Below are 228,952 nucleotides of genomic sequence, written 5' to 3' on the forward strand. Positions count from 1 at the left end.
AGGCCGGCGACCAGCTGAGCCAGATCCTCGGCCATTCCCGCAAGGTCGCCGCCACCATCGCCGACATCTCCTCGGCCGCCGGCGAGCAGGCCAACGGCATCGACGAGATGAGCCAGGCGGTGGCCCATCTCGACGAGATGACCCAGCAGAACGCGGCCCTCTCCGAGCAGAGCGCGGCGTCGGCCGCCTCGCTCTCCTCCCGCATCGGACAGCTCAACGACCTCGTCGCAGCCTTCAAGACCGGGCAGGAGGGCGCGGGGACCGCGGCGACCTATCAGCCGCACGGCAGCCACCGCCGCGCTGCGTGATCCAAACGAGGCGACCTGAGGGCCCAGGCACGGCGAGCGGCCCGGCATCGGTCACACCGGAGCGGTGGTCGAGGCGACCGGGTGGTCCGTGTTCAGCGGCGCGCGACGCCCAGCCGCTTGCGCGAGCTCATATCCGGATTCCTTCGCCGCCTCGTCAACAACGGCCGCGTCGTTTGCCGTCGTGATCTGGTACTAGCGATCGATGGGAAGGTAGGCTCGATGCTCATTCGCCAGCTGTCCTATTTCGTCGCCCTCGCCCGCGAGCGCCATTTCGCCCGCGCCGCCGAGGCCTGCAACATCGCTCAGCCGACGCTGTCGACCGCGATCCGCCGCCTTGAGGAGGATCTGGGTGCTAGACTGGTCGTCAGGAGCCACAAATTCGTCGGCCTGACGCCGGAAGGCGAAAAACTGCTCTCCTGGGGCCGGCTGATCCTGGCCGACTACGCCAGTCTGCGCGAGGATCTGACCGGGCTGCGGCGCGGACTCACCGGCACGTTGCGGTTGGGCGTCATTCCTGCCGCGATGCCGTCCATCGCGTTCCTGACGGCCCGTTTCGCCGCAGCGCATCCGGCTGCGAAGATCGAGATTCTGTCGATGACATCGCGCGCGATCGAACGGGGGCTGGAGGCCTTCGAGATCGATGGCGGGATGACCTATCTCGACAATGAGCCCATCGAGCATGTTCGGCGGCTGCCGCTCTACCGCGAGCATTTCGTCTTCGTCGTCCACCGGACACACCCCTGCGCGGGGCGGATCTCACTGACATGGAAGGAGGCCGCGGCCGAGCGGCTCTGCCTGCTCAGCGAGGACATGCAAAACCGGCGGATCATCAATCAACTGGCCTCTTCGATCGGTATCGCGATCAACCCGACCGTTGTCAGCAATTCCTTCCTGGCCGTGTGTTCGCATCTGCGTCAGGGCGAGTGGGCGAGCATCGTCCCGCACACCTTCCTCTATATTTTCGGCGGCGCTGCTGATCTCGTTGCGCTCGATCTCGTCGAACCGGCCCATAATCAGGCGGTTGGGCTCGTCCTGTCGGATCGTGAACCGTCCTCACCCATGGCCGAGGCGCTGATCAACAGTGTCGCTGACATCGATTTCGAGCGCGAGTTGAGCGCTGCGATCGGGCCTTCATCATCGGCATAAGCTATCAACCCTTCCAAAACTTTCATTGGATTTGACCCGTCGAAAGCACGAGCATCGTAGATGTTCGATGCAGGCCATACATGAAGAATAGCTTGCAAGCAGTCGAACGGGGAAACGCCGAGCAGCAATATTCGATCGCGTCGCCGATTTTCTGACCCCGGTGATTTCGATCTTGGTTCGATAGCAACGGCCATCATCTGGTGGTCGAGCGTTTTCCCTTGCCTCATGCTCAAGGGAGTTCGATATGGCAAAGGTCGTTTGTGTTCTTTACGATGATCCGATCGATGGATTCCCGCAAACCTATGCGCGGGACGATCTGCCGAAGATCGATCGCTATCCCGGCGGCCAGACGCTGCCGACCCCCAAGGCGATCGATTTCCAGCCCGGCACGCTGCTCGGCAGCGTCTCGGGCGAACTCGGCCTGCGCAGATACCTCGAAGGACTCGGCCATACGCTCGTCGTAACGTCCGACAAGGACGGCCCCGATTCCGTGCTGGAGCGCGAACTCCACGATGCCGAGATCGTCATATCCCAACCGTTCTGGCCGGCCTATCTCACCGCCGAACGCATCGCCAAGGCGCCGAAGCTGAAGCTTGCGCTGACCGCCGGCATCGGCTCCGACCATGTCGATCTGCAAGCCGCGATCGATCGCGGCGTCACGGTCGCCGAGGTGACCTATTGCAACTCGATCAGCGTCGCCGAGCACGTCGTCATGATGATCCTGGGGCTCGTGCGCAACTACATTCCCTCCCATCAATGGGTGGTCAAGGGCGGCTGGAACATCGCCGACTGCGTGACGCGTTCCTATGATGTCGAGGGCATGCATGTCGGCACCGTCGCCGCCGGCCGCATCGGTCTTGCCGTGCTGCGCCGCCTGAAACCCTTCGACATGCACCTGCACTATTACGACCGGCATCGCCTGCCGGCGGAGGTCGAGAGGGAGCTGAACCTGCACTGGCACCCGACAGTCGAGGACATGATCAAGGTCTGCGACGTGGTCACGCTCAACTGCCCGCTCCATCCGGAGACGGAGCACATGATCGACGAGCCGATGCTCAAGCTGTTCAAGCGTGGCGCCTATCTCGTGAACACGGCGCGCGGCAAGCTCTGTGACCGGGACGCCATCGCCCGCGCGCTCGAATCCGGCCAGCTCGCGGGTTATGCCGGCGACGTCTGGTTCCCGCAGCCGGCGCCAAAGGACCATCCCTGGCGGACGATGCCGCATCACGGCATGACGCCGCATATCTCCGGCACCTCGCTCTCGGCCCAGACACGCTATGCCGCCGGCGTGCGCGAGATCCTCGAATGCTGGTTCGAGAAGCGCCCGATCCGCGACGAATATCTGATCGTCGATGGCGGCAGGCTGGCTGGCGCGGGCGCCCATTCCTACAGCGCCGGCAACGCCACGACCGGCTCCGAAGAAGCGGCGAAGTTCAGGAAGGCGGGTTGAGGGGAGCGATATCGGCGGCGGCGCTCACGCGGCGCCGCCGAAGCATTCTCGAATACGGGCTTGTGGACGGCCGCTCAGGTATCGACGGTCGCGTTCAGCGCATTGCTCTGGATGAATTCGCGGCGCGGCTCGACCACGTCGCCCATCAGCTTGACGAAGAGATCGTCGGCCTCGTCGTTCTGGTCGTTCTTGACGCGCAGCAGCGAGCGGACGTCGCGGTCGAGCGTGGTTTCCCAGAGCTGGTCCGGGTTCATTTCGCCGAGACCTTTGTAGCGCTGCAGCGAGACGCCCTTCTTGCCGATGGCGGTCACGGCGTCGAACAAATCGGTCGGGCCGTTGACGGCCTGGTCGTCGCCCTTGCGGCTGAGCACGCCGGGTTTCGAATAGGCCTCCTGCAGCGAGACCGCCGCCGCATCGAGCTTGCGGGCCTCGGCGCTGGCGAGCAGGCCTGAATCGACGGCCGCGACCTGCTTCACGCCGCGCACCATGCGCGAGAACAGGAAGCCGCCCTCGCTCGCCTTGCCTTCCCAGCCGCGCTCGAGCTCGTCCGAGATCGCATCGAGGCGCGCGGCGACCTTGGCCGCGGCCTCGTTGGCCTGCTGTTCATTTTCCTCGGAAACAGGCCGGAGCGCACCCGCGATCGCCATCTGCTCGACGACGCGGCGGTCATAGCGCGAATGGAGCTGCCCGAGCGTGAAGCGGATGCCGCGCGCCTCCTCGATCAGGGCGCGCAGGTCCGAGCCGCCGCGCTCGACGCCGCCATTGGTCTTGAAGACGGCGCCGTCCAGCGCGGTCTCGACGAGGTAGTCCTCGAGCGCGCGCTCGTCCTTCAGGTAGACATGGCTCTTGCCGCGCGCCGCCTTGTAGAGCGGCGGCTGCGCGATGAAGAGATGGCCGCGCTCGATCACCTCCGGCATCTGCCGGTAGAAGAAGGTCAGCAGCAGGGTGCGGATATGGGAGCCGTCCACGTCCGCGTCGGTCATGATGATGATCTTGTGGTAGCGCAGCTTCTCGATATTGAACTCCTCGCGGCCGATGCCGGCGCCGAGCGCCGTGATCAGCGTACCGACCTGTTCGGAGGACAGCATCTTGTCAAAGCGCGCCCGCTCGACGTTGAGGATCTTGCCGCGCAGTGGCAGGACGGCCTGATATTCGCGGGCGCGGCCCTGCTTGGCGGAGCCGCCGGCCGAGTCACCCTCGACGATGAAGAGCTCGGATTTGGCTGGATCCCTCTCCTGGCAATCGGCGAGCTTGCCCGGCAGCGAGGCGATGTCGAGCGCGCCCTTGCGGCGGGTGAGGTCGCGGGCCTTGCGGGCGGCCTCGCGGGCGGCGGCTGCCTCCGCGACCTTGCCGACGATCGTCTTGGCCTCGTTCGGATGTTCCTCGAGCCAGGTCGAGAGCGCTTGGTTGACGACGTTCTCCACGACCGGACGGACCTCGGAAGAGACCAGCTTGTCCTTGGTCTGCGAGGAGAATTTCGGGTCGGGAACCTTCACCGAGACGATCGCGGTCAGGCCCTCGCGGCAATCGTCGCCGGTCAGCGAGACCTTCTCCTTCTTCGAGATGCCCGAGCTTTCGGCATAGCCGGTGACCTGGCGCGTCAGCGCCGCGCGGAAGCCGGCGAGATGGGTGCCGCCATCGCGCTGCGGGATGTTGTTGGTGAAGCAGAGCACGTTCTCGTGGTAGCTGTCGTTCCACCACAGCGCGACGTCGACGGTGATGCCGTCCTTCTCGTTGGAGAGCATGATCGGCTGGCTGATAACCGGCGTCTTGGCGCGGTCGAGATAGCGCACGAAGGCCTCGACGCCGCCCTCATACATCAGCTCCTCGCGCACCACCTCGGCACGGCGAGCGTCGGTCAGCACGATGCGCACACCGGAATTGAGGAAGGCGAGTTCGCGCAGGCGATGTTCGAGCGTCTTGTAGTCGAACTCGATCATCGTGAACGTCTCTTGGGACGGGGTGAAGGTCACCTCCGTGCCGCGCTTGTCCCCGGCCGGGCCGACGACGGCGAGCGGAGCGACCGCATCGCCATGGCGGAACTCCATGAAATGCTCGTTGCCGCCGCGCCAGATGCGCAGCTTCAGCGAGACCGATAGCGCGTTCACCACCGAGACGCCGACGCCGTGCAGGCCGCCGGAGACCTTGTAGGAATTCTGGTCGAACTTACCGCCGGCATGGAGCTGGGTCATGATGACCTCGGCTGCCGAGATGCCCTCTTCGGTGTGGATATTGGTGGGGATACCGCGGCCATTGTCGGTCACGGTGACCGAACCCTCGGCATTCAGCGTCACGGTGACGAGATCGGCATGGCCGGCAAGCGCCTCGTCGATGGCGTTGTCGACCACCTCATAGACCATGTGGTGCAGGCCGGAGCCGTCGTCGGTATCGCCGATATACATGCCGGGGCGCTTGCGCACCGCATCCAGGCCTTTGAGAACCTTGATGGAATCGGCGCCATAGGCAGCGTCTTCAAGGTCGCGGGCAGCATCGTTCATGGGAAGGTCCTTCGGCAGGCGCGCAGGCGCCCGCGATCGTCTTGATTCGTATCACGAATATAGGGGGTGAAGACGGCTTTTTCACGCGCCTACGCGTGCGTGCGCGTGGAGTGGGCAAATCAGCCGGAAAAACCCGCGATCGCCTCCAAGAAGGTCTCGCCATATTGGGTGAGCTTGCGCTCGCCGACACCCTCGATCGCGCGCATCTCTTCCAGCCCTGCCGGCCGGGCGCGGGCCATCGCGATCAGGGTGCGGTCGGTGAAGATGATATAGGCGGCGACACCCTCCTCCCGGGCGAGCGACAGACGCAACTGGCGCAGATGCTCGAACAGGCCGGCGGTGCCCTCGTCGAGACCGTCGGCGCGCGCGGCCTCGCGTCCGGCGCGGCGCGTGCGGCGGTCGGCATAGGGGTCGGCGCGCAGCGCGATGGCCTCGCGGCCGAACAGGATGTCCTCGCCCTTCTCCGTCAGGCAGAAGCCGCCATGCTCGGTGCTGGCCTCGGCGAGCGCGCCGGCGGCGAAGAGCTTGCGGGTCAGCGCGGTCCAGGCGCTCTTGGGTTTGTCCTGGCCGACGCCGAAGGTCTTCAGCCCATCATGGTTCTGGCGGCGGATCGCGTCGGTTGCCGTGCCGGTCAGGATGTCGGCGAGATGGGCGGCGCCGAAGCGCTGGCCCGAGCGCGCCACGGCCGAGAGCAGCTTGCGGGCGTCGAGCGTCGCATCGGCCAGTTCCGGCGCATCCGTGCCGCAGAGATCGCAGCGGATCGGCGCGTTGCCGTGGACACAGCTTTGCGTCTCCTCGCCGAAATAGGCCAGCAGCGCGCTGCGACGGCAGAGCGCGGATTCGCAGAGATCGATCATCGCGTTGAGGCGCTTGTGCTCGATGCGGCGGCGTTCGTCGTCGATCGCCTTCTCGTCGATCTGGCGGCGGCGCAGCGACATGTCGTCGATGCCGTAGAGCGTCAGCGTATCCGCATTCAGCCCGTCGCGGCCGGCGCGGCCGATCTCCTGGTAGTAGCTCTCGATCGAGCCGGGCATGTCGGCATGGACGACGAAGCGGACATCGGGCTTGTTGATGCCCATGCCGAAGGCGATGGTGGCGCAGACGACGACGCCGTCCTCCTGCAGGAAGATGTCCTGATTGCGGTTGCGGACGCTTTGATCGAGCCCGGCATGATAGGCCAGCGCGTTCCAGCCCTTCTCGCGCAGGCCGTCGGCGAGCTTCTCGGTGCGGTTGCGCGAGGAGCAGTAGACGATACCCGAGCCGCCGCGATGGCTGCGCAGGAACTCGTCGATCTGGCGCCGCGGCTGGTCCTTCGGCGCGAAGGCGAGCTTCAGGTTCGGCCGATCGAAGGAATGCACCACCAAGTGTGGCGGCTTCGGGAACAGCTGCTGGGCGATGTCGTCGCGCGTCTGGCGGTCGGCGGTCGCGGTCAGCGCCGTCACCGGCACGCCGCCCAGGGCTTCCCGCGTCTTGGCCAGCAGGCGGTATTCGGGGCGGAAATCATGGCCCCATTGCGAGACGCAATGGGCCTCGTCGATGGCAAGCCGCGTCACGCCGAGACGGCGCAGGCGTGAAACCAGCCCGTCGCCCGCCAGCCGCTCCGGCGAGACGAAGAGCAGGCGCAGATCGCCCGAATTCAGCCTGTCCCAGGCCTCGGTGGCCTCGGCCTCGCTGTTCATCGAGTTGAGCGAGGCGGCGGCGACGCCGGCCCGCGTCAACTGCCCGACCTGATCGCGCATCAGGGCGATCAGCGGCGAGACCACCAGCGTCAGCCCACCCGCGACGAGTGCCGGCAGCTGGTAGCACATCGACTTGCCCGAGCCGGTCGGCATCACCGCGAAGACGTCCTGCCCGCGCAGCGCGGCCTCGATCACCTCCCACTGGCCGGGGCGGAAATCATCATAGCCGAAGACGGATTTGAGGATCGCGCGGGCGTCTGATTCGAAGGGCTGCGGCATGGATGAGGGTTTGCCCGAGGTGGGCGCCGATGGAAAGCCTCAGCCCAGCGCGGCCACCGCATGAAGCACCGCAGCCAGGGCAAAGATCGCCGTGATCGCACGCGAGGCGAACGGGCGCAGATCGAACCAGACGAATTGCAACGCCAGCCGCAGCAGCCAGAACAGCGCCCCCGCGAGTGGCAGCAGCCAGGAACCGGCGCCAGTGTTGAGAGACTGCCAGATCAGCGCCGCTCCATAGGCGCAAAAGACGAAGGCGAGCATCGCATTGAGCGTCTGGGTGATCGCGGCATTGAGGCGCCCTGCCGGAGCCAAGCGGCCCGGCCAGTCGAACAGGCGCCAGAATGCGAGATGAAACAGCGCGAAGGCGAGATCGAGCCCTCCCGCGGCGACGAGCATGAGGCTCAGCCTGCGTCCCGCAGGACGCTGCGATGCCTCTCGGTGCGCGCCTGCGCGACCTCGCCCAGGAACGTGGCGATCGAGCGCTCCAGATCCTGGGCCAGGCGGGAGGTCGCCTTGATGCGTTCATCGGTCTGCCGGGCGAGGTCGGCGGCTTCTCCAGCGAGCCCTTCGACCAATGCGGCATGGCGCGCGATTTCATCGACACCGAGGGAGGAGGTCTCGGCCTGGGCCGCCACCGCCTCGATCCTCTCATGCTGGCCCTCGGCCGATTGGGCCACGAGCCGGGCGCTGGCCTGCATCGCTTGCATGGTGCTGCCGAGCTGCACGACCGCGCCGTCGATGGCGAGGCTCGCGCTCACCACCTCGTCGATGCCGTGGCGGATCGTTTCGATGGCGCTGTTCGTCGCCGTTGCCAGCGATTTGACCTCGGCGGCCACCACGGCGAAGCCGCGCCCGGCCTCGCCGGCCCGTGCAGCCTCGATGGTGGCATTGAGCGCGAGCAGATTGGTCTGCGCCGCGAGGTTACGGATCAGCTCGACGACATTGCCGATCCGCCCATTGGCCTGACGCAGCATGGCGACGTTGCTGGCGATGGCCTCGCAGCCGGCGCCGGCCTCGTCCGCCGCCCGGCTGGACTGCGCCGTCTCGACCGTGATCTCGGCGCAGGACGCACCAAAGGCACGGGTGGCGGAGACGATCTCGGCCACGGAGGCCGCGACCTGCTCGGGCCTGCGCTGGGTTTCGGCGACGGCAGACAGTGTTTCGCTGGCCTTTGCCGACAGCTCGCTCGAGAAGCCGGAAATATCGCCCATGCTCACCTCGATCGCGGAGATGCGCTCGGCGATGCCGTTTCGGAAAGCCTGTTCGACCAGTCCGATCCGTTCGGCCGTCTGCAGGTCGATCGCCTCGTCGAAACGGGCGATGGAGTAGGAGATATCCGTCAGCATCAGCTTGCAGAAGACGCGCAGCGCCTCGTCGATCGGCCCCCAGCGCCGCTTCCAGCGCGAGACGATCACCGCCGAAAAGTTGGAAAAATCCTCCAGAAAGAACAGCGGGTAGTCGGCGAGCGCGATGTCGTTGCGGTTCGCGCGCGCGACGATGCGCCGCTTGGCGGCGACGTAGCGCTCATCGAACTGCAGGCTGAAGAGCAGGCGGTACTTTGCCTGCTCGTCGCCATGAAGCTGACGATCCTGGTTGAGTTTGTCGCGACCGAAGGTCGAACTGTAGAGCTTTTCGATCGAGGAATCGAAATGCGGCGTCAGCAGCGCGAGCAGACGGCTCGCGACCTCTTTCTCCGACGTCGAGAACATGTTCGGGGACGGCTGCATGGCTGAAGAAACTGGCACGGAATGGTTAACCGGTGATCAACCATGACGCCACGGCAGCGGCCAAGGACATTTCAATCGAGGCTTTCGACCTGTCCCGTCCTGACCGCCAGCCTCTGCGAGCCCTGCGGGAGCTCGGAAAACAGTGCCGGATCCGCACCCGTCATCCAGACCTGACAGCCCAGCGCCGTCAGCCCCTCATAGAGCGCCGCACGCCGGCGCGGATCGAGATGGGCGGCGATCTCGTCGAGCAGGACGAGTGGGCTCAGGCCGCTCATGGCCGCGACCAGCCTGGCATGGGCGAGGACGAGACCGATCAGCAAGGCTTTCTGCTCGCCGGTCGAGCCTTGGCCTGCCGGAATGCCCTTGGGGCCGTGGCGGACCTCGAGGTCCGAGGCCTGCGGGCCGGTCAGGGTCCGGCCTGCCGCGCGGTCGCGGGCGCGGCCCTGGCGCAGCAGCGCCCGGTAGCCGTCCTCGGCGTCGAGCGCCGCGCCGCGTGAGACGAGAAGGTCGATCTCGCCGGACAGCGCGATGCCGGCATGGGGGAAGGGTGAGGCCTCGTCCCGCGTCTCGGCGATGATCGCCGACAAACGCGCGACCGTCTCGGCTCGTGCGGCCGCCACCGCGACGCCAAGTTCGGCGATTTCGCGTTCGATCGCGTCGAGCCACTGAATCTGGCCGGGATTCTCCTCGAGAATGCGGTTGCGCGAGCGTAGCGCCCGCTCCAGCGCGTTCGAGCGCGCCGCATGGGCGGGGTCGACCGCCAGGACCAGCCGGTCGAGGAAACGGCGGCGGTCGCCGGCCGCGCCGCGAAACAGGCCGTCGAGATCCGGCGTCAGCCAGACGACGCGCAGGTGCTCGCTGAAGGCGAGCGCCGAGCCGGCAGGGGCGCCGTCGATCCGGGTCAGCCTTGCCCGCTTGCCCTCGGCATCGGCAGGACCCAGCCCGACGCCGAGCCGCGAACCGTCTTCGCCGAGCGTGATCGATGCGGCGAAGGCGCCGTCGCCATCCTGACGGGCCATGTCGGCGAGATCGGCCCGGCGCAGGCCGCGACCGGGCGAGAACAGCGAGAGCGCTTCGAGGATATTGGTCTTGCCGGCCCCGTTCTCACCGATCAGCGCAATGACGTGGCCCCCGATCGTCAGATCGAGGGCCTTGTAGGAACGGAAATCCTGGAGGATCAGGCGCGCGACGGCGGCCATGGCAGCAAAGCTGCCTAGACGCGCATCGGCATCAGCACATAGAGCGCCGACGCCCCCTCGCGATCCTGGATCACGGTCGGCGAGCCGGGATCGGCGAGCTTGAGCAAGGCCGTGTCGCCATCGAGTTGGGCGGCGATATCCATCAGATAGCGGGCGTTGAAGCCGATATCGAGCGGGCTCGCATCGTAATCGACCTCGATCTCCTCGGTCGCCGAGCCGGAATCGGGATTGGTCACCGAGAGCGTCATCCGGCCATCGGCCATGGAGAGCTTCACGGCCCTGCCGCGCTCGGAGGAAATCGTCGAGACGCGGTCGACGGAGGCCGCAAAATCTCCCCTGTCGACCGTCAGGCGCTTGTCGTTGCCGGAGGGGATGACGCGCTGATAATCGGGGAAGGTGCCGTCGATCAGCTTCGAGGTCAGCACCACATCGGCGGTGGCGACGCGGATCTTGGTGGCGGAGAGTTCGATCGTGACCTCGCTCTCGCCATCCTCGAGCAGCTTCTGGATTTCGGAGACGGCCTTGCGCGGCACGATGACGCCGGGCATGCCGACGGCACCCCGCGGTGCAGCCGTATCGACGCGGGCCAGGCGGTGTCCGTCGGTCGCAACAGCGCGCAGGACCGGGCGCCCGTCGACGTCGATGGTGTGGAGATAGATGCCGTTGAGGTAGTAGCGCGTCTCCTCGGTCGAGATCGCGAACTGGGTCTTATCGATCAGGCGCTTGAACTCGCCCGATGGCAGCGAGAAGCGATGCGCCATCTCGCCGGCGGTGATGTCGGGGAAATCACTCTCCGGCAGGGTCTGGAGCTGGAAGCGCGAGCGGCCCGAGCGCAGCACGAGCCCGGTCTCGCCGGTGGTCTCGAGCGAAACCTGGGCGCCGTCGGGCAGCTTGCGCACGATGTCGTAGAGCGTATGGGCCGGCACCGTGGTCGCGCCGGGCTCGGCGACATCCGCCGCGACCGTCTCGACCACCTCGATGTCGAGGTCGGTCGCCTTCAGCTTCAGGCCGGCTTCGGTGCCGCTGAGCAGGAGGTTCGACAGGATCGGAATGGTGTTGCGGCGCTCGACCACGCGATGCACATGGCCCAGCGACTTCAGCAGGGTGGAACGTTCGACAGTGACCTTCATCGCGTTTTAGTCTTCTGGCGTGCTGGCGCCCGCAGCGAGTGCGCGGGCGGCGGAATGGCCCGCGACATTGCCGGAGCCCGGCGGCAGGCGCAAGGGCAGCGGCCGCTTCAGCCCACAGTCAAAGATCGCACGGCCAAATGTCGCACGGCCGAGAAGCGTCGCCCACCTACCGGGGGCGGCGCCAGGACCGCTACGACGGGCGCTCACTCCTGCAGCATGCGCTTCAGCAGATCGACCTCGTCATGCAGCGAGCGATCCTCGGTGATCGCCTTCTCGATCTTGCGGACGGCGTGGAGGACCGTGGTGTGGTCACGCCCGCCGAAGCGCCTGCCGATCTCGGGCAGGGAGCGTGGCGTCAGCGCCTTGGAGAGATACATCGCGATCTGGCGCGGCTTGACCACGGCGGCGGTGCGGCGCTCCGAGAGGATGTCGGCGCGGCTGACATTGTAGCGGGTCGCGACCAGCTTCTGGATGTCCTCGATCTTGACCCGGCGCGGCTCGCGGGTGCGCACCAGATCGCGGATCGCAGCCTCCGCCGTCTCCAGCGAGACCGGCTGGCCCGACAGCGTCGCATGGGCGAGCAGGCGGTTGGCGGCGCCGTCCAGATCGCGGCCATTGGTGGCGACGACGCGGGCGACATAGGACACCACATCGGGATTGACGTGGAAGTTCGGATGGGCGGCGTGCAGCGTCTCCAGCCGGTTCGCCAGGATCTTGGCCCGCAGCGCCTCGTCGAGATCGCCGACCTCGACCACGAGCCCGCCGCCGAGACGCGAGCGGATGCGCTCGTCCAGGGCTTCGAGATCATTGGCGAGCCGGTCGCCGGCGACGACAATCTGCTTGCCGGCATCGATCAGCGCGTTGATCGTGTGGCCGAACTCCTGCTGGATCGACTTGCCCTGGATGAACTGGACGTCATCGACGACGAGCAGGTCGATGCCGCGCAGCTTCTCCTTGAAGGCGAGAGCCGTCTGCGACTTCAGCGCGGCGACGAAGCCGTACATGAAGCGATCCGCGGTGAAATAGGCGACGCGCTTGCCCTGGCTGCGCGCCTCCTGGGCGATCGCCTGGAGCAGATGCGTTTTGCCCAGCCCGACGCCGGCATGAATGTAGAGCGGGTTGTAGGGCGCGGTGCCGGCCGGTGCCGCCGCGATGCGCTCGGCCGCGGCAAAGGCGAGCTGGTTCGACTTGCCGACGATGAAGGCCTGGAAGTTCATCCGGCGGTCGAGCAGCGTGCCGCAGGCATCGACCAGATCACGCTCGCAGGGCTCGGCCCGGAGGCCAGCCTGGACGGGCCTGGGCTCGGCGGGGGCGGCGGTCGCCGGGCGGCTACGCAGGGCGACGATCTCGGCCGGGGGCTGCTGGGACATGTCGCGGGAAACCTGGCGCACCGACAGCATGATGCCGTTGAGGCCGGGCAGCTCGGCCATGCAGTTGACCCGCAGCCGCTCGGCATAATGGGCCTCGAGCCAGCTCTTCAGGAAGCGGGTCGGCACGGTGAGATAGGCGACGCCATCGACGATGGCGCCGAGCTCGACGCGGGCGAACCAGCTCGAGAACACGTCCTCGCCAAGCTCAGCCCGCAGACGCCGCCGCACGCGGTCCCAGGCTTCCGCCGGAGAGGCCTGCATCGCCACCGGCACAGGATCCAAATCGGCCGGCCGCGATTCCACCAGCGCTGCCACCATCGACGCCGACGCAACCTCTACCGCTTCGCCCATTTGCTGCCGCTCGAACATCATTTGCCCCATTTCTTCGAAAATTCACGCGCCTGGCCACGACGGCCACGAAGTGGCCGCCGGACCGGTGCTGTTCTGTCCGGTCAAAGGAGAAGGGTTCCCGCGAGCGTGACCGCCCGCCGGTTCCCCGATCCGATATGATCGATTAGGCTTGAATGGCTCGTCGTAGGACGAAGCCGCACTTCATCTCAGCTTATCAAGACAAAGAGCCGCATCCTCCAACCTCCAGGTCGCGAGCCAAAAACCGATAATCTTGTGGAAACGCCGGGTGGCCATCGCTGTCCGACCGGCGTTGAAAAAGACCTTACAGGGCGCTCTCGAAGGGCTGCAATATCCCCTTCGTCCGGCTCCCCGGAGTCACCCCTTGCAGGGGGCTTCGTGACCTACCGGCAGCCGGCTCTCAATTGCCTGTGGGACTTAAGATTTTCTTTACCAGGCCGATGCAGCAAGGGACCCGAATCTTTTTTTTCGGGCGGGCCGGCGCGGTGCCCCTGAGTCGCCATGATTCCCGGAGGAGAAATCCTTTGCCCGCTAAACTCATGAAAAATAAGCGCTTTCACTGCGCGGTCCCGGCCGTCCAAATGGCCTATTTGCGACCTTGAAAGGCTCCCGGGAGTCAAGTCCCTAAAGCTTCGGAAACGTTACGGAATCGTGCTCTCCGACGCTCCCATTTGATGATCGGGGGAGTGTTGCAGAAGCGCAACGAGCCGGCTTGCAGACAGCAAAAAGCCCGGCGCGAGGCCGGGCTTTTTCAAACCATCATTTGATGTGTCGCAGGCGGCGATCAGGAGGCGAGAGCGCCGATCCGATGCGCCAGGCGCGAGACCTTCCGCGAGGCGGTGTTCTTGTGAACGATGCCCTTCTGGGCCGCGCGCATGATCTCGGGCTGGGCGGCCTTCAAGGCGTCGGCGGCGGCGCCCTTGTCGCCGGAGGCGATCGCCTCCTCGACCTTGCGGAGGAAGGTGCGCATCCGCGAACGGCGCGCCTTGTTGACCTCGGTGCGGCGCTCGATCTTGCGCGTCGCCTTTTTGGCCGACGTCGTATTGGCCATCGGATACGTCCTCGTCTGCTTCATCGCGTTCGGGCGCCTGGCGAATTGCCTGGCGGGGTCCGACCGCTACCGTGATGGAAATGCGTGAGCGCCGACCGATGCTTTCGCGGGCCGTCGCGAGTTGGTGGCGTATAGTCGCAAGCTCAGTTCCCGTCAACGCAGAATTGCCGCGTCGACGCAGAATTGCATCATACTCGGCTGTTTCAGCCCGAAGGGGCCAGGAAGCGGGCATAGCTCGCCAGATCGACATTGCCGCCACTGATGATGACGCCGACGCGCTTGCCTTCGACGGGGACCGCGCCGGTGAAGGCCGCTGCGGCCGCGAGGCAGCCCGTCGGCTCGACAACGAGCTTCATCCGCTCGGCGAAGAAGCGCATCGCCGCGACCAGGGCGTCGTCGCTGACCGTGACGATGTCTTCGACCAGAGCCTGGATGATCGGGAAGGTGTAGTCGCCGAGGAAGGGCGTCTGGGCGCCGTCCGCGATGGTCTTGGGCACGGCGATCTTGACGATCTTGCCCGAGCGCAGCGATTGCTGGCCGTCATTTCCCGCTTCCGGCTCGACGCCGAAGACGCGGCAGCTCGGGTTCAGCGCCTTGGCCGCCAGCGCGCAGCCCGCCAGAAGCCCGCCGCCGCCGAGGCAGACCAGCAGGATGTCGAGCGGGCCCGCATCCTCGATCAACTCTTTGGCGACCGTGCCCTGGCCGGCGATGACGTCGGGATGGTCGTAAGGCGGGATCAGCGAGAGGCCGCGCGTCTGCGCAAGCTCGGTGCCGATCGCAAGCCGGTCCTGACTGTAGCGATCATAGGTGATGATCTCGGCGCCATAGCCGCGCGTCGCCGCCACCTTCGCCGCAGGCGCATCCAGCGGCATGATGATGGTCGTGGGCACGCCGAGCAGCCGGCCGGCATAGGCGATGGCCTGGGCATGGTTGCCGGAGGAGAAGGTGACGACGCCGGCCTTCTTCTGCTGGGCTGAGAGCGCCGCGATGGCATTGTAGCCGCCGCGGAACTTGAAGGCGCCCATGCGCTGCAGGTTCTCGGGCTTGAAGACCAGGTTGGCGCCGGTGCGCTCATTGGCGGTGCGCGAGGTCAGGGCCGGCGTGTGGTGGGCCACGCCTTTGATGCGCCCGGCTGCCGTCTCGACATCGGCATAAACAGGCAGCGTGAGCCCCTCGGGGCTCTTGATCGTCATGGTCATTGCAGATCTCTCATGTCGGACGGGCTTGTCAGCTGTTCTTGAAGTCGGGCTTCCGCTTCTCAGCGAAGGCGGCCATGCCCTCCTTCTGGTCCTGCGTCGCAAACAGCGAGGAGAACAGGCGGCGCTCGAAGCGCACGCCTTCGGCCAGCGTGACCTCGAAGGCGCGGTTGACCGTCTCCTTCGCCATCAGCACCGAAGGCAGCGACTTCGCCGCGATGGCGTCGGCCGCCTTCATCACCTCGGCCATCAGATCGGCAAGCGGGACGATGCGGGCCACCAGCCCGGCGCGTTCGGCTTCGTTGACGTCCATCATCCGGCCGGTGAGGCAGAGATCCATCGCCTTGGCCTTGCCGATCGCCCGGGTCAGACGCTGCGTGCCGCCGGCGCCGGGGATGACGCCGAGATTGATCTCGGGCTGGCCGAACTTGGCGTTATCGGCGGCGATGATGAAATCGCACATCATGGCGAGTTCGCAGCCGCCACCGAGCGCGAAGCCCGCGACGCCTGCGATAATCGGCTTGCGGCGCTGACTGACGCGGTCCCACTCGGCGAATTTGTCGTCGAGATAGGTCTCGGGGTAGGTCCGGGACTGCATTTCCTTGATGTCGGCGCCAGCGGCGAAAGCCTTCTCCGACCCGGTCAGGACGATGCAACCGATGGCCGGATCCCTCTCGAATTCGTCCAGCGCGGTGTTGATCTCGGCGATGAGCTGGCCGTTGAGCGCATTCAGCGCCTGCGGCCGGTTCAGCGTGATGACGCCGACCTTGCCCTTCGTCTCGACGAGAATGGTCTCATAAGCCATGGCGGCCTCCCGGATGATCTCTTCCGGCAGAGCTTTAGCGGGGCGGCGGGCGGCGGTCCATGCGCGCCCGCGCAAGGCGGCATGGGAGCCGCGTGACATAGGCCAATAGTTAGCTCTTGAGATAAGTGTTGGCATCTGATACTTAGCTTTATGGATCAGTTTTCCGAAGAGCTCAGCGACCTCTTCCAGGCGCTCGCCGACCCGACACGCCGCGCGGTGCTCGGACAGCTCGCCCGCGCGCCGGCCAGCATCGGCGAGTTGGCCCGGCCCTTCGACATGGCCCTGCCCTCCTTCATGAAACATATCCGCCTGCTTGAGGGCAGCGGCCTGATCCGCACGCAGAAGACCGGGCGCGTGCGCCATTGCAGCATCGAGCCGCAGCGTTTCGCCACCATCGAGACCTGGCTCTCGCAGCAGCGGGCCATCTGGGAAGGCCGGGCCGACCGGCTGGAGCAATTCGTCATCACCATGCAGGACACATCACCATGCCCCTCTCGCCCGTCATCATGACCCCATCGCCCGATCTCGATCTAACGATGTCGCGCATTATCAAAGCGCCCCGCGCCGCCGTCTGGGCCGCATGGACCGATCCCAGGCGCTTCGAGCAATGGTGGATTCCCGCACCCGCCACATGCCGGGTCGCGGCGATGGATTTGCGAGCGGGCGGCGCCTTCGAGACGCTGATGAGCGAGGGCGGCAGCGCCTTTTCTCCCCATCTCGACGCCTGCTTTCTGGCGGTTGATCCGGCTGAACGCATCGTTTTCACCAACATGCTGGTCGGCGGCTGGCGCCCTGCGCCGCGCGGCTTCATCACCGCCGTGATCACGCTGAAGGATCATCCGCTCGGAACCGAGTACGGGGCGTATGTCATGCACAAGGACGGCGCCGACCGGGCCAAGCATGAGGAACTCGGCTTCCATGACGGCTGGGGCACGGTGGCGGCACAGCTCGCGGCTCTCGTCGAGCGGCAGGCCTGACGGCAACGGCCCCGGCAGGTCGGCCGGATCGGCCGGCCGTTCCATCAGAAAGATCGAGGGCTTGCCTGCATCAGCCGGCCGGCCCTGAGCGAGATCGACGACGACTCAAAGCCCCAATTCCCGGAGCAGCCAAAGCGTTAAGGGGCTCAGCTCAGCCGCGTCCGACCGCGCGCGGCTGGCAGCTCTCGCAATAGAAGGTCGAGCGGCCGGACTGGACCAGCCGCTTCACCATCATGCCGCAACCCGGCGCCGTGCAAGGCTCGCCCTCGCGGTCATAGACCCTGAAACGGTGCTGGAAATAACCGAGCGAGCCGTCGGCATGGGCGAAGTCGCGCAGCGTCGAGCCGCCAGACAGGATCGCCTCCTCCAGCACCTCCCGGATGATCCGCGCCAGTTCATGCGCGACGCGACGCGGCCGGCCGGTCGGTGTCGCGATCGAGCCCGCTTCGGCTTCCGGGTGGAGCCCCGCCCGGAACAGCGCCTCGCAGACATAGATATTGCCCAGGCCTGCCACGAGCCGCTGATCGAGGAGGGCGGCCTTCAGCGGGGCGAACTTGCCCGCAAACAGCCTGGCCAGCGTCTCGCCCGAGAGTTCGTTGCCGAGCGGCTCGATGCCCATGCCGGCGAAGTGCCGGGATGTGGCGAGATCGGCGCGCGGGACGAGGTCCATGAAGCCGAAGCGGCGGACGTCGTTGTAGGTGATGCGGGCGCCAGACCCCATGTGGAAGACGACATGGTCGTGGATCAGGTGGCGGCCGATCTCGTTGTAATAGGCTCCGGGCTCGACAGGCGGCGTGCCGGGCGCCTCGACAACGAAACGCCCGCTCATGCCCAGATGCATGATCAGCGCCTGCCCGTCGTCGAGATCGGCGATGAGGTATTTCGCGCGGCGCGACAGGGCCTCGATGCGCCGCCCGGTCAGGCGCTCGACGAAGCGATCGGGCAGGGCAAAGCGCAGATCGGGCCGGTTCTGCTCGATACGGGCGAAGACCTGCCTCAGCATGGCGGGCTCCAGCCCGCGCCGGACGGTTTCGACCTCGGGAAGCTCGGGCATCAGAAACGACCTTCGTAAAGCCTTGCGTCGAAAGGGCCCGCGACAAGCCCCGCTGGTTTGGCTATGCATCGCCACAGGCGAAAACAAGACAGATTTTGCACAAGGCCAGCCTGATCGTGACAGCAGCCCCCGACACCACCCATTTCGGCTTCGAGACCGTGCCGCTCAGCGAGAAGCAGGCCAAGGTCGACGATGTCTTCCACAAAGTCGCGGGTCGATACGACCTGATGAACGATTTGATGTCGGCGGGCCTCCATCGGGCCTGGAAGAGCGCGCTCCTGACCGCGGTCAATCCGGCCAAGGACCGTCCCTTTCACCATCTCGACGTCGCGGGTGGCACCGGCGACGTGGGGTTTTCGGTGCTGGAAGCCGGCGGGCCGCAGACCGACGTCACGGTGCTCGACATCAATGCCGAGATGCTCAGCGTCGGCCGCGACCGCGCCGCCAAGCGCTTTCCCGATGACGACCGGATTCGTTTCGTCCAGGGCAATGCCGAGGAACTCGGCCTGCCCGACAACCAGTTCGACGCCTATACGATCGCGTTTGGCATCAGGAACGTGCCGCGCATCGACAAGGCGCTGGCGGAAGCCTATCGCGTGCTCAAGCGCGGCGGGCGCTTCCTGTGTCTCGAATTCAGCCATGTCGATGTGCCGCTGCTGGACAAGGTCTATGAGGCCTATTCCTTCAACGTCATCCCGCCGATGGGCCGGATGGTGACGGGCGAGGCCGAGCCCTACCAGTACCTCGTCGAATCGATCCGGAAGTTCCCGCGCCCGCAGGCTTTCGCGGGCATGATCGAGGCCGCCGGCTTCCGCCGCGCCAAATACACGCCGATGACCGGCGGGGTCGTGGCGCTGCATTCGGGCTGGAAGCTGTGATCGTGGGCGTCGCGTCGTGCTCGGGCTCGACCCGAGCATCTCGGAAACCAGCGCCCTCCGGTCATGAGATGGTCGGGTCAAGCCCGACCATGACGATCGCCGCATGATCTCCTCGCTGTTCCATCTCGCGCGTACCGCCCGCGTCGGCTTCGTGCTGGCCCGGGAAGGCGCGTTGGCGCTGGTCGATCCGTCCGTATTGCCGCCACTGGCGCGCGGGCTGATCCGGCTCGGGCGGCTGATCGAACGGCGCGGCGCCGGCACCTCGGCGACGCGGCTTGCGGCTGCGCTGACGCGGCTGGGACCGTCCTATGTCAAGTTCGGCCAGTTCCTGGCGACGCGGCCCGATGTCGTCGGCATGAAGATCGCGTCGGATCTCTCGGCCCTGCAGGACCGGATGCCGCCCTTCCCGACAGCGCAAGCCCGCGCCATCGTCGAGGCGGCGCATGGGCAACCGCTCGCGGCCATCTTCCCCGAATTCAGCGAGCCGGTCGCGGCAGCCTCGATCGCGCAGGTGCATCGCGCCCGGCTCGCGGACGGCCGCGAGGTCGCGGTCAAGATCCTGCGGCCCGGCATCCGCGACCGCTTTCATCGCGATCTCGGTGCGATGCGCTTTGGCGCCGAACTGGCCGAAAGCCGCTCGGCCGAGGCCCGCCGGCTGCGCATGAGCGGCGTGGTCGAGACGCTGGCGCGCTCCGTCACCATGGAGATGGATCTGCGGTTGGAAGCCGCTGCGCTCTCCGAATTCGCCGAGAACACCAAGGACGACGCCGATTTCCGGGTGCCGCAGCCCGACTGGCAGCTGACCGCGCGCGAAATGCTGGTCGATGAATGGATCGACGGCGTCCGGCTGTCCGACATCGACGGGCTGCGCGCCGCCGGCCATGATTTGCCGGAACTCGGGCGCAACGTCATCCAGTCCTTCCTGAAACATGCGATCCGCGACGGCTTCTTCCATGCCGACATGCATCCGGGAAACCTGTTCGTTGATGCACAAGGGCGGCTGGTTGCGGTCGATGGCGGCATCATGGGCCGGCTCGGCCTGAAGGAGCGGCGCTTCCTCGCCGAAATCCTGCTCGGCTTCATCACGCGCGATTACCGCCGCGTCGCCCAGGTGCATTTCGAGGCCGGCTATGTGCCGGGTCATCACGACGTCGCCGATTTCGCCCAGGCGATCCGTGCCGTCGGCGAGCCGATCCACGACAAGAGCGCCGACCAGATCTCGATGGCCAAGGTGCTGACGCTGTTGTTCGAGATCACCGGCATGTTCGACATGGCGACCCGCACCGAACTCGTCATGCTGCAGAAGACCATGGTGGTGGTCGAGGGCGTCGCGCGCACGCTCGACCCGCATCTCGACATGTGGACGACGGCGGAGCCGGTGGTGCGCGACTGGATCGCCCGCAATCTCGGCCCACTGGGGCGAGTCGAGGAGGCGGGGCGGGGCGCGCAATCCCTGTTCGGCAGCCTTGTCCGCTTGCCGGAGACGCTCAGCCGGGCCGAACGCGTGCTCGGCCAGCTCGAGGACGCCTCGCGCCACGGCTTTTCGCTCGACGAGCGCAGCGTCGCCGCGATTGGCCGGGCCGAAGCCCAGCGCAACCGCTGGGGCACTTACGCGCTCTGGGTGATCGCGGGGCTGATTGCCTGGGCGGTGCTGGGCTGAGACACCTCCACCGTCATGCTCGCCCTTGTGGCGAGCATCCACGTCTTGGCCACAGTGCTCGATGGTCGAAGACGTGGATGGTCGGGACAAGCCCGACCATGACGAAAAATGGTAGGCGGCTCAGCCGCAATTGGCCTGGTCCGCGGGCATGTCGGCGCCGACCATCCAGCTCGTGCCGAAGCGGTCGCGCAGCATGCCGAAGCGCGGCGACCAGAAGGTCTCGGCCATCGGCATCATGATCGTCGCGCCTTCCGCCAGGCCGGCGAAGATGCGCTCAGCCTCGGCGACCTCGGGCACATTGACCGAGACGGAGACGCTGCGCATCGGGCCGTCGCTACGCTCGGGCGGCGCGTCCGAGGCCATCAGCAGCTGGCCCTCGATCTCCAGGCAGGCATGCAGGATCTTGTCCTTCCATGCCTCCGGCACATGCTCCTCGGCCGGCGTGCCCCTGTGGTCCATCATCGCCGCCAGATTGCCGCCGAGCACGGTCTGGTAGAGCGTGAAGGCCTCGCGGCAATTGCCGTCGAACATCAGATAGGTGGAGAGCTTCATCGTCATATCCCTCTGCTTTCCGACAATGGTCAGGCCTTGCGGCGGTAATGCGCGGTCATGAACTCGGTCCAGCCGCCATTTCCGTCGGGGGTATAGGAAGACAGGATGCGGTGGTCGGGGCTGACGATGGTGACGACGTCGCGATAGGGCGCGAGCGTGCCGTCGCCTGCCATGCTCGGCCCCGCGCTGTCGAGAGTCAGGACCTTGCCGCTGTCGTCGAGCGTGCCGTCATAGAGCCAGAGATGCGTCATCATCGAACCGATGAAGCTGCCGACGAAGCGGCCTTTTGCCGGATCGAAGCCGAGCGTGATCAGCGTCTTGCCGGTCGTGCCGTCGGGCATCTCGCCCTCGCCTTCGCCGAGCGTCCACATTCCGCCGAGCGAGCGGACGCTCTCCTTGCCCTTCGATTTCTGCCGGGGCTGGTCGGGGCCCATCGCGCAGTCCATCTCCGAAGTCCATTCGCCGACGAGCTGGTGCAGCCAGTCGTGTTCCTTCTGCGGCTTTGCAAACATAGGCTTCTCCTCCTTGGTTGTGGTTCTTCCGAAAGAGCCTCAGACCGGGCGTTCTGCAGCGGCTTTCATCGCCGCAAGCCCGGCCTCGAAATCGCCGCCGACCATGCGGTCCATGTTCATGAAGACATGGATGATCTTGCCGAAGAACGGCGTCGGCCCGGTCATGGTCCAGACGACAGTCGTCATCTGTCCCTGAGGCTGCAGGACGAAGACGGCATCGTTATGAGCCTCGAAGGGCGCGATGAAATCGAGCTTGAGCGCAATTTTGGAAGGCGCCGCCTCGACGATTTCCATGCTGCCGCGCCCGACATTCTTGTCGCCCTCCCAGGCGTAGCGCGCGCCGACCCCGCTTTCTGCACCGCTGAAGCTGCGCTTCATGGCGAGGTCCTTCTTCTCCCAGGGCGACCAGGTGCCCCAGGCCTTGAAGTCGGCGATCAGCGGCTGGATGCGCTCCGGCGGCGCGTTGACCGCGATGGAACGCTGGACCTGGAAGGTGTCGGGCTTCATCGCGGCGAGGATCAGCACGATGGCGACCGCGACGACGACGAGGGCAACAAGGCCGAGCAGAATGGTTTTCATGACGGCGGTGTCCTTCACCCGAAGCGCCTTCGTGCCCTGTCGGGCAGGCACATTAGTTAACTTATTGGTTTAGTAAAAGAAGGTCGATCTGGAGTCAACCCGCTCCCGCTGTCAGAGGCTGGCAGTTGTCATCCAGCGTGCGGCCCGGCTAAAGCTCGACCGAACGATGAGGACGAGTTCGCCCATGACGTTCGAGACAGCCGCCACCCCAGCCGCCGCCGTCGACAGGCTCGAGGCGCTCTATGCGGAAGCAAGGGCGGCGCTGCGCGATGATCTGCAGCGCTTCTTCGAGACGGGGCAGGCGCCGACCGCCGAGGAACGGGCGCGCTATCGCTACCCGCTGCTGCGCGTCACCTACGAGCCCTCGAAACTGCCTGCCGCGACACGGCGCGGCTATGCCAAATTCGCGGCTCCGGGCGTCTATTCGACCACGGTGACGCAGCCGGCCGAATTCCGAAGCTATCTGCTCGATCAACTCCAGCCACTGGTCGAGGAGTATGGCGCGACGATTGAGACCGGGATCAGCTCGCAGGAAATCCCCTATCCCTATGCGCTGGACGGCGGCGACGAGCTCGGGCGCGGCAAGGTCACGGCTGCGGAACTGGCGCGGCATTTTCCGACGCCGCTGCTCTCGCTGGTCGGCGACGAGATCGCCGACGGCACCTTCGACATCGTCGAGGGCGAGCCGCGTCCGCTCTCGCTGTTCGATGCGGTGCGCGTGGATTATTCGCTGCGCCGGCTGGTGCATTACACCGGCACCGACTGGCGCGCCGTGCAGCCCTGGGTGCTGCTGACCAATTACCACCGCTATGTCGACCAGTTCGTGCGGCTGGCGCTCGCCGAGATCGAGGCCGGCACGGCGCTGGCGCTGGTCACGCCGGGCGGGGTCCGGATCGAGCGCGACGGCGATGTCAGCGCCGCCGAGCGGGTGATGTCGTCGCCCTGGCACCGCTTCCAGATGCCGGCCTATCACCTGATCCGCGAGAACGGCGAGGGCGTCACGCTGGTCAATATCGGCGTCGGTCCCTCCAACGCCAAGAACATCACCGACCATCTCGCGGTATTGCGGCCCAATTGCTGGCTGATGGTCGGCCATTGCGGCGGCCTGCGCCAAACACAGATCATCGGCGATTATGTGCTCGCCCATGCCTATCTCCGCCAGGACGGCATTCTCGACGAATTGGTGCCGCCCGATATCCCGATTCCAGCGCTGGCCGAGGTGCAGGTCGCGCTGCAGGAGGCTGCCGCCGAGGTCACCGGCGAGAGGGGCGACAAGCTGAAGAACCGCCTGCGCACCGGCACGGTGGTGACGCAGGACGACCGCAACTGGGAGCTGCGCTGGACCAAGGAGCGCCGCCGGATCAACCTGTCGCGCGCCATCGCGGTCGACATGGAGTCGGGCACCATCGCCGCGCAGGGCTACAGGCTGCGGGTGCCCTATGGCACGCTGCTCTGCGTCTCTGACAAGCCGCTGCATGGCGAGATCAAGCTGCCGGGTGCGGCCAATGCCTTCTACGAGCGTGCCGTCAGCGAGCATCTCAAGATCGGGCTCGCGGCGCTGGAGAAGCTGAAGGAGGCGGGATCGACGATCCATTCGCGCAAGCTCAGGAGCTTCGACGAGCCGCCGTTCCGGTGAGGGAAGGGGCGCGGGAACCCCTCTCCTGTAAGGAGAGGGGTAGGGGTGGGGTGTCGGCCCCTGGCCCAGTTGAGCAAAATCGTCACCGCAGCGGCGGTTGGGGCACGGCCGCAGCGTCCAACGGCCGACCCCTCCCCCGACCCTCTCCCTCCGGGAGAGGGTTCCCCGCGCCCCACACCCAATGCTACGACACCAGCATCCCAAGGCCCAGGAGCCCCGCCTTGTCTGCCTCCCGCTCCATCCTCCTGATCATCGGCGGCGGCATTGCCGCCTATAAGTGCCTCGAACTGATCCGCCGGCTGAAGGATCGCGGCATCACATCGCGCTGTATCCTGACCAAGGCCGGGGCGGAGTTCGTCACGCCGCTCGCCGTCTCGTCGCTGGCGGGCGAGCGCTGCTTCAGCGATCTGTTCTCGCTGACCGACGAGGCCGATATCGGCCATATCGCGCTGTCGCGCTCGACCGATCTTTTGGTCGTGGCGCCCGCCACCGCCGATCTGATCGCCAAGATGGCGACGGGGCTGGCCAATGACCTCGCCTCGACGGCCCTGCTCGCCACCGATAAGCGCGTGCTGATCGCGCCGGCGATGAATCCGCGCATGTGGCAGCATCCGGCGACGCGGCGGAACATGGCGCAACTCGAGAAGGACGGGGTGCTCGTCGTCGGACCCAATTCCGGCGCGATGGCCGAGCGCGGCGAGAGCGGACCGGGCCGCATGGCCGAACCGGCTGAGATCCTGGCCGCAATCGAGTTGGCCCTGGCCGGCGAGGCGCCGGGCCAGCGCGCGATCGGATTCCTCGGCCGGTTGCCCGGCGGCGCCAACCCACAGGGACCGCTCGCCGGCCAGCATGTGCTGGTGACCTCGGGACCGACGCATGAGGCGATCGACCCCGTGCGCTACATCGCCAACCGTTCCTCCGGCAAGCAGGGCCATGCCATTGCCGCAGCCGCAGCCGCAGCCGGCGCGCGGGTGACGCTGGTCTCCGGCCCCGTCACGATTGCCGATCCCGACGGCGTCGAGACGATCCGTGTCGAATCCGCCCGCGAGATGCTGGCGGCTGTCGAGGCGGCGCTGCCGGCTGACATCGCGATCTTCTCGGCCGCCGTCGCCGATTGGCGCGTGGCCGATGAGGCGCCCGAGAAGATGAAGAAGGACAGCAACGGCCTGCCGCCGCTCGCCCTCATCGAGAATCCCGACATTCTGGCCACCGTCGCGCATCGGCAAAGCGGCCGGCCCAGCCTGGTCGTCGGCTTTGCGGCGGAAACGGAGAATGTCATCGCCTATGCGCAGGCGAAGCTGGCGAAGAAGGGCTGCGATTTGATCGTCGCCAATGACGTCGGCGGCACCGGGGTGATGGGCGGGGACGCCAATACCGTGCATCTGGTGACGCGGGACGGCCTCGAGAGCTGGCCGACGCTGGCCAAGCAGGAGGTCGCGACCCGCCTCGTCGCCCATATCGCGCGGCTTGCCGCCATGCGGGCGGGGACGTGAGCGGCATGGTCAGCGTCGCTTTCCTGCGCCTGCCACATGGCGGCGATCTGCCGCTGCCGGCCTATGAGAGCGCCGGCGCGGCCGGCATGGATCTGCGCGCCGCGCTCAGCGAAGGCGAGGCGCTGGAGCTCGCGCCCGGTGCGCGGGCGCTTGTGCCGACCGGGCTCGCCCTGCAGTTGCCGGACGGTTTCGAGGCGCAGGTGCGGCCGCGTTCCGGGCTTGCCGCCAAGCATGGCGTCACGGTGCTGAACGCGCCGGGCACGATCGACAGCGATTATCGCGGCGAGGTGAAGACCATCCTGATCAATCATGGGCAAGCGCCCTTCACCATCCACCATGGCGACCGGATCGCGCAACTCGTGATCGCGCCGGTGACGCGGGTGACGCCGGTCGAGGTCGCAGTGCTCGACCAGACCGGGCGCGGCGCGGGCGGCTTCGGTTCGACCGGCGTTTCGGATGCGGCGAAGGGCCATGGCGACATGGCGCCGAAGGGAGCCGTCGCGTGATCCTGCTATCCCGCCGCAGCCAGCTCGCGATTGCAGCGGTGGTCGACATCGCCCTGCATGCGCGGCCCTCGCCGGTCGCGGCCAAGCATCTCGCGGCACGGCACGATCTGCCGCCGCGCCATCTCGAAACGCTGCTGCAGGCGCTGGTCAGGGTCGGCATCCTCAAGGGCGTGCGTGGCCCGCGCGGCGGCTACGAACTCGCCCGCGAGCGGCGCAGGATCACCGCCGGCGACATCGCACGCGCCGCGATGCAGGAAGCCGGCGATGACGGGCTCGGGCCGACGCCGCATTCGCGCCTGGTCGACGACGTGATCGGGCCGGAGGTGATGCGCGCCTCGCAGGCCTTTCTAACAGTGCTGGACGGCGTCACCGTCGAGGAGCTCTGTCGCCGCGCGCAGGATGAGGCCGTCTTTGGCGCGGCGGCCGGCGACGGAGATTTCACGATATAAAACGTGGATTATAGCATTCATCGACAGGCTGTGTGAATTGAGATAGCTTGAATCCCCAATCGACGGCACCAGACCGACGCTTCAAGGAGAATCCCATGACTGAGGCAGCGCGCAAGCTCGAGACCGCCCCGGCGAAGGAGCCGGGCCGAGGCCGGGTCTATGATTCGATCACCGACACCATCGGCGATACCCCGCTGGTCAAGCTGAACCGCCTGCCGGCCGAACGCGGCGTCAAGGCGACGATCTTGGCCAAGCTCGAATTCTTCAATCCGATCTCCAGCGTCAAGGACCGCATCGGCGTCAACATGATCGACGCCTTGGAGGCGTCGGGCGCGCTCAAGCCGGGTGGTACGCTGATCGAGCCGACCTCCGGCAACACCGGCATCGCGCTCGCCTTTGTGGCGGCCGCGCGCGGCTATCGGCTGATCCTGGTGATGCCCGAGACGATGTCGCTTGAGCGCCGCAAGATGCTGGCGCTGCTCGGCGCCGAACTCGTGCTGACGCCCGGCCCCGGCGGCATGCGCGGCTCGATCGCCAAGGCCGAGGAGTTGAGGGCAGAGATTCCGGGCTCGATCATCCCGCAGCAGTTCGAGAATCCGCACAATCCGGAGATTCACCGCAAGACGACCGCGCTGGAGATCTGGAACGACACCCAGGGCAAGGTCGACATCTTCATCTCCGGCGTCGGCACGGGCGGCACCATCACCGGTGTCGGCCAGGTGCTGAAGGCCAAGAATCCGAATGTGAAGATCGTCGCCGTCGAGCCCGAGGATTCTCCGGTGCTGTCGGGCGGTGCGCCCGGCCCGCATAAGATCCAGGGCATCGGCGCGGGCTTCGTGCCCGGCATCCTCGACCGTTCGGTGATCGACGAGGTCGTGACGGTCGGCAACCAGACCGCCTTCGAGACAGCGCGGGCGCTGGCCAAGTTCGAAGGCATTCCGGCCGGCATCTCCTCGGGCGCCGCTATCGCGGCGGCGCTGGAAGTCGGCGCGCGGCCGGAGAATGCCGGCAAGACGATCGTGGTGGTGATCCCCTCCTTCGCCGAGCGCTACATCTCGAGCGCCCTGTTCGAGGGGCTGTGACGGCCTGACCGGCAATGAACGCACGATACAGAGGGAGGCCCGGTCCAACGACCGGGCCTGTTTCGTTTCGGCTCAGTCCCGCTTCGGAAAAGTCAGCGTCACGCAGGTGCCGGGACGGCTGGATGCGGGGTCGAGCGGGGCGGAGGTCATGGTCGCCTGCATGCTTCTGAGCAGGCTTGCGATGACGGTCTGGCCAAGACCCTTGGTCTCGATCTCGGCGGGCATGCCGACGCCGTCATCCTCGACCGAGAGAGCCAGTGCGGGCGCACCCTCCAGATCCGTTTCCTCGAAGCGGATCACGATCTTGCCCGGCATGCCGTCCGAAAAGGCGTGCTTGATCGCGTTCGTCACCAGTTCGTTGACGATGACCACGAAGGACACGGCGTCGCGGCCAGGCAGCCGGATCGCGTCCATGGCGAGCGTCACCTCAATCGGGCGCCCCTCGGCCGCCTTGCCGATTTCGGCCAGCAGATCCTCCATATAGGCCCGCGCGTCGATCTCGTCGGTCTCGATGTCCAGGCGGAGCCGCCGCTGCCCGGCGGCGATGGCCTGGATCCGCGACTGCGCTTGCTGGAGGGCCATCCGAACGGCCGGCTCGCGGCTCTGTCGGCTCTGGACGTTGAGCAAGGCGGAAACCATGGCGAGGTTGTTGCCGACGCGATGATTGACGTCGCGCAGCAGGGCCTCGATCCGCAGGCGCTCGTTTTCGAGTTCCCGCGTGCGCTCGCTGACGATCTGCTCGAGCTGGGCGTTGCTCACCGCCAGCGACAGGCTGCGGCGCTGCCGGGTGCGCAATTGCTGCCAGGCGGCAAAGGCGAGGCCGGCCAACGCCACGACGATGCCGATGCTCGCCAGCAGGCGGCGGCGCTCCTCGTTGCGGTTGAGGGAGACCAGCCGAATGTTCTCGGCCAGCTGGATCTGCTGGACGCTATCGCGCAGCGCATCCATGGCGCTGATACCCTGGCCCTGCCGGATCATGGCAAGCGCCTCGCTTTGGCGGCCGTCGCGCGTGAGGCCCACCGTCGCGTCGAGTTCCGCGAGCTTGCGTTCCATGGGCTCGCGAAGCGCGGCGACGCGCTGCTTCTGCAGCGGGTCGGTCTCCACGAGGCGCTCGAGCATCTCCAGGGCCGGTACGACGGCGCTGCGACCGTTCGTGAACGGAACCAGATAGCTCGCGGTTCCCGTCAGCATGTAGCCGCGCTGGCCGGTTTCGGTATCGCGCAAATGGCCGAGGAAGCGCTCGGCGTTTTCGCGGACGGCGATCGCGCGGGATACGCGCTCGGCCGTGTTCTGGGCCTGCTGATTGATCCAGGCTGCCAGCAGAACCGAAACCGCGACGACACCGATCGCGATGACCGTGGTCGTGGCTGAGCGCAGGCGCGCTCGAACCGCCGGTATCATGGGAATCGAAAAGCGATCGCGGGGCCTCACCTGTGCAAGCATAGAAACCGTGTTACAGGACGGCACCCACAATCCCTATGTAAAAAGACACGCAGCAGCCATGCCCGGACGGCCGGCTTGCCAATTCCGGCTGGAGCTTCATGCCTCGCTATCGTCATCACCGCCGGTAAAGAACTGCCGTCCGAGCAGGGCTCCGAGCACCACGACGCTGCCGACCAGCGCGACGCGCCAGCCGGTGCGGGATTTGACGCCGGACCCGATGAGCTTCGCGACCAGCGGGGCGGCGACGAGTGCGGTTGCGGCCATCGGCCGGGCGGGACGGCGGCGATTCTTGACGTAAAGCGCTCCGCCGAAGGCCACCAGCGCAGCCACGAGCAGACCACCCGCGATGAACAGGCTGGCTTCCGCCGTGCCGTAGCGCAGCGCCAGCACGGTGTGCAGCGCGCTCAGGGCGTAGCCGCCGGCGCAGAGCACCAGAAGGACGGCGAGCCCCATCAGCGCATAGACGATGACGTTGCGCCTGACGGCGCCGGAGATCTCCGACGCGATATAGGCTCCGATTCCCCCCAGCATCGTCTCAGCGCGCCGAGAGGAAGCCGACGAACAGGCCGACAGCCGCCGCCAGGCCTAGCGCACGCAAGGGCCGCTCGCGGATTTCGTCCTCGATCAGGCGCTGCAGATCGGTGGCCTGCTCCTTGGCGACATCGACCATCCGGTCGGTATCGACGCCAACCGAGCGCAGCTTCTCGCTGACGGTGGCAACCAGATCTTCTGCTCCCCGTGTCAGGCTGTCTTCGATCGCGCCGGCCTCGCGCTTGACGCGGGCAGCAGTCTGGCGTGCCTCGGCCGCGATGGTCTCGCCACCGGCAACGACGTCATCCTTGGCGCGCTTGACGGAGGCCGCGGCCTGACGTTTCGCGGAAGTGGTGGTGGTGGCCATGTCGCTTGTCCCCTGCATCGATCGGTCTCGGTTAAACGGGTCTCAAAAACGGTCGCTATCGCCGGAGAGTCGTGTCCGGACGAGCCTCTTGGGCAACGCATGCGGGCCGCGGCGGTTCCGTCCCGTCGCGCTCAGGCCGGCTGTCGCTCGGGCTGCGGATCACTCTGCTCCTCGGCCTGCGCCGCGCGGTAGCGGGCAAATTCCTCCTGCGCCACCATGGCGACGAGCAGGATCGGAGTCGAGAGGACGGCGCCGACCGGCCCCCACAGCCAGAGCCAGAAGATGAAACCGATGAACACCAGGAAGGGCGACACCGTCAGCCTGCTTCCGACGAAGACCGGCGTGACTGCATTGCCCTCGATCAGATGCATCGCGAAATAGGCGGCCGCCGGCCAGATCGCCGTCAGCAGGAACGGGGCATCGATCAACGCGCCGGCAAACAGCAGGACCGTGACGATGATCGGCCCGATGAAGGCGAGGTAATTCATGATGAAGGCGAGTGCGCCCCAGAAGATCGGGAAGGGCAGTCCTGCGAGCCAGGCGATCATCAGCGTCAGGACGCCCATGCCCAGGTTGATCAGCGTCACCAGCCCGAAATAGCGCGCGACACGGGTTTCGATCTCCTGAAAGAAAGCGCCGGCCGATTTGCGCGCGCCCCGGCCTAGGCAGAGGCGAAGCGCACGCGCCTTGAGGTGACGGCGCGTCGCCAGCCAGAAATAGACCGTGCCGACGAAGATCAGGAGCCCGCCGGCCGCCGCCGAGGACGACATCGCGATATCGACGAGCGGGTTGCCCTGGGAGACGCTGAGTTCGGCGCCGGTCTTGCCCATCAGCGAGCCGATGGCCTGCTTGGCCTCGTCCATCACCACGAAGACGCTGGCGAGCTTGGTCTTCAGCGCCGCCATCATCGCCGGCGCCTGGTCGCTCCAGCCGGCCACGGGGACGGCGAGCACCGTGATCGCAGCCATGATGAGCCCGAGAAAGAGCAGCACCACGATCGCGGCCGCCAGATGCTGCGGAATGCTGCGGCGGACCAGCCAGTCCACCGCCGGCCCGAGCACCAGGCCGAAGATGATCCCGGCGGTGATCGGCAGCGCGATGACCTTGGTCATGTAAAGCGAGGCGGTGGCGAGGATGACGAAGATGCCGATGATCGCATAGCGGACGATCAGGTCATGCTCGGAAGGCGTCACATCATTTTGGAGATCCTCGACCTCCGGTTCCGCCAAATAGCGCGGAAAGGGCTTCCAGGCCGATGAATTGAGCATGACTTCGGTTCCAACGCGCGCGAACCGCGCCCCCCGGCGCGTCACATCGATAAACGTTGGGCTATCAGCGAAGGTTCCGCTTCAGTGCGCCTCGTCCCAGTTGCCGGCGGCGCGGGCATCGACCTGGAGCGGGACCCTGAGCTGGACCGCCGGGTGGGGCGCCTCGACCATCACCCGGGTGATCACAGGCAGCGCCGCCTCGACCTGCGCGTCCGGCACCTCGAAGACCAGTTCGTCATGGACCTGCAGCAGCATGCGGACATCGAGTCTGGCTGCCGTAAGTGCATCCTCCATGCGGATCATGGCGCGGCGGATGATGTCCGCGGCCGAACCCTGGATCGGCGCATTGATCGCCTGGCGCTCGACGAAGGCACGTTCGGAGGGGTTCTTGGAGGCGACCGCCGGAAAATGGCAGATGCGCCCGAAGATCGTCTCGACATGGCCGTTGGCGCGCACGAAGGTCTTGGTCTGGTCCATATAGTCGCGGATGCCGGGGAAGCGCTCGAAATATTTGCGGATATAGGCGCTCGCCTCCTCGCGGCCGATGCCGAGCTGGTTCGCCAATCCGAAGGCCGAAATGCCGTAGATGATGCCGAAATTGATCGCCTTGGCGCGGCGGCGGACCTCGCTCGGCATGCCCTGCACGGGAACCCCGAACATCTCCGAGGCGGTCATCGCGTGGATGTCGATGCCATCGGCGAAGGCCTGACGGAGCTGCGGAATCTCGGCGATATGGGCGAGCAGGCGCAGTTCGATCTGGCTGTAATCGGCCGAGATCAACTTGTAGCCCTTCTCGGCAATGAAGGCCGTGCGGATCTTGCGGCCGGCCTCGGTGCGGATCGGGATGTTCTGCAGGTTCGGCTCGGACGAGGAGAGCCGGCCGGTGGTCGTCGCCGCGAGCGCATAGGAGGTGTGGACCCGGTTGGTCTGCGGATTCACATAGGCCGGCAGCGAGTCGGTATAGGTCGATTTCAGCTTGGAAAGCTGGCGCCATTCGAGGATTTTCGAGGGCAGCGGATGGCCCTGCTCGGCCAGGTCCTCAAGCACGCCGGCCCCGGTTGCCCATTGGCCGGTCGCGGTCTTCTTGGCGCCTGAAAGCCCCATCTTTCCGAACAGGACGTCGCCAAGCTGCTTAGGCGAGCCGATGGTGAACTTCTCGCCGGCGATCTCGTAGATCTCGTCCTCCAGCCGCGCCAGCGACTGCGCGAACTCGCCCGAAAGCCGCGACAGAATCTGGCGGTCGATCGAGATGCCGCGCGCCTCCATGCGGGCGAGCACGCCGATCAGCGGGCGCTCCAGCGTCTCGTAGACCGTGGTCCGCCCCTCGGCGGCGAGGCGCGGCTTCAGCGCCCGCCACAGGCGCAAGGTCACGTCGGCATCCTCGGCGGCATAGTCCGTCGCCTTGTCGAGCGCGACCTTGTCGAAGGTCACCTGCGCCTTGCCGGTGCCGGCGACCTGCCCGAAGGTGATCGTCTGGTGGCCGAGATGCAGCTCGGAGAGCCGGTCCATGCCATGGCTGTTGTTGCCGGCATCGAGCGCATAGGAGATCAGCATCGTGTCGTCGACAGGTGAGACCTCCAGCCCGTAGCGCTTCAGCAGGACGAGGTCGTATTTCAGGTTCTGGCCGATCTTGAGGACGCCGGGATCGCAGAGCAGGGGCTTCAGCGCCGCCAGCGCCTCGGCCAGCGGAATCTGGCCCTCCAGCGTGCCCTCGCCGAACAGATCGGTGCCGCCGCGATGCTGCAGCGGGATGTAGCAGGCGCGACCGGGAGCGACCGCCATGGAGACGCCGACGAGATCGGCCTGCATCGGATCGATGGCGCTGGTCTCGGTATCGATCGCGACCTGGCCAGCCTCATAGGCCCAGCCGATCCAGCGCTTCAGCCCGTCGAGATCGCGCACGCATTCATAGGCCGAGAGATCGATCTTGCTCGCGAGCGCCTCGTTCTTGCGTGCCGCGGCAAGCGCCGCCGGCTGCATCCAGCCCTCGCCGGCCGAGGCAGGCGATCCGCCGGGCTGCTCGGGCGCCAGAGGATCGAGCGTAGCGGGCACTGCGGGCCCGTCTGTCGTGGCATCAGCACCGACATAAAGCGCCTTGAGCTCGGCTGCCCGCGCGCCGCCCGGCGCCAGCGCCGCATCGGCGTCGATCGCCCCGACATCGGCGTCATAGGCCTCACCGACGCGCTTGGTGATGGTGGTGAACTCCATCGCCTTGAGGAAGGCGACGAGCCTGACCGGATCGGGCTGGCCGAGCGTCAGATGCGACAGCGGCGTCTCGACCACGACATCGTCGACCAAAGTGACGAGCTTGTGCGAGATGCGGATCTTCTCGACGATCTCGGGATTGGTCAGGGTCTCCCGGCGCTTGGGCTGCTTGATCTCGCCGGCACGGGCCAGCAGCGTATCGAGATCACCATATTCGCCGATGAGCTGGGCAGCCGTCTTGATGCCGATACCCGGCGCGCCCGGCACATTATCGGTGGCGTCGCCGGCGAGCGCCTGAACATCGGTGACCTTGTCGGGCATGACGCCGAAATATTCGACGACCTCGGGCTCGCCGATCCGGCGCTCGGCCCGGAAGCCCGCGCCCTTCTTGGCGTCGCCCGATGCGGGGTCGTACATGGCGACGCCCGGCCGCACGAGCTGCATCAGATCCTTGTCGGCCGAGACGATCAGCACGTCGGCGCCGGCTTGCCGAGCCTGTTTCGCATAGGTCGCGATCAGGTCGTCGGCCTCGTAGACATCCTGCTCGACCGGCAGCAGGCCGAAGGCGCGCACCGCCTCGCGCATCAGCGGGAATTGCGGGATGAGATCGGCTGGGGGCTCGGAGCGGTTGCCCTTATAGGCCGGGTAGATCGCCTTGCGGAACGAGTTCTCCGACTTGTCGAAGACGATCGCCAGATGCGTCGGCCGCACACCGAGCACGCCCTCGCGCACGAACTGGAACAGCTTTGTCGCAAACAGCCGGACCGCGCCCGAGGGCAAACCGTCCGAGCGGGCATTGTATTTCCGGTCCTGATTGATCGACTGGAAATAGGCCCGGAAGATGAAGTTCGAGCCGTCGACCAGGAAGAGATGGTCGCCGGGCTTCAGGTCCGGGGCGGTGGAGGTCGGGGCTGTCTCGCTCATGGCGCGGACCATAAGCGGACGGCGCAAGGCGGTCCATCGGCTGCGCGCGCCGATTCGCAAGAAGCTGTCAGGAGCGGGCGGGGCCTTGGCACGGAGTGCGCGACCTCAGACGCGCCCGAGCCTCGCGCCCGTCTTGGTATCGAAGACGTGCACGCGGTCGGGATCGACCGTGATCCAGATCCGCCCCGCCTGCGCCGCCACGACATCGGTCGCCGCCTGCATCACGAAGGGCAGGCCCGCGAGCTGGCCGTGGAAGAGCTGCGTCGCGCCCAGTTCCTCGATGAACTCGACATCGAAGGGCAGCGAGCCGGCCTGGCCCTCGGAGGCGATCTCGACATCCTCGGGCCGCAGGCCGATCTCGACCGGCGTCTGCACGGCTAGATCCTCACGCAGGTCGCGTGCCTCGAGGATGGCGTCGCCCAGCGCCACGATGCCGGGGCCGTCGATCGTGCCGGGCAGGATGTTCATCGGCGGCGAGCCGATGAAGGTCGCGACGAACTTGCTCGCCGGCTTCTTGTAGACCTCGGAGGGCAGGCCGATCTGCTCGACCTGGCCGCCATTCATCACCACGAGCTTGTCCGACAGCGTCATCGCCTCGACCTGGTCATGCGTGACGTAGATCGCGGTGACGCCAAGCGCGCGCTGCAGCTTCTTGATCTCGACGCGCATCTGCACGCGCAGCTTGGCGTCGAGATTGGAGAGCGGCTCGTCGAACAGGAAGACCTGCGGCTTGCGCACGATGGCGCGGCCCATCGCGACGCGTTGGCGCTGTCCGCCCGAGAGCTGGCGCGGCCGGCGCTCCAGCAGGTTCTCGATGGCGAGAATCCGCGCCGCTTCCTTGACGCGGGCGTCGATCTCGTCCTTCGGCGTGCCGCGATTGCGCAGGCCATAGGACATGTTCTCGTAGACGCTCATATGCGGGTAGAGCGCGTAGTTCTGGAACACCATGGCGATGTCGCGGTCGGCGGGGCCGATCTCGTTGACGATTCGCGTGCCGATCGAGACCTCGCCGGCCGAGATTGTCTCCAACCCCGCGACCATGCGCAAAAGCGTGGACTTGCCGCAGCCGGACGGGCCGACGAGGACGCAGAAGCCGCCATCGGGAATGTCGAACGACACGCCCTTCACGGCTTCGACGCCGCCGGGATAGATCTTCTTGACGTTGGTGAGGGTGACCTGGGCCATCGGCGATTTATTTCTCGGTTTCGACCAGGCCCTTCACGAAGAGCCTTTGCATCAGGATGACGACGAGCACGGGCGGCAGCATTGCGAGCATGGCTGTGGCCATGGCGAGCTGCCATTCGGTGAGGGCGTCGGAGGTGACGATCATCTTCTTGATCGCGATAACGATGGTCTGCATCGAGTCCTTGGTCGTCACCAGGAGCGGCCAGAGATACTGGTTCCAGCCATAGATGAACTGGATCACGAACAGGGCCGCGATGGTGGTGATCGAGAGCGGCACGACCGTGTCCTTGAAGAACCGGAACGGGCCGGCGCCGTCGATCCTGGACGCCTCCAGCAGCTCGTCGGGAATCGTCATGAAGAACTGCCGGAACAGCAGCGTGCCCGTCGCCGAGGCGATCAGCGGCACCGCCAGACCCTGATAGGTGTCCAGCATGCGCAGATCCGAGACGACCTTGAAGGTCGGGAAGATGCGTACCTCGACCGGCAGCATCAGCGTGACGAAGATGATCCAGAACGCCGCCATCCGGAACGGGAAGCGGTAATAGACCACCGCATAGGCCGAGAGCACCGAGATGAAGATTTTCCCGAGCGCGATCGCCATCGCCATGACGAAGGAGTTTAGCATCATGCCCAGCACCGGCTCGCGGGTCGTACTCGAGGTGCCGATGAACAGGATTCGGTTGTAGTTCTCGAAGAAGTACGGTCCCGGATAGAGCGGCAGCTTGCCGTTGATGATGGTCGCGGCATCCCAGGTCGAGGCGACGAAGGTCAGCCAGACCGGGAAGGCGACGATCAGCACGCCGATCGACAGGATGACATAGGCGATGAAATCGCCGAGGCGGCGGTCCTCGACCATCAGTAGTTCACCTTGCGCTCGATGAAACGGAACTGCACCGCCGTCATGCCGATGACCATGATCAGCAGGATGACCGATTGCGCCGCCGAGCCGCCGAGGTTCGAGCCGCCCTTGCCGTCCGAAAAGACCTTGTAGACCAGCGTCTCGGTCGCGCCCGAGGGACCGCCGCCGGTGATTGTGTCGATGATGCCGAAGGTGTCGAAGAAGACGTAGACGATGTTGACGACCAGCAGGAAGAAGGTTGTCGGCGAGAGCAGCGGGAAGATAATCGTCCAAAAGCGTCGCATCGGCCGGGCGCCGTCGATCACGGCGGCCTCGATCACGCTCTTGGGAATCGACTGCAGGCCCGCGAGGAAGAACAGGAAATTGTAGCTGATCTGCTTCCAGGTCGCGGCGAGGATGACGAGCAGCATCGCATCATTGCCGTTGAGGCGTGGATTCCAGGCGATGCCCATGGTGGACAGCCCGCGCGCCAGCATGCCGAGCGAGGGATCGAACATGAACAGCCAGAGCACGCCGGCAACCGCAGGCGCCACCGCATAGGGCCAGATAAGCAGGGTCTTGTAGACCTCAGCGCCCCGGATCTGCCGATCCGCCATCACCGCGAAGAGCAAGGCGATGGAGAGCGAGAGCACGCAGACGAAGCTGGAGAAGATCGCGGTGTTGATGAAGGCCTTCAGATAGCCAGGATCGGAAAACAGCGCCTGATAATTCTCGAACCAGACGAATTCGGTCGAGGTGCCGAAGGCGTCCTGCAGCAGGAAGGACTGCCAGACGGCCTGGCTCGCCGGCCAGTAGAAGAACACGACGGTGATCGCCAGCTGCGGCAGGAGCAGCAACAGCGGGACGGTCAGGCCGGTGAAATAGGCATTCTTCTGCATGGAGCACTACTCGTGTCATTCCGGGGCTTCGCGGAGCGAAGAACCCGGAACCCACGACCGGGTGAGAGATGTCAACGGGGCAACCCGAGTGGCCTGCCCCGTCGTGGGTTCCGGGTTCGGCCCATTCGGGCCGCCCCGGAATGACGAAGAAGCTCAGCGCGAGGCGGTCCGTTCGAACTGCCGCAGCATCTGGTTGCCGCGTTCGACAGCCGCATCCAGAGCCGCCTTGGGTGTCTTCTGCCCGTTCAGCGCCGCTTCCAGCTCTTCCGACCAGATGTCGCGGATCTGGACCAGGCTGCCATAACGCAGGCCGCGCGAATTCTCGGTCGGCTCCTTGTTGTTCAGCTCCAGGATCGGCGTCTCGAGATAGGGCTTGTCCTTGTAGAAGCCGGAGGCCTTCACCTTCTCATAGGCCGCCTTGGTGATCGGCAGATAGCCCGATTCCGTGTGCAGCTTCACCTGACGATCGACATTCGACAGGAAGGTGAAGAACTTGGCGACACCCTTGTACTCGTCGGGCTTCTTGCCGCCCATCACCCACAGCGAGGCACCGCCGATGATCGAGTTCTGTGGTGCGCCCTGCACGTCGGGATAATACGGCATCGGGGCGTTGGCCCAGTCGAACTTGGCGTTCGCCTTGACGTTGCCGAAGAAGCCCGACGAGGTCAGGAAGATCGGGCATTCGCCGGAGGTGAAGCGCCCCTCGCCGCCATTGGTGCGGCCGGAATAGTCATAGACACCCTGCTTCTGCAGATCGACCAGGTTGGTCCAGTGCTTCAGGAACGCCGGGCTGTTGAAGTTCAGGACCGCGTCGAAGCCGTCCAGTCCGTTGGCCTTGGTCGAGAGCGAGACATTGTGCCAGGCGCCGAACTGCTCGATGTTCGCCCAGGTCGCCCAGGCGTTCGAGAAGCCGCATTTTTCGAAGCCGGAAGCCTTCAGCTTCTTGGCGGCCTCGAACACCTCGGGCCAGGTCTTGGGCGGCGCTTCCGGGTTCAGGCCGGCCTTCTTGAAGGCGTCCTTGTTGTACCACATCACCATCGAGGAGGAGTTGAACGGCATCGAGAGCATGTCGCCCTTGGCCGTCGAGTAGTAGCCGGTGATGGCGGGCAGATAGGCCTTCGGGTCGAAGGTCTCGCCGGCATCCTTCATCAATTCGAAGACGGGCTTCACGGCGCCCTTGGCCGACATCATCGTGCCGGTGCCAACCTCGAAGACCTGCAGGATATGCGGCGCGGTGCCAGCGCGGAAGGCTGCGATCCCGGCGTTCAGCGCGTCGGGATAGGAGCCTTTATAGGCGGGGACGACCTTGTAGTCCTTCTGCGAGGCGTTGAAATCCTCTGCCAGCTTGACGACGACGTCGTTGTTGGCGCCGGTCAGCGCATGCCACCACTGGATTTCGGTCTGGGCCACGGCAGGTGCGGCGCCGGCGAGCGCGAACGCCGCGACGGACATCAGAATACGTGATTTCACTGTCATCTTCCATCTCCCTTCCGCCCTCGGTTCGCTCTGGGCGGCTGTTCTTGTTGGTGCGCAAGCTAGCATGAAGGCCGGGCGACGTTTCAATGACAAAATGATGACAGTGGCAAGCCGCCGCTCTGTCGCCCGGCCTCGGGCGGGAAGGGTCTTGCGTATTGGGCCGGAAGCGGCTGTTCTCCCCGCCCACCCAGTCGTTCGACGGATCCCCAGCCATGCCGCGCTTTTCGCTGACGCCAGACCAGACCCTGCCGAAGGATGCCGGCGATGCAACTCTGCTCGGCCGCGTCTGGCGTCCCGATGTCGCGGGGCCGGCCATCGTCACCCTGCGCGGCGATGCACTGGTCGATGTCAGCCGAGCCTTCCCGACCAGCCGCGACCTCTGCGAGGCGAAGGATCCCGCCGCCGAGTTGCGCGCGGCAGAAGGCGAGCCGATCGGGACGCTTGCGGACATTCTGGCGAACACGCCCATCGATGGCCGCGATACGGGCGAGCCCTGGCTGCTGTCGCCGCTCGATCTCCAGGCGGTGAAGGCGGCCGGCGTCACCTTCGCCATCTCGATGCTGGAGCGCGTCATCGAGGAGAAGGCGCGCGGCAATCCCGAAGCGGCGGTCGCCATTCGCGAGGAGATCGAAAAGCTGATCGGCGACGATCTCTCGAAGCTGAAGCCCGGCTCGCCCGAGGCGATGCAGCTCAAGGACGTGCTGATCAAGCAGGGCGCCTGGAGCCAGTATCTCGAGGTCGGCATCGGGCCGGACGCCGAGATCTTCACCAAGGCCCCGCCGATGTCCTCGGTGGGCACCGGCTTCGACGCTGGCCTGCATCCGATCTCGACCTGGAACAACCCCGAGCCGGAGGTCGTGCTGATCGTGGCCTCCGATGGCCGCATCGTGGGCGCCACGCTCGGCAACGACGTCAATTTGCGCGATGTCGAGGGCCGCTCGGCGCTTCTGCTGGGCAAGGCCAAGGACAACAACGCCGCGGCCGCCATCGGCCCGTTCATCCGCTTGTTCGATGCCGCCTTCACGCTCGACCATATCAGAAACACCACGGTCACCCTGACGGTCGAGGGCGAGGACGATTTCACGCTGGAGGGCTCGTCGTCGATCGCCAAGATCAGCCGCGATCCGGCCGATCTCGCAAGCCAGATGCTGAACGCCAATCATCAGTATCCCGACGGTGCGGCGCTCTATCTCGGCACCATGTTCGCACCCATCAAAGATCGCGACACGCCGGGCGGCGGCTTCACCCATAAATACGGCGACATCGTCACCATCGCCGCGCCCGAGCTCGGCGCCCTGGTCAACCGCATGCGCCGCAGCGACGAATGCGAGCCCTGGACCTTCGGCGCCTCGCATCTGATGCGCAGCCTGGCGAAGCGCGGCCTGCTGTGAGTGCAGCCGACATCCTCGTCGTCGGCGAGGCGATCGGCGACTTCATCCCGCGCGATGCGGAAGGCCGGCACTACGAGGCGGTGCTCGGCGGCTCCGGCTTCAACGCGGCGCTGGCGCTCGCCCGTTTCGGCGCGAAGCCAGCTTATGCCGGACCGCTCTCCACCGACGCGCTCGGCCGCCGCTTCCGCGCCGCGCTGCTGGCGGAAGGCATCGGCACCGCGCTCATCCACGACAGCCCCTTGCCGACGGCCATCGCCATCGTCTCCCCGCTTGGACCCGGCGGCGTGCCCGAATTCGGCTTGCATCTCGATGGCACGGCCCATGCCGAGCCGGAGGGGACGCCGCGCCAGATGCCGCAAGGCGCGGTGCATCTCCACGCCGCCTCCTTCGGCGCGACGATCGGTCCTTCCGGCGAGGCCGCAGGACGTCTCGCCGCCAGCGCCCGCGAGGCCGGCGCGACCGTCAGCTACGACGTCAACATCCGCGCCTCCATTCTGCCGGAGCGGGAGCGGGCGCTTCCCCTGATCGAGGCGCGCATCGCCCAGGCCGATGTCGTCAAGGCGAGCCTGGACGACCTCGCCTGGCTCCATCCCGGCGAGCCGGCCGAGCGGATCGCCCGGCGCTGGCACGGTCTCGGCGCGCGTCTCGTGCTGGTCACGCAAGGGCCGGACGGCGCTGTTTGTTACGGCCGGGATACAGCGCTGACGGCGTCGGCGCTGCCGGTGATCGTTGCGGACACGGTGGGCGCGGGCGATACCTTCATCGGCGGCTTTCTTGCGGTGCTGGCGGCACGCGGCAGGCTCGGGGCAGGCTTCGCCGCCGCAACCCAGGACGATCTCCAGGCTGCGCTGGTCTTCGCCTGCGCCGTCGCGGCCGATGGCTGCACGCGGCCCGGCTGCGATCCGCCGCGCCGAACCGCCACCTGACACCGGAACCGCGACGATGCACTTGGGCTATCTCGACTATCACACCTGCGGCGAGCCGGTTCGCATCGTCACATCGGGCTATCCCGAGCTTAAGGGCGCGACGATCCTCGAAAAGCGCCGCGATGCCCGCGAGAACCACGATCATCTGCGCCGGGCGATGATGCTGGAGCCGCGCGGCCATGCCGGCATGTATGGCGTGATCCCGGTCGCCGCCTCGCATCCCGATGCGGCTTTCGGCGTGCTGTTCACCCACAACGAGGGCTATTCGACCATGTGCGGCCACGCGACCATCGCGCTCGGCCGCTATGCCATCGAGCACGGGCTGGTGCCCGCGGTCGAGCCCGTCACCCGCTTTGCCATCGAGGCGCCTTGCGGCCTGCTGCGGCTGGAATGTGCAGTGCGCGGCCGCAAGGTCGAAAGCGTCGTCTTCGAGAGCGTGCCGGCCTTCGTCTTCGCACGGGATCTCGTCGTCGAGGTGCCGGGCTTCGGCGCGATCACCACCGACATCGCCTATGGCGGCGCCTTCTACTGCATCCTGCCGGCCTCGCGCTTCGCGCTCGATCTGTTCGATACGCCCGTCGCGACGCTGACCGATGCGGCCGCAGCCCTCACCGACAGGGTCCGTTCGACGCTCGCCATCACGCATCCGACCGAGCCTGATCTCGGCTTCCTCTATGGCACGATCGTCACCGACGAGGCCGGCCCTCGCGAGGACAGTTTCAATCTCTGCATCTTCGCGGAAGCGCAGATCGACCGTTCGCCGACCGGCTCCGGCGTCACCGCGCGCATGGCGCTGGACCATGCCAAGGGGCTCGTCGCAGCCGGACAGACGCGGCGTTTCCGCAGCATCACCGGCGGGACGTTTACAGGCCGTGTATTGGAAGAGGTTGAAGGTCCTGTGCCCGGCGCCGTCACTGTCGCCGTCGGCGGCGCCGGCTATTTCGCCGGCGAGGGGACATTCGTCATCGAGGCGGACGATCCGCTGCGCCATGGCTTCGCTCTGCCCGCGTGCTTCGCTGAGATCATCGGCGGCTAACCCGGCCTGGAACGCGATTTCGGCAGTTCGAGGGGCCGACGTCTCAGGCGGCCGCCGTCTGGCCGGCCTCCCAGCCGAGGATGGCGCGCTTGCGGGTCAGGCCCCAATGGTAGCCGGTCAGCGCGCCGGATTTGCCGATGACGCGGTGGCAGGGCACCACGAAGGAGATCGGGTTCTTGCCGACCGCCATGCCGACAGCGCGCGCTGCCGTCGGCTTGCCGATCTGGCAGGCGACATCGCCATAGGTCGTGGCGCGCCCGACCGGAATCCGCAGCAGCGTCTCCCAGACGCGCACCTCGAAATCCGTACCGATCAGCACGACGCGCAGCGGCCTCTCGGCCGCCCACGCCTTTGGATCGAAGATACGCGCCGCATAGGGTGCCGTGGCCTTCGGGTCGAAGCGGTAATCGGCATGCGGCCAGCGCCGCATCATGTCGGCCAGCGCCTCCGCCCGCCCGCCGACGACCTTGCCGCCATCGAGCCTGTCGGACACCCAGCCGAGCCCGGCAAGCCCGCGCTCAGTCGTCACGACCAGCGCCTCGCCGAAGGGGGAGGCGTGGAAGCCATAGGCCAGAGATAGGCCGCCGCCGCCGGCCTTCCATTCGCCCGGCGACATCGCCTCATGCGTCACGAAGAGGTCATGCAGCCGGCCGGGTCCCGACAGCCCGACCTCCAGCGCCGTATCGAGCACGCTGGCCGACGCGCCGAGCAGGCCCTTGGCATGGTCGAGCGTGATCGCCTGCAGGAAGGCCTTGGGGGTCAGGCCGCACCAGCGCCGGAACAGGTGGTGGACATCTGTCGGCGTCGCGCCGGCGGCCTCCGCGATCGCCTCGATCGTCGGCTGCGCGCGCCAGTTCTCGGTGATGTAGGCAAGGATGCGCCGCACCGTGTCGTAGTCGGAGCCCGGCGCGACGGAGGGGAAATCGGCCTCGGCCGGCATCGCCTCGGTGGCGCGCGCCAGCACGGCGTTGGAAAAACGGGTCGGCGTCATCACGCCGAGCTTCTGGATATGAGCGGTCATCGCTGTCACCTTCTCATCATTGGTCATGATGTGAAACTAGGCTTTGGGCGAGGTCGATCCCACCCGAAAGCTGGCAAACCTGCCGTCTAGGCGCCTTGCTCCCAATAGGGCGGCGTGCCGAAACTCCGGCGCAGATGCTCGGTCAGGGCCGCGATCTTCGCCGAAGGGCTGCGCTGGCTCGGATAGGCGAGATGGACGTCGGCGCCCTCGGCCTCAAGACCGATATCGACGACGCTCAACGCGCCGCGCGCCAGCTCCGGATGGATCATGAAGGTCGGCAGCAGGGTGATGCCGGCGCCAGCCAGCGCGGCGTCCCGCATCATCAGGCCGTTGTTGACCCGCACCGCGGCGGTCGGGCGCGCGATAACCACGCCATTTGGCCCCTCGAAACGCCAGTCGGTGTCGCGGTTGGCGTAGAGGATGGCGCGATGCCGGCTCAGTTCGGAGGCAGAAGCCGGCTGGCCATGGCGTTCGAGATAGGCCGGCGAGGCGGCGAGCACACGGCTGCTGCTGGCGAGATGGCGCACCACGAGACGGGTGTCGTGGACCTTGCCATGCCGGATCACCGCGTCGAACCCGTCGGCGCTGGCATCGACGAAGCGGTCGTCGAGTTCGAGATTCAGCGCGATCTCGGGATGGGCGGCGAGGAAGGGATAGAGTGCGGGCCCCAGATGCAGGATGCCGAAGCTCACCGGCGCGGATAATCGCAAGGGCCCCGCCAGCGCGCCGCGCCGTTCGGCCAACTCGCCGATCGCCTCCTCGGCGTCGCGCAGCAGGTTGCGGCCGCGCGCCAGAAACGTCAGCCCGTTCTCCGTCAGCGAGAGCTTGCGCGTCGTCCGTTGCAGCAGTCGCGCGCCGAGGCTGCGTTCGAGTTCGGCGAGGCGTTCGCTGACGACCGATTTCGCCAGGCCCATGCGCCGTCCCGCAGCGGTGATCGAACCCGCCTCGGCCACGGCAATGAAGGCTGCGACACCGTCGAGCTTGAGCATTGTTCGGCAATTCCGGAAGCCAATTTCGCCATTAGACGGCTATGACCGACGCCATGGCAAGCTCATTCTCTCGGTCGAGCCGGCGATCCGCCGGACGCATTTGGGGGATATGACATGTTTCGATTTCTGGCCTCCGTGATTGGCTTTGCAGTCCTGGTAGCGCCCGCAGCCGCGCAGGTCGTCGCATTCCCGCCGAGCTTCAAGACGCAGGCGATCAAGGCCAACGGCACGACGATCCATGTGCGCGTCGGCGGCAAGGGACCGGCGGTCGTCCTGCTGCATGGCTATGGCGAGACCGGCGACATGTGGGGTCCGATGGCTGCCGATCTCGCTCGCGACCACACCGTCGTCGTGCCCGACCTGCGCGGCATGGGGCTCTCATCGAGGGCGCCGGGCGGCTACGACAAGAAGACGCAAGGCGCCGATGTCGCCGGCGTTCTCGATGCGCTGAAGATCGGCAAGGTCGACCTGGTGACGCACGATATCGGCAACATGGTCGGCTACGCCTTTGCCGCCCAAAATCGTGACCGCGTCACGAAATTCGTGTTGATCGATGCGCCGCTGCCGGGTGTCGGCCCCTGGGAGGAGATCCTCAAGAACCCGCTGCTCTGGCATTTCCGCTTCGGTGGCCCCGACATGGAACGCCTCGTCGCCGGCCGCGAGCGCATCTATCTCGACCGCTTCTGGAACGAGTTCTCCGCGACGCCCAGCCGCTTCACCGAAGCCTCGCGGAAGCATTATGCCGCGCTCTACGCCAAGCCGGGCGCGATGCATGCCGGCTTCGCCCAATTCGCCGCCTTCGACCAGGACGCGACCGACAACAAGGTCTTCGTCGCGGCGGGCAAGCTCACCATGCCGGTGCTGGCTTTGGGTGGCGAGAAATCCTTCGGGCTGACCATGGCCGAGGTGATGAAGTTCGCCGCCAGCAATGTGCAGGGTGCGGTCGTGCCCGACTCCGGCCACTGGATCATGGAGGAGAACCCCACCGCGACGGTCAAGCTCGTCCGGACCTTCCTCGACGCCAAGCCCTGAAGACGGCTTAAGCCGTTCCGAAATCGGCGCCGCGTCGCGCACTTGCCAGTGCGGCGCCGAGCGCATCGGCAAAGCCCGCGCGCTCGCCCGGCGAGAGCGCGGCGGCGACCGCGACACTCTGCCCGCGCGAGACGAGGCTAAGCCGCATCAGCCCGTAATCCTCGTCGTCCTGGCGCTCCAGCTTGGTCCAGGCCGGGTTGGAGCGCCAGACCGCCTCGCGGCCGTGATGCGAGACCTTGCGCAGCAGCACCTCGAGTGGCGTCACGATGATCCGCTCGAAGGCGCGCGCATGGCGGAAATTGACATGGAATGCGATGAACAGCGCGATCACATCGAGGCCGAAGAAGCCGGCGACCGGCCAGGCTCCGAGCACGACGAAGGGAATCGAGGAGACGATGCTGGCGAGGCAGACCAGCGTCATCACGACGCGGAAGCCGTTCTGGCCGAGCGAGCGATGCGGCGTGATCGTGGCGTCGAAGACGGGGCGCTCGACGGCCGCCGAGGCGTCGTCGTCGCGCACTCCGGAATGGCGCTTGCCGAGGTCCATGCGCCCACTATAACGCCCCGATGACGCAAGAGAACAGCCGCCAGCGCCGCGCTGCGCCGAAGGCGCGGATCACGAAGCCGCGCTCACGCAGCGCCGCTGGCGTCCGCGAGATCTTCACGCGCTTTCAGACGGCGAACCCCGAGCCCAAGGGCGAGCTCGACTACGTCAACGCCTTCACCCTGCTGGTGGCCGTGGTGCTCTCGGCCCAGGCGACCGATGTCGGGGTCAACAAGGCGACGCGCAAGCTCTTCGAGATCGCCGACACCCCGCAGAAGATGCTGGCGCTCGGCGAGGACGTGGTGCGCGACCACGTCCGCACGATCGGCCTGTTCCGCACCAAGGCGAAGAACGTCATTGCGCTCTGCGTGAAGCTGATCGAGCAGTTCGGCGGGCAGGTGCCGACGACGCGCGCCGAACTCGAAAGCCTGCCCGGCGTCGGCCGCAAGACCGCCAATGTCGTGCTCAACATCGCCTTCGGCGAGATCACCCATGCGGTCGACACCCATGTCTTCCGCGTCGCCAACCGCCTGCGCATCGCTCCGGGCAAGAACGTGCTCGAGGTCGAGCTCGGGCTGGAGAAGGCGGTTCCGCCGGAGTTCGGCCGGCACGCGCATCACTGGCTGATCCTGCATGGCCGCTACACCTGCAAGGCGCTGAGGCCCGAATGCGAGCGTTGCCTGCTCAACGACCTCTGCGACTCCCCCGATAAAAGGGTCGCTTGACGCTCGTCCCGCGATAGGTTCACCTTCCGCCCAGGCGCTCCGGACGCTGACGACGCGATCCAAAAAAGAGAGCGCAAGGTCAGAGGAAACGCGGGAGATCGCCATGTTCAGACAGATATTGCTTGCTGCCGGCGTCGCTTTGGCGGCATCGGCCGCTTCGTTGCCGGCGCTGGCCCAGGCCAAGGGCCCGGTCATCGGCGTGAGCTGGTCGAACTTCCAGGAAGAGCGCTGGAAGACCGACGAGGCCGCGATCAAGGCGGCCATCGAGAAGGTCGGCGGCACCTATCTCTCCGCCGATGCGCAGTCTTCGCCGGCCAAGCAGCTCACCGATGTCGAGAGCCTGATCTCGCGCGGCGCCAAGGCGCTGATCGTGCTGGCGCAGGATGCGCAGGCGATCCGGCCCGCCGTCCAGAAGGCGGTCGACGAGGGCATCGCGGTCGTCGGCTATGACCGGCTGATCGAGATCCCGCAGGCCTTCTACCTGACCTTCGACAATGTCGAGGTCGGCCGCATGATGGCGCGCGAGATCGTCAAGGCCAAGCCGGAGGGCAACTACGTCTTCATCAAGGGCTCGTCGGCCGATCCCAATGCCGCTTTCCTCTATCAGGGCTCGGTCGAGGTCCTGAAGACTGCCCTCGATGGCGGCAAGATCAAGAATGTCGGCGAGGCCTCGACGGATGGCTGGCTGCCCGCCAATGCGCAGAAGAACATGGAACAGATCCTGACGCGCAACGCCAACAAGGTCGATGCCGTCATCGCCGCCAATGATGGTACCGCCGGCGGCGCCATCGCCGCCATGGCCGCGCAGGGGCTGGCCGGCTCGGTGCCGGTCTCCGGGCAGGATGCCGACCGCGCCGCGTTGAACCGGATCGCGCTCGGCACGCAGACGGTGACGATCTGGAAGGATGCGCGCGAGCTCGGGCGCACCGCCGCCGAGATCGCGATCAAGCTCGCCGGCGGGGCCAAGCTGACCGAGGTCGCGGGTTCGGCAATCTGGAATCAGGGTCCGGCCAAGCAGGCCATGACGGCCCTGTTCCTCAAGCCCGTGCCGGTGACGCAGGACAATCTCAAGGTCGTGATCGACGCCGGCTGGGCGCCGAAATCGGCCGTCTGCCAGGGCGTCGCGGCCGGCAAGGTGAAGGCCTGTGACTGAGGCGCCCGCGCCGGCCACGTCGGCGCAGGATAGCGAGGATGTGAGCAGCAAGAGCCTCGCCGATCATCTGCGCGAGATCGAGTTCGATCCGCGCATGATCGGTATGGTCGCCGCGCTGGCAGTGATCTGGCTCGGCTTCGACGGGTTGTCCGGCGGCGCCTTCCTGACGCCGCGCAACCTCTGGAACCTGCTGGTCCAGTCGGCTTCCATCTCGGTAATGGCCTGCGGCATGGTGCTGGTCATCGTCACCCGCAACATCGACCTGTCGGTCGGTTCCATGCTCGGCTTCGTCAGCATGGTCGTCGGGCTGATCCAGGTCAGGCTGCTGCCGGAGCTCTGGGGCTTCGAGCATCCCGCCACCTGGATCGTCAGCCTCGTGGCAGCGGTTGCGCTCGGCGGCGTCATCGGCCTGCTGCAGGGCGCGCTGATCGCCTGGCTCGCCATTCCCTCCTTCATCGTGACGCTGGGCGGGCTCCTGGTCTGGCGCGGCGCGGCCTGGTGGGTGACGCAGGGCCAGACCATCGCGCCGATGGATTCGCGCTTCCGCCCGCTCGGCGGCGGCATCGAGGGAGCGATCGGCACCAGCGCCTCCTGGGCGATCGGTTTGGCGATCTGCGCCGCCATCGCCGTGGGCAGCGTCGTCGCGCGGCGCCGCCGCCGGCGTTTCGGCTTCTCCCTGCGTCCGCTCTGGGCCGATGTGGCGATCGCGGCGCTGGACTGCGGCGCGGTCGTCGCGACCGTCATGGTCGCCAACGCCTATGCGCTGCCGGCCGGCATCGCGCGCCGCCWGACGGCGGCGCGCGGCCAGGTCTGGCCCGAGGGCGGGCTCGTGATCGGCCATGGTCTGGCCGTGCCGGTGCTGCTGGCGCTGGCCGTCGGTGTCGCCATCACCTTCCTGGCGACACGGCTGCGCTTCGGCCGCTATGTCTTCGCCATCGGCGGCAACCCGGAAGCGGCTCAGTTGTCGGGCGTCAACACCCGCAAGGTGGTGATGCTGGTCTATGGGCTGATGGGCGCGCTCGTCGGCATCTCCGCCTGCATCGCCACGGCGCGGCTGAACGCGGCGACGAACTCCGCCGGCGCGCTTGACGAGCTTTACGTCATCGCCGCCGCGGTGATCGGCGGCACCTCGCTCGCCGGCGGGGTCGGCACGATCGCGGGCGCGATGCTGGGAGCGCTGGTAATGCAGTCGCTGCAATCGGGCATGGTGCTGATCGGCGTCGACACGCCGCTGCAGAACATCGTCGTCGGCCTCGTGCTGGTGATCGCGGTCTGGCTCGACGGCCTCTATCGCAAGCGGCTGGGGTGAGCGCCATGGATATCACCAGCCCCCTCGTCGAGATGCGCGACATCTCGATCGCCTTCGGCGGCATCAAGGCGGTCGATGCGGTTAGCGTCGATCTTCATCCCGGCGAGGTCGTCGGCCTGCTCGGCCATAACGGCGCCGGCAAATCGACCTTGATCAAGATCCTGTCCGGGGCCTACCGGGCCGATTCCGGCGAGATCCGGGTCAATGGCGAACCGGTCTCGATCGGCAGTCCGCGCGACGCCAAGCGCCACGGCATCGAGACGATCTACCAGACGCTGGCGCTCGCCGACAATGTCGACGCCGCCGCCAACATCTTCCTCGGGCGCGAATTGCTGACGCCCTGGCGAACCCTCGACGATTCGACGATGGAGGCCGAGACCCGCAAGGTGATGGGCCGGCTCAACCCGCATTTCCGCCGCTTCAAGGAGCCGGTCAAGGCGCTCTCGGGCGGCCAGCGCCAGTCGGTCGCGATCGCACGGGCGATCTATTTCAATGCCCGCGTGCTGATTATGGACGAGCCCACGGCGGCGCTCGGCCCGGCCGAGACGAGACAGGTGGCCGAACTCATCCTCGAGCTCAAGCGCCAGGGCATCGGCATCTTCCTGATCAGCCACGATTTGCACGACGTCTTCGACCTCGCCGACCGCGTCAGCGTGATGAAGAACGGCCGCGTCGTCGGCACTGCCCGGATGGGCGACGTCACCCAGGACGAGGTCCTGGGCATGATCATCTCGGGCAAATGCCCGGCCGGGGCGGTGCCCGGGCCGGGAGCGCTCAGAAGCTGAGCAAGAGAGGCGCGGGGAACCCCTCTCCTGTAAGGAGAGGGGCAGGGGTGAGGTGTCGGCCCCTCGACCAGTAAGACGCGGACTGGCAAAGCTGCGGTGAGGTCTCGGCCACAGCGTCAAACGGCCGACCCCTCACCCTGCCCTCTCCCTATGGGAGAGGGTTCTTCGTCGAGGCTCCCGCGTCCAACGTCTCGCGCCTCACTTCGCGTCGAGCAGTTCCTTCACCGAGAGCAGCACCAGCTCGTTGTCGTCGGCCTTCTTCGGGTCGCGCGAGGAGGAGAAGGGCAGGTTGTTGTCGTTGCCGACGACGATGACGCCGTTGGCGCGATCGACGACATCAACGTTCTCGATGGTGAAGAACGGGAAGGGCAGCACGCCGTCGATGGCGCCCTGCTTGGCCTTCTTGTCGGGGTCGGCGATCTTCATCAGGTCGATGAAGCCGATCTTGCGAACCGACTTGCCGACATTGGCGTCGGTCATCTCTATCTTCACGATGCGCTTGAACTTGGCGAGGTCGTGGAAGCAGTCCGGGCCGCGGCTTCCCGGAGCGCAGGCCTTGTCACCTGTGCCTTCGCCGTTATCGCGTTCGATGATCAGCGCGGTAGTTCCGTCGATCATGTTGAAGTCGCCGATGGCGTTGACCTTGTCCTCGAGCGGGAAGAACCAGGAGCGGCCGGTCCACTTCTCGGCGGCGACATCGAATTCCAGGATGCGCAGCGCGTCCTTGCCGTCGACCTGCTCATTGGCCTTGGCTTCGGTGTTCCAGAGCGGGCCTTCCAGCAGCGGGTAGAGGAAGCGGCTATCCGGCGACTGGGCCATGCCCTCATAGCCCTTCGAGCGGCGGGCGGTGAACGGCACCGGCAGGGCCGCATCCGGCGCGCCCGGCGTGGTCACGGCGTAATGATCGGGCGAGCGCACCGGCTTGCCGTCGACCGTGGTTTCGAACACCGCCTCGACCTTGCCGGTCGCATCGACGCGAATGAGATAGGGCCCGAACTCGTCGCCGATCCAGAACTTGCCGCCGATCGGCTGGATCGATTCCGGGTCGAAATCCGAACCGGTCAGGTAGCGCTTCTCGGTGCCTTCATTGGCGATGCGGAACGGCACCTTCTTGTCGGGGTCGTGCAGGAAGGTGGTGGCGAGGCGCTCGATCTGGCCCCCCGCGAAATCGGCCTTGATCCGGTGGAAGAACAGCATCGCATCGGGCGAGTTCGCCTTGGCGCCGAAGCCGTTGTCGGTCAGCACCAGGAACTCGCCATTGCCGAGCGAACGGATGCCGGAAAAGCCCTGGACCGGCTGGCCCTGGAACGGCGTCGAGAGACCGGTCGGGCGGCCGCTCGAGGTGCCCATGACGGTGCCGACCGCGTCGGTGCGCTTGCCCGGCGTCATGAACTTGCCGGAGATCTTGAGATCGGCCGGGGCGTCGATGGGAGCCGCGACCATGGTGTTGGCCGGCAGCAGCGCATGGCCGAGCAGCTTGGCCGGGAACTCCTTTTGCGCGTCCTGCGCGCCGGCAAGGATGGTCGAGGAGAGCAGCATGGCTGCGATCAGGGAAAGGCGCATGGAACGCTCCGGGCTGAAGGGGATCATCACCCCGCTCGATTGGCGGTGCCGGATTTCAGAACGAAGACGGGCAGGTGACAGTCGGATGACGATCCGGTCCAAGCGTGGGCCATGGCGCAATCTGGATGGGAACGGTCGCCGAAAGCAGGCATGGCCGTCACGATCGCGCCGGCATCGCGTGTCATTGAAGCCGTCATTCCCGAACACCAACGAGGTCAACACCGATGGCATCCCTTCCTGCGCTGGCTCCCGGACATGTTGCGGTCGTCACCGGAGGCGCTTCCGGCATCGGGCTGGCGGCCGCCCGCGTTTTCGCCGCGCGCGGCATGAGCGTCGTCCTCGTCGATCGCAACGAGGCCGCGCTCGCTGCCGCGGCAGCCGAACTGCAGGGCTCCGCCGGCACGGTGTTGGAGCGGGCGGTCGATGTCGCCGATCGCACCGCCGTCGAGGCATTGCGCGATCAGGTGATCAAGCGCTTCGGCGCCGTCCATGTCCTGATGAACAATGCCGGCATCCAGCCCGGCGGCACTATCTTCGGCCCATTGGACGACTGGCAGCGGGTTCTGGCCGTCAATCTCTGGGGCGTGATCCATGGCTGCCAGGTCTTCGCCCCGGCGATGCTGGAGGGCGGTCAGCCCGGCTTGATCATCAACACCGGCTCGAAGCAGGGCATCACCACCCCGCCCGGAAACCCCGCCTACAACATCTCCAAGGCCGGGGTGAAGGTCTTCACCGAGGCGCTGCAGCACGAATTGCGTGGACGCGAAGGCCACCAGCTCTCCGCCCATCTGCTGATCCCCGGCTTCGTCTTCACCGGGCTGACGGCGCGGGGCCGCACCGAGAAGCCGGCCGGCGCCTGGACACCGGAACAGACCGTCGATTTCATGCTGGAACGCCTCGCCGCCTGCGATTTCTACATCCTTTGCCCGGATGGGGAGACGACGCGTGATCTGGACGAGAAGCGCATGGCCTGGGCGATGGGCGACATCATCGAGAACCGCCCGCCGCTGTCACGCTGGCATCCCGATCACGGCGAGGCCTTCAAGGCGTTTTTGGAGGTCTAGCGCCTGCTTCATTCGGGTGGAAACACCTCGTCATCCCGGACAAGCGGCGAAGCCGCGCAGCTCCGGGATCCATCGTAAGGCACCGTCGTACTCTATGATGGATCCCGGCGCTCCGCTTCGCTACGGCCGGGATGACGAGGTGTTTCCGTACAAAATCGGCACGGTCTAGCGAGCGCTCCGCTCAATAGCCCCGCGCGGGATCGACGACGTGCTCCAGCGGCTCACCGGCCTCCAGCCGCCGGATCTGGGCCGAGATCAGCGTGGCGATGGCTTCGGGCTCCGACATCGCCGCATTATGCGGCGTCACCGTCACTGCCGGATGCGTCCAAAGCCGTGACTCAGCCGGCAAAGGCTCGGTCTCGAACACGTCGAGCGTCGCGCCCTTCAGCGTCCCGGCGTCGAGCGCGGCGAGGATGTCGGCCTCGACCTGAAGTCCGCCGCGCCCGGCATTGACCAGGAACGGCCCACCGAGGCGCCCGTCTTGCGCGAGGCCGGCGAGCAGCGTGGCGTTGATCGTGCCGCGCGTCTCGGGCGTCAGCGGCAACAGGCTGACCAGGATGTCGGTGCGGGCGAGGAAGGGCGCCATCCCCTCGGTGCCCGAGAAGGTCGCCAGCCCCTCGATGGCCTTCGGCGACCGGCTCCAGCCGGCGACGTCGAAGCCCATCACCTTGAGCTTGTGGACGGCGTCCTGGCCGAGTTCGCCCAGCCCCATCACGCCGACGCGCACCGAGCGCGCCGCCGGCTGGTTGCGGTCGTCGTCCCAGCTCTTCTGCGGCTGCTGCGCGTCGTAGCGGCGCTGCTGGCGCAGGATCATCAGGCAATGCAGCACGATGTATTCGCTCATCCGCGTCGTCAGGTCGGGGTCGACCACGCGCGCGATTGGCGCATCCGGCAGGCGCGTATCGGCGAAGAGATGATCGACGCCGGCGCCGAGCGAGAACACCGCCGCCAGATTGGGCAAACCGGCGAGGCTGCCCTCCGGATGCTTCCAGCTCGCGACGTAATGCACCGAGCGCCGATCGAAGGGTTCTCCGAGCGTCACGATCGGCATGTCCGGCAGCAGCGCCTGGAAGCGCGCGCGCCAATCCTCGACATGCCAGCCGGTCATTGCCAGAAGCAGGCTCATGCGTGCGAACTCTCCGTGATCCGTTCCGCGATCAGGCGACCGCGCTGTGGCATACCCTCTCCCAGGCGATAGGCATCGCGCAAGCGGGCCTCCGCCCGGGCAAACCCGGCCTCGTCGCGGGCGTGGACGGTGCCGAGCGGGCGGTCGGGCCCGACCGCGGCGCCGAGTTCCGCGAGTTCGACGATGCCGACGGCATGGTCGATCGCATCCTGCGGCCGCGTCCGCCCGCCGCCGAGCGCCACCACGGCCTGGCCGACGCCGCGCGTGTCGATGGCCTGGACCGTGCCGGCCGACGCGGCGAAGACCGGCCGCGCGATCGGCGCGGCGGCGAGATGCGTCTCCGGCCGCTCCAGCAGGTCGGCCGGTCCGCCCAGCGCGGCGATCATCTTCGCGAAACGTTCGGCCGCGGCCCCGCTGGCGAAGGCGGCTTCGATCTTCGCCCTCGCCTCGTCGATATCGGCGGCGAGCCGTCCGAGCAGCAGCATCTCGGCGGCCAGCGCGACCGTGACCTCATGGAAGCGCGGCTCGCGCCGCTTCCCGGTCAGGTGGTCGAGCGCGTAGGCGACTTCGAGCGCGTTGCCGGCGGCGCTCGCCAGCGGCTCGTCCATGTCGGTCATCAGCGCCGTCGTCGGCAGGCCGGCGCCATTGGCGACGCCGACCAGCGCATCGGCCAGAGCGCGGGCCTTGGCATAATCCGGCAGGAAGGCGCCGGAGCCGTATTTCACATCCATCGCCAGCCCGTGCAGCCCGGCCGCGAGCTTCTTCGACAGGATCGAGGAGGTCAAAAGCGGGATCGTCTCGACCGTCGCGGTGACGTCGCGGATCGCGTAGAGCCGCTTGTCGGCGGGCGCGAGATCGGCGGTCTGGCCGATGATGGCGCAGCCCTCAGTCCGCACCACCTTGCGGAACAGGTCGTTGTCGGGCTGCGTCACATAGCCCGGCACGGAATCGAGCTTGTCGAGCGTGCCGCCGGTATGGCCGAGCCCGCGCCCCGAGATCATCGGTACATAGCCGCCACAGGCAGCAACCGCTGCCGCCAGCGGCAGGCTGACAGTGTCGCCGACGCCGCCGGTCGAATGCTTGTCGAGCGCCGGTCCCGGCAGGTCGTCCCAGTTCAGCACCGTGCCGGAATCACGCATCGACAGCGTCAGCGCGACGCGCTCCTTCACGGTCATGTCGCGGAAGAACACCGCCATGGCGAAGGCCGCTGCCTGACCCTCGCTGACGGAGCCATCGGCGATGCCGGCGACGATCTGGCGGATATCGGCATCGGGCAATTCGCCGCCGTCGCGCTTGGCGGCGATGATTTCCTGCGTCAGCTTCATCTCAATAACGTCCGCTTGCCTGTTCCGCCGTACCGCCTGCGATCACATCGGCCAGCACCTGATGCAACCCGCTCGCGCCGAAGCGGAAGGTTTCAGGCTTGGCCCAGCCCGGCCCCATGATCTCGTCGGCGAGCGCGAGATAGCCGGCTGCGTCGGCCAGCGTGCGGATGCCGCCCGATGGTTTCAAGCCGACGGTACGCCCCGCCGCCGCGATGACGTTCAGCATCGTCCGCGCCGCCGGCAGGCTCGCCGAATGCGTGGTCTTGCCGGTCGAGGTCTTGATGAAATCGGCGCCGGCCGAGATGGCGAGTTCCGAGGCTGCGTGGACATGGTCGAGATCGGGATACTCGCCGGTTTCGAGGATGACCTTGAGCGTCTTGGCCCCGCAGCTTTGCTTGATCCGCTCGACCATCTCACGCGCGCTCTCGCGGTCGCCCTGCAGGAAAGCTCGCCAGGGCAGGACGAGGTCGATTTCGTCGGCACCCGCAGCGAGCGCGGCCTGCGTCTCATCCGTGACCGCGGCGACATCCGCGCCGCCCGCGGGGAAGTTGACCACCGTGGCGATGCGCAGGGAGGTTCCGAGCGCAGAGTCTTGCAGCGCTTCTCGCGCCGCGCCGATGAAGCGCGACCAGATGCAGATCGCGGCGACCGGTACCGGTCCACCGACCGCGCGCTGGCACAGCGCCCGCACGCTGGCCGTGCTGGAATCCTCCGCGAGATCGGTGAGATCGAGCAGCGCGAGCGCGCGCTTTGCCAGCAGAATGTCCGACATGCCTAGAGCTCCGACAGGAAGGCGCGCAGAAGTCGGCGCAACCCCGTTGTGGCGCCCGTGGCGACGTCGCGCGTCTCGCTGTGGCTGGGCGTGCCGCCGAGCAGGCCGGCGCCCATATTGGTGATGACCGAGACGGCGGCGACACGGATGCCGAAGCGCCGCGCCAAGATCACCTCCGGCACCGTCGACATGCCGACCAGATCCGCGCCCAGCAACTTGGCCATCCTGATCTCGGCCGGAGTCTCGAAGCTCGGCCCGGTGAACCACATATAGACGCCCTCGCCGAGATGCACGCCCGAGCTCGCCGCGGCACGCGTCAGCCGTCCGCGCAGGTTGACGTCATAGGCGTCGACCATCGGCACGAAGCGCCCGTCGCCGATGTCGCCGACGAGCGGATTGGGACCGTTCAGATTGATATGGTCGGTGATCAGGGCCAGTCCGCCCGGCCTCAGATCGGGCTTCAGCGAGCCGGCGGCATTGGTCAGGATCAGCGGCGGCGAGCCGAAGGCGGCCAGCATGCCGATCGGCACGCGCATCACGGCTGGGTTGCCGCTTTCGTAGTAATGCGCCCGGCCCTCGAAGATCAGCACCTTCTTGCCGTGCAGCGTACCGTAGCTCAGTTGCTTGGCATGGCCGGAGACCGCGCCCTCCGGAAATCCCGGGATCTCGGCGAAGGGGATCGTGATCCTGTCCTGCATCTCCTCGACGATCCGACCCAAGCCGGTGCCGAGCACGATCGCGCATTCGATCGCACCATCCACGCCGCGGTCGATCAAGGTCGATGCCGCCTGGTCGAACACTGGATCGGCCGCCATGGTGTCTCCCCCGGTCACGCAATCACCTGCCCGGGCAGGAGGTCCGGAAAGCAAATCACCGGCGCAAATTGTCTGGTCCGAACGACGCTGGCAACAGCTCGGCCAGCGAAAAGCGTTGCCGGATGCCGCCCGGCCCGGCGATTGCGACGGGCGTGTTCGGGTCGGCGAATTCTCGGATGCGCTGGCGGCAGGCGCCGCAGGGCGTGACCAGCATCTCGCCTTCGCCCATCACCACGATGGCCGCGATGCGAAGGCCGCCGCCTGCGATCATCGCCGAGATCGCGCCCTGTTCGGCGCAGCTTCCTGAAGGATAGGCGGCGTTCTCGACATTGCAGCCGGGATAGACGGCGCCGTCATCGGCTAGGATCGCGGCGCCGACCTTGAAGCGGGAATAGGGCGCATAGGCGAGTGGCTGCACCCGCGCTGCCACGGCAAACAGCGCCTCGAAATCCATCTCCGGCTGGCTCGCCATGGCGCTCAGCGCTCCTTCACATAGGGCAGGCCGGATGCCTTGGGTGGCGTCGACTTGCCGATGAAGCCGGCGAGCAGGATCACCGTCATCAGATAGGGCAGGGCCTGGATCGCCTGCACCGGAACCTGCCCGATTCCGGGCAGAGCGACGCCCTGCAGACGGATCGCGATCGCGTCCAGCGCCCCGAAAAGAAGGCAGGCCCAGAGCGCCTGCCAGGGCCGCCAATTGGCGAAGATCACGGCGGCGAGCGCGATGAAGCCCTTGCCGGCGGTCATATGCGGCAGAAAGCCGGCCGATTGCGACACCGCGAGATAGGTCCCGCCCAGCCCGCAAAGCGCCCCGCAAATGATGACCGCACCATAGCGCAAGCCGGCGACCGAGATGCCGGCGGTGTCGACCGCCGCCGGATTTTCACCGACCGCGCGCAGGCGCAGGCCGAAGCGCGTCCGCTTGAGCACCACCGCCGTCACCACCAGGGCCAGCACGGCGAGATAGGCCGGCGCCGATTGGCCGGAGACGACCTCGTCATAGATTAGCCCGAGCACAGGTATGTGGCTGCGCAGCGTCGTGGCGAAGGGCAGCGTAACCTCGCCGAAGCGTGCCGCCCCTTCGAGCGTCGGCGTGCGCCCGCCCTGCCCGTACCAGGCATTGCCGAGGATCACGGTCAGCCCCGCCGCCAGCATGTTGATGGCGACGCCGGAGACGATCTGGTTGCCGCGCCAGGTGATCGCGGCAAAGCCATGCACTAAAGAAAGCGCGATCGATGCGAGCATGCCGGCGATCAGTCCGGCCCAGGCCGAGCCGCTCTGCGCCGCGATGACGGCCGAGGCGAAGGCGGCGATCAGCATCTTGCCCTCGAGCCCGATATCGACGACGCCGGCCCGCTCCGACCAGAGCCCCGCCAGCGCGGCGCAGAGCAGCGGCACCGATAGCCGGATGGCGGAATCGAGGATGACGGCGAAGGTTGCGACCCAGTCCATCGTTAGTCGCCCCGCCCGATCCGCAAAAGGCTCGCCACCACCCGCCGGAACAGCCCGTCGAGCGCGCCGGCGAACAGGATGATGACGCCGCCGATCACCACGACCATGTCGCGGGTGATGGCGGGCTTGTCGAAGGAGAGTTCGGCCCCGCCCTGGTAGAGCACGCCGAACAGCAGCGCGGCGAGCGCCACGCCGACCGGATGGCCGCGCCCCATCAGCGCCACCGCTATGCCGACGAAGCCGTAGCCGGCGGTGAAATCGAGCAGCAGCCGGTGCTGCACGCCCATCACCTCGTTGACCGCGAGCCCGCCTGCCAGCGCACCCGAGATCGCCATCGCGACCATGGTGATGCGGGCCGGCGAGATGCCGGCATAGGCTGCAGCCCCCGGATTGGCGCCGACGGTGCGGATCGCGTAGCCCAGCCGCGAGCGGAAGATCAGGGCCCAGACCGCGACGAGTGCGGCGAGCGCCAGCAGGAAGGCGCTGTTCAGCGGTGTCGCCGGCAGCTTGACGCCGAGCGGCGCGAGCAGCCTGTGCATCGGCGTCAGGATGGCGTGCGAGGCGAACTCCGCCGTCTCCGGCTGCATCGAGCCGGGTTTACCGATCACCTCGACGAGGAGATAGACGGTCAGAGTCGCCGCCAGGAAGTTGAACATGATCGTGGTGATCACGACATGGCTGCCGCGCGTCGCCTGCAGCCAGCCGGGAATCAGCCCGTAGAGCGCCCCGCCGCCCGCCGCCGCCAGCACCGCCAGCGGCACCAGCAGCACGCCCGGCAGCGGCGCGAGCCAGAGGCAGGCCAGCGCCGCGAAGATGCCCGCGATCGTCGCCTGTCCCTCGCCGCCGATATTGAACAGCCCGGCATGGAAGGCGACCGCGACGGCCAGGCCCGTGAAGATGAAGTTCGTGGTGTAGTAGAGCGTGAAGCTGATGCCTTCGGCCGAACCGAGCGCGCCGCGCAGCAACAGCGCCGTTGCCTCCAGCGGGCTTTCGCCGATGCCCAGCACGACCAGACCCGCGATGACGAGCGCCGCCGCGACGCTGACAAGCGGCACGAGCGCGGTATCGGCCCAGCGCGGTAGGTCGATCGGGGCCGCGCTCAAGCCGCTTCCTCCGTCACCCCGGCCATCAGCAGCCCCAGATCGCGCTCGTCGGCGGCTTCCGCCATCCGCTCGCCGGTGATCCGTCCGCCGCACATCGCCAGGATGCGATCCGACAGCGCCATCACCTCCTCGAGTTCGACCGAGACGAGCAGGATCGCTACGCCCGCATCGCGCAGAGCGATCAGCCGGCGGTGGATGAACTCGATCGCGCCGATATCGACGCCGCGCGTCGGCTGGCCGACGAGCAGGACCTTCGGTGCCCGCTCGATTTCGCGGGCGAGCACGATCTTCTGCTGGTTGCCGCCGGAGAACTTCGCGGTCTTCAGCTCAGGGTCCGGCGGGCGCACATCATAGGCCGCGAAGGTTTCGCGGGCCCGTGCCGCGATCGTCGACGGCGAGAGGAAGGGGCCGGGGCCGAGTGCCGGATCGTCCTGATAGCCCAGGATGGAATTCTCCGCCGCCGGGAAGGCGGTGACGAGCCCGGTGCGATGCCGGTCCTCGGGAATGTGCATCACTCCGAGCTTGCGCAGGCATGCCGGGTTGCGGTCGGCGCTCGAGAGTATCTGCCCGCCGAGTCTGACGACGCCGCGCGAGGGATGGCTGAGGCCGGCGAGCACCTCGAGCAGTTCGCTCTGGCCGTTGCCGGCGACGCCAGCGATTCCGACGATCTCGCCGGCATGGAGCGTCAGATTGACGCCGCTCAGCAGCGCAACACCGCGCGCATCGACGAGGTCGAGCCCGATCGCCTCCAGCACCTTCGCACCGCGCGGTCGCGGCGCCTTCTCGACCTGGAGCAGCACGCGCCGGCCGACCATCGCCTCGGCCAGTTCGGGCGGGGAGGTCTCAGATGTTGCCAGATGCGCGACCATCTCGCCGCGCCGCATCACCGAAACCCTGTCGGTCACCTCCATGATCTCGCGCAGCTTGTGCGTGATCAGGATCACGGTCTTGTCCTGGTCCCTGAGCGCCCGCAGCAGGGAAAAGAGCTGGTCGGCTTCGGGCGGCGTCAGCACGGCGGTCGGCTCGTCGAGGATCAGGATCTGCGCGCCGCGATAGAGGGCCTTCAGGATTTCGACGCGCTGCTGGAAGCCCACGGACAGCTCGCCGACAATGGCGTCGGGGTCGATGGCGAGGCCGTAATCCTGAGCCAGCCGCGCCAGCTCAGCCCGCGCCCGGCTGACGCCGCCGCTGAGCCAGGCGCCACCCTCCGCTCCAAGGACAACGTTCTCGACGACGCTCAGCGTCTCCACCAGCATGAAATGCTGGTGGACCATGCCGATGCCCGCCGCGATCGCGTCGGCAGGGCTGCGGATGCGGCGTGGTCTGCCGCCGATTGCAACCTCGCCGGAATCAGCCTCGTAGAAGCCGTAGAGGATCGACATCAGCGTCGATTTGCCCGCCCCGTTCTCGCCGACGATGCCGTGGATCGAGCCGGTCGCGACAGACAGCGAGACATCGCGATTGGCCTGAACCGGCCCGAACCGCTTCGAGATGCCCGATAGTTCGATGGCCGGGGCAGATTGCGCCGTCATAGCTCGATTATCATGCCGTCATGGGCCCGCTCCTCGGGCAGGTCATCACGGCCCGCCAGCATGGACATGCCCATATGGGTCAGCACGATCCGTGCCGTCTCGAGTTCGGCCCTGTGCGCCGCCAGCGTCTTGTAGTCGAGATGGTTGGCGAGCTTGATGTCGTAGGCGTAGCACTCGACCAGCAGGACATCGGCCCCGGCCGCGAGCGGGATCAGGGTGTCCGTCCAGGCAGTGTCGCCGGAGAAGGCGAAAACCTTGCCGTCGAACGACAGCCGGTAGCCCTGGCACGGGCCGGCGCGCTCGTCATGCACCATCGGAAAGGCGCTGACATCGATGCGGGAGAGCCTCGCCGGCTGCTCCGGCGTCACCTCGACATAAGCGATGGGAAAACGCCACGGGTTGGCCGACGAGCCCGGGAAATCCGCTTCGAGGGCGTGCAGGGCCCGGTGTTCGATGCCGGAAGGCCCGGCGATCGTCAGCGGTTGTGTCCGCCGCGACACGAATTGCGCATCGAGCAGAAAGGCTGGCAGCCCGCCGAAATGATCGCCATGGAAATGCGTGAAGAGAAGGGTCGAGAGGCCGTTGCGCTCGACCCCTGCCTGGTTCAGCGCCACCATGCTCGAGGCGCCGCAATCCAGCAGCATGCGCTCGGCTCCAGCCTCGACATGCAGGCAGGTGTTGAAACGCCCGCCTGTGCCGAAGGCATCGCCGGAGCCGAGGATGGTGACCTTCATGGTGCTGGAACCGCCGCGGTGAACCCTCTCCACAAGGGAGAGGGGAGCAGGGTCCGCCTCAGATCGTGCACTTCGAATCCGACATGTAGTCGTGCACCTTGACCGCGCCTGAGATGATGTCGGCGCGGGCCTTGTCGGCGGCGGCCTTCATCTCCGGCGTGATCAGGCCCTTGTTGGCGTCGTCGAGCGCCCAGCCGACGCCGTCTTCCTTCAGGCCGAGCACAGAAATTCCCGGCTTCCAGGCGCCGTCGCGGGCGGCCTTGAACGAGGTGTAGGCGGCCACGTCGACGCGCTTGAGCATCGAGGTCAGCACCTTACCCGGCTGCAGGCCGTTCTGGTTGGAATCGACGCCGATGCCGAGCTTGCCGGCGTCGGCCGCCGCGCGCAGCACGCCGATACCGGTGCCGCCGGCGGCGTGGTAGATCACGTCGGCGCCGCGGTCGATCTGCGACTTGGCGAGTTCGCCGCCCTTGACCGGGTCGTTCCAGGCGGCCGGCGTCGATCCGGTCATGTTCTGGAAGATCTCGGCGTCCTTCTTGGCGGCCTTGACGCCCTGGATATAGCCGCAGGCGAATTTGCGGATCAACGGGATGTCCATGCCGCCGACGAAGCCGACCTTGTTGGTCTTCGACGCGAGGCCCGCCAGAAGCCCGACCAGATAGGAGCCCTCATGCTCCTTGAACACGACCGACTGCACATTGGGCAGGTCCACGACCATATCGATGATGGTGAACTTCAGGTCGGGGAACTCGGCGGCGACCTTCTGCAGCGCGGTGGCCTGCGAGAAGCCGACCGCGATGATCGGGGAATGGCCGTCCCGGGCGAAGCGACGCAGCGCCTGCTCGATCTGGGCCTCGTTGGTTGGCTCGAAGTCGCGGAACTCGACGCCGGTCTCGGCCTTGAACTTCTCGGCCCCGACGAAGACGCCTTCGTTGAAGGATTTGTCGAACTTGCCGCCCTTGTCATAGACGACCGCAGGCTTGATCGCCGTCTGTGCCATCGCTGCGACGGTCGAGAGAGCGACGCCGGCCAAGGCCAGCGCGAGCGATTTCAAACGCATGGAAACAATCCCCTGTTGGATATCGGGCTTTTGACCCAGCCCTTCTCGATCGACACGATGGCATGGCTTGGCGGCGTGGCCAAGCCGGCGGATGGACCGATGGCAAACGACGGCAGTCCGATGATTGCTCCGGGCGCTGGATCGGCTTAACCCTTCGCGGATGAGCTTGAACGACGACGAGGTCGAACGCTATGCGCGCCATCTGGTGCTGCCGGAGATCGGCGGCCCCGGCCAGCAGAAGCTCAAGCGCGCGCGGGTGCTGGTCGTTGGGGCAGGCGGGCTGGGCGCGCCGCTGATCCAGTATCTCGCTGCTGCCGGCGTCGGCCATATCGGCATCGTCGATGACGACATCGTCTCGCTGTCGAACCTGCAGCGCCAGACGATCTATGGCACGGACGATATCGGCGCCCGCAAGGCCGTCGCGGCGGCCGCCTTCGTCAAGCGTCTCAACCCGCATGTCGTGGTCGAGGAGCATGTCACCCGCATCGACCCGCACAACGCCCGCGCGCTGATCGCCTTCTATGACGTGGTCGCCGAGGGCTCCGACAATTTCGCCACGCGCTACGCCGTCTCGGACGCCTGCTTCCATGAGCGCAAGCCCGTCGTGATGGCGGCGCTCGGCCGCTTCGACGGCTCGCTGACGACGGTCCGGGCGCATGAGACGCAGCCCGACGGTCGCCCGAGCCCGACCTGGCGCTGCCTGTTCCCCGACGTGCCGCCCCCAGGCGCGGTGCCGACCTGCGCCGAGGCCGGCATTCTCGGTGCCTTGCCCGGCGTGATGGGTTCGCTGATGGCGCTGGAGGTCATCCGCGCGATCACCGGCTTCGGTGAGCCGCTCGTCGGCAAGCTCCTGCTGGTCGATGGGCTGACGATGCGCTTCGAGACGATGCGCTATGGCTGGGACGAGACCAACAGCCTGAACGGCACTTCCGCTCGATAATACGCTTCGCGACGTTTCATCGGCAGGCGGCGCTAACGCGTGCCGCCCATTGCCGAGCGCTTCGCCTCGATCACATCCCAGAGCTGGGCGGCGAGATCGGGCCCGCCGAGCTTCTTGATGGCGCGCACGCCGGTCGGCGCGGTGACGTTGATCTCGGTCAGCTTGCCATGGATCACGTCGATGCCGACGAGCAGCAGCCCGCGCTCGCGCAGGGCCGGGCCGATCGCCTCGCAGATCGCGAGTTCCTGCTTCGAGAGGTCGGTCGGCCTGGCCGCGCCGCCGCGCACCATGTTGGCGCGCAGGTCGCCGACCGCCGGCACGCGGTTGACCGCGCCCGCCGCCTTGCCGTCGATCAGGATGATGCGCTTGTCTCCCTCCGAGATCTCCTTGATGTAGGCCTGCACGACCCAGGGCTCGCGGAACAGATTGGCGAAGAGGTCGTAGAGCGAGCCGAAATTCGGGTCGTCCTTGCTCGTCTTGAAGACGGTCGCGCCGCCATGGCCGTAGAGCGGCTTCATCACGATCTCGCCGAACTCGTCGCGGAAGGCCTCGATCTCGGCCTTGTCGCGGGTGATCAGCGTCGGCGGCATCAGCTCGGGAAAATGCGTGACGAAGATCTTCTCAGGCGCGTTGCGGACATGGGCGGGGTCGTTGACCACCAGCGTCTTGGGGTGGATGCGCTCCAGCATATGCGTGGTCGAGACATAGGCCATGTCGAAGGGCGGGTCCTGCCGCAACAGGATTACGTCCAGCGTCGAAAGATCGGTCCGCTCCTCGGCGCCGGCGGTGAAATGGTCGCCCTCGACGTCGCGCACCGTCACCGGCCGGACCGGCGCCGTGACCTTGCCCTCGCGCATCGAGAGCTTGTCGGGCGTGTAGGTGAACAGCGTGTGCCCGCGCGCCTGCGCCTCCAGCATCAGCGCAAAGCCGGTATCGCCCGCGACCCGCAAGCGCTCGATCGGGTCCATCTGGATGGCGACGGTGAGAGTCATGGCTTCCGCTCCGATGAGACGAACGACGTTGATGCCGCGTCCTTATCGGATGGCGCGGCCTGCACCGGCAAGTGGCGTGCCTTGCGTCACAAGACAAGCTCGAACACGCCGGGCACATGGCGCGGCCAGCGGCGTGGTGCGAGGAAGACGGCGTCGGCGCGCAGGTGATGGTCCATCGCCCAGGGATTCTGCGCCAGCCATTGCCGGATGCGGATCTCGACCAGCCGCCGCTTCTCCGGCGTGATCGCGCCCAGCGCATCCTCGATCGCGCCGCGCGCCTTGACCTCGACGAAGGCGATGGTGCGTCCGCGCTTCACGATCAGGTCGATCTCGCCGCCCTTGCCGCCGAAGCGCCGCGCCAGCAGCCGGTAGCCCTTGGCCGCGAGCCAGAGGATCGCCAGCCATTCCGAACGCCGGCCGGTGATGCCGGAGCGACGGGCACGTCGGCTGCGCAGTTCTCCGCGCTCGCGCTGGAGGCTCAAGGCGTCTCGCGGGTCAGTTCGAGCGCGCGCGCATAGACCTTGCGGCGCGGCTGGCCGGTTTCGGCGGCGACCTGGGCCACCGCCTCCTTCAGCGAAACCTGCGCCAGCGCAACCCGCAACCGCTCCTCGACGACATCGCCCACAGGCGCCAGCGCCTCCGCGCCCGGAGGCCCGATGATGACGACGATCTCGCCGCGCGCCTCTTCCTCGCCATCGTAATGCGCCGCCAGCACTGAGAGCGGGCCGCGCTGGACGTTCTCGTAATATTTGGTCAGTTCGCGCGCGACCGCGCCCGGCCGTTCGCCCAGCACCGCGGCAGCGTCCGACAGCATTTCCGCGAGGCGTCGCGGCGATTCGAAGAAGACGAGCGTGCCCGGAATGGCGGCGAGTTCGGTCAATCGCCCGCGCCGCGCCGCGGCCTTGGGCGGCAGGAACCCCTCGAAGAAGAAACGGTCGGTCGGCAATCCTGCCAGCACGAGCGCGGCCAGCACCGCGGAGGGGCCGGGAATGCCCGTCACTGGCAGCCCCTCGGCCACGAGTTCGGCGACGAGCTTGTAGCCGGGGTCGGAGACCAGCGGCGTGCCGGCATCCGAGATCAGCGCGAGCTTGCCGCCCTCGCGCAGCTTGGCCAGAATCTTCGGCCGCATCTGCTCGGCATTGTGCTCGTGATAGGGGTAGAGCGGTGTCGAGATGCCATAATGCGCCAGCAGCGTCTTGGAGGTGCGGGTGTCCTCGGCCAGCACCGCATCGGCTGCAGCCAGCGTCGCCAGCGCCCGAAACGAGATGTCTCTGAGATTGCCGATCGGCGTCGCGACGATATGCAGGCCGGGCGACAGCGGCTCGGCCTCGGCCTTGAGCCCGAAGGCGGTGTAGCTCGGTGCGCGCGGCGCAGGCGTGGGTGAAATCGACATCGGCGCGAACCTGCCACAGCTCCGCGCCTCGCGCCATCGGCCGACAGGGCCATGACCTCCTTCGGCGGGTGCAACACAGAGTTAACAACTTGAAAATACAATGCTGCACTGGCAGGAGAGTCCCACGGTCGGGGGACTGCACCGCCGGACGGGCTCGTGCCGGTCCGGCCCAAGATCTGGAGATCGCCCGTGTTGCGTCATCGGCTTCTTGCACCGGTCCTTCGGCGAAGCGCCGTTTCGCTGGTCGCCTTCTCTGGCCTGATGCTCGCGGCCTGCAGTGGCGGCCCGTCCGGATTGCCGGGATTCGACAGTCCCACAGCGCAGACACAGCCGGCGGAGAGCGCCGGCCAGACCATCGGCACAGGCAAGGTCAAGGTCGGCCTGATCCTGCCTCTCACGGCGGAAGGGCAGGGGGCTGTCGTCGGCAATTCGCTCCGAAACGCCGCCGAGATGGCGCTGGCCGAATTCCCCAATGCCGACCTGACACTGCTGGTGAAGGATGATCGCGGCACGCCCGAAGGCGCCCAGGCCGCGGCGCAGGAGGCGCTGCGCGAGGGAGCAGAACTGATCATCGGCCCGCTCTTCGCACCCTCCGTCCAGGCGGCGGCACAGGTGGCGCGCGGCGGCAATCGCCCGGTCATGGCCTTCTCCAGCGACACGAGCGTTGCGGGGCGCGGCGTCTATCTCTTGTCCTTCCCGCCAGAGAACGACGTCAACCGCGTCATCGCCTATGCCTCGCAGCAAGGCCGCAAATCCTTCGCCGCGATGCTGCCGGACACCGCTTATGGCAAGGTCGTCGAGGCCGCCTTCCAGCAGGCCGTCGCGGCGCGTGGCGCCCGCGTCGTCGCGATCGAGCGCTTCTCGCCCGACCAGAACTCCATGAGCGCGGCAGCCAAGCGGCTGGCGCCTGCCCTCCAGCAGGCCGATGCCCTGTTCGTACCCGCCGCCGCCGACACCATGCCGGCGCTCGGCTTGGCTTTGCAGCAGGCCGGCTACGACCCCGCCAAGGTCAAGCCGCTTGGCACCGGCGTCTGGAACGACGCCAATGTCGCGCGCGTGCCGGCGATCCAGGGCGGCTGGTTCGCCTCGCCCGACACCGCCGGCTTCAACGCCTTCGCCGGCCGCTACCAGGCGCGCTTCAACAGCGCGCCGACGCGCACGGCGACGTTGGCCTATGACGCGGTCTCGCTGTCGGCGGCGCTGGCGCGCACGCAAGGCTCGCAGCGCTTCTCGGAAGCCGTCCTGACCAATGCCTCGGGCTTTGCCGGTGCCGATGGCGTCTTCCGCTTCCGCTCCGACGGCCAGATCGACCGGGGCCTCGCCGTGCTCGAACTGCGCAACGGCCAGATCGTGACGGTCAATGCGGCGCCGCGCGATCTGGGGCCGCGGACGCAGTGATCCGGCGTCATGGTCGGGCTTGACCCGAGCATCTCCTGACCAGAAGGCTCCGGTGTCTCGTCCGGCCGGAGATTCTCAGGTCTGCGCTTCGCTTAGCCCGAGAATGACGGCTCGCTTTACGCCGCCAGATCCGCCACGACCGCGTCCAGCAGCAGCGCGCCGTCCGGCGTGCAGGCGAGCTTGCCGCCGGGCTTGAAGGTCAGGAGTCCGTCATCGATCAGGCTCTTCACGCGGGTCTGGCTCAGCGTGCGGCCGGACAGCGCGGTGAACACCGCCGGATCGATCCCCTCGACCAGCCGCAGTCCCATCAGCAGATATTCGTCGCCCTGAGCTTCGAGGTTGAGGCGTTCGTCCTCGACCAGCGCATGCCCCTCCGCTTCGACACGCTCGAGCCAGATTTCCGGCCGCTTCTCGGTCGAATGCGCCATGCGGCCCTCAGCTGTCACCAAGCGGCCATGGGCGCCGGGGCCGACGCCGGCATATTCGCCGTAGCGCCAGTAGACGAGGTTGTGGCGGCATTCCGCGCCCGGCCGGGCGTGGTTGGATATCTCGTAGACCGGCAGGCCGTGACGGGCCGTGATCTCCTGCGTGATCTCGTAGAGGACGGCGCCCGCCTCGTGGTCGGGGATCGCGAGCTTGCCGGCCTTGAACAGCCGCTCGAACATCGTGTCAGGCTCGATGGTGAGCTGGTAGAGCGAGAGATGCTCCGCCGCATGGCTGATCGCGAGTTCGAGTTCCGCCCGCCACAAGGCGGGCGTCTGCGCCGGCGAGCGGGCATAGATCAGGTCGAAGGAATAGCGCTCGAAATATTTGCGCGCGATCGCGACCGCGTCGAGAGCCTCCTGTGCCGAATGCATCCGGCCGAGCGCCTTGAGATCGGCGTCGTTCAGCGCCTGCACGCCGAGCGAGACCCGGTTGACCCCGGCCGCGCGAAAATCCGCGAAGCGCCCGGCCTCGACGCTGGTCGGATTGGCCTCCAGCGAGACCTCGCAATCGGGATCGACCACCCAGACCTCGGCGATCGCGTCGAGGATCGCGCCGACGGTCCGCCCCTCCATCAGCGAAGGCGTGCCACCCCCAAAAAAGATCGAGGACACTGTGCGGCCCGGCGCAAGCTGCGCCCGATGAGCCAACTCGCGTCGGAAGGCGGCGATATAGCGCGCCTGGTCGGGCGGCTGCAGCCGGACATGGCTGTTGAAGTCGCAATAGGGGCATTTGGCCAGGCAGAAGGGCCAATGCACATAGACGGCAAAGCCGGCAGCCGACGTCGGATGGTCGGGAACCATCGGCGGCCTATTGAGGGCAGCGAGCGCGCTCAATTCGGCTTCCGCAGGCAGGCGGCGGCCAGCAGGGCGAAGGCGCGCGCGCGGTGCGACAGGGCCTCGACCGCGCCGCTCTTGATGGTCGTGCTCATCTCCGCGAAGGTCTGGTCGTGGCCGTCGGGCTGGAAAATCGGGTTGTAGCCGAAACCGCCGCTGCCGCGCGGCGCATCGACGATCTGCCCGTGGACGCGGCCCTCGAACAGCTCCTGATGCCCGTCCGGCCAGGCGATCACCAGCGCCGAGACGAAATGCGCCCGCCGCTGTTCAGGCGCCGTGGCGCCACGCTTGGCCATCTCGGCCAGCACGCGCGCCATCGCCGGCTTGAAATCCTTGCCCGGCCCGGCCCAGTTGGCCGAGAACAGGCCCGGCGCGCCGTCGAGCGCATCGACGCAGAGCCCCGAATCGTCCGACAGCGCCGGCAGGCCCGAGGCTTTGCAGGCTGCGACCGCCTTGATCGCGGCATTCTCGGAGAACATGAAGCCGTCCTCCTCGGGCTCGGGCAGGCCGAGTTCGCCGGCGGAGACGAGTTCGATGCCATAGGGCACCATCAACTCGCGCATCTCGACGAGCTTGCCCTTGTTATGGGTCGCGATCACGACCTTGCCGGTGAGGAGGCGGTGGGATGTCAATGTCTCATCCTCGTATTCCTACGGACCACCGACGTCCGATGGCGTTCCAACGCTTGGCCCTCGATCTTCGTCGCCCGAAGGGGGAGCAAAACGAGAGCGCTTCCGGCCTGGGTTTATTTCAGTCCTAAATGCGAAAACAAGGACACCACCCACGAAGAGGAGTCCCACGATCACGCCCAGCGCCGTCGTCAGCCACTCCATCTCAACCTCCGGAGCTTACGCCACCGTCGCCTTTTGGAGCGCGACCAGCTTGCTCACGCCGCCCTTGGCGAGCTTGAGCAGGGCCATCAGCTCTTCTTCCGAGAATGGCGCGCCTTCGGCCGTGCCCTGCACCTCGACGAGGCCGCCCGAGCCCGTGATGACGAAATTCGCATCGGTCTGCGCGCCGGAATCCTCGATATAGTCGAGGTCGAGCACCGGATTGCCGGCGACGATGCCGCAGGAGATCGCCGCGACATGGTCCTTCAGCGGGTTCGGCCCCTTCAGCATGGAGCGGCCCTCCATCCATTTCAGCGCGTCGTGCAGCGCGACCCAGGCGCCGGTGATCGAGGCCGTGCGGGTGCCGCCATCTGCCTGCAGCACGTCGCAATCGACCACGATCTGGCGCTCGCCGATCGCGGTCAGATCGACCACGGCGCGAAGCGAGCGCCCGACCAGCCGCTGGATTTCCTGCGTGCGGCCCGAGGGCTTGCCGGAGGTGACCTCGCGGCGATTGCGCTCATGCGTGGCGCGCGGCAACATCGCGTATTCTGCGGTGACCCAGCCCTTGCCGGTGCCGCGCAGCCAGGGCGGACCCTTTTCCTCGACGGTCGCGGCGCAAAGCACGCGGGTCTCGCCGAAGGTCACCATGCAGGAGCCCTCGGCATAGCGCACGACGCCGCGTTCGAGCGTGACCTTGCGCATCTCGTCTGCGGCGCGTTTGGAGGGTCGCATGGCGGTATCCTGATTGTTTTGAGATGGCGGCTTGTAGGCGGTCGGAGGGGACGGGGCAAGGCGAAGGGCTCATGCGTGTGACGTCATTGTCGGGCTTGTCCCGGCCATCCACGTCTTCGCCCGTCGAGCGCTATGCCAAAGACGTGGATGCTCGCCACAGGGGCGAGCATGACGGAAAAGCCGGAGCTCTTCCCTCTTGCCCCTTGATCCTCCGCGAGGCCGCGCCGACAATAACCCGATGTCGCATCCGGTTTTTCACTGACAATGAGCGCTCACACGCCGCGTCCCGAATCCCCGAGCGGCTTGATCGAGACCGATCAGCGTTCGCGCGAGATCTTCCGTCAGATCGTCGACGGCTATCTTGCCACCGGCGAGCCGGTCGGCTCGCGCAATATCGCCCGCCTGCTGCCGATGGCGCTGTCGCCGGCGACGGTGCGCAACGTCATGACCGATCTCGAACTCGCCGGTCTGATCTACGCGCCGCACACCTCGGCGGGGCGCCTTCCAACAGAGAGGGGTCTGCGCTTCTTCGTCGATGCGATGATGGAGGTCGGAAACCTGACCTCGGACGAGCGCATGCGCATCGAGGCGCAGATGACCGCCGCCGCCAGCGGCCGCACGCTGGACGGCACGCTGACGGAGGCCTCGGCGCTGCTCTCGGGACTGTCGCGCGGCGCCGGCGTCGTCGTCACCACCAAGGCCAATGCCAGGCTCAAGCACATCGAATTCGTCAGGCTCGACCCGGCGCGCGCGCTGGTCGTGCTGGTCGCCGATGACGGCACGGTCGAGAACCGTCTGCTTGCTCTGCCGGCAGGCCTGCCGGCCTCCGCCCTGACGGAGGCCGGGAACTTCCTCAACGCCCGCATCATGGGCAAGACGCTGGGCGAGTTGCGCGGCGAGATCGCCCAGTATCGCGCGCAGATGGAGCAGGAGCTCGACTCGCTGACCGCGCGCCTGGTCGAGAGCGGCATCGCCACCTCCTCGGGGCCGAGTTCGGACCGCCATCTGATCGTGCGTGGCCAGGCCAATCTGCTGGAGGATTTGAAGGCGCAGGAGGATCTCGAACGCATCCGTCTGCTCTTCGGCGATCTCGAGACGCAGACCGACGTGATCGACCTTCTCAGCCGCGCCGAAGCCGGCGACGGCGTGCGCATCTTCATCGGCTCGGAGAACAAGCTGTTCTCGATGTCGGGTTCCTCGATGGTCGCCGCACCCTTCCGCGACGCCGAGCAGCGCATCGTCGGCGTCGTCGGCATCATCGGCCCGACCCGGCTGAACTATGCCCGCATCGTGCCGATGGTGGACTACACCGCGAAGGTGGTCGGGCGTTTGCTCGATGGCGGGCGGTGAGCAGCGCGCGCCGTCTGTGCAGCGCGATTCTGGGTGTGATGCTGATGACGACGGCCGCCGGCGCAACGGAGTCCGCCCTGATCGATGCCGCCGCTGCGGGGCGTGCCGAGGAGGTCGCCCGTCTCATCGCGGCTGGCGTCCCACTCGAAGCGCAGGATGCCCAAGGGCGTAGCGCCCTGCTGCTCGCGGTCGCGGGCAATCATGTCGCGGTTGCGCGCACCCTGCTCGATGCCGGCGCGAGCCCAAACACGCAGGCCGCCAATCGCGATACGCCCTGGCTTCTGGCCGGCGCATCGGGGCGGGCCGAGATCATCGCGGCGATGCTGCCGCGCAAGCCCGATCTGACGATCCGCAACCGCTATGGCGGCAACGCCCTCATTCCGGCCTGCGAGCGCGCCCATGTCGAGGCCGTGAAGCTGCTCCTGACCAGCGGCATCGACGTCGATCACGTCAATGATCTCGGCTGGACCTGCCTGCTGGAGATCGTGATCCTCGGCGATGGCGGCCCGCGCCATCAGGAGGTCGCGAAGCTGGTTCTCGACGCTGGCGCCAATCCCGGCCTCGCGGACAGGGATGGCGTGACGCCCCTGGCTCATGCCCGCCAGCGTGGCCAGCATGCGATCGCGCGCCTGATCGAGCAGGCCGGCGGTCGCTGAAACCCCGCGATTTGGCATCGCCGCCGGATCGCGCTACCTGTGCCGCAACGCGGCCTGGCCGCCATCCGACACGCGATCCCCGAGGCTTCCGCCATGACCGACACCCTGCCCGACCGCCTCTCCTCCAACCCCAACAGCCCCTTCTATGACGAGGAACTGCTGGCGCGGGATATCGGCATCCGCTTCAAGGGCGTCGAGAAGACCAATGTCGAGGAATACTGCGTCAGCGAGGGCTGGGTGCGCCTCACCGCCGGCAACGCCAAGGACCGCTTCGGCAATCCGATGACGGTGAAGCTCAAGGGCGAGGTCGAGCCCTATTTCCGCCAGGCCGAGCCCGAGGCCTGACGGCCCGTCTCAGGCGAGCGACTTGTAGAAGAAGGTCGAGCCGCAGAAGCTGCCGTCCGGCAGAAGCGCGAACCGGGGAATCGTGCCGGCTTCCGTCCAGCCGAGCCGGTTGTAGAGCCGCCGCGCCGCACCACCCTCGTCGCTGTCGAGCACCAGAAGATCGCGCTTCGCCTTCCGGGCCTCGGCCTCTGCCGCCTGCATCAGCGCCTCGCCGATACCGCGTCGGCGCGCCCGCGAATGCACCAGCACCTTGGCAATCTCGGCCCGGTGCGGCTGATTGGGCTTGCCGATCAGTTGAAGCTGCGCCGTGCCGACGATCTCGCCGGCCAGGCGCGCGACCAGCAGGATCGTCCGGCCGGCACCGACCTCGCCTGCTACCCCGCTCCAGAAGCCGCGATAATCCTCCTGCGTGTTCCACGCCATGAAGCCGACCGAGGCGCCATGGGCGACGCAGTCGTTGAGTATCGCGACCAGCGCCGGGATGGCCTCCCGGGCGGCGTCCGGGCCGAGCGTTTCGATCAGGGGTTCATCCACCGGCATCATTCATCCTTCGAATGGCGCTCGGCCGGGTGCGGTCAGCACGACGGCATAGCGCGCGGGCAAACTGCCGGGGTTGTGGTAGGCGATGGGCCCGTCGAGCAGCATCTGCAGGCAGTCCCCCGCCGCCAGCGGGTGCTCGACGCCATCAAGCGTGACGATCATCTCGCCGGCGAGCACCCAGACCTGCTGGTCGAGCCGATGCGCGCTGCGGGCCGCGTCCAGCAGAACACGCGCGCCGGGCGGCATCTCGACATCGACGATCTCGATCCCCGAGCCGGTTCCCGCCGGCGAGACGTTGCGCCGGAGATAGCCGCTGGCCGGATCGGTCCAGACCGGCTGATCGGCGTGCCGCGCCAGGGGGCCGCCATGGTCCTCGTCGCGAAACAGCGCCGAGAGAAAGATCCCGAGCCCGGCGCAGATCCGGTCCAGAAGCGCTGCCGTCGGGCTCGATTCACCGCGTTCGACCCGCGAGATCATCGCGCGGCTGACGCCTGAGCGTTCGGCCAGCATGTCGAGCGTCAGGCTGCGGCTCTGGCGCAGCGCCTTGATGCGCGCGCCGAGCCGCCGGTCGAGTTCGATGTCGTCCACGATTTCCATGAATGGAGATATATTCCACTATATAAGAAAATCAACCGATTGGCCTTGACCTTTGCCGCCCGGTCTCACTGGTGCGGCGTGAACCCGGTTTTCACCACATTTCCAAGTCCTGGCGCCGCAACGGCTGGGTTTTCCGGAATGATCAGGAATTTGCGCTTTGATGAGCCCCAACGACGCCGCTGAAGGCGCGGGCCGCAAGGGAAGCGGCGGAGGGGAGGCGGTCATGAATCGCGGTCTCGAATTTCTGGGGCGGTCCGTCGTCGGGTTCATCACCCGCGGCAAGCCTGAGCCCGGCCCGGTCGATGCCAAGGCGCTGGCACGGCTCCAATCGGCACTGCAGCCCGGCGACGTCCTGCTGGTCGAAGGCAGCATGAAGGTCTCGGCCGCGATCAAGTATCTGACGCAGTCGACCTGGTCGCATGCTGCCCTCTATGTCGGCGAGACCGGGCAGTTCAGCGCGGAGGGCGAGCCGCTGGTGCTGGCCGAGGTCGAGATGGATGTCGGCTGCGTGCTCTCGCCCCTGTCGAAATACGGCGCCTTCGGCACCCGCATCTGCCGCCCCCAGGCGCTCGACCGCGAAGGCTGCGCCATCGTCGTCGACTATGTGCTGGACCGGCTCGGCACCCAGTACGACCTCAAGAACATCCTCGATCTGATGCGCTGGCTGATCCCGATTCCCTGGGCTCCCGCGAGTTGGCGCCGGCGCATGATCGCGCTGGGCTCGGGCGACCCGACGCGGGCGATCTGTTCGACCCTGATCGCGCAGGCCTTCGAGGCGGCGCGCTATCCCGTGCTGCCGACGGTCGAATATGCCCAGGCGATGGACGAAGAGGATTTCGAGGAAATCCTCCATATCCGGCATCATTCGCTCTACATGCCGCGCGATTTCGACATCTCGCCCTATTTCGCCGTGGTCAAGCCGACGCTGGAGAGCGGCTTCGACTATCGCGCCCTGACCTGGGCGCTGGAGCCGAACCTGGCGCAGCAGCAACTCGCCGCGGCGGAGTAGCCGCAAAAACCGCAAACGCTTGGCGCGATGCGGCAACGCTGCTATTGCGCGCCCATGAGCACGAAGACCTTCGACAACATCCGCAATTTCTCGATCGTGGCGCATATCGACCACGGCAAGTCGACGCTGGCCGACCGGCTGATCCAGACCACCGGCACGGTGGCGGCGCGCGACATGAGCGAGCAGATGCTCGACTCGATGGATATCGAGAAAGAGCGCGGCATCACCATCAAGGCGCAGACCGTCCGGCTCGATTATCGCGCCCAGGACGGCAAGGATTACATCCTGAACCTGATGGACACGCCCGGCCATGTCGACTTCGCCTATGAGGTCTCGCGCTCTCTGGCGGCCTGCGAGGGCTCGCTGCTGGTCGTCGACGCCTCGCAGGGCGTCGAGGCGCAGACGCTGGCGAACGTCTACCAGGCGCTCGATGCCGGCCACGAGATCGTCACCGTCCTCAACAAGATCGACCTGCCCGCCGCCGAGCCCGAGCGCATCAAGCAGCAGATCGAGGATGTCATCGGGCTCGATGCCTCGGAAGCCGTACCGATCTCGGCCAAGACCGGCATCAATATCGAGGGGGTGCTCGAAGCCATCGTCCACAAGCTGCCGGCGCCCAAGGGCGATCTCGAAGCACCACTGAAATGCCTGCTGGTCGATTCCTGGTATGATGCCTATCTCGGCGTCGTCGTGCTCGTGCGCGTCATCGACGGCGTGCTCAAGAAGAACATGACCATCCGCATGATGCGCGCCAACGCCGCCTATGGCGTCGATCGCGTCGGCGTGTTCAAGCCCAAGATGACCGAGGTGAAGGAACTAGGGCCAGGTGAGGTCGGCTTCTTCACGGCTTCAATCAAGGAGGTCGCCGATACCGCGGTGGGCGACACCATCACCGACGAGAAGCGCCAGACGCCGCAGGCCCTGCCGGGCTTCAAGCCGGTGCAGCCGGTCGTGTTCTGCGGCATCTTCCCGGTCGATGCGGCCGATTTCGAGGTGTTGCGCTCGGCGATGTCCCGCCTGCGCCTCAACGACGCCAGCTTCTCCTACGAGATGGAGACCTCGGCCGCGCTTGGCTTCGGCTTCCGCTGCGGTTTCCTCGGGCTCTTGCACCTGGAGATCATCCAGGAGCGGCTGGAGCGCGAGTTCAACCTCAACCTGATCTCGACCGCGCCGTCGGTGGTGTACCATCTCAACCTCCGCGACGGCACGGTACTGGAACTGCACAACCCCGCCGACATGCCCGACGTCATGAAGATCGAGACGATCGAGGAGCCCTGGATCAAGGCGACGATCTTCACGCCCGACGAGTATCTCGGCTCGGTTCTGAAGCTCTGCCAGGACCGGCGCGGCGTCCAGACCGACCTGTCCTATGTCGGCTCGCGCGCCAAGGTCATCTACGACCTGCCGCTGAACGAGGTCGTGTTCGATTTCTACGACCGGCTGAAGTCGATCTCGAAGGGCTACGCCTCCTTCGACTACGCCATCACCGATTACCGCGAGGGCGACCTCGTGCGCATGTCGATCCTGGTCAATGCCGAGCCGGTTGACGCGCTCTCGATGCTGGTCCACCGCTCGCGCGCCGACGCCCGCGGCCGCGCCATGTGCGAGAAGCTCAAGGATCTGATCCCGCCGCACATGTTCCAGATCCCGGTCCAGGCGGCGATCGGCGGCAAGATCATCGCCCGCGAGACGATCCGGGCGCTACGCAAGGACGTTACGGCCAAGTGCTATGGCGGCGACGCCTCGCGCAAGCGCAAGCTTCTGGACAAGCAGAAGGAAGGCAAGAAGAAGATGCGGCAGTTCGGCAAGGTCGAAATCCCGCAGGAAGCCTTCATCGCCGCCCTGAAGATGGATAGCTGAGCATCCCCGGAACTTGCCGGCTTGCTCAAGGCCGCCGGCCTTATTGAGGTGCCCCGTAGATTAGCATGGGGTCGTAGTCGATTGGGATATACTGCTTGAGTCCGGACCCTAGTTATCGTCTCGGATTGCTTGCCATGCAATATTTTTGCTGTTCAATCGATCGGAGGGGAAACGGTCTTCCCTTTCTTACGGTCGTGAAACTGTTCCGCGGCGAGACTATGCAAGATTTTGGAACTGATCGTAATTCCACCGCGCGACCAAATCACAGCCGTCCCGTCTTTCGCGACTTTTGCCTCGCCGAACACTTTCCGGTCTTGAAGCGCCGCGAATTCCGATCCGGGAGTAGCGATAGACAGTCGCAGATCGACAACGATGCGGCCACCGTCCCGTCGTTCTATGAAGAGTGTCGCTGGAGCGCGGGTTCGAACCTTCGCCAACAAAGGCGCGTTCAGCAGTTCTGGCTGATTTGATTGTTGCGGCGATTGCGCACGAGATCCGTCAGTCATCATTAAACTCGCCCCTGTTAGCGCCAAACGAAGAACGACTTTGGCCGATAAACGTTGCATCGGATGTCCAATTCTCGCTATGGCACCGCGACCGGCGCGAGCCTGGCGAGCGATGGCGAGAAGTCGCTTGGTGTGCATGGGGTTCCGCCAGCGCTGAACCACGTAGCAGCAGCTCGCTGCCAGGGCGTCGCGTATCTGGCACGCAGTTCATTGCCGGTCGCCATAATTTCCCCGGCGTCCGGGTCCGTAGCCACGCAGTAAGGCGTCGAAGGCGTCGTCACTTCGCATGCATGAGTGAAGCCGAGATCATGGCCAATCTCGTGAACGGCGGTATTAAATGGCTTCGTCTGATTTACGTACGTGCCTACGGGATCGGTTTTCAGATCGGCATCGTCCAGCAATCGAGAGTCGGACCGAAAAGACCCGCCGTTGCTTTGGCCGGCCTTGGCGACCCTAATTATCTGATGTGCTGCCCCGGGGTGTGAAATGACGCATTTCAAAATGCAGTGAAGATTCACACGACGTTTCCCTCCGCCAGGGTCACTTACTTCAAGCTCATGGAGTTTAGCTGGGGTGGAAAGCCAAATCCGTTCACTCCATGCGGACTCAACAGTCTTCTTGAATTTCGCGGTCCAGGCATTCCAATCATTGCCCCACTTGGAAGCGGTGAAGCTGGTGCCATCAGTGTCTGTAACAGGGCCGGCTGCGACCGGAATGAGCGCCACCTTCCATTCGAGAACAACCGACGCATTGTAATTCGGGCCGATGCCTTTCGTGTCGACATAGTAATTGAAAGTCATGCCGCGAATAGGCGGCCTGTTAAGCGTTTTCGCTTTACCCTTGATATCCAGCTTAAATCGATCCCAGACGTAATTGGTGTTGGTGTCGACAGCCGTAACTTCGGTTGAACCTTCATTCATTCCTACAATTTCGTACCAGGCTATTCCATTCGGGGCATCCTCGACGGCTTCTCGCTTCATAACGCGCGCCCTCGGATTGCTGGCGCGAACATCAATCCAGGATTGGGTATCCTTGAATCCAACGCGGATGGATGTACCAACCGAGATCAATTGATTCTGCCGTTTGATAGCCGGCGGCGCGGGTTGATGGGGATTTCCAGCAAACTTTACGAAATGTGGCATCGGCTGCTCCTGCCAACGATCGTCCAACAATCTGATTGCAACGCGCAAGCAATGCATCTGGACTGTTCGGGCCGCGCCGAGCGAGACACCAAGCGCGCAATAGAGAACAGGCGATGTGTTGCCAAACGTAGCGTCGCAAAATCGCTGCTACGTCATTCAGATGATGGATGCGCCTTCCAAAAGGACCGCTCGCGTGAAGGCGTGACACTGTCCGCTGGCGCGGGTCGGAACGGCACATGCGCCGCTATGGCGGGCTGGTGTTCGGGCGTGACTGGCGACCGTCCGCCTTGCACACGCTCCTTCGAATCGCGCCGTATGGCTGGGGGCCGTCGAGGCGAACTGCTGGCCTGTCAGCCCTCGTGCAGCGCGCTTGGGCAGCCATGCAGGCCCAGAAGCGCTACCCGCTCACTTCTCCATATAGTCGAAGATCTTCCGCCCGAAGGGCAGCGTCAGGTCGGCGATGAAGTGGTGTGCGCCCAGCACGCGGCGCACCGGCAGATCGGCGACCGGCGCGTTGACATGCGGCACCAGATGCAGCCGTCCCGGCCCGATCCAGGAGCCCTTCACCGTGACGTCGGTGAGGTTCAGCGCCACGAGCTGGCAGATTTCGGGCTCGCCGTCGACGCCGGGGATGATCTTCAAATTGACCTGGGTCTTGGTTAGGATCGCGGTCGTCTTGACGCCGTTGCCGGCCAGGCTCTCATGCTTGTAGCCCATCGTGCCCATGGCGACCTGCTGGCCGGCATATTCGAGCGTTCCGGTCAGCGTGTCCTTGACCAGTTCGAGCTTGGGATGGGCGTACTTTTTTGGAAAACCCCAGATCTCGCGGCCGGCCGAAATCGGCGGCTCGATGTCGAGATACATCTGCGAGACGAAGCTCACGTCCTCCTCGCCGAAGGTGCAGGGGATGACGATGCCGGTTTCGGTATAGCTGCCGAAACCGGAGGAGTCCGGCATCTTGATCCACTCGTAATGCACGATCGGCTGCGCCAGCGGCATCAGCGGCTCGGGCAGATGATGGCGGATCAGCTCCGGATCGGTCTCGTAGCTGATGATCATGTATTCGCGGTCGATGAAGCGGTAGGGGCCGGCCGGATAGCTGGGTCCGGCGAGCGGCATCGAGGGCAGGTCGAGGATCTGCTGACGGTTCATGAGGAGGCCTCCTGCCGGCTCGGTCCGCCGGCCTTTGTCTCAGTGCGCGGTCCAGCCGCCGTCGATCGGCAGGATGACGCCGGTGATCGACCTGGCGGCGTCGGAGGCGAGGAAGACCGCGAGCGCCGCAACCTCTTCGCTGGTGACGAACTGCTTGGTCGGCTGCGCGTCGAGCAGCACGTCGTTGATCACCTGCTCGCGGGTCAGCCCGCGGGCCGCCATCGTCTCGGGGATCTGCTTTTCGACAAGCGGCGTCCAGACATAGCCGGGGCAGATCGCGTTGGCTGTGACGCCGAAGGTCGCGGCTTCCAGCGCGACCGTCTTGGTCAGCCCGGCGATACCGTGCTTGGCCGCGACATAGGCCGACTTGAACGGCGAGGCGACGAGGGCATGCGCGCTGGCCGTGTTGATGATCCGGCCCCATTTGCGCGCCTTCATGCCCGGCAGCGCGGCGCGGATGGCGTGGAAGGCGGCCGAGAGGTTGATCGAGATGATCGCGTCCCATTTCTCGATCGGGAACTCCTCGATGGCTGCGACGAACTGGATGCCGGCATTGTTGACCAGGATGTCGACCGAGCCGAACTCACGCTCCGCCTCGGCGATCATCTCGGCGATGGCGCCGCCATGCGCCATGTCGGCGGGGGAATAGCGCGCCTCGACGCCGAAATCGGCGGCGATGCCGGCGCGTTCGGCCTCGATCGCGTCAGGCGCGCCGAAGCCGTTGATGACGATGTTGGCACCTTCAGCCGCATAGGCCCGGGCGATGGCGAGCCCGATCCCTGAGGTCGAGCCGGTGACGACGGCGGTCTTGCCCTTCAGCATAGTGCTCTCCCCCCGGACCGCGTTTGTGTGCGCCGCAAAAACCATGCCTCCTGCCGTGGAAGAGCAAGCTGACGCCGCGATGAAGCTTGTCTGACGGTGGGATGACAGCGCCATGCGGCGGCCTGCATCACATGGCCTGCGTCACACGGGTGTCACCTCGCAAAGCACAGCAATTGCCGCCCTAACGCGCTCAATTCCGGGATACTGCGCCATGAATGCTCCGTCATCCGCGTCCCTGTCCGGCGCCCGCTATCTCGGCTGGCGCCCCGAGCGCTGCGACCGCGTCGCGCTCGTGCTCCAGGGCGGTGGCGCGCTTGGTGCCTATCAGGCGGGCGTCTACCAGGCGCTGCACGAGGCCGATATCGAGCCCGACTGGGTCTCGGGCGTCTCGATCGGCGCGATCAACTCCGCCATCATCGCCGGCAACCCGCGCGAGCGCCGGCTGGAGCGGCTGCAGACGTTCTGGGACCGGATCACCGATCGCAAGGTCTGGTGGTTCACGCCGGAGGGCGACGTCTTCCGCCAGGCCCGCAACGCGACCTCATCCTTGATGACCACGATGCTGGGCCAACCCGGCTTCTTCGAGCCGCGGCGCACCAGCGCCTGGTTCGCACCTGCCGGCGCGACCGACGCGACCAGCTTCTACGACACCTCGCCGCTGCGCGAGACGCTGCTGGAACTCGTTGATTTCGATCTGATCAACAGCGGAGCGGTGCATTTTTCGGTTGGCGCGGTCAACGCGCTCTCGGGCAATTTCGTCTATTTCGACAACACCCAGGAAAAGATCGAGCCCGAGCACGTCATGGCCTCGGGCGCGCTGCCGCCGGCCTTCCCGACCGTGCAGATCGGCACCGAGCACTACTGGGATGGCGGTATCGTCTCCAACACCCCGCTGCAGCACCTGCTCGCCCAGGAGGACACGCTGAACTCGCTGATCTTCCAGGTCGATCTGTTCTCGTCACGCGGCCCGATGCCGCGCACGATGCAGGACGTGATGGGCCGCCACAAGGACATCATGTATTCCTCGCGCACGCGCCTCATGACGGACCTGTTTCAGACCCTGCAGGGCTGGAAGAAGAAGGCCCATCACGCGCTGACGCGGATTCCCGAGGACAGCCTGAGCGACGAGGACCGCGCCCTGCGCGACGAGCTGGCGCTGATCCCCGAACACACCATCCTGCAGCTGATCTACCAGCAGAAAACCTATGAGAGCCATGCCAAGGACCACGAATTCTCGCGCACCTCGATGAAGGAGCACTGGCACTCAGGCCATGAGGACACGCGCCAGACGCTGACGCGCCGGGACTGGCTGACGATCCCGCCGGACGGCGCGGGAATCGTCACCCACGACGTCCACCGGGACTTCGAGCGCCGATAGCGCCGGGCAGGCCCCGGACACCTCACCAGCCGAGCGCGCAGCCATCCTTGCGGTGGTCGGAGCCCGCCAGCAGCACGCCCCGCTCGTGGTCGATCGCGATCGCCTGCCCGCCGCCGATCGCGGCCGCTGGCGCCGTGAAGGAGAAGCCGCGGCGTTCGAGCTCGGCGCGAACGGCTGGCGGCACGGTGCCTTCCGCCTCGATCGCGGTCTGGCCGGGGCGCGGGAAGATACGCGGCAGCGAGATCGCGCTCTGCAAGTCGAGGCCGTAATCGACCAGCTTGCTGATCAGGTGAGCATGGCCCGTCGCCTGGTAGTGCCCGCCCATCACGCCGAAGGACAGGCAGACCTTGCCATCGCGCGTCATCATGCCTGGGATGATGGTGTGCAGCGGGCGCTTGCGTGGCGCGATCGCATTGGGATGGCCGGGCGTGAGCACGAAGCCCTGACCGCGATTGTGCAGCATGACGCCGCTCCTGGGTGCCAGCAATGCCGCACCATAGGGATGGAAGAGCGAATTGATGAAGCTGACCGCCATGCCGTCGCTGTCGACGACGCTGATATAGACCGTATCGGCGTGCTCGACCGCCGAAGCCGAAAACGACGGCAGCTCCGTGATCGCCTGCTTCAGGTCGATCTTGCTGCGCAGTTCCGCCGCCAGTTCCTCGGACAGGAGCCAGTTCAGCGGGACCTCGCTTTGGCTCGGATCGGCCAGCACCGCGTCGCGGACGGAATAGGCCAGCCGCGATGCCTCGATCTCGACATGCAGGCGGTCTGCCGAGAGCGGGTCGGCTCCCGGCTCGAAACCTGACAGGATGTTGAGGATCATCAGCGCGATCACGCCCTGGCCGGCCGGCGGGCACTCATACACCTCGTGGCCGCGGAAGCTGGTCTTGATCGGCGTGACATAGCCGCCCTTCGCCGCGCGAAAATCCTCCAGCGTATGCAGCCCGCCGAGCTCGCGCAGGCGGTCGACCATGTCCTGGGCGATCTCGCCCTCATAGAAGGCGGCGGGGCCGCGCTCGGCGATGGCCTGCAGCGTCGCCGCCAGCTCCGGCTGATGGTGGACCTCGCCCGCCAGCGGCGCCCGGCCGCCCGGCAGGAAAACACGGGCGGCGTGCGGATCCTTGGCCAGCAGCGCGGCCTGTCCGGCCCAATCGGCCGCGACGCGCGGCGACACCGCATAGCCGTCGCGAGCGAGCGCGATGGCCGGTTCCAGCAGCTTGGCGAGCGGCAGGCGGCCGTGGTCCTTGACCAGCGTCGCCCAGGCCTCGACGGAACCCGGCACGGTCACAGCATGGGGCGACTGGCGCGGAATCTCGGTGAAGCCATGCTCGCGATACCAGTCGACGGTTGCCGCAGCCGGCGCTCGGCCCGAGCCGTCATAGGCGATCACGGCGTCGCTGCCACCAGCCGCCAACAGCACAAAGCAGTCGCCGCCGATGCCGGTCGAGCCCGGCTCGACCACGCATTGCACGGCACAGGCCGCGACCGCCGCATCGATCGCATTGCCGCCCGCCTGCAGGATGGTGATGGCAGCCAGCGTCGCGGTGGGATGCGAGGTCGCGGCCATGCCGCGCCGGCCCATTACCACCGAGCGGCCGGGCTGCTCGAAATCACGCTGGTTGGGGGTGTTCACGTCGCTGCCTCCCGGGTCGACCGGCTTCAGATGGGTTCGGTCCTGCTCCGGACTCGCAAAGCCGGTGCCGTTTGGCAAGCGCGCCGGGCGCGTCCCGGCCCTGCGGCGGGTTCCACACAGACGCGCGCGCTGATACGAGCGATGCAACGACAAGAGCAAAGCATCCGTCTGAGGGAGATGAAGACCGTGCCACTACCTGCCTCGCTCGCCGGGCGCTTGCGCCTTCCCGCGATCGCCTCGCCGATGTTCCTGGTCTCGGGCCCCGATCTCGTGGTCGAGACCTGCAAGGCCGGCATGGTCGGCACCTTCCCGGCGCTGAACCAGCGCAGCAGCGAGGGCTATGCCGCCTGGCTCGACGAGATCGAAGGGCGTCTTGCCGGGGTTCCGGACGCCGCGCCCTTCGGCGTGAACCTGATCGTCCACCGCACCAATCCGCGCCTCGAGCAGGATCTGGCGATCACGGCCCAGCACAAGGTGCCCCTTGTCATTACCTCGCTCGGCGCGGTGCCCGACCTCGTCAAGGCGGTGCATGGCTATGGCGGCGTTGTCTTCCACGACGTCATCAGCCTGCGCCATGCGCAGAAGGCGGCCGAGGCCGGCGTCGACGGCATCATCGCGGTCGCCGCGGGCGCGGGCGGCCATGCCGGCATGATGAGCCCTTTCGCGCTGGTCGCGGAGATCAGGCGCTTCTTCAAGGGCACGATCGTGCTGGCAGGTGCGATCTCGAACGGAGCCCAGATCGCGGCGGCGCAGCTGATGGGGGCCGATCTCGCCTATCTCGGCACCCGCTTCATCGCGACGAGCGAAAGCCTGGCCGATCCCGCGTACAAGGACATGCTGCTGCGCACCCGCGCCGCCGACATCCTCTACACCCCGGCGATCAGTGGCGTGAACGCGAACTTCATGCGCGAGAGCATCGCGGCCGCCGGACTCGACCCCGACAACCTGACCTCCCATGGCAAGCTCGACATGGCCAGCGAAGCCAAGGTCTGGAAGACGATCTGGTCGGCAGGCCAGGGCGTGGGTTCAATCGAGGACGTGCCGAGCGTGGCCGAACTCGGGGCGCGGCTGGCCGGCGAATACGCGCAGGCGCGAGCGTCGTTGATAGCCTGACCATCGCCGTTTAACCGCGCCGTCATCCCGGACGCAGCGAAGCGGAGATCCGGGATCCATCGAAGGGCGCCGCGCTCTACGATGGATCCCGGGTCAAGCCCGGGATGACGATGGTGCCTAGAGCGTAAGGGTGTTGATTAGCTCTTCAGCTTGCTGTTGCACTGGCTCCAGTAGCCGCCGCCCTTCTCGATCCATTTCAGCTCGCCATTGGCATTCGAAGCCTTGTTGGCGTTGTATTGGTCGGCGCAGGTCTTCAGCCGCGCCCTGCCGGCCGACAGGTCCGAATACTTAGACGCGACCACCTTGGGGAACACGGCGGCCTTCGCCTTGCCCGGCGCGGCGGCGGGCTTGGCCGGAGCGCTGGCAGGCGTCACGGCCGGCGTCGCCGGCTCTGCCACGGCTGCTGCCGCCTCGTCATCGGCCGCATCGTCGTCGCCGCACTGCGCCTTGCGGAAATCGTTCCACTTCTGGCCCTTGAGCGTGTTGGCCTTCTTGGCGTCCTGATATTTGACGCTGCATTCCTTCATCGTCAGCGCGGCCGCAGGCGCCACCGGCAATACCGCCAGTGCGAAAAGGGATGCGGATGCAAGAATGACGTTTCTCAGCATGGTGTTCTCCATCGCAAGACTGCCTGCGCAAGGCTGCGTTCAGCCGAACTCATGGCACTCCCAATCCCCGGCCATGGCAAGCGGCATTTTCAAGGCAGGACGCGGGCGCTGGCGGCGCCTCAGGCCAGCGAGCGCAGATCGAAACCGGGGTCGCCGGCCTGCTCTCGTGTCGGCGACAGGCCCGCCGTGATCAGGCGCCGGCCCATCATATGGTCGGCCGGCCGGTTGATGCTCTCGATCGCGGTCAGCCGGTCGCCATCATAGCGAAACAGCGAGAACCGCCCCTCTTCCATCGATCCGCGCAGGATGGCGGGGCCGCTGCCGCTGGCGATGCCCACCATCTGCAGCTTGACCTCGTACTGGTCGGACCAGAACCACGGCACGGCCTTGTAAGGTTCGAGCTTGCCGGCGATGGCGTTGCCGGCGGCGCGGCCCTGGTCATGCGCGTTCTGGACGGAGCTCAGCCGCATCCGGCGCCGCGCGAAGACATTGGGATGGCTGGTGCAATCGCCCGCCGCGAAGATCTCAGGATCGGAGCTGCGGCAGAACTCGTCGACGACGATGCCGTCCTCGACGCTCAGCCCCGCCTCGGCCGCGAGTTCCGTATTGGGCACGGCGCCAACGGCCGCGAGCACGAGGTCGCAGGGCAGGCGCGAACCATCGGCGCAGACAACGGCCACGACCTTGCCCGCCTCGCCCTCGATCCGCTCGACCTTTGTCGCCAGCTTCACCGTGACGCCGCGCTCCTCATGGATGCGCTGGATGAAGGCGGAGATCTCCGGCGCGACCGCGTGGCCGATGAGGCGCGGGCCTGCCTCGACGACGCTCACCTGCTTGCCGAGCGTGACGGCCGCCGAGGCGACCTCGAGCCCGATGAAGCCACCGCCGATGATGACGATCGCCTGGGCGGCGGCGAGCCGCTTGCTCAAGGTGCGAGCCTCATCGAGCGAGCGCAGCGAGAGGACCCCGTCGAGTTCGGCGCCGGGGCAACGCAGCGCGGCAGCGCGCGCGCCGGTCGTCAGCGCCAGCGTTCCGAAGCCGATCTGGGAGCCGTCGTCGAGCAGCACCTGGCGTGCCTGCCGGTCCAGCGCGACGGCGCGCCGTCCCGCCATGAACGCGACCTCCGCCTCGACGTAGAACGACTCCGCCTTCAGCGGCAGGCTCGCCAGCCCGGCCTTGCCGAGCAGGAAGCCTTTCGACAGCGGCGGGCGCTGATAAGGCAGGTCGGCCTCCTCGCCGACGAGCGCGATGCGCCCGGCAAAGCCGGCCTCTCGTGCCGCCGCGATGACGCCGACGCCGGCATAGGAGGCGCCGATCACGACAAGATCGAAATCCGCGTCGCTTCGCGAAGTAGCGCCTGGGACGGTAAGGGTGGCCGGCATGATAGTGTCCATTTGGCGACGATGAGGTTTTGGCGAATGCGCCGGGTTGGGATTTCATCGATTATGACGCCCATATCAAGCGCGCCGGGATCGGGCGATGATGTCGGCGGACACGGGCGGGGGGATACCAGGCGAATGACGGCAGGCCGGGAGGGGCACGATTTCGCCGAAATACGGCAGCGGTCAGGCGTCAGCCGCCGTGGAGCGCTGAAGACGCTGGCTGCGGGTGCGCTCGGTACTGCGGTCGGCACAACGCTCGGCCAACCGGCATTGGCCCAATCCGGTCCGCTCAGGATCGGCATGATCGTGACCTATTCCGGTGCCTATGCCGATTACGGCCGGCAGATGGACAACGGCATGGCGCTCTGGCTCAGGCAGAACGGCGGCAAGGTCGGCGGACGCGCCGTCGAGATCATCAGGCGCGACACGGGCGGCTCGGCGCCGGACCTCGCCATCCGCTTCGTCCGCGAACTCGTCACCCGCGATGGCATCGATGTGATCATGGGGCTGGATTTCAGCCCCAACGCCATTGCTATCGGCCCCGTGCTGACGCAGGCCAAGATCCCCTGCATCATCCTCAATGCCAGCGCCTCGGTCATCCCCAGCCGCTCGCCCTATATCGCCCGCGTCTCCTTCACGGTCGGGCAGGTCAGCGCGCCGATGGGCACATGGGCGGGTCGGCAGGGGCTGCGGACCGCGATCACGGTCGTCTCCGACTATGCGCCGGGCGTCGATGCCGAGAAGGCCTTCGCCACGACCTTCGCTGCCGAGGGTGGCCGGGTGGTGAACGCGCTGCGCGTGCCGCTATCGGGCTTCGATCTCTCGGCCTATGTCCAGCGTGTCCGCGACGAGAAGCCCGATGCCGTGTTCTTCTTCTTCCCCTCGGGAGACCTGCCCAACAATTTCCTCAAGGCCGCCCGCGAGCGCGGATTGGCTGAGGCCGGCATCAAGTTGCTCGCGACCGGTGAGGCGATGGACGACAGCTACATGCAGGCGGCGGGCGAGGCTGGCCTCGGGCTCATCACCACCCACCATTATTCGAGCGCCCACGACTCCGCGCTGAACCGCAGGTTCATCGCGGGCTACAAAGCCGAGCATGGCGACTATCCCGCGAACTACATGGCGATGACCGCCTATGACGGTCTCGCCGTGCTCGATGCGGGCCTTGCCAGGAGCGGCGGCAGGACCGATGGCGATGCGCTGATCGAGGCCCTGAAAGGGCTGGCGATCGAGAGTCCGCGCGGGCCGATCGAGATCGGCGCGGAGAAGCGCGACATCATCCAGGCCGTCTATGTCCGGCGCACCGAGCGTGTCGGCGGCAAGCTCGCCTGCATCGAATTCGACAAATTCGAGCGCGTCCTCGATCCGCACTCCTGAGGGATTGGGGATCAACTCCCCGCGGGGTCGGGTTGCGGTCTCCGCCCGTCCGACTGCCGCCAAGGCGTCCGCTGAGCCATATCGTCGGCGGCAATCCCGCATTTTCCTATAGCTTTTTTATTTCTTTCCCATGCGGCCTCTCTCGAACCCCTATGCGGTTCGGCGCCATATCACGGTCCTGTCCCGGCTTGGCGCGCGGTGTCTGCTTACCGAGCCGGGAAGCATCCCGCCGGTGCCGGCGATGACGGCCGTGTTCTGCAATCGCCCTCTGCCGCATGCAAGGAATTCATCTCATGGACATCGTTCTACTCGGGGCGGGCATCGCATTTTTTGGCGTTTCGTTCGCCTATATCAAATTTTGTTCCAGTATCTAGCAGATTGGAAGCGTCAAATGCTGTTCGAATACATCCTTGGCGGTGCGGTGACTGTGTTTCTCCTCACTTACCTGACCTACGCCCTCGTTCGCCCCGAACGGTTCTGACCGCGGGGCGTAATGCCCGGAAAGCCCCAGCCATGACTCTCAACGGATGGATCCAGATCCTCGTCTTCTGCGGGATCGTCATTCTGCTCGTCAAACCGCTCGGCGGTTTCATGACGCGCGTCTTTAATGGCGAGCGCACGCTGCTCTCACCCGTTCTCGGGCCTGTCGAGCGCGCGCTCTATCGCCTCGCCGGCACAAGTGAGCGCGAGGATCAGCACTGGACCACCTATGCGGCCGGCATGCTGCTCTTCAACCTGGCCGGCTTCCTCGTGCTGTATCTCCTGATGCGCCTGCAGGATGTGTTGCCGCTGAACCCGCAGGGCATGGCGGCGGTCGGTCCCGAATTGGCTTTCAACACCTCTGCCAGCTTCGTCACCAACACCAACTGGCAGAACTACGGCGGCGAGAGCACGATGTCCTACCTGACCCAGATGGTCGGGCTGACCGTGCAGAATTTCCTCTCGGCCGCCACCGGCATCGCGATCGCGGTCGCCCTGATCCGCGGGTTCGCCAGGGCCTCAGCCAAGTCGATCGGCAATTTCTGGGTCGATATGACCCGCAGCACCCTCTACGTGCTGCTGCCGCTCTGCATCGTCCTGACCCTGGTCTATGTCGCGCTCGGCGTGCCGCAGACGCTCGGGGCCTATGTCGAGGCCACCACGCTCGAAGGCGCGAAGCAGAGCATCGCTGTCGGCCCCGTCGCCTCACAGCTCGCGATCAAGATGCTCGGCACCAATGGCGGCGGCTTCTTCAACGCCAATTCTGCTCATCCCTTCGAGAACCCCGACGCGATCGTCAACCTGATCCAGATGGTTTCGATCTTCGCCATCGGCGCGGCGATGACCAATGTCTTCGGCCGCTTGGTCGGCAATCAGCGCCAGGGCTGGGCGATCCTGTCCACGATGGGCGTGCTGTTCCTGGCCGGCGTCGCAATCTGCTACTGGGCCGAGGCCGCCGGCAACCCGCTCGTTCACGCGCTCGGTCTCGAGGGCGGCAACATGGAGGGCAAGGAGGTCCGCTTCGGCATCTCGCTCTCGGCGCTGTTTGCGGTCATCACCACCGCTGCATCCTGCGGCGCGGTCAACGCCATGCATGGCAGCTTCACCGCGCTGGGCGGCCTGATTCCGCTGATCAACATGGAGCTCGGCGAGATTATCGTCGGCGGCGTCGGCGCCGGCTTCTACGGCATCCTGCTCTTCGTCGTGCTCGCCGTCTTCGTCGCCGGCCTGATGGTCGGCCGGACGCCGGAATATCTCGGCAAGAAGATCGAGGCCAAGGAGGTCAAGATGGCGGTTCTGGCCATCCTCTGCCTGCCGGCGGTGATGCTGATCTTCACTGCCGTCGCCGTCGTCCTGCCGAGCGCGGTCGCCTCGATCGGCAACTCCGGCCCGCACGGGTTTTCCGAGATCCTCTACGCTTACACCTCGGCGGCGGCGAACAACGGCTCGGCCTTCGGCGGCCTGTCGGGCAACACGCCCTGGTTCAACATCACCATCGGCATCGCGGTGCTGATCGGGCGCTTCATGATCATCATCCCGGCCCTGGCGATGGCGGGTTCGCTGGTGACGAAGAAGACCGTGGCCGCCTCGGCGGGCACCTTTCCGACCGACGGTCCGCTCTTCGTGGGCCTGCTTGCCGGCGTGATCCTGATCGTCGGCGGGCTGACCTTCTTCCCCGCGCTCGCTGTCGGGCCGATCGTCGAGCATCTCGCGATGCTCTTGGGGCAGACCTTCTGACCTGACGGTGCGCTCATGACCGACCTGTCGCGCCGATCTCGCCGACACATCGTCCCTCGCGCCGCGCTTTTGGCGCGAGGGGCGGCAAAGCCACCGAGAGCATCAAGCCTCATCTGCGGGATGATGATCGTGATGCTCCTCCTCGCGATGTTCGCCAAGGCGCTCACCCATCTGCTCGCGGCGACCTGACGCTCGCGTCGCCCTCACAAGTTCACGCTGGAGTCTCTCTCATGAGCCAGTCCAAATCCGCGAGCATCCTGGACACTCGCATCCTCGTTCCCGCGCTGGGCGATGCCGTCCGCAAGCTCGATCCGCGCAGCCTCGCCCGCAACCCGGTGATGTTCGTCGTCGCCGTTGTCTCGGCGCTGACCACCGTCCTGTTCCTGAAGGATCTCGCAACGGGCGGAGCCAGCCTCGGCTTCTCCTTCCAGATTGTCATCTGGCTCTGGTTCACCGTGCTCTTCGCCAATTTCGCCGAGGCGGTCGCGGAAGGGCGCGGCAAGGCGCAGGCGGAGTCGCTGCGGCGCACCCGCACCGAAACCCAGGCCAAGCTTCTGTCCGGCGACGACCGCGCGAAATTCAAGCTGGTGCCCGGCAACAGCCTGAAGGTCGGCGACGTCGTCATCGTCGAGGCGGGCGACATCATCCCGTCCGACGGCGAGGTCGTCGAGGGCGTCGCTTCGGTCAATGAAGCGGCGATCACGGGTGAGTCCGCGCCGGTGATCCGCGAATCGGGCGGCGACCGTTCGGCCGTGACCGGCGGCACGCAGGTGCTGTCCGACTGGATCCGCGTCCGCATCACCGCCGCGGCGGGTTCGACTTTCATCGATCGGATGATCGCGCTGGTCGAGGGCGCCGAGCGCCAGAAGACCCCCAACGAGATCGCGCTCAACATCCTGCTCGCGGGCATGACGCTGATCTTCGTGCTCGCGACGGCGACGATCCCGAGCTTCGCCTCCTATGCCGGCGGCTACATTCCGGTGATCGTGCTCGTCGCGCTGTTCGTCACCCTGATCCCGACCACAATCGGCGCGCTGCTTTCGGCCATCGGCATCGCCGGCATGGACCGTCTCGTGCGCTTCAATGTGCTTGCCATGTCGGGCCGCGCCGTCGAGGCCGCCGGCGACGTCGACACGCTGCTGCTCGACAAGACCGGCACGATCACGCTCGGCAACCGTCAGGCGACCGAGTTCCGCCCGGTCCGGGGCGTGAGCGAGAAGGACCTGGCCGATGCGGCACAGCTCGCCTCGCTCGCCGACGAGACGCCTGAGGGCCGCTCGATCGTCGTGCTGGCGAAGGAGAAATACGGCATTCGCGCCCGCGACATGGCGAGCCTGCATGCCAATTTCGTTCCCTTCACGGCCCAGAGCCGGATGAGCGGCGTCGATGCCGAGGGTTCGTCCATCCGCAAGGGCGCGGTCGATGCCGTGCTCAAGCATGTCGATCTGGGCACGGTCGCGACGGGCAGCCCGCGGGCCAGCGGCGAGACCGCCCGCGAGATCCAGGCGATCGCCGACGAGATCGCCAAGGCCGGCGGCACCCCGCTCGCCGTCGTGAAGGATGGCCGCCTGCTCGGCGTCGTCCACCTCAAGGACATCGTCAAGGGCGGCATCAAGGAGCGCTTTGCCGAGCTGCGCCGCATGGGTATCCGCACGGTGATGATCACCGGCGACAACCCGATGACCGCGGCCGCGATCGCGGCCGAAGCCGGCGTCGACGATTTCCTCGCCCAGGCCACGCCCGAGAACAAGCTCTCGCTGATCCGCGAGGAACAGGCCAAGGGCAAGCTCGTCGCGATGTGCGGCGACGGCACCAACGACGCTCCCGCGCTCGCCCAGGCCGATGTCGGCGTCGCCATGAACACCGGCACGGTCGCGGCGCGCGAGGCCGGCAACATGATCGATCTCGACAGCGATCCGACCAAGCTGGTGGAGATCGTCGAGATCGGCAAGCAGCTCCTGATGACGCGCGGCGCGCTGACGACCTTCTCGATCGCCAACGATGTCGCCAAGTACTTCGCCATCATCCCGGCGATGTTCCTCGCCTTCTATCCCCAGCTCGGCGCGCTCAACATCATGGGACTGCAGACGCCGCAGAGCGCCATCCTCTCTGCGATCATCTTCAACGCGCTGATCATCGTCGCGCTGATCCCGCTCTCGCTGAAGGGCGTCAAATACCGGCCCGTCGGCGCCGGCGCGCTGCTCAGCCGCAACCTGCTCGTCTACGGGCTCGGCGGCATCATCGTTCCCTTCGTCGGCATCAAGGCCATCGACATGGCCATCAGCGCCATGGGCCTCGTGTAAAGGATCCAACTCATGCTCAAGCAAATCCGCCCCGCGATCGTCATGATCGTCGCTCTTACCATCATCACCGGCCTGGCCTATCCGCTCGGCATGACCGGCCTGGCCCAGGCGCTGTTTCCACGCCAGGCTGCCGGCAGCCTGATCGAGAAGGACGGCAAGATCATCGGCTCCTCGCTGATCGGCCAGAACTTCACGAGCGAGCGCTATTTCCACGGCCGCCCCTCGGCGACCTCGGCCGCCGATCCGGCCGATGCCTCGAAGACGGTCGATGCGCCCTACAACGCCGCGAACTCCGTCGGCTCCAATCTGGGGCCGACGAGCCAGAAGCTGATCGACCGGATCAAGGGCGATGTCGCGACGCTGAAGGAGAGCAATCCCAATGCGCCGGTCCCGATGGACCTCGTGACGACCTCGGGCAGCGGTCTCGATCCGCATATCACCCCGGAGGCGGCCTATTTCCAGGTGGCGCGGGTGGCCAAGGCGCGCGGCCTCGACGAAGCCTCCGTCAAGGCGTTGGTGGACAATGGCGTCGAGGCGCGCAAGCTCGGCCTGCTGGGCGAGCCCGTGGTCAACGTGCTCACGCTGAACCTCGCGCTGGATCGCAGCGCCCGCTAACAATCGGCCGCCGGGCATCGCGACGATGTCCCCGGCGGTTCCGACCCGGAAGATGAAAGCCGATGCCTGAGGACATGCGCGAGACCAGGAGCCGGCCCTCGCCGGATGCGCTGCTCGAAAGCGCCGAGCGCGAGGACCGGGGCCGCCTGAAGATTTTTCTCGGCGCGGCTCCGGGCGTCGGCAAGACCTATGAGATGCTGCTGTCGGGGCGGGCGCGCCGGGCCGATGGCGTCGATGTGGTGATCGGCGTGGTCGAGACCCACGGCCGCAAGGAGACCGAGGCTCTGGTCGAGGGCTTCGAGATCATTCCCCGCATCAGCGTCGAATACAAAGGCCGCCGACTCGAGGAAATGGATATCGACGCTATTCTGGCGCGGCGCCCGACGCTGGTCCTCGTCGATGAGCTGGCCCATACCAATGTCACCGGCAGCCGCCATCCCAAGCGCTACCTTGACGTCCAGGAGCTGCTGTCCCAGGGCATCGACGTCTACACGACCCTGAACATCCAGCATGTCGAGAGCCTCAACGACGTCGTCGCGCAGATCACCCGCATCCGGGTGCGCGAGACGGTGCCCGACTCGATCATCGACCGGGCCGATGATGTCGAGATCATCGACCTGACGCCCGACGACCTGATCAAGCGACTGCATGACGGCAAGGTCTATCTGCCCAAGACCGCGTCCAGGGCGGTCGAGAACTATTTCTCGCCGGGCAATCTGACGGCATTGCGGGAGCTGGCGCTGCGCCGCACCGCCCAGCGTGTCGACGATCAACTCCTGAGCCACATGCAGGCGCATGCCATTTCCGGCCCCTGGGCGGCGGGCGACCGCGTGCTGGTCTGCATCGACGAAGGGCCGCGCGGAGCCTCGATGGTCCGCTACGCCAAGCGTCAGGCCGACCGCCTCCGTGCACCCTGGGCCGCACTCCATATCGAGACGCCGAGCTCGGCCGGCATGGCCGAGCCCGACAAGGACCGCATCGCCGCGAGCCTGCGGCTTGCCGAGCAGCTCGGCGGCGAGGCGATCACGCTGCCCGGCCAGTCCATCGCCACCGAGATCATCCGTCATGCGGCGGGCAACAATGTCACCCACATCGTCATCGGCAAACCCGGCAAGGCGCGCTGGCGCGAGTTCTTCGAGGGTTCGGTTTCGCATGAGCTGATCCGCCAGGCAGGCGACATCAGCGTTCATGTCATCTCCGGCAATGAGCGTCACGTCGAGGGCGCGCGGCCGATGACGGCGGCCGAGCCGGAACGTTTCCGGATCTGGCCTTATCTCTGGAGCACGGTCCATGTCGGCTTGGCGCTGGCCTTCGGCACGCTGCTCTTTCGCGTGCTGGATGTGCGCAACATCGCGCTCGTATTCTTGATGGCGGTGTTGGCCTCGGCGCTTCAGTCAGGACTCCGACCCGCTCTCTTCGCATCGGTGCTCAGCGCGCTGGCGTTCAACTTCTTCTTTCTCGAACCGCTTTATACCCTCACCGTCAGCGACCCCGAAAGCGTAATCGCTCTCGGATTCTTCTTCGGCGTGGCCATCGTCGCCAGCAATCTGACGGCGCGTGTCCAGCGTCAGGCCACCGCGGCACGCCAGCGCGCGCGGACCACCGAAGATCTCTATTTGTTCTCCAGAAAGCTCGCCGGCACTGGCACGCTCGATGACGTGCTCTGGGCGAGCGCCTATCAGATCGCCTCGATGCTCAAGGTCCGGGTCGTGATCCTGCTGCCCGAGGACGGCTCGATCGCGGTGCGCGCCGGCTATCCTCCCGACGATACGCTGGTCGATGCGGACATCGCCGCCGCCCGCTGGGCCTGGGAGCACAACCGGCCGGCCGGGCGCGGTGCAGACACCCTGCCCGGCGCGAAACGGCTTTACCTGCCGCTCCGCACCGGCCGCACCGCCATCGGAGTGCTCGGCCTCGACAATGACCGCCAGGGCCCTTTGCTCACGCCAGAGCAGCAACGCCTGCTCGACGCGCTGGCCGATCAGGCGGCGGTCGCCATCGAACGCATCCAGCTTGTCGCCGATGTCGACCGGGCAAAGTTGGCAGCTGAAGCCGACCGCCTGCGTTCCGCGCTCCTGACCTCGATCTCGCATGATCTGAAGACGCCGCTCGCGGCGATCATGGGCGCGGCCGGAGCACTGCGCGACTACCCGGATGCGATCCCGCAGGCCGATCGGATCGATCTGCTCGCGACCGTCAACGACGAATCGGAACGGCTGCATCGCTTCATCGCCAATCTGCTCGACATGACCCGGATCGAATCCGGTGCAACACAGCCGAACTATTCTCTGCAATATCTCGGCGATGTCGTCGGCACGGCCCTGCGCCGCGTCGTCAAGATCGTGGCCGAGCACAGGATCGAGACGGATCTACCCGCCGATCTGCCGATGCTTCGGCTCGATCCCGTCCTGTTCGAGCAGGTTCTGTTCAATCTGATCGACAACGCCGCCAAATATGCGCCGCCTGGCTCGGCCATCCGGATCCAGGCCTGGACCGATGGCGATCAGGTGGTGCTGCAGGTGCTGGATGAGGGGCCGGGCATCCCTTCCGCTGATCTCGAACGCGTGTTCGACAGCTTCTACCGCGTCAGCAAGACCGACCATGTCCGCGCCGGGACGGGGCTGGGCCTGTCGATCTGCCGCGGCTTTGTCGAGGCCATGGGCGGGACCATCACCGCGGGCAACCGGGCCGATCGCTCCGGCTCTGTCTTCACCATCACGATGCCCGTGCCTCCCGAGGCCCTCAACCTGGAAGACATGTCATGAGTTCGACGGTGAAGGTCCTGATCGTCGATGACGAGCCGCCGATCCGGCGCCTGCTCCGCGTCGGCCTCGGAACCGAAGGCTATGCGATCAGCGAGGCCGGCAATGCGAAAGACGCGATCGAGCACGTCAGGCTCGACCGGCCGGATTTGATCCTGCTTGATCTCGGCCTACCCGACATGCCCGGTCATGAGCTGCTGCGCCGATGGCGCGACGAGCTGGTCGATCTGCCGATCCTGATCCTGTCGAGCCGTACCGATGAGGCGGGTATCGTCAAAGCGCTTGAACTCGGCGCCGATGACTATGTGACGAAGCCCTTCGGCATGAAGGAGCTGGTCGCACGCATCCGCGTCGCGCTTCGCCACAAGCTGCAGCAGCAGGGCGAGAAGCCGGTGTTCCAGACGGGCGAACTCTCGGTCGATCTGGTCAAGCGGATCGTCAGGCTCGCCGAGAAGGAGATCAAGCTGTCGCCGAAGGAATACGACATCCTGCGCCTGCTCGTGCAGCACGCCGGCAAGGTCCTGACCCATCAGTATCTGCTGAACCAGGTCTGGGGCGGATCGACCGACGTCCAGTATCTGCGCGTCTATGTTCGCCAGCTCCGCCAGAAGCTCGAACGGACGCCCGACCAGCCGCAATACATCACCACCGAAACAGGGGTGGGCTACCGGCTCCGCGAGATCGAATGAACGATCCCGTCAGCAAGCCACCCACAGTGAGTACAGCTATGAAGGCGTCGGATTTCATCGGTCCCGCAAATGTCATTCTGGGCCTTGCCGCGCCCTCCAAGGCGAAAGTCATCGAGACGATCGCGAAGCAGGCCGGCGCCGCGCTCGGCATTCCCCCCGAGGTCATTCGCGATGCCCTGCTGCGGCGCGAAAGCCTGGGCTCGACCGGCGTGGGCGACGGCGTCGCGATTCCGCATGCGCCTGTGCCGGGATTGGTCAGGCCGGTCGGCTGGCTGGCCCGCCTGAGCAAGCCGATCGACTACGACGCGATCGACGGACTGCCGGTCGATATCGTCCTCGTCCTGCTCACGCCGGCCGAGGCGCAGAAGGAGCACATCAACGTCCTCGCCTGCCTGGCCCGGCGGTTGCGCTCGCAAGACGTTCTGCAGAGCATCAGGGCCGCGAACTCGCCAAGCCAGCTTCATGAGGCCCTGGTTAGCGAACGCTAGAGCGTTTTTGATCGGCACGAAAAGAGGAAACCGGGTGCGCATCGCCATTGAAACGCTCGGCACCAGAGGCGACGTACAGCCCTATATCGCTCTTGCATTGGGGTTGATCGAGCGCGGGCACGCGGTGCAGATCGCAGGACCTGTTCAGTTCGATGCCATGGTTCGTGAACATGGCATCGCCTTCGCGGCGCTTCCGGGAGAGTTCCTCGCCCTGATGGACACGCCGGAAGGCAAGGCTGCGATTGCTGGCGGTCGAGGCTTCAGCGCCGGATTCAAACTCTTGAAGCATGTGCGTCCGTTGATGCGGCGCCTGCTGGATGACGAGTGGGCGGCCGTCAAGGCTTTCCGCCCCGATGTGATCGTCCACCACCCCAAGTCGATTGCGGCGCCACACATCGCCGAAGCTCTCGCATGTCCGCACATCCTCGCATCGCCGCTACCGGGCTTCACGCCAACCTCGGCCTTTCCCAGCCCCATGCTTCCGTTTGCGTTCCTGGGTCCGCTGAACCGCGCCAGCCATGCGCTGGCGATCAAGGGGGCGGATTTTCTGTTCGGCAAGCAGATCCGCGACTGGCGGGAAGCATCGCTGGGGCTCGCGGGCCGCCGCTCTGGCGCTGGCCTGTCCTTGGGCACGCTCTATGCCTATAGCCCGCATGTCGTGCCGGTTCCGCCCGATTGGGGCGACAATGTGCTGGTCAGCGGCTACTGGTTCCTCGACAGCCAGGAATGGCGACCGTCAGACGCGTTGACGGCATTCCTCGACGCCGGCGAGCCACCGATCTATGTCGGCTTCGGCAGCATGCCGGGGCTTGATCCCCGGGCAATGACCACGATCGTCATCGAGGCTCTCGCAAGAACCGGCAAGCGCGGTTTGCTGGCAACCGGTGGCGGGGCACTGGAGGCGCAACACGTACCCGGCAACGTCCACATGATCGCCGACGCGCCGCATGACAGGTTGTTTCCCCGGGTTGCAGCGACCGTGCATCACGGTGGCGCCGGCACCACGGCGGCGTCTCTCCGTGCAGGCAAACCCACGGCCATCTGTCCCTTCTTCGGCGACCAGCCGTTCTGGGGAAGGCGTATCGCGGAGCTGGGCGTAGGCCCTCATGCACTCAACCGAAAAACGCTGTCGAGCGAAAGCCTTGCGGTGGCGATTGCGGCGATGGACGACCCGCAGATGCGTCACCGGGCGTCTTCGCTTGGCGACGCCATCCGAAGGGAAGACGGCGTCACCGCGGCGGTGACATTCATCGAGAGCAGAGTCATCGGGCAAGCCGTCTGGCGACCTGCGCATTCACAGCTCAACTGAGCGCCGGCAATCGGTCGAGCAACTTGTCGAGGGTGATCGGATAGTGGCGCACGCGGACGCCCGTCGCGTTGTAGATCGCGTTGGCGACGGCCGCTCCCACCCCGCAGATGCCGAGCTCGCCGACGCCCTTCGCCTTCATCGGCGAGGACATCGGGTCGGTCTCGTCGAGGAACACGACGTCCTGGTGGGGGATGTCGGCGTGGACAGGAACCTCATAGCCGGCGAGGTCGTGGTTGACGAAGAAGCCGCGTCGCTTGTCGATGACGAGGTCTTCCATCAACGCTGCGCCTGCGCCCATCGTCATCGCGCCGATGACCTGGCTGCGCGCGGATTTGGGGTTCAGGATGCGACCGGCCGCACAGACCGCAAGCATGCGCCGAAGCCGTACCTCGCCGGTCGCGGCTTCGACGCCGACCTCGACGAAATGGCCGCCGAAGGTCGATTGCTGATGCGTCTCATCGAGATTGCCGAACTCGATCGTGTCCTCGCCGACGATGTCGCCTTCGCGCGCGGCGACGGCCAGCGGAACGGAACGGTTGCCGGACTTCACGGCGCCACCCTCGAAGACCGCATCCCCCGAATTGAAGCCGAGCTTCTGGACCACCGCGTCGCGCAATTTCACGCAGGCGGCGTAAACGCCGGAGGTTGCCGAATTAGCGCCCCACTGCCCGCCCGAGCCCGCTGAAACAGGAAAGCTCGAATCGCCGAGTTCGACCTTCACCTTGTCGATGGCCAGGCCCATCATCTCGGCTGCCGTCTGCGCGATGATGGTGTAGGTGCCGGTTCCGATATCCGTCATATCGGATTGGATCGTGACGATGCCGTCGCGGCCAAGGGTGGCTCGTGCACCCGACTTCATGACCAGATTGTTCCTGAACGCCGACGCGACGCCGAGACCGACGAGCCATTTGCCGTCGCGGACGCTCGCCGGCGTTGCCGACCGCTTCTCCCATCCGAAGCGCTCGGCCCCGATGCGCAGGCACTCCACGAGGCGCCGCTGCGAGAACGGCCGCTGCGGCTTTTCGGGATCGACCTGGGTATCGTTGCGGATGCGGAATTCGACCGGATCCAGGCCGAGCTTCTCCGCCATCTCGTCCATGGCGATTTCGAGCGCCATCAGCCCGGGCGCCTCGCCCGGTGCGCGCATGGCGTTGCCCTCCGGCAGGTCGAGGACGGCGAGCTTCAGCGACGTCATCCGGTTGGCGCCGGCATAAAGCAGGCGCGTCTGCTGCGTCGCGAGCTCCGGGCCGCCGCCTTTCAGATCTCCGGACCAGCTTTCATGACCTATGGCGGTGATCTTGCCGTCAGGCGTCGCGCCGATGCGGATACGCTGGATCGTCGCGGGACGGTGCGTGGTGTTGTTGAACATCATCGGCCGAGTCAGCGCGACCTTCACAGGCCGCCCTGCCGCGCGCGCACCAAGTGCCGCCAGCAGCGCATCGGCCCGGATGAAGAGCTTTCCGCCGAAGCCGCCGCCGATGAAGGGCGAGACCAGCCGGACATTCTCCTTGGGGATGCCCAGCGTCTTCGCCATGTCGCCGACGCTCCAGGCGATCATCTGGTTGGAGGTCCACAGCGTCAGCTTGTCGCCGTCCCAGGCTGCGATCGAGGCATGCGGCTCCATCATCGCGTGAGCCTGATCGGGCGTCGAATAGCTCTGGTCGAGCTTGACCGGGGCCGTGGCAAAAGCACCTGCGAAGTCGCCGACGGCGGTCTGGGTCGGGCTCTCTCCTTCGGGCTTTGCGTCCGGGGCACGATCCTTGACGGCTGCCAGATCGAACGCACCCCTGGCCTCGGCGTAGCGCACCTTGACCAGTTGGGCTGCCGCCCGGGCCTGCTCGAAGGTCGCCGCCACCACGAGCGCAACCGCCTGATGGTAATGCTCGATATCCGGGCCGCCGAGCAGCTTGGCGGTGTTGTACTTGCCCTTGCCGAGCTTGCCGGCGCTCTGCGCCGTAACGATCGTCAGCACGCCCGGAGCCCGCCGCGCGGCGGCGAGGTCCATCGAGACGATCTTTCCCTTGGCGATGGCCGAGCCGACGACATGGCCATAGGCCTGGTTGGGCGCGACATCGTGCTGCTCATAGGCATAGCGAGCCGTGCCCGTAACCTTGCGCGGGCCATCGATGCGGTCGAGCGGCTGGCCGATGACCTTGAGCTGGTCGATCGGGTTGGTGGTGGCGGGTGTGTCGAACTTCATGGCTTCAGGCCCTCGCTTCGACAAGCACGGCGGCGAGCGTGCGCTCGACCAGCGGGAGCTTGAATGCGTTGTCGTCGGTGGTCTTGGCATTCGCCAGCAGGCGCTCCGTCACGGCCCTGGCGCCTTTCGGCAGCTCAGCCTCGGCGGCCTCGATGCGCCAGGGCTTGTGGGCGACGCCGCCAAGCGCCACACGGCCGCTGCCGTCGCGCTGCACGATCGCGCCGACGGAGATCAGCGCGAAGGCGTAGGAGGCGCGGTCGCGCACCTTGCGATAGACATGCATGCCGCCGACCGGCTTGGGCAGCGTGACAGCCGTGATCAGCTCACCGGGAGCGAGCGCCGTTTCGAGCTGGGGCGTGTCGCCTGGCGCCCGATAGAACTGCGCGATCGGCAGACGCCGCGTCGTGCCATCGGGCCTCACCGTCTCGACCTGCGCATCGAGCACCCGCATCGCCACAGCCATGTCGCTGGGATGAGTGGCGATGCAGGCATCGCTCGCCCCGACGATGGCCAGGGATCGGCTGAATCCGCCAAGCGCCGAGCAGCCGCTGCCGGGCTGGCGCTTGTTGCAGGGCATGTTGGTGTCGTAGAAATACGGGCAGCGTGTGCGCTGGAGCAGATTGCCCGCCGTCGTCGCCTTGTTGCGCAACTGGCCCGAGGCGCCGGCCAGCAAAGCCCGCGACAGAACCCCGTAATCGCGTCGGATGCGGGCATCGGCGGCGAGGTCGGTGTTGCGCACCAGGGCGCCGATCCGCAGGCCGCCGTCCGGCAACGGCTCGATCGTATCGAGGGCGAGGCTGTTGACGTCGATCAGATGCCGCGGCGTCTCGATCTCCAGCTTCATCAGGTCGAGCAGGTTGGTCCCGCCCGCGATGAAGCGGGTGCCTGTGTTGCGCGCGGCCGCCGAGGCGGCCTCGGCCGGCGTACTGGCCCGTTCGTAGGTGAAGGACTTCATGCCTTCCTCCCGGAGACGTCGGTGATGGCATCGACGATGTTGGAGTAAGCTCCGCAGCGGCAGATGTTGCCGCTCATGCGCTCCCGGATTTCGGCTTCCGATCCCTCGGGAGTGGCAGTCAGGTCCGCGCTGACATGGCTGGGGACGCCGGCCTTGATCTCGTCGAGAACGCCGACAGCCGAACAGATCTGGCCCGGCGTGCAGTATCCGCACTGGAAGCCGTCATGCTTGACGAAGGCGGCTTGCATTGGATGCAGGTTGTCCGGCGTGCCGAGGCCCTCGATCGTGGTGACGCGCTGGCCCTGATGCATGACGGCAAGCGTCAGGCAGGAATTGATCCGCCGGCCATCGACGAGGACCGTGCAGGCGCCGCATTGGCCGTGGTCGCAGCCCTTCTTGGTGCCGTTCAGGTGGAGGTGTTCGCGCAGCGCATCGAGCAGCGTCGTGCGTGCATCGAGACTGAACTCGCGTTGCGCGCCGTTCACCTCGAACGAGACAGGCGCGATGACGGGGCCGATATCGGCCGGGGCTTGGGCCGCCAGCCGCGAAGACGACGAGGTCGTCGCGACCGCAGCTGCGGTGCCGATCAGGAGGTCGCGGCGTGTCGCCGCCAGATCGCTGGGAAAATGCATGCTCGCTCCGGAATTGACGCTGCTCGCAGAGACCTCGCCTTGACCGGGCATCCCATGGAGACGCCGGTGCGAGGCCGCACGGCGCGGCTGGCTGCTTTCCAAACGGCTCAGAGTTTGGAAGCGTTCCAGAAGCAGGGTCGATTGGGGTTATGAGGCCTGCTCATCAATCCGGTCTCGCGCCTGGATTGGCAGCTACGGGCTGTTGAACGCCGTGCATGGACTGGAGGAGTGCATGAGGGGCGGCTGCTGACCAACCTGCTGGCCTTGAACGCGGCGGTGGAAGCGGCCCGGGCGGGCGATGCCGGCAAGGGCTTCGCCGTCGTGGCCTCGGAGGTGCGCACCCTGGCGCAGCGCTCAAGCGCCGCCGCCAAGGACATCTCCGGCCTGATCTCGTCCTCGAACATGGAGGTCGGCGAGGGCGTCAAGCTGGTGCGCCAGGCCGGCGACCAGCTGAGCCAGATCCTCGGCCATTCCCGCAAGGTCGCCGCCACCATCGCCGACATCTCCTCGGCCGCCGGAGAGCAGGCCAACGGCATCGACGAGATGAGCCAGGCGGTGGCCCATCTCGACGAGATGACCCAGCAGAACGCCGCGCTGTCCGAACAGAGCGCGGCGTCGGCCGCCTCGCTCTCCTCCCGCATCGGACAGCTCAACGACCTCGTCGCCGCCTTCAAGACCGGGCAGGAGGGGGCGGTTGCTCCCGCTGCCTATCGCCCGCCGGCAGCGTCGACCTCCGAGCCGGCGCGCCTGCGCAAGCTCGCTGAAGCCGCCTTCGTGCAGACCAAGGCGCAGGCGCAGGCACCCGCGCCGCGGCCCGCAGCCGCCGCGCCGGCCGTCCGGGCACCGGCCAAGAAGGTCGCCAACAGCCGCGCCAGCGACTCAGGCTGGGAAGAGTTCTGACCGCGTCCGGCAATCGGCAGAACAGAACGGGGCCTGGATCGCGGAGCGGTTCAGTATGGGCTGACATTGTATGTCAGGACGCTCTTTCCGCTACCGGCGCCCTCAGCATGACGGACGCTCCTGAGTGAGTTCGGAAAGGCGACGACGAACATCGGCGTGGCAGCGTCGCCCACCCTGGCACAAGCGCAAGCATCGTCGGATCGCTCCGGGACTGCTGCGAGCGATGAGAAAGTTTGGGAAGCGGCGCCCATCGCACCGGCTCAGGTCGCTTCGAGCACCATGTTGAGCGGCGTCTCTGCGGCGCGGCGCACCTGACTGAACCCGCCAGAGCGGATCACCTCGGCGATCCGCTTCTCGCCCGCCTGGGCGCCCAGCGCGAGGCCTGTCTCCTGCGCCAGTGATGTCGGAACGCAGATCATCGTCGATGCAGAGTAGTAGATGCGTCCGACCGGATTGATGTTGTCATCGAGTGCATCGCCCGCCATTGGCTCGACCACCATCCATGTACCGCCGACCTTCAGTGCCTTGCGGATATGCGACGCGGCGCCTTGCGGATCGCCCATGTCGTGAAGGCAGTCGAAGCAGGTGATCAGGTCGAGGTTGCGGCCGCCGAAGTCCTGCGCCCGGCCGACCTCGAATGTCAGATTGGTCAGCCCGTGCGATCGCGCATGCGCGATGGCGGCCGCGATCGACGCGGGGTGGAAATCGTATCCGGTGAAGTGTGATTTCGGGAACGCTTGCGCCATCAGGATGGTCGAGAGCCCGTGGCCGCAGCCGACATCGGCGACTGTCGCGCCCGCCTTCAACCTGTCAACGACGCCGTTGAGCGCGGGTAGCCAATCCTGCACGAGGGCGTTGACGTAACCCGGACGGAACAGCCGCGCCACCGCGCAGAACATGCAGCCCGCCTGCTCGCCCCAGGCGACGCCGCGTCCAGTCTTGAACGCCGCCTGCACCTTCGGCTGGTTCTCGACCATCGCCGCCGCCGTGTCGAACGCACCGATCAGGTGGACCGGGCTATCGGGCTCTGCAAAGATGAAGGACTGCTCCGGCGTCAGCGAGAACGACCCGCCTTCGTGGCGCACATAGCCGGATGCCGCCTGCGCCGAGAGCCACTCGCGCACATAGCGGGCGGCACATCCGGCTGCCTCGGCAAGCTCGTCGGCGGTCGCCGGGCCGATCTCCTTCAGCGTTCTGTAGAGACCGAGCGCGTCACCGATTCGAACCAGAGGCAGCTGACCGCTCCGCCGATATCGCCAAGCACGCGGCCGACGAGTTCGTTGAGGGTGGCTTCGTCGAGTTGGGTCATGGCGGATCCTCCTTGCCCTGAGCCGGGTCCGGCAGGCTTGGAGGATGAGGGCCATCTGGTCGCCGCGCATGTGGCCGCGGTCCCGCGCGGGCGGAAAAATGCGGCTAATCGGAAGGACAGATGTCCCGCGCTCGGCGTCAATCGGTCGGGGGTTGCTCGCCGCCGAGTGCCAGGACGATCGCCTGGGACCGGCTATGCACGCCGAGCTTGCTGAAGATCACCGACAACTGGTTGCGCACCGTTTTGGCACTCTTGCCGAGCCTCTGCGCGATCGCCCGGTTGTCGAGCCCCTCTGCGATGAGCTTCAGGATCGCCGTCTCGGCAGCCGTCAGGCCGGCTTGAACGATCGCACGCGGCTGTGCAGGCTGATCCCAGCCGAGGAAGGCGGCAAGTTGAGCATGAAACACCGCCCAGGCCGGCTCATCCGGCAGCAGCACATGGTTCTTGCTCTCGAGCGGCACGAAGCGAGCGCCGGGGATCGCGGCCGCGAGCTTGCAACCCTCGCTGAACGGCACGCGCATGTCGCCGCGGCTGTGGAGTATCAAGGTCGGGACGCTGATTTTCCTGGAAAGTTCGGCCACATCGATTCCCTGCATATTGCTAAGCAGTTGAGCGGCGACGTCCGCGCTCGCGGTAACCCGCTCGAGATCGCCCCACCAGCGATGCTGTTCGGGCGTTCCGTCGGGGATGAAGAGATTGGTGAAGAACTGGCAGAATGCTGGATTGTCACGCCCCCATCCGATGCGGATGAAATTCACCAGCGTCTCAGCCTCCAGTCGTTCGGCCTCCGTCTGCGCGCGAGCCCTTCCGCCTTGGCCATAAGCGTTGAGCAGAACCAGATGCGATACGCGTTCGGGATGACGGAGTGCATAGGCGACCGCGAGCGCGCCGCCCTGCGAGAGACCGAGAAGCACGAAGCGCGGTTCGTCGATCGACTCCGCCACGGCATCCAGGTCCGCGTTCCACGCCTCGATCGAAAGATCGGCGACATATCGCTCGGACAGGCCGCTACCGCGCGGATCGTATCTCACGAAACGGCTTCGAGCTGAAAGCGCCTGAAGCCAGGGGCGCCAGACCGGGCTTTCGAGGTCGTAGTCGACGTGGCTCAGCCAATGCGCCGCGCGCAGGATCACCGGTCCTTCTCCGCACGATGCGACTGCGATGCGAGTGCCGTCGGCAGATGTGCAGAACCGTATGCTCTGGCTAAGCTTCATAGCCAGAGGATATCGCAGTCGGATGGGAGGCGACAGGATGGTCCGGTGGTTGTTCGGTTGGCTTACGTTGCAATACGGGAAACCGGATCGTGGCTTTCGGCCCGCGGACAAGGTCCGCTTCCTGGCATCGTCTCAACGTCCGCAAATGGCGCAGCCCGGCCTCCTGCCAGGGCAACGGCCAGCACTCAGCAAAATGGTAATCTCCGGTGACTGGTGATCATGCCGCCCCGCAGCGCACATATTTGCTCTCGATGGCGACGGCGCTCGGGCACCAGCGGTTGAATTCGCGGAGATAGGGCTGACGTCCGAGAGCCTTGGCGATCGTAGGAGCTGCGTTACTCGCAGTATCCCTCGTCGGGTAGTAAACCACAGTCCGATACCAGCCATCTTGCAGGAGGAGGCCAACCTGCTCGGACGGGAAACCTGCAGCCCGGAGCTTCCCAACTTCATGTTGCGCCGCAGCGAGGTCTCGGTCGCCGCCGCTGATGGCAATCTAAGCGCGCTCTCCCGTGCTCGCTGGTGGCGTCGTCGTGAGCGCTGCCGTGGCTTGCCGGACTTGGATGGCGCTGTCGAAATCCTGGCGGGCGGATTCCAAAATGGGCGAAGGGTCTGCCGTGGACATCCGTATCGCTGCAATCTTGCCCTGCTCAGTAGCTGAGCAGGTGCCGGCGCCGAGACAGAGCAGGAGGTGTGGTAGCTCGGCGAGCTTGGCATTGCCGTTGTCCAGCTCGGCCCGCGCCTTCGCGGCAGCTTCTTCGACGACTTCGCCGGCTTTGATGATCTTGGCTTCAATGCCGAGAAACGCAAATTTGGAGACCTCTATGCCGGCGGCAGCCAGATGTTTTGCCATGCTCCCAGCGACTCGCCCTGGCCAGATGAGCATTGCCGCCAGCAGGGCGAGGCGTAGGCCGCCAATCACGATGCCGAAGGCGAGCTTGATGCGCTCGAGAAGATCCTTCGAAGGCAATGTTATGTGATCCCTCGGAAAATGACTGTTGCCAGGGTCAGTTGAGCAGCGGCTTGGAGTTCCAGCGGGTCAAAGCGCCTTCTGCGTGGCGTCCAGCGCGGCCTTGAATTCCTTGGCCAAGGCGGTGGCCTCTTTCGCCACCGCTTGAAAGTCGCTCCAGTTGAGTTTCGCCTTGGCGAGTTTCTCGTGAGTCTTCAGAAGGTCGTCCAGGCTTTTGCGTTCGGCAGCAAAGACACCCCTCCTCCCCTTCAGCGTCTCAAGTTTGAGGAAAAACGCTTCAAACAAAGTGTTCATCTCGGCGGTCGTGACCGAGCGATCCGAGTATATCAGCCGCAACCGGTTTCGCTCGCATTCTTCCCAGGTAACGATCTCGGCGTTGATCTGCTCATTGCTCGACAGCAGCCGCCGCTTGAGGTCCTCGATGACCACAGTCAGCTTCGGGTGCGCGCCTTCCGCGTGCTTTGTGATCCTTCTCATGTCCTCAACGAGCTGGTACTGATTGAGGGATTTTGAGAAGACAGTCACGAACGGCTTGATTACGTCAATTAGACCTGAATATTGGGCTCCGAGTGGTATAGATTTCGCCTGATCGAGAGCCCCGTTCAGTTCTTCCGCGTATTTGAGATAGTTGATGTTGTCACTCAAATACCCATTCAAGGTTTCCACATAGGTAACGACGATTTTATCATAGGCCTCCTTCCTCTCTCGGCTCTTCTTAACCTCGTTTTCCGCAGTCGTCGGGCAGCTTTTGGCTGACACCTGTTCGGCGGGCCTGTGAGACAGAAAATCATGAGACAGGCTGGTAAATCTCTGCTCCGAATAGACTTGCGCCGCGAATGAAGCAGTCGCGCCCCCTGCCGCGGCGGCGGTGGTCGCCGCGGTTCCGAAATTCTGCTGACTGGCGCTGACCGTGCAGCCGCACAGGAACACCAGCGCTGAGATGCTCGCCGGCAAAGAAGATCTGTTCATGCCACCCCCCATTTTCGAAATGCTCCACCACGCGAGAACACGACGGACTTCCTGTCCCGCCGTGAGCGTTTGCCGGCCTGATCCCGTATCTCTTGTCGGCGGCCTCAGCCCGGGCGTGGTAGCTCGGGCGGAGCGTTACTCAGCTGCTCCTCTTCCCAACCGGGCCGGCAGCGCGGATGTTGACGAAGCGCTTCAGCGTGTCGAACCAGAAGGGCGCCCCGATGATCGCGGCGAGCGCGGTCAGTAGCCAGCCGGCGACAGCTAGGGCCAGGGCCGTCAGCTCCGCTTTGGGCGCCACCGTGGTGCTCCAGCCTATCGGTACTTTTGCGCGCTCAAGCTCTTTGATCATTTCGGCGCGCAAGGTCTCGCGCTTTTGCGGGTCATCGAGACTCGTTTGCCTGAGCCTCTCCTGATGCCCCTGGAGGTTTTCGGCGATCGCAGCACGAGCCTCCGGCTCGCCCGCCAGAAAGGCACCGACCTTCAGCGCGTCAAGGTTGCCGAGGCCAGCGATGCCGAATCCGATGAGGAAAAGTATCCACTGGACGCGGCGCTTGTAGAGCCCCGAGAGCCGATCCATGACACCGTCGAACCAGTCGCCGATAGCCTTGTCGAAGGCCTCGAGATCGTCGTTCGCCTGCTCAGCGAACAGACGGAGCGCACGCTTGACCTGCGAGCCATCGTTGTCCAATCCCCGAGCCGCGGTGATGACTGCCTCGCCTGCATGTCCGGTGAGATAGAGATCCTTCATTGCCTTGGTGAAGACGTCGCGCGGGATATAGGACGGACCGATCTTGTCGCCGCGGGTGTTCAGCGCCGCGACCAGCGGATGATCAAAGAAGGTCTCGGTCGTGATGCCGTCCTTAATCGCGTCACCCCCAGCTTTCAGCATCTCGCCGATCTTCTTGCGCAGGTCCTTGGCGCGTAGGTCAAGCCCCTGCGCGATCACTTCCTGCAGTGCGGTGACGAGTAGCGACGCCGTCAGGAAGAACGCGATCATGCCGATCGCGAAATCGAGAAGTGGATTCGAGATAGTCATGGCTGCATCTCCGGGCTGGTCTGGAATTGCTTCACAGGGGCAGGCGGTCATCCCCCAGGACCACGCCGGCGAAGCGGCCTTCGTCCTGCAAGATTCGGATGCTCCGCTTCACGCTGGCGATGCGCGTCGCGTGGGCAGACGCCCCGATCGTGGCGAGGCTGGCAAGCCGGCCGGCAAGCGTGCCCGCAACGAGCGCCGCCTTGATCTGGTCGCTCGTACCGCGCCCTTGATGGCGGATATCCGACACCCAAATCGCCAGACGCGGGTCCTTTCCCGCCAGATTGAACGCGTTGGCTTGTGCCTTGACCTTGCGTCGCAGAATGGCGAGGGCCACCCGGACGGAGGCCGCGACTGCGTCGGGATCGTCCAATAACCAGTGCATCAGCCTGGCGCTGTTCAGCGCCTCGATCTCGCCAGCATTGAGCGTGTCCGGGTTGAGATAGCTCATGAAGCCGACGAGTTGGTCCTCGAACTTGCCGTTGGGCCTGAGCACATTGGTGACGACCTCGAGCGACCTGAGCGCTCCGCCTTCCCGGCGATGCACCTTGCCGCTCTTCAAGGTCAGGTCCGGGAAGTAGCTGGCGGCGGCCGGCAGCGTGAGCAGCTCGCGGAACAGCAGGATCAGGTTGTCGCCCGGCGTATGCGCCGCCAGCTGGTAGAAGCCGAACGTGAAGCGGGCCCGATCATAGGTGTTGATCAGCAGGTGATGTCCGCCGGCGCTCTCGGCCACCACGGTCGGCCAGATGAAATGGGCCCACAGGCCGTTCTCGGCCTCGGCCTCAAACCTGTCGTAGTGCAGCGCCGGAATCTCATCGAGAACCCTGGTCTGATAGAGGCCGCGATGGCTGCCATCGCCGTCGCTGAACGACACGGTCTGGCCGATCAGGAAGGTCGTGGGTTCCGGCCCGTCATGGTTCGCCCGCCAACGTGTGCCCTTGGTTTGCGGATTGCCGTCGCTGACTATCGAGAAATCGGGCATGGCCACCCCCCTTCTTCAAGCTTCTCCGGAACGCCGGCCGCGATCGCTCGCGGTCGGCCGGCGTGACGATGCGAGCCCGCTATTTCAGGGTCTCGATGATGCTGATGAAGTGGTCGGGCACCGGCTGGCGAACCTTGCCGGTTGACGCCAGGCGGACGATCCGGCGGCCGACAGTGTCGTTCTCGTTGCCGCCGATCGTCAGGAGATAACGCCCCTGGGCGTCGGTGCCTGTCTCGATCACCACCGCTGAATGAGACGGATAGCTCGCATGGCTGCTCGCATGCGCGAAGTCGAAGGTATTGCCGCTTCGATTATTCTGCAGGATGTCGCCGACCTTCGGCGCGTAGTCGTCGATGCGTCGCCCCTTGAACAAGGCGGCCGGATCACCGGCATCCGCGATGGCGCGATGTACGAAGACCGAGTGCTGCGCCGAAAACCGGAACTCGGTGGCGCTGGCGCCGGCGCTCTTGACGCACCAGGACACGAAGACCGCCGACCAGGGCGTGCCGACCCCGGGGAAGGTGAGGCCGATCTCCTCCCAAAATTTCTTGATCTGCTTGCGCAATGGCAGGTCGGTTTCGTGATGATCCCGAAACTTCACATGCTGATCGGTCGCGGTTGCCGCGAGCTTGTTCTGGAATGGTGTGGGCATCGATGGAGCTCCCCGATGGTTGAGGTGTAAGGGTAGGCAGAGACCGACCGACCATCGGCGCGGGTTTTGCCCGGCGCGCGACGGCGTCTTGGCTGGATTTGGTCAGGCGTCGTCCGGCTTCTTCGGCGGGATGTCCGGCGCGGCGGCCACTGCCGTCCGCGGCCGCACGTCGCCCTCGCCGACGCGGTCCGCGAGAGCGACGAGCCAGCTGATCACCCAGCGTTCGTCGGGTGTAAGAACGGTCTTCCCGGCGGCGCGGGTGGCGATGGCCCGGAACTCTTGCCAGCGCAGGTGGAAATCTGCGACGTCCCGCACGTCGGTAGTGCAGGTCGGAGTTCGTGCCATGGCGTCACCAATCCCCTCTCGTTTCATGCATGACGCAATGTAAACGATCCCGATTTCGCCGGCGCGTGAAGAAAGTGTGAAGTCACTTTCTGTCGAAAGCTATTTGGTGCTACGTCATCTTTGGGGATTGTGGGCGACGTTTAGCTATGTCCAGTAAGGTCATCGAAATCAGTCTGTTTGGCGCGTGCACCATTCGGGGGCTCGGTGCCAATGGATTCGAGATCACCGGCAGCAAACATCGCGCTCTGTTTGCTCTGCTGGCGACCGCGCCCTTCGGGCGGCGGACGCGCAGTTTTCTGCAGGAAACGCTTTGGGGCGTCGCTTGCTACGATACCGGGCGGCAAAGCCTGCGCAGGGCGCTTGCCGACATCAAGCAGGTGATGGGAGACAGTTACGGCAAGGTTCTATCGAGCACGAATTCAGACGTAACACTCGACCTCAGTGCGGTCTCCTTCGTAGGCGCCCCGGGAATAGGCGAGTTTCTCGAAGGACTGGACATCCGCGAGATCGGCTTCGCACAGTGGTTGGCGGGCATTCGCCAGAATGCGGCACAACTCGAAGGCCTGTTCGGTCATCAGCGCCACAGCATTCTGCCCACTCCCCTCCCGGTGGTGACAGTTCTACCGTTTCGGGCGATCAGCTCCGATCCGCACGACGCCATTCTTGGCGATTGGCTGGCCGAGGAGATTTGCCGGTCCCTTAGCCGCTCGAAGCTGTTGGCGGTTATCTCACATCTGTCGAGCCGCCAGTTCGTCAAGACCGGTTTCGATCTTGCCGGCGTCGCTTCCGTACTCCAGGCGCATTTTTGCCTGTCGGGAAGCCTGCGGCGGATCGGCGGAAAGCTGGTGCTGGACCTCGATTTCGTCGACGTCAGCTCGAGCCGCATCCTGTTCACGCGCCAGATCGCCTACACGGCCCAGGATTTTCTCGGCCTGTCGGCAGCCGGGATAGGCATCGTCGTCAAGGCTGTGGGAGCCGCCATCGCCGACGAAGCGATCAGCCACAGCGTCGGGCATGTCCCCGCCGAAATCGCCGATCATCGCCTGCTCGTCGCCGGCGTCGGCCTGATGCACCGCACCACATTGAGGGATTTTGCCCGCGCGCGGGAGCTGATCGAAGAGGCACTGCGGCGTGCGCCGCGCACGCCCGAAATCCACGCCTGGCTCAGCAAATGGTACATCCACGGCATCTTCAACGGTTGGAGCAGCGACACCCCACGCGAAAAGCAGCTCGCCCTCGATCATTCGGCCCGCGCGCTCGACCTTAGCCCAGACAACGCCTTCTGCCTGACGATCGACGGCTTCGCCCACAGCAATCTGTTCCGTCGCCTCGACATCGCGGAACAGCGCTACGATTTGGCGTTATCGGCCAATCCAAACGAGGCTCTTTGCTGGCTCCTGAAGAGCGCCCTGCACACCTTCCGCAACGAAGGCGAACAGGCGGTGCGAGCCTCGGAGACGGCACGTGCGCTCTCGCCGATCGACCCCTTCGACTATTATTACGACGCCCATACCGCAGGCGCCTATCTCTCGATCGGCAACTACGACCACGCCCTGGAACTGGCCGAGCGCTCGCTTCGCAAGAACGATCGTCATCTCTCGACGCTCCGCATTCTCCTGTTTGCCGCATACTACGCCGACAAGACTGAAAAATTCCGCGCGGCTGCGGAAGACCTAATGCGCCGGCAGCCGGACTTTACCGTATCCGAATACATGAGAACTCACCCCTCCGCCGAATCCGAAATGGGACGGAAAATGGAGAGGGTTCTGATTGCTGCGCGAATACCTTTGGGGGGCTGACATGGCGATCTTCGGCAACATGGGAAATATGGGAAACATGGCTGCCGCCGGCAACATGGGAAACATGGGCAATATGGGGAACATGGGCGGAATCGCCGGCGGCGCGGCGGATCCCGCCTTGGCAACCGGCCTGATGCTCAGCGCACAGATTCTGTTCGGACATGCGTCAGATCCGGACGATCCGCTGGATCTCGTCAAGGCGCGGGCAGCGCATCACCTCACGGCTGGTCCTCAGCACAATCTGGGGCGCTGGTCCCCTTGGGTCCGCGCATCGCTCTACCTGACCGATTTCATGCGCGATCTGGACTGGGCTGCGGCCTATGAGCCGGCGGCCTCCCAGGGAGAGGTTGCGTTGTTCTATCGCCAGCGCGAGGGCGCCACGCCCGGGACGAACACGTTCTACGTCGTGAAGCGCCCCGCCATGGCGGTGTTCGCCGCGCAGCTCGAGCAGTTGCGCAATTATATGGATCAGCGCGGCGAACGCGCGACGGAGATTCTGAATCAGGTCGCTCTGCCGCCGGACTATCTTGGCTCGATCCTCGGCCTGACCGCGCGCAACCGGCGAACCCTCGAGCTGATGAACATCGCCATGGTCATCGCCGGCAATGTTGCAATGATCGCGAAGCACCATCTCGCCTGCCGGCGACCCGGCGATATCGGGGCACGCGTCCTGCCGATGCTGCCGACGCCGGATCACGGCTCCTTCCCGAGCGGGCACGCTACCGAGGCCTTCGCTGTGGCGACCGTTCTGTCGGGCCTGGTCAGCTCCGATGTCGGCAAGAAGCACTTCCCGGCCGGCGAAAAGCTCGTCGCTCTGTTGCACAAGCAGGCGGAACGCATCGCCGTCAATCGCACCGTCGCCGGTATGCACTATCCAATCGACAGCTGGGCCGGCGCAGCGCTGGGCATTGCGGTCGGCCAGATCATCCTCGCGAAATGCGGCGAGCCGTCGGCCAAGTTGGTACGCTATGCCTATGACGCCCAGCCCGGCAGCGATTTCCTGCTGGCCAGCTTTTTCAATGATGCCAAGGCCGTCGCCGAGGGGCTGACCATAACCCGCGAGGCGTTCTCGGTCGATGTCAGCCCGGTCTTCCAGTGGCTCTGGAGCGAGCTCAAGGCGGAGTTCACGATGGCCTAGACGCGAAACTCCGGACGTAATCCCGAACGAAGCAGTGCATCAGGAGGCCAGCATGGCGCCGAACGACACGCTTGCCCGGCTGGACGGGCCCTATGAGTCCTGGGTCTTCGGCAGCGTGGGGCAATCCTATGCCAGTCCAGACGGACAGCTGGCTAGCGCCTCGTTCATCAGCGCGCTTGCCGAGCTGCCGGTGATTCATCCATTCTTCAAGGAAGAGACGGCGCTCGTGATCCCCGATATGGGCATCGCGCATCGCCCCACCATCTGGCAAGGTCCCGCCACGTCCGAAGCGGCGGGCGGTACCGCCTTCCTGCCGCTCATCTTCGAGCCTCTCCACATTGAGCGACCGTTCGCCCTTACCGACCTTCGCCTGTTCATGCTCGCAGTCGCCAATTTTCCGATCCCGCCCTCAGTCGAGGTCGCACCCAAGCCCCATCATGGCTTTCGGTTCAATGCGCCCCTGCCAAGAAAGACTTTCAACCAGTCCTTTGCCGAGGCCCGGAAGCGTCCTGAGCCCACATTGCAGCCGAACGCTCGCCTAAAGGCCGAGCTCGCGCGCGGCGGTCACCAAGGCGCGCCGCTGGTGATCATGGCTGTCATCGATGACGGCCTCGCCTACGCTCATCCGGCACTGCGCGACGCCGAAAACGACCCGCGCATGGAGTTCTGCTGGCTGCAATCGGCCGAAGTGACCAGCAGTGAGGCGGAAAGCGGCACCGTTCTTTTCGGTCGCGAGCATACGCGCGAGACGCTCGCGACCTTGTTGAAGCGCGAGGGCGACGACGAGGACGCCTTCTACCGCGCCGCCGGCTCGATTCGGCGCAACGGCATGGCGCAGCCGGTTGCGGGCCTGAGCGCGCATGGCGCTCACGTGCTGCATCTGGCCGCCGGCGCCTGGGGCGACGAGGCTTCTCCGGCCGAGCTGGACCGCATCCGCTTGATCGGGGTCGAGCTGCCATCGCCGATCGTGATGGACACCGTCGGTTTCGGCAAGGACGCCCATATCCTCAGCGCCGTCCATTACATCTTCGACCGCGCCGACAGAATCGCCGCAGCCTATGACACCGGGCCATTGCCGCTGGTGATCAACTTCAGCTTTGGCTTCACCGGAGGGCCGCATGACGGCAATGACCGGCTGGAGGACGCGATCAGGGCCCTGATTCTGGCCCGGAAAACAAAGGCGCCGACCGAGTTGGTGATGCCTGCGGGAAACCAGTTCCTTAGCGCACTGCACGCGCAAATCTCGACGAAGAATCTCGGAGCGGAAGACCGCTTCAGCATCCCCTGGCGCATCCAGCCCAACGATCGGACGGCCAACTACCTCGAAATCTGGTATCCGGCCGAAGTCGAGGGCGAACTTCGCCAGCCGCCAGAACCCCCACGCGTCAGCGGTCCGGGAGACATCCACTGGAAAGCCGGCAAGGCCGCGGCGATCACCACGCAGACGCCACCGCAGACCCTCTGGCCGCTCACTATCAATGGGCGCACTTATGGCCAAGTGAGCATCGACAAGTTTCGCGAGGCCCGCTGGCGCATAATGGTCATTCTGGCGCCGACGGAAACCACTGGAACGACACCGAGCGGTGCGCCCGCAGGGCTATGGCGCATCGACATCGATGCCAGCGCTGCACGAGAGCAGGACAAGATCATCTCGTGTCGCATTCAGCACGACCGCAACATCGCCCACCCGCTACATCAAGGCCGACAAAGCTATTTCGATCATCCGAAAGACCCAGCCTTCGCGGCAGACGGCCGTTGGGAGCAGGATGATGAGCGCGCCGAGTTCACACGTCGCTTCGGCAGCCTGAACGGCCTTGCGACCAGTGGCGAGGTTATCGTGGTGGCAGGCGTCGTGGCCCACTCCGCTGTCGGGCCGGACCTGCCGGCGGCCTATAGTTCCGCTGGCTCCAATCCGCCGTCGGGTAAGACAGTGACTTGTGCCGCAATCTCCGACCACTCGCCGGCGCTGCCGGGCGTCAGGGCGGCGGGAACCCGCAGCGGATCGGTATCACGCCTCTCGGGGACCAGCGCGGCGGCGCCGCAGATCGCGCGTGCCCGAGCACTGCGCCTGTTGCGGGACAAGCGCGGCGAGAACGGCAGCGAGCCCCCGCTCCAGAGCGGCGATCAAACGCCGCCGCAGAACATCTCTGCCAAGCTCGACCTAAGGCCGCGCCCCGGACACTCCAGCCATCAACGGATATCTAGCGGCGATCGGCTCTCCGCTCGGATAGGCGCCGGAGTCTTGGATGCTAGAACGCCCGACTAATTATTCGGCTATCCGGATGTGAGCAAAAGGGCAATCTGGGTTCAGGGCGTCAAGAATGTTCGCTTCAGGGCAGCCACTCAACGTCCGCTCATGGCGCATTTCATCCGGAAGCGGGCAGGGCGCTTCTGGCCCTTAGCTGACGCAAAGAAGGTCTGCTTTCGGGCTGCACTCGCATCAAGACCATTCTGGTTCGACATCGTATCTTAGATTTGATCGAAGCACTGGGGGGTATCGAGAGAACGAGGGATCCGGAAATACTGCCGCGACGCGATGTCGTCGCTTCTGGGACAGGATGAACGGTACTTCGACTGGATCATTCGCTTACGCCGTTTTGTGCCGTTCCGTGATCCACCCTCGACCGATCACCTTTTCACCAAGGCGCAGCGCGGCAATGATGCGCATTGCGACCCAGAACTTAAACGCCATTGCCGGGCCGAGCATCATGCCGGAGCGCGTCGTGTCGATGCTTCGATCTTGACGCGAGAGGCATGGCCTGTGCGTGATAAGGCGGTTGACCAGAGGAAAGATGTCTCGCCATCTCGCGCCGCCCGTCCGGAGGCCTCATGCGAAGCAACGCCGTTATTGCATCGGCCTTTTGCCGGCCTGAATAGGCGCAGTCCGTCATGCCAGCCCTCCTCCATCGTCCGCGGCGCCTTCCAGATGCGGCGGCAACGCCCCACGAGACCGGCGTGAGGCGCTCGCTCGTGTCGCTGACGCTGATGTTGAGCCTTGGTGGAGCTGCGCTAGCCCAGGCTGACACCGGCCTCGACGCCCGACTCGCAGGATGCCTCGGCTTCGCGCCGCGTCTGGAGGAGCGTCTGGCAAGGTGTGAGGCCTTCGCGGGCGATGCCGCCCTCGACGTCGCTGTCAGGATTCGGGCGGCCCGGCACGCCACCCGGATCATGATCGCCCTGCAGGACTGGGACGGGATGCTGCGCTCCGCCGAAACGCGGCTGACGCGCGCTCCGGCAGATGTCGTTGCGATCGATCGCAAGGCGCTGGCGCTTCTCGCTCGCAACGAGAGCAGGCCGCAGGCGCTGGCCATCCTCGACGAGGCGGCCAAGACCAATCCCGGGGATGTCGACTTGATGGTGACGCGCAGCCTCGCGCTCTTGGGCCTCGGTCGGCTAGACGAGGCGCTGCCGGTCGCCGACCGATCGCTGGCTCTTGCTCCGGGCAACCCTGACGGCGTGCGCGCCCGCGCTCTGCTCATCGGCGCGAGGGGCGACGCCCCGGCAGCACTGAAGGAGTTGGACGCCGCGCTGCGCCAGTCACCGGATAATCTCGTACTTCTGCGGGCGCGCGCCCATGTTCTGACGATCCTTGGCCGCTCCGCCGATGCGATTGCGGTCATCGACAGGATCATCGTGCTTGCGCCCGAGCATCGCGGCATGGCTCCGATCCGTGGCCTCCTGCATGCCGAACTGGGTGCCACGGCAGCCGCTCTCGCCGATCTGACGGAGGCGGTCCGGATCGATCCGGACAAGGCCGAGGCTTACGAGAACCGCGGCCGCATTCATCAATTGTCAGGCAACGCCGTGCTGGCGCGTCACGATTACGACGAGGCGTTGCGCCTCGATCCGCGCCGCGCTGTCTCGCTGACGAACCGCGCGGCCCTCCGGGCGGATGCAGGCGACTTCTCCGGTGCCGCTGCGGACGCCCGCGAGGCGATCCGCCTCGACCCCCGCGACGTCAATCCGCGCATCACTCTGGCCCGAACGGTCCGCGACGGCGACAAGGAACTGCCGCGCGCTTTGCGCCTGTTCGACGAGGCGCTGGCGGTCAATCCGGCCAGCGGCGTCGCCAACAATGCGAAAGGCGTCACACTCCTACGGATGATGCGGGGCGAGGAGGCCGTGCTGGCCTTCGACAAAGCCATCGCCACCGAGCCGACGAACCGTCTCTACTTCGCCAACCGGGGCGAAGGATACTATCTCATGGAACGCTACGCCGATGCGATGTCGGACTTGAACCGCGCCATCACGCTGGGCCTCAGGAACGCAAGCACGCATTACTTCCGAGCCCTCGTGCATTTCCAGCAAAAAGACTATGCCTCCGCCGCCACGGATATCGAAACAGCCGTCGCGCTCAATCCCCGGCAAGGCCCAACCCAGGCCCTGCGCGCCGCGTTGTCGATCAGGGCGGGCAATCCCTACGGCACGATCGTCGCCGCCGACCGCGCGCTGGAGCTGCAGCCGGCAAATCTGCTCGCGCTCAACGCCAAGGCTTTCGCGCTTGAGAGGCTGGAGCGCCGGGTGGAGGCGGATGAACTTCTGCGGCGCGGCCGCGCTACCGATCGCCAGGGCCAGGACATCGCGCGCGCGATGATCCTGGATATCGCCCGATGACGTCTTGTGGCTGGCCCGCCGCGGCGCGCAAGATCCACCCGCTTCCGATGCCGCGTATCTGAAAGGTCGCGCCATGAAGATTCCCCGACGCTTCGTCCTCCTTGCCGGAGCCTTCGCTTTCGCTTTCGCCGCACCAGCTGTCCAGGCTCAGCCCGATCGTGCGCCGACGGAAGTCCAGAAGAGCTATGATCGCTTCATAACGGCCTTCCGCGCCGCTCTGAAGGCAGACGACTCCGCCGCCGTCGCCGAGTTGACGATGTTTCCGTTCTATTGGGGCGAGATGCGGGACGCGGATTATTTCCGCAAGAACATCTACGCTAAGGCCTTCCCCAGGAAAGCGCGGGCCTGCATCGCACGCGGCAGGGGCCTTTATGGACGCGACGGCCTGGGCAAGGACAACTTCACGATCGTCTGCGGAGAGGACCTCTTCGTCTTCACCGGAACGCCAGCGGGCTTCCGCTTCTCCGAGGTCGGTATGAACGATTGATGGGTAGCCAGTCGCCCGCTTCCCATGCCGATCCAAACGCCGGCCGTGATGCGGCCGCGACAAACGGTGGAGGAACAGATGAACAACAAGGCCGAGCCGCCACGCGCCAACTGGATCGTCTATGTCTGCGCCAGCCTCTATCTTTCCGTCCAGGCGCTCTGGCGCTTCTTTGCCCGCGCCGGGGAGTGGCCGCCCCGCAGCGTCATGCTGCTGGAACTGGCCATTGATGTCGGCATGTCGATAGCGGCGGTCGTGCTCTATTTCCAGCTTGATCGTCAGTTTCCCGATGGCGACCGCCGGCGGCCATTCGCCGTCGTCCTGCTGGTCATGCTGATCGTCGCGATCCTCACGATTTTCTTGATCCGCTTCTCCAGCGACGTGGGCTGGTGGACCGGCCATCGCCGCAACTGGAATGATTGAAGGTGGCGTCGGGAGATGCCGTCGAGTCTCGATCCGGAAGAATGAAGAGATGCGACGGCTTCCGGGGATAATGGCGCTTGCGGTCCAGATCGCCTCAGGCCCCGCATTCACGCAAGAACGCATGACGACGATCGCGCGGGAGACATTCGCGTGCACGAGCTGGGCGGCATGGCGTGAGTACGTCCAGGCCTCGCTCACGCCCAAGGGCGCCAGGATGAGCCAGCATTGCTCCATCCGCATCGCGGCCGGAAGCAGGGTTATCGTCGTGGACGACGATGCCGGCCACGGCGCTGCCGAGATCCGGCTCGGCGGCCAGACCTGGTTCGTGGACGGCGACAAACTGAAATGAATATTGCCAAAAGTGTCGCTTGGCTCAAGGCTGCGGAAGACCTCGTGACGGGGGAGGGCTTGTGATGAATAGCACGCTGGTCATGGCTGGGGTCGGCGCCGTTGCTGCAGCGGGCCTGTTGCTGGCGGCTCAAGCTCAGGCGCAATCCTCCCCCCAGTCCGACGACGCGCGTCTCGCGCCCTGCATTGATCGGCAGCGTCCGGCGGCGGAGCGGGCCCGCCTGTGCCGGGCGCTTGGCGATGCGGCAGGAGCATCGATCGAGCTCAAGCGCCAAGGTCAGGAGGGGGAAGCCCGGGCGTTGATGGAAGCCTCCGATTGGAGCGGAATGCTTCGGGTGGCAGCGGCGCTTCTGGCCTCCAACCCGGCTGACAGGCTTGGCCATTCCTTGCGTGGCCAAGCTTACCTCTATCGCGGCCAACCGGGCGACGTCGAGCGCGCCCGCGAGGCCTACAGCGAAGGCATGAGGCACGCACCGAACGCTTACCTCTTCCCCAACAACCGGGGCATCGCCCGCAGCCTGCTGGGCGACGCCGACGGCGCGCTGGCGGATCACAGCCTGGCGCTGGCGCTGCAGCCCGACTACGCCCCCGCGCTGCTGGCCCGCAGCCGCCTGCTCAATACGCGCGGCGACCATACCGCCGCCTTGAAGGATGTCGAGGCCGGCCTTCAGGCAGGGCCTGACAGCATTCCATTGCTCGACGAGCAGTCGCGTGCGCTCGTCGGCCTCGGCCGCCAGCGCGAGGCGATCGCGGTCTTGGACAAGGTGACATCGCTCGCGCCGCAACGGCCGCTGCTGCACTTTCGCAGGGGGCTGATCAGGGCGGACCTTGGCGACAATGACGGGGCCATTGCGGATTTCACGCGCGAAATCGCGGTCAACCCTGAACTGCCCGGCGCCTATGTCCAGCGCGGCCGGCTGTACCTCGATGTAAGGAAGGACGCCGCCGGCGCCCGTGCAGATTATGACAAGGCCGTCGCGGTTTCGCCGGCTTTCGCCATGGGCTGGTCGCACCGATCGCGCGCCCGGCTCATGGTCGGGGATCTGCCTGGTGCGGAGGCGGACGCGAGTCAGGCTGTGAAGCTTGATCCAAAGGATCCGGTTGCAAAATTGACGCTGGCGGGGCTGGCCGACCTGAGGGGCGCCCCCGAGGAGTCCGTGAGACTTTTGGATGACGCAATGGCCGTCCAACCGGCGATCGTCGAGATCCGCCTTGAGCAGATCGCGCTCCTGATGCGCCTCAGTCGCGACGATGACGCCTTGCGCTCTGCGCGCGCAGGCCAGGCGCTTGCGCCTGGAAACCTCGATCTCATCGATCTCGAAGCCGCCCTGCTCCTGCGGCTCCGCCGGATCTCCGAAGGCAAGGCCGCGCTCGATCGGGCGATCGGGAACGGCCATCGGCGCGCGTCGACCCTTGCCAACCGGGCGGCCTTCGCGGTCTATCTGCGCGACTTTAACCTAGCCGAAGGCGATGTCGCCGCCGCGCTGGCGCTTGAACCGGACCATCTGGCGGCCAACGCCTTGTCGGGACTTCTCGCCGTCCGTGCCAGGGACTGGAGGAAGGCCGAAGCCGCCGCAGGGATCGCGCTTACCGCGGATCCCGACCACGGCATGGCTCTCGCCGTGAAGGCGGAGGTGCTGCGCCAGCAGGGAAAGACGGCGGAGGCCGACCGGGTCCTCGCGATGGCGCGGCGGAAGGATCCGCGCTTCACGGATGTGGTCAGGATGATCCAGGAGCGATGAGGTCCTGCGCTTGGACGCGTGACCTTCCCGCCGCATGCCGACGGCTGCTTGCTCCGCGTCCATAAGATCGGCACTGCAAATCCGACCAAACGCAGCCCGGAAAGCGCTTCCTGCGTGGCCTGCGTACGGGCGCTTGCGACGAACAGGCGGTCGCTCCCGGGTTGCGGATCGGCCACCGGGCTCATCGCGGCTTCACGCCACTCCGGATCTTGATGAACCGGGCCGGCAAATCCGACCTCTCGGGCGGAAACTGGCCGACCATGAACAGAGCGGAGCCTCCATGCGCCAGCGCCCAGGCGACGCCGGCCACGGCTCCGGTCTTGCCGGGAGGCGTGCGGAGGAAGACGACGGTGGCGACCGGGCCTTGCGGCGACGGCTCGACCTTCTGCGTCAGGATCGTCGCGCCCGGATAGCGCTCGCGGACGAGCGCCGCCATCTTCGTCACGTCGCGCGCAGCGTCGAAGCGGTCGCGCGGCCCCATCGGGAAACGAGAGACCATCGCGAAGGGCTGGTCCGTCGCCTCGTCCATCAGGTCGCCCGGCCCATCAGTCAGGATGACGACGCTGTTGGCGACGATGTTGACAACCCGCATGCCCGCCAGTTCCGTCAGGCGGAAGGGCAGGTCGTCGAGGCGCTGCTCCGTGCTTCGCTTCGTCTCGGCCACGCTGAGCAGCGATGCCCGAATGGCGGCTGCGTCGGGGAAGGTGGCGGTGTCCGGCACCTGCATATGGGCCATCACGTTGCCGTCGTTCCCTTCGACCACCATGACGTAAGCGAGCAATGCGCGTCGCGGCATTCCCAGCCTGACGAGCAAGGCGGGCCGCCCAGCCGCAGTAAGCTGCTCGACATGCTCCACGCGGCTTTCGTTCGGCGTCCCTTCATGCAGCCCGGCGCCGATCGTGAACTCCTGTGCGTTGATGGGCTCCTTCGGCCGCTCGATGAGCATGATCACTGCGCCGTTCGGATGCCGGAACATCTCGGGCGATGTGCCGTCGAGCGCGAACTCCGCCGGAGGAACGATCGACCACTTCGTGCCGGGGAACCGGACTGAGGCCGGGTCCGGGACCGGCAAGGCGCGAGCCGGGGCTTCGGCGATCCTGTCAGTGACGCTCAGCAGCGCGGCGCGGATGGCGGCGAGGTCGATGCCCGTGGCCGCATCCGGTACCGTCAGCGTCACGCCGACGTTGTGGCGCTCGCCTTCCACGAAGAGGCTGTAGGCCAGCGCGCTTTGCTGCGTCATACGCGCCGTGGCCAGGAACGCTGGCCGGCCGCCGGCCATGACGGCCTCGACCGATTCGAGCCGCCCCTCGTCGTGCGTGCCTGCCGCCGTGAGGGCGCCGGTCGCGCCGAAGCTCGCGCGCGTCAGGGGCTGCTTCGCAAATTCGACGAGGGCGATGTGCGCTCCGCTGCGATGGCGCAGCACGGGCCAATGCGGACTCGACTGCGCAAACCCCGGGGGCGGAGCCAACCACCAGCCCGAGCCAGGGAACTTCATCAGGGCCGACTGCTCCGCCGGGAGGCGGGCGGGGTTCTGCTGCGCAGTGGCCGGCACGGCCGCTGCCAGGCCGAGCGCGATTGCGCCTCCAAGGCCAATCATCGTCAGGTACCCCATCCGAACGCTCCTCACGCTGCCGCTCCGTCCGACCGCGCGCATCTCGCCTATCTCGGCGTCACGCCGTCACGGATGCTGGCAATGCGGGCCAGCATGTCAGGTCTGTCCAATGGATGCTGCGCGATCACGAACACCAATTGGGGGCCGGTCAAGCGCATCCAGGCCGTGCCGCCAAACTTGAATTTGGTGCCTGTGGGCGTGCGTTCGAATACGATGGTGGCGACTGGCCCCTGGGGCGTCGGCTCGACGCGCGTCGAAAGAACTGCCGTTCCCGGATAGCCGCGCTGGAGTCGGGCCGCCAGTGTCGGCAAGGCCTGCTCGGCATCGAACCGTTCTCCTGGGTTGGGCGGAAAAACAGAAATGACTGCGAAGGGTTGGCCCGTGGGCTCGTCCATCTTGTCGCTTGGCCCATCGGTCAAGATGACGATGTCGCCGACGGTGTCGACCAGACGCATCCCGCCAAGCTCGCGCAACCGGAAGGGCAGGTCGCTCAGCCGTTGTTCCTGGATGCGCGCCTGCTCCGCAAGGCTGAGTAGCGTGGCGCGGATCGTGGCGGCGTCGAGGTCGACAACAGCGTTCGGAATGGAGAAATAGGCCATGATGTTGCTGCCCGTGCCCTCCACTGTGGCGATGTGGACCACGGACGGGTGCCGCGTCCTGCGGAGACGGATTAGCATCGCGGGCCTGCTTTGCGCGGTCGCCAGCTCTACAGATTCCAGCACAGCCTCATTGGGCTGCCCCTTTCTCTCCAATGTTCCGACGGCGCTCGTCGAGCTGATGTCGAGAGCTTGGCGCGGCGCTTGGAACATCATGATTTCGGCACCGTCGGGACGCCGTATCGTCCGCCTCGCCGAGGTGGAGAGCGCGAAGCCGGGCGGCGCTGCAATCGACCATTCGGTTCCGGGAAACTGGACGCGCGGCTGCTGTGGCTGAGGGCGTATGTCGTCGGTCGGGCGCGCCGCGGGCTGCGCCAAAGCCGGAGCGCAAAGGACGGCCACCCATCCGAGAACCGGGATCGCCAAGCGTCGCATGGTCATCGCTCCTATCATCGTGGCCGCAGCTTTTGGCAGCCTACAGCGCAGCTACTCCTCACGGATCGCGTTGCGCAGGTCGTCGCATGCTGCCTCCGAAACCTTCGCCAGGCGGAACACGCGGTCGGAGGCCCCGAGCCGGACCATGCGGCCCTTGTCCACGCTCACCTTGTCGCCGGTGCGCAACCGAACGGCCGGGGAAAGGCGGGCCAGCAATCCTCCGCCCTCAGGTTGAATATCGACGTGACCGTTGAAGTCGTCCTCCTCGGCGCTCATGAAATCCTCTTCGTGATAGCGCAGTGCGCCCCGTCCCCGTTGCTAGGAATCTCCCGCCTTTGCCGATCCAACTTCGTCCCGCCGAAAGGTTGCTCGCACCACGCGATGATGCGGCGGACCTGGCTGTCGCCGCGGCGCGTCAGCTCGACGCGCAGAAAATCGACAGGGGGAACGCCGACGCTGCCGGGGATGGGCTCTCGGCTGACCAAGACGCGGATCCGCGTGACGGTCTGGGTGGGGTTCCGCGCGAGATGCGCGCCATCGTAGACCCGCTCGAAGCATGCTCTTGCATTGGCGTCGGAAGCGATCACGCCTGGCACGGCGTCGCCGGTTTCCGAGCCGATGGCGACGAAGAATGCCGCAGTCAGAAAAAGGCACATCGTTGCCCACCTCCGCCAAGGACGAAGATGGTGCGGCTCGTCCGGGCCGGCGTCAATCGGGATGTCCATGCAGCGATCCTTGCGGCCGTCAGGGACATTCCCGATGAAAGCTCCGGCGGCCAACCGATCCGCGTTCCGCCTGACGAAGCGCCGCCGAGTACCATTGGGCCGGTCGTGAATGTCCGCTTCGGGGCATAGCCTCGACGTCTGCAACTGGCGTGATTGCGAAGCGGCTCGCAATCAGAGTGATCGAACTCCGGCCCCGGGACCGAGCCGAAGTCGCCAAGGCCACAAAAGGACCACGGAGACCGGCTCCGCTGGCGCCCTGAGAGACCTGAACGAAGCCGCATTCGCTATGGAGAACCGGTCCGCCTCAAAACGTCAAAGAACGGGTGCCGACCCCGCCTGTAGCTCCTCGAACGCCGGAATGCGGCCCTGGAACCACCAGGATGCGGCCGCCCGAGACATCGCCGCTCCGTCGTGGCCGATGCCGTCGACCGTTAGGATTTGCCAGTTGAACGGCACGGCCAGACGCGCCGCCTCCCGCTTGGCGAAATCATGCATGAAGTGCGCTCGGGCATAACGGTGTTCGCCCTGCGCCAGCGCCTCCGAGCCGGCAGGCAGGTTGGGGTCCCCCGTGTTGATGTCCTGATTGCCGGCGAAAATGATCATCGGATAGGCCAGCCAGCGCGCCAGAGCGGCCTCGTTCAGGCCGAGCTCGCCGAGGCCTTCCGGGAAGGGGCGGTCCAGCATCGGCAGCGTGTACCAACCGGAATTGGCGGCCATCGCCGCCTCGAACGGTGCATGATCCTGCGTCGCCAGCAGCCGGTGCAGGAACTGGCCGCCGGCCGAATGGCCAAAGATCCGGGCCTTGGCGCGGCGCGTCACGCCGCTACGGCGCAGCGCCTCGAACACGCGCGCCGGGATGCCGTAGAGCCAGTTTTCGCGAGCACGGACGGCGCCGTCTTCGCCGATGACGAGTCCGTTATTATAGCCCTCGGCCTTGGGAAAATGCGCGTTCGGAAAGGTCGGTGCGATGATCAGGAGATTGTGCTTCTCGGCGGCCGGAATCCAGAAGTCGCGATAATCGTCGCCATTGCGCATCATGCCGTGCTGGACGATCACGACCGGGTCGTCGGGGCCGTGGCTGGCGGGGCGGAAATAGTTCACCTCAAGCGGGCGATCGGGATTTGAGCCGTCGACGAAGGGTAGGACGCCGCGTCCGATGGCGGGCTCTAGGCTCGTGGTGATCATGCCAACTCCGGGGCGGTATGCAGGTGACAGGCGGCGCTGCGCCCGGGCGCTATGCCCGTCAGCTTTGGCGCAACCTCGCGGCAGACCGGCATGGCGGCGGGGCAGCGCGGATGGAAGGCGCAGCCGGGCGGTGGCGCCAATGGCGAGGGCAATTCGCCCTTGAGCGGTTCGAACGCCCGGCGACGGTTTGCAGCCGACGGGATAGCCTTGATCAGCGCAGCGCTATAGGGATGGGCCGGCTCGGCGAAGATTTCGGCCGCACGACCAATCTCGACGATGCGGCCGAGATACATGATCGCGACGCGGTCGCTGATATGGCGCACCAGCCCGAGATCATGGCTGACGAAGAGATAGGTCAAGCCGTAGCGCTCGCGCACATCCATGAACAGGTTGATGACCTGGGCCTGGATCGAGACGTCGAGTGCCGAGACCGGCTCGTCGCAGACCAGGAAGTCGGGCTTCACCGCCAAGGCGCGCGCGATGCCGATGCGCTGGCGCTGGCCGCCCGAGAACTGGTGCGGATAGCGCTCGCGATAGGCGAGATCGAGCCCGACTTCGGTGAGCGCTTCATCGACCGCGGCATTGATCTCGGATTTCGGCCGGAGCTTGTGCACCGCCAGCGCCTCGCCGACGATCTTGCTGACCTTCATGCGCGGATCGAGCGAGGCGTAGGGATCCTGGAAGACCATCTGCACCTTGAGCAGGAAGTCGAGCCGCTCCTTGCCCTTCAGGGCCGCGACTGGTCGCTGGTCGTAAATCACCTCGCCGGCGGTCGGCTTGAGGATGCCGGTGACGACGCGCGCCAGCGTGGACTTGCCGCAGCCGGATTCGCCGACGAGGCCGAGCACCTCGCCGCGCGCCACGGTGAGGTCGACGCCATCGACGGCGCGCGCGGTCGGCGGCGGCTTTCCGCGACCGATGCCGGCAAGAATGCGCTCGGCCAGCGTCGCCTTGCCGCGAAAGTGCCGCTTGATGCCGCGCAGTTCGAGCAGGGGAGTGGGAGGCTGTATGCTCATGCCGCCGCCGCCAAAGGTACAGGATTGTGGCAGCGGAAATTGCGCTCGGCATCGCCCTGCGGCGCCGGGTCCTGCTCGGCGCAGACGGGCAAGGCGCGCTCGCAGCGCGGCCTGAACGGGCAGCCGCTCGGCCGGGAATCGATGCGCGGCGCCACGCCGTCGATCTGCTTCAGCCGGCTGCCGGGCTCAGCATGGGAGGCGGCCGAGTTCAGCAGGCCCAGCGTATAGGGATGGCGCGGGCGGTCGAGCACGTCATCGACCGGGCCGGTCTCGACGACGCGGCCGGCATACATCACCGCGACCCGATCAGCGAGTTCGCCGACGACGGCGAGGTCATGCGTGATCCAGAGGATCGCGGTCCCAGTCTCGCGGCTGAGCTTTTGCACCTCGTAGAGGATCTGGCTCTGAATCGTGACGTCGAGCGCGGTCGTGGGCTCATCGGCGATGATCAGGTCGGGCTTGTTGAGCAGCGCCGTGGCGATGGCGACGCGCTGGCGCATGCCGCCGGAGAATTCGTGCGGATACTGCTTCAGCCGCGCCTGCGGTGAGGAGATGCCGACACGCCCCAGGGCCAGCGCAGCCTCGGCTAGGGCCTCGGCCCGGCTGCAGCTGCGGTGTTCGAGGATTGCCTCCGCCATCTGCTCGCCGATGTTGAGCACCGGGTTCAGCGTCATCAGCGGGTCCTGAAAAATCATCGCGATGCGGTTGCCGCGCAGATCACGCAGGCGCTCTTCCGAAGCGGCGCGCAGATCCTCGCCCTGGAACAGCACGTCGCCGGCGACGATCTCGCCCGGCGGGTCGATCAGCCCGACCAGCGAGAAGCCGGTCACCGACTTCCCGGAGCCGGACTCGCCGACGAGACCCAAAACCTCGCCGCGGCGCATGGTGAGATCGACGCCGTCGACGGCAAGCCAGGCGCCGTCCGGCGCATGGAAGGCAGTCCTGAGGCCGCGCACTTCGAGCAAAGACGCGCTCATGAGCCGCGCACGTTGAAGCTGCGGCGCAGGCGCGTGCCGACGAGGTTGAGCGACATGATCAGCAAGACCAGCGCGATGCCCGGAAAGACGGCGATCCAGTACTCGCCCGAGAGCAGGAATTCGAAGCCGTTGGCGATGAGCAGGCCCAGCGATGGCTGCGTCACCGGCACGCCGACGCCGAGAAAGGACAGCGTCGCCTCCAGCGTGATCGCGCTGGCGATGCTGATCGTCGAGACCACCAGAACCGAGCCGATCGAATTCGGCAGCAGATGCGCCAGCATGATGTGGCGCGTCGGCAGGCCGAAATTGACCGCCGCCTCGATATACTCCTTGCGCCGCTCGACCAGCGCCGAGGCGCGCATCAGCCGCGCATATTGCGCCCATTGCACCAGGACGATGGCGAGCACGACCTTGTCGACGCCGCGCCCGATCGAGGCGAGCAGTACCAGTGCGATCAGGATCGACGGGAAGCCCAGCATGAAATCGACGACGCGCATGATCACCGCATCTACGGCGCCGCCGAACTGCGCCGCGACAAGTCCGGCCGCAATGCCGATGGAGAGCGCGCCGATCGTCGCGGTGAGGCCGACCAGCAGGCTGGTGCGCAGGCCGTAGAGAATGGCGCTGAGCATGTCGCGGCCCTGCGCGTCGGTGCCGAGCCAGTAGACCATGCCGTTCATGCCGGCTTCGCCGGGCGCCAACCGGTTGTCCATCACGCTGAGCGCGCCGAGATCATGCGGATTTTGCGGCGCGATGAAGGGCGCGAGCAGCGCCAGGGCGACCATGATGCCGAGCAGGATCGCGGCGCCACGCGTGGTCGGCTTGTTGCGCAGGCGCTGCAGGACCGCCGCGCGCAGCGTGGTGTCCGCGAAAGCGGGAACGGGCGTGCTCATGCCGATTCGCTCGTGAGTTTTACGCGCGGATCGAGTGCCGCGTAGAGGATGTCGACGATGAAGTTCACGGCGACGAAGAGCAGCGTGGCCAGCAGGACATAGGCGACGACCACAGGCCGATCGAGTTGGTACACGGAATCGATCAGCAGCTTGCCGACGCCGGGCCAGGCGAACACGGTTTCGGTGATCGTCGAGAAGGCGACGAGGCTGCCGAATTCGACGCCGATCACGGTGACGACCGGGATCAGGATGTTGCGCAGGATGTGCCGGCCGACGATGCGCCGGGGCCGGACGCCCTTGGCGCGGGCATATTTGACGTAGTCCTGGCTCGTCGCCTCGGTGGTGCCGGCGGCGACCAGGCTTATCATCAGCGCCATGTTTGGGATCGCGAGATTGAGCGCCGGCATGATCAGATGGTGCAGTCCATCGAGCGTCAGCAGGCTGGTCTGGATGCCCAGCAGCGAGACCGTCTCGCCACGTCCTGCCGTCGGCACCCAGCCGAGCACGACGGCAAACAGCAGGATCAGCATCATGCCCTTCCAGAAACTGGGCAAGGAATAGCCAAGCACCGTGCCGGCCATGATGACGCGGGACGGGCGGCTATGGGGGTTGAGCCCGGCCAGAAGGCCGAGCGGCACGCCAACCGCGACCGCAAGGCTCATCGCCAGCAAGACGAGTTCGATGGTCGCAGGCAGCCGGGTCAGGATCAGTTGGATCGCCGAGACGCCATGCACGAAGGAGCGGCCGAAATCGCCTTTGAGGGCCTGGCCCATGAAGGTGAAATATTGCTGCCAGATCGGTAGATCGAGCCCGAGGCGCCGGATCAACGCCTCACGATCGGCCGCGCTGGCCTGCGGCGAGACAAGCAACTCGATCGGGTCTCCGATGCCGTAGACGGCAAAGAAGACCACGACCGACACCGCCAGGAGCACGAAGACGCTCTGGATCAGGCGCTGCAGGACATAGGCAGTCATCGCGGACGGCCTATGTTGTTGTCATCGCACGTTTTCAAGGTTCTAGTTTACGGGCTTGACCGACATCGCGAGCATGAGCTGGTCGACGCGACCGGCAACGGCGAGGTTGGCCTTGTAGGCCCAAATGCCGCTTTCGAAGTGTAGCGGGATGAAGGCGTTGTCGGCGAGCACCAGCTTGCCGGCCTCCTGCAGCATTTCCGAGCGCTTGGCGTCGTCGAGCGTCGAGATCGCGGTCCGGATCAGCGTGTCGAAGGCGTCGTTCTTGTAGCCGCCATAGTTGGAACCGCCGATGGTCTTGGCCTCGTTGGGGGTCGGCGGCCACTGGCGCAGGAAGGATGCGGCCTCGCCGGTGCCCGAGCCCCAGCCGCCGATCGCGACGCTGAATTCCTTCTTGGCCCGGCGCGGGAAATAGATCGCCCGCGTCATCGCATCGACCTCGGTCTTGATGCCGATCTGGGTCAGGTATTGCGCGACGGCCTGGGTGATCTGGCTGTCGTTGATATAGCGGTCATTGGTGGTCGAGAGCGTCAGCTCGAAGCCCTTTGCATAGCCGGCTTCGGCCAGGAGCTTCTTGGCGGCGGCCGGGTCATAGGCGAGCTTGGCCGGGTTCGGCTGGGTTCCGAACATGCCTGTCGGCAGGTACTGGTAGGCCGGCTCGGCGGCGCCGTCCATGATCCGCTTGACGATGGCGTCGCGGTCGATCGCCAGCGACATCGCCTTGCGCACGCGCGCGTCCTTGAGCGGGTTCTTGCCGTCCTCGGCCTTGACGAAGGGGCTCTGGTCGCGGCCGACATCGAGCTGGAAATAGATCACGCGGGTCGATGGCGTGATGACATGGCCGAAGCGCTTGTCGCTCTTGATCCGGCTGAGATCGCGCGCGGCGGGGTTCTCGATCACGTCATAATCGCCGGCAAGCAGGCCTGCGAGACGCGGGCCGGCATTGGTCACCGGCACGAAGCGCACGCTCGCCCAAGGCTCGGCGGGGCCCCAATAGGTCGGGTTGCGGTCCAACTCGATGGCCGAGCCGCGAACATAGCTCTTCAGCTTGTAGGGGCCGGTGCCGATCGCGACCGTGCCGTCGTTGAAATTGTTGACCGCTGGCCAGGGCCCGGTGACGCCGCAGTTCTTGGCGACGTCGTAGCTGATCGGGCCATGCTCGACGATCGAGGCGCTCAGAATCGGCAGGCCCGACAACAGGTTCGGCAGCAGCGGCTCAGGCTCTGTCGTATTGATGACGAGCGTGTGCGCATTGGGGGCTTCGACCGAGGCGAAATTGCCGGTGATGTCGGCAAAGGAGCCGGAGACCTTTGTCTCGTTCTTCAGCGTCCTGCAGAAGGTGAAGACCACGTCCTCGGAGGTGAAGGGCTTGCCGTTGGAGAACGTCACGCCTTGGCGCAGCTTGAAGGTCCAGCGGTTCTTGCCGTCGTTTTCCCAGGAGGCGGCGAGGCCCGGATGCAGCGCCTGCTTGGCGTCCTGCAGCACCAGGCCGTCGAAGATGTGCATCGCCAGCGCATTGTTGGGCGTCAGATCATGGTAATGTGGATCGACTGCCGTCGGCTCCGAGGAGAGTGCGATCTTGAGCGATTGCGACCAGGCGGCACTCCCCGAGAGGCACACACCCGCCACACATGCGACCACGATTTGGCTGCGCAACGACATCATTCACTCCCTCCTTCTGCCATTTTGACAGATTGATTTTCGCCGTCTACGAAACATGAAACTAATCTATCGTCAATCGGACGAATGATCGATGTTCCCGACCCTGAAGCCAACCACAGATCTGGCAAGCAGAATCGCGAGCCTCTACCCTTCGCTGAGCGCCGGCCACCGCAAGGCCGCCGACTTCGTGATGCAGCATCCGCTGGATACGGCAACGATGACGATCGAACGGTTGGCAGCGAAGAGCGGCGCCTCCACGGCGACATTGACGCGTTTCGTCAGGGCGCTCGGCTTCAGCGGCTATGGCGAATTTAGAGCGTCGCTATCCGAGGCGCTCAAGCTGGCGATGGAGCCGGTGCGCGGCTTGGCCGACAGCCAAGATGCGCCAGCCTCGCCCTATGCGACGCTGATCGGGGCGCTCAGGGATCAGGCGGCCAACCTCGACGCCGCCATTGCCGCATTGGATGATGCGACTGTCACCCGCGCCATCGAGTTGCTGCTCGGCGCCAAGCGGATCTTCATTGTCGGCACGGGGGCAAGCCACCATGTCGCGTCGTTCCTCGAGGAGGGGTTGGCGCTCTACCTCGATGCCGACGTCATCTTTGCAGCCTCACGCGTTGGGCCGACCCGCACGATCCGCCAGATGCTATCGGGAGGGCGTGGCGACCTCGTGGTCGCGATCTCGATGCCGCGCTATTCACGATCGACTCTCGAGATCTGCAGCTTGGCAGCGCAGCGCAGCATGCCCATCCTTGCCCTCACGGACGGCCTGATCTCACCGCTCGCCCGGGTCGCGGACCTGACGTTGTTCGCGCCGGCCGGCAGCCGTCTCCTGCCGAACTCGCCAAGCGCCATCTTCGCCCTGGCGGATGCCCTGATCACCGCGGTAGCGCGGGAAAGGCCCGATTCCGCCGACGCGCTCAGGAAGTTGAGCGAGAGCATGCTCTGGGATTTTCACCGGTAGCGGTGGAGATCTTGAAAGCGGCCCGAGCGCCACTGAGTTCGCCAAACGGCAATCGCTGCGGGCGTTCCTGCTGGAGCGTCAAATGGACTGGGGAAGCAGGATAATCGCCGCACTGGCGCAAGATCTCGTCGAGCTGGCCCAGCCTGACACGCGTTAGTTCCGAGGATGCGAGGATGCAGGCGCCGAAAACGGACATTCTTGCCTGCCTCAGGTCGCCATTAGACCCCGGACGCACACCGTGAATGTCTGGTTCGGGGCGGCAGCCCAGAGTCTGCCTGTTGGCGCAAAGCGGTACAGCATCGCTTGAACGGCGCGCCCGGCGATGGGCTCTCGACATCCAAGAACCCCGCAAGCGCGAACGTCTGTTGGGGTGACGGTTGGGGCGCGGGTCGTCCGCTTTTCTCGATTTCTTAATCAAATCAAATATTTGGTGCAGATAAATTGGCGGTGGACGGAGTTCGGACCGGACGACGCTGCCCGGCTAGCTGTCGCTCCCAGCGTCGGCTCGCTGATTTCCTGCTGCCGGCTGTTCTCCCTGTTCTTCCTGTTCTTTCCTGAAAAATGCAGGTGATCTCCAGTTGGCCGGGTTGCTCGCGATGGACCCGTCGTCGCAGGCCTGGGCTCATCGTCTCTCCAGAGTCCCGCATTTTCGAGCCATTATCGCCGAGCGGTGCGCCTCTTTGCGCCTGCTTCTCGGCAACTGACGGGAAATCCCACTGCCCTTTGCCGGGATCCGATTGCCGCTAAGCGGGATTGGATTGTCGTTTGCCGGGATCGGATTGTCGTTATGCGGGATGGCATTGTCCGGTAGCGAGATCGAATTGCCCACAAGCGGGATCGGCCTGCCGTGAGCCGGGATCGCATTGTCGTTTGATGCAGCCGCCTTGCAGCTCTGCGGGATGCGGCAAGTCCGACCAGACCATAGGCCAGTGCCGATGCCAGTGGTTCGCAGAATTCGCCACTTCGGTCAGCCGCGAGCCCAACGGCGGCTTCCACCAAAAAAGAGCAAGCGTCGTTTTCAACTCATTCCGGGTTTGAGATTCTGGGCGAGCCTTGAACCGCGCTTGCAACGGTTTTCGAATATAGCCGGCTAATCTAAATGATGCTCCTGCCATGATTGGGCGCGCAGCCAGAGCTTTCGCTTGATCGAGCCACATTATTGTTCTTCATATGTTCTCATTGTAGCAACGCCGGGAGCTTTGCGTGTCGCAGCCACATCCCAAGATCGAGATGCTTCCAATCGCCTCGCTTCGCCCGTATGCGGGCAATGCCAGGCGTCATTCCCGCAAGCAGGTTCGCCAGATCGCCGAGAGCATCCGGCGCTTCGGCTTCACCAATCCTGTCCTGCTCAGTGACGAGAGTGAGATCATCGCCGGGCATGGTCGGATGCTGGCAGCAAGAGAGCTGGGCATCGTTGAAGTACCGACGCTGCGGTTGTCGCATCTCAGTGCGGTGGAGCGGCGCGCCTATGTGCTGGCTGACAACAAGCTGGCGCTCAACGCGGGCTGGGACACAGAGATCCTGGCGATCGAGTTCGAGGCGCTGGGCGAGCTCGACTTCGATCTGTCGCTGACCGGCTTCTCGATCGCTGAGATCGACTTTACGCTCGATCAGGCTCGCGAGGCCAGGACCGAGCCCCGGCCTGCTGCAGACGTAATCCCACCACTTCCTACGATACCGGTGACGCGCTTCGGCGAGATCTGGCAACTGGGTCGTCATCGCCTGCTTTGCGGCGATGCCCGATCCACTGACGATCTCGGTCGCTTGCTGGGCAATGATCGCGCTGATCTCGTCTTCACCGACCCTCCCTACAATGTGGAGATCGATGGCCATGTCTGCGGGCTCGGCTCCGTGCGCCACCGAGAGTTTGCGATGGCTTCCGGCGAGATGTCGCGCGCAGAGTTCACGCACTTCCTGACGACGACCCTGTCGAATGCGTCGGCAGTCTGCCGCGACGGCGCCATCGCCTTCGTCTGCATGGACTGGCGCCATATGCGCGAACTCCTCGATGCCGGCGAAACGGCATTCAGCGAGCTGAAAAACCTCTGCGTCTGGAACAAGAGCAACGGTGGCATGGGCAGCTTCTATCGCTCGAAGCATGAACTGGTGTTCGTCTTTAAAATCGGTACGGCGCCTCACACCAACAGCTTTGGCCTCGGCGACACCGGCCGCTACCGCACCAATGTCTGGGACTATGCCGGGATCAGCAGCCTCAGTAGCCAGCGCATGGATGAGCTTGCGATGCATCCAACCGTCAAGCCGACGGCGTTGGTGGCTGACGCGATCAAGGATTGCTCGAAGCGCGGCGAGATCGTGCTCGATATTTTCGGCGGCTCCGGCACAACGCTGATCGCAGCCGAGACCTGCGGTCGCCAGGCGCGCCTCCTCGAATACGAGCCCGCCTATTGCGACACCATCGTCGCGCGTTGGGAGAAGCTCACCGGCAAGCATGCGGTTCTGGCTGGATCGAACCAGCGCTTCGAGGATGTCGCTGAGGAACGTGCGTTCTCCGGCAATGGCGCTCTGGTTCGGGAGGGCTGATCCGTGGCCCAAAGCGATGATCCAGAGCGTCCCGGCAAAGTTCCCGCGTCAACCATCCAGGATGCCAAGGCCGAGCTGTTTTTCGGGGAAAAGCCTATGCCGAGCGGGCGCTTCCAGCCGGGCCAGTCGGGCAATCCCAATGGACGCCCTAAACGTGCACCGGAGCTCCCCTTTTCGCTGCAGGACAATGCTGTCCACCTAGCGACGCTGCGGGAATCGAGGCGGCTGGTCACGGTCCAGCCCAACGGTACGAGCACAGAAGTGTCGATGCTCGATGCCGTGGTCCAGTCGCAGATCACCAATGCGGTGAAAGGCAATCCGCTGGCGCAGCGCGATGCTCTGCTGCGGATCGAACGGGCGTACCAGCAAGAGGCCCGCGAGATCGCCGACAGTCACGAGTTCTGGAGCCGCTACCGTGATCAGCAATGGGCGGAGATCGAGCGGGCCAAGCGCAATAGGACGCCGCTACCCAACCCGTTGCCGCATCCAGACGATATCGTCATCGAGCCGGGGCGGCCGGTACGTGTCGATGGGCCGATCGATGAAGCCGACATGGCGTTATGCACGCAGTCCTGCCTTTACCGCGATACGCTGCTTCTGCAGCAGGCTCTCGATGAAAGGCTGGCATCCGCCCATCCTGGAGATGGGTACCGCTCCGGCGGATCGTTGATCTGGGCCGTGGCCTTCAACAACCTCATCTACAAGCGCTTCCAACTGGATGAGAACCAGCTGATCTGGCAATCGCTGCGAAACGCCTCGATACCCAAGCGCGAACTTTTGAAAAAGCTGCATCGAGCCTGGCAAACATTGGGCGTCACTGCACCGCGGGGAACGCGGTTCGCTTCATTCGAAATCGTCGAAGCGATCGTTCGGTTTGGTGGCGAGATCACGGCGGCGACCATTGCCGGAGACGTAGATCGGGACGAGTTTTTACGGCGCGAGTTCAACGACGCCGCTCTCAACATCATAGAAAGATTCAAAGCCAGATTGGCCGCCTAGATCGAATTGAGAGCAGCCAGACCCGGAAAGAACGCAATTGCACGCGTGTGTCGCCGGGCAGTTAGCAGAGGGTCTGGCCCTCGCATCGATGGGCAAGAACGACGATGGCACGATCAAGACAGTTCATCGATGGCTGGCGCCACTCCGAAAAGAGCCTCGTCACCTGGCTGCTTAACCGATCGCAATGCATGGGCGATCCTCACGCACAGGCGCTGTTGAATGTAGCTGCGGACGACTTCGGCAAATGGGCAAAAGGTCGCTACCCCATCACAGCATGGGAAAGCCCGCCTAGCCCGAAGGACCCTCTAGCGGTGTTTCGGGCGGCAGTTCGACGCGAAGCTTTGGAGGAAGCAGCGAGGATCGTCGAAGACCATGCACGCGATCCGGAACAGGGAGTTGCCCTTCCAGCCGACGTCCAGCGCCGTAAAGTTGCGAAAGCCATCCGCGCGGCGATGTGACCCGATTGATAACCGTTGAGGGCGTGATGGCCGAGCTATGAGATTGGTGAAATTGCCAAGCAGCCGCTGCGTCAGGTGATCAACGGGACAAGGATAACGACGCGACCGGATGAGGTCGATGTTGGCGAAATCATTCGCAATACGATACGCCAAATCGAGGGACGGGATCGGCGAAAACTATGGCCCGTTCAATGGGCTCAGTCGCTTCTACCTGCCGATGATGCCGATGTTGACCGGCCCCGCAAAGCTATCGGCAATGGGCCCGCGAACATCCGTCATCGATCCGTCGATACAGCCGACGGGATATGCGGCGTTTTGCATTTCGTATGAGTTTGCGCATTGAACTCGCCGGAGCGCGGGTGGGGCGCTTCTCCGATCTTGGCCCTTTGCCGACTCCCAGAACGACCGCTTTTGGGCAATCGGTCGAGCCCGAGACTGGAGGTGCTGAATCGGACGCTTTGCCCGCCATTTCAGGAGCTCGTCGCGACAGTGCGAGAGGAGCGTCTACCATCAGGTGTCATTTACAATGCCGTTGCGCGGTTTCACCGAGTACGAGCGAATGGAATGGTAGCGAGTTGCCCGATCGATATCTCGCCTGTTTAGGCCTATGCTGGATGTGACTTAAGTGGATAAGCGGACACACGAGGCGGTTCGGCAGGCGCGGCAGAATTCAACGCCATTCGCTTCTCTTATCGGGCACGTGGAGAAGGTAGGTGCGTACCGCGATATCGCCCAACAGATCTCGGCCCGTTTCGGAAGAAAAGATTGATAGTATCTCTTTGGTCTCGGCTAAAGTATCCGGCTGTTTCCGGTCTGCACTTCGATCAGATACTTCCGAAGTACCACGGTTCCGGCCCACCTTTCGGGCAGGCAACCGATCTGCGCTGTTCACCGCAAAACTACATATCCTGATCCCGGTCCAGCCGTTCGGCCTTGCGAAAGATCGGCAAGGCGCTCGTTCCCTCGTCGCCCCAGGCGAGAAGATAGAAGTCGCGCAGCTCGATTTGGTCGTTGCACCATTGCAGCGTCGGTTCCGAGCCGTCTTCCGGCCAGGGAATGACCTGGCTCATCGGCACGGTGGCCGAGCCCCAGCTGTTGTCCGAATCGATCTCGACGATGCGAAAGATGTCGGTGAGCTGGCGGCCTTCGCCTGGACGCGGGCTGACACCGTCGAGCCCGGTGAAGGCGTCCTTGTCGCAATGGCCGATGGCGAAGCGCGAGGTGTTCTTCCCGCTCCAGCGAAAGACCAGTTCGCCGAAGATCCGATCGACCGTCTTGTACATCCTGAAAGCGGCGATCCCGGCGACGGGCGCGACGACGGCCAGCGTCGCCTCGGCCTCCACATGGATCGGAGTCGGCGTGGCCCAATCGCCGGTCAGACGGTAGAAGCGGTTCACCGTGGCGCTCTGGGGCATGGAGCCGGTGAGGGATGGCGTTCCCGCTGGCTTCACGATCTTCTGCAGGACCGTGTTGCCTTCCATCAGCCGGCCGTTGAAGGCCCATTTTCCGATCAGGTTCCAGGTCAGCATCACCCGTTCGTCGCGCGCGGCCGCCGGTGGCGTCATCCGGAATTCCACGACCGGCATCACGACGTCGACACGCACCGACTTGTCGAGCACCTTGCGGGATCTGCGGTTGGCCGGGTCCATCTTGTAGAGCGAAAGCGTGTAGTCCGTCGTTTCGGCATAGGGCAGGTGTTCGAAGGTGCCGACCGGAAGGCCCAGCAGTGGCGGGGCCCCGGCGCTGCTCTTGCGCACGGGAGCGCCGCCCTCGATGTAGGACAGGTCGACCCGGTCCGCGCCCAGCACGGACCAGCTCAGCGTCACCGGATCGCCGCAGTAGATGTTCACCGGATCCGCCGTGAAATCGAGGATCTGCGGATCGGGGACGGCCTTGCGCAGCGTGAGGACCTCATAGCCTTCGTCGAACTCGCCGAACCCGCTATGGAGCAGGTAGATCTGCGTCGCAAAGGCCGGAAGTCTGGTCTTAACGTCGCGGATCAGAAGCTCCAGCGCCCCGCCGGGAGCAAAGAGCAGCTTGTTTTCGGTTGCGGGCGTGACCTCGCAAACCAGACTCTGGGCCGTGATCGACGAGGCTGACCAGCCGTGATCGCCGTCGGATGTCGGATCGATCTTGATGCCTGCGGCGAGATCCTCGGTCGTCAGGGCGGTGCTGCCATAGGTCTTCGACACATCGTCGCCCTGGGCCATGGGCACCATCGGAAAGACCAGGGTGAACACCGGCTTGCTGCCGTCCTTGCGGGCCTTCAGCAGCGTGCTCTTCTCGCTGAGATTGCGGATCGTCAACCGCAGCTGGTTCGCGATCGTGTAGGGAAGTCCTGCGGCCGTGTAGACGTCGTCGAAATTGTCGAATCCGGCCGTCGTTGGCTCGACGCGTTCGATCGAGAAGGACAGGGCGTTCCGGAGTGGATTTTTCGGCGTTTCGAGCGCCGCGACCAGCATCAGAAAGTCGTCCAGCGTCTTCGATGCGCAGATCTGGTCCGGGGCGTCGCCGCGAAGATTGCGCAGCGTCGCCTTGATCGGCTTCAGGTCGAGCTTGGCTCCGGCGCCCACCGCGCCGAGGCTGATCGTGATGGTCAGCGCTTCGCCGTCACGCCAGCGCAGGTCCTGGCTCGGCGAGAGCGTGAGGGGAAGCTGGTTCTGGCCGTCCTTCTGCTTCAACGTCCAGCCGGGAGACGTGACCTTAACCAGGGCGAGTTCGCCGGCGTTGCACAGGCTCGAGAGGTTCAGGACGAGGCCGGCCGTGCCGTCGCTGGACAGCAGCAGGTCGCCATTCCGCGGGGTGTTGACGAGGCTCACCGTCAGCTCGTTGCGGCCGCGCGTCGTGCTGCGAAACAGCACCTGGTCGCCGCCGCTGGTTTCGAGGGTCATTCCGATCCTGGGGGAGAAGTCCATCCGACGCAGCCTCCGTTGTCGCAGTTCGTTCGATAATGTCGTCAGCGCGCCGCGCCGGGCGCGGGCTCGTCGTTCGCCGCTGCCTTGGGAGTCAGCCGCAGCCAGCCGTCCACTAGCCGCAGGGGCGAGTAGGAGGCGCGCGGGCGCTCGCCCGTTCCGGTGACGTCCGCAGGAGCGCTCCAGCCCTCGCCTTCGGCCTCGATCCAGCTCCAGGAAACACCAGTGATCGACGGCAACGGCAGCTGCATCGCGCCCGCCGAAGCCAGCACGGGGTTGCACAGGAAATTCGCCTCGAGTGAAGCCAGCGCCTTTGCGTAATAGGAGGCAGGGATGTCGATCCCCTTGACGGGAAGGATGCCGGTCGTGGCGTGGACCGTCGCGAACGGGTCCATCAGGAGGGTGGCGCGCAGCGGCTCCCGGTCGGCCGGTGCCAGAAGCAGCGGCCGGTTGCCGGCGGGTTCGACACCATGGCCCGCCGTGTCGGTCACGGCCGCATAGAAGGTCCGGTAGTCGGCGCCGTCGGCTCCCTCGATGAAATAGCCGACCAGTCCGTCGTCGATCTGGTTCAGATCGCCGAGTTTGACGGGAACCCGCACGCGCGTGAACTGCAGGCTGTCGCGCATGGCGGCGACCTCGGGCAGGGCGCCGGCCTGGATCTGCTTGACCTGCCGGGCCACGGCGTCCCAGCCGGTCGTCGAACGGGGCTCGCCGCGCAACTCGAGCGACAGGGCGGCCCTGACCAGCGCCAGGGGCCGGCCGAACAGGAGGCCGATCGCCTCGTCGGTGTTGGCCTTGTCCGGCACGATCGTCGCCAGCGTCCGGTCGATGGTGTGGGCGAGCTTTGCCAGGAAGGCGCCCCGGTCGGGATGATCCAGGACGCCCTTGACGAAGGCTGCGAGATGGCCGTCGGCGATCGAGGCGTCCGCCCGGGCTCCGGGCGGGGGGGTCCAAACCGCGTCGGTTTCTTCGTCCACCAGCCGGAGCGTGCCGCAGGCCGCGCCGTCGGCGGCATGGATCGACAGGCCGGGCTCGAGATTGTTGACGACGACCCAGCCGCAGATCGGACTGGCGGAGGGGTGGTCGTGGGCATCGGCATCGTCGTTGCGTGCGTCGAGCAGGCGAAAATTCAGCCGGGCTGGCTGGACCAGCCGTGGTGGCAGATGGGCCAGGCCGTTGGCGATCGACTCCGGCTCTCTGGGCATCAGGCTGCGGGCCCGCGCCAGCCGCGCATGCCGGAGGTCGAGGGCGCGCTCCTGCCCGAACGCATCGATCAGGGCGAGCCTGGTGATCTTGAGATAGCCGCCGCGAATCGGCAGGAACGGGCTGAAAGGCCTGGCGGTGGCGTCGTCACGCGTGGGGGCCAGCGCGGCGACCGCGCGCGTCAGTTCGTCATCGGGTGCGAAGGGGTCGAGCACGCGCAGTTGCAACGCGCGCTGACGCGCCTGGAGTGCCTGGTTGAAGCCGTTCAGCACATGCGACAGCGCCGGAATGGCGCCGGCCTTGGCGACCGCATCGCGGAGCTGGTCGTCGGGGGCGTGCGCGACCAGCTCCGAGAGCGACCGCGTCAGGCGACGGAAGGCGCTCTGGGTCAGCAACCCGACGCCGCCGATCGGAGTTGGCGTCCTGGGCGCGTCCGCCGGGCCCCGGCGCGGCACGAGATCGATCCGGTCGCCATCGAGCTGATACCGCGAAATCAGGGCATCGGCGGCAAAGGCCGGAGCTGCGTCGGGCGCCGCCGGCGCTTCGGGCGCCAGCATCGCCGTGTATTCGACCTCCCAGTCCAGGAACAGCGGCAACCACGGATTGCCGTTCCAGACGGCAAGCCCGATCGGCGCGGTGGAGCGTCCGGTCAGCCGCAAGGCCGAGCCGGCCGCAGTGTCCGCCTGGATGGCGCGCAGCTGCGTCTCGAGGGTCGCGGGCGGCGCGCCGGTCTGCGACGCCAGAGCGGCAGCCATGCGTCCCGCCTGGCCCGGATCGGTCAGGATGGCTTCGGCCAGCAGCGCGCGCGCCTCCGATGCGATGGGCAGGGCCTTGAGGTCGAGCCCCGCCAGCCAGGTCTCGGCGGCGAAACGCGTCGGGGCGCCATGGGTCTCCGACAGGAGTTCCGCGCGGATCTCGTCGGACCAGCGGCACTGCAGCAGGCCGTCGCCGCCATAGCGCTGCGGCGGGCGCGCATCGTCGCCCGCGAGCAGGATCACCGGCTCGAGCGGCTCCCAGAAGCGTGCGCCGGGGGTCGCCTTGAGCATGAAGCCGTCGCCGCATTCCGCACGGGCCGCCTCGCGCAATCCAGCGAGCGCGGCGGCGAGCTGCGTCGCCAGCGAACCGTCGGGGGAGCCTGTCGGCGGCGCGCCATCCGGCGGCATCGCCAGCACGCCGATGCGGGCAGTCTCGCGTCCGAGGCCGAGGCATTCGGCCTCGATCATCTCGCGCAGCGCCCGGGCGAAGCGGCCGCGCTGCCTGGTGTCGGCCAGTTCCGGCACCGCCTGCTCGGCACTCTCGTCCTGCTCGCCATACAGAACCTGCATGAAGCGCCGCCAGTCGAACACCAACGCCTCGCGCCGGCTCGAAAGGGCCGCGTGCGCGCGCTCATAGGCGCGTTGCTGCGCATTCACTGCGGCGACCCTGGCCGCGAGCGCCGCGCTCAGCGCCACCGGTGCCTCCGGCGGGTCGTCACGGCGGGCGCCGGCCCTGGCCGCCGCCGATGGCACCGGCGCCACCTGCCACAGCGTCTCGCCGGCCAGACTGGCGAAGGCGCTGCTGTGCAGCAGGTGTTCCAGCTTGACGGTCTGGTCCGCGCCCCAATGCTCCGACAGCGTGCCGGTCTGCGCCGCGTCCAGCAGGAACTCGGCGTCCTCGTCTCCAGCCAGGCCGGGGCGGTTCGCCAGAAGCGCCGAGACGCACTCGGTCTCGGTGTTGCCGATCGCGACCTCGAGCGGCCTGGCCGGACCGCTCGGGGCGAGGCCCGACGGGTTCCAGGCGATGTCGCGGATCAGGCCCGAGCAGATCGTGCGCTCCGGGCGAACGCCCGCCCGGTCCTCATAGGCCCAGGTAAGGCCCCCGCCCGTCGCCGCCAACGGCGCCAGCGGTTCGAGCTTGTCGTCTTCGAACCAGCTTGCGACGAGATAGCTGACGCGGTCACCTCCGGTCGGGTCGAACCCGTCGAGATCGTCCATCGGGTCGTGGAAGCCGAAGACGTTGCGGCAACTCGGATAATAGGCCGCGAAGCTGATCTCGCCATAGCCGACGGCGGTGAGGGGCTGGCCGTTCCCGAAGCGGTCCTCGGGGGTGACGGTTTCGGACCAGCCGGCCAGATCGACGCAGCGCCCGAGATAGCGGTGAAACTGGCCGCCATCGGCCGCCTCGAACGGTACCGACACCGTCGCCAGAGAGGGATCGGCTTGATGGAAGTCGCTCTCGACGATCCAGGCCCGCAATTCGGGAGCCGGATGGCGGCTGGCGTCCCGGCGCGCCACGATCCGGACGACGAGCCAGCGATTGGGCACCGGCGGGAACGTCAGGCCACCCGCCTCGTCCGCGCGAGCCTTGGTGAGCGCGTCGGGAAGTGCCCAGTGCAGGTGGATGCCGGGCTCGGGCGTGACCCGCGGGAGCACGCCGACGCTGTCGCCGAGATAGGCTTTGCCGCCCAACTGTCCTTCGGAATCGGTGCCGGGGAGATCCGAGAACACGGCGGTCGCACCGCGAAAGTGCAGCCCGGCCGCAGCGGTGCCCTGTCCGACGCACATCGCGTCCACGCTGATCGGAACGATCAGGCTTTTGCCGGTCATGTCGCCGTTCCCGAGCGCTTGAAGGTGACCTTGCCGACGCCCTCGACCATCTCACGGGCGAATTCGGCCGCGGTGAAGGGTCCCGAGCCGAGGGCGGCCCGCATTCCGGCCGCGAGTTCGTCGATCCGCAGCACGCGGCTTTCGGCCCGGAAGGCGACAGGAACCACGGCGGCAGCCCCGCGCAGGGCCTTCGAGACGACGCCGCGATGGAGCTCGAGGTCGACGCCGAAATGGATCGCTTCGGGCGGCTCGTGGAGGTCGATCTCCTCGACGAGGCCCTCAAACAGCGCGATCAGAAGCGTCGGAGACAGGGTCTCGAAACGCAGGACCTGCAGCGGCTCGCCGCTGCGCGAGCGGGCCGCGATCTCCATGCCCGGCCAGAAGGACACCGCCCGCGATCGCAGGAGCAGGCCGCTGACCTCCTCCAGCGGGCCGGTCGCGGCCGTCGTTCCCGACAAAGCGCGCGCCGCCTCGGCCGCGGCGCCGTGCACGTCATCCACCATGCCGTCGTCGTGCAGGCGGTCGCCGGTCGTGAACCGACCGAGGCTGTAGGCCCCATCGGCGAGACAGTCGATCCAGTTGAGGTCGAGATGGAAGAACCGCACTGATTCCGGCGGCAGCATCGCCTCATCGGGCACCAGATGCGGAAACGGCACGCCCTTGAGCAGCCGCAGCCGCGCGAGCCAGTCGATCACCATCGTCGGTGGCGACGCCGTCGGCGAAAAGGCAACGGGCTGCGCGGTGGCTGCCGATGTCGTTGCGGCCGTCATCCCCAGCGCTGTTCCCATCCGCTCTCCCAGCGATGCGGCAGCCCCAGTTCTGAGATCGCCGCTGGCCACCGTCTGCCCGAGACGTCTGCCGAGAAGCTCACGCTCGGCCTGCACGACCGACTCGCGCCGCGTCGAGGTCTTCCATCGGTAGAGCGCCGTCGAGAACACCCGATCCTGCAAGGCGAGCAGCCGGCCGGCCTGCCAGGCTGTTGCGTAAGAGACGTCGAGCATCCCGGTCGCGGGATCCTGGCGGAGGGCGGCGTCGGCACTGTCCACCGGCACGGCGACGGTGCGCGGCGTCGCGGTCGGCGCCAGCGGACCACGATACCAGGATATGGCCGTCCCGCCGTCGCGCTGCTGATGGCTCAGCGGCAGATACCCCAGATTGGCTGCTGCGGCGATATAGGCTTCGCCGGCCTCGGCAGGGGCAGGGGCAGGGGCAGGGGCAGGGGCAGGGGCAGGGGCTGGTGCGCCGGGGCGCAGCGCGGCGCGGTCGAGCGCCATCAGGCACTCGTTGAAGGTTTCCGGCTCCGCCAGCGTGTGGAAGGACCAGCTCGTCAGGCAGGCGAGTCGGATGCGCTGACCGGCACCGGGCACATGCGCGCCCGGGCCGGGAAGCCATGCGCCGAGGCCCTCCAGCGAGACCAGGCAGGCGAGGCTGCGGCTGTCCATGCGTGGCAGCCGGCTCGCAACCACGATGGCATAGTCCTGGACCGAGGCGGCGTTCGCGCCGAGGGCGCCGGCCTTGCGCGATGTGGCGGTGATCCGGCCATGGGCCAGCCAGGCCAGGTCCTTGCGAGTGGGTGCTATCGACTGGAACAGTGACAGATCGAGATCGATCGCCTGGCACGGATCGTCATAGCTTTCGCCGGTGTCGAGCCGGCCGAGCCCCTCATAACAGACCGTGCCGGCGGGAAGCCGTCCGCCTGGGTGCGCGTCGGCCGCGACGAGGTCGAGCACGGTCATGGGTTTGGGGCCGACGACCGCCTCGCTCTGGTCGAAGACGAGCACGGCCAGCCATGGCGTCAGGCCCGAAGGTGGCGAGCCGGATCCGGCCAGCGAACGTTCCCACGGCAAGGCGCGGCGGGTGATCACGACATGCGGCAGCACGTTGAAGAACTCGCCATCCGCGGAGCGCGGTGGAAACACCGAGTCGATCTCGGCCGGGTCGAGCGCGAAACGCTCGCCCCCGACGGCAAAGCTCGCCTTGTGCAGGAAATTGTCCTGAACGCCGGGCAGGCCGAGATGCTGCGCGACGCTGAGCTCATAGTCGCCGGGCGTCATCGGCGGATGGTGATGTTCGACGAAGCTCAGCAGGGCGCCAGTGCCGGCGGCGGGGTTGGAAACCGTGGTGTTCATGCGGGCTGTGCCCCCAGGCTGCAGCTCTGCGGCTTGTGCGAGAGGCGGCGCGCTCGGCCTGGCAGGCCCGGCCGGCCCGACAGGGCGCGGCGCGACAGGGCCGCCATGATGGCCGCGAGCGGCGCTGCGGCAGCCTTGTCGGGCCTGCGGTTCCAGTCGAAGGGCAAGGGCGCGGCTTCAGCGAATTGCAGCGCTTCGGTCGGGATCTCGGCCGTGCGGTGGCTCTCGATCCGGGCCGGTGCGAGCCGTATGCCGACCAGGGCGTCCGGCATGAGAGTCTGTCCGCCCAGCGTGGGCGCGGGCAAGGCATGGACGCCCGAAGCTTCGCCCAGCCACAGGGCGGCCGGGACGTTGCGCAGGACGGGCGTCACGACCATGTCGGCGACGGCGGTGCTTTCGCCGGGCCTCACGCGCAGCCGCGTCAGGACGACGGTCAGATCGGAGTGGAAGGCGCCCGACGGAACGGCGGCGGGCGCCACGCCGACAGCCGCCGACCAGGTCTGGCCCGCGCCCGCTGCGAGCGGCGCCGCGTTGAAACTGACGCTCTTCACCGGAATCACGCAGGCGATCTCGAGCGCGAGACGCTCGCCGTTCATCACCCATTGCAGCGGACCGGCATAGCCTTTCTGGCGGGTGAGGTCGCACATGATTCCGGCTGCCGGGCGGACCAGGCAGATGGTGTTGGTGGCCCCTGGTCCCGACCAGGGCAGGGTCGCGCCCGGCGGCAGCGACAGGGTCGGCGGCAGGAAGGCGGTCTTGAACTGCGCCCAGGTCAGGGGCGTGCGATCCGGCGTGCTGGAACCGAAGGGAATGGTGAACGACACGACATCGAGATCGACCCAGGCTTCGCCGCCAAAGGGCGGGCCGTGCAGGGTCAGTTCCGCCCCGACATGCACGGAGATCGTGACGGTGGTGAACAGCATATCGACGGTGACCTCAGCGCCGACGCTGATCGAGATCGAGACCTGGTAGGCGAAGGGCTTCCAGTAGATCAGGAAGTCGAAGCCGGCCCTGAACCAGGCCCTGACGGGCCCGCTCTCCCAGATGGCCTCGAGCGTGCCGCCGGCCATGACAGCGTTCGGCACCAGGGCGAAATAGGAGGTGCCCTTGATCTGCAGGGCGCTGGAGAGCCGCCACTGCATCGCGAGGCGCGGCACCTTGGGATAATGCGCCGGGACCGGGAATTTCGGGTGATAGCCGCCGAGCGTGACGACGAAGTCACCTTCGTGCGGCCCGCCGAACCAGGCATAGAACGCAAACCCTCCCGTCGGATGGCAGTCATGCGACAGCAGGAAGGCGTTGCGCGTCAGCTGCCCCTGCACGGCGATCAGGCCGGCGGCGGGTTGCAGGCTCGCCATCAGGCTGACCTCGATCATCGCGATCGGGTCCGGCGCCGCCGGCGGCATGCTCAGCCGCGACAGGCCCAGCAGCGCGATGTTGCCGGGATTGTTGAGGGGAACGGTGACCAGCGCCACGGACTGGATCAGTTCGAAGGAGCTGAAGCGCAATCCGGCGGCCAGCCATTCGTGCCCGGCTTGCGGATGGACGTCGCGGTCCATCGCCCGCATCACCTCGGCCAGGCCGAGGCTGGCGAAGCCGGATCCGGGCATCGCGGCCTGCACGAGCGAGAAATCGCCGACATCGGCGGCCGCAGGCTGGTTCAACCGGCTGTTCAGCCCGATTCCGGCCGCGATCCCGCGGACATAGCAGAAAGGCGGCCCGCCCAGCGGCGCCTCGAGCACGCCGAACACGAACATCGAGGTGTTGTCGCCGAGATCGGGCCGGCTCGGATCGGGCGTGGCGTATTCGCCGATGGCCGAGAGCGCAAAGCTCGACGCCGCGATCCGGACCGAACCCTGATAGAGCCCGGGCGCGCCATGCATCAGGCCGCCGGACACCGCCACCGGACCCGACGAAAAGCCAATGCCGATGCCCGCGAGTTCGAAGGACGGATCGAAACGGTCGAGCCGCGAACCCATGCCCAGGCCGGCGAGACTGAGCGTCAGCCCCTGCAGGGTGAGATGGCTGTCGAACAGCAGGGTGAAGCGTCCATTCTGGAAGCGCAGACCGAGCCGCTCCAGGGTGAAGGCGCCAAAACCCTTGTCGACGACGAGCCAGCTGGTCTCGTCGATCGGCGGAGGCGGCGCGGCCGCCAGCAGGCCAGGCGTCGCGGCCGGAGCGGGCTGCGACGGTTCGCCGGTGACGGCGCTCAGGCCGAGCGGGACGCTGCCCAATCCGCTTGCCAGCAGCTTGACGTCGAGCCCCGCCGCCACCGGCAGGCGCAGATCGGCGCCGCCGGTCACGGTCCTGAACCGCTCCGCATCCGCGGCGGCGAAAGCCTGCGAGGCTTTCGTCACCCTGAGCGCTTCCAGCTTGAGCCCCGTGCCCTGCCGGAGCATCGGTCCGACCACGGGCAGTTGCGCCGGGTCGATCCGGTCGAGCCCGACCTGCATGCTCATCAGATGGGTCCAGCGCGCCTCGCCGCCGGGTGTGGCCGCACGCTTCTCGGCCAGCAACCGGAATGCGGCATACTCTTTTCCGCCGCTGGTCACCTTGCAGGAGAGCGACAGGTGACGGTCGGCCGCGCCCAGATTGAAGGCCAGTTCGAGCTCCTCGACCGCGAGATCGCCGGGCTCCAGCGGGTAGTCCAGCCCGACCATCCGCTCCAGCGACCGGATCAACCCCCCGAGGCGGATCGGCTCGCGGCCCTGCGCCGCTTTGAAGACCCATTCGCTGCCCGGCACGCCATTGGCCTCGACATGGCTGTATTGCGCGGAAGCGACCAGCCCGATTCCGTCGATCACGAAGGCCAGATCGAGTGCGGCGTCGAGCGTGCCCGCGCCGCCGGCGACCGCGCGCTCGACAGAGAAGCGGATGATCTGCATCTCCAAACCGGAAAAGACCTCGAAGCGGGTCGATGAGGTTCCGCTCAGGCTGAAGGCGCCGCTTGCCGGCGCGATGGTGAGGCTGAGCTGCTGCAGGTCGAAATCGGGCAGCTCGACCGGCCGGCCGACGAGCGCGAGAAAGTCTTCCGCGATCTCGCCGACGCGCAGCTCCGGCAGCACGACCGAGAACGAGCACTCCTCGTCGAGGACGAGGTCGACATGGGCGCGCCAGCCGGCGATGACGATGGTGCCGGCGAGATGGCCGCTGAAATCCGCGCCGTCGTAATCGGCCGTGATCTCGATCTCCTCGACCGAAATCGCGGTGCCGCCGAGATCGAAGCCCCAGCCGCCCTGGGTCTCGATGCGCAGGCCGAGGCTGCGGCGACCGAGATTGCCGTGGATGTCGAGGTCGAGCAGCGTGCAGGTCGGGCGCGCCACCGCCGGCAGGAAGCGATCGAACACGGCGCCGATGTCGAGGCTTTCGCCGACCGCCATGGAGGCGGAGAACTCGCCGCTGTCGGGATCGAGCTCGACGACGAAACGCGAGGAACCGAGCATCCACTCGCCGCCGATGCTGAGTTGCGTCTGCGGCCTGCCGCCATCGTCCGAGCGATGCAGTGAGAAGAACGGCTGGATCGCGAGGACGCCGTCGATCAGGCTCCAGGGGTGCTGCGTCTTCAGGGCGAAGCTCAGGCGCTCCAGCGCGAGCCGATCCAGGCCGATCATCGCCTCGAAGCCGGCGAGCCCGATCTCGCCGAAATGGTCGAAGGGCGCGGGCAGCAGGTCGGTGAGCGCGTCGAGGCCGAAGGCGTGCTCGATGTCGGCCAGCGTCAGCGCGCCGCTCTCCGCGAAGGCCGCCGACAGCGACGCCCGCGATTCGGAGAGTGCGATCTCGAGATCGAGCGTCCGGCCGCCGAGCGCGATCGCGGCGTCGAGCATGATGCCGCAGGCGCCGCGCGCATCCGGCCCGATCGGACCCGAGCAGCCGATGCGGTCGACCGTGACGGCCAGCGCGGCGACGCCGGAGGCGTTAAACGACGCCAGGCCCTCGGGAGCATCCTCGTCGGCCGCATACCAGAGCTCCAGCTGCAGCCCGTCCTCGTCCTCGTCGCGATAGATCACGCCGGTCGCGGGCCTCATATCGAAGGCGCCGCAGAGCTTGCGGGCCGGCGCGAAGGCCTGCTCGTAGCCGGAGATCCGGGCGCTGAAGTTAAGACCGGCCGAGAGCGCAGTCGTGATCGGCACGCGCGGCTGCGCGATGCCGTAGACGAAGCCGTCGGGATCGACGAAATCGCAGGAGCAGAGGACGAGCGTGGCCTCCTCCAGTGCCAGTTCGGGCGGGAAGGCGAAGTGCGCCCAGGGCGGGCGCGGCTGCAGGAACCAGTCCGCCAGGCGCCAGCGCGCGACGGGGGCGTCGAGCGCGACGATGCATTCGATCGCATCGTCGTAGCGCTGCTCGTCGTCGCGGGAGTCGAACAGCGTGACGGTGACGGACTGGCGGCCGAGGCCGAGCAGATCGAGCCGGCCGCGCAGGGTCAGCCGCCCGTCGGGCTCCGCGTCGGGGATCGTGAGGCCGTCGAGATCGAGCGCGTCGGTGCCGATGAGGTCGCGCCAGTGGACGGCGAGGCGGTGGTTGTCGAGCATCTGCGCGCGCAGCAGCAGCCGGCCCGTGGCGCGGGCGGTCGCGAATTCGCTGCGGAGCCGGTCGAGGCGCTCGCTCACCGCTCAGTTCCTGTCCATCGCGACCGTCCCGGCGATCGGCCGGGGTCCCGCCGCGGGGTTTGCATTCGCGGTCGCGGTCGCCGAGCCCTCCTTGGCCTGCGCGCCCGCCTTGTCCTTGCTGTCCGCGCCGGACTTGTCGTCCGCCTTGGCTCCGTCGGCCTTCGCCCTGTCGTCCCTGACCTTGTTGGCCTTGTTCCGGATCTCTAGGCGATAATCGGTGTCCTTGCCGGCTTTGGTGGCGATTACGCGCCGGACCGTCGTCTCGACGATCTTGTACTGGAAGAAGTCGAAACTCTCCTTCTGGGCGTCGAAGGTGTGGTCGAAGACCTTGACCCAGGTCGTCGGCGCTTTCGTATCTTCCTTTGCCGCCGTGCTCCTCTTGTTGAAGAAGATCTTGTAGCGGATGAAATTGCCCATCGGCAGCGGCAGGGCGAGGATCGCCGCCAGCCGCTCCCTCAGATCCTCGGAGACGCGGTTCCACGGGATGGCCGGAACCTCGGCATCGGCGGATCCGTCGGAACGTGGTGCGCCCGACGCGGTCGGGATCGCAGTGCCGGCGTCGGTCCTGCGCTTCTTGAAGACGACATCCGTGGCGACCTTGTCGTCGCCGGCGGCCGGAGCGGCGGCGATGCCGGCTGCGCCGAGCCCGCTGGGCAGCGCCGCGACGGCGACCCTCGCCTCGCGCTTTTCGGCGGCCGCCGCGCGCCGCGCGCCGCCGTCGGCCCCTGCCGGCTTGGCGTCGGCCCCTGCCAGCTTGGCGCCGGTCGCGCCCCCGGCCGCAGCCTCTTGCCAGAGCCTCCACCAGGTCGCTGCGGGCGTCTCGTCGCTGTCCTTGGCCAGCCTGACGCCGGCCGTGCTGGCCTTTTCGAGCACTGCCGCGAAGGGATCGGCTAGGGAGGCCGTGGTCGCTGATCCGCTGGCCGTCGCCACCGACCCGCTGGCCGTCGCCGCCGGCTTGTCCTTGCCGCCGCCGTCCGCCTCCCGGGAGATCTTGTAGATTTCATACTCTTCGAGCAGGTCCAGGATCGCTTTCGTCGTCTTCGGGATATCGGGCACGTCGGGGTGATAGACGCTCTTCGGGACGAGCAATCCGAGCACGCGCAGGAACGTGATCTCGGATGCGAGGAAACTCTGCCGCTTCGCGCCGATGCCGTTGTTGGGAAAGAGATAGGCCGTCACCTTGACCGCTAGGGCGATCGGATCGGACTTGTCGTCGCCGGTCTGGCCATAGGTGCGGCGGGCGGTGCGCTGGCCGGTCTCGATCGCGAGCTGCTCGGTGTTGCAGTGCTTGCTGCCGGCGATGAAGTTCTCGAAGACCTCGTCGCCGCCGTCGCCATGCCCGACGAGATGGCACCATTCCTGTTGGGTGCGCAGGAGGGCGCGTTCTTTGGCGCGTGGGCCGGGCGCGTCTTCGGGCTCGCGTGGCCGTGCCGGCGCCGGAGGCTGGCCGCCCGCGTCGGCGCCGAACATCCTGAGGCCGCCGTCGGCGGCATCCGCCGCCGCCCCGCCGCCGCCCGCCGCCGGCGCAGGCGCAGGCGCAGGCGCAGGCGCCGCATCGGATTTGTCGATGTCCATGCGTGCCGGGGCCGGAGGCGCCGGCTTGTCCGCCGCGGCCCCGCCGCCGCCCATGCCGGACGGGGCCGCAGCCGCCGGCTTCGCGTCGGAATCCTTGTCGTCGGCGGCCCGCGGCTTCGGCGCTGCGCCTCCCGTCGCACTCCCTGCCGCGCCTGCCGCCGCAGCGTCCAGCCCCGCGCCGGGTGGAGGGGCGACCTCCGCCGCGCCTTCCTCAGCGTCCCAGAGCTCCACCTCGGACGAGAAGGCGGCCCAGGCCTGTTTCGCCAACGGGTCTTCGATCGTGAATTCGACGAATTGGGTCGCGCTGGTCAGGTCGAACGGCTCGGCCGCTCCCGCCACCGTTCCGTCGATGCCGCCGATCGCGCGCAGGGCCGCGTCCATGACCGCGCCGGCACTGGCGCGCTTGCCGATCTGGCTGCCGATCGGCACCGCCTTCTTCGGCCCGAGCGCCTCACGCCAGGCGCCCTTGCGCTTCTTAGTGTAGACTAGGTTTCCATAGTCTGCGAGATGGGTCATCAGGTCGTCGGCATCGCGGTCCGAAGCCGGGATCGTGATCAGCGGCGCGTTCTTCCACTTCGGCACGACCGGGTTGGGGAACTGCTTCCAGTAGCGGATTTCGCTGTCCATCCGCGCGTCGCCGCCGTCGTCGCGCGGCACAGCCGTGCGCATCGGCGTGCGGGCCTTCGGCGTCGCGGTTTCGCAGTCTTTCCAGTCCTCCGGCATCTTGGCCTCTTCGAGGTACCTTGCCTCGTCGAGGCCGAGCGCGATCCCGACCTCCAGATCGCCGTTCCAGTGATACAGCGCCTCGTCGGGACTGTCGGACCGCATCCCGCCACCGCCGCCGCCGCTGGCGTCGGAGAGAGCCTTGTAGAACAGTTGCAGGAGTTCGCCGCCGACGACGCGATAGGCCGAGCTGTCCTCCGCGCCCTTGACCGACGGGTCGGGGTAGTCGAGGCGGCGCACGACGTCGCCCTGCATGGCGATGGCGTAGGACGGATCGTCCTCGTCGTAGAAATAGTCGAACATCCGCTTCGGGATCCAGATCGCCGGGAGGTTGCACCGGGCCGCCGGCCCCTTCCGAGGAAACGTCTTCTCACCGCGCTTGTCGTACATGTCGAGCGTCACCTTGGCGCTCAGCGTCGTGACGGGCTTGAACAGATAGGCGAGCTTCTCCGGGATTTTCACGGCGGCGTCGGAGCCGATGGGAACGCCGGCGTTGATCGTGAACTGGCGGAAGACGCCTTCCCAGCCGCGATTGAAGATCCCGCGGTTTCCCCTGATCTCGGCCTCGCCGGTGAGCAGCAGGTCCGTCTCGTCGAGATACTCGTAGTCCTGCATGCCGATCGAGATGCGCTTCAGGCTCTGCAGAACCGCGGTTTCCGCCGCCGCGGCTGCCGGCCGCGGCTGCGGATCGTCGGCCATCTTGTGGTCCGGCTTGACGTCGGCCGCAGCAGTGTTGGCCGGAGCCGCCGCGACGCCGGCCGCGCCGTCGCCATTCGTCGCGGCGGGGACCGCAGGCTGGCCGCCGGCCGGTGCGGCCTGCAGTACCGGCGCCGTGCCGTCGGCTTTGACAAGGCTGTAGCAGGCTTCTTGCAGGGCATCGTCGAGCTGACAATAGATCGTCCATGTCATTGCGGCGCGCTGCTCGTCGTCGAAATCGGAACTGAGCATGTATTGGGCTAATTCCCATTCGGTCGGGTCTTCTTCCTCTTTCTGTGCGTCGCGCGTCGCGTCTCGTTCTTTGAGAAAGATGCAGAGATATCCGTTCCAAAGTTCGATCAGCCCGTAGTCCAGGCCGCCTCGACCGCTCGTCAGGTTCGCCATCTCTACGGCGATCGCGTCTTCCGTTTCCCTGGGAGTCAAAGCGATGACATCGGCCGGGATCAGCTCGTCCTCGAGGATGGTCTGCGGGCCGGACTTGCGCGCTTTCTTCGACTTGCTCTTGCGTTTTCGGGCGCCGGTCTTGGCGGCGCTCTGCATCTTGACCTTGATCGTCGTCTTGCCGTCCTGCTTGGCGCGCAACTGTTTCAGACGCTTCTCGGCTGCCAGACGGTCGGCTCTGCGCGGCGGCAGGGTGAACCGTTGGAAGATTGCCAGGATCTCTTGCTCGACGGCTTTGAGATCGACGGGATGTGCGGCGTCCGGTAGCCGCGGCACGACGCTCGCCGGCCTGTTTTCGTCCGTCTGCTTGTCGTCGGCCGCGCGCGCGACGGCTGCCGCCGCGGCGGCGGCAGCCGGCTCCCGCCCCCGGAACCCGAGGCGCCGATCGTAGAGGTTGTTGCGTGGGAGCCTGGCGCCCTTCTCGTCGCGGAAATAGGGTTCGAGCGTGAGAGGCATGACGGCTAAGCTCCCCGTGCCACGGCGCGGCGGCAGAGCGCGAGGTTGTCGCGCGTCGCCGGGTCGTCGCCATCGCGCGCCAGCGACGTCTCGAAGAACGGGATCGCCTCGGCCGGGCGCTTCATTCCGGCGAGTAGGCTGCCGATGCCGAAGGCGAGGTCGTCCTCCTCGCCGAGATCGAGATAATGCGCCCAGAGTGCGTGCAGCCCCTCGGCCAGGCTGCGCCGCTCGCCCTCGGTCGCCTGCGGCAGGCAGGCGACGAGGCGGTCATAGCAGCCGCGGAAGATCGCTACGTCCCAGTCGCTCAGCCGCAGCAGCGCGATCAGCTGGCGCAGGCTCATCGCGTCGTAGCCCGCCTCACAGGCCTGCTTCAGCATGAAGAAATCATCGGGCCCGAAGCGGCGCACCTGCTGGCGATAGGCGCGCTCGAAGCGCTGCGCGGCCGATGGCTCGAGCCCGAGGCCGAGGCCGACGACGGCGATGCTGGCATGGCCATGGTCGGGCAGGAGCGCGATGCCGCCGGCGTCGCGGGTCCAGCCGGCGAGCGCATCGTAATTGACCTCGAAGGAGAAGCTGCCATGGCGCAGGGGCTGCGGCGGGTCCAGGTTCTCATAATCGCTCAGCCGGGTCCGGCCGCGGTCGCAGGACAGGACGACGAGCGGCCCCGCCGTCAGATTTCGCAGCCGGGCAAGGCAGCCGAGCGCCCCGCTCGGGAACAGGACGGCGCCGCGCGCGAGCTCCCGGCCGTAGCGGGCAAGCAGCGCGTTCCAGCCGGTATCGGCATAGCGGTCGCGCCGGCAGGCGGTGGCGCGATGGTCGAGCCGCAGCGCCGCGATGCGCTGGGCCGGCGCTGCGTCGGGGTCGTCGCCAGCGGCGATGCGGACGATGAGCTCCCGCACCCGGCCGGCCTCGAGCTGGAACAGGTCCTGCGTCGTTCCGTCGAAGACATAATTGGCGATCACGGCGAGCCGCCCGCAGCGGCGGTCCGGCGCGATGATCCGGCCGCTGACCTGGAGCCGGAGCTCGCCGTCGCGGTCGGCGTCAAAGCGGGCGAAATCGAGCCTGCCATCGGCGATGAAGCGGGCGAAAACCGGATGCCCGCGCCAGAAGTCGATATTGGCCTGGCTGATGTCGGTCATGACGTAGCAGACCGGCGCAGCCGGCGGCGCCTCCGCGAACAGGCGGGTCAGGAGGGCGAGCGCGAAACGTCCGGAGCCGGCGCCGAGTTCGACCACATGCGTCGGCTGCGCGGGCTCGGACCCCGCGCCGGTTTCGGAGAAGACATCCTGCAGGATTTCGGCATAGGCGCCGGCGATGTAGGGGTTCGTCGTGACGTAGCTCGGAACGATGTTGGCGCGCCAGGCCTCGACGCCGACCTCCTCGAAATAGCGCCTTTGCAGCGCCCAGATGTCCGAATCCGACAGCGGTGTCCACGCGTCAGATCGCGGAATGACCACGCGCCGGGTCCGGTCAAGCAGCTTTACCGTGGTCACTGATGAAGCCGCCAAGCCAAGAGCCGATTCTCGATTGCGCAGGGTGACCATAGGGCATCGGCTGCTGCCAGAATAGACGTAGCACTCGCATTTTCGGCAGTTCTCGGATCAAGATTTTGACAGGGTCGGCGCTCGGGCGCTTCGCGCGCGGTGAGAGGTGTCTTTGGGCGTTGTTGGATGCTCATGACATTTGAAATATCAAACTCAGTTCGCGTCGGTGCTGAATTTTCGGTATCGCGGCGACGAAGAGGAAGCCATGCGCATCGATACAGGTGTTCGCCATCAGCGCCCTTGGGACCATTTAGGGATTTTCGGGAAGGGAGGATTTCTGGATCATCGCATTTCTTATGGAGCGCAGATGAGACAGAAATTCGGGCTGGAGAAGGCGCCGGTAGAGCAAGTCGTGAAGGACATCCGGCGAGCGACCCGCCGGCAGTTCTCGGACGAAGAGAAGATCCTCATCGTGCTGGAAGGCGTGCGCGGCGAGGAGAGCATTGCCGAACTCTGCCGGCGCGAAGGGAGTTCGGCATCCCGCGCGCCACATTCTATCGCCGTATGATCGCTATCTCTCCGGCGGGGTCGATGCGCTTGGCGGAGAAGAACATTTCCCGCGCTTCATGAAAATTCTGGCTACGGGGGTATTGTCATCCGAGCAAAGATGAAATTTTCACAACGCAGCCGGCCGAACTGACTCTCAAGTATTGCGGCGAATTTTTTCAACACTATCGGCGCATTACGGTTTCGCGCATCATAGAGGCTGCGATGCCGACAGCGAGTATAGTTCTACAAAACGGTAATATTCACATCCAGATTCGAAAAGATGAGCGTGATCGGACTTTGGTCATGTATCTTAGTTTCTGCTTCAAATCACTCCATTTTCGTGCTGAGCCAAGCATTGCTGTGTTCAGCAGGTCGGCTTTACAGCGCGACCGCCACCAGCCCCCTCCGCACCCAGCGGATCCGGGGCTCCGCTCAGTGACGGGGCGATGTGCTCCGTTTCGATTGAACGGAGCTTCAAATGTCTGGTCCTGTCCTCAGCGACACCCAACTTCTCATCCTGTCCGCAGCCGCCCAGCGCGACGATCTGCGGATCGTCCTACCTGATCGCCTGCGTGGTGGCGCGGGACAGAAGGTCCTCGCCGCGCTTCTCGGTAAAGCGCTGATCGAAGAGATTCCCGAGAGCGAACTCCAACGTGTTGCCTTCGATCCGGGCGCTGCGGAACAGCTCACCTACCGCATCAGCCGTCACGGCCTGGTCACCATCGGCGTCGAAAGTGAGGACCAGGAGCCCGATACCGCAACCGGCGCTGACGCTACCGACGAGGCCGGTCCTGGGCAGGGCGTCTTAGAGACAGGCGCTCCCGTTCCGCCCACGGCCGGGAAGGGAGATCAACCAGCAGCCGAGCCGCCAATCTCTGGTCTTCAATCCGCGTCACCGCGCGCGGGGTCGAAGCTCGCCGATGTGATCGAACTGCTTGCGCGCCCCGAGGGCGCCAGCATCGACGAATTGATGGCAGCGACAGGCTGGCTTGCGCATACGACCCGCGCGGCGCTGACGGGTCTGCGCAAGCGCGGGATTCCGGTCGAGCGCGCGAAGCGCGATGATGGCACGACGATCTATCGCAATGCTCCGCCGACTGCAGTCACGGTCGTCACCGAATCCGAGGCGGCATGATGGTCGCCCGTGCAAGCAGGGAAGCGCTTTCCCGCGCAGCCGCAGTTGACCAGCCGGCGCTCGACCTGACTGCCGAGCTGGCCAAGCTCGATCATCTCGATCTCGATGCCATGCGCTCGCGCTGGCTCCAGGTTACCGGCCGTCCGGCGCCGCGCGCCTTCCGCAGCGAGCTGCTGCGGAAAGCGCTCGCCCATGAGATCCAGGTCGCCGAGTTCGGCGGCTTGCCAACTCCAGTGAAGCGCCGCCTGCGCCAGCTCGCAGCGGCGTCGCGCGATGGTCGCTTCGACGAGGTGCTGGGAACCTCGTCGATCAAGCCCGGCACGTTGCTGATCCGCGTCTGGCAGGGCACTACGCACCGAGTGATGGTCATGGCCGACGGCTTTGCCTGGAACGGCACGAGCTATGGCTCGCTCTCCGGTGTCGCCAAAGCCATCACGGGAGCGACCTGGAACGGCTGGATCTTCTTCGGGCTCAAGCGCGACGACCGCAACAAGAACGCAGCCAAGGCTCGGCTCGAGAGGCAGCAGGCGGTGGCCGATGCGTGATCGCGTCAGTGGCAAGCCCAGTACAATCCGCTGCGCGATCTACACGCGCAAAAGTTCGGAAGAGGGGTTGGAGCAGGATTTCAACTCGCTGCATGCCCAGCGCGAGGCCTGCGAGGCCTATGTCATCTCACAGCGCCATGAGGGCTGGAAGGCGATCGGATCGGCCTATGATGATGGTGGCTTCTCGGGCGGCTCGATGGAGCGGCCCGGCCTCAAGCGGCTGCTTGCCGATATCCATGCCGGGCTGATCGACATCGTCGTGGTCTATAAGGTCGATCGCCTGACACGCTCGCTGACCGACTTCGCTAGGATGGTCGATGCTTTCGACGCCAGGGGCGTGTCGTTCGTCTCGGTGACGCAGTCCTTCAACACCACAAGCAGCATGGGACGCTTGACCCTGAACGTGCTGCTCTCCTTCGCCCAGTTCGAGCGCGAGGTCACAGGCGAGCGCATTCGCGACAAGATCGCGGCGTCCAAAAAGAAGGGCCTGTGGATGGGCGGCTTCGTTCCCATGGGCTATGCCGCAGATGGCCGATCGCTCAAGGTCGTCGACGAATCCGCGGCGATCATCCGGCGCATCTTCGAACGCTTCCTGGCGCTCGGGAGCGTGCTCAGACTGAAAGAAGAGCTCGACGATGCACGCGTTTCGACCGTGGCGTTCACATCCGCTTCAAACCGGGAGTGGGGTGGGCGCCCGTTCAGCATCGGGCATCTGCGCCGGATCCTGACCAACCCGATCTATGTCGGTGACATCGCCCACGCTGGCGAACGCTACAAGGCGCAGCACGAAGCGATCATTGACCGCGAGACGTTCGGCGCCGTCCAGCAGTACCTCTCCGTGAGCAAGCGCCAGCAGCGCCTTCGAGGCCAGGCCAAGAACGCCAATTTGCTGACGCATCTGCTGTTCGATGCGGATGGCAAACGCCTGGGCTCGGACCATGCCGTCAAGAAGAGTCGGCGCTACCGCTACTATGTGACCAAGCCCGATGTTACCGATCCGATGCGGATTCCTGCCGGCGAGATTGAACCGCTCGTCATTCAGGCGCTCGCAACCCGTCTCTGTGACCGGTCATGGCTGATGGCGCACATGCTGGAGCCTGATGCTTCGCCTGACACCATCCAGCATCTCACCCGCGAGGCCGCCAGTCTCGCTGGCGAACTCCAGCATCCCATTGCACTACGTCAGCGCGAAGCGGTTCATCGCCTCGTCGATCGGATCACGATCCGCCGCGACGGTCTTCGTATTGAGCTCAAAGCCACTCCGTTTGGTTCGGCCGCATCCTTCGCAGACGGGCAGGCCAGGGCGAACGATGACCCAACGCCCGCCGCGATCGATATCGAGGCCCGCTTCGTCAAGAAGGGCCAGGATCTGCATCTGGTTGTGCTGCCGGGCGACGGTGCAGACGCCACCGCGCGGCTCGACAAGTCGCTGATCAAGGCCATCGCGCGCGCCGTCACCTGGTACGACCAGCTGGTCAGTGGACGCGTCGCCTCGATGCGCGAGATCGCGACAGCCGAGCATGTCAGCGAGCGCTATGTCGCGCAGCTTCTGCCGCTGGCGTTCCTCAAACCCGAAGTGATTGAAGGGGGGCTCGATGGGACCGGCAATCTGTCGATCTCAGGAAGTGATCTGGCGAGAGGGGTGGCGATTCCCCGCGATTGGGAAGAGCAAGAGACCATGCTCACAGCGAACTGAGCTTCGATCTACGCCGTGCCCTAGATTTGCGCCAAGCTGACGTGGGCGCACGTCCCAAAGCCGACATTTGCGACCAGGCTGCCGAGCGTCGTGCGTTGCTGAAGGCTGGCAAGCTCCACGGCTACCAGTATTTCGCTCGGGGCGGACCAGTTCGTCAGGATAATTGGCTGAACAATTGCTGATTATCGCAAATCTATCGACGATCCGAATCAGCGAGTAACGTTTGTCGAACTGCCCGAGGTCTTCGTTGAAGCGGGATGAGCGAAGGCCCGTAGGCTCCTGTATTGTCTGTCTGAAGCTCTGCGCTCACTACGCCCACCGCGCGATCTGACAGGCGTCGTTGGTTGGTGCCGCGAGCTCCTCTGCGAAAGCACGCGCGTGCCTAATGGGAGACACATGTTGAAGCTGACCGGCAACGCGGTGGAGCAATTCGTGCTGCGAGCGGGCGATAATCAAGCCGACGGAATCTACTAGCGGCTACCGTCGCAATCGTTTTGCTTTCCGGTTGCATCCGGCTGTGGCTTGCGCGACGTTGCTGTTGCTGACGCGGGAGGATGCGATGAGGCAATCTGCAGGGCGGGCGTTGTTGGCGACTCTCTTTGTGGGGATAGGGTGTCTTGCGGTGCAGGCTGCCCGAGCGGATTTTACCGGTACGCTGGAACTTTTGCCGCCGGGCTGCGAGGCAACGGGCGAATGCACGCTTGGCCAGGATTTTGGCTTCGTCGATGCGGCTGGGATTGGCTGGCAGGCGGCCAAGGGCCTGATCACTGACGGTGCCTCGATCCCCTCCTGGGCCAAGCCCTTCACTGGTCAATCCTTCGAGCCGGCCTTTATCCGGGCGGCCGTGATCCATGATCACTACTGTGTCCGGCACGTCCGGCCTTGGCGCCAGACGCACAAGGTTTTTCACGAAGCACTTTTGAAAAGCGGCGTTTCACCCATTCAGGCTGGCGTCATGTACTACGCCGTCCTGGTCGGCGGGCCGAAATGGGCAAAGCTGATCAAGGGCAAACCCTGCCCGGTGGGGGCGGATTGCGTTAAGCGGGTCGATGTGACGGCTCTCGTTCGCGGTGGAAGCGTGAATGTAACTCCCGAATCCGGCCTCATTATTCAGCGCCCTGCGGAGTTCGGCTCGGTCCGCTTTCAAAAGCGGATGGATGATGGAGTTCCGCAACTTCTCGCAGCCGGCAACACGGTAACTGCAACACAAGTCGAAGCGCTAGCTCAAAAGGCCATGGCTGAAGATTTCTATTTCCAGAACGGAGATGAGATCGGAACCTCACTGTCAATCAAACTTGAGGAACAATAAGTCGAAGCCGTTAGCAAAGGCAGAGCTGTTTCGCGGAAGCATCCCCTCATCGACGCCGAGCCGCCCGCGTCCGGGGGAGCTTTTGCTGTAGGAGTAAAAACCAATACTGCCGCAAAGTCAGTCTTGTGCGCGAGGAACGCAGTTGCGAGAACAAGCTCACTCTGGATTGAGATTTGGGGGTGCTGGGGTTCGAGCCTGCCGGTTACAATGGCTATTCATCTTGCGGAGCCAAGCTGTCAGATCGCCTTCAACCAGTTTGCTACACCCCCCTGCCGCAACGGTGGCTCGAGCAAGTCTGATGTAAGAGGCGGAAATCGATGGGTGCCTAGGTCTCATCACTTTTAGGTTGCAACGTAACCCTCCGTGCAACATTGTCGCAGCGCCTTGGAGGTCACTTGCATGCGGCAAGCGCTGGTCCTGTTGCTGACGATTGCCGCTCTCGTGGCGCAGGCTTCAGGCGTTGGTTCGCAACCCGATCCAAAATACAATACCGAGTCGCCGGTTCGGCGGCTTGCTTTTGTCGTTGGTAATTCGAATTATGTTAGTGCTGATCCTTTGCCTGGATCGGTCAATGATGCCCGTGTCGTTTCTGAGAAATTGAAGGCGGCTGGATTCACAGTTACCACGGTCGAGAATTTTCGGACACGAAATGAATTTTTGACAAAACATTTCTTGAATTTTGTTGATACGATCGAAGAAGGCGATTTTGTTGTATTTTACTACTCAGGGCACGGATTTTCGCTTGCGGGAGAAAGTTATTTAACGCCGCTGGAATTCCCGAAGCCGGTAAAAAGCTCGAAAGTCGTGACGACGTTCCTTGCCGCATCGGCCTTACAAGAAAGAATCAATCTCAGGAATCCCGCACTACTTATCATGTTTTTGGATGCCTGCAGAAATATTACCGGGCTCATCGATAAATCAGATGGCGCGAATCTGGATATTGAGAAGGGTCTGGCGAGCCGATTTGGGTCTGCAAACAATATAATTGCCTTCGCAGCGGCGGAGGGCCAGATGTCTCTAGGCAATGCCGTTGGAGGACTCAGCCGATATACCGCGGCTCTGGCAAAGAGGCTCGCCACACCGGATCAAGAATTCGATCGTGTCCACAAATCGGTGATAGCCGATGTTCGGAATGAAACGTCGAACGGCCAGAATCCATGGATTTATGGCTCGTCTACATTGGATGTTTTCATAAATCCGGCCGACGTCGCGGCCGCGCAATTCAAGCAATCTTGGCTCGCTGCCCAGGAGGCCGGCACCGCGGAGGCGATCCGCGACTACCTTAATGTCTTCGGGTTGGGTCCTTATGCGTTGGCCGCGAAGAGGCTGTACGCCGAAAGGACACGGGTGAACTCCACATTCACGCAGTTTGATGTGAAGCAGATTGATGCGCTTTGGTCGACCGCATTGACGCAGTCGGTTAGCGGCCAGCGCATCAAGGGGCCATTTGGATTCGGCCGCATTCGGGAGCAGTTTGCAGCTAAGACCCTGCCGGAGAAGCCAGCCATCGAGCGCGACCCAAACCTGGTAGGAAACATCCTCGCGAGTAACCGAGACGTGGTCGTCCTATCGCCAACGACGGCACGGACCGGTCCAGACGTCTCTGCTTCAGTGGCTACCTCGCTGAATGTCGGCGCAAAGCTTGCAGTCGAGGCGATCGAGAAAGATGCCAGAGGTGGTGTCTGGTTGAAATCCACCACGGCTTCGTCGCCAGATTCGATCTACGTTCTCGTCCCGCCAACCGCGGGAACAAGGGATGTTCCCCTTGGACGAGCCATAAAGGAATTCCAGCTGACCGCGCCAGATGCTGGCAGTGCCGGAGTTTCGGATGAGGCGCGTATCGCGGCCGAGCTGGCGGAGATCAGCGCGCGCAGCACCACAATCAATTGGATCTCGATATCCGTGCCGAAGGCCGATAACAAAGGCGTGGCGTTGAGCCCCCGCGACGCTGCCCTTTTGAAGAACCGGGCGGCGCACGCCGCATATGTGCTCGCCAAAACTGTTCCTCGTGGTCGCATAGGCATTTTGCAGGATGCAGACTTTGCTGCCGAAAACCCTCGCGTTCGTATTTTTGGTAGTCGCTAACGGGAGAATGCCGATGCGCTTGGTCAAAGCATCTGTCACCGCCCTCTGTTCAGTCTTAGCGTTTGGCCATTTGGCTGCCCAAGAACCTACCAAGGAAACATTCATCAAAACTGGATCAGCCGACTACGACGAAACCGTAAGACGCTTCGTAGAGAAAGAAATTGATAAGATCATAGGCGGAATGCCCGCTCCGATGGGCGCATATCCATGGCAAGTTTCGCTGGCTGTTGCCACCATCAACCATGCAGCGTGGGCGCATTTCTGTGGTGGATCGATATACAATGAAAGGTGGATCATCACAGCCGCTCACTGTGTGCCAGGTCTCAAACCTGAGCATATTCACGTTGTTGCAGGTATGAATGTTCTGGCAAAATCCAGCGTACGTCACGCTGTGAAGCAAGTTATTACGAACAGCGATTACGGAAAGAAGGCAAAAAGCGATAGCGATATTGCCTTGATCGAGTTGGAGCAACCGCTGGTCCTTAATGACACGGTCCAAGCTGTCCCGGTTTTGGACGCTCATATGGAGAAGTCGGTGTTGGTTGAGGATCGTCCCCTGATCGTCACCGGGTGGGGCGCAACAGTTGAGGATGGTGATTCTGTCCGTGACCTGCGGTTTGTCGAAATCCCATTCGTGACCAAGGAAACCTGTGCGGACCCGCTCGTTTATGGCGATCGCTTTACGGACAATATGATCTGTGCCGGCCTGACCGCGGGTGGACGAGATTCCTGCCAAGGGGACAGCGGAGGGCCAATTGTCACGGCCTCGAAGCCTTCCATCCTGGTAGGCGTGGTAAGCTGGGGCGGAGGCTGCGCCAGGCCAGGCAAGCCGGGGGTCTATACGCGCTTGCCGAACTTCAAGCCCTGGATCGAACAATGTGTTTCCGGCAAGCCATGCTAGCAATCAGCTCCAGCACGGCGCATCGTTAAACGGAGCACATACCTCGCCAGAAGTCGGAAAAGCGACGCAACGACGGGTTTCGCAGGCCCAGCATCGCCGGTCTGCCGTTAGGCCGCGAGGCGCCTTAAGGAAAACTGTCGTTCACAGGGGCATTGACTGCAAGCAGCAGGGTGGATCTCGGCCTTTCGGTAAAGTACGTCCGCTGAAGGATTTTGCCAAAAGCAAGCCGAGCAGGCCCCCCAGGGTAAGCGGACCAGGCGGTGCATAGAGTCACGCGCGACGAGGCGGCTGTGAAGCGCTTGTGATGGCAGGCGGTAGCCGTCGGACTTCGGCGGAAGGTCGACGTGGGATTCTGGTCGCTCGGGAGCGGTGGGCTACCGCCTTTTTGTGGGCCCTGCGATTGGGTGGTGCATCAAGCCGGGGGCGTGAGTTCAATGTCATGGCGTTGTCCTTAATCAGGTATCGAGGCGTGTTCGCCCGAGTTTCGCCGTTGTGTGGCCACTGGACTGCTATGCTTCGAACCCATCGGGTGCTGTCGGTTTCATAAGACGCCTTCTGCGATCGGCGATGCCATGCCGGCGCTTCTGGAACGCGCCAACATTAGACAGTGGATGGTCGTGACGCTGTCGCTGCGCGTGAAGCGCCGTCTTTTTCCCTACCTTACGTTGTGTTCCCGGACGCGCCATGCAAAATACGGGAGTAATTGATGTCGTTCGATTAGACGGGAGCCAACCATGCGGGCCTATCCGATCATCGCCTTCATCTTTGCCCTAGGGTCTGGCCTTGTCTTATCGGCCGGGGAAGCGCGTGCCTGGGGCAAATTCGGCCATCTGACCGTTTGCGATCTGGCGTATCGAAATTTCACCGACAAAGCGCGCGAGGAGCTGAAAAAGCTGTTCCAGGTCGATCAGGGCGGCATTGACGTCAAGGGCCGGGGCAAACTGCCTGATCGCCACTACACATCGTACAATGTCGGTTGCCTGGAAGAAGATGCGATGCCCCGCCGGCATCCCGACGATCACTTTATCAATGTCAGCCGCGATACGAAATCCATCGCCAACGGCGCCTGCCCGGGCGCCGCTGATTGTATCCTCTCCGGCATCGGCCGGGATTTCGACACTTTGAAAGACCCGGCCAAGCCAAACGAGGAACGCGTCTTCTCACTAATGGCGCTTGGCCACTGGATCGGTGACATCCATCAGCCGCTCCATGTTTCCTTCGCTGACGACCGCGGTGGCAATGGGATCGGCGCCAAGGTAACCGGCGGTAAATGCGGCAAATCGAGCTACCGCGTGAAAAACTTGCACGGTATCTGGGACAACTGCCTGCTTGAGGCGGGTTTGTTCGAACGAGTCAGGAAGCGCACGGATTTCAAGAAAAGCTGGAGCAAAAATACCATCACCTACAGGGCCGTTGATACCTTGCAGGCCAACACCTCGCTGGCCGAAGAGAAGCAACTCATAGGCAAGGACCCGTGGAAATGGGCCAACGAGTCCTTCGAGATCGCACTGAAGCCCGAGGTGCGATACTGCCTCATGGTCGCGGGGACCTGCCAGTATTCATCCACCGTGGCGAAACTGCCCACCCGTGGTCCAAAGCGATCCGAGGAGTTTGATCAGGCATACCTCGCCAAGTTCGAACAGACAGCGCAGGACCGCATCAAGGCGGCCGGCTTTCGGCTGGCGCACCTCGTCAATCTAGCGCTGGACCCCGCCTATACCGAGCCGGTGCGGGACAATCTACAAAAGCCGTGATGCTGGCTGGCGCGATCGTCCTCGGCATCCGTTTCTGCGCTATTTCGCATCAAGAGCGGCTGATCGAGCGTCGGCGCCGGATGGTCTGGATGGCCGGACCTGCCGACATGCGCCAATAGCTGACGCTGGAGGGCTGCCGCAAAACGGACATCTCGAATAGATGGCGGCTCCACAAGTTCTGCTATCGATAACAGTCGTCGACTATAGGCGGCACCGCGGTGTTAGAGCGCGTGGCCACGAGCCGGCGTGTTTGGTTGGCCTTGACACCGGCGCTGAAACTAAGCGGCCATGCTCCTGCATTTTGCGAACGGACGCGAACGCGCTTGAGGGCGTCGGGCATGATACTGCGCCAACTGGTCTATCTCGACGCACTGGCTCGCGAAAAGCATTTCCGCCGCGCCGCCGAGGCCTGCCATGTCTCGCAGCCGACCCTGTCGGCGGCGATCGTCCAGCTCGAGGAAGAGCTTGGCGTACTCATCGTCGAGCGCGGCCGCAGGTTCCAGGGGTTCACCAAGGAAGGCGAGGCCGTCTTAGCCCATGCCCGTCGCATCTTAGCGGAAGCCGACCTGATGAAGGATTCGATCGCGGAGCTGAAGGAGGGCGTCAGCGGCCGTATCAGGCTTGGCGCCGTTCCCACCGCGCTGCCGATGGTCGCGCATATCACCGCGCCGTTCTCTTCGCGCTATCCCGGCGTCTCGCTGACCGTTCTGTCGCTAACCTCGTCGGAGATTCAACAGCGCATCGACAATTTCGAACTCGATGCCGGTCTGACCTATCTCGACAACGAGCCGCTCGAACGGGTGATCGCCAAGCCGATCTACCAGGAAGCCTATGTGCTGCTGACGCGCGAGGACGGCCCTCTCGGCGGCCGCGACAGCATAACCTGGGCGCAGGCCGGCGAGCTCAAGCTCTGCCTCCTGACCTCCGACATGCAGAACCGGCGCATCATCGACGGCATCTTCCGCTCGGTCGGTTTCATGCCCAAGCCGGCGATCGAAACCAATTCGATCTTCAACCTGTGTTCGCATGCCGGCATCCAGGGCGTCTCCAGCATCGTCTCGCGGCAATTGCTGGAGTTCTTCGGCGTGCCGCTCGGCACCAAGGCGCTGCCGCTGGTCGAGCCCGAGGCGAAGCGCTCGATCGGACTGATCGTGGCCGACCGCCAGCCCTTCGCGCCGCTGACCCGCAACCTCCTGACGATGTCGCAACCGGTCACCGAGGCCGTGCTCCCGCGACGCGTCAGCGCGGGATAGCTGAGGGCTATCGTTGATCGCGGCGCTTGGTTATCAGGCATCGCAAAAACAGGCTATAAGTAGAGGTTATCACAGGTCTATCGGTTGACGATGTCGAAGCAAGTCGTTTTTGATAGCTACTGACTATCGTATAGTCGGAACAAACGATTTGAAATCATTCCAGTATGGCCTGATTTTCTCCGAAAGCGGCTGCCGAGCAAACGGCGCCGGATGGAGGAATGATGACCGGATATCCAGCCTGGGACCAAGACAGCGCACGCTCGATCATCGCTGGACTGGTGCATCTCGAAGGCGCTACGCTGCCGATCCTGCACGCTTTGCAGGAGGAGTTCGGCCATGTCGATGCGCAGGTGGTCCCGCTGCTCGCCGACGCGCTGAACCTGTCGCGCGCCGAGGTCCATGGCACGATCTCGTTCTACCATGATTTCCGCACCAGCCCGCCGCCGCGCCGCGTCATCAAGCTCTGCCGCGCCGAGGCCTGCCAGGCACTGGGCTGCGAGGCGTTGGTTCAGGACCTGGCGCATCGCCACGGCATCGCGGTCGATGGTCACGGCCATGGACATGCTCACGGCCACACCCACAGCCATGACTGTGGCCACGACCACTCTCATGTGGCGGTCGAGACGGTCTACTGCCTCGGCAACTGCGCGCTTGGGCCCTCCGCGCTCGTCGATGGCGAACTGATCGGACGGCTCGATTCCGACCGCCTCGCGGAGCTGTGCACGGAAACGGGAGTTCGTTCATGACGCTCTCTCCCGACGCCATCAGGATCTTCGTGCCGATCGACGCCGCGGCGCTCTCCGTCGGGGCGGACGCCGTCGCACGCAGCATTGCCCGCGAGGCGCAGGCGCGCGGCGTTACGATCGAGATCGTCCGCAACGGCTCGCGCGGCATGCTCTGGCTGGAGCCTATGGTCGAGGTCGCGACGCCGGCCGGCCGGATCGCCTATGGGCCGGTCGCGGCCAGGGATGTCGCTGGCCTCTTCGATGCGGATTTCCAGGCCGGCGGCAGCCACGCGCTGCGGCTCGGCCTGACCGAGGAACTCGACTGGATGAAGCGCCAGCAGCGCCTCACCTTCGAGCGCATCGGCGTCACCGACCCACTCTCGCTGGCGGAATACCGCGCGCATGGCGGCCTGGCCGGGCTGGAGAAGGCGCTCGCGCTCTCCGGGGACGATGTCGTCGAGGCGGTGCGGGCCTCGGGCCTGCGCGGGCGCGGCGGCGCCGGCTTCCCGACCGGGATCAAGTGGAAGACCGTCCAGAATGCGCGGGCGGAGCAGAAATACATCGTCTGCAATGCCGATGAGGGCGACAGCGGCACCTTCGCCGACCGCATGCTGATGGAGGGCGATCCCTTCCTGCTGATCGAGGGCATGACGATCGCCGCCATCGCGGTGGGCGCGACCCGCGGCTACATCTATCTGCGCTCGGAATATCCGCATGCGTTCAAGACGCTGCAGCGCGCGATCCTGAAGGCGGAGACCGCCGGCGTCCTCGGCGATTCCGTGCTCGGTTCGAGTCTCGCCTTCCGTCTCGAAGTGCGGCTCGGCGCGGGCGCCTATATCTGCGGCGAGGAGACCTCGCTGCTCGAAAGCCTCGAGGGCAAGCGTGCGCTCGTCCGCGCCAAGCCGCCGATTCCGGCGCTGCAGGGGCTGTTCGGCAAGCCGACCATCGTCAACAACGTGCTGTCCTTCGCCGCCGTGCCCTGGATCCTCGATCACGGTGCGCAGGCCTATGCCGATTACGGCCTTGGCCGCTCGCGCGGCACGCTGCCGGTCCAGCTCGGCGGCAACGTCAAGCGCGGCGGGCTGATCGAGCTCGCCTTCGGCATCAGCCTGCGCGAGATCATCGAGGATATGGGCGGCGGAACGCTGTCGGGCCGGCCGATCCGGGCCGTGCAGGTCGGCGGACCGCTCGGCGCCTATCTGACGGCGGCCCAGCTCGACGTCGCCATGGATTACGAGGCGCTGGCGGCGATGCGCGCGATGCTCGGCCATGGCGGCATCGTCGTCTTCGACGACAGCGTCGACATGGCGAAACAGGCCCGCTTCGCCTTCGAGTTCTGCGCCAAGGAAAGCTGCGGCAAGTGCACGCCTTGCCGCATCGGCGCGACGCGCGGTGTCGAGGTGATGGACCGCATCATCGCCGGCACCGAGCGCCCGAAGAACATCGCCGTGCTGCGCGATCTCTCCAAGCTGATGACCGACGCCTCGCTCTGCGCCATGGGCGGGCTGACGCCGATGCCGGTGCTGAGCGCGCTGAACCATTTCCCCGAAGATTTCGATCGACCCGCGCTTCCCATGGCTGCGGAATGAGGAGGCCATCATGAGCCTGATCAAGGAAATCGATTTCGGCACGCCGATCCGCATCGCCGACAAGACCGTGACCCTGACGATCGACGGCGAGAGCGTCACGGTGCCGGCCGGCACCTCAGTGATGGCCGCCGCGATGAGCGTGGGCACCAAGATCCCCAAGCTCTGCGCCACGGATTCGCTGGAGCCGTTCGGCTCCTGCCGCCTCTGCCTCGTCGAGATCGAGGGCAGGCGCGGCACACCCGCCTCCTGCACCACGCCGGCCGAAGAGGGCATGGTCGTGCGCACGCAGAGCGAGCAGCTCCACGGCCTGCGCAAGGGCGTGATGGAGCTCTACATTTCGGACCACCCGCTCGACTGCCTGACCTGCTCGGCCAATGGCGACTGCGAATTGCAGGACATGGCCGGCGCGGTCGGCCTGCGCGAGGTCCGCTATGGCTATGAGGGCGAGAACCATGTCTTCGCCAAGAGCAAGGACGGTTTCGCCAATGAGAACTGGCTCGGGCTCGACACCTCGAACCCCTATTTCACCTACGACCCCTCGAAATGCATCGTCTGCAATCGCTGCGTCCGGGCCTGCGAGGAGGTGCAGGGCACCTTCGCACTGACCATCACCGGCAGGGGCTTCGATTCACGCGTCGCCGCCGGCCCGACCGATTTCCTCGGCTCCGAATGCGTTTCCTGCGGCGCCTGCGTGCAGGCCTGCCCGACGGCGACGCTGATGGAGAAGAGCGTCATCCAGATGGGCCAGCCCGAGCATTCCAAGATCACGACCTGCGCCTATTGCGGTGTCGGCTGCTCGTTCAAGGCCGAGATGCAGGGCGACAAGATCGTCCGCATGGTGCCCTACAAGGACGGCAAGGCGAATGAGGGCCATTCCTGCGTCAAGGGCCGTTTCGCCTATGGCTACGCCACCCATAAGGACCGCATCACCAAGCCGATGATCCGCGCCAAGATCACCGATCCCTGGCGCGAGGTCTCGTGGGAGGAGGCGATCGGCCATGCGGCGTCCGAGTTCCGCCGGGTCGAGGCGAAGTATGGCCGGGAATCGCTGGGTGCGATCACCTCGTCGCGTTGCACGAACGAGGAGGTCTTCCTCGTCCAGAAGCTGGTGCGCGCCGCCTTCCGCAACAACAATGTCGATACCTGCGCCCGCGTTTGCCATTCGCCGACGGGCTACGGGCTGAAGACGACGCTCGGCACCTCGGCCGGCACGCAGGACTTCAAATCGGTCGAGAAGGCCGATGTCATCCTCGTCATCGGCGCCAACCCGACCGACGGCCACCCGGTCTTCGCCTCGCGGATGAAGAAGCGCTTGCGGGCGGGCGCCCGGCTGATCGTCGCCGATCCGCGCCGGACCGACATCGTCAAGTCGCCTCACATCAAGGCCGACCACCATCTGCAGCTCAAGCCCGGCACCAATGTCGCGCTGGTCAATGCGCTCGCCCATGTCGTGGTCACCGAGGGGCTGATCGACGAGCCTTACGTCCGCGAGCGCTGCGATCTCGCCGATTTCGAGATCTGGGCCCGCTTCATCGCGCAGGAGGTCAACTCGCCGGAGGCGAGCGAGGAATTCACCGGCGTTCCGGCCGACGAAGTGCGCGCGGCGGCGCGGCTCTACGCCACCGGCGGCAATGGGGCGATCTTCTACGGGTTGGGTGTCACCGAGCACAGCCAGGGCTCGACCACCGTCATGGCGATGGCGAACCTCGCCATGGCGACCGGCAATATCGGCCGCGAGGGCGTCGGCATCAATCCGCTGCGCGGCCAGAACAACGTCCAGGGTGCCTGCGACATGGGTTCGTTCCCGCATGAGCTCACCGGCTATCGCCACGTCTCGGACGAGGGCACGAGGCAGATCTTCGAGACGATGTGGGGCGTCTCGCTCGATGACGAGCCCGGCCTGCGCATCCCCAACATGCTCGACGAGGCGGTCGGCGGCACCTTCAAGGGCCTCTACATCCAGGGCGAGGACATCGCCCAGTCCGACCCCAACACCCAGCATGTCACCGCCGGCCTCGCCGCGATGGAATGCGTCGTCATTCAGGACATCTTCCTGAACGAGACGGCGAAATACGCCCATGTCTTCCTGCCGGGCTCGTCCTTCCTCGAGAAGGACGGCACCTTCACCAATGCCGAGCGCCGCATCAACCGCGTGCGCAAGGTCATGGAGCCGCTTTCGGGCAAGCATGAATGGCAGGTCACGATCGATCTCGCCCGGGCGCTCGGCTACGAGATGCCCTACACCCATCCCAGCGAGATCATGGACGAGATCGCGCTGCTGACGCCGAGCTTCGCCGGTGTCAGCTACGCGGTGCTCGACAAGCTCGGCTCGGTGCAGTGGCCCTGCAACGACAAGGCGCCCTTCGGCACGCCGCTGATGCATGTCGACCATTTCGTCCGCGGCAAGGGCCGCTTCATGCTGACCGAGTTCGTGCCGACCGAGGAACGCACCGGCGCCCGCTTCCCGCTGATCCTGACGACCGGGCGCATCCTGTCGCAATACAATGTCGGCGCGCAGACGCGGCGCACCGAAAACTCGACCTGGCATGACGAGGACGTGCTGGAGATCCACCCCTTCGACGCCGAGAACCGCGGCATCAAATCTGGCGATCTCGTCGCGCTCGCCAGCCGCTCCGGCGACATCTCGCTCAAGGCCGAGGTCTCGGAGCGGATGCAGCCGGGCGTGGTCTACACCACCTTCCACCATGCCGAGACGGGCGCCAACGTCATCACCACCGACTATTCCGACTGGGCGACCAACTGCCCGGAATACAAGGTGACGGCGGTCGAGGTCCGGCGGACCAACTACTACTCGCAGTGGCAGGAGAAGAACCGCGAGGAGGACGTCTCGCTGCGGCGCATCGCGGGCAAGAGCACGGGAAATTTGGCCGATGCCGCGGAATAGCCCGCCGGCCCAGCCGCCGGCCTCCTGCGCCGTGCCGGCCGAGCCGGTGCGCTTCGACGCCTGCCCGGTGCCCGCGACGATGGCCGAGGTCGCCGTCGAGGCGCCCATCAACATCGTCTACGGCAACCTGCCCTATGCGGTGATGATGGCGACGCCGTCCGATCTCGAGGATTTCGTCGCCGGCTTCAGCCTGACCGAGGGCATCGTCCGCAGCGTCGATGAGATAAGGGGGATCGCGGTCGCGCCGCAGCAGGACGGCATCGTCGTCACCGTCGAGCTCGCGCCCGGCCGCTTCCGCGATCATCTGGCCCGGCGACGCAACCTTTCGGGACGAACCTCTTGCGGGCTCTGCGGCATCGAGACCCTCGCCGAGATGCCGATGGCCGGCACAGACGCAGGGCAGCATCGGCCGGTCTCGCAGGGCGCCATCCAGGCCGCGCTCGCCGCGCTGGAGTGGCACCAGCCGCTGAACAGGCTCACGCGCGCCGTCCATGCTGCCGCCTGGTGCGACGCGATGGGCGCCATCCTGGCCGCTCGCGAGGATGTCGGCCGGCACAACGCGCTGGACAAGCTGATCGGGGCGCGGCTGCGCGCCGGTCACGACGCGAGCGAGGGCTTCATCCTCGTCACCAGCCGCGCCTCCTTCGAGATGGTCGAGAAGACCGCGATCTTCGGAGCCGACACGCTGGTCTCGATCTCGGCACCGACCTCGCTCGCGATCGAGCGGGCGAAGCGGTTGGGTCTGACGCTTGTTTCAGTCGCCCGCCACGATGCCGCGATCCTCTTTGCCGGTGAGCTTGCCGAACAACTGGAAGTCGAAGCGCGATGAGCCAGAACTATCACGGTCCGGCGGCGGTCAAGCTGGCCAATATGGCCAAGCTCGGTCACATGGCCGGGCAGATCGCCGACTATTTCAAATCCTACCCGGAAGAGCAGGCCGTGGCGGCGATCGCCGCCCATATCAACGAATTCTGGAGCCGGCGCATGCGCGAGGATTTCCTCGCCACGTTCAATGCCGGTTCTGAGGGGCTTCATCCCCTCGCGAGAGCCGCCGTGGTAGCCATCAAACCTGCAATAGACTGATAGCAATTTGGGAGGCAGGATGGATGGACCGTAGGTCATCCGTCAGCCGGACCACCTGAACTCGCATCGCTGGCGCGCATGCGGCCTCAAAACAGGGCCAACCCCGATGCGTTCTCATAACCGCCGCGCCGTACTTTTGGGCCTCGGCGCGTTCGTTGCCGCACCGCGAGTCGCTCGCTCAGCGACGGTTCGCGACGGGGCCGGCCGGGAAGTGTCGATCCCCGCAACCATTACGCGCGTCTTTCCCGCCGGCCCACCCGCCGCGATCCAGCTCTACACGCTGGCGCCCGATCTGCTGCTCGGCTGGCCTCGCGCCAACCGGCCAGAGGAGCGCGAATTCCTGCTGCCCGGCATCGGCGACAAGCCGGAGATCGGCCGCATCACCGGGCGCGGCAACAGCGCCAATCTCGAAGCCGTGCTCCAACTCCAGCCCGATTTGATCGTCGATGCCGGCTCGACGGGCGGAACTTATGTCGAGCTGGCCGAGCGCGTGCAGGGCCAGACCGGCATCCCCTACGCCCTGCTCGACGGCCGCTTCAGCGCGATCTCCGAAAGCTACCGCATTCTCGGGCGGCTCACCGGCCGCAGCGAGCGCGCCGAGACGCTGGCGACGTGGTGCGAGACCGCGATGGCGACGATCCAGGGCCGGATTGCCGGCATTCCGCCAGACAGGCGTCCATCGGTCTATTATGCCCGTGGGCCGCGAGGTCTCGAGACCGGCCTTGGTGGCTCGATCAATGTCGAGACCTTGTCCTTCCTCTGCGCCCGAAACGTCGCCGACCACCCCGGCAGCGGCCTCGCGCAGGTCTCGCTCGAACAGGTGCTGGCCTGGAACCCGGAGGTGATCGTCACCATCGACCTCGCCTTCTCCGTTTCCGTGCGCGCCGATCCGCTTTGGGCGGACGTCCGGGCCGTGAAGACCGGCCGCGTCCATCTCTCGCCGAAGCTGCCCTTCGGGTGGGTCGATTTCCCGCCTTCGGTCAATCGCATGGTCGGGCTCTGGTGGCTGGCCAAGCTGCTCTACCCGCAGGCCTTTCCCGAGGGCATTCGCGGAATCGCGCGCGAATTCCATACGCTGTTTTACCAGGTGAGGCCGAGCGAGGCGCAGCTCGACCGCATCCTTGCGGGGCGGGGCTAGCGACGCATGCCTTCATCCTTGCGCGGAAACGCCATCGCGCTCGCGCTGCTCGCCATCGCCATCCTGCTCGCCTTCGGGCTTGGACGGTTCCCGATCGGCCCCGGCGATCTGGCTCGCCTGCTCTGGTCCGGCCTGAGCGGCCAGCCCTCCGGCCTGCCGCCGCAGATCGAGATCGTGATCTGGAATATCCGCGGGCCGCGCGTGCTCGCGGCCCTGCTCTGCGGGGCTGCGCTCGCCGTCGCAGGTACGGCCTTCCAGGGCCTGTTCCGCAACCCGCTGGTCTCGCCCGACATCCTCGGCGCCTCATCGGGCGCGGCGCTCGGCGCGGTCATCGGCATCTATCTCTCGCTCGGCCTCTTCGCGATCCAGCTCTCGGCCTTCATCGGCGGGCTCATCGCGGTCGGTGCGGTCTATGCGGTCGGATCGACGATCCGGCGCGGCGATCCCGTACTGGTGCTGGTGCTGACCGGCGTCGTCATCGGCTCGCTGCTCGGCGCCGGCATCGGCCTCGTGAAATACTGGGCCGACCCCTACAACCAACTTCCCGCCATGACCTTCTGGCTGCTTGGCAGCCTGGCGGGGACCGCCAAGGCCGACCTTGTGCCGCTGCTCGGACCCGTCTTGCTCGGCTGCGCCGTGCTGGTCGCGCTGCGCTGGCGCATGAACGCGATGTCCCTGCCGGAGGAGGAAGCCCGCGCGCTCGGCTTGCGCACCGGACCTTTACGCCTCGCCATCGTCGTCGCCGCGACATTGGTGACGGCGGCGAGCGTCGCGACGGCCGGCATCATCGGCTGGGTTGGGCTCGTCGTGCCGCATCTCGCGCGCTTCCTCGTCGGCCCCGATTTCGGCAAGCTGGTGCCGACAACCGCCGTCCTCGGCGACGGCTATATGCTCGTCATCGACACGCTGGCGCGGACAGTCGGCCCGGTCGAGACGCCGCTCGGCATCCTCACTGCCGTGATCGGCACACCGTTCTTCATCTGGCTGCTGGCCTCGGCGCGCGGAGGCTGGACGTGAGCCTTGCCGCCGCCAACCTGACCTATGGCTATCGCGAGCGCGTCATCGGCCGCGGCATCGCGCTCGACCTCGCACGCGGCGAGGTGCTGGCCCTGCTCGGTCCCAATGGCAGCGGCAAGACCACCCTGCTGAAAACGCTGCTCGGTTTGCTGGCAGCACAGGGCGGCTCGCTGACGTTGGATGGCGTGCCCATCGCGCCGCCGCAGCGCGCCCGCGCGCTCGGCTATGTGCCGCAGGCCCATGCCGGCACCTTCGCCTTCACGGTGCTGTCGGTCGTACGGATGGGACGCAGCGCCCATGGCGGGCTTTTCGCCGCCCCCTCCGCCCGCGATCATGAGGTAGCCCATGCGATGCTCGAACGGCTCGGCATCGCCCGACTTGCCGAGCGTCCCTACACGCTGATCTCCGGCGGCGAGCGCCAGTTGGTGCTGATCGCCCGGGCGCTGGCGCAGGAGCCGGCCTATGTCGTCCTGGACGAGCCGACCGCGAGCCTCGACTTCGGCAATCAGGGCCGGGTGATGAGCGAAATCCGCCGGCTAGCTGCCGAAGGCCTCGGCGTGCTCTTCACGACCCACGACCCCAACCAGGCCCTGCGCCATGCCGACCGCGTCATGATGATCCGCGACGGAGAGGCGCTGGCGAGCGGGCGCGCAGATGACCTGCTCACCCCGGAACGGCTGGAGTGCCTCTATGGCGTCCGCATTGAGATGTTGCGCGATGCGAATGGCCAGGTGGCGTTCCTCCCCGGATAGTTCACGCGAGAGGTCGGAGCTTGCAGGATTATCAGCACGCAAACCGGACGTTACGAGTGTCGGCTTAGGGCCAACTTGAGACATGAACGACGGCAGCTGCCGACCACTTCGGTTCTCGCTCGCAACCGTAGTGGAAGGCTCCGGCGCCGAGAATGGCTCTTGGAAGGCGCCAAGTCTTCTGAGTTTTGGCTCGACGAGAGATATCGGCCCAAGCGCTAACGCCCGGAAACTCCGCCGATTTCGCCGCACTGCGCTGCAAATGTGGGAGGTTGAGAACTAGCTGGCGGACAGGGAGGGATTCGAACCCTCGATACGGTTTCCCGTATACACACTTTCCAGGCGTGCGCCTTCAACCACTCGGCCACCTGTCCGGCGCGCTGCTTATGACCGTCGAGCCGGCTTCTTTCAAGAGCGTTCTGGTGCCGGTCGGCAGATGCCGCGAAAACGGCGCCCGCGGCGGTTGCAAAGCCGCAGCCGAACGGGCACATCGGGCACGAAGGCCGGCAATCGACGAAGCAAGCAATCAACCAAGACTGCGGTCGTCATGGCATGCCGTCCTTCAGGCGCGGCTGCTCGGCAGGTGACAGGCGCGCCGGCTGCAGGGATCGATGAGGACGAACGGATGGTGCGGTTCCTGCTGCGGCTTCTCGGCTATCTCATCGTCGCGGCCGGATTCGTCTCTCTCGTCATCGATGGCGCACGCTCGATCGCCAATTCCTCGCTGCAATACACGCAAACGGGACTGGCGCTGTCGATGCTGCTCGGCGAGCGCATCAACGCGCTCCAGCCCCTGATCGAACGCAGCATCCATCCGCTGCTGTGGGACCCGGTCATGGTCAATCTGCTGCTGGCGCCCGCCGCGCTGATCGCCTTCCTGCTCGGCTTCCTGCTGCTGAAACTCGGCACGCCGCCCGAGCCCAAGATCGGCATCGTCACGAGGCGGTAACCGACCAGCTCATGCGTGACGGTATGGTCGAATAAGTTCCCGATATGTTCTTGCGCGGTTGCGCGCGGTCAGCTAGCCTCTCCTTGGGGAATGGGGTGGTGCTGATGGTGACGCGGGTCGCGACGGTGGCGTTCGAGGGGATCGAGGCGCGCGCCGTCGACGTTCAGGTCCAGGTCACGCCCGGAGGCGTTGCCTTCATCCTGGTGGGATTGCCCGACAAGGCCGTGGGCGAAAGCAAGGAACGCGTGCGCGCCGCGCTGATCGCGTCCGGCCTCGCGCTGCCGGCCAAGCGCATCACCGTCAACCTCGCTCCGGCCGATCTCCCCAAGGAGGGCAGTCATTACGACCTGCCGATCGCGCTGGCCGTGATGGCCGCGATCGGCGCGATCCCCGCCGACGCGCTGGCGGGCTATACCGTGCTGGGCGAGCTTGCGCTCGACGGTTCGATCACGGCGGTGGCCGGCGTGCTGCCGGCGGCGATCGCGGCCTATGGCCGGGGCCAGGGGCTGATCTGCCCGCATGCATCGGGCTCGGAGGCCGCCTGGGCTGCGGCCGATATCGACATTCTCGCGCCGCGTTCGCTGATCCAGCTCGCCAACCACTTCAAGGGCACGCAGGTGATGGCCCGGCCGGAACCGGCGGTGGCGCGGCAATCGGGCCCGCTGCCCGATCTCGCCGACATCAAGGGCCAGGAAAGCGCCAGGCGCGTGCTCGAGATCGCCGCTGCCGGAGGCCACAACCTCCTGATGAACGGTCCGCCGGGCGCGGGCAAGTCGATGCTGGCAAGCCGCTTGCCCTCGATCCTGCCACCGCTCAACCCACGCGAGTTGCTCGAGGTCTCGATGGTGCTGTCCGTCGCCGGCCACCTTGCCGACGGCGCGCTGACCGACCGGCGGCCTTTTCGCGCGCCGCATCACTCGGCCTCGATGGCGGCGCTGGTCGGCGGCGGTCTGCAAGCCAGGCCCGGCGAGGTCTCGCTGGCGCATCACGGCGTGCTCTTCCTCGACGAATTGCCCGAGTTCCAGGCCCAGGCGCTCGATGCGCTGCGCCAGCCGATGGAGACCGGGGACGTGCTGATCTCGCGGGCCAATCACCGCGCCGTCTACCCGGCCCGTTTCCAGCTCGTCGCCGCGATGAACCCTTGCCGCTGTGGCAAGGCGACCGAGCCCGGCTTCGCCTGCCGGCGCCAGCAGAACGAGCGTTGCATGGCACAATACCAGGGCCGCATCTCGGGCCCGATGCTCGACCGCATCGATATTACGATCGATGTTCCAGCCGTCACTGCGGCTGATCTGATCCTGCCGGCGGCGAGCGAGGGTTCGGCGCAGGTCGCCGCCCGCGTCGCCGCGGCGCGGCTCCTCCAGACCGCGCGCTTTGAGGCTTTGGGGCTGTCCAATGTCACGACCAACGCGGCCTGCCCTGCAACGGTGCTCGATGACATCGCCCGGCCGGACAATGCCGGCCTGTCCTTGCTGCGTGACGCCGCCGATGCGATGCGCCTGACCGCGCGCGCCTATCACCGCGTGCTCAAGGTGGCGCGCACGCTGGCCGATCTCGACGGCGAGGCGAAGGTCGGCCGCATCCATCTGGCGGAGGCGCTGTCCTATCGCTCGCGAGGCGACCAGATGGCGCAGGCGGCCTGATCCTCACTCCAGTCGTCGAGGGGCGTGAGGTTAACGGATTGCCTCATGCGATCCGTCAAAATCGCGGCTTCGGCCAACGTTTCTTCAACGGGCCGCTGCTAGATTGGGGCGATGGATCCTCTCTCATCCCCCTGGCCCGCGCTTGCGGTGGTGGCGCTCGCGCTGTTTGCGGGCGTCGCTGCCCTGACATTGCTGCGGCAGCGTGACCGCATCGTCCGGCAGGCGGCGGATCTGGCTGGTGATGTCGAGAAACTCAATGATCGCCTCTGGGCGCTGGCCGACAGCGAGGAGCATTACCGCAGCCTGATCGAGGCGCAGGGCGACCTGATCGTGCGCCGCGACGGCGCCCGCATCGTCTACGCCAATGGCGCCTATGCCGCCCTGCTCGGGCTGGACGAGACCGAGGTCGTCGGCGCCGTTGCCATACCGCAACTGGTGGCCTGCCGCCCCGCTCTGGCACTCGATGGTGGGGCCCGCGTCTTCGACGAGTGCCTCGCGACGCCCGATGGCGAGCGCTGGATTTCCTGGGTCGAGACCGTGGTGCCGGTCGCGCTGGGCAGGACGGTGCTGCAGCGCGTCGGCCGCGACATCACGGCGCGGATCGCCGGCGAACAGGAACTGGTCGAGGCCCGCGCCCGCGCCGAGAGTGCGAACGAGGCGAAATCACGTTTCCTCGCCACGGTCAGCCATGAATTCCGCACGCCGCTCAACGGCATCCTCGGCATGGCCGATCTGCTCGGCGACACCGGGCTCGATCCGGAGCAGACGACCTATGTCCGCGCGCTCAGGACCTCCGGCGAGGCACTGCTCGGGCTCGTCGATGACATTCTCGACTTCGCCAAGGTCGAAGCCGGCAAGCTCGAACTCGCCAGCGAGCGTTTCGATCTCGCCTTGCTGGTCGAGACGGTCTCGGAGCTGATGGCGCCCCGTGCCCAGGCCAAGGGCATCGAGCTCGCCGCCCATCTTGCGCCGGACCTGCCGACGCATCTGATCGGGGACCGCGACAGACTCCGGCAAATCCTGCTCAATCTCGTCGGCAACGCGATCAAGTTCACCGATCAGGGCGGCGTCGGCATCCGCATCGGCCGCGATGGCGACATGGTCGAGATCGCGGTGGCCGATACCGGGCCGGGTATCCCGGAAGACCGCCGCCAGGCGATCTTCGAGGAGTTCGAGCAGGCCGACGATTCCGCGGCGCGCCGGCACGAGGGCACCGGGCTCGGGCTGGCCATCGTGCGCCGGCTCGCCGTGCTGATGGGCGGCTCCGTCGGCGTCGAGGGCAGGGCAGACGACGCCGGGGCAGGCGAGGGCGCGCTCTTCCGTGTCCGCTTGCCTCTGCCGGTCGCCACGGATGCCGCCGCCCCTGCCCCGCCGGACTGGCAGGGCAAGCGCGTGCTGATCGTCTCGGGCGCCCCCTTCGGCGCCGGTTTTCTCCGGGAGACGATCGCGGCAACCGGCGGCATCGCCATGCTGGCCGCGGATGCCGGCGAGGGCCTGGCGCTGCTGCGGGATGGGACAGCTTTCGATGCCGCCCTGATCGATCAGTCGATCGGTTACGAGGCGGCCACCGCCATGGCCGATGCCGCGCGTGCCGCAGGCGTGGCCGATTGCCTGATCATGCTGTCGCCGCTGGAGCGCCGGCAGTTCGGTTCACCGCGTGACGCCGGCTTCACCGGCTTCCTCGTCAAGCCCGTGCGGGCGCGCTCGCTCTATGAGCGGCTGTCGTCCCGGCCTGCGCCGGTCGCGCCGGTCGTCGCGACGCAGGGCTTGCGCCCGCTCTCGCCATCACGCCCCCGGCTCACCGTGCTGGTGGCGGAGGACAACGAGATCAATGCCCTGCTCGCGACCCGGACCCTGGAGCGCTTTGGCTGCGCCGCGATCTGGGCGCGCGACGGCCGCGAGGCGCTGGCGGCGGTCTCGGCCTGCCTGGATGGAACGGGTACGTCCTTCGATCTCGTCCTGCTCGACATCCGCATGCCGGAACTCGATGGGCTCGCCGTGGCGCGCGCCGTCCGGGCGATGGAACGTGACCGTCCCGGCCGGGCGCCGCTGCCGCTCGTCGCCGTCAGCGCCAATGTCGCGGCGGACGACCGGGCGGCCGCGCTCGCCGCCGGAATGGATGATTGCCTGGCTAAGCCTCTCGATCGCGCGGCTCTGCAACGCTGGCTCGACCGCGTCGCGAACCCGCAGGCTTTGACGCTTTCGGCCTGAGAGGTCGTCACCGCTCCGACGCAGTTCTGTCGCGATCCTGTCAGATGACAGGCGCAAATGGTCCCGATTGCCAGAATTGGCGGCCGGTGGAACAAGACGAGCCATGGCACCAGACCTCCACGGATATCCGGCTGAGCCGGCTCGGCATCAGCCGGTGGGGAGCATTCTGTTCGCGCGCTTCTCTCCGTTGAAGCTGATTTCCGGCGACACGATCCGCCGTTTTGGTCGTCCGTCCGGCGCGGCCGATCCGCTATCGGGCACGCTTGGCCGCTCCGGCTCGCTGGAGGTCCGCTTGGCGCGGGGGCCGAGCGAGATCTGGCGGGCGCAGCGCCTGCGCTATCGCGTGTTCTATCAGGAGATGTCGGCCAAGCCCGACGTGGTGTCGCGCATGTTCCGCCGCGATGCCGACCGTTTCGACGGCGCTTGCGACCATCTTCTGGTCATCGACCATGCCGCGCGCGGCCGTTTCGGCGGCGTCAAGCCGAAGATCGTCGGAACCTACAGGTTGATGCGCCAGAGCGCGGCGGCAAGGCTCGGCGGCTTCTACACGCAAGGCGAGTTCGATCTCGCGCCGATGATCGCCGCCCACCCCGGCGAGCGCTTCCTCGAGCTCGGTCGCTCCTGCGTGCTCAAGCCCTATCGCACCAAGAAGACGGTCGAACTGCTCTGGCACGGCATCTGGGCCTATATCCGCCACCACCGCATCGACGCGATGTTCGGTTGCGCCAGCTTCGACGGCACCGACCCCGACGCGCTCGCCTTGCCGCTGAGCTTCCTGCACCACCATGCCAATTCCGCTGGCGAATGGAGCGCTGCGGCCCGCGAGGAACGCCATGTCCCGATGGATCGTCTGCCGGCGGAGATGGTCGACGCCAAGCTCGCGCTGAAGCAGATGCCGCCGCTGATCAAGGGCTATCTGCGCCTCGGCGCTCGTTTTGGCACCGGCGCCGTCGTCGATCGTCAGTTTGGCACCACCGATGTGCTGGTGATCCTGCCCGTGGCGGCGATCGACCAGCGCTATGTCGCCTATTACGGCGACGAGGGTCAGCGCTACGCGGCCTGAGCGCCGCCGGCAGCCTCAGTCCCCGTTCGCCACCAGCGCGGGCAGCGCCTCGCGATAGCTCGGATAGCGGAAGCTGTAGCCGAGCTCGCGTTTCACCAGCGCGTTCGAGACACGCTTGTTCTCGCCATAGAAGCTGGCAGCCATCGGCGAAAGCTTTGCCGGCTCGAAGGGAATTTCCGGCGGAGGCTCCAGCCCGGTCAGGCTCGCGGCGAAGCTCACCACATCCTGCGGCGGGGCCGGCTCGTCATCAGTGACGTTGTAGATCGCCCCCTGGCGCGGATGATCGAGCGAGGCCATCAGGACGCCGGCGATATCGTCGACATGGATGCGGTTGAAGACCTGCCCCGGCTTGATCAGCCGCGTCGCCTTGCCCTGTCGCAGCTTGACGATCGGGTTGCGGCCCGGCCCGTAGATCCCCGACAGCCGGAAAATCTGCACCGCCTTGCCGCTGCGCTCGCCCAGCGCCAGCCAGTCGCGCTCGATGCCGAGCCGCAATTGCGAGCGAAAGCTCGGTCGCGGCGCGGTACTCTCATCGATCCAGGCTCCGCCATGGTCGCCGTAGATTCCGATGGTCGAGAGATAGCCGATCCAGCGCAGGTCTGGAGCAGCCGCCAACTCCTTGCTCAGGCAATCGAGAACGGGGTCGCCCGACTCGCCCGGCTGCACCGAGACCAGCACGGCTTCCGCCTCCGCGAGGGCCTTGGCGAGAAAGGACGACACCGCAAAGCCGTCGAAAACCAGCGTGCGGATGCCTTCGCGGCTCAGCCGCGCCGCCTTGTCGGCCGAGCGCACCGTGCCGGTGACCTCCCATCCCCGCGCCAGGGCGGCGCCCGCGAAGAAGCCGGCCGAATAACCGAGGCCGAGGATCAGGAGCTTCATGAGGCGTTTTCCGGTTCGGCCGCGAACGCCCGCCATTCGCGGCGGACATCGGCGTCGTTCTCTGCGGCGAGCGCGGCGGGCGCAAGCACCAGGGCCCGCGCGGGGGCGAGCCTGATCAGGGCCCAGGCGGCCATGGCGCGCACCAGCGGCGAGGGGTCAGCGACAAGCGCAGCGGCGCTCTCGGCGAGTTCCTGCTGGCCGCTGTTGCCGATCGCGATCAGCACATTGCGGATGAAGCGGTCGCGGCCGGTGCGCTTGACCGGCGTGCCGGAAAACAGCGCCCGGAACGCCGCGTCGTCGAGCCGGGCGAGATCGGCCAGGGGCAGCGCGTCGAGCCCGTCGCGCAGCGCCAGGCGGGTTTCCTGCGCGGCCTCCGCAAACTTGTTCCAGGGGCAGACGGCGAGGCAGTCGTCGCAGCCGAAGACGCGGTTGCCGATGCCGGCGCGCAGGCTCTCATCAATATGGCCGGGGTGCTCGATGGTGAGATAGGCGATGCAGCGGCGCGAATCGAGCTGGTAGGGCGCCGGAAAGGCGTCGGTCGGGCAGATATCGAGACAGCGGGTGCAGGAGCCGCAATGGTCGGTTTCGGGGGCGTCGGGTGGCAGTTCGGCGGTCGTGTAGATCGCGCCGAGGAACAGCCAGGAGCCATGCTCGCGCGAGACCAGGACCGTATGCTTGCCCTGCCAGCCCAGGCCCGCCGCCTGCGCCAGCGGCTTCTCCATCACCGGGGCTGTATCGACGAAGACCTTGACGTCAACGCCTCCTTGCGCGGCGAGGAGCCCGGCCACGCTCTTGAGCTTGCCCTTGATGACGTCGTGATAGTCGCGCCGGCGGGCATAGAGCGAGATTGCGGCCTTGTCGGTCTGCGCGAGGATGGCGAGCGGGTCGCTGTCGGGCGCATAGCTCATGCCGAGCATGACGACCGACTTGGCTTCGCTCCAGAGCTTTCGCGGGTCGGCGCGCTGGTCGGTGCGCTCCTCCATCCAGCCCATGTCGCCATGGTGACCCTCGGCGAGCCAGGCGGCGAGCCGGGCCGGCGCCTCGGGAATGGCATCGACAGAGGCGGTACGTGCGACGGAGAAACCCTCCGCAACAGCGCGCGCGACGACGGCGCGTTTCAGGCGCTCGGCCTTCAAAAATCCAGGTTGTCGTAATGGGCGCTCGGCGCCATGCCCGGCATCCGGTCGTTCAGCAGCGGCCGGAAGCTCGGCCTCGACTTGATCCTCGCATACCATGCGCGGGCCGCCTCGTCCTCTTCCCAGGGCACGTCGCCGAGATAGTCGACGCAGGAGAGATGCGCCGCCGCGGCGAGATCGGCATAGCTCAGTTCCGGGCCAGCCAGCCAGTTCCGCTTGGCCGTTAGCCAGGCGATGTAGCGCAGATGATAGCGCACATTGGCGCGCGCGGCGCGGATCGCGCTCATCTCGGGCGGGCCGCCGCCATCGTCGCGCGCCATGAAGCGCTTCATCACCTTCTCCAGCACCAGCGGGCCGGTGATCTCCTCGTTGAACTTCAGCGAAAACCAGTCGAGCAGGCGGCGGACCTCGACGCGCTCGCCCGGCCCCTCCGGCAGCAGACGGCGTTCGCCCAGGGCCAGCCCACGCGTCTCGTCGAGATACTCCGCGATCGGGCCAGCGCCGGGAACGGCAAGTCCGTTCTCCTCGCGAAACACCGGGGTCGTGCCGGCCGGGTTGAGTTCAAGGAACTCGCGCCGACGTTCCCAGACGCGCTCCTCGATCAGCGCGGCCTCGAGGCCGAATTCGCCGAGCACGAGACGGATGAAGCGCGAATGCGGGCATAGCGGGTAATGATGAAGGGTCGCCATGGCACTCTTGAAGCAGGCAGGTGCGGCCGAAGCGGGGCCACAGGATGAAACGCATCCCGATATGCGCCGGGCGCACGCTATAATCCCGCCCGGACGGCCTCACAACCCGTCGGGACGGCGAATGCGCGATTCGCCGCGGTTCGGTTTGAGGTTTGGTAACCAATTTGCAAAGGGCTGGGCATATCGAGAGCTGCGGTTTACGGATGCCGCGCCGACGCAGACCCTAAGTCGCACGAGGACAGCCTCACATGGAAAATATGATCGAAGCGCTGGTCCTCGGCATCGTCGAGGGCCTGACCGAATTCCTGCCGGTGTCCTCGACCGGGCATCTGCTGCTTCTCGGGCATTTCCTCGGCTTTGAGTCCAACGGGAAGTCCTTCGAGGTTCTCGTCCAGCTCGGCGCGATCCTGGCGATCACGCTGGTCTATTTCCGTCGCCTGCTCGACATCGCCCTGCGGATTCCCAGCGATCCCGCCGCGCGGCGCTTCGTCCTCGGCGTGCTCGTCGCCTTCCTGCCGGCCGCGCTGATCGGGGCGGTGCTGCACGGCTTCATCAAGGGCGTGCTGTTCAACCCATTCATCGTCTGCTGCGCGCTGATCGCCGGCGGGCTCATCCTGCTCGTGGTCGATGATCTCGAGCTCGAGGAGAAGTATCAGGACGCCACGACCTTCCCGCTGCCGATGTATTTCAAGATCGGCCTGATCCAGTGCCTGGCGATGATTCCCGGCGTGTCGCGCTCCGGCTCGACCATCGTCGGCGCCATGCTGCTGGGATCGAGCAAGCGCGCGGCGGCGGAGTTCTCCTTCTTCCTGGCCATGCCGACCATGGCCGGCGCCTTCGCCTACGACCTGCTCAAGAGCTACAAGACGCTGACCTTCGACGACGTGACGCTGGTCGCCATCGGCTTCGTCGCCGCCTTCGTCTCGGCGCTGATCGTGGTTCGCAGCTTCCTCGACTTCGTCTCGAAGCGCGGCTTCGCCGTCTTCGCTTGGTGGCGGATCGTGGTCGGGCTCTTCGGGCTGGCAGGGCTCTGGATCGTGGGCTAGGTCGCGGCCGGCTGCCCTTGCGGCAAGAGAACGATTTCGGCACATTCATCGGCATGGAACCGGTGCCGCCACCGAGAGACGAGGCGCGCTTCGATCTCTGCATCGGACGCGCGGGCCGGTTCGCCAAGCGAACCGAGTCGACCCTCGTTCTGACCGAGGACGGTATCGACTATCAGCTCGATGGCCGCTCGGGCTTGCGCCCCTATGCCGGTTTGAAGCTGATCCAGATTCAGATGACCTTGCCCGAGCCGCACCTCGCCGCGCTGGTCGAGCTCCATTTCACGCGAGGCTGGCCGTTGGTCGTCCATTCCTCCACACTCGACGGTGGCATGTCGCCGCAACGAAGCCGAAGCTTCGTTGCCTTCCTCGTGGAACTGCATCGCCGCCTCGGGCCGCAGGACCGCGCCCGCATTGCGTTTCGCAGCGGCGTCTCCCGGGCCAGGCACATCGTGCTGAGCGTCGGCGCCGCGGTGATCGCGGCACCTTTCGCGTTCGTGTTGCTGCTCACCCTGACCGGGCGCGTGCCTATCGCTGAATCGATCTGGCCGCTCGTCGCGGGAGGGGCCTTGGCCGCGGGTTTCATCAAGCTTGCGATCTGGACCACGCCGGGCACCTACAGCCCCGATCGCCTGCCGGAGGGCCTGCAGCCGCCTTAGCAAGGTCCTTAATCAGCCGTTATGGCCCGTCGGCTCCGGCGGGTGTTGATGCTGCATCGGCAGGCCGCGCGGCAGGGTCGCGGTCTCGCGTTCGATCATCCGGTGCACGACGGGCGGGTTGGGGCCCTTGTGCAGCGCCCTGACCCGATCGCTGATATCGGCGTCGGCCAGCGTCACCCGCTGCGCCTGCCGGACATATTCGACCCAGGTCGGGCTGTCATAGCGCTCGACCCAGAGCTCGGCGTCTGTCAGGTCGCGCAGCAGCGTCCAGTGCCGCGCGCCGTCGCGGCGGCGGATGCGGCGGCGCTCGGCCATCGCCTTGAGGAATTCGACGACGTCCTCCTCGCGGATCAGCCATTCGATCGTGACGATCACCGGCCCGCTGCGCGGCTCAATGTCGACAGCGACCTTGGGCTCGCGCCAGCGGCTGAGCGGATCGAGATTGAGCGCCTCCAGCGGCGGCAATTCGTAGCGCAGTCCGAGCGCGGCGCCCGCAAGCAAAGCGAAGGCCGAGATCAGCAGCGCCTGCTCGGGGCCCCAATGCAGCGTCGCCTGCCCCCAGGCCCAGCTTCCCGATGCCATCCCGCCGAAGGCGGCCATCTGGTAGATCGCCAGCGCCCGGCCCACGACCCATCGCGGCGCGGAGAGCTGAACCGTCGCGTTGAAGGTCGATAGCGTCAGCACCCAGCAGGCACCGCCAACGGCCAGCGCCGGCATGGTCAGCCACATCGTCGTGCTGACGCCGATGATCGCGGCCGCAGTCGCGTAGGCCGCGAAGGTCGAGCGCACCAGCGCCTCGGTCGTCAGCATCCGGCGCAGGCGGGCACTCATGAAGGCGCCAACGACCGCGCCCGCCCCGAATGCGCCCAGCAGCACGCCGAAGACGAGCGGCCCGCCCTTGACGAGATCGCGCGCGATCAGTGGCAGGAGCGCGAGCGCGACGATGCCGCCGAAGCCGAAGGCGAAGGAGCGCAGGATGACGCTGCGGATATTGGGCGACATCGCGACATAGCGCACGCCGGCGCTCATCGCGATCAGCAGCGTCTCGCGCGGCAGCAGGCGCTCGATGCGCGGCGGCTGCCAGCGCACCAGCACGGTGATCAGCGCGATATAGCTGAAGGCGTTGATGACGAAGGCGGCGACCGCGCCGGCCGCCGCAACGATCGCGCCGCCGATCGCCGGGCCGACGCTGCGGGCGATGTTGAAGGCGACGCTGTTCAGCGTCACCGCCGCCGGCACATCGCGTCGCGGCACCATGTCGCCGACGGAGGATTGCCAGGCGGGGTTGTTGAGCGCGGTGCCGCAGCCGATCAGGAAGGTGAAGCCGAGCAGCAGCCAGGGCGTCATCACATTGAGCCAGGCCGACAGTGCGAACAGGATCGACACGGCCAGCATGAAGCCCTGCGCCGTCAGCATGATGCGCCGCCGGTCGTAATTGTCGGAGATCGCGCCCGCCGCCAGCGAGAACATCATCACCGGCAGCGTCGTCGAGGCCTGGACGAGCGCGACCATGTCCGGCGAATCGGCGATCGAGGTCATCATCCACGACGCGCCGACCATCTGGACGAGGCCGCCGAAATTGGAAGCGAGACTGGCGAACCACACAGCGCGAAAGATCGGCTGGCGCAGTGGCAGGAACGGGGAATTTCGCCCCGATTCCGGCGCTACCCCCTCGGAAGCGAGTTCGGCTTCCGCGATGTCGGCTATCGGCTGGGCATTCGGATCGTCAGGCATGCCATAGGGTTAGAGCCTGCGGACAGGCCTGCCAACCGCGATTGCTGCATGGGCCGCGCAAAGCTTTCAAGGGGCAGCGCGCGCCGGCTCGCTCGCCTGCATCCTGCGGGCCGGCCTTGCCTTGGGCCGGCGAAACGCATGGCCGAGCGCGACCGCAAGTCCCGCGAGCGCCACCCAATGTCCGGGCCGCAGCGAGGCGATGTCCTGGTAGATCACGATGTCGGCATTGGCCTGGAACACCAGCCAAGCCGAGGCGCCGGTCGCAAACGCGTACCAGGCCGTCTCGCAGAGCGCGGTCGCAAGCCCCGTCGCCAGTGCCGCCGCGATCAGGACGGGTGGCGTCGTGGCGATCTTCAGCTTGTCGAGCCCGCGATAGACCATCAGCAGCGCGAACAGCCCGGTCATCAGCACGGGCTGGGTGACATCGATCTTCGATTGCAGGGCGAAATGCAGCAGGCCGAGCATCGTGATGACATAGATGAGATTATGCAGGCGCTGCCAGTTCTTTGCGCCCATCCGCCGGATCATGCCGTCGGTCGAAGTCACCCCCAGTGCGACCAGCCCGGTCAGGGCGGTGATGCCGACGAGCAGGTAGAAGCGCTTGACGATCTCGGAGAGGATCAGCCCCCAGTCGAAGGCGAGATCGATGCAGTAGAGCGTCAGATGGCCGAGCGCATAGGCGAGCACGGAGAGCCCGAGCATCCGGCGGACGCCGATCAGCTTGCTCCAGTCGAGGATGCGCCGCAGGGGCGAGACGGCGAGCGTAACCAGCAGCAGCCGCACGGCCCAGGTGCCGGTGTCGTGGACCGCTTGCGTCCAGGGTTTCGAGCCGAGCTGGCCCATCCAAGCGTCGATCGCCAGAAGCAACGCGGGCACGAGCACCAGCGCGAACGCCGTGGCGCGCAGGCCCGAGAGACGCCCCTGCCGGTCCGTCCATGGCAGCCATGAGCTGATCCACACTGGGCTCATGCCATTCTCCTCGTTGCATTCTCCCCATCGGATACGCGAGAGTTCGCGCATCTGTCTCGCGCAAGCGCACACAAGGGCGTGAACGCTTGCCGGTGCTGCTACCTCTCATCCGACGGAAACGAGCCATGCCTGCCACGACGCCAACCGTAGTCTTCGATGTCGGCAATGTCCTGATCCGCTGGGACCCGCTGCTGGTCTATCGCGAGATGATTCCCGATGACGAGAAGCGCGCCTGGTTCATGCAGAATGTCTGCACGGCAGCCTGGAACATCGAGCAGGATCGCGGCCGGAGCTGGGCGGAGGCGGTCGCCCTGCTCGTCGCCAGCCATCCCGAATGGGAGAGCCAGATCAGGGCCTATGACGAGCGCTGGCATGAGGCGGTGCCGGGCACCATCGAGGATAGCGTCGCGGTGCTGGAAGAGCTGAAGGCGCGGGGCGAAAAGGTCTATGCCATCACCAATTTCTCGCGCGAGAAATGGGCCGAGTGCCTGATCCGCTTTCCCTTCCTGCAGAGCTTCGACGGCGTTGTCGTTTCGGCTCATGAGCGCGTCATCAAGCCCGATCCGGCGATCTACCAGATCTTGTTTCAGCGCTACGGGCTCGTGGCGGGCGACTGCATCTTCATCGACGACAGCGCGAAGAACATCGAGACCGCACGCGCTGTGGGCATGAAGGGCGTGCATTTCGTCGAACCGATCGACCTGCGCCTGGAGCTGCGAAAACTGGGCGTCGCGACATAGGCACCGTGACGCCGAAACACGATTGACGTTCATGAAAGGGAACATGCACGTCTGAGTTGGGTTGAGCCTTCATAAGCTGAAGGAAATTTCCATATGTCCAAAAATATTACAGTCGAGCGGCATGACAACGGGTGGTGTCTGAAGGACGCTCAGGGCAATTGCCTGATTGTTACGCCTGACCGCACAGGCTTGGATCGAATCCTCCAGCAGATGAGCGTTTCGCAAGCCACAGACAAATTGCACGCCGCGCGCCATACCGTTGCCGGCGCGGCTGGCTCCAATTTAATACTTGCGTTGCCTTGAGGCGCTGCGGCGCCTGGATCACAGTCAAAGCCTCACGCTCCAATGCGCGCCTTGGCAGCAAGTGCCCGCGTCGCGGTCAAGCACTCGTCCACCGCGTACCAGAGCCGGGGATTGAGTTCGATGTTGAACAGCACTCCTTCGGGGAAGTTGCAGCGTTCCATCAGCGCCGCCCACGGAATCGCGCCCCATCCGACGGGCAGATGCAGATCGCCGTGGCCGAAAGCGAACTTTTCGCTCGGAAAGACGGTCTCGATCGCATCGGCAAGTCCGAATGAATCATGCATGTGCAGATGCTTGGCGAAGGGCGCCAGTGTCGCGACCTCGGCGAGGTAGTCGCCGCCGACATAGCCGAGCCTGAGGAAGGCATGGCTGAAGTCCAGCGTCGCCCAGACATGGGAATGCCCGATGGCTTCGATTTCGCGGGCCAGCCGCGATGGCAGCGAGGCATGCATCTTGCCGTGGTGATCGCCGAACATGGTCTCGACGCAGAGCAGCACGCCGCAGTCGCGCGCCACGTCGCCTGCCTTCGACAGCCATTCGCGCTGGCGGGCATAGGTCGCTTCGATCACCTCTGCCGGCTGCACCGGCATCACGCCGGAATGCATGACGTAATGCATCGCGCCGACCTCGCCGGCGACCTCCAGCGACGCCTTCAGCACATCGAAATGGCGCGGCAGCCGGGCCGGTTCGTCGAAGAAGTTGATGACCAGCGGGCCATGCACGCTGTAGCCGAAGGGCCGGCCGGCGCAGGCGCGCTTCAGCAGGTCCAGATGCGGCCGGCGGATGCGCCCGCCGACGACGAGGTCCATCGCGCAGGTCGGCAGTTCCGCCGAGTCGACGCCAAGGCGCTCGACCCGGTCGAGCAGCGCCGGCAGGTCGGAGAGATCGCTGGCCGGTTGTCCGGCTGTGATGCCGACGCCGCGAACACCGCTGGGATACATGGCAAGGCTCCGGTCTGATGCGCGACGAACGGCGGGTTCCAGCGTCGGGCGCCGGCCGGGCGTGGTCAGCATGATTGAGGCAGGCGCACAAGCTCGATTCGCGAAAGGCGGCCTCACACCATGGCTGCTGCGGGCGGCGTGGCGTCGGGCTAACATCACCTGAGAACAATGATGCGAGGGAGCGAGGCGAGCCGATGGCCAGCGAAACCAGATATGACACGATGACCTATAACCGCTGCGGGCGCAGCGGCCTGAAGCTCCCGGCCCTCTCGCTCGGCCTCTGGCACAATTTCGGCGAGACGACGGCGCCCGATACCGGCCGCCGGATCTGCCGGACCGCCTTCGATCTCGGCATCACCCATTTCGATCTCGCCAATAATTACGGGCCGCCGCCAGGCTCCGCCGAGACCGCCTTCGGGACGATCCTGCGCCAGGATTTCGCCGCCCATCGCGACGAAATGGTGATCTCGACCAAGGCCGGCTACCGGATGTGGCCTGGCCCCTATGGCGAATGGGGCAGCCGCAAATATCTGCTCTCAAGTCTCGACCAGAGCCTGAAGCGGATGAAGCTCGACTATGTCGACATCTTCTATTCGCATCGCTTTGACCCCGAGACGCCGCTCGAGGAAACGATGGGCGCGCTCGACACCGCCGTGCGCCAGGGCAAGGCGCTCTATGTCGGTCTGTCCTCATACAACTCGCGGCGCACCCGCGAGGCGGCTGCGATCCTGCGCAGCCTCGGCACACCCTGCCTGATCCACCAGCCGAGCTATTCGATGATCAACCGCTGGATCGAGGAGGACGGCTTGCTCGACACCCTCGACCAGGAGGGCATCGGCTCGATCGTGTTCTCGCCGCTGGCCCAGGGCATGCTGACCTCGAAATATCTCGGCGGCGTGCCAGAAGGCAGCCGCGCGGCCAGGAAGGCGCCGTCGTTCCGCGAGGGCTTCCTCAGCGACGACAATCTACGGCGCATCACTGCGCTCAACGAGATCGCAGCCGGCCGCGGCCAGAGCCTCGCCCAGATGGCGATCGCCTGGGTATTGCGCGGCGGCCGCGTCACCTCGGCACTGATCGGCGCGAGCCGCGCCGAACAGGTCGAGGACTGCGTCGCAGCCCTGAAGCGGCCCGACTTCAGCGCCGAGGAACTGGTGCTGATCGACCAGCACGCGGGCGAAGGCGGCGTGAACATCTGGGCTGCGTCTGCCGAGCGGTGAGGTGGTCGGCCTAGGCTCAGGCCGGGCCGTCTTCCAGGCCTGCTCCTCGCCATGACGGGAAGGCCAGGCGGCTGAGCTTGGTGGCGGCGAGCCCGATGAAGGAGGTCGGCCGCTCGCGCAGCGTCAGCCAGCTCAGCGCGATCAGGCGGCCGATGCGGCCGCCGAACCTGGCCGCGCTGCCCAGCACGGCACGGCCGAGCGGCCCACGGGCGCTCACCTGTGTCAGGATCGCCGCGTTCATCGGCTCCGATTCCGCCGCGATCCGCCCGACGCCGAAGCGCCACCGACGCGCGAACACGGCCGGATACCATGCTGGGAAGGCGGGATCGGCGCTCATACGCTTCAGCGCCGTCGCCAGCATGGCGAGGCTGGCTGCAGGATCGCCCGCCTGCTGGCGGGAGAGACCCTGCGAACTGATCCGCCAGATCATGCCGAGATGCGGCACAAAACAGCAGCCATGCAGCAGAGCAAGGCGGCGCATCGCATAGGCATCGGCGAAGGCGCCAAACGTGGCATCGAACCCGCCATTCGCGGTCATCAGATCGCGGCGCATGACCGCAGTCCCGGTCAGGATCCAGTTGTCGATCCGGCGGAAGCTCTCGGCGACCTTGGCGGGACTGAGGAAGCACGCCGAATAGGCGGGCCGCACAGGTGGCCGATAGCCGACTGTGCCGGTGTCGAGGTCCTGCACGGCGCCCTCGCAGCACGCGAAGGCCGCCTGTGGATGGGAGGCCAGGATGCCGAGCATGGCGGAAAACAGGCCGGGCCGCGTCACGTCGTCGGCCGCGCCGAAATAGACATAGTCGCCTCGTGCCTCGATCAGTCCACGATTGAGCGCCGCGATGGCGCCGCCATTCGTGTCCAGCGCGACGATCCGCAGGGTCGGATACTTGGCGGCGAGCTTCGCCAGCACGGCAAGGCTGTCATCGCGCGAAGCGTCGTCGACGACCACGATCTCGTCGGGCGCCGGCGTCTGGGCGGCAAGCGCGCGTATCGCCTCCCCGATGACCGCGCCGTGATTGTAGTTCGGGACGATGGCGCTCAGGCGAAGGGGGCGCTGCGGCTCCTCTGTCGATCGAATGTCCGTGCGCGGGGTGTCCGCCTGGCTGTGCAAATCGGGTGTCGTCACGTCTGACCTCGGCCGCCCGGCCTGATGGGAAGAACAAGCCCCACGGCAGGTATCGCCGAGCATGGTCCTGCGAAAGCACGGGTGCGATGCCCGAAAACGGTCCCTGCGAAGGCGGAGCCGAGGACATAACCGCCAATCGCGATCGTGCCAAGGAGTATGGACGGCCGAGGTGGTCTGCGACTTGCAACCCACCGCCCTCTAAGCTAGGGGCTGGCGGGCCGTCCGCGAAAGCCCATGCCGGGATTTACGGTGTGGACAGTTGACGGATGCCCAGCGCGGGCTGATTGCCCAAAAGATGAATCTCACGATGCTGGTGTAAAGTCGTTGGAAAATCAAACCAACGATGCAACTCTTATCTTCGGACGCCGTTGCGTTAGCGGAGACCAACATGGATTCCTGTTACGGACGTTGAGGGTATCGGCGCCGCAGGTTCTTGAATGCAGGCTGTGATATGACTGACAAGATCAAGATCAAGTTCCTCACAGCCATCTGGGGGGCGCGCTATATCGAAGAGTTCGCGCGCGTCTCGCTTCCTTCCTATCTCGCGCCGGGCAACCTGCCCTATCTGGCGGCGCAGACGGAACTCGAAGTCCTGATCCTGACGACCAGCGACAGTCGCGCCAAGTTCGACGAGATGCCGATCTTCGCCAAACTGGCGCAGCTCTGCACGGTTCGCTACATGCTGATCGACGATCTCATCACCTCGGGCAATTACGGCGTCACGCTGACGCTGGCCTATGCGCGCGGCATTCAGGAGAGCGGCGAGGCGCAGACCGAGACCACCTTCGTCTTTATGAATTCGGATTTCGTGCTGGCCGACGGCTCGCTCCACGGGCTCGTCGACAAGCTGCGCGAGGGCCACCGCTGCGTGATGGCGCCGTCGTTGCGTGCCCGGGCGGAAATCGCACTTCCCCTGCTGACTGATGTCGTCGATCAGGAGACGGACACGCTCGTCATGGCTCCGCGCGACATGGTCAGGATGACCTTCGAAAATCTGCATCCGACGGTCATCGCCAAGACTGCGACCCAGAACTTCGTCACCTGCTCGACGCACAACCAGATCTACTGGCAGGTCGACAGGAACACGCTGCTCGCGCGCTACCACCTGATCTTCATGCTGGCGATCAAGCCCGAAGTGCCGATGCCGGCAGTGAATTCCTATTGCGACTATGGCTTCGTCCCGGAGCTCGTGCCGTCGGGCGAGTTCACCGTCATGGATGATTCGGACGATTTCTACATGCTCGAACTGCAGCCATCCTGGCAGGAGAAGCAGTTCGTTCATTGCGGCCGTTCGACGCCGGAGAAGATCGCCTCCGAGCTTTCGGTCTGGACCACCCGCGAGCACCGCCGTTTTGCCGAGGTCGATATCGTCTTCCGCACCGGTGATCTGCCGGCGACCCTGCCCGCGGCCCGTGAGAAGATGGCCGCCTTCGCCGCCGAGGTTCACAGGCGCATGACGCCTCCCGTCACCCATGTCGATCACTTCTACTGGGTCATGGGCCTTCAGGCCTGGCATTCCCTCAGGGAAATGACCAACCCCTCCGATTCGTCCGAGCCGGGCGAGCTCGACACAGTCGGGGAGTCCGGGGACCAGTTTGGTATCAAGCCTGTCGTAGGTCCGCCTGTGAGCTTTCGCTCGCGCCTCAAGAGCTTGGCGATGCGCAACTATGTCGGGCTCATCGCCAAGGTCCGGGTTCTCGCAGGCGCGAAGCCCAACGTCGCGAGATGGCACCATTCCTGGCTGGATTCACGGCTGATCCTGAACTGGCTGCGCCAGATCGGCGATAAGGACGTGACGCGCAACCTGCTGGTCTGCGGTTCCGACAGTTGGCTCGGCATGTCGGTTGCGCGCGAAGACCGGTTCGACGTGGAGTACGGTATCCAGCAGTTCGTGGACGCCTATCGGGAACTTGATGCCGACGAGCGAACGAGGATCTCAGGCCGTTACGACAATATTCTTCTGCACACGACCCGCTCGGACGTTCGCAGTACAGCCGCGGCACTGGACATCCTCACCCAATATCTCGCTCCCGGTGGCAGCATGGCCGTCTATATCGAGCATGTGAATGGCGAGGTCGATCCGAGCAATTTCTCCATCGAACTGGCCCAGTATTCCGAAGAGGTGCTGCCGCCGAGCTGGATCGGCTATGACGTTGCCGCGCGCTTTGTGGGCGGCGCCGCCAAGCGCAGGCTGCGGCTGATGGAGCGGCGGCTGTTTCGCCATCTCACCCCGTCATCGGTCTGGCGGCTTCCGCTCCTCGTCCTGGCCGTGGGACTCTGGCCGCTCGTCGCGGGGATGACCGCGATCAACAATTTTCGGAACCGCGAGATTGGCGACATCTGTCCCGAATTCTGCAGCAGCGCTCTGATCGTGATGCGTGCGAATGGTGAGGTGCTCGCCGGCGGCCAAGCCTCGCGGGGATGAGGCCGTTTGCAGATATTTCGGAGTGCGGCAGTTCGCGCGGTCTCTCGGCGCGACGTCGGCAGAATGCGCGGCTGCTTGGAGTTCAATGTTGACAAAGCAAGAACTGGCGTGGTTTCGCATCGGCCCACGTATGGCGCCCGATCCGATCAGGTTGAGATCAGAATGACAGAGAGTTCGGCGTATTTGGTCGTCGGTGGCGACAGCTTCGTCGGCGGTAGCGTCGTCGAGGCACTGCGTCGTCGCGGCCACAGGGCGCTCGCCAGCACGCGTCGTCAGGAGACCGTGGGTTCGGATCGCGTCTTCCTGGATTTCGAGCAGCCCGAGGCTTTCCGCGCTCCCGCCGAGGTGAAATACGCCTATCTGATCGCAGCCGCGACGAACTACGACCGCTGCGAGACCGATCCGATGGCGCGTGTCATCAATGTGGATCTGATCCCGCGAACCGTCGCGTCGCTGCTCGAGCAAGGGCTCCACGTCACCTTCATCTCGACCAATTCGGTGTTCGGCGGCGAGCGCCCCTGGCCGCATGAGGATGATCCCCACGCGCCGGGCATCGCCTACGCGCAGCAGAAATCGGATGGCGAAGCGGTCGTTCTGGCTGCCGCCGACAGGCTGGGTGCGCGCGATCGGCTGAACATCACCCGCCTCACCAAGATCATGAATGCGGGCGTTTCGCCGGTTCCGGGTTGGGTCGCGGCCTGGAAGCGTGGCGAGGCGGTGGAGCCGTTCGAGGATCTGGTTTTCGCCCCGATCTCGGTAAATTTCGTCGGCGAGGCGCTCGCGACGCTGGGCGAGAAGCGGCTCTCGGGCAACCTCCACCTCTCAGGTGCCGAGAATGTCAGCTATGTCGCCTTCGCCCATGCCCTGGCCTCACGCCTCGGCGTCGACAAGGCCTTGATCAAACCGACCACATCGGTCGCCAAGGGTATCCACATCGCCTTCAAGCCGCGCTACAGCGGGCTGGGCATGACCAGGACCACGCAACTCAGCGGCGTCGAGCCGCAGCCGCTGGATCGCCTCATCGACGATCTCGTCGCGGATCTGCGCAGCTGACCGGAGATTTTCGTCCATGAGCGACTTCATCCATCGCGGCTCCTGCCGTCTCTGCGACTCCAAGAATCTCGAGCGCGTCGTCGATCTCGATCCGATCCCGCTCTCCGAGAACTACACCTCCGACTCCGCCTCGGCGAAGGCCCGCAAGCGCTATCCGGTCGACGTCTATATGTGCGCCGATTGCGGCCATGTGCAGCAGCTCGACGTGATCAACTCCAAGGATCTCTGGGCCTCCTACACCTATTATTCGGGTGAGGCGAAAGGCATGCCGGAGCATTTCCAGCAGGTCGCCGATCGTATCCTGACCAAGGCGTCGCCCGAGAAGGGCGCGCTGGTCATCGACATCGGCAGCAATGACGGCTCGCTGCTGAAGCCGTTCCAGAAGGCTGGCATGAAAGTGCTCGGCATCGACCCCGCGGAGGAAGCTGCCCAGCGCGCCAACGATGCCGGGGTCGAAACGATCTGTTCGCTGATGACGCGCGATCTCGCCGAGAAGATTCGCGCCGAGCGTGGCCCGGCGCAGGTGATCTGTGCCTTCAACGTCTTCGCCCATGCCGACGATCTCGGCGAGATGGCCGATTGCGTGCGCATGATGCTGGCGCCCGACGGGCTGTTCTTCTTCGAGGCGCAGTACCTGCTCGACATCATCGACGGCGTTTTGATCGCAACCATCTTCCACGAGCATATGAGCCACCATTCGGTGACGCCGCTGGCGCGCTTCCTCGACGCGCATGGGCTCGAACTGATCGCGGTCCAGCGCGCCCGCATCCAGCATGGCTCGCTGATCGGCACGGTTCAGTTGAAGGGCGCGGGCCGCCCGGTCGAGGCGTCGGTCTCCGAGATTCTCGCGCTGGAAGAGCAGCGCAACCTGACCAAGCTCGACACGTTGCGTGAATTCGGCCGCACCATCGCGACGCTGCGCGAGCGGACTGCCGCGCTGATCAAGGACTTCAAGGCGCAGGGAAAGACGATCGCCGGCTATGGCGCGGCACGCAGCGGCCCGACGCTGATCACGCAGCTCGGACTCACGGGTGCGCTCGACTACATCGTCGACGACCACCCGCAGAAGGTCGGCAAATACGAGACCGGCGACGGCGTCTTCATCGTGCCCACGGCCGAGCTATTGGCCCGGCAGCCCGATTACACGGTCATCCTCGCCTGGGTGCATTCGCAGAAAATCATCGATACCAATCAGGAATACCTGAACCGGGGAGGGCATTTCGTGGTCCTCTGCCCGGAAACGCGCGTCGTCGGCAAGGACGGGGACGTCAAAATCTGACGGCAATCGCGCCTCCGCGAGAGGCGAAAGGGGTACCAAAGCCATGGATACGCAGAAGACCAAGGAACCACAGTACCAGGTCATCGTCGAGGCCGCGACCAAGCGCGGCGTCGAGACCTTCGGCCTGCGCAGCAGCGAGAGCTGGCATGAGGATCCCAAGCACCTCGTCTTCCGGCTGGCGCGCTACAAGTTCGTCGCCAAGATGTTCTCGGGCCGCAAGCATGTGCTTGAGGTCGGCTGCGGCGATGCTTTCGGCACCCGCATCGTCCAGGCCGAGGTCGGCAAGCTGACCGGCATCGATTTCGATCCGGTCTTCATCGACGACGTCAACGCCCGCATGGTCGATCGCTGGAAGTTCGACGCCAAGGTCCATGACATGCTCGACGGTCCGGTCCCCGGCGAGTTCGACGGCGTCTATGCGCTCGACGTGCTGGAGCATATCGACCCGGCGCAGGAGAAGCTGTTCCTGAAGAACTCCTTCGCCCCGCTCGGCAAGGACGGTGCCGGCATCATCGGCCTGCCTTCGCTGGAGAGCCAGCCCTACGCCTCGCCGCAGTCCAAGGCCGGCCATGTCAACTGCAAGTCGGCACCTGATCTGAAGAAGCTGATGCAGGAGTATTTCCACAATGTCTTCGTCTTCAGCATGAACGACGAGGTCGTCCACACCGGCTTCCACAAGATGGCGAACTACGTCTTCGCGATCGGCGCCGGCAAGCGCGATTGAGCGTGATCGGCCTCGCAGCATTGCGAAGCCACGGCCGGCCTGGCGCGATGGCGGCAGGCCGCAACCGGCTCGAGAATGCCCCGGGTCAGGGACCAAGCCATGGATGAGCTGCCCGCGCGCCTGCGCACGATCTCTCCCGAGGTTCTGTATTCCGACGGCGGCTTCCTCGCGGTCGACGGGCAACTCGTCGATATCCTGAAGGCGCGCGCCCGCGTGGCGCCGCGCCGGCGCTGCCGGCTCTGCTTCCATGCCGACAGCCACGACGCCCAGCAGGAGATGCTGATCGTCATGCACCGTGATTCCTACGTCCAGCCGCATTGCCATATCGGCAAGGTCGAGACGCTCTCGATCATCGAGGGCGTAGCGGACGCTCTGCTGTTCTCGCCCGACGGGGCGCTGACCGGAACGGTCGTGATGTCGCCGGCAGCCGAGGGCGGTGCGTTTTTCTATCGGATGCCCGAGCGGCAATATCACAGCCTGCGTTTCCGCTCGGAATGGCTCGTCTTCGTCGAGACCACGATCGGCCCGTTCGATCGCTCGACGACGCAAACCGGAACCTGGTCGCCGCCGGAGACCGAACCTGCTGCCGGCCATGCCTTCCTGGCCGCTCTTGCTGGGCCTGTCGGCTGAGCGAAGCTTGCCTTGGCTTCCCACGCGGCGTGAGTCCGTGTAAGCCCCCGTCCTGCCTGGTTTGTAACGTCTGGAATCTGTGATGGCCTGTCTGGTTTGTGGCTCAGCATCCGTGGTCGAGCGTCTCGATGTCGGGCGTCACCCCGTCGCGACCTTCTACCTGCAGAGCCAGGACGCGCCGGAGCGGGATTTCCGCCTCGCGGTCGGCCAGTGCGAGGCCTGCGGCACGATCCAGAGCACGCAGATCGTGCCGCATGATGCGCTGATCCCGCCCTATGACTGGCTGTTTGCCCGCGAGCCGGAAGAGCATCTCGACGAGGTGGTCGACCAGATCGCGGCTCTGCCGGGCCTGGGCCCCGACAGTATCATCGGCGCCCTGACCTACAAGGACGACACCACGGTCGAGCGCTTCCGGCGCAAGGGTTTCACCAACACCTGGCGGGTGAAGCTCGACGAGGATCTCGGCGTCGCCAACCCCGCCGCCAACATTGAGACGGTGCAGAAGCTGACGAACCCGGCGCGCATGGCGGAGATCGCCGCCCGCCGCGGCGCGGCCGACGTCCTGATCGTGCGCCACATCACCGAGCATGCCGAGAACCTGATCGATTTCATCCAGGGGCTGGCGGCGCTGGTGAAGCCGGGCGGGGTGCTGATGCTCGAGGTGCCCGACTGCACCGATAATCTGCGGCTGAAGGACTACTGCATGATCTGGGAGGAGCACTCGCTCTATCTCACGCCCGCGACCTTCGCCGCGCTCAGCTCGATCGGCGGCTTCGAGCCGATCCGCACCGACGTCTATCCGCGCCCCTTCGAGAACTCGCTCGTCCAGCTCGCCCGCAAGACCGGCACGCCCGGCCAGGTCCGGATCTCGCCCGAGATGAAGGCCGAGGTCGGCCTGCTCACGGCCTATGCCGACGCCTATGAGCCGGCCAAGCGCGAGCTGCGCTCCAAGCTGGAGCGCGTGCGCGCCGAGAAGGGGCCGATCGCGCTGTTCGGCGCCGGCCATCTCGCCTGCGCCTTCGCCAATTTCATGGATGTCGCCGATCTGATCGACTTCGTCGCCGACGACACGCCACAGAAGATCGCCAAGTTCCTGCCCGGCGCGCGCCTGCCGATCCTGCCCTCGTCCGCCCTGGTCGAACGCAATGTCGCGGTCTGCCTGCTGGCGCTGTCGATCAACAACGAGAACGCCGTGATCGCCCGCAACGACGCCTTCACGCAGGCCGGTGGCGAGTTCCGCTCGATCTTCCGGGCCAGTTCGCGGTCGATCTTCGCCGACACGCTCTAGCTTTGGATATGCTACAGGCGGCACCCGCCGTCGCTGACGGGCCTGCGGCCCACGGATGAATCACAAGAACACGGGAGTGGGTCAATGGGAATTCGAATGGACGTCGTCCATATCATGGAGGGTTACGGCATCCTCGGCGCGGGTCGCAAGATCCTCGATTTCGGCAGCTCCAACCTCTATGGCGCGACCGCCGAGCAGATCATTGCCTTCGTGAAGCGACACAATGCCAACCCGCGCGCCGATCTGCAGAGCTGGGCGGAGAAGCTCGCCGCCGGTTCGGGCACCGATGCCGGTGGCACCAACCTGAACGGCTCGTTCTTCGGCGAACTCATCGAAGAGGCCGGGATGGGTTATGACGCCATCGACATCGCCGATGGCTACAAGACGACGATCGTCGACCTCAACTCGATGCGCCTGCCCCCGCATATGGTCGGCGCCTATGACAGCGTCATCAACTGCGGCACGAGCGAGCATATCCTCAACCAGATGAACACCTTTCTGGCCGTGCATGTGGCGACGAAGGCGGGCGGCCTGATCATGCATCAGGTCCCCAGCATCGGCTATGTCGACCATGGCTACTTCTGCTACACGAGCCGCTTCTTCTTCGATCTCGCCGGCTACAACCAGTATGAGGTCGTCGATATGTGGTATGACGGCCCGGCCGCGCAGGAGAATGTCTTCGCCTCGGCGCGCCAGTACCAGAGCTACTTCCCGTCCCTGACGGCGCGCCTCGACAAGATCGGCAAGGTCGAGCGCGAGACCATGCAGGACCAGCTCAACATCCCGATGATCTCGATCGCGCTGGTCTACCGGAAGAACCTCGACGTGGCATTCATGGGCACGGTCGAGACCAGCACCAGCGTCGGCGCGGTGCCGGACGCCGTTCTGGGCACCTACCAGCGCTGATCAGCCTGAGGTCGGCTCCGCGGTCTCGGGCTTGCCCGCGACCGCGATGGCCCGTTCCTGCAGCTCCCGGCTCAGATCGCTCGGCGCCGATTCCAGAATCAGGCGCAATCGGGCGATCAGATCCAGCCGCGACGGGTCGCCGTTGAGCACGGCCAGCAGCATCCGGACCTCGACATCCGCCGGCACCGGCTTGCCCTGCGCCACCAGCACCGCGACATAGCGCTGCCACATCGCCATGTCGTCGGGCGAAACCTGCAGCGCATAGCGCAGTCCTTGCTCCTCCAGGTCGAGCGGCGGCTTCTCGCCGCGCTTGGCCATGTCGGTGGCAAGCACATAGGCGCGATTGAGACCTTCCGCATTGTCGGCACTGGCCGAGGCGATCACCGCCGTGCGGTAGGATTCGACCACGTCCTGGGCCGGGCCGTCCGAAATGATGCGGCCATGCTCCAGCATGATGCAGCGCGTGCACATCTCGGCCAGCAGCGCCTCGGAGTGGGAGGCGATCACCAGGATCGACGAGCGCGCGATGAGATCCTTCATCTTCTGCGCCGCCTTCTGGGCGAACTGGGCGTCGCCCGTCGCCAGCCCTTCGTCGAGCAGCAGGATTTCGGGGTCGACCGCGGTGACGATCGAGAAGCCCAGCCGCGTCATCATGCCGGCCGAATAGATCCGCACCGGCAAATCGATGAAGTCGCCGAGTTCGGCGAAGTCGATGATCTCGTCCATCTTGGCGGCAATCTGCCGCCGCCCCAGCCCTAGATGCAGGCCGCAGGTCATGATGTTTTCGCGCCCGGTGCCGTCGACATTGATACCGGGTGTGGAGTTGAACAGGGTCGAGATGCTGCCGACGGTGGTGATCCTGCCGCGCGTGGGCGGGTAGGCGCCGGCCAACAGGCGCAGCATCGTGGTCTTGCCGGCGCCGTTATGGCCCATCAGCCCGAGCCGGTCGCCCTCGCGCAGCTCAAAGGAGATGTCGCGCAGGGCCGTGACCACGCCGCGCGCGATGTCGATCTCGCCACCGGTGCGGGACACGCCGCCCTTGTGGCTGCGCGAGAGCGAGATGGGCAACTCCACCCATGCGTTTTCGACCGTCAAACGGGCCATCGGATGAGGTCCTTCAGTACCAGTAGGCCAGGCGGTCGCGGTAGTGACCATAAGACCAGATCGTCACGGCCGAGCCGACGATCAGTGTCCCGATCACCCAGAGCCAGCTCACCGGATCCGGCATGGTGCCAAGCAACGGGTCGCGCACGATCCGCACGAGATGGTAAAACGGGTTGAAGTCTGCCGCGAAGGCGAGATTGGCGCCCAGCAGATTCTTGGGCCAGAACACCGGCGTCACGAACATCAGGATCTGCATGCCGCTGGCGATGGCGGGGCCGAGGTCGCGCCGGCGCAGGCACATCATGCCGACGAGCAGGCTCATCCAGATTCCGTTGGCGATCACCAGCACCAGACCGGGGATCGCGAGCAGCGCCGTCCAGCCCGGCGAATGCAGCGTGCCGACCATGATCAGGACGTAGAGGATGAAATGGTGCCCGAACAGCAGCAGGGCCCGCCAGACATGGGCGAAGGCAAAGGCAAGGTACGGGAACCTCATCGACAGCGCCGTTGACTGCCCCGCGATGATGATGCTGGTCCCGTCGGTGATCAGCGAGGCGATCAGGCTCCAGACGATGATGCTGGTGCCGACGAAGCGGAAATACTCGCGCGGATCCTGCCGCAGGATCGTGCTCCAGACCACACCCATGGTGAGCACGAAGGCGGCGAGCCCCAGCGTGTGCCAGAAGGGTCCGAGCCGGGTGCGCCGGAAACGCCAGATCACATCGATCCAACCCGCATGAACCCAGACCGGCGCGAGCCGCATCGTCTCCGCGAAATCCTGGGCGGTCACGGCCAGAGGGCCACCGGGTGTCGGCGAGATGACGGGCCGCTTGGCGGCGCGGTGGGCTGTATCGGTCATGATGGCGAGCTTATAGGACCCGGATTGGCAGAAGTCATGTCAATCCTGTGCTGTGCCTACGCGATAAGGGTACATTGCCGCAACTCTTCTCCGCGCCCGCATGACGATAGCCGGGCGAGGTCCGGCCAGCAGCGGAACATCGCTGCGTGGGGAGGGTTGATCACTGTCACAGGAGGGGATCATGCGCGATATCGAGATCGTTTCGATCGGCCAGGTGAACCGGGATCACGACCCGCCGGTTGCCGAAGCGCACACGAAAGTCTGGGTCGAAAACCTTCAGGTCCGCGAGCTGGAGGCGGTGGACGTGACCGTTCAGGTCGTGTGGGAGGAAGGTGACTCGGACCAGGCCATGCGCGTCAAGGTCCTCGAGGAAACGCGCTCGGCGTTGCGCCACGCGCTGAGCGTCTGTGAATTGACCAGCGAGGACGACCTTGGCAAGGAACTGCTTGCGCCGGTGACGCAGGACCTGGAGCCCGCATGATCAGGATCCAGCCGCCTCAGGCGGCTGGCCTGATCTCCATGCGCGCCACCATCAGTTCCGGGCCGTTCGCTGTAGCGTGGAGTTCGTCGCCGGCCCATATGGCCTTGCCGCGCGTCGACAGCATGAACTCGACCCAACCATTGAAGCGTCGCGTCTCCTCCTGCGGCAGCGCGAAGCGCAGGTAGCGCGTCTCGCCCTCCTGAACATCCGGAAGTCGCGTCGCCGCAACACCGTAGATACCGACGCTGACATCGCGCAGTACGGCGTCCGCTTCCTTGTTGATGACAGCGATGCGTAATTCCTGCGCCACAGCTGGGTTCACGCGTGCATAGGCCAGAGCCTCGTAGCGGCCTTGTCTGATGCGGCGGAATTGGTGTGCGCCGGCCTTCTCGGTGTCAGAGAAGCCGTAAACGGTGGGAAATGCCGCCATGTCGAGCGTCACTTCCCCTGGAGCGACATAGGGCAGCTTCTTGCCGGTGGCGGGCGGCAGTTTAGGCAGGAGCTCGCCAAGGAACTGGCCGACACGATGCGAGCTTTCGACGGCATAGGGCGTGCCGACATGCGAGAACACCGAGAACTTGCTGTCCGGCCAGTAGTCGATGTTCAGGATCGAGACATCGGTGTGCTTCTGCGCATAGGCGTTGAGTTCCCGCGTGATGCCGTCGGTGTCGAAGGTCTTCATGAAGGCTTCGCGCTGGAAGGATGCTGGCATGGGGTTCGCGGCGATGACGAGCCGCGCTCCATGCTCGCGGGCGAGCGCCAGATACTGGTCCAGCACGACGTCGATATAGGTACGGCGCGACAGCGTTTTCCAGTCGAACATCCATGGTACGCCGGCGACACCGGACACCGTGCCGTAATAGCGTGCCAGCCCGTCATCGTCGTAATGCGCAAGGCTGGGCTCGTTGCGCCTGATCATCTGGAACAGGCCGGCGATGTGGTCGTCGGGAATGTCTGTCTCGCGCGCCCAGCCGCCGCTGGGTGCAATGATGTCGCGCAGCATCTGATAACCAGCATTCGCGACGAGAGGTCGGTCGGACTGGTTCAGGCTGCCGTTCAGATAGTAAAACTTGTCCGTCACCTCGCGCCGCAACCCGAGCGAGGGCACATGGAACAGCCGGTTAAAGGGGCTCGCGAACTCACGCTGTAGATCCGGCCCCATGATATCTTTGGCCGTCATCAGAGCCTCGCGCGGCGCGCCGCCGCCGGGCGTGAAGTAGAGCACGAGAACTTTGACCGTGCCGCTGCGCTCCATCATCCGCCGGGCCAGCGCGAGATAGCCCGGATAGCCGAGATTGGAGGCGACGCTGAGATTGAGGTAGCTGCGCCCGCCGAGATAGGATTCGACGATCGGCGATTGGACGGCGTGCAGCCCAGAGCTGTCGCCGACCTGCACGATGTCGGGCCGTACATCGTCGAACTGGCCGACCTTTTCCGTCACGAAGGCGCGCTGGACCGACTCCGTCTTGGCGAAGGAGTATTCTAGGAAGTTGTTTCGCTGGCTCTCGGGGCGCGGCGCCCACCAGGTCACCGCCGCCTCGATTGCAAAGAATCCCGCGACGGCCAGGCCGACCCAGCTAAAATGCGAAATAGATGAATTCACTGGCCTGCCTCCGGGCAAAGAAGATGATCCCGTAAAGAAAGATGAGAGCGAGCAGGGCTCGCGTGACCGTGTTCATCCGCAGGAACAGGTCCGGGAACTCGACATTGTGCCGCCGGCCGAGATAGTCGAGCACGAACACCGGCGCCGAGAACAGGATGAGCCCCCAGCCGAAGACGACAAGATACCAGTTTTCCGTCGTGAGCCCCTTGAGAACGCCCTCGCCGAAGGCCCACCATGCCGCAAAGCCGGCATTGTTGGCGGGAACATACTGGGAGTATCTCTGCAGCAGGTCGGGAATGATATGGAACGTCGCCATGATCGACGACCAGATCGGGCCGATCTGCTCCGGCGTGGCGCGGAAGAAGATCCAGCCGATGCAGACGAGATGGAAGAAGATGATCGCGGCGAGCGCCTTCCCGGCGAAACCGAACCGCGCCAACCATTGGTCGATCGGCACCAGACGGTAGAGGATCAGCAGCAGCCCGTGCCAGGCGCCCCACAGGATGAACAGGATGCCGGCGCCGTGCCAGAGACCACCGAGCAGCATCGTCAACATCAGGTTGCGCATCACGAACCAGGACGTGCCGCGGTTCCCGCCGAGCGGGACATAGAGATAGTCGCGCAGCCAGGTCGAGAGCGAGATGTGCCAGCGCCGCCAGAACTCCGACGGGTTCGTCGAGAAATACGGCGTCAGGAAGTTGCGCATCAACTCGACATTGAGCAGCTTCGCCGAGCCGCGCGCGATGGTCGAGTAGGCGGCAAAGTCGCAATAGATCTGGATCGCGAAACCATAAGCGAAGATCAGGCCCACGCCCGGCGGCAGCGGCGTCTTGGCGCCGGTGCCCATCATCTGGATGACGGTCTCGACGAGCCCACCGGCATTGTCGGCGAAAACGGTCTTCTGGAACAGGCCGAACAGGATCATGAAGATCGCCAGCGAGACGTTCTGCGCGCTGGGCAGCGGACGCGAGCGCGCGAGCTGAGGCAGGAGATCGCGTGCCCGCATGATCGGGCCAGCCACCAGATGCGGGAAGAAGGTGACGAACGAAATGTAGTCGACAACATTCCGGTAGGGGTGGAACTCCTTCCGGTAGATGTCGATCGTATAGCTCATCGACTGGAAGGTGTAAAACGAGATCGCCGGCGGCAGGACGATCATGATCACCGGGATCGCGACGCCCAGCGGTGCGAGCCAGCCGGAGAGGGCCGTTGTCAGCCAGGTCGTATATTTGAAGACGGCAAGCAAAGCGAGGTTTGCGACCACGCTGAGGATGACCATCCTCTTGGCCCAGGCTCGGCTTTTTGCGTCATGAACCTTCTGGCCGACCCAATAGTCGAGCAGTGCCGTGGCGAAGAGCGGCAGGAGGTACCAGAGTTCCGCAGATGCGTAGAAATACAGGCTCACCACGGCAACGAATAGGTTGCCATAAGCCGTCGTTCTCAGAAGCGCCCAACCGGTAACGACAAACGGCAGGAAGATGAAGATGTAGTTGATCGAATTAAAATGCATCAGACACAACGGTGCTCGTCAGCGGGCAATAGGCATCTTCCACGCACCGCCTTATGGCAGTCGATGAAGGGGGGGTAAAGCCGCTTTCGACCCTTCGGCGAGCTGGTTCCCAAGCAATTTGATTATAGTGGTTGCGGTTCGGATGGTATGGGCGGGCCGCGCCGCGGCGGCCAAATACGTTGAGGCCTCCCGGTTGTTCCGAAAAGCAGAACGCCGCTATGCCGTTGATGGAAAGCCGGGCGGCGCGTCACGGTCGCTCGCTGAATGGAACCCGCGCCGTGGGCAACGCGGGGTCCCGGCTCGATCTCACTCGAAGAAGATGAACTCGTGGTCGCCGGTGTAGCCGGTCTGCTTGAACACGAAGTCCCATTCCTCGGGGGTGTGGAAGGCGCGGCAGGTCATCTGCCAGTACATCAGGTTCACCTTCTCGCGCTCGTTGCGATAGCCCTCGACGCAGATGTACTTGCCGCCGCGGCTGACGCGCTCGATCTCCTTGAACGCTGCCCAGAGCTCGTAATTATAGAGGTTGTGCAGGGTGTTGATCGAGATGACGAGATCGAAATGGTCGTCGGGGAATGGCAGCTTCGTCGCATTCGCCACCTGGCAGAACGGCTTGACGCTCTCCATCGTGTGCGCGACGCCATAGGCCGAGATGTCGATGCCGGCGACCTCGATTCCCGGGCAGGCCTCTGTGAAGTCGTGCAGGATGAAGCCCTTGCCGGAGCCGACATCGAGCACGCGCATACCGGGCTTCAGCCCATAGGTCTGGACCATGGCATCGGCGACCTTGCGCCAGCGGCCGTCATATTTGTAGCCGCCATAGCCGGTCTCGCGGCTGCCGTCCCAGTAATCATAGTCCCACTTCAGGGCGAGGTCGGCGACCTCGGCCTTGTCGCGCTGGGTGACGCGGGCGACATAGTCGCGCGGCGTCGATTTGTGGATCAGGCCGACGAATTCGCGATAGGACATCAGTTGCGTTCCTTGGACTTGTCTAAGGGCTGGGCTCGTCTCAGGGTCGGTGTCAGCGTAGGCCGATCTCGGACAGCTTCGCCACGGCCTTGTCGAGCTGCGCGGCGCAGCGCGCCTCGCGCGAGCCGAGGTTGGCGAAGTCGCGGCGGGCGGCGTCCATCGGCAGGAAGTCGTTCAGGATGATGCAGGCCCATTTGATCCGGTAGGCATCGAGCAGCAGGTCGCAGCGCCGCCGGAAAGCGGCATCGAGTCCAAGTCCCTCAGTCAGGCTGTCGACGAAGGCGACGCGGTGGACCAGCGGCACCGGGATTTCCGGGCAGCAGAAGAAATCGCAGACCAGCTTGGCCGGGTCGTCACGGCCGGCATATTCGAAATCGATGAAGGAGGCCCGCCCGTCATCGTCGACCATGGCGTTGTGGAAGCCGAAATCTGACGGCGAGATGCACTGCGCTTCGGACGGCAGGGCGGTCGTGTCGGCATCGGCTGCGATCGTCGCACGCACCCTTTCCCAGGCGGGGACAAGTCCGGTCCGGACCAGCATCTCGGCGCGCTCGCGATGCGGCGCATCGGGATCGAGGGTCGCAAGTCGCGCCACGCGGCGATCGACGGTGGCGACATGGTCGGCGAGTGAGAAGCAGGCCTCCGAGCCCGGTTGCAGGCTCTCGGGTTGGCGCGGCGCACCGTTCGCAGCACGGATGAAACCGGCGGCCTGGGCGATCTGGCCAGCGTCGATCTCGGACGCCGCGAGCTTGCGGCCGGGAACCAGGCCGTAGAGCGCGGTGTGGCTCGCCCGCTCCTGCGCCAGCGGCTCGGGCACGACCCTGACGCCGCGCTCCCAGACATAAGTCAGGAAGCTCCACTCCGCGAAGAGCCGGTCGCGCGGGTCACGCGGGTCGGCGTGATAGCTCTTCAGGATCAGGGCGGGGCCGTCAGTCACCGCGACGGCGAAGACACGGTTGTTCTTGCCGCCGGCAAGCTGTTTCAGCGAGAGCGGCGTCGGACGCCGCGCCACCGCGCATAACCGCGCCGCAGCATCGAGGAGTTCGTCGCTGCCGAGCATCGGCTCAGGCGCCAAGCAGCGCGCTCTGGATCTGGGCCCAGCTCGCATGCCGCTCGAATTGGTCGAGGCTGCCGTGATGCCCATCGGGATCGAACAGGATGCCACGCATGCCGGCCGGAAAGCCGGTCATCGACAGGATCTCGGGCAGGTCGTCGATGAACACCTCGACGCCGAGCGAGGCGGCGCGCGCGACCTTCTCTTCCTTCGTCAGCTCGAAGAAGGCGTTCTCGCCACGTACGCCCTTGTCGCCGATGAAGCCGCGCGCTTCGAGGAAGCCGCGTGCGGCTTGATGCATGTCATAGGCCGGCCCTATCATCGGGGTCTTGGTCTTGTGGCTGACGATGAAGAGCTCGTGGCCGGCGGCATCGGCGGCCTTCAGAAAGGCGTCGAAGCCGGCATAGGGGGCCACAAGATCCATCCGGGCGCCATAGACATAGCCCTGCAGCTCGGTGAAGTCGTCCTTGCGGCCGGAGCCGTTGAGGAAATCGCGCACGGCGTTCTTCGATGCGCCGAGATCGGCCGGAATCAGGCCGCGCTCCAGCGCCGCCTTATGGAAGACGCCGTCATAGCAGGCGATGGTGTTGTCGAAATCGATGCCGATCCGCATGGCGGGCCCTTCCGTTCGGGCCGCCTCAGAGGCTCATGTCGATCAGCGGCCGGCCGACCTTGCCATCGGCGAGATCGTCGAGCGCCTGGCTGGCCTGGGCCAGCGAATAGGGCGCTGAGAGCAGCCCCTTGACCGGGAAGCGCCCACCACCGAGCAGACGGCCATAGCGGCCGTAGTCGCGGTCGGGCACGCTGTCGCCGCCCCAGGTGCCCATCAGGCTCTTGCCCTGGTTGAACACGCCCGGATTGAGCTTGAGTTCGGCGCCGTATTTGGCGTTACCGATGACGACGGCGCGGCCGCCCTGCTGGCGCGTCGCGTTGATCGCCTGGTCCATCACGGCCGGGATGCCCGAAGCCTCGACCGCGACGTCGACACCCTGCGGCACGATCTTCTTGATCTCGGCGATGACGTCGACATCGGTCGGGTCGATGACATGGGTCGCGCCATAGGTCTTGGCGAGCGCCCGGCGGGTCGGGCTCGGATCGATGCCGATCACCGGGGAGGCGCCGCCCAGGGCCGCCGCGAGGCAGGCATTGAGGCCGATGCCGCCGGTACCGAAGATCGCGATCGAATCGCCCGGCTGGAGCTTGAGGACGTTGTAGACGGCGCCCATGCCGGTCGGCGCGGCGCAGCCAAGCAGCACGGCGACATCCATCGGCAGGCTCTCGGGCACCAGCGTCAGGCGGTTCTCGCTGACCACGGCATGGCGCTGGAAGGTGGTGACGCCGCCGGCATTCACCTTCTTGTCGCCCCACATGTAGATCGCGCCGCCGGCCTCGATGCCCGAGCCCTTGATCCAGGACAGCACGACCTTGTCGCCGGCCTTGACCTTGGTGACGGCGGAGCCCGCCTCCAGCACCGTGCCGGTGCCCTCATGGCCGAGGCAATGGGGAACCCATTTGTCCTCGCCCTTGAGGCCGCGCGCTTCCATGACCTGCGTACCGCAGGCGCCGGAATAGGCGATCTCGACCAGGACCTGACCGGGCTTGAGCGCCGGGATCTCGATCTCGACGAGTTCGAGCGGCTGGCCGGTCTGGACGAGGAGGGCGGCAAGGGTTTTCATCGGATGTCCGTCAGGCGAGCGAATGCAGGATGCGGTGGGCCATCTGGTGGCCGGTGAGTTCGAGCTGTTCGCGGGCGAACTCCTGCTCGCCGGACTTCTTGAAGAAGGCGTCGGGCGTGCCGAAGCGCAGGAACTTCTTCGGTGCGATGCCGGAATCGACGATCCATTCGGCGACAGCCGAGCCGAAGCCGCCGATCAGCGAATGCTCCTCGATGGTGGCGACCAGCTTGTAGCGCGAGAACGCATCCTGGAGGCGCTTCTCGTCGAGCGGCTTGACGGTGTGGAAGCTCACCACCTCGGCCGAAACGCCCTTTTCCTTCAGCGCATGCGCGGTCTCGATCACCTCGGGCAGCATGTTGCCGGTGGAGAGCAGGCAAACATCGCTGCCCTGCTCGATGGTGATCGATTCGCCGATCTTGAAGTTATCGAGGCGACCCTTGTGGACCACGGGCTCGCCCTTCTTGCCCATGCGGATATAGGCGGGCTTGTTCTGCTGCATCACGGCGCGCAGCGCGGCGCGGACCTCCCAGGCGTCGCCGGGCGCGATCACGATCATGTTCGGGATGGCGCGCAGGAAGGCGATGTCCTCGCAGGCATGATGGGTTGGGCCGAGACCCGCATAGGCGAGGCCGGCGCCGACCGAGACGACCGTGACAGGCACGTCATGATAGGCCGCGTCGGTGCGGATCTGCTCGAGGCAGCGCGTCGTGCAGAACGGCGTGATCGTATAGGTGATCGGCCGCATGCCGGACATGGCGAGGCCGGCCGCGACGCCGGTCATGTTCTGCTCGGCGACACCGCAATTGATGAAGCGCTCGGGGTGCGCCGCCCGGAACTTGTCGAACAGCTTGTTGCCGATATCGCCCGAGAGCATGACGAGGCGGGGGTCGTCATTGCCGAGGGCGGTCAGCTCGTCCGCGAATGCGTTTCTCATACCAGGCCGAGCTCCTTGTGCGCCTTCACGACCTCGTCGGCGGTCGGGGCACGGTAATGCCAGTTGTTGTCGTCCTCCATGAAGGAGACGCCCTTGCCCTTGACGGTATGCGCGATCAGGGCGACGGGCTTGCCCGAGCCGTTCGGCAGCGCCTGCATCTTGCGCGCGAGTTCGCCGACATCATGGCCGTCGATCTCGTGGGCGTCCCAGCCGAAGGCGCGCCACTTGTCGGCGAGCGGAGCCAGCATCAGCGTCTCGTTTGAGCGCGCCGTCGCCTGCCACTTGTTGTAATCGACGATGACGCAGAGGTTATCCAGCTTCTGGGCCGAGGCGAACATCGCCGCCTCCCAGACCGAGCCCTCGTTGTTCTCGCCGTCGGAGAGCAGGGCGTAGACCTTGTAGCTGCGCTTCTGGATGCGGCCGGCGACCGCCATGCCGATGCCGATCGGCAGGCCGTGACCGAGCGAGCCGGTCGCGGCCTCGACGCCGGGCAGAAGGTTCGCCGGCGGATGCTCGGCCAGGCGGCCATTGTCCTGGTTGTAGGTCTTGAGCTCCTCGACCGGGAAATAGCCGCGATTGGCCAGCGTCGCATAGAGCGCCATCGCCGCATGGCCCTTCGACAGGATGAAGCGGTCGCGATCCGGGTCGGTCGGGTTGGCCGGGTCGATCTTCAGGACGTGCCAGTAAGCGGCGGTCAGGACATCGAGGCAGGACAGCGACGACCCCAGATGCGCCGAGCTCGCGGCGTGGCACATCGTGATGACTGTCCCGCGCAACTGGGCCGCCCTGGCCTTCAGGGCTGCGACATCGGGCTCTCTGTATGCGGCGTTCATCAGTGTCTTACGCCTTATGGATGTATTTGGAGGGGAGGGACGGCAAATCGGCCTCGAAGCGGCGCATCCAGCCGATCGTGTCGGCGATGCCGTCGGCGAGCGAGATCTTGTCCTGCCAGCCGAGTTCGGTACGCAGTTTGATCGAATCGAGCGTGTAGGCGGTATCCTTGCCGGGACGCTCGGGGCCGATCTCGACGCATTCGTCGAAGTTCTTGCCGAGCGTCGACAGGATCGTCTCGACGCAGGTCCGGATCGAGACCAGCTCGTAGCCGGAGATATGGTAGGTCTCGCCGAGCGCGCCCTTGAGCGCGATCTTCAGCGTCGCATCCGAAACGTCGCGCATATGGATGAAGACGCGGATCGACTTGCCGCCGCCGTCGAGCCTGAGCTTCTGGCCGGTCATCGCCGCATAGATCGTCCGCGGAATGATGCGGTAGAGCTGCTGGCCGGGGCCGTAGACATTGGCCGCGCGTGTGAACAGCACCGGGAACTGGTATTGCTGGAAATAGGTCCGCAGGCTCATGTCGCCGGCAGCGCGCGAGACGGCATAGGGCGTCGACGGGTTGAAGGCGTGGTCTTCCTTCACCCAGCCCTCGGTCGAGCCATAGGCTTCCGGGGTGGTGACGTGGACGTAGCGCTCCAGGCCGTCATAGTTCCGTAGCAGGTCGTGCAGCCGCACCGTCGAGACCACGTTCGTCATCATCCAGTGATCGGGGTTGATCCAGCTCTCGCCGACCATCGACTGCGCCGCGAAGTTGACGACATGCGTCGGGCGCTCTTCCTTCAGCAGCGTTTCGAGCGCCGGAAGATCCTTGTTGATGTCGATGCGCTTGAACCGGACCGTGCCGGGCCGCTTCTTCCACTTGTAGGGCAGAAAGGCGCGATGCGGCTCCTTCGAGCGGCTGGTCGCGATGACGTCGTAGCCCTGCTCGGCCAGATAGTCGCAGAAGAACGCGCCCGAAAACGAGTTCGAGCCGAGGACGAGAAACTTGACGCCTGACGTCATGTCGAGAGGATTTCCTACGCTGCCTTGACGTGGTGACGGTGCTTGTACAGCCACTGCACGATCATGTGGCCCAGAATCGTCTGGGTGTCCTCGGCGATCTGCATGTCGTCGACGGGGAAATGGATCGCCACATCCGCCATCGCCTTGGCCTTGCCGCCGCCGAAGCCGACGACCGCATAGGATTTGACGCCGCGGCGCTTGGCTTCTTCCAGCGCCTTCAGGATGTTCGGCGAGTTGCCGCTGCCCGAGAAGGCCAGCAGGATGTCGCCGGGATTGGCCATCACCGCGAGCTGATAGGTGAAGACCTCGTCATAGCCTTCGTCATTGGCGAGGCAGGCCAGCACCGCCGGGTTCTCGGTCAGCGCATGCGCCCGGATGCCGGAGCCCAGCGTCTTCGAGAGTGGGTACATGAAATCATTGGCGAGATGGTTGGCATTGCCCGCACTGCCGCCATTGCCGATCAGGAAGAGCTGGCGCTTCTCCTGCCAGCAGCCGAACAGATCCTCGGCCAGCTCCTTCACGGGAGCCCAGTCGAAGGCCTGCAGCGTCTGCGCCAGCCGCGCCGAATAATCCTTGAAGTGATCCGTCGGATCGCTCAGTTCCGCCATGTCGCGGCCTCCCGGGCCAGTTCTTATTCGGCGGCCGCTTGTGCAGGCAGAACCGTCTTCATCATCCATTTGAGATTATGGAAGCGATCTTCTTCCTTGAGCGCGCCCTGGCGGTAGAGGCCGACGATCTCCTTGATCGCATCGTCGACCGTCTTCTTGGGCTTAAAGCCGGTGGCGAGCAGCCGGTCGGAGTTGACGCGGTAGCTGCGCGGATCGTTGGACGGCTTGACCTCGATCTCGGCGCCGACATGCTCGGCCACCATCTTGGCGATGTCGAGGATCGAGATGTTCTCGAAGCCCGCGTTGTAGACGCCGGTGTGCTGCGGGTTCTCCATCAGGAAGATGTAGAGGTCGGTGATGTCGTCCATATGGATGTTCGGGCGCGTCTGCTCGCCGCCGAGCACCGTGATCTTGCCCTTGGTCAGGGCCTGCATGGTCAGGAGGTTGACGGCGACGTCGAGGCGCATGCGCGGGGAGAAGCCGCAAACGGTCGCCGGGCGCACGATCTGCACCGTCATGTCGTTCTCATAGGACAGCAGGATGCGCTCGCCGCACATCTTGGTCTTGTTGTACTCGGAGATCGGGAACAGCTCGAGGTCTTCGGTGACCTGCGGCTCGTCGGAGACGCCATAGACCGAGCCGGACGAGGCATAGATGAAATGCTTGATGCCCTTGCGCTTCGCCCGGTCGGCCAGCTGCATCGTGGCGAGGCAGCTGATTTCCCAGGTGAGCTTCGGGTCGAGATCGGAACACGGGTCGTTGGCGACGCTCGACAGATGGATGATCACGTCGATCCCGTCGAGATTGACCTCGTCGCTGTTGCGGATGTCGCCCTTCACCACTTCGAGATTGGGGTGGGGGCGCAGGAAGTTGCCGAACCACTGGATATCGAAGGCGCGGACCGTGTGGCCCTTTTCGAGCAGCTTCGGAACCAGCACCGTGCCCTTGTAGCCGCAAGCGCCAGTGACGAAAATGTTCATGGACCGTTTCCTCGCGAAGAACCCGGCAGACGGTGTCTCCGGGCTGGTGGCGACTGTGAAGAACGGCGCCCCGAAGGCTCCCGCCGGGCGCGCGCCGCCTCATAGCAGCATCAAAATGGCATGTCGATAGCGGCGCGCGCCCGCGCCGTTCCCGAGCCGGTCGCGTGGCGCTTGCGGCGCTCGCCTGCGATCGAATTGGCGCCTTGCGGGTCAAACGAGGTGTGTTCCGCACCGTTTTCACTCCTGGTGGCGCGGAATGATTGCCGCCTATCTATGATTGGTCTAAGGAAGCGCGCCCTGCCGCATCGTATTCGCCGCCGACCTGACGGACCTGATCTGAATGACGAAGATGACCGATCTCACGGACCTCGAGGAGGCGGTAGACGCAAGTCGCGAGCCGCTGACCAGCGTGGCGGCCATCCGGGCTCTGGCGGGCGAGAACAAGCGAATCGCCTTCGTCTCCGGCAATTTCAACGCGGTCCATCCTGGTCACCTGCGCCTGCTCCGTTTCGCTGCCGAGAATGCCGACATTCTCGTGGTCGGGATCAATCCCGACACGACGCCTGGCGTCACCGTTCCGCAGCCCCTGCGCCAGGAGGGCATCGAGGCGATCTCGCTGGTCAGCTATGCCGTAGCGCTCACCGGCACGCCGGAAGAATTCGTCGCGGAATTGCGGCCCGACGTCGTGGTCAAGGGCAAGGAGTTCGCCGAGCGCGAGAACCCCGAGAAGCCGATCGTCGAGGGTTATGGCGGCAAGCTGATCTTCTCGTCGGGCGAGGTTCGCTTCTCCTCGATCAGCCTGCTGCAGCGCGACTATGCCGAGCCGAACTTCCACACCATCAAGCTCCCGGCCGACTATCCGTTCCGCCACGGTTTCGACAATGAGGACCTTAAAGGCTGCCTCGACCGCTTTACCGGCCTGCGCGTCCTGGTGATCGGCGATCTGATCGTCGACAAATACATCAACTGCGATCCGCTCGGCATGTCTCAGGAAGACCCGACCATCGTGGTCACGCCGATCGAGCACAAGACCTTCGTTGGCGGCGCAGGCATCGTCGCGGCCCATGCCCAAGGGCTCGGCGCAAATGTGCGCTTCATGTCGGTAGTTGGCGACGACGAGGCCGCCCGCTATGCGGAGGAGGCGCTTGGCCGCTACAACGTCAAGCTCGACCTGTTCCTCGACCGCTCCCGCCCGACCACGGTGAAGGAGCGCTACCGCGCCAATGGCAAGACGCTGCTGCGCGTCAACCATCTCCGCCAGCACGCGATCGAGAGCGATCTTCAGGCCCGCATCCTCAAGCGAGTCGAGGACGTGGTCTCGGATGTCGACCTCATCCTGTTCTCGGACTTCAATTACGGCATGCTGCCGCAGCCGCTGGTCGAGGCCATCGCCGCGCTCGCCGCCCGCCACAAGGTGATGATGGGCGCCGACAGCCAGTCCTCCTCGCAGCTTGCCGATATCTCGCGCTTCAAGGGCATGGACATTGTCACGCCGACCGAGCGTGAGGCGCGGCTTGCGCTGCGCGATTTCGAGTCGGGCCTCGTCATCGTGGCCGAGCGGCTGCGCGAAGTCGCGCGCGCCGGCAGCGTCGTCGTCACGCTCGGTTCCGAGGGGCTGCTGATCCATGGTAGCAAGGACGGCATCGAGCGCTCCGACCGGCTGCCGGCCTTCAACACGGCGCCCAAGGATGCCGCCGGTGCCGGTGATTCGCTGTTCACGACGCTCTCGATGGCGCTCTGTGCTGGCGTCGACATCTGGCGCGGAACCTATCTCGGATCGGTCGCGGCCGCCTGCCAGGTGTCCCGCGTCGGCAACACGCCGCTCACGCGCCAGGATCTGATCATGGAGCTCGAGCAGGCCACCGTCACCCGCGCCTGAGGGCAGAGTCACCATGCGCGCATTGCTGCTGGCGGCAGGGATCGGGAGCCGGCTTCGGCCGGTCACCGACACGATTCCCAAATGCCTCGTGCCGATCCACGGCCGGGCCCTGCTCGACTACTGGTTCGACCTGCTGATGCCGGCCGGTGTCGGCCCCGTCCTGATCAACACGCATTACCTGCCCGACGCGGTGCGCCGTCACGTCGCGCAGGCTCCCTATCGCGATCAGGTCACGCTGGTCCATGAGGAGGTCCTGCTCGGCACCGGCGGCACGATCCTGGCCAATGCCGCCTTCTTCGGACGTGAGGCCTTCCTCGTCGCGCATGCCGATAACCTGACGCGCTTCGACATGCAGGGCTTCGAGGCCGTGCACAAGGCGCGCCCGCCCGGCTTCGCCATTACCATGCTGGCCTTCGAGACCGACGATCCGCGCTCCTGCGGCATCCTCGAATTCGGGGCCCCGGCGGCGGCGGGCCAGGCCGGCATCGTCAAGGCCTTCCACGAGAAGGTCGAGAACCCGCCCGGCAACCTCGCCAATGCGGCGGTCTACATCCTCGAGCCGGAGGTGCTGGACTTCCTGGCAAGCCTTGGCAAGCCGGTGATCGACCTCTCGACCGAGGTCATCCCGCATTTCGTCGGGCGCATCCAGGCGGTTTCGCTCGCGACCTATCACCGCGACATCGGCAATGTCGAAAGCCTGCGCCGGGCGCATGAGGAATTCGTGCCCTGAGGCCTGCGGCGTCCGTTCAGGCCGTGCCGTCGAACGACCAGGCGATCGCGGCCTCGACATCATCCAGCATCGGCCCGGGATCGGCATAGGCGACCGCCTTCTCGATCGCGCCCCGGCGCTGCCGAGCCCGGAACTCGGCATCCTCCGCCATGCGGATCGCCAGCGCGATGTAGTCCTCGTCGCTGCGGGCGAGCAGGTCGGGGTTGCGATCGGCTTTGAGCAGCGGATCCCAGGGCGTGCCGAGTCGCGCCAGCACCGGCGTGCCATGCGCCGAGACCTGCCTGCAGGCATTGCCGCCGATGAAGGGAAAGGTGTCGCACATCAGGTCGATGGCGGGGCCGTAGACGTCGAGATCGACCAGACCCGCCTGCAGCGTCACCCGCCCCGCCAGATCGGGTCGTCGCGTGAAGGCCTCGACCAGCGCCGGATCGCCCGGCCCTGCAATGACGAGATGGAACCGAGGATAGGCCGCGAGCATCCTTGCGAGCACGGACAGATTGTGGGCGTCGAGCTTGACCAGCCGCACGAACACGCCGAGTACGAAGGCGTCGTCAGGAAAGCCGGCCCGCACCCGCGCGATTTCGGCCGGGTCGGCTGTGCCGCCCATCGTCTCGCCGGCCTGTCGCCAGGTGATCATGCTGGTGCGCGGCGGCGGGCTCGGCGCAAACGAGGTCGGCGTCAGCGTCCAGTCGAGTGCCTGAAGGCTCCAGAACGGAAAGCCGGTGTCGATCCAGATCTGCCGGTCGGCGACCCGCCTTACGAACAGGGAGGTCGCGATCGCCCGGTTCTGCTCGGTGATGACGACATCGGCCCCGTCTGCCCGGAGGCTCTCGGCGATCTCGTCGATCCGGTCATAGCGTCCATCCTGCGGGAAGGAGCGGATCTCGATATTGACCGCCGCCATCCGCTCGACGAAGTCGGCTCCGACATGTTGCACGAGATAGAGCAGAATCCGGCGGTCGGGCCGGGTGCAATGCGCCTCGATCAGGGAGAGGAAGAGTGGCGTCACCGCATTGCCCTGGTTGAAATGGGCTGTGTGGAGCAGATAGGCGACGACCAGCTTGCGGCCCTGTGGCAGCGTGGCGAAAGGCCGTTCGGCACGGCCGACCCGACTCTCGATCCAGGTCTCGAAGGCCGGTGCTGCCCTGTCGAAGCGGCGCAGGTCGCGGACGTCGCTGACCCCGGCGAAGGAGAGCGCATGCAGGGCGTCATAGGTCCGGCAGGCCTGGAATTCGGTCAGGTCCGGTTCCCGCAGCATGGCCACGAACTGCCGTACCCCGAGTTCGGCCAAAAGGAAGAGATCGACCGAAGGCGCGCTCATTAGCGTGTCGTGTAGCGCGACGATGATGTCGCTGCGCCGCTGCACGCTTTGAGCCGAGAACGCAGCGCTCGACAGGAGGCGGCCTGCCGTCTCGAAGGCAGCCTCGCGGGCGCGACCACGCGCTGCCTCGTCTGTAGAGGTCAGATCCGCGATCCGCGAAAAATGGACCCAGGCGCGCTCGAAGGCGAGGCGGTCCCGAACGTCGGCCGGCAGCCTGTGGACTGCGCTGACGGTCTCCTCCAGGAAGGCCAGCCTTGCCAGCAGATCCTCGCGCTCCGGCAGGGTCGCAACCGACGCCCGCACGACATGGGTCTCCCATTCGGGCGGGAAAGGCAGGCCGCGCCCGGTCAGCGCCGCGTAGAGCGCCTGGCCTTCGTCGGCACCGGCTCGTCCTGCCGCCATGCGGTCGACCAGGGCGGCCTCGTCAGGCTGAAGGCCCAGCGTCCCGAGGGAGGTCTCGACCGGGATGGACCCGGCCTCCACCTGCGGCACGGTTGGCGTGGTGGTCAGAACCGCCAGTCGCGCGGCCAGATCTTCCCGTTCGGGCAGGGCCGCGACCGTCGCCTTCAGGATTGCGATCTCCCATTCCCGCGGAAAAGTACCCGCCCTTGCGCTCACCGAGCCGTAGAAGGCGAGTCCATCCTGATAGGGCGCCTGTTCCGCCATGATGGGCTTCAGCATCGCGGCTTCCGACGGCAGGAGATCGATTGGGCCGACCGAGGTCTCGACAGTCACCGACATGGCATGCACCCAGCTGGCATCGACCGGTCCGCCAGGGCGCGGGCGAGAGGGAAGGGTTGCATCATCTGGAATCCATCCGCTGCCGTCACTGCCGGCGCCCGGCTTTTCCGCGTCGCCACCGAGTCCGTCAACCCGTGATGAGCCGGTTCGGCGTCCGGCTCTTGAGGAAGCGCCGCGCGTCCGGGCCTGTGTTCATCAGGAGGTCGAGGATGCTGACGGCTCCCTCGAAGGCGCCCCAGAGCTGCGGGTAAGGCTCATAATCGTAGCTCTTGTATTCGAGCCCGATCCCGGCTTCGCGTAAGGTTTCGAGGTCGAGATAGCTTTCGGCAGCAGGGCCGGAGAGGTAGCTCGTCCCCCCGACCGCCTTGACGAGCGAGATGAGGCGCTCTGTCTTGCGGCCCTGGCCGGGCAGCGAGGCGGCGTCGATCAGCGGGGTCCTGATGCCGAGTCGGGCGTTGACCCGGGCGATCAGGGTGCGGTTGAGTTCGCTCAGCCGCACGGGCCTGCGGGCGAAGATCTCGGCGACCTCTGCCGCGACCTCGGCGTGATGCGGTGCCGTCCCGTAGTTCTGGCGCAGCAGGTTGAGATGCCGGGCGGCCCAGTCAGTCTCCCAGTCGATCACGACGTCCTGGACGAGCCGGTCGCGAGCGCCGCCCTGCAGCGAAACCGTAATCCAGGCCGACCCCTGCGGCGTCTTCAGCTTGTTGCGGTTGCGCCAGTCGCGATCGGTGTACTGGACGTCGTCGAACAGGATGAAGACGTCGCAGTCGTCGATGAAGTCGAAATAGCCCCGCCAGGGCACATAGTTCGACTGGATGATGCCGACGCGCATTGGAGCTTAAGCCCGCCGGCTCACTTCAGGCGCGCAGCGAAGAACTTTCGGCTCACCTGATGGGCGCTGTCATAGCGGCCCGATGCCAGGACGCGGTCGCGGATCGCGTCATCGACTCCGTCATAGACCGAGAAGGCGTCGTCGAAGGCGATCCAGCCGCCCGGTATCAGGAACTGCTCGACCGCCGCGATATCGGCGCAGACCGCGTCATAGGAATGATCGCCATCGATGAAGCCGAGCCGGACCTTCAGTCCTGCCGGGGCCTGGGCGGCGAAGATCGTACCGGTGCCCTGGAACGGCGTCACCGTATCGCTCAGCTTCTCGTCGGTCATCGTCTTGTTGAAGGCGTCGAGGATGCCGTCGAACCGCGCATAGACCGTCGCGATATCGCGCTGGAACGGCTCGTCCCAGACGGTCTGGTCCTCATAGCCGCCGACCGCGGTATCGCCGAGCTTGACCGAGAAGGAGTGGCTGCCGTCGTCATTGGTGCGCCAGTCGACGCCGCGCGGGAAAAGGTCCACCGCATGGACATGGCCCACGCCGGTCGTCTGGACCGCATGGCCGAGGATCGCGGTCGAGCGCCCGCACCAGCTGCCGATCTCGAGCACATCGCCGCCGAGCGGCGCCGTGGTCATCGCGAGCATGTGCAGCGCCAGCAACTGGTCGGCTGGCGTCCAGCCCGGGACGGCCTCGGAAATCCGCGCGATGCGAGCGGTCACCGGCTGCGGCTTTGCTGCCGATTGGGCTTCGGTCATGGGGAACTCCGGAGGCTACGACTGATGTCATGGACGCATGAGACGACGTAGTCCTGATCGTCAAGTGCGAGATCGGCAAAAAGCGGCAGCCGGACCAGGCACCGGGAGACGTGGTCGGTGACCTCCAGCGACCCGTGGGTGCGCCCGAAGCGTCGCCCGGCAGGGGCGGAATGCAGCGGCACGTAATGGAACGTTGCCAGCACGCCGCGCTGTTGCAGGCCCGTCAGCATCGCGTCGCGCTGCGCCGGGTCGGGCATCACCATGGCGTAGATATGGCCGTTCGAGTCGCGGTCCTGCGGTACGTGTGGCCGGCGCAGCGTTCCCTCGGCCTCAAGCGGGGCGAGCGCCGCATGGTAGCGGTCCCAGACCGCCTTGCGACGCTGGGTGATCGCCTCGGCTTCCTGCAGCTGGCAGATCAGCAGCGCGGCCGTGATCTCGCTCGGCAGGAAGGATGATCCGAGATCGACCCAGGTGTATTTGTCGACCTCGCCGCGGATGAACTGGCTGCGGTTCGTGCCCTTTTCCCAGATGATCTCGGCCCGTTCGAGCAGTTCGGGATCATTGACCAGCAGCGCGCCGCCCTCGCCGCAACTGATGTTCTTGGAGCCGTGGAAGCTGAAGCAGCCGAGGCCGCCGATCGTCCCCAGCGGGCTGCCGCGGTAGCGCGCGCCGACGCCTTGCGCCGCATCCTCGACGACCGCGATGCCGTGGCGCCCCGCGATCTCCATGATCGCATCCATTTCGGCTGAGACGCCGGCGTAATGAACCGGCATGATCGCGCGTGTCCGCGGCGTGATCGCCGCCTCGATCAGCTCCTCGTCGATGTTGAGCGTATCGGGGCGGACATCGACGAACACCGGCACGGCTCCGCGCAGCGCGATCGCGTTGGCGCAGGAGGAGAAGGTGAAGGACGGCACGATGACCTCGTCGCCGGGGCCGAGATCGAGCAGCAGGCAGGCCATTTCGAGCGCCGCCGTGCCCGAGCCGGTGATCAGCGCCTTGCGCGCGCCGGTCAGGGTCTCGATCACGGATTGCGCACGGCGCGTCATGGCGCCGCCGCCGACGAGAGCGCCGGAGGCCAGGACCTCTGCGATCGCCGTGTCCTCGCCCGCCGCGCGTGGCGGGCGCGAAAACGGCACTATCCGTTCAGGCAAGGTTGGTTTCGAGTGCGCCGGCATTCGCCTTGTTTTTCTTTTCGGCCTCGAACTCGTGCATCACCGTCGCATAGCTGCGGCCTTCGCCCGGCCATTTCGTCACCGACCAGTCGGGGCACTGTGCGCAGAAGGAGTGCTTGGAAGCGAATTTGCCGGTGACGTGAGCCTCACGGAGTTGGCGCATCTCCTCGCCCTGCCAGACCTCGGCCACCGTCATCAGGCTGAAATTGCCGACGGCGGCGATGTGGTGCCAGTCGACCGGGCAATAGGTCAGCTCGCCATCGGCCTTCAGCACCATCCGTTCCCAGGGGTAGAGGCAGGGCTTGCGCGGCACCGGGGCCGTCGCCCAGAGGAGATCCTTCATGTCCTTTACGGCGCCGCCGCAGGAATGACGATTGCGCAGCACGACGAAATCGGCGCCAGCTTCCTTCCAGTAGCGCTCGAACTCGTCGGCCTCGTGCATGTTCTCGGGCTGGCGGACGAAGCTGACCATGATCTTGGTTTTGCCGCCGGCTTCCTTGGCCATCTTGATCGCGCGGTGCGTGCACTCATGCGTGACCGAGAGAACGCCCTTGACCCGGATGATGCCGTAGGTCTCCTGGCTGTGCGCATCGATCGAGACGTCGATCACGGCGACGCCGGCCTCGATCAGGGCCTTGGTGCGCTGCTCGGTCAGCAGCATCCCGTTCGTGGTGACGTTGATCGGCAGGCCGGTCTTTTCATAGGCATAGGCGATCATTTCCGCGAGTTGCGGATGCAGCAGTGGCTCGCCGTCGCCGGTGTAGCGCAGGAAGGTGCAATGGCCCTTGCCGGTCGTCGCGATCTCGTCGATCAGCTTCTTGTGCAGTTCCACGGGCAGGTTCTTCCGCCCCGCGCCCTTGAGCTTGGTGACCGTCTCGTAGGGGCAGTGGATACAGGCGAGGTTGCAGAACATCGTGCAATCGACGTTGATCTGCGAGGGAAAGGCCGCGCTGAGATATCCGCTGAACTGGCCAACCGTCATTGAGGAACCTCCGGCCGCAAAACGGCCCGCTCTGAAACAACCGCGTATAGAGCGCCCCGCCATTCCCGGCAAGCTGAGGGCACGTCACGCATCCTTGTCTGGGGCCGCCGGCCGGATCAGGACGCGGCCCGCGATATACAACACTATATGACAGGAACCCGGATGGTGCCAGTTACACCGGGCATGCCCGCCATCCGTGCATGCGCGCCCGGCCCTTGCCCGCCACCTGCCGCTTGCGCGATAAGATCCGTGGCTTGCCTGCTCGCCGCGTTGCGACGGGGTGTCAGGAGCCTTACGCAGCAAGAGCTTTCCCAACAAGAGCTTCCGCGATCATGAGTTTCCGCAACATCCACACGCATGGCCTCATTCGTCTGGCCTGTGCTGCGCCGCGGCTCAGGGTTGCCGATCCCTCCTTCAATGTCGCCGAAATGCTTCCCCTGCTGCGCCGTGCGGACGAGGGCGGCGCCTCGATCGTGCTGTTCCCCGAACTCGGCCTCAGCGCCTATGCGATCGACGACCTGCACATGCAGAGCGCGTTGCTCGACGCGGTCCAGGCGGCGATCGGAGTCCTCGTCGAGGAATCACGGAGCCTGCGTGCGGTCGCCGTGGTCGGTGCGCCGCTGCGTGTCGAGAGCCGGCTGTTCAACTGCGCCGTGGCGATCCATCGCGGTCGCATCCTGGCCGTCGTGCCCAAGACCTATCTGCCGAACTACCGCGAGTTCTACGAGCGCCGCCAGTTCGCCTCGGGCGAGCGGGCGGGCGTCGCCGCGATCACCCTCTGCGGCCAGGATGTGCCGTTCGGCACCGACATCCTGCTGACCGCGTCCGATGTCCCCGATCTCACCATCCATATGGAGATCTGCGAGGACGTCTGGATGCCGATCCCGCCGAGTTCCTTCGCGGCACTGGCGGGGGCGACGGTGCTGCTCAACCTCTCGGCCAGCAACGTCACCATCGGCAAGTCGGATTGGCGCCACACGCTGTGCAAGGCCCATTCCGGCCGCTGCATCGCGGCCTATGCCTATTCGGCGGCGGGAACGGGGGAATCCACCACCGATCTCGCCTGGGACGGACAGGCAATGATCTATGAGAACGGCGCGCTGCTGGCGGAAGCGGAGCGCTTCGCGGCCGAGCCGCAGCTGATCCTCGCCGATATCGACCTGGAGCGGCTGGCGCTCGACCGCATCCGCATGAACACCTTCGGCGACAATGCCGACGCCTTGCGCGACCGGCTCGACTTCCGGCGGATTTCCTTCGCGCTCGAGCCCGATCGCGAAAGCGATCTCGGCCTGCTGCGCGAGGTCGAGCGCTTCCCCTTCGTGCCGAGCGACGACGCCCGGCTGAACGAGCTCTGCTACGAGGCCTACAACATCCAGTCGCACGGCCTGCGCAAGCGCCTCGACAGCACCCGCGTCGAAAAGATCGTCATCGGCGTTTCCGGCGGCCTCGATTCGACGCAGGCCCTGCTGGTCGCGGCCGACACCGTCGATGCGCTGGGACTGCCGCGCGCGAACATCCTCGCCTATACGCTGCCGGCTTTCGCCACCAGCACGGGAACGAAGACCAATGCCTGGCGGCTGATGAAGGCGCTGGGCGTCACCGCCGCCGAGATCGACATGACGCCGGCCTGCCGACAGATGCTGGTCGATATCGGCCATCCCTTTGCCAAGGGCGAGCCGCTCTACGACATCACCTTCGAGAACGTGCAGGCGGGTGCGCGCACCTCGCTACTGTTCCGGCTCGCCAACAAGAACAACGGCCTCGTGCTCGGCACGGGCGATCTCTCGGAGCTGGCGCTCGGCTGGTGCACCTATGGCGTCGGCGACCACATGTCGCATTACAACGTCAACGGCTCGGTCTCGAAGACGCTGATCCAGCATCTCATCCGCTGGGTCGCGCAATCCGGCCGCTTCGGCGGGGAAGCCTCGGCCGTGCTGCTCGACATCCTCGCCACCGAAATCTCGCCGGAACTCGTGCCCGGCGATGGCGAGGGGCCGAGCCAGAAGACCGAGGATTTCGTCGGCCCCTATGCGCTGCAGGATTTCAATCTGTTCTACGTCACACGCTACGGCTTCTCGCCCAGCAAGGTCGCGTTCCTGTCCCATCATGCCTGGTCGGATGTCGCGCGGGGCGACTGGCCGCCGCATATGGAGGCAGCCAAGCAGGTCGCCTATAATCTCCCGACGATCAAGAAATGGCTGCGCGTCTTCGTGCGCCGCTTCTTCGAGACCAGCCAGTTCAAGCGCTCGGCCGTGCCCAACGGCCCGAAGGTCTCGTCAGGCGGCTCGCTCTCGCCACGCGGCGACTGGCGCGCGCCGAGCGACGCCTCGGCCGCCGCCTGGCTCGCCGATCTCGACCGCATCCCGGATTGAGGGTGGTCGCTACGACCGCCCGCCATCCACCGACAGCACCTGGCCGGTGATCCAGCCGGCTTGTTCGCTCAGGAAGAACAGCGCAGCGGCGGCGATGTCGGCCGGCGTGCCGAGCCTGCGGGTGTGGATGCCCTCGACCAGCCGCTTCTGGCCTTCCGCGCCGTAGCTCTCCCATTGCCGCTCGGTCGCGGGGTTGGAGCGCACGAAGCCGGGCGCGACCGAATTGACCGTGATGCCATGCGGCCCGAACTCCCAGGCGAGTTGCTTGGTCAGGCCGACCAGAGCGTGCTTGGCCGAGGAATAGGCCTGGATGCCGGTCAGGCTCGGGCGCAGTCCCGCGCCCGACGAGATCGTGACGATGCGGCCGTGACCGTTGGCTTTCATGGCGGGTGCCGCCGCCTGCGCCAGGAAGAAGGCGGAATCGACATTGGCGGCGAAGATGACGCGCCAGTCGGCTTCCGAGATCGCCTCGATCGGCCGTCCGACCTGACCGCGCACGCCGCCGGCGGCATGGACCAGAAGGTCGAGCCGGCCGCCTTGCGCGACGATGGCCTCGATCAGCCCGGCCGCGGCCTCGGGCGAGCCGAGATCGACCGCATGGGCGGTCGCGCCGATTTCGGCGGCGGTCGCGGTGACGCCCTCGGCGTCGATATCGGCGAGATGGACGGTCGCGCCGGCCTCGGCCAGCGCGGTCGCGATGGCACGGCCGATGCCCTGGGCTGCGCCGGTGACGAGGGCTATGCGGTTGTCAAAACGGATTTGCATCGGTCGATCAGCACTTTCAGGGTCTCGAAGGATTGCGCCCGCCGGCCGTCCTCGATGTCGTGGATCAGCGTCACCAGCGTCTCGACGGCCGGCGTCGGCACGCCGGCTTCGGCCCCGAGCCTGGCGATGACGCCGATCTGCGGATCGACCTCGGTCTTGCGCTTGCGCACGGCGAGGTCGCGCCAGATGCCGGAATGGGTCTTGGCGGTCTTCGATGTGTAGTCGACGAGCCAGGCGATCGTCTCGATCTGCGGATATTCCGGCTGGCCGGGCGCGAACACCATCGGGTCGAATTCGCCAAAGCCCAGCGTCGAGACGCCGCGCGCGGCGGCCACCGCTGCGACCTCCTGCCCGAGCGCCAGCCAGACCACGAGGCGCTCGGGATCGGCGAAATTGGCCGACATCGAGTCCTGCGTCAGCGCGGTGCCAAACAGCATCGCGCCATAGGACAGCTTGCCCCAGAGATAGCCCCAGATATTGGTCGTCAGGATCGAGGCCGGCTCGAATCCGAGCAGCAGCTTGTGCATGGCGATCGCGCGCGGCGTGATCTGGCCGTCGATCTCGCCGACGACCACGGCCCCGGCATTGCCGTAGAGGATCTCTCCCGGCCCATGCCAGTCGGCCCCGAAATTGACGAAGCAACCCATCGTCCGCTCCGCGCCGAGTTGAGCTGCGATGGCGATCTCGTTGAGCCCGTTCTGCGCCGACAGCACGAAGCCGTCTGGCGCCAGATGCGGTGCGAGGGCGGCCACGGCCGCTTCGGTCGCGCCGGCTTTCACCGCCAGCACGATGCGCTGGTAGGTGCCCGTGAGTTCGGCAGGCGTCACCGCCGGAATGACCTGCCTGAACTCCTCGATCGGCCCGGTGATCGCAAGGCCGGTGGTGCGGCAGGCCTCGACATGCTCGGGCACGATGTCGACGAGCAGCACGGGAACGCCCGCGCGCGCCCAGTAGGCGCCGAGCGTACCGCCGATCGCGCCGGCGCCCCAGATCAGGATGGGTTCGTCTGTGCTCATGCCTGCCCCGCGATCTCGACATCCGCATGGGTCGCGACATGCACGGTGCCGTCCGGCGTCACCCAGCCGCGATACATGCCGTCGGTGTTGTAGGGCGCGACGATGGCGCCGTCTGCATCGATCGCGACCAGCCCCGCGCCGATCTTGTGCGCGCTGAGTTCGCCCAGAACCGATCGGCTCGCCGCGTCCAGGGCCAGGCCCTTGTAGCCGATCAGCGACGCCAGTTCGTGGCCGACGCAGTAGCGGATGAAATACTCGCCCTTGCCGGTGCCCGAGACGGCGCAGCGCCCGTCGCGGGCATAGGTGCCGGCGCCGATGATCGGGGAATCGCCGACGCGGCCGACCGGCTTGTTGGTGTAGCCGCCCGTCGAGGTCGCGGCCGCGAGATGGCCCTGCGCGTCGAGCGCGACGGCGCCGACCGTGCCGTGCTTTTCGGCTTCGCTCGCGTTTGAGGCCGTGCCGACTAGCTCGCGGATCTTCATCGAGGACAGGTTCTTGCGCCGCCGCTCGGTCGAGAAATAGCCGTTCTCGACCATGTCGAGCCCTTCATGCTCGGCGAAGCTGTCGCCGGCCGCACCGACCAGCAACAGCGGATCGCCGCGCTGCATCAGGGCCTTCGCCGCCGTAACAGGGTTGCGGATGCGCTTGACGGCTGCGAGCGCGCCCGCTGCGAGCGTCGCGCCGTCCATGATCGAGGCGTCGAGCTCATGCTCGCCATCGGCATTGAAGGCGGCGCCATAGCCGGCATTGAAATGCACGGAATCCTCCATCACCCGCACGGCGGCCTCGACGGCGTCGACCGCGCTGCCGCCCTTGGCGAGGGTGGCCCAGCCCGCCCGCAGCGAAGCGGCCAGATCGGCCCGGGCATCGGCCCATTCTGCCTCCGACATCTCGGATTTGGGCAGCGTGCCGCAGCCACCATGGATGGCGAGAGCGATGGTCATAAGGGAATGTCCTGATGGGGCGTGACGAGCAGGCTCGTCATGCTCGGCCTTGTGCCGAGCACCCACGTCTTGAGCGGATGTCTAGGCAAACGAAGGCGTGGATGGTCGGGACAAGCCCGACCATGACGCGGTGGCAGCCCGTCACTTCTTGGCGGGCTTGATGTCCATCGCCAGCGTGTCCTCGTCGACGCGTGGCGCGATCGTGACCTTGTCCTTCTGCATCGCCCAGGCCGAGCCGACCGCGACGATCGGCAAGCGCGGACGGTCCTTGGCGACGATGGCGTTGGCGTCGGACAGGAACTTGTTGCGCTTGGTCTCGTCGAGTTCGACCGCGGCGTCCTCGATCAGCTTGTCGAGCTCGGCGTTCTTGTAGCCGAGCACGTTGAAGGCGCCGAGCTTCTTGGCGGGATCGTTGGAGTGGACGACCGAGGACAGCGTGTAGTTGGCCTCGCCGGTCAGCGTGCCCCAGCCGGACATCGCGAGCGAGAATTCCGCACGGGTGCGGGCCGGGAAGAAGACGGCGCCCGGAACGGCATTAGCGGTGACCTCGATGCCGATGCGCGCCAGCATCTGCGCGACCGAGGTGCCGACCTGGCGGTCGCCGGGCAGGCGGTCATTGGTGAAGGAGAAGGTCGTCTTGAAGCCGTTGGGATAGCCAGCCTCCTCCATCAGCTTCTTGGCGCGGACGAGATCGGGTTTCAGCGCCGGCAGGCTCTTGTTGAAGCCGGCGATGCTGGAGGTGACGAGCTGGTTCACCGGCGCGCCCAGCCCTTCCATCGCGATCTCGACCAGCGCCGGCCGGTCGATGGCAAGGTCGATCGCCTCGCGCACCCTGGGGTCCTGCAGCGGGTTCTTGGGCAGGGGTGAGCCGTCCTTGGCGCTGACCTGCGGGGACTTGTCGCGCAGGTCGATCTCCATGTTGAAGACATAGACCGTGTCGATCGTGGCGACCGTCAGCTTCGGGTCGCGCTTCAGCGTCGCGACGTCGGATGAGGGCGCGCGCACGATGATATCGACCTGGCCGGCCTTGAGCTGCGCGACGCGGGCGGCGTCGTTGGGCAGCTCCTTGCGGACGACCTTGGCCCAGGGCTCCTTGGGGCCCCAATAGCCGTCGAACCGGTCGAGCACGAGCTGGTCCTTCGGCGTCCAGGAGACGAGCTTGTAGGGGCCGGTGCCGATCGCGGCCTTGCCCGAATTGAAGGCTTCGTTGGCATTGTCCTTGGTCAGGCCGGCGGCGGCCTTTGCCGAGACGATGAACAGGCGGATGAAGTCGTTGGGCAGGTTCGGCGCCGGGCCGTCGGTGACGATATGGACCGTCAGCGGGTCGATGATCTTCACCTCCTTGACGCGGCGGACATAGATCGTCGTCGGGTTCGGGCCGGCCACGACCGGGATGCGCTCGATCGAGAACTTCACGTCCTCGGCGGTGAAGTCCGAGCCGTCATGGAACTTGACGCCGGAGCGCAGCTTGAACTCCCAGGTGTCGGGCGCGATCGCCTTCCAGCTCGTGGCGAGCCGCGGCTCGATCTGCAGCTTGTCGCCGGACCAGGTCAGCGTGTCGAAGACA

Annotated in this window: 195 protein-coding genes, 1 tRNA gene and 3 pseudogenes (1 of these 199 cut by a window edge); 89 read left to right on the plus strand and 110 right to left on the minus strand. The window is 65.9% G+C overall.

The features are described from left to right. The 3 genes and pseudogenes from AC1DYU_RS13720 to AC1DYU_RS13730 all read left to right on the plus strand — a co-directional run. A pseudogene (locus tag AC1DYU_RS13720) lies at window positions 1-308 on the plus strand (hypothetical protein); the annotation flags it as partial. A 219-nt stretch (window positions 309-527) separates the two neighbouring features. Continuing rightward, on the plus strand, window positions 528-1,454 hold the full coding sequence (locus AC1DYU_RS13725) for a LysR family transcriptional regulator (protein ID WP_476792109.1): 927 nt from the start codon (window positions 528-530) through the stop codon (window positions 1,452-1,454). A gap of 244 nt (window positions 1,455-1,698) precedes the next feature. Then, window positions 1,699-2,904: an NAD-dependent formate dehydrogenase gene (locus AC1DYU_RS13730; RefSeq protein WP_476792110.1), complete on the plus strand. Its 1,206-nt coding sequence runs from the start codon at window positions 1,699-1,701 to the stop codon at window positions 2,902-2,904. Window positions 2,905-2,978: 74 nt separating this feature from the next. Here AC1DYU_RS13730 and gyrB read toward each other — a convergent pair whose 3' ends face one another. The 10 genes from gyrB to AC1DYU_RS13780 form a co-directional block, all read right to left on the minus strand. Continuing rightward, window positions 2,979-5,402: a DNA topoisomerase (ATP-hydrolyzing) subunit B gene (gene gyrB, locus AC1DYU_RS13735; protein WP_476792111.1), complete on the minus strand. Its 2,424-nt coding sequence runs from the start codon at window positions 5,400-5,402 to the stop codon at window positions 2,979-2,981. Window positions 5,403-5,521: 119 nt separating this feature from the next. Further along, complete coding sequence (gene recQ / locus AC1DYU_RS13740) at window positions 5,522-7,360, minus strand: DNA helicase RecQ (protein ID WP_476792112.1); 1,839 nt, start codon at window positions 7,358-7,360, stop codon at window positions 5,522-5,524. A gap of 39 nt (window positions 7,361-7,399) precedes the next feature. Next, window positions 7,400-7,756: a hypothetical protein gene (locus AC1DYU_RS13745; RefSeq protein ID WP_158482794.1), complete on the minus strand. Its 357-nt coding sequence runs from the start codon at window positions 7,754-7,756 to the stop codon at window positions 7,400-7,402. A 5-nt stretch (window positions 7,757-7,761) separates the two neighbouring features. Then, entirely contained in the window at window positions 7,762-9,087 is a 1,326-nt protein-coding gene (locus tag AC1DYU_RS13750; protein WP_476792113.1) for a methyl-accepting chemotaxis protein, read from the minus strand. Window positions 9,088-9,158: 71 nt separating this feature from the next. Then, window positions 9,159-10,286 (minus strand): DNA replication/repair protein RecF, encoded by a 1,128-nt coding sequence (recF, locus tag AC1DYU_RS13755; RefSeq protein ID WP_476792114.1) that lies wholly within the window; start codon window positions 10,284-10,286, stop codon window positions 9,159-9,161. Window positions 10,287-10,300: 14 nt separating this feature from the next. Next, complete coding sequence (gene dnaN, locus AC1DYU_RS13760) at window positions 10,301-11,416, minus strand: DNA polymerase III subunit beta (RefSeq protein WP_476792115.1); 1,116 nt, start codon at window positions 11,414-11,416, stop codon at window positions 10,301-10,303. Window positions 11,417-11,619: 203 nt separating this feature from the next. Next, a complete protein-coding gene (gene dnaA, locus AC1DYU_RS13765; RefSeq protein WP_476792397.1) occupies window positions 11,620-13,047 on the minus strand; it encodes a chromosomal replication initiator protein DnaA in 1,428 nt (475 codons plus the stop codon). 892 nt (window positions 13,048-13,939) lie between these two features. Beyond that, window positions 13,940-14,206 (minus strand): 30S ribosomal protein S20, encoded by a 267-nt coding sequence (gene rpsT / locus AC1DYU_RS13770; protein ID WP_054210349.1) that lies wholly within the window; start codon window positions 14,204-14,206, stop codon window positions 13,940-13,942. 203 nt (window positions 14,207-14,409) lie between these two features. Continuing rightward, a complete protein-coding gene (locus AC1DYU_RS13775; protein WP_476792398.1) occupies window positions 14,410-15,399 on the minus strand; it encodes a threo-3-hydroxy-L-aspartate ammonia-lyase in 990 nt (329 codons plus the stop codon). 34 nt (window positions 15,400-15,433) lie between these two features. Beyond that, window positions 15,434-16,207: an enoyl-CoA hydratase gene (locus AC1DYU_RS13780; RefSeq protein WP_476792116.1), complete on the minus strand. Its 774-nt coding sequence runs from the start codon at window positions 16,205-16,207 to the stop codon at window positions 15,434-15,436. A 150-nt stretch (window positions 16,208-16,357) separates the two neighbouring features. On the opposite strand from AC1DYU_RS13780, the gene AC1DYU_RS13785 reads away from it, so the two are divergent. Together AC1DYU_RS13785 and AC1DYU_RS13790 are read left to right on the plus strand one after the other, a co-directional pair. Then, window positions 16,358-16,717 carry an ArsR/SmtB family transcription factor gene (locus AC1DYU_RS13785; protein WP_476792117.1) on the plus strand — a complete coding sequence of 120 codons (360 nt, stop codon included), beginning with the start codon at window positions 16,358-16,360 and terminating at the stop codon, window positions 16,715-16,717. Then, entirely contained in the window at window positions 16,693-17,184 is a 492-nt protein-coding gene (locus tag AC1DYU_RS13790) for an SRPBCC family protein (protein WP_476792118.1), read from the plus strand. Before AC1DYU_RS13785 ends, AC1DYU_RS13790 begins: the two co-directional genes overlap by 25 nt. Window positions 17,185-17,335: 151 nt before the next feature. On the opposite strand, the gene mutM is transcribed toward AC1DYU_RS13790, so the two are convergent. Continuing rightward, entirely contained in the window at window positions 17,336-18,238 is a 903-nt protein-coding gene (mutM, locus tag AC1DYU_RS13795) for a bifunctional DNA-formamidopyrimidine glycosylase/DNA-(apurinic or apyrimidinic site) lyase (RefSeq protein WP_476792119.1), read from the minus strand. Between the two features lie 116 nt (window positions 18,239-18,354). On the opposite strand from mutM, the gene ubiE reads away from it, so the two are divergent. Both ubiE and ubiB read left to right on the plus strand, forming a co-directional pair. Further along, complete coding sequence (gene ubiE / locus AC1DYU_RS13800) at window positions 18,355-19,116, plus strand: bifunctional demethylmenaquinone methyltransferase/2-methoxy-6-polyprenyl-1,4-benzoquinol methylase UbiE (protein WP_158482787.1); 762 nt, start codon at window positions 18,355-18,357, stop codon at window positions 19,114-19,116. A 103-nt stretch (window positions 19,117-19,219) separates the two neighbouring features. Beyond that, entirely contained in the window at window positions 19,220-20,776 is a 1,557-nt protein-coding gene (gene ubiB, locus AC1DYU_RS13805; RefSeq protein ID WP_476792120.1) for a 2-polyprenylphenol 6-hydroxylase, read from the plus strand. Window positions 20,777-20,896: 120 nt separating this feature from the next. Here ubiB and AC1DYU_RS13810 read toward each other — a convergent pair whose 3' ends face one another. Genes AC1DYU_RS13810 through AC1DYU_RS13820 form a run of 3 tightly spaced genes read right to left on the minus strand, consistent with a single transcriptional unit; the run spans window position 20,897 to window position 22,419 of the window. After that, window positions 20,897-21,328: a VOC family protein gene (locus AC1DYU_RS13810; RefSeq protein WP_476792121.1), complete on the minus strand. Its 432-nt coding sequence runs from the start codon at window positions 21,326-21,328 to the stop codon at window positions 20,897-20,899. A 29-nt stretch (window positions 21,329-21,357) separates the two neighbouring features. After that, window positions 21,358-21,840, minus strand: coding sequence for a DUF1579 domain-containing protein (locus tag AC1DYU_RS13815; RefSeq protein ID WP_476792122.1), 483 nt, complete (start codon window positions 21,838-21,840; stop codon window positions 21,358-21,360). A gap of 39 nt (window positions 21,841-21,879) precedes the next feature. Then, on the minus strand, window positions 21,880-22,419 hold the full coding sequence (locus AC1DYU_RS13820) for an SRPBCC family protein (protein WP_476792123.1): 540 nt from the start codon (window positions 22,417-22,419) through the stop codon (window positions 21,880-21,882). A 184-nt stretch (window positions 22,420-22,603) separates the two neighbouring features. Between AC1DYU_RS13820 and AC1DYU_RS13825 the strand changes: the two genes are divergently transcribed. The 5 genes from AC1DYU_RS13825 (at window position 22,604) to cysK (ending at window position 27,585) form a co-directional block, all read left to right on the plus strand. Beyond that, entirely contained in the window at window positions 22,604-24,055 is a 1,452-nt protein-coding gene (locus AC1DYU_RS13825) for an AMP nucleosidase (RefSeq protein ID WP_476792124.1), read from the plus strand. A 197-nt stretch (window positions 24,056-24,252) separates the two neighbouring features. Beyond that, entirely contained in the window at window positions 24,253-25,548 is a 1,296-nt protein-coding gene (locus tag AC1DYU_RS13830) for a phosphopantothenoylcysteine decarboxylase domain-containing protein (RefSeq protein WP_476792399.1), read from the plus strand. Further along, window positions 25,545-26,054 carry a dUTP diphosphatase gene (dut, locus tag AC1DYU_RS13835; RefSeq protein WP_476792125.1) on the plus strand — a complete coding sequence of 170 codons (510 nt, stop codon included), beginning with the start codon at window positions 25,545-25,547 and terminating at the stop codon, window positions 26,052-26,054. Before AC1DYU_RS13830 ends, dut begins: the two co-directional genes overlap by 4 nt. Then, window positions 26,051-26,503 (plus strand): RrF2 family transcriptional regulator, encoded by a 453-nt coding sequence (locus tag AC1DYU_RS13840; protein WP_476792126.1) that lies wholly within the window; start codon window positions 26,051-26,053, stop codon window positions 26,501-26,503. Before dut ends, AC1DYU_RS13840 begins: the two co-directional genes overlap by 4 nt. A gap of 95 nt (window positions 26,504-26,598) precedes the next feature. Next, a complete protein-coding gene (gene cysK, locus AC1DYU_RS13845; protein ID WP_158482779.1) occupies window positions 26,599-27,585 on the plus strand; it encodes a cysteine synthase A in 987 nt (328 codons plus the stop codon). Between the two features lie 72 nt (window positions 27,586-27,657). Here the strand turns inward: cysK and AC1DYU_RS13850 are convergent, their stop codons facing one another. The 9 genes from AC1DYU_RS13850 to ugpB form a co-directional block, all read right to left on the minus strand. After that, window positions 27,658-28,986 carry a sensor histidine kinase gene (locus AC1DYU_RS13850; RefSeq protein WP_476792127.1) on the minus strand — a complete coding sequence of 443 codons (1,329 nt, stop codon included), beginning with the start codon at window positions 28,984-28,986 and terminating at the stop codon, window positions 27,658-27,660. A 138-nt stretch (window positions 28,987-29,124) separates the two neighbouring features. Continuing rightward, a complete protein-coding gene (locus AC1DYU_RS13855; protein WP_476792128.1) occupies window positions 29,125-29,559 on the minus strand; it encodes a hypothetical protein in 435 nt (144 codons plus the stop codon). Between the two features lie 4 nt (window positions 29,560-29,563). Further along, window positions 29,564-29,926, minus strand: coding sequence for a glycine zipper domain-containing protein (locus AC1DYU_RS13860; protein ID WP_476792129.1), 363 nt, complete (start codon window positions 29,924-29,926; stop codon window positions 29,564-29,566). A 131-nt stretch (window positions 29,927-30,057) separates the two neighbouring features. Further along, on the minus strand, window positions 30,058-31,194 hold the full coding sequence (locus AC1DYU_RS13865) for an AI-2E family transporter (protein WP_476792130.1): 1,137 nt from the start codon (window positions 31,192-31,194) through the stop codon (window positions 30,058-30,060). Window positions 31,195-31,275: 81 nt separating this feature from the next. Then, a complete protein-coding gene (gene polA, locus AC1DYU_RS13870) occupies window positions 31,276-34,323 on the minus strand; it encodes a DNA polymerase I (RefSeq protein ID WP_476792131.1) in 3,048 nt (1,015 codons plus the stop codon). A 105-nt stretch (window positions 34,324-34,428) separates the two neighbouring features. Continuing rightward, a complete protein-coding gene (locus AC1DYU_RS13875; protein WP_476792132.1) occupies window positions 34,429-35,508 on the minus strand; it encodes a sn-glycerol-3-phosphate import ATP-binding protein UgpC in 1,080 nt (359 codons plus the stop codon). Window positions 35,509-35,515: 7 nt separating this feature from the next. Then, complete coding sequence (gene ugpE, locus AC1DYU_RS13880) at window positions 35,516-36,364, minus strand: sn-glycerol-3-phosphate ABC transporter permease UgpE (protein WP_476792133.1); 849 nt, start codon at window positions 36,362-36,364, stop codon at window positions 35,516-35,518. Continuing rightward, the gene (ugpA, locus tag AC1DYU_RS13885) at window positions 36,364-37,245 is read right to left on the minus strand and encodes a sn-glycerol-3-phosphate ABC transporter permease UgpA (RefSeq protein ID WP_158482771.1); all 882 of its coding nucleotides are present in this window, start codon (window positions 37,243-37,245) and stop codon (window positions 36,364-36,366) included. Before ugpA ends, ugpE begins: the two co-directional genes overlap by 1 nt. Window positions 37,246-37,398: 153 nt before the next feature. Further along, complete coding sequence (gene ugpB / locus AC1DYU_RS13890) at window positions 37,399-38,697, minus strand: sn-glycerol-3-phosphate ABC transporter substrate-binding protein UgpB (protein ID WP_476792400.1); 1,299 nt, start codon at window positions 38,695-38,697, stop codon at window positions 37,399-37,401. A gap of 236 nt (window positions 38,698-38,933) precedes the next feature. Between ugpB and AC1DYU_RS13895 the strand changes: the two genes are divergently transcribed. Genes AC1DYU_RS13895 through AC1DYU_RS13905 form a run of 3 tightly spaced genes read left to right on the plus strand, consistent with a single transcriptional unit; the run spans window position 38,934 to window position 42,074 of the window. Beyond that, window positions 38,934-40,112 (plus strand): fumarylacetoacetate hydrolase family protein, encoded by a 1,179-nt coding sequence (locus tag AC1DYU_RS13895; protein WP_476792134.1) that lies wholly within the window; start codon window positions 38,934-38,936, stop codon window positions 40,110-40,112. Further along, on the plus strand, window positions 40,109-41,038 hold the full coding sequence (locus AC1DYU_RS13900) for a carbohydrate kinase family protein (protein WP_476792135.1): 930 nt from the start codon (window positions 40,109-40,111) through the stop codon (window positions 41,036-41,038). The genes AC1DYU_RS13895 and AC1DYU_RS13900 overlap by 4 nt, the downstream gene beginning before the upstream one ends. 16 nt (window positions 41,039-41,054) lie before the next feature. After that, on the plus strand, window positions 41,055-42,074 hold the full coding sequence (locus AC1DYU_RS13905; RefSeq protein ID WP_476792136.1) for a proline racemase family protein: 1,020 nt from the start codon (window positions 41,055-41,057) through the stop codon (window positions 42,072-42,074). A 43-nt stretch (window positions 42,075-42,117) separates the two neighbouring features. Here the strand turns inward: AC1DYU_RS13905 and AC1DYU_RS13910 are convergent, their stop codons facing one another. Next, a complete protein-coding gene (locus tag AC1DYU_RS13910) occupies window positions 42,118-43,014 on the minus strand; it encodes a methylated-DNA--[protein]-cysteine S-methyltransferase (protein WP_476792401.1) in 897 nt (298 codons plus the stop codon). Window positions 43,015-43,181: 167 nt separating this feature from the next. Beyond that, the gene (locus AC1DYU_RS13915; RefSeq protein ID WP_476792137.1) at window positions 43,182-44,084 is read right to left on the minus strand and encodes a LysR family transcriptional regulator; all 903 of its coding nucleotides are present in this window, start codon (window positions 44,082-44,084) and stop codon (window positions 43,182-43,184) included. Between the two features lie 114 nt (window positions 44,085-44,198). Between AC1DYU_RS13915 and AC1DYU_RS13920 the strand changes: the two genes are divergently transcribed. Continuing rightward, entirely contained in the window at window positions 44,199-45,116 is a 918-nt protein-coding gene (locus tag AC1DYU_RS13920; protein ID WP_476792138.1) for an alpha/beta fold hydrolase, read from the plus strand. 7 nt (window positions 45,117-45,123) lie between these two features. Here AC1DYU_RS13920 and AC1DYU_RS13925 read toward each other — a convergent pair whose 3' ends face one another. Continuing rightward, window positions 45,124-45,663: a DUF2244 domain-containing protein gene (locus AC1DYU_RS13925; RefSeq protein WP_476792139.1), complete on the minus strand. Its 540-nt coding sequence runs from the start codon at window positions 45,661-45,663 to the stop codon at window positions 45,124-45,126. A 20-nt stretch (window positions 45,664-45,683) separates the two neighbouring features. On the opposite strand from AC1DYU_RS13925, the gene nth reads away from it, so the two are divergent. From nth to AC1DYU_RS13945, 4 genes are all read left to right on the plus strand, one after another. Then, window positions 45,684-46,385: an endonuclease III gene (gene nth / locus AC1DYU_RS13930; protein ID WP_476792140.1), complete on the plus strand. Its 702-nt coding sequence runs from the start codon at window positions 45,684-45,686 to the stop codon at window positions 46,383-46,385. Window positions 46,386-46,488: 103 nt separating this feature from the next. Then, the gene (gene xylF / locus AC1DYU_RS13935; protein ID WP_476792141.1) at window positions 46,489-47,538 is read left to right on the plus strand and encodes a D-xylose ABC transporter substrate-binding protein; all 1,050 of its coding nucleotides are present in this window, start codon (window positions 46,489-46,491) and stop codon (window positions 47,536-47,538) included. A gap of 40 nt (window positions 47,539-47,578) precedes the next feature. Continuing rightward, complete coding sequence (locus tag AC1DYU_RS13940) at window positions 47,579-48,847, plus strand: sugar ABC transporter permease (protein ID WP_476792142.1); 1,269 nt, start codon at window positions 47,579-47,581, stop codon at window positions 48,845-48,847. A 5-nt stretch (window positions 48,848-48,852) separates the two neighbouring features. Further along, window positions 48,853-49,632: an ATP-binding cassette domain-containing protein gene (locus AC1DYU_RS13945; RefSeq protein WP_476792143.1), complete on the plus strand. Its 780-nt coding sequence runs from the start codon at window positions 48,853-48,855 to the stop codon at window positions 49,630-49,632. Window positions 49,633-49,830: 198 nt separating this feature from the next. Here AC1DYU_RS13945 and AC1DYU_RS13950 read toward each other — a convergent pair whose 3' ends face one another. Beyond that, on the minus strand, window positions 49,831-51,195 hold the full coding sequence (locus tag AC1DYU_RS13950; protein WP_476792144.1) for an esterase-like activity of phytase family protein: 1,365 nt from the start codon (window positions 51,193-51,195) through the stop codon (window positions 49,831-49,833). Between the two features lie 224 nt (window positions 51,196-51,419). Between AC1DYU_RS13950 and AC1DYU_RS13955 the strand changes: the two genes are divergently transcribed. After that, window positions 51,420-52,259 carry an SDR family NAD(P)-dependent oxidoreductase gene (locus tag AC1DYU_RS13955; RefSeq protein ID WP_476792145.1) on the plus strand — a complete coding sequence of 280 codons (840 nt, stop codon included), beginning with the start codon at window positions 51,420-51,422 and terminating at the stop codon, window positions 52,257-52,259. 181 nt (window positions 52,260-52,440) lie between these two features. On the opposite strand, the gene AC1DYU_RS13960 is transcribed toward AC1DYU_RS13955, so the two are convergent. From AC1DYU_RS13960 to AC1DYU_RS14005, 10 genes are read right to left on the minus strand one after another with little or no spacing between them, the layout of a single operon-like run. Next, a complete protein-coding gene (locus tag AC1DYU_RS13960; RefSeq protein ID WP_476792146.1) occupies window positions 52,441-53,385 on the minus strand; it encodes a 2-hydroxyacid dehydrogenase in 945 nt (314 codons plus the stop codon). Continuing rightward, on the minus strand, window positions 53,382-54,710 hold the full coding sequence (gene deoA / locus AC1DYU_RS13965) for a thymidine phosphorylase (protein WP_476792147.1): 1,329 nt from the start codon (window positions 54,708-54,710) through the stop codon (window positions 53,382-53,384). Before deoA ends, AC1DYU_RS13960 begins: the two co-directional genes overlap by 4 nt. A gap of 1 nt (window position 54,711) precedes the next feature. Further along, complete coding sequence (gene deoC, locus AC1DYU_RS13970; protein WP_476792148.1) at window positions 54,712-55,482, minus strand: deoxyribose-phosphate aldolase; 771 nt, start codon at window positions 55,480-55,482, stop codon at window positions 54,712-54,714. 2 nt (window positions 55,483-55,484) lie between these two features. Beyond that, window positions 55,485-56,297, minus strand: a complete 813-nt coding sequence (locus AC1DYU_RS13975; RefSeq protein WP_476792149.1) for a purine-nucleoside phosphorylase — start codon at window positions 56,295-56,297, stop codon at window positions 55,485-55,487. A gap of 55 nt (window positions 56,298-56,352) precedes the next feature. After that, the gene (locus tag AC1DYU_RS13980) at window positions 56,353-56,769 is read right to left on the minus strand and encodes a cytidine deaminase (RefSeq protein ID WP_158482753.1); all 417 of its coding nucleotides are present in this window, start codon (window positions 56,767-56,769) and stop codon (window positions 56,353-56,355) included. 5 nt (window positions 56,770-56,774) lie between these two features. Next, the gene (locus AC1DYU_RS13985; protein WP_158482752.1) at window positions 56,775-57,749 is read right to left on the minus strand and encodes an ABC transporter permease; all 975 of its coding nucleotides are present in this window, start codon (window positions 57,747-57,749) and stop codon (window positions 56,775-56,777) included. 2 nt (window positions 57,750-57,751) lie between these two features. Next, window positions 57,752-58,852: an ABC transporter permease gene (locus tag AC1DYU_RS13990; RefSeq protein WP_158482751.1), complete on the minus strand. Its 1,101-nt coding sequence runs from the start codon at window positions 58,850-58,852 to the stop codon at window positions 57,752-57,754. Continuing rightward, window positions 58,849-60,384 (minus strand): ABC transporter ATP-binding protein, encoded by a 1,536-nt coding sequence (locus AC1DYU_RS13995; RefSeq protein ID WP_476792150.1) that lies wholly within the window; start codon window positions 60,382-60,384, stop codon window positions 58,849-58,851. The genes AC1DYU_RS13990 and AC1DYU_RS13995 overlap by 4 nt, the downstream gene beginning before the upstream one ends. After that, complete coding sequence (locus AC1DYU_RS14000) at window positions 60,381-61,118, minus strand: MBL fold metallo-hydrolase (RefSeq protein ID WP_476792151.1); 738 nt, start codon at window positions 61,116-61,118, stop codon at window positions 60,381-60,383. The genes AC1DYU_RS13995 and AC1DYU_RS14000 overlap by 4 nt, the downstream gene beginning before the upstream one ends. Before the next feature lie 58 nt (window positions 61,119-61,176). After that, window positions 61,177-62,178, minus strand: coding sequence for a BMP family lipoprotein (locus AC1DYU_RS14005; protein ID WP_476792152.1), 1,002 nt, complete (start codon window positions 62,176-62,178; stop codon window positions 61,177-61,179). 160 nt (window positions 62,179-62,338) lie between these two features. Here AC1DYU_RS14005 and AC1DYU_RS14010 point away from each other — a divergent pair, with 160 nt between their 5' ends. Then, a complete protein-coding gene (locus AC1DYU_RS14010) occupies window positions 62,339-63,118 on the plus strand; it encodes a HesA/MoeB/ThiF family protein (RefSeq protein WP_476792153.1) in 780 nt (259 codons plus the stop codon). A 32-nt stretch (window positions 63,119-63,150) separates the two neighbouring features. Here AC1DYU_RS14010 and gshB read toward each other — a convergent pair whose 3' ends face one another. From gshB to rsmI, 3 genes are all read right to left on the minus strand, one after another. Further along, on the minus strand, window positions 63,151-64,110 hold the full coding sequence (gene gshB, locus AC1DYU_RS14015; RefSeq protein ID WP_476792154.1) for a glutathione synthase: 960 nt from the start codon (window positions 64,108-64,110) through the stop codon (window positions 63,151-63,153). Window positions 64,111-64,196: 86 nt separating this feature from the next. Continuing rightward, on the minus strand, window positions 64,197-64,565 hold the full coding sequence (locus tag AC1DYU_RS14020) for a YraN family protein (protein ID WP_158482804.1): 369 nt from the start codon (window positions 64,563-64,565) through the stop codon (window positions 64,197-64,199). A gap of 23 nt (window positions 64,566-64,588) precedes the next feature. Then, window positions 64,589-65,503 carry a 16S rRNA (cytidine(1402)-2'-O)-methyltransferase gene (rsmI, locus tag AC1DYU_RS14025; RefSeq protein ID WP_476792155.1) on the minus strand — a complete coding sequence of 305 codons (915 nt, stop codon included), beginning with the start codon at window positions 65,501-65,503 and terminating at the stop codon, window positions 64,589-64,591. A gap of 294 nt (window positions 65,504-65,797) precedes the next feature. On the opposite strand from rsmI, the gene AC1DYU_RS14030 reads away from it, so the two are divergent. Continuing rightward, window positions 65,798-66,901: a penicillin-binding protein activator gene (locus tag AC1DYU_RS14030; protein ID WP_476792156.1), complete on the plus strand. Its 1,104-nt coding sequence runs from the start codon at window positions 65,798-65,800 to the stop codon at window positions 66,899-66,901. A 116-nt stretch (window positions 66,902-67,017) separates the two neighbouring features. Here AC1DYU_RS14030 and hemW read toward each other — a convergent pair whose 3' ends face one another. The 3 genes from hemW to rph all read right to left on the minus strand — a co-directional run bounded on the left by hemW (window position 67,018) and on the right by rph (window position 69,785). Further along, window positions 67,018-68,187: a radical SAM family heme chaperone HemW gene (gene hemW, locus AC1DYU_RS14035; protein WP_476792402.1), complete on the minus strand. Its 1,170-nt coding sequence runs from the start codon at window positions 68,185-68,187 to the stop codon at window positions 67,018-67,020. 29 nt (window positions 68,188-68,216) lie between these two features. Next, window positions 68,217-68,852: an RdgB/HAM1 family non-canonical purine NTP pyrophosphatase gene (gene rdgB, locus AC1DYU_RS14040; RefSeq protein WP_476792157.1), complete on the minus strand. Its 636-nt coding sequence runs from the start codon at window positions 68,850-68,852 to the stop codon at window positions 68,217-68,219. 216 nt (window positions 68,853-69,068) lie between these two features. Next, entirely contained in the window at window positions 69,069-69,785 is a 717-nt protein-coding gene (gene rph / locus AC1DYU_RS14045) for a ribonuclease PH (protein WP_476792158.1), read from the minus strand. 264 nt (window positions 69,786-70,049) lie between these two features. Between rph and hrcA the strand changes: the two genes are divergently transcribed. From hrcA to AC1DYU_RS14060, 3 genes are all read left to right on the plus strand, one after another. Next, window positions 70,050-71,135: a heat-inducible transcriptional repressor HrcA gene (gene hrcA / locus AC1DYU_RS14050; protein WP_476792159.1), complete on the plus strand. Its 1,086-nt coding sequence runs from the start codon at window positions 70,050-70,052 to the stop codon at window positions 71,133-71,135. Window positions 71,136-71,173: 38 nt separating this feature from the next. Further along, entirely contained in the window at window positions 71,174-71,791 is a 618-nt protein-coding gene (locus AC1DYU_RS14055; RefSeq protein WP_476792160.1) for an ankyrin repeat domain-containing protein, read from the plus strand. 93 nt (window positions 71,792-71,884) lie between these two features. After that, window positions 71,885-72,136 carry a DUF3297 family protein gene (locus AC1DYU_RS14060; RefSeq protein ID WP_158482741.1) on the plus strand — a complete coding sequence of 84 codons (252 nt, stop codon included), beginning with the start codon at window positions 71,885-71,887 and terminating at the stop codon, window positions 72,134-72,136. A 9-nt stretch (window positions 72,137-72,145) separates the two neighbouring features. Here the strand turns inward: AC1DYU_RS14060 and AC1DYU_RS14065 are convergent, their stop codons facing one another. Next, a complete protein-coding gene (locus tag AC1DYU_RS14065; RefSeq protein WP_476792161.1) occupies window positions 72,146-72,676 on the minus strand; it encodes an N-acetyltransferase family protein in 531 nt (176 codons plus the stop codon). Between the two features lie 3 nt (window positions 72,677-72,679). Then, window positions 72,680-73,264 (minus strand): helix-turn-helix domain-containing protein, encoded by a 585-nt coding sequence (locus AC1DYU_RS14070; protein WP_476792162.1) that lies wholly within the window; start codon window positions 73,262-73,264, stop codon window positions 72,680-72,682. 232 nt (window positions 73,265-73,496) lie between these two features. Here AC1DYU_RS14070 and AC1DYU_RS14075 point away from each other — a divergent pair, with 232 nt between their 5' ends. Continuing rightward, window positions 73,497-74,282: a C40 family peptidase gene (locus AC1DYU_RS14075; protein WP_158482738.1), complete on the plus strand. Its 786-nt coding sequence runs from the start codon at window positions 73,497-73,499 to the stop codon at window positions 74,280-74,282. 54 nt (window positions 74,283-74,336) lie between these two features. After that, window positions 74,337-76,142, plus strand: coding sequence for a translation elongation factor 4 (gene lepA / locus AC1DYU_RS14080; RefSeq protein ID WP_158482737.1), 1,806 nt, complete (start codon window positions 74,337-74,339; stop codon window positions 76,140-76,142). A gap of 152 nt (window positions 76,143-76,294) precedes the next feature. Here the strand turns inward: lepA and AC1DYU_RS14085 are convergent, their stop codons facing one another. The 4 genes from AC1DYU_RS14085 to AC1DYU_RS14100 form a co-directional block, all read right to left on the minus strand. Beyond that, window positions 76,295-76,708 (minus strand): hypothetical protein, encoded by a 414-nt coding sequence (locus tag AC1DYU_RS14085; RefSeq protein WP_476792163.1) that lies wholly within the window; start codon window positions 76,706-76,708, stop codon window positions 76,295-76,297. A 17-nt stretch (window positions 76,709-76,725) separates the two neighbouring features. Then, window positions 76,726-77,790, minus strand: a complete 1,065-nt coding sequence (locus tag AC1DYU_RS14090; RefSeq protein WP_476792164.1) for a hypothetical protein — start codon at window positions 77,788-77,790, stop codon at window positions 76,726-76,728. A gap of 405 nt (window positions 77,791-78,195) precedes the next feature. Beyond that, a complete protein-coding gene (locus tag AC1DYU_RS14095) occupies window positions 78,196-78,942 on the minus strand; it encodes an acetoacetate decarboxylase (protein WP_476792165.1) in 747 nt (248 codons plus the stop codon). A gap of 39 nt (window positions 78,943-78,981) precedes the next feature. Next, window positions 78,982-79,764 carry a 3-hydroxybutyrate dehydrogenase gene (locus AC1DYU_RS14100; RefSeq protein ID WP_476792166.1) on the minus strand — a complete coding sequence of 261 codons (783 nt, stop codon included), beginning with the start codon at window positions 79,762-79,764 and terminating at the stop codon, window positions 78,982-78,984. Between the two features lie 211 nt (window positions 79,765-79,975). Here AC1DYU_RS14100 and AC1DYU_RS14105 point away from each other — a divergent pair, with 211 nt between their 5' ends. After that, window positions 79,976-81,142 carry a patatin-like phospholipase family protein gene (locus AC1DYU_RS14105; protein ID WP_476792167.1) on the plus strand — a complete coding sequence of 389 codons (1,167 nt, stop codon included), beginning with the start codon at window positions 79,976-79,978 and terminating at the stop codon, window positions 81,140-81,142. Between the two features lie 22 nt (window positions 81,143-81,164). Here the strand turns inward: AC1DYU_RS14105 and ggt are convergent, their stop codons facing one another. After that, the gene (gene ggt, locus AC1DYU_RS14110; RefSeq protein ID WP_476792403.1) at window positions 81,165-82,727 is read right to left on the minus strand and encodes a gamma-glutamyltransferase; all 1,563 of its coding nucleotides are present in this window, start codon (window positions 82,725-82,727) and stop codon (window positions 81,165-81,167) included. Window positions 82,728-82,964: 237 nt separating this feature from the next. Between ggt and AC1DYU_RS14115 the strand changes: the two genes are divergently transcribed. Then, on the plus strand, window positions 82,965-83,891 hold the full coding sequence (locus AC1DYU_RS14115; protein WP_476792168.1) for an NAD(P)H-dependent flavin oxidoreductase: 927 nt from the start codon (window positions 82,965-82,967) through the stop codon (window positions 83,889-83,891). A gap of 137 nt (window positions 83,892-84,028) precedes the next feature. On the opposite strand, the gene AC1DYU_RS14120 is transcribed toward AC1DYU_RS14115, so the two are convergent. Then, window positions 84,029-84,499, minus strand: a complete 471-nt coding sequence (locus AC1DYU_RS14120; protein WP_158482730.1) for a hypothetical protein — start codon at window positions 84,497-84,499, stop codon at window positions 84,029-84,031. Window positions 84,500-84,618: 119 nt separating this feature from the next. After that, on the minus strand, window positions 84,619-85,881 hold the full coding sequence (locus tag AC1DYU_RS14125) for an NAD(P)/FAD-dependent oxidoreductase (protein WP_476792169.1): 1,263 nt from the start codon (window positions 85,879-85,881) through the stop codon (window positions 84,619-84,621). A 135-nt stretch (window positions 85,882-86,016) separates the two neighbouring features. Between AC1DYU_RS14125 and AC1DYU_RS14130 the strand changes: the two genes are divergently transcribed. The 10 genes from AC1DYU_RS14130 (at window position 86,017) to AC1DYU_RS14175 (ending at window position 97,641) form a co-directional block, all read left to right on the plus strand. Beyond that, the gene (locus tag AC1DYU_RS14130) at window positions 86,017-87,258 is read left to right on the plus strand and encodes an ABC transporter substrate-binding protein (RefSeq protein ID WP_476792170.1); all 1,242 of its coding nucleotides are present in this window, start codon (window positions 86,017-86,019) and stop codon (window positions 87,256-87,258) included. Window positions 87,259-87,649: 391 nt separating this feature from the next. After that, a complete protein-coding gene (kdpF, locus tag AC1DYU_RS14135) occupies window positions 87,650-87,739 on the plus strand; it encodes a K(+)-transporting ATPase subunit F (RefSeq protein ID WP_158482727.1) in 90 nt (29 codons plus the stop codon). A 32-nt stretch (window positions 87,740-87,771) separates the two neighbouring features. Next, the gene (gene kdpA, locus AC1DYU_RS14140) at window positions 87,772-89,475 is read left to right on the plus strand and encodes a potassium-transporting ATPase subunit KdpA (protein WP_476792171.1); all 1,704 of its coding nucleotides are present in this window, start codon (window positions 87,772-87,774) and stop codon (window positions 89,473-89,475) included. 15 nt (window positions 89,476-89,490) lie between these two features. Then, window positions 89,491-89,664 carry a hypothetical protein gene (locus tag AC1DYU_RS14145; RefSeq protein WP_476792172.1) on the plus strand — a complete coding sequence of 58 codons (174 nt, stop codon included), beginning with the start codon at window positions 89,491-89,493 and terminating at the stop codon, window positions 89,662-89,664. A 41-nt stretch (window positions 89,665-89,705) separates the two neighbouring features. Then, window positions 89,706-91,778 (plus strand): potassium-transporting ATPase subunit KdpB, encoded by a 2,073-nt coding sequence (gene kdpB / locus AC1DYU_RS14150; RefSeq protein WP_476792173.1) that lies wholly within the window; start codon window positions 89,706-89,708, stop codon window positions 91,776-91,778. Window positions 91,779-91,790: 12 nt separating this feature from the next. After that, window positions 91,791-92,393 carry a K(+)-transporting ATPase subunit C gene (locus AC1DYU_RS14155; RefSeq protein WP_476792174.1) on the plus strand — a complete coding sequence of 201 codons (603 nt, stop codon included), beginning with the start codon at window positions 91,791-91,793 and terminating at the stop codon, window positions 92,391-92,393. 62 nt (window positions 92,394-92,455) lie between these two features. After that, window positions 92,456-95,158, plus strand: coding sequence for a DUF4118 domain-containing protein (locus AC1DYU_RS14160; RefSeq protein ID WP_476792175.1), 2,703 nt, complete (start codon window positions 92,456-92,458; stop codon window positions 95,156-95,158). Further along, window positions 95,155-95,844, plus strand: a complete 690-nt coding sequence (locus AC1DYU_RS14165) for a response regulator transcription factor (RefSeq protein ID WP_158482722.1) — start codon at window positions 95,155-95,157, stop codon at window positions 95,842-95,844. Before AC1DYU_RS14160 ends, AC1DYU_RS14165 begins: the two co-directional genes overlap by 4 nt. Then, the gene (locus tag AC1DYU_RS14170; RefSeq protein WP_476792176.1) at window positions 95,841-96,332 is read left to right on the plus strand and encodes a PTS sugar transporter subunit IIA; all 492 of its coding nucleotides are present in this window, start codon (window positions 95,841-95,843) and stop codon (window positions 96,330-96,332) included. The genes AC1DYU_RS14165 and AC1DYU_RS14170 overlap by 4 nt, the downstream gene beginning before the upstream one ends. Before the next feature lie 34 nt (window positions 96,333-96,366). After that, the gene (locus AC1DYU_RS14175; protein ID WP_476792404.1) at window positions 96,367-97,641 is read left to right on the plus strand and encodes a glycosyltransferase; all 1,275 of its coding nucleotides are present in this window, start codon (window positions 96,367-96,369) and stop codon (window positions 97,639-97,641) included. Here the strand turns inward: AC1DYU_RS14175 and paoC are convergent. The 3 genes from paoC to paoA are packed head-to-tail and all read right to left on the minus strand — an operon-like array spanning window position 97,634 to window position 101,428. Further along, a complete protein-coding gene (gene paoC / locus AC1DYU_RS14180) occupies window positions 97,634-99,841 on the minus strand; it encodes an aldehyde oxidoreductase molybdenum-binding subunit PaoC (protein WP_476792177.1) in 2,208 nt (735 codons plus the stop codon). The genes AC1DYU_RS14175 and paoC overlap by 8 nt on opposite strands. Before the next feature lie 4 nt (window positions 99,842-99,845). After that, window positions 99,846-100,796 carry an FAD binding domain-containing protein gene (locus tag AC1DYU_RS14185; protein ID WP_476792178.1) on the minus strand — a complete coding sequence of 317 codons (951 nt, stop codon included), beginning with the start codon at window positions 100,794-100,796 and terminating at the stop codon, window positions 99,846-99,848. Then, entirely contained in the window at window positions 100,793-101,428 is a 636-nt protein-coding gene (gene paoA, locus AC1DYU_RS14190) for an aldehyde dehydrogenase iron-sulfur subunit PaoA (protein ID WP_158482718.1), read from the minus strand. Before paoA ends, AC1DYU_RS14185 begins: the two co-directional genes overlap by 4 nt. Window positions 101,429-101,656: 228 nt before the next feature. Between paoA and AC1DYU_RS14195 the strand changes: the two genes are divergently transcribed. Next, window positions 101,657-102,328 (plus strand): methyl-accepting chemotaxis protein, encoded by a 672-nt coding sequence (locus AC1DYU_RS14195; protein WP_476792179.1) that lies wholly within the window; start codon window positions 101,657-101,659, stop codon window positions 102,326-102,328. Between the two features lie 260 nt (window positions 102,329-102,588). Here AC1DYU_RS14195 and AC1DYU_RS14200 read toward each other — a convergent pair. From AC1DYU_RS14200 to AC1DYU_RS14240, 9 genes and pseudogenes are all read right to left on the minus strand, one after another. Beyond that, window positions 102,589-103,637, minus strand: a pseudogene (locus AC1DYU_RS14200) (class I SAM-dependent methyltransferase). A gap of 137 nt (window positions 103,638-103,774) precedes the next feature. Further along, complete coding sequence (locus tag AC1DYU_RS14205) at window positions 103,775-104,851, minus strand: alpha/beta fold hydrolase (RefSeq protein ID WP_476792180.1); 1,077 nt, start codon at window positions 104,849-104,851, stop codon at window positions 103,775-103,777. A 217-nt stretch (window positions 104,852-105,068) separates the two neighbouring features. Continuing rightward, complete coding sequence (locus tag AC1DYU_RS14210; protein WP_476792405.1) at window positions 105,069-105,344, minus strand: SPOR domain-containing protein; 276 nt, start codon at window positions 105,342-105,344, stop codon at window positions 105,069-105,071. Beyond that, a complete protein-coding gene (locus AC1DYU_RS14215; RefSeq protein ID WP_476792181.1) occupies window positions 105,345-105,818 on the minus strand; it encodes a hypothetical protein in 474 nt (157 codons plus the stop codon). 69 nt (window positions 105,819-105,887) lie between these two features. Further along, window positions 105,888-106,787 carry a hypothetical protein gene (locus AC1DYU_RS14220; protein ID WP_476792182.1) on the minus strand — a complete coding sequence of 300 codons (900 nt, stop codon included), beginning with the start codon at window positions 106,785-106,787 and terminating at the stop codon, window positions 105,888-105,890. A 139-nt stretch (window positions 106,788-106,926) separates the two neighbouring features. After that, complete coding sequence (locus AC1DYU_RS14225; protein WP_476792183.1) at window positions 106,927-107,784, minus strand: hypothetical protein; 858 nt, start codon at window positions 107,782-107,784, stop codon at window positions 106,927-106,929. 70 nt (window positions 107,785-107,854) lie between these two features. Then, a complete protein-coding gene (locus tag AC1DYU_RS14230; RefSeq protein WP_476792184.1) occupies window positions 107,855-108,802 on the minus strand; it encodes a hypothetical protein in 948 nt (315 codons plus the stop codon). 79 nt (window positions 108,803-108,881) lie between these two features. Further along, window positions 108,882-109,454 carry a DUF2272 domain-containing protein gene (locus AC1DYU_RS14235; protein ID WP_476792185.1) on the minus strand — a complete coding sequence of 191 codons (573 nt, stop codon included), beginning with the start codon at window positions 109,452-109,454 and terminating at the stop codon, window positions 108,882-108,884. Between the two features lie 102 nt (window positions 109,455-109,556). Then, on the minus strand, window positions 109,557-109,799 hold the full coding sequence (locus AC1DYU_RS14240; RefSeq protein WP_476792186.1) for a hypothetical protein: 243 nt from the start codon (window positions 109,797-109,799) through the stop codon (window positions 109,557-109,559). A gap of 146 nt (window positions 109,800-109,945) precedes the next feature. Between AC1DYU_RS14240 and AC1DYU_RS14245 the strand changes: the two genes are divergently transcribed. The 8 genes from AC1DYU_RS14245 to AC1DYU_RS14280 all read left to right on the plus strand — a co-directional run bounded on the left by AC1DYU_RS14245 (window position 109,946) and on the right by AC1DYU_RS14280 (window position 120,347). Next, window positions 109,946-111,598, plus strand: coding sequence for a hypothetical protein (locus AC1DYU_RS14245; RefSeq protein ID WP_476792187.1), 1,653 nt, complete (start codon window positions 109,946-109,948; stop codon window positions 111,596-111,598). A gap of 1 nt (window position 111,599) precedes the next feature. Beyond that, window positions 111,600-112,736 (plus strand): phosphatase PAP2 family protein, encoded by a 1,137-nt coding sequence (locus AC1DYU_RS14250; protein ID WP_476792188.1) that lies wholly within the window; start codon window positions 111,600-111,602, stop codon window positions 112,734-112,736. 52 nt (window positions 112,737-112,788) lie between these two features. Further along, window positions 112,789-115,002, plus strand: coding sequence for a S8/S53 family peptidase (locus AC1DYU_RS14255; protein WP_476792189.1), 2,214 nt, complete (start codon window positions 112,789-112,791; stop codon window positions 115,000-115,002). A gap of 689 nt (window positions 115,003-115,691) precedes the next feature. Further along, entirely contained in the window at window positions 115,692-117,350 is a 1,659-nt protein-coding gene (locus AC1DYU_RS14260; protein ID WP_476792190.1) for a tetratricopeptide repeat protein, read from the plus strand. Window positions 117,351-117,423: 73 nt separating this feature from the next. Beyond that, window positions 117,424-117,837, plus strand: a complete 414-nt coding sequence (locus AC1DYU_RS14265) for a hypothetical protein (RefSeq protein ID WP_476792191.1) — start codon at window positions 117,424-117,426, stop codon at window positions 117,835-117,837. Between the two features lie 78 nt (window positions 117,838-117,915). After that, a complete protein-coding gene (locus tag AC1DYU_RS14270; RefSeq protein WP_476792192.1) occupies window positions 117,916-118,257 on the plus strand; it encodes a hypothetical protein in 342 nt (113 codons plus the stop codon). 121 nt (window positions 118,258-118,378) lie between these two features. Next, on the plus strand, window positions 118,379-118,606 hold the full coding sequence (locus AC1DYU_RS14275; protein WP_476792193.1) for a hypothetical protein: 228 nt from the start codon (window positions 118,379-118,381) through the stop codon (window positions 118,604-118,606). 64 nt (window positions 118,607-118,670) lie between these two features. Next, on the plus strand, window positions 118,671-120,347 hold the full coding sequence (locus AC1DYU_RS14280; RefSeq protein ID WP_476792194.1) for a tetratricopeptide repeat protein: 1,677 nt from the start codon (window positions 118,671-118,673) through the stop codon (window positions 120,345-120,347). Between the two features lie 181 nt (window positions 120,348-120,528). Here AC1DYU_RS14280 and AC1DYU_RS14285 read toward each other — a convergent pair whose 3' ends face one another. The 10 genes from AC1DYU_RS14285 to AC1DYU_RS14330 form a co-directional block, all read right to left on the minus strand. Beyond that, complete coding sequence (locus tag AC1DYU_RS14285) at window positions 120,529-122,001, minus strand: hypothetical protein (RefSeq protein ID WP_476792195.1); 1,473 nt, start codon at window positions 121,999-122,001, stop codon at window positions 120,529-120,531. 5 nt (window positions 122,002-122,006) lie between these two features. Further along, on the minus strand, window positions 122,007-122,996 hold the full coding sequence (locus AC1DYU_RS14290; protein ID WP_476792196.1) for a hypothetical protein: 990 nt from the start codon (window positions 122,994-122,996) through the stop codon (window positions 122,007-122,009). A 45-nt stretch (window positions 122,997-123,041) separates the two neighbouring features. Then, a complete protein-coding gene (locus tag AC1DYU_RS14295; protein ID WP_476792197.1) occupies window positions 123,042-123,266 on the minus strand; it encodes a hypothetical protein in 225 nt (74 codons plus the stop codon). Next, window positions 123,263-123,715, minus strand: a complete 453-nt coding sequence (locus AC1DYU_RS14300; protein ID WP_476792198.1) for a hypothetical protein — start codon at window positions 123,713-123,715, stop codon at window positions 123,263-123,265. Before AC1DYU_RS14300 ends, AC1DYU_RS14295 begins: the two co-directional genes overlap by 4 nt. A 312-nt stretch (window positions 123,716-124,027) precedes the next feature. After that, a complete protein-coding gene (locus AC1DYU_RS14305; protein ID WP_476792199.1) occupies window positions 124,028-124,900 on the minus strand; it encodes an alpha/beta hydrolase family protein in 873 nt (290 codons plus the stop codon). After that, window positions 124,897-125,916, minus strand: coding sequence for an ABC transporter ATP-binding protein (locus tag AC1DYU_RS14310; RefSeq protein WP_476792200.1), 1,020 nt, complete (start codon window positions 125,914-125,916; stop codon window positions 124,897-124,899). The genes AC1DYU_RS14305 and AC1DYU_RS14310 overlap by 4 nt, the downstream gene beginning before the upstream one ends. After that, window positions 125,913-126,893, minus strand: a complete 981-nt coding sequence (locus AC1DYU_RS14315; RefSeq protein WP_476792201.1) for an ABC transporter ATP-binding protein — start codon at window positions 126,891-126,893, stop codon at window positions 125,913-125,915. Before AC1DYU_RS14315 ends, AC1DYU_RS14310 begins: the two co-directional genes overlap by 4 nt. Continuing rightward, window positions 126,890-127,786, minus strand: coding sequence for an ABC transporter permease (locus AC1DYU_RS14320; RefSeq protein WP_476792202.1), 897 nt, complete (start codon window positions 127,784-127,786; stop codon window positions 126,890-126,892). The genes AC1DYU_RS14315 and AC1DYU_RS14320 overlap by 4 nt, the downstream gene beginning before the upstream one ends. Next, the gene (locus AC1DYU_RS14325; RefSeq protein ID WP_476792203.1) at window positions 127,783-128,760 is read right to left on the minus strand and encodes an ABC transporter permease; all 978 of its coding nucleotides are present in this window, start codon (window positions 128,758-128,760) and stop codon (window positions 127,783-127,785) included. The genes AC1DYU_RS14320 and AC1DYU_RS14325 overlap by 4 nt, the downstream gene beginning before the upstream one ends. Before the next feature lie 42 nt (window positions 128,761-128,802). Next, on the minus strand, window positions 128,803-130,422 hold the full coding sequence (locus AC1DYU_RS14330; RefSeq protein WP_476792204.1) for an ABC transporter substrate-binding protein: 1,620 nt from the start codon (window positions 130,420-130,422) through the stop codon (window positions 128,803-128,805). 88 nt (window positions 130,423-130,510) lie between these two features. On the opposite strand from AC1DYU_RS14330, the gene AC1DYU_RS14335 reads away from it, so the two are divergent. From AC1DYU_RS14335 to AC1DYU_RS14350, 4 genes are all read left to right on the plus strand, one after another. Beyond that, window positions 130,511-131,383: a MurR/RpiR family transcriptional regulator gene (locus tag AC1DYU_RS14335; RefSeq protein WP_476792205.1), complete on the plus strand. Its 873-nt coding sequence runs from the start codon at window positions 130,511-130,513 to the stop codon at window positions 131,381-131,383. 1,230 nt (window positions 131,384-132,613) lie between these two features. Beyond that, window positions 132,614-133,924, plus strand: coding sequence for a site-specific DNA-methyltransferase (locus AC1DYU_RS14340; protein WP_476792406.1), 1,311 nt, complete (start codon window positions 132,614-132,616; stop codon window positions 133,922-133,924). Window positions 133,925-133,927: 3 nt separating this feature from the next. Beyond that, entirely contained in the window at window positions 133,928-134,923 is a 996-nt protein-coding gene (locus AC1DYU_RS14345; protein WP_476792206.1) for a DUF5681 domain-containing protein, read from the plus strand. 104 nt (window positions 134,924-135,027) lie between these two features. Next, a complete protein-coding gene (locus AC1DYU_RS14350; RefSeq protein WP_476792207.1) occupies window positions 135,028-135,381 on the plus strand; it encodes a hypothetical protein in 354 nt (117 codons plus the stop codon). A gap of 899 nt (window positions 135,382-136,280) precedes the next feature. On the opposite strand, the gene AC1DYU_RS14355 is transcribed toward AC1DYU_RS14350, so the two are convergent. The 6 genes from AC1DYU_RS14355 to AC1DYU_RS14380 all read right to left on the minus strand — a co-directional run bounded on the left by AC1DYU_RS14355 (window position 136,281) and on the right by AC1DYU_RS14380 (window position 154,186). After that, window positions 136,281-138,272 (minus strand): hypothetical protein, encoded by a 1,992-nt coding sequence (locus AC1DYU_RS14355; RefSeq protein ID WP_476792208.1) that lies wholly within the window; start codon window positions 138,270-138,272, stop codon window positions 136,281-136,283. A 65-nt stretch (window positions 138,273-138,337) separates the two neighbouring features. Next, window positions 138,338-142,081, minus strand: coding sequence for a hypothetical protein (locus AC1DYU_RS14360; RefSeq protein ID WP_476792209.1), 3,744 nt, complete (start codon window positions 142,079-142,081; stop codon window positions 138,338-138,340). Then, window positions 142,078-144,210, minus strand: coding sequence for a hypothetical protein (locus AC1DYU_RS14365; RefSeq protein ID WP_476792210.1), 2,133 nt, complete (start codon window positions 144,208-144,210; stop codon window positions 142,078-142,080). Before AC1DYU_RS14365 ends, AC1DYU_RS14360 begins: the two co-directional genes overlap by 4 nt. Further along, window positions 144,207-148,817: a DUF6603 domain-containing protein gene (locus AC1DYU_RS14370; RefSeq protein ID WP_476792211.1), complete on the minus strand. Its 4,611-nt coding sequence runs from the start codon at window positions 148,815-148,817 to the stop codon at window positions 144,207-144,209. Before AC1DYU_RS14370 ends, AC1DYU_RS14365 begins: the two co-directional genes overlap by 4 nt. Before the next feature lie 3 nt (window positions 148,818-148,820). After that, entirely contained in the window at window positions 148,821-152,729 is a 3,909-nt protein-coding gene (locus AC1DYU_RS14375; protein WP_476792212.1) for a hypothetical protein, read from the minus strand. 5 nt (window positions 152,730-152,734) lie between these two features. Then, the gene (locus tag AC1DYU_RS14380; protein ID WP_476792213.1) at window positions 152,735-154,186 is read right to left on the minus strand and encodes a hypothetical protein; all 1,452 of its coding nucleotides are present in this window, start codon (window positions 154,184-154,186) and stop codon (window positions 152,735-152,737) included. A gap of 394 nt (window positions 154,187-154,580) precedes the next feature. Here AC1DYU_RS14380 and AC1DYU_RS14385 point away from each other — a divergent pair. The 17 genes and pseudogenes from AC1DYU_RS14385 to AC1DYU_RS14465 all read left to right on the plus strand — a co-directional run. After that, window positions 154,581-154,754 (plus strand): annotated as a pseudogene (locus AC1DYU_RS14385) (transposase); the annotation flags it as partial. A 486-nt stretch (window positions 154,755-155,240) separates the two neighbouring features. After that, window positions 155,241-155,897: a DUF3489 domain-containing protein gene (locus AC1DYU_RS14390; protein ID WP_476792214.1), complete on the plus strand. Its 657-nt coding sequence runs from the start codon at window positions 155,241-155,243 to the stop codon at window positions 155,895-155,897. Beyond that, window positions 155,894-156,442, plus strand: coding sequence for a DUF2924 domain-containing protein (locus AC1DYU_RS14395; protein ID WP_476792215.1), 549 nt, complete (start codon window positions 155,894-155,896; stop codon window positions 156,440-156,442). The genes AC1DYU_RS14390 and AC1DYU_RS14395 overlap by 4 nt, the downstream gene beginning before the upstream one ends. Next, entirely contained in the window at window positions 156,435-158,138 is a 1,704-nt protein-coding gene (locus AC1DYU_RS14400; protein WP_476792407.1) for a recombinase family protein, read from the plus strand. The genes AC1DYU_RS14395 and AC1DYU_RS14400 overlap by 8 nt, the downstream gene beginning before the upstream one ends. Before the next feature lie 559 nt (window positions 158,139-158,697). Further along, window positions 158,698-159,447 (plus strand): DUF1353 domain-containing protein, encoded by a 750-nt coding sequence (locus AC1DYU_RS14405; RefSeq protein ID WP_476792216.1) that lies wholly within the window; start codon window positions 158,698-158,700, stop codon window positions 159,445-159,447. 399 nt (window positions 159,448-159,846) lie between these two features. Next, window positions 159,847-161,532, plus strand: a complete 1,686-nt coding sequence (locus AC1DYU_RS14410; RefSeq protein WP_476792217.1) for a caspase family protein — start codon at window positions 159,847-159,849, stop codon at window positions 161,530-161,532. A gap of 13 nt (window positions 161,533-161,545) precedes the next feature. Further along, entirely contained in the window at window positions 161,546-162,433 is an 888-nt protein-coding gene (locus AC1DYU_RS14415) for a serine protease (RefSeq protein WP_476792218.1), read from the plus strand. 734 nt (window positions 162,434-163,167) lie between these two features. Beyond that, a complete protein-coding gene (locus AC1DYU_RS14420; protein ID WP_476792219.1) occupies window positions 163,168-164,187 on the plus strand; it encodes a S1/P1 nuclease in 1,020 nt (339 codons plus the stop codon). Window positions 164,188-164,525: 338 nt separating this feature from the next. Continuing rightward, a complete protein-coding gene (locus AC1DYU_RS14425) occupies window positions 164,526-165,440 on the plus strand; it encodes a LysR family transcriptional regulator (RefSeq protein ID WP_476792220.1) in 915 nt (304 codons plus the stop codon). A gap of 221 nt (window positions 165,441-165,661) precedes the next feature. Further along, window positions 165,662-166,186 carry an NAD(P)H-dependent oxidoreductase subunit E gene (locus AC1DYU_RS14430; protein ID WP_476792221.1) on the plus strand — a complete coding sequence of 175 codons (525 nt, stop codon included), beginning with the start codon at window positions 165,662-165,664 and terminating at the stop codon, window positions 166,184-166,186. Beyond that, a complete protein-coding gene (locus tag AC1DYU_RS14435) occupies window positions 166,183-167,754 on the plus strand; it encodes a formate dehydrogenase beta subunit (protein ID WP_476792222.1) in 1,572 nt (523 codons plus the stop codon). The genes AC1DYU_RS14430 and AC1DYU_RS14435 overlap by 4 nt, the downstream gene beginning before the upstream one ends. A gap of 10 nt (window positions 167,755-167,764) precedes the next feature. Further along, on the plus strand, window positions 167,765-170,659 hold the full coding sequence (gene fdhF / locus AC1DYU_RS14440) for a formate dehydrogenase subunit alpha (protein ID WP_476792223.1): 2,895 nt from the start codon (window positions 167,765-167,767) through the stop codon (window positions 170,657-170,659). Further along, window positions 170,646-171,488, plus strand: a complete 843-nt coding sequence (fdhD, locus tag AC1DYU_RS14445; RefSeq protein WP_476792224.1) for a formate dehydrogenase accessory sulfurtransferase FdhD — start codon at window positions 170,646-170,648, stop codon at window positions 171,486-171,488. The genes fdhF and fdhD overlap by 14 nt, the downstream gene beginning before the upstream one ends. Beyond that, on the plus strand, window positions 171,485-171,742 hold the full coding sequence (locus AC1DYU_RS14450) for a formate dehydrogenase subunit delta (RefSeq protein ID WP_476792225.1): 258 nt from the start codon (window positions 171,485-171,487) through the stop codon (window positions 171,740-171,742). Before fdhD ends, AC1DYU_RS14450 begins: the two co-directional genes overlap by 4 nt. A gap of 211 nt (window positions 171,743-171,953) precedes the next feature. Further along, window positions 171,954-172,880, plus strand: a complete 927-nt coding sequence (locus AC1DYU_RS14455; protein WP_476792226.1) for an iron ABC transporter substrate-binding protein — start codon at window positions 171,954-171,956, stop codon at window positions 172,878-172,880. Between the two features lie 6 nt (window positions 172,881-172,886). Continuing rightward, window positions 172,887-173,897 (plus strand): FecCD family ABC transporter permease, encoded by a 1,011-nt coding sequence (locus AC1DYU_RS14460; protein WP_476792227.1) that lies wholly within the window; start codon window positions 172,887-172,889, stop codon window positions 173,895-173,897. Continuing rightward, the gene (locus AC1DYU_RS14465) at window positions 173,894-174,649 is read left to right on the plus strand and encodes an ABC transporter ATP-binding protein (protein ID WP_476792228.1); all 756 of its coding nucleotides are present in this window, start codon (window positions 173,894-173,896) and stop codon (window positions 174,647-174,649) included. The genes AC1DYU_RS14460 and AC1DYU_RS14465 overlap by 4 nt, the downstream gene beginning before the upstream one ends. Window positions 174,650-174,930: 281 nt before the next feature. On the opposite strand, the gene AC1DYU_RS14470 is transcribed toward AC1DYU_RS14465, so the two are convergent. Further along, window positions 174,931-175,020 (minus strand) — tRNA-Ser (locus AC1DYU_RS14470). 251 nt (window positions 175,021-175,271) lie between these two features. On the opposite strand from AC1DYU_RS14470, the gene AC1DYU_RS14475 reads away from it, so the two are divergent. The 4 genes from AC1DYU_RS14475 (at window position 175,272) to olsB (ending at window position 180,512) form a co-directional block, all read left to right on the plus strand. Beyond that, window positions 175,272-175,595: a PetM family of cytochrome b6f complex subunit 7 gene (locus AC1DYU_RS14475; protein WP_476792229.1), complete on the plus strand. Its 324-nt coding sequence runs from the start codon at window positions 175,272-175,274 to the stop codon at window positions 175,593-175,595. A 104-nt stretch (window positions 175,596-175,699) separates the two neighbouring features. Then, complete coding sequence (locus AC1DYU_RS14480; RefSeq protein WP_476792408.1) at window positions 175,700-177,238, plus strand: YifB family Mg chelatase-like AAA ATPase; 1,539 nt, start codon at window positions 175,700-175,702, stop codon at window positions 177,236-177,238. A 111-nt stretch (window positions 177,239-177,349) separates the two neighbouring features. Further along, window positions 177,350-179,449 (plus strand): ATP-binding protein, encoded by a 2,100-nt coding sequence (locus AC1DYU_RS14485; protein ID WP_476792230.1) that lies wholly within the window; start codon window positions 177,350-177,352, stop codon window positions 179,447-179,449. Between the two features lie 154 nt (window positions 179,450-179,603). After that, the gene (olsB, locus tag AC1DYU_RS14490; RefSeq protein WP_476792231.1) at window positions 179,604-180,512 is read left to right on the plus strand and encodes a l-ornithine N(alpha)-acyltransferase; all 909 of its coding nucleotides are present in this window, start codon (window positions 179,604-179,606) and stop codon (window positions 180,510-180,512) included. 15 nt (window positions 180,513-180,527) lie between these two features. Here olsB and AC1DYU_RS14495 read toward each other — a convergent pair whose 3' ends face one another. The 3 genes from AC1DYU_RS14495 to AC1DYU_RS14505 are packed head-to-tail and all read right to left on the minus strand — an operon-like array spanning window position 180,528 to window position 183,216. After that, the gene (locus tag AC1DYU_RS14495; protein ID WP_476792232.1) at window positions 180,528-181,391 is read right to left on the minus strand and encodes an SDR family oxidoreductase; all 864 of its coding nucleotides are present in this window, start codon (window positions 181,389-181,391) and stop codon (window positions 180,528-180,530) included. Then, complete coding sequence (gene queG / locus AC1DYU_RS14500) at window positions 181,388-182,626, minus strand: tRNA epoxyqueuosine(34) reductase QueG (protein ID WP_476792233.1); 1,239 nt, start codon at window positions 182,624-182,626, stop codon at window positions 181,388-181,390. The genes AC1DYU_RS14495 and queG overlap by 4 nt, the downstream gene beginning before the upstream one ends. After that, entirely contained in the window at window positions 182,524-183,216 is a 693-nt protein-coding gene (locus AC1DYU_RS14505) for a glutathione S-transferase family protein (RefSeq protein WP_158484467.1), read from the minus strand. The genes queG and AC1DYU_RS14505 overlap by 103 nt, the downstream gene beginning before the upstream one ends. 248 nt (window positions 183,217-183,464) lie before the next feature. Between AC1DYU_RS14505 and AC1DYU_RS14510 the strand changes: the two genes are divergently transcribed. Next, complete coding sequence (locus AC1DYU_RS14510) at window positions 183,465-184,262, plus strand: undecaprenyl-diphosphate phosphatase (protein ID WP_476792234.1); 798 nt, start codon at window positions 183,465-183,467, stop codon at window positions 184,260-184,262. Between the two features lie 53 nt (window positions 184,263-184,315). Continuing rightward, entirely contained in the window at window positions 184,316-184,918 is a 603-nt protein-coding gene (locus tag AC1DYU_RS14515; RefSeq protein ID WP_476792235.1) for a hypothetical protein, read from the plus strand. A 12-nt stretch (window positions 184,919-184,930) separates the two neighbouring features. Here AC1DYU_RS14515 and AC1DYU_RS14520 read toward each other — a convergent pair whose 3' ends face one another. Both AC1DYU_RS14520 and AC1DYU_RS14525 read right to left on the minus strand, forming a co-directional pair. Beyond that, entirely contained in the window at window positions 184,931-186,652 is a 1,722-nt protein-coding gene (locus AC1DYU_RS14520; RefSeq protein ID WP_476792236.1) for an MFS transporter, read from the minus strand. Window positions 186,653-186,718: 66 nt separating this feature from the next. Next, the gene (locus AC1DYU_RS14525; protein WP_476792237.1) at window positions 186,719-187,621 is read right to left on the minus strand and encodes a protein-methionine-sulfoxide reductase heme-binding subunit MsrQ; all 903 of its coding nucleotides are present in this window, start codon (window positions 187,619-187,621) and stop codon (window positions 186,719-186,721) included. A gap of 125 nt (window positions 187,622-187,746) precedes the next feature. Here AC1DYU_RS14525 and AC1DYU_RS14530 point away from each other — a divergent pair, with 125 nt between their 5' ends. Then, window positions 187,747-188,361: an HAD family hydrolase gene (locus AC1DYU_RS14530; RefSeq protein WP_476792238.1), complete on the plus strand. Its 615-nt coding sequence runs from the start codon at window positions 187,747-187,749 to the stop codon at window positions 188,359-188,361. A gap of 335 nt (window positions 188,362-188,696) precedes the next feature. Here the strand turns inward: AC1DYU_RS14530 and AC1DYU_RS14535 are convergent, their stop codons facing one another. Then, entirely contained in the window at window positions 188,697-189,605 is a 909-nt protein-coding gene (locus AC1DYU_RS14535; RefSeq protein WP_476792239.1) for a sugar phosphate isomerase/epimerase family protein, read from the minus strand. 194 nt (window positions 189,606-189,799) lie between these two features. Between AC1DYU_RS14535 and mgrA the strand changes: the two genes are divergently transcribed. Further along, window positions 189,800-190,822: an L-glyceraldehyde 3-phosphate reductase gene (mgrA, locus tag AC1DYU_RS14540; protein ID WP_476792240.1), complete on the plus strand. Its 1,023-nt coding sequence runs from the start codon at window positions 189,800-189,802 to the stop codon at window positions 190,820-190,822. A 16-nt stretch (window positions 190,823-190,838) separates the two neighbouring features. Here the strand turns inward: mgrA and AC1DYU_RS14545 are convergent, their stop codons facing one another. Further along, complete coding sequence (locus tag AC1DYU_RS14545) at window positions 190,839-191,951, minus strand: glycosyltransferase family 2 protein (protein WP_476792241.1); 1,113 nt, start codon at window positions 191,949-191,951, stop codon at window positions 190,839-190,841. A gap of 451 nt (window positions 191,952-192,402) precedes the next feature. Between AC1DYU_RS14545 and AC1DYU_RS14550 the strand changes: the two genes are divergently transcribed. From AC1DYU_RS14550 to AC1DYU_RS14580, 7 genes are all read left to right on the plus strand, one after another. After that, complete coding sequence (locus AC1DYU_RS14550; protein WP_476792242.1) at window positions 192,403-194,376, plus strand: hypothetical protein; 1,974 nt, start codon at window positions 192,403-192,405, stop codon at window positions 194,374-194,376. Window positions 194,377-194,538: 162 nt separating this feature from the next. Beyond that, complete coding sequence (locus AC1DYU_RS14555; RefSeq protein WP_476792243.1) at window positions 194,539-195,429, plus strand: sugar nucleotide-binding protein; 891 nt, start codon at window positions 194,539-194,541, stop codon at window positions 195,427-195,429. A 16-nt stretch (window positions 195,430-195,445) separates the two neighbouring features. Continuing rightward, on the plus strand, window positions 195,446-196,708 hold the full coding sequence (locus AC1DYU_RS14560) for a methyltransferase domain-containing protein (protein WP_476792244.1): 1,263 nt from the start codon (window positions 195,446-195,448) through the stop codon (window positions 196,706-196,708). 43 nt (window positions 196,709-196,751) lie between these two features. After that, window positions 196,752-197,432, plus strand: a complete 681-nt coding sequence (locus AC1DYU_RS14565; RefSeq protein WP_476792245.1) for a class I SAM-dependent methyltransferase — start codon at window positions 196,752-196,754, stop codon at window positions 197,430-197,432. Between the two features lie 99 nt (window positions 197,433-197,531). Continuing rightward, on the plus strand, window positions 197,532-198,062 hold the full coding sequence (locus AC1DYU_RS14570) for a WbuC family cupin fold metalloprotein (RefSeq protein WP_476792246.1): 531 nt from the start codon (window positions 197,532-197,534) through the stop codon (window positions 198,060-198,062). 82 nt (window positions 198,063-198,144) lie between these two features. Then, a complete protein-coding gene (locus AC1DYU_RS14575; protein WP_476792247.1) occupies window positions 198,145-199,350 on the plus strand; it encodes a methyltransferase domain-containing protein in 1,206 nt (401 codons plus the stop codon). Window positions 199,351-199,446: 96 nt separating this feature from the next. After that, window positions 199,447-200,256 (plus strand): hypothetical protein, encoded by an 810-nt coding sequence (locus tag AC1DYU_RS14580; protein ID WP_476792248.1) that lies wholly within the window; start codon window positions 199,447-199,449, stop codon window positions 200,254-200,256. Here the strand turns inward: AC1DYU_RS14580 and AC1DYU_RS14585 are convergent, their stop codons facing one another. Together AC1DYU_RS14585 and AC1DYU_RS14590 are read right to left on the minus strand one after the other, a co-directional pair. Then, entirely contained in the window at window positions 200,257-201,360 is a 1,104-nt protein-coding gene (locus AC1DYU_RS14585) for an ABC transporter ATP-binding protein (protein ID WP_476792249.1), read from the minus strand. Window positions 201,361-201,373: 13 nt separating this feature from the next. Further along, entirely contained in the window at window positions 201,374-202,219 is an 846-nt protein-coding gene (locus AC1DYU_RS14590; protein ID WP_476792250.1) for an ABC transporter permease, read from the minus strand. Between the two features lie 181 nt (window positions 202,220-202,400). Between AC1DYU_RS14590 and AC1DYU_RS14595 the strand changes: the two genes are divergently transcribed. Further along, window positions 202,401-202,700, plus strand: coding sequence for a hypothetical protein (locus AC1DYU_RS14595; RefSeq protein ID WP_476792251.1), 300 nt, complete (start codon window positions 202,401-202,403; stop codon window positions 202,698-202,700). A 16-nt stretch (window positions 202,701-202,716) separates the two neighbouring features. On the opposite strand, the gene AC1DYU_RS14600 is transcribed toward AC1DYU_RS14595, so the two are convergent. The 11 genes from AC1DYU_RS14600 to AC1DYU_RS14650 form a co-directional block, all read right to left on the minus strand. Continuing rightward, a complete protein-coding gene (locus AC1DYU_RS14600) occupies window positions 202,717-204,303 on the minus strand; it encodes a hypothetical protein (RefSeq protein ID WP_476792252.1) in 1,587 nt (528 codons plus the stop codon). Next, complete coding sequence (locus AC1DYU_RS14605) at window positions 204,278-205,813, minus strand: MBOAT family O-acyltransferase (protein ID WP_476792253.1); 1,536 nt, start codon at window positions 205,811-205,813, stop codon at window positions 204,278-204,280. The genes AC1DYU_RS14600 and AC1DYU_RS14605 overlap by 26 nt, the downstream gene beginning before the upstream one ends. Window positions 205,814-206,119: 306 nt before the next feature. Continuing rightward, window positions 206,120-206,782: a class I SAM-dependent methyltransferase gene (locus tag AC1DYU_RS14610; RefSeq protein ID WP_476792254.1), complete on the minus strand. Its 663-nt coding sequence runs from the start codon at window positions 206,780-206,782 to the stop codon at window positions 206,120-206,122. Between the two features lie 52 nt (window positions 206,783-206,834). Further along, window positions 206,835-207,857 (minus strand): aminoglycoside phosphotransferase family protein, encoded by a 1,023-nt coding sequence (locus tag AC1DYU_RS14615; RefSeq protein ID WP_476792255.1) that lies wholly within the window; start codon window positions 207,855-207,857, stop codon window positions 206,835-206,837. Continuing rightward, a complete protein-coding gene (locus tag AC1DYU_RS14620; protein ID WP_476792256.1) occupies window positions 207,847-208,449 on the minus strand; it encodes a hypothetical protein in 603 nt (200 codons plus the stop codon). Before AC1DYU_RS14620 ends, AC1DYU_RS14615 begins: the two co-directional genes overlap by 11 nt. Before the next feature lie 25 nt (window positions 208,450-208,474). Beyond that, a complete protein-coding gene (locus tag AC1DYU_RS14625) occupies window positions 208,475-209,512 on the minus strand; it encodes a zinc-binding dehydrogenase (protein WP_158484446.1) in 1,038 nt (345 codons plus the stop codon). A 10-nt stretch (window positions 209,513-209,522) separates the two neighbouring features. Continuing rightward, complete coding sequence (locus AC1DYU_RS14630; protein ID WP_476792257.1) at window positions 209,523-210,446, minus strand: transketolase family protein; 924 nt, start codon at window positions 210,444-210,446, stop codon at window positions 209,523-209,525. Then, entirely contained in the window at window positions 210,443-211,279 is an 837-nt protein-coding gene (locus tag AC1DYU_RS14635; protein WP_476792258.1) for a transketolase, read from the minus strand. The genes AC1DYU_RS14630 and AC1DYU_RS14635 overlap by 4 nt, the downstream gene beginning before the upstream one ends. A gap of 7 nt (window positions 211,280-211,286) precedes the next feature. Then, window positions 211,287-212,285 (minus strand): GDP-mannose 4,6-dehydratase, encoded by a 999-nt coding sequence (locus tag AC1DYU_RS14640; protein WP_476792259.1) that lies wholly within the window; start codon window positions 212,283-212,285, stop codon window positions 211,287-211,289. A 14-nt stretch (window positions 212,286-212,299) separates the two neighbouring features. Further along, complete coding sequence (locus tag AC1DYU_RS14645) at window positions 212,300-212,893, minus strand: SIS domain-containing protein (protein WP_476792260.1); 594 nt, start codon at window positions 212,891-212,893, stop codon at window positions 212,300-212,302. A 23-nt stretch (window positions 212,894-212,916) separates the two neighbouring features. After that, on the minus strand, window positions 212,917-213,873 hold the full coding sequence (locus AC1DYU_RS14650; protein ID WP_158484441.1) for an SDR family oxidoreductase: 957 nt from the start codon (window positions 213,871-213,873) through the stop codon (window positions 212,917-212,919). Between the two features lie 349 nt (window positions 213,874-214,222). On the opposite strand from AC1DYU_RS14650, the gene AC1DYU_RS14655 reads away from it, so the two are divergent. Together AC1DYU_RS14655 and AC1DYU_RS14660 are read left to right on the plus strand one after the other, a co-directional pair. Next, on the plus strand, window positions 214,223-215,752 hold the full coding sequence (locus tag AC1DYU_RS14655) for a PfkB family carbohydrate kinase (protein ID WP_476792261.1): 1,530 nt from the start codon (window positions 214,223-214,225) through the stop codon (window positions 215,750-215,752). Between the two features lie 13 nt (window positions 215,753-215,765). Next, window positions 215,766-216,482: a nucleotidyltransferase family protein gene (locus AC1DYU_RS14660; RefSeq protein ID WP_476792262.1), complete on the plus strand. Its 717-nt coding sequence runs from the start codon at window positions 215,766-215,768 to the stop codon at window positions 216,480-216,482. Between the two features lie 16 nt (window positions 216,483-216,498). Here AC1DYU_RS14660 and AC1DYU_RS14665 read toward each other — a convergent pair whose 3' ends face one another. The 5 genes from AC1DYU_RS14665 to AC1DYU_RS14685 all read right to left on the minus strand — a co-directional run bounded on the left by AC1DYU_RS14665 (window position 216,499) and on the right by AC1DYU_RS14685 (window position 222,288). After that, a complete protein-coding gene (locus tag AC1DYU_RS14665) occupies window positions 216,499-218,544 on the minus strand; it encodes a tetratricopeptide repeat protein (protein WP_476792263.1) in 2,046 nt (681 codons plus the stop codon). Window positions 218,545-218,671: 127 nt separating this feature from the next. Then, window positions 218,672-219,376, minus strand: coding sequence for a WbqC family protein (locus tag AC1DYU_RS14670; RefSeq protein WP_476792264.1), 705 nt, complete (start codon window positions 219,374-219,376; stop codon window positions 218,672-218,674). A 20-nt stretch (window positions 219,377-219,396) separates the two neighbouring features. Next, entirely contained in the window at window positions 219,397-220,131 is a 735-nt protein-coding gene (locus tag AC1DYU_RS14675) for a class I SAM-dependent methyltransferase (protein ID WP_476792265.1), read from the minus strand. Beyond that, entirely contained in the window at window positions 220,128-221,285 is a 1,158-nt protein-coding gene (rffA, locus tag AC1DYU_RS14680) for a dTDP-4-amino-4,6-dideoxygalactose transaminase (protein WP_476792266.1), read from the minus strand. The genes AC1DYU_RS14675 and rffA overlap by 4 nt, the downstream gene beginning before the upstream one ends. After that, the gene (locus AC1DYU_RS14685) at window positions 221,278-222,288 is read right to left on the minus strand and encodes a radical SAM/SPASM domain-containing protein (RefSeq protein WP_476792267.1); all 1,011 of its coding nucleotides are present in this window, start codon (window positions 222,286-222,288) and stop codon (window positions 221,278-221,280) included. Before AC1DYU_RS14685 ends, rffA begins: the two co-directional genes overlap by 8 nt. 332 nt (window positions 222,289-222,620) lie before the next feature. On the opposite strand from AC1DYU_RS14685, the gene AC1DYU_RS14690 reads away from it, so the two are divergent. Further along, window positions 222,621-224,660, plus strand: coding sequence for an NAD(+) synthase (locus AC1DYU_RS14690; RefSeq protein ID WP_476792268.1), 2,040 nt, complete (start codon window positions 222,621-222,623; stop codon window positions 224,658-224,660). 9 nt (window positions 224,661-224,669) lie between these two features. Here the strand turns inward: AC1DYU_RS14690 and AC1DYU_RS14695 are convergent, their stop codons facing one another. The 4 genes from AC1DYU_RS14695 to AC1DYU_RS14710 form a co-directional block, all read right to left on the minus strand. Further along, window positions 224,670-225,425, minus strand: coding sequence for an SDR family NAD(P)-dependent oxidoreductase (locus tag AC1DYU_RS14695; RefSeq protein ID WP_476792269.1), 756 nt, complete (start codon window positions 225,423-225,425; stop codon window positions 224,670-224,672). Next, window positions 225,398-226,441: a ketopantoate reductase family protein gene (locus tag AC1DYU_RS14700; RefSeq protein ID WP_476792270.1), complete on the minus strand. Its 1,044-nt coding sequence runs from the start codon at window positions 226,439-226,441 to the stop codon at window positions 225,398-225,400. The genes AC1DYU_RS14695 and AC1DYU_RS14700 overlap by 28 nt, the downstream gene beginning before the upstream one ends. After that, the gene (locus AC1DYU_RS14705; protein ID WP_476792271.1) at window positions 226,438-227,385 is read right to left on the minus strand and encodes an isoaspartyl peptidase/L-asparaginase family protein; all 948 of its coding nucleotides are present in this window, start codon (window positions 227,383-227,385) and stop codon (window positions 226,438-226,440) included. The genes AC1DYU_RS14700 and AC1DYU_RS14705 overlap by 4 nt, the downstream gene beginning before the upstream one ends. 141 nt (window positions 227,386-227,526) lie before the next feature. Continuing rightward, on the minus strand, window positions 227,527-228,952 hold the 3' portion of the coding sequence (locus AC1DYU_RS14710; protein ID WP_476792272.1) for an ABC transporter substrate-binding protein. It continues 182 nt past the right edge of the window; 1,426 of the gene's 1,608 nt are visible here — the last part of the coding sequence; its start codon lies off the right edge, out of view; its stop codon occupies window positions 227,527-227,529.

The organism is Allobosea sp. P2_B12, from assembly GCF_056404835.1.

Bases quoted from the DNA above. Each gene is read 5' to 3' on its own strand.
- AC1DYU_RS14300 (WP_476792198.1), bottom strand. From the start codon at position 123,715: ATGGACATCCCGATTGACGCCGGCCCGGACGAGCCGCACCATCTTCGT.
- AC1DYU_RS14170 (WP_476792176.1), top strand. From the start codon at position 95,841: ATGAACGATCCCGTCAGCAAGCCACCCACAGTGAGTACAGCTATGAAG.
- AC1DYU_RS14650 (WP_158484441.1), bottom strand. From the start codon at position 213,873: ATGAACATTTTCGTCACTGGCGCTTGCGGCTACAAGGGCACGGTGCTG.
- AC1DYU_RS13960 (WP_476792146.1), bottom strand. From the start codon at position 53,385: ATGAGCCTGCTTCTGGCAATGACCGGCTGGCATGTCGAGGATTGGCGC.
- AC1DYU_RS14075 (WP_158482738.1), top strand. From the start codon at position 73,497: ATGAATCGCGGTCTCGAATTTCTGGGGCGGTCCGTCGTCGGGTTCATC.
- kdpA (WP_476792171.1), top strand. From the start codon at position 87,772: ATGACTCTCAACGGATGGATCCAGATCCTCGTCTTCTGCGGGATCGTC.
- AC1DYU_RS14670 (WP_476792264.1), bottom strand. From the start codon at position 219,376: ATGCGCGTCGGCATCATCCAGTCGAACTATGTGCCCTGGCGGGGCTAT.
- AC1DYU_RS14325 (WP_476792203.1), bottom strand. From the start codon at position 128,760: ATGACTGCCTATGTCCTGCAGCGCCTGATCCAGAGCGTCTTCGTGCTC.
- AC1DYU_RS13920 (WP_476792138.1), top strand. From the start codon at position 44,199: ATGTTTCGATTTCTGGCCTCCGTGATTGGCTTTGCAGTCCTGGTAGCG.
- AC1DYU_RS14515 (WP_476792235.1), top strand. From the start codon at position 184,316: ATGGAACCGGTGCCGCCACCGAGAGACGAGGCGCGCTTCGATCTCTGC.
- AC1DYU_RS14690 (WP_476792268.1), top strand. From the start codon at position 222,621: ATGAGTTTCCGCAACATCCACACGCATGGCCTCATTCGTCTGGCCTGT.
- rsmI (WP_476792155.1), bottom strand. From the start codon at position 65,503: ATGTCGATTTCACCCACGCCTGCGCCGCGCGCACCGAGCTACACCGCC.
- AC1DYU_RS13995 (WP_476792150.1), bottom strand. From the start codon at position 60,384: ATGACGGCGCAATCTGCCCCGGCCATCGAACTATCGGGCATCTCGAAG.
- AC1DYU_RS13860 (WP_476792129.1), bottom strand. From the start codon at position 29,926: ATGGCCACCACCACCACTTCCGCGAAACGTCAGGCCGCGGCCTCCGTC.
- kdpF (WP_158482727.1), top strand. From the start codon at position 87,650: ATGCTGTTCGAATACATCCTTGGCGGTGCGGTGACTGTGTTTCTCCTC.
- AC1DYU_RS13910 (WP_476792401.1), bottom strand. From the start codon at position 43,014: ATGCCGGCCGAGGCCGATTTCCCCTCCGTCGCGCCGGGCTCCGACTAC.
- AC1DYU_RS13790 (WP_476792118.1), top strand. From the start codon at position 16,693: ATGCCCCTCTCGCCCGTCATCATGACCCCATCGCCCGATCTCGATCTA.
- deoC (WP_476792148.1), bottom strand. From the start codon at position 55,482: ATGTCGGACATTCTGCTGGCAAAGCGCGCGCTCGCGCTGCTCGATCTC.
- AC1DYU_RS13865 (WP_476792130.1), bottom strand. From the start codon at position 31,194: ATGCTCAATTCATCGGCCTGGAAGCCCTTTCCGCGCTATTTGGCGGAA.
- AC1DYU_RS14120 (WP_158482730.1), bottom strand. From the start codon at position 84,499: ATGCTGAGAAACGTCATTCTTGCATCCGCATCCCTTTTCGCACTGGCG.
- dnaA (WP_476792397.1), bottom strand. From the start codon at position 13,047: ATGCAGGCCTCTCCGGCGGAAGCCTGGGACCGCGTGCGGCGGCGTCTG.
- AC1DYU_RS14580 (WP_476792248.1), top strand. From the start codon at position 199,447: ATGGACGTCGTCCATATCATGGAGGGTTACGGCATCCTCGGCGCGGGT.
- AC1DYU_RS14590 (WP_476792250.1), bottom strand. From the start codon at position 202,219: ATGACCGATACAGCCCACCGCGCCGCCAAGCGGCCCGTCATCTCGCCG.
- AC1DYU_RS13980 (WP_158482753.1), bottom strand. From the start codon at position 56,769: ATGGCGAGCCAGCCGGAGATGGATTTCGAGGCGCTGTTTGCCGTGGCA.
- AC1DYU_RS14100 (WP_476792166.1), bottom strand. From the start codon at position 79,764: ATGCTGAAGGGCAAGACCGCCGTCGTCACCGGCTCGACCTCAGGGATC.
- kdpB (WP_476792173.1), top strand. From the start codon at position 89,706: ATGAGCCAGTCCAAATCCGCGAGCATCCTGGACACTCGCATCCTCGTT.
- AC1DYU_RS13875 (WP_476792132.1), bottom strand. From the start codon at position 35,508: ATGGCCCAGGTCACCCTCACCAACGTCAAGAAGATCTATCCCGGCGGC.
- AC1DYU_RS13785 (WP_476792117.1), top strand. From the start codon at position 16,358: ATGGATCAGTTTTCCGAAGAGCTCAGCGACCTCTTCCAGGCGCTCGCC.
- AC1DYU_RS14060 (WP_158482741.1), top strand. From the start codon at position 71,885: ATGACCGACACCCTGCCCGACCGCCTCTCCTCCAACCCCAACAGCCCC.
- AC1DYU_RS14315 (WP_476792201.1), bottom strand. From the start codon at position 126,893: ATGAGCGCGTCTTTGCTCGAAGTGCGCGGCCTCAGGACTGCCTTCCAT.
- AC1DYU_RS14685 (WP_476792267.1), bottom strand. From the start codon at position 222,288: ATGACGGTTGGCCAGTTCAGCGGATATCTCAGCGCGGCCTTTCCCTCG.
- lepA (WP_158482737.1), top strand. From the start codon at position 74,337: ATGAGCACGAAGACCTTCGACAACATCCGCAATTTCTCGATCGTGGCG.
- AC1DYU_RS14550 (WP_476792242.1), top strand. From the start codon at position 192,403: ATGACTGACAAGATCAAGATCAAGTTCCTCACAGCCATCTGGGGGGCG.
- AC1DYU_RS13745 (WP_158482794.1), bottom strand. From the start codon at position 7,756: ATGCTCGTCGCCGCGGGAGGGCTCGATCTCGCCTTCGCGCTGTTTCAT.
- AC1DYU_RS14630 (WP_476792257.1), bottom strand. From the start codon at position 210,446: ATGAGAAACGCATTCGCGGACGAGCTGACCGCCCTCGGCAATGACGAC.
- AC1DYU_RS14575 (WP_476792247.1), top strand. From the start codon at position 198,145: ATGGCCTGTCTGGTTTGTGGCTCAGCATCCGTGGTCGAGCGTCTCGAT.
- hrcA (WP_476792159.1), top strand. From the start codon at position 70,050: ATGAGCGCTCACACGCCGCGTCCCGAATCCCCGAGCGGCTTGATCGAG.
- AC1DYU_RS13985 (WP_158482752.1), bottom strand. From the start codon at position 57,749: ATGGACTGGGTCGCAACCTTCGCCGTCATCCTCGATTCCGCCATCCGG.
- AC1DYU_RS14565 (WP_476792245.1), top strand. From the start codon at position 196,752: ATGGATACGCAGAAGACCAAGGAACCACAGTACCAGGTCATCGTCGAG.
- AC1DYU_RS14660 (WP_476792262.1), top strand. From the start codon at position 215,766: ATGCGCGCATTGCTGCTGGCGGCAGGGATCGGGAGCCGGCTTCGGCCG.
- AC1DYU_RS14530 (WP_476792238.1), top strand. From the start codon at position 187,747: ATGCCTGCCACGACGCCAACCGTAGTCTTCGATGTCGGCAATGTCCTG.
- AC1DYU_RS14555 (WP_476792243.1), top strand. From the start codon at position 194,539: ATGACAGAGAGTTCGGCGTATTTGGTCGTCGGTGGCGACAGCTTCGTC.
- AC1DYU_RS13725 (WP_476792109.1), top strand. From the start codon at position 528: ATGCTCATTCGCCAGCTGTCCTATTTCGTCGCCCTCGCCCGCGAGCGC.
- AC1DYU_RS14320 (WP_476792202.1), bottom strand. From the start codon at position 127,786: ATGAGCACGCCCGTTCCCGCTTTCGCGGACACCACGCTGCGCGCGGCG.
- AC1DYU_RS13975 (WP_476792149.1), bottom strand. From the start codon at position 56,297: ATGGCGGCCGATCCAGTGTTCGACCAGGCGGCATCGACCTTGATCGAC.
- AC1DYU_RS14620 (WP_476792256.1), bottom strand. From the start codon at position 208,449: ATGCGGATCGGCATCGATTTCGACAACACCATCGCCTGCTATGACGGC.
- paoC (WP_476792177.1), bottom strand. From the start codon at position 99,841: ATGAAGTTCGACACACCCGCCACCACCAACCCGATCGACCAGCTCAAG.
- AC1DYU_RS14570 (WP_476792246.1), top strand. From the start codon at position 197,532: ATGGATGAGCTGCCCGCGCGCCTGCGCACGATCTCTCCCGAGGTTCTG.
- AC1DYU_RS14700 (WP_476792270.1), bottom strand. From the start codon at position 226,441: ATGAGCACAGACGAACCCATCCTGATCTGGGGCGCCGGCGCGATCGGC.
- dnaN (WP_476792115.1), bottom strand. From the start codon at position 11,416: ATGAAGGTCACTGTCGAACGTTCCACCCTGCTGAAGTCGCTGGGCCAT.
- recF (WP_476792114.1), bottom strand. From the start codon at position 10,286: ATGGCCGCCGTCGCGCGCCTGATCCTCCAGGATTTCCGTTCCTACAAG.
- AC1DYU_RS14095 (WP_476792165.1), bottom strand. From the start codon at position 78,942: ATGAACCGTCAGCAGATCCTCGACCTGCCCTCGATGCCGCTCGCCGGA.
- AC1DYU_RS14705 (WP_476792271.1), bottom strand. From the start codon at position 227,385: ATGACCATCGCTCTCGCCATCCATGGTGGCTGCGGCACGCTGCCCAAA.
- AC1DYU_RS14375 (WP_476792212.1), bottom strand. From the start codon at position 152,729: ATGCCTCTCACGCTCGAACCCTATTTCCGCGACGAGAAGGGCGCCAGG.
- AC1DYU_RS14340 (WP_476792406.1), top strand. From the start codon at position 132,614: ATGCTTCCAATCGCCTCGCTTCGCCCGTATGCGGGCAATGCCAGGCGT.
- AC1DYU_RS13905 (WP_476792136.1), top strand. From the start codon at position 41,055: ATGCACTTGGGCTATCTCGACTATCACACCTGCGGCGAGCCGGTTCGC.
- ggt (WP_476792403.1), bottom strand. From the start codon at position 82,727: ATGGGCCGGCGCGGCATGGCCGCGACCTCGCATCCCACCGCGACGCTG.
- AC1DYU_RS14595 (WP_476792251.1), top strand. From the start codon at position 202,401: ATGCGCGATATCGAGATCGTTTCGATCGGCCAGGTGAACCGGGATCAC.
- AC1DYU_RS14400 (WP_476792407.1), top strand. From the start codon at position 156,435: ATGCGTGATCGCGTCAGTGGCAAGCCCAGTACAATCCGCTGCGCGATC.
- AC1DYU_RS14270 (WP_476792192.1), top strand. From the start codon at position 117,916: ATGAACAACAAGGCCGAGCCGCCACGCGCCAACTGGATCGTCTATGTC.
- AC1DYU_RS14290 (WP_476792196.1), bottom strand. From the start codon at position 122,996: ATGACCATGCGACGCTTGGCGATCCCGGTTCTCGGATGGGTGGCCGTC.
- cysK (WP_158482779.1), top strand. From the start codon at position 26,599: ATGACTGAGGCAGCGCGCAAGCTCGAGACCGCCCCGGCGAAGGAGCCG.
- AC1DYU_RS14295 (WP_476792197.1), bottom strand. From the start codon at position 123,266: ATGAGCGCCGAGGAGGACGACTTCAACGGTCACGTCGATATTCAACCT.
- AC1DYU_RS13950 (WP_476792144.1), bottom strand. From the start codon at position 51,195: ATGCGCCTTTCCCTGATCGCAGCCATGCTGCTCTCCTCGACCATCCTT.
- AC1DYU_RS14665 (WP_476792263.1), bottom strand. From the start codon at position 218,544: ATGTCGGTGACTGTCGAGACCTCGGTCGGCCCAATCGATCTCCTGCCG.
- AC1DYU_RS13775 (WP_476792398.1), bottom strand. From the start codon at position 15,399: ATGACGATCAAGAGCCCCGAGGGGCTCACGCTGCCTGTTTATGCCGAT.
- AC1DYU_RS14220 (WP_476792182.1), bottom strand. From the start codon at position 106,787: ATGAACAGATCTTCTTTGCCGGCGAGCATCTCAGCGCTGGTGTTCCTG.
- AC1DYU_RS14055 (WP_476792160.1), top strand. From the start codon at position 71,174: ATGCTGATGACGACGGCCGCCGGCGCAACGGAGTCCGCCCTGATCGAT.
- AC1DYU_RS14585 (WP_476792249.1), bottom strand. From the start codon at position 201,360: ATGGCCCGTTTGACGGTCGAAAACGCATGGGTGGAGTTGCCCATCTCG.
- AC1DYU_RS14505 (WP_158484467.1), bottom strand. From the start codon at position 183,216: ATGGCGACCCTTCATCATTACCCGCTATGCCCGCATTCGCGCTTCATC.
- AC1DYU_RS13895 (WP_476792134.1), top strand. From the start codon at position 38,934: ATGCCGCGCTTTTCGCTGACGCCAGACCAGACCCTGCCGAAGGATGCC.
- AC1DYU_RS14520 (WP_476792236.1), bottom strand. From the start codon at position 186,652: ATGCCTGACGATCCGAATGCCCAGCCGATAGCCGACATCGCGGAAGCC.
- AC1DYU_RS14355 (WP_476792208.1), bottom strand. From the start codon at position 138,272: ATGACCCTCGAAACCAGCGGCGGCGACCAGGTGCTGTTTCGCAGCACG.
- AC1DYU_RS14645 (WP_476792260.1), bottom strand. From the start codon at position 212,893: ATGGCGGAACTGAGCGATCCGACGGATCACTTCAAGGATTATTCGGCG.
- fdhD (WP_476792224.1), top strand. From the start codon at position 170,646: ATGCCGCGGAATAGCCCGCCGGCCCAGCCGCCGGCCTCCTGCGCCGTG.
- AC1DYU_RS13780 (WP_476792116.1), bottom strand. From the start codon at position 16,207: ATGGCTTATGAGACCATTCTCGTCGAGACGAAGGGCAAGGTCGGCGTC.
- AC1DYU_RS13750 (WP_476792113.1), bottom strand. From the start codon at position 9,087: ATGCAGCCGTCCCCGAACATGTTCTCGACGTCGGAGAAAGAGGTCGCG.
- AC1DYU_RS14525 (WP_476792237.1), bottom strand. From the start codon at position 187,621: ATGAGCCCAGTGTGGATCAGCTCATGGCTGCCATGGACGGACCGGCAG.
- AC1DYU_RS14420 (WP_476792219.1), top strand. From the start codon at position 163,168: ATGCGGGCCTATCCGATCATCGCCTTCATCTTTGCCCTAGGGTCTGGC.
- deoA (WP_476792147.1), bottom strand. From the start codon at position 54,710: ATGAAGCTGACGCAGGAAATCATCGCCGCCAAGCGCGACGGCGGCGAA.
- AC1DYU_RS14185 (WP_476792178.1), bottom strand. From the start codon at position 100,796: ATGAAGTCCTTCACCTACGAACGGGCCAGTACGCCGGCCGAGGCCGCC.
- ugpA (WP_158482771.1), bottom strand. From the start codon at position 37,245: ATGCAGAAGAATGCCTATTTCACCGGCCTGACCGTCCCGCTGTTGCTG.
- AC1DYU_RS14450 (WP_476792225.1), top strand. From the start codon at position 171,485: ATGAGCCAGAACTATCACGGTCCGGCGGCGGTCAAGCTGGCCAATATG.
- AC1DYU_RS14425 (WP_476792220.1), top strand. From the start codon at position 164,526: ATGATACTGCGCCAACTGGTCTATCTCGACGCACTGGCTCGCGAAAAG.
- AC1DYU_RS14245 (WP_476792187.1), top strand. From the start codon at position 109,946: ATGTCCAGTAAGGTCATCGAAATCAGTCTGTTTGGCGCGTGCACCATT.
- AC1DYU_RS13730 (WP_476792110.1), top strand. From the start codon at position 1,699: ATGGCAAAGGTCGTTTGTGTTCTTTACGATGATCCGATCGATGGATTC.
- AC1DYU_RS13855 (WP_476792128.1), bottom strand. From the start codon at position 29,559: ATGCTGGGGGGAATCGGAGCCTATATCGCGTCGGAGATCTCCGGCGCC.
- AC1DYU_RS14125 (WP_476792169.1), bottom strand. From the start codon at position 85,881: ATGCCGGCCACCCTTACCGTCCCAGGCGCTACTTCGCGAAGCGACGCG.
- AC1DYU_RS14280 (WP_476792194.1), top strand. From the start codon at position 118,671: ATGAATAGCACGCTGGTCATGGCTGGGGTCGGCGCCGTTGCTGCAGCG.
- AC1DYU_RS14285 (WP_476792195.1), bottom strand. From the start codon at position 122,001: ATGCGCGCGGTCGGACGGAGCGGCAGCGTGAGGAGCGTTCGGATGGGG.
- gyrB (WP_476792111.1), bottom strand. From the start codon at position 5,402: ATGAACGATGCTGCCCGCGACCTTGAAGACGCTGCCTATGGCGCCGAT.
- AC1DYU_RS13815 (WP_476792122.1), bottom strand. From the start codon at position 21,840: ATGTTTGCAAAGCCGCAGAAGGAACACGACTGGCTGCACCAGCTCGTC.
- AC1DYU_RS14255 (WP_476792189.1), top strand. From the start codon at position 112,789: ATGGCGCCGAACGACACGCTTGCCCGGCTGGACGGGCCCTATGAGTCC.
- AC1DYU_RS14205 (WP_476792180.1), bottom strand. From the start codon at position 104,851: ATGAAGCTTAGCCAGAGCATACGGTTCTGCACATCTGCCGACGGCACT.
- recQ (WP_476792112.1), bottom strand. From the start codon at position 7,360: ATGCCGCAGCCCTTCGAATCAGACGCCCGCGCGATCCTCAAATCCGTC.
- AC1DYU_RS13915 (WP_476792137.1), bottom strand. From the start codon at position 44,084: ATGCTCAAGCTCGACGGTGTCGCAGCCTTCATTGCCGTGGCCGAGGCG.
- hemW (WP_476792402.1), bottom strand. From the start codon at position 68,187: ATGGTTCCCGACCATCCGACGTCGGCTGCCGGCTTTGCCGTCTATGTG.
- AC1DYU_RS14510 (WP_476792234.1), top strand. From the start codon at position 183,465: ATGGAAAATATGATCGAAGCGCTGGTCCTCGGCATCGTCGAGGGCCTG.
- ubiB (WP_476792120.1), top strand. From the start codon at position 19,220: ATGATCTCCTCGCTGTTCCATCTCGCGCGTACCGCCCGCGTCGGCTTC.
- AC1DYU_RS13820 (WP_476792123.1), bottom strand. From the start codon at position 22,419: ATGAAAACCATTCTGCTCGGCCTTGTTGCCCTCGTCGTCGTCGCGGTC.
- polA (WP_476792131.1), bottom strand. From the start codon at position 34,323: ATGAGCGAGACAGCCCCGACCTCCACCGCCCCGGACCTGAAGCCCGGC.
- AC1DYU_RS14460 (WP_476792227.1), top strand. From the start codon at position 172,887: ATGCCTTCATCCTTGCGCGGAAACGCCATCGCGCTCGCGCTGCTCGCC.
- AC1DYU_RS14105 (WP_476792167.1), top strand. From the start codon at position 79,976: ATGAATGCTCCGTCATCCGCGTCCCTGTCCGGCGCCCGCTATCTCGGC.
- AC1DYU_RS14475 (WP_476792229.1), top strand. From the start codon at position 175,272: ATGGTGCGGTTCCTGCTGCGGCTTCTCGGCTATCTCATCGTCGCGGCC.
- AC1DYU_RS14410 (WP_476792217.1), top strand. From the start codon at position 159,847: ATGCGGCAAGCGCTGGTCCTGTTGCTGACGATTGCCGCTCTCGTGGCG.
- fdhF (WP_476792223.1), top strand. From the start codon at position 167,765: ATGAGCCTGATCAAGGAAATCGATTTCGGCACGCCGATCCGCATCGCC.
- AC1DYU_RS13810 (WP_476792121.1), bottom strand. From the start codon at position 21,328: ATGAAGCTCTCCACCTATCTGATGTTCGACGGCAATTGCCGCGAGGCC.
- AC1DYU_RS14655 (WP_476792261.1), top strand. From the start codon at position 214,223: ATGACCGATCTCACGGACCTCGAGGAGGCGGTAGACGCAAGTCGCGAG.
- AC1DYU_RS14065 (WP_476792161.1), bottom strand. From the start codon at position 72,676: ATGCCGGTGGATGAACCCCTGATCGAAACGCTCGGCCCGGACGCCGCC.
- AC1DYU_RS14395 (WP_476792215.1), top strand. From the start codon at position 155,894: ATGATGGTCGCCCGTGCAAGCAGGGAAGCGCTTTCCCGCGCAGCCGCA.
- AC1DYU_RS14225 (WP_476792183.1), bottom strand. From the start codon at position 107,784: ATGATCGCGTTCTTCCTGACGGCGTCGCTACTCGTCACCGCACTGCAG.
- AC1DYU_RS14390 (WP_476792214.1), top strand. From the start codon at position 155,241: ATGTCTGGTCCTGTCCTCAGCGACACCCAACTTCTCATCCTGTCCGCA.
- xylF (WP_476792141.1), top strand. From the start codon at position 46,489: ATGTTCAGACAGATATTGCTTGCTGCCGGCGTCGCTTTGGCGGCATCG.
- AC1DYU_RS14250 (WP_476792188.1), top strand. From the start codon at position 111,600: ATGGCGATCTTCGGCAACATGGGAAATATGGGAAACATGGCTGCCGCC.
- AC1DYU_RS13925 (WP_476792139.1), bottom strand. From the start codon at position 45,663: ATGGACCTCGGCAAGCGCCATTCCGGAGTGCGCGACGACGACGCCTCG.
- AC1DYU_RS14625 (WP_158484446.1), bottom strand. From the start codon at position 209,512: ATGAAAACCCTTGCCGCCCTCCTCGTCCAGACCGGCCAGCCGCTCGAA.
- AC1DYU_RS14365 (WP_476792210.1), bottom strand. From the start codon at position 144,210: ATGAACACCACGGTTTCCAACCCCGCCGCCGGCACTGGCGCCCTGCTG.
- AC1DYU_RS14415 (WP_476792218.1), top strand. From the start codon at position 161,546: ATGCGCTTGGTCAAAGCATCTGTCACCGCCCTCTGTTCAGTCTTAGCG.
- AC1DYU_RS14275 (WP_476792193.1), top strand. From the start codon at position 118,379: ATGACGACGATCGCGCGGGAGACATTCGCGTGCACGAGCTGGGCGGCA.
- AC1DYU_RS14605 (WP_476792253.1), bottom strand. From the start codon at position 205,813: ATGCATTTTAATTCGATCAACTACATCTTCATCTTCCTGCCGTTTGTC.
- AC1DYU_RS14405 (WP_476792216.1), top strand. From the start codon at position 158,698: ATGAGGCAATCTGCAGGGCGGGCGTTGTTGGCGACTCTCTTTGTGGGG.
- AC1DYU_RS14005 (WP_476792152.1), bottom strand. From the start codon at position 62,178: ATGCGTTTGAAATCGCTCGCGCTGGCCTTGGCCGGCGTCGCTCTCTCG.
- paoA (WP_158482718.1), bottom strand. From the start codon at position 101,428: ATGCATTTTCCCAGCGATCTGGCGGCGACACGCCGCGACCTCCTGATC.
- nth (WP_476792140.1), top strand. From the start codon at position 45,684: ATGACGCAAGAGAACAGCCGCCAGCGCCGCGCTGCGCCGAAGGCGCGG.
- AC1DYU_RS14305 (WP_476792199.1), bottom strand. From the start codon at position 124,900: ATGATCACCACGAGCCTAGAGCCCGCCATCGGACGCGGCGTCCTACCC.
- AC1DYU_RS14160 (WP_476792175.1), top strand. From the start codon at position 92,456: ATGCCTGAGGACATGCGCGAGACCAGGAGCCGGCCCTCGCCGGATGCG.
- AC1DYU_RS14310 (WP_476792200.1), bottom strand. From the start codon at position 125,916: ATGAGCATACAGCCTCCCACTCCCCTGCTCGAACTGCGCGGCATCAAG.
- AC1DYU_RS14535 (WP_476792239.1), bottom strand. From the start codon at position 189,605: ATGTATCCCAGCGGTGTTCGCGGCGTCGGCATCACAGCCGGACAACCG.
- AC1DYU_RS14000 (WP_476792151.1), bottom strand. From the start codon at position 61,118: ATGAAGGTCACCATCCTCGGCTCCGGCGATGCCTTCGGCACAGGCGGG.
- AC1DYU_RS14560 (WP_476792244.1), top strand. From the start codon at position 195,446: ATGAGCGACTTCATCCATCGCGGCTCCTGCCGTCTCTGCGACTCCAAG.
- AC1DYU_RS14265 (WP_476792191.1), top strand. From the start codon at position 117,424: ATGAAGATTCCCCGACGCTTCGTCCTCCTTGCCGGAGCCTTCGCTTTC.
- AC1DYU_RS14130 (WP_476792170.1), top strand. From the start codon at position 86,017: ATGACGGCAGGCCGGGAGGGGCACGATTTCGCCGAAATACGGCAGCGG.
- AC1DYU_RS14430 (WP_476792221.1), top strand. From the start codon at position 165,662: ATGACCGGATATCCAGCCTGGGACCAAGACAGCGCACGCTCGATCATC.
- mgrA (WP_476792240.1), top strand. From the start codon at position 189,800: ATGGCCAGCGAAACCAGATATGACACGATGACCTATAACCGCTGCGGG.
- AC1DYU_RS14090 (WP_476792164.1), bottom strand. From the start codon at position 77,790: ATGCCACATTTCGTAAAGTTTGCTGGAAATCCCCATCAACCCGCGCCG.
- rph (WP_476792158.1), bottom strand. From the start codon at position 69,785: ATGCGACCCTCCAAACGCGCCGCAGACGAGATGCGCAAGGTCACGCTC.
- ugpB (WP_476792400.1), bottom strand. From the start codon at position 38,697: ATGTCCGTCGCGGCGTTCGCGCTCGCCGGCGCCGCACCTGCCGTGGCC.
- AC1DYU_RS14610 (WP_476792254.1), bottom strand. From the start codon at position 206,782: ATGTCCTATCGCGAATTCGTCGGCCTGATCCACAAATCGACGCCGCGC.
- AC1DYU_RS14435 (WP_476792222.1), top strand. From the start codon at position 166,183: ATGACGCTCTCTCCCGACGCCATCAGGATCTTCGTGCCGATCGACGCC.
- AC1DYU_RS13825 (WP_476792124.1), top strand. From the start codon at position 22,604: ATGACGTTCGAGACAGCCGCCACCCCAGCCGCCGCCGTCGACAGGCTC.
- AC1DYU_RS14360 (WP_476792209.1), bottom strand. From the start codon at position 142,081: ATGACCGGCAAAAGCCTGATCGTTCCGATCAGCGTGGACGCGATGTGC.
- AC1DYU_RS14480 (WP_476792408.1), top strand. From the start codon at position 175,700: ATGGTGACGCGGGTCGCGACGGTGGCGTTCGAGGGGATCGAGGCGCGC.
- AC1DYU_RS14010 (WP_476792153.1), top strand. From the start codon at position 62,339: ATGAGCTTGAACGACGACGAGGTCGAACGCTATGCGCGCCATCTGGTG.
- rpsT (WP_054210349.1), bottom strand. From the start codon at position 14,206: ATGGCCAATACGACGTCGGCCAAAAAGGCGACGCGCAAGATCGAGCGC.
- mutM (WP_476792119.1), bottom strand. From the start codon at position 18,238: ATGCCCGAGCTTCCCGAGGTCGAAACCGTCCGGCGCGGGCTGGAGCCC.
- AC1DYU_RS14330 (WP_476792204.1), bottom strand. From the start codon at position 130,422: ATGATGTCGTTGCGCAGCCAAATCGTGGTCGCATGTGTGGCGGGTGTG.
- AC1DYU_RS14165 (WP_158482722.1), top strand. From the start codon at position 95,155: ATGAGTTCGACGGTGAAGGTCCTGATCGTCGATGACGAGCCGCCGATC.
- AC1DYU_RS14335 (WP_476792205.1), top strand. From the start codon at position 130,511: ATGTTCCCGACCCTGAAGCCAACCACAGATCTGGCAAGCAGAATCGCG.
- AC1DYU_RS13955 (WP_476792145.1), top strand. From the start codon at position 51,420: ATGGCATCCCTTCCTGCGCTGGCTCCCGGACATGTTGCGGTCGTCACC.
- gshB (WP_476792154.1), bottom strand. From the start codon at position 64,110: ATGACTCTCACCGTCGCCATCCAGATGGACCCGATCGAGCGCTTGCGG.
- AC1DYU_RS14485 (WP_476792230.1), top strand. From the start codon at position 177,350: ATGGATCCTCTCTCATCCCCCTGGCCCGCGCTTGCGGTGGTGGCGCTC.
- AC1DYU_RS14350 (WP_476792207.1), top strand. From the start codon at position 135,028: ATGGCACGATCAAGACAGTTCATCGATGGCTGGCGCCACTCCGAAAAG.
- AC1DYU_RS14635 (WP_476792258.1), bottom strand. From the start codon at position 211,279: ATGAACGCCGCATACAGAGAGCCCGATGTCGCAGCCCTGAAGGCCAGG.
- AC1DYU_RS14085 (WP_476792163.1), bottom strand. From the start codon at position 76,708: ATGCAACGTTTATCGGCCAAAGTCGTTCTTCGTTTGGCGCTAACAGGG.
- AC1DYU_RS14235 (WP_476792185.1), bottom strand. From the start codon at position 109,454: ATGCCCACACCATTCCAGAACAAGCTCGCGGCAACCGCGACCGATCAG.
- AC1DYU_RS14640 (WP_476792259.1), bottom strand. From the start codon at position 212,285: ATGACGTCAGGCGTCAAGTTTCTCGTCCTCGGCTCGAACTCGTTTTCG.
- AC1DYU_RS14240 (WP_476792186.1), bottom strand. From the start codon at position 109,799: ATGGCACGAACTCCGACCTGCACTACCGACGTGCGGGACGTCGCAGAT.
- ugpE (WP_476792133.1), bottom strand. From the start codon at position 36,364: ATGGTCGAGGACCGCCGCCTCGGCGATTTCATCGCCTATGTCATCCTG.
- AC1DYU_RS13850 (WP_476792127.1), bottom strand. From the start codon at position 28,986: ATGATACCGGCGGTTCGAGCGCGCCTGCGCTCAGCCACGACCACGGTC.
- AC1DYU_RS14695 (WP_476792269.1), bottom strand. From the start codon at position 225,425: ATGCAAATCCGTTTTGACAACCGCATAGCCCTCGTCACCGGCGCAGCC.
- AC1DYU_RS14495 (WP_476792232.1), bottom strand. From the start codon at position 181,391: ATGAAGCTCCTGATCCTCGGCCTCGGTTATTCGGCCGGCTTCTTCGCG.
- AC1DYU_RS14145 (WP_476792172.1), top strand. From the start codon at position 89,491: ATGACCGACCTGTCGCGCCGATCTCGCCGACACATCGTCCCTCGCGCC.
- AC1DYU_RS14155 (WP_476792174.1), top strand. From the start codon at position 91,791: ATGCTCAAGCAAATCCGCCCCGCGATCGTCATGATCGTCGCTCTTACC.
- AC1DYU_RS14675 (WP_476792265.1), bottom strand. From the start codon at position 220,131: ATGACCGAAGCCCAATCGGCAGCAAAGCCGCAGCCGGTGACCGCTCGC.
- AC1DYU_RS13945 (WP_476792143.1), top strand. From the start codon at position 48,853: ATGGATATCACCAGCCCCCTCGTCGAGATGCGCGACATCTCGATCGCC.
- queG (WP_476792233.1), bottom strand. From the start codon at position 182,626: ATGGTATGCGAGGATCAAGTCGAGGCCGAGCTTCCGGCCGCTGCTGAA.
- AC1DYU_RS14230 (WP_476792184.1), bottom strand. From the start codon at position 108,802: ATGCCCGATTTCTCGATAGTCAGCGACGGCAATCCGCAAACCAAGGGC.